170 protein-coding genes, 6 tRNA genes, 2 pseudogenes and 2 riboswitches are annotated in these 218,068 nt (G+C 62.7%); of the genes and pseudogenes, 57 read left to right on the plus strand and 121 right to left on the minus strand.

The window, feature by feature from the left end:
* Nucleotides 1–59: 59 nt before the first annotated feature.
* Together EWV37_RS00520 and EWV37_RS00525 are read left to right on the plus strand one after the other, a co-directional pair.
* Nucleotides 60–1,130, plus strand: coding sequence for an aliphatic sulfonate ABC transporter substrate-binding protein (locus EWV37_RS00520; protein ID WP_129699393.1), 1,071 nt, complete (start codon nt 60–62; stop codon nt 1,128–1,130).
* Entirely contained in the window at nt 1,127–1,987 is an 861-nt protein-coding gene (locus EWV37_RS00525) for an ABC transporter permease (protein ID WP_095797931.1), read from the plus strand. The genes EWV37_RS00520 and EWV37_RS00525 overlap by 4 nt, the downstream gene beginning before the upstream one ends.
* A gap of 89 nt (nt 1,988–2,076) precedes the next feature.
* Here EWV37_RS00525 and EWV37_RS00530 read toward each other — a convergent pair whose 3' ends face one another.
* Nucleotides 2,077–2,547: a YflT domain-containing protein gene (locus EWV37_RS00530; RefSeq protein WP_129699394.1), complete on the minus strand. Its 471-nt coding sequence runs from the start codon at nt 2,545–2,547 to the stop codon at nt 2,077–2,079.
* An 86-nt stretch (nt 2,548–2,633) separates the two neighbouring features.
* Between EWV37_RS00530 and EWV37_RS00535 the strand changes: the two genes are divergently transcribed.
* Entirely contained in the window at nt 2,634–3,119 is a 486-nt protein-coding gene (locus EWV37_RS00535; protein ID WP_129699395.1) for a MarR family winged helix-turn-helix transcriptional regulator, read from the plus strand.
* Here the strand turns inward: EWV37_RS00535 and glgA are convergent.
* Nucleotides 3,101–4,294 carry a glycogen synthase gene (gene glgA, locus EWV37_RS00540; RefSeq protein WP_129699396.1) on the minus strand — a complete coding sequence of 398 codons (1,194 nt, stop codon included), beginning with the start codon at nt 4,292–4,294 and terminating at the stop codon, nt 3,101–3,103. The genes EWV37_RS00535 and glgA overlap by 19 nt on opposite strands.
* Nucleotides 4,295–4,530: 236 nt before the next feature.
* Between glgA and glgC the strand changes: the two genes are divergently transcribed.
* From glgC to EWV37_RS00560, 4 genes are all read left to right on the plus strand, one after another.
* The gene (gene glgC, locus EWV37_RS00545; RefSeq protein ID WP_129699397.1) at nt 4,531–5,775 is read left to right on the plus strand and encodes a glucose-1-phosphate adenylyltransferase; all 1,245 of its coding nucleotides are present in this window, start codon (nt 4,531–4,533) and stop codon (nt 5,773–5,775) included.
* Nucleotides 5,776–5,952: 177 nt separating this feature from the next.
* Nucleotides 5,953–8,562, plus strand: a complete 2,610-nt coding sequence (gene pepN, locus EWV37_RS00550; RefSeq protein WP_238662969.1) for an aminopeptidase N — start codon at nt 5,953–5,955, stop codon at nt 8,560–8,562.
* Nucleotides 8,563–8,653: 91 nt separating this feature from the next.
* Complete coding sequence (locus tag EWV37_RS00555) at nt 8,654–9,820, plus strand: hypothetical protein (RefSeq protein ID WP_129699398.1); 1,167 nt, start codon at nt 8,654–8,656, stop codon at nt 9,818–9,820.
* A 17-nt stretch (nt 9,821–9,837) separates the two neighbouring features.
* Nucleotides 9,838–11,532 (plus strand): ABC1 kinase family protein, encoded by a 1,695-nt coding sequence (locus EWV37_RS00560; protein WP_129699399.1) that lies wholly within the window; start codon nt 9,838–9,840, stop codon nt 11,530–11,532.
* A gap of 48 nt (nt 11,533–11,580) precedes the next feature.
* On the opposite strand, the gene EWV37_RS00565 is transcribed toward EWV37_RS00560, so the two are convergent.
* Nucleotides 11,581–12,357, minus strand: a complete 777-nt coding sequence (locus EWV37_RS00565) for a hypothetical protein (RefSeq protein WP_129699400.1) — start codon at nt 12,355–12,357, stop codon at nt 11,581–11,583.
* A 329-nt stretch (nt 12,358–12,686) separates the two neighbouring features.
* Here EWV37_RS00565 and wecB point away from each other — a divergent pair, with 329 nt between their 5' ends.
* The 3 genes from wecB (at nt 12,687) to EWV37_RS00580 (ending at nt 16,507) form a co-directional block, all read left to right on the plus strand.
* Complete coding sequence (gene wecB, locus EWV37_RS00570; protein ID WP_095797923.1) at nt 12,687–13,835, plus strand: non-hydrolyzing UDP-N-acetylglucosamine 2-epimerase; 1,149 nt, start codon at nt 12,687–12,689, stop codon at nt 13,833–13,835.
* A gap of 37 nt (nt 13,836–13,872) precedes the next feature.
* Nucleotides 13,873–15,225 carry a UDP-glucose dehydrogenase family protein gene (locus tag EWV37_RS00575; RefSeq protein WP_129699401.1) on the plus strand — a complete coding sequence of 451 codons (1,353 nt, stop codon included), beginning with the start codon at nt 13,873–13,875 and terminating at the stop codon, nt 15,223–15,225.
* Nucleotides 15,226–15,529: 304 nt separating this feature from the next.
* Nucleotides 15,530–16,507, plus strand: coding sequence for a polysaccharide pyruvyl transferase family protein (locus EWV37_RS00580; RefSeq protein ID WP_129699402.1), 978 nt, complete (start codon nt 15,530–15,532; stop codon nt 16,505–16,507).
* A gap of 22 nt (nt 16,508–16,529) precedes the next feature.
* On the opposite strand, the gene EWV37_RS00585 is transcribed toward EWV37_RS00580, so the two are convergent.
* Complete coding sequence (locus EWV37_RS00585; RefSeq protein WP_129699403.1) at nt 16,530–17,786, minus strand: glycosyltransferase; 1,257 nt, start codon at nt 17,784–17,786, stop codon at nt 16,530–16,532.
* Nucleotides 17,723–19,366: a glycosyltransferase family 4 protein gene (locus EWV37_RS00590; RefSeq protein ID WP_129699404.1), complete on the minus strand. Its 1,644-nt coding sequence runs from the start codon at nt 19,364–19,366 to the stop codon at nt 17,723–17,725. The genes EWV37_RS00585 and EWV37_RS00590 overlap by 64 nt, the downstream gene beginning before the upstream one ends.
* Before the next feature lie 916 nt (nt 19,367–20,282).
* Here EWV37_RS00590 and EWV37_RS00595 point away from each other — a divergent pair.
* Nucleotides 20,283–22,847 (plus strand): hypothetical protein, encoded by a 2,565-nt coding sequence (locus EWV37_RS00595; RefSeq protein WP_129699405.1) that lies wholly within the window; start codon nt 20,283–20,285, stop codon nt 22,845–22,847.
* A gap of 80 nt (nt 22,848–22,927) precedes the next feature.
* Nucleotides 22,928–25,687: a hypothetical protein gene (locus EWV37_RS00600; protein WP_193554282.1), complete on the plus strand. Its 2,760-nt coding sequence runs from the start codon at nt 22,928–22,930 to the stop codon at nt 25,685–25,687.
* Here EWV37_RS00600 and EWV37_RS00605 read toward each other — a convergent pair.
* The 15 genes from EWV37_RS00605 to EWV37_RS00675 form a co-directional block, all read right to left on the minus strand.
* Complete coding sequence (locus tag EWV37_RS00605; RefSeq protein WP_129699406.1) at nt 25,674–27,398, minus strand: heparinase II/III domain-containing protein; 1,725 nt, start codon at nt 27,396–27,398, stop codon at nt 25,674–25,676. The genes EWV37_RS00600 and EWV37_RS00605 overlap by 14 nt on opposite strands.
* Before the next feature lie 1,927 nt (nt 27,399–29,325).
* Nucleotides 29,326–30,933 (minus strand): hypothetical protein, encoded by a 1,608-nt coding sequence (locus tag EWV37_RS00610; protein ID WP_129699407.1) that lies wholly within the window; start codon nt 30,931–30,933, stop codon nt 29,326–29,328.
* Nucleotides 30,934–31,236: 303 nt separating this feature from the next.
* On the minus strand, nt 31,237–32,832 hold the full coding sequence (locus EWV37_RS00615) for a heparinase II/III domain-containing protein (RefSeq protein WP_238662970.1): 1,596 nt from the start codon (nt 32,830–32,832) through the stop codon (nt 31,237–31,239).
* A 338-nt stretch (nt 32,833–33,170) separates the two neighbouring features.
* Nucleotides 33,171–35,915, minus strand: a complete 2,745-nt coding sequence (locus EWV37_RS00620; RefSeq protein ID WP_129699409.1) for a glycosyltransferase — start codon at nt 35,913–35,915, stop codon at nt 33,171–33,173.
* On the minus strand, nt 35,906–36,304 hold the full coding sequence (locus tag EWV37_RS00625) for a hypothetical protein (protein ID WP_129699410.1): 399 nt from the start codon (nt 36,302–36,304) through the stop codon (nt 35,906–35,908). Before EWV37_RS00625 ends, EWV37_RS00620 begins: the two co-directional genes overlap by 10 nt.
* A gap of 11 nt (nt 36,305–36,315) precedes the next feature.
* The gene (locus tag EWV37_RS00630; RefSeq protein ID WP_129699411.1) at nt 36,316–40,893 is read right to left on the minus strand and encodes a glycosyltransferase; all 4,578 of its coding nucleotides are present in this window, start codon (nt 40,891–40,893) and stop codon (nt 36,316–36,318) included.
* Nucleotides 40,894–41,015: 122 nt separating this feature from the next.
* Nucleotides 41,016–42,263: a UDP-N-acetyl-D-mannosamine dehydrogenase gene (wecC, locus tag EWV37_RS00635; protein ID WP_129699412.1), complete on the minus strand. Its 1,248-nt coding sequence runs from the start codon at nt 42,261–42,263 to the stop codon at nt 41,016–41,018.
* Nucleotides 42,264–42,357: 94 nt separating this feature from the next.
* A complete protein-coding gene (locus tag EWV37_RS00640; RefSeq protein ID WP_338032782.1) occupies nt 42,358–44,181 on the minus strand; it encodes a glycosyltransferase family protein in 1,824 nt (607 codons plus the stop codon).
* Nucleotides 44,182–44,240: 59 nt separating this feature from the next.
* On the minus strand, nt 44,241–45,047 hold the full coding sequence (locus EWV37_RS00645; RefSeq protein ID WP_238662971.1) for an ABC transporter ATP-binding protein: 807 nt from the start codon (nt 45,045–45,047) through the stop codon (nt 44,241–44,243).
* Between the two features lie 82 nt (nt 45,048–45,129).
* On the minus strand, nt 45,130–45,987 hold the full coding sequence (locus tag EWV37_RS00650) for an ABC transporter permease (protein ID WP_238662972.1): 858 nt from the start codon (nt 45,985–45,987) through the stop codon (nt 45,130–45,132).
* Nucleotides 45,971–47,812, minus strand: coding sequence for a glycosyltransferase family 4 protein (locus EWV37_RS00655; protein ID WP_129699414.1), 1,842 nt, complete (start codon nt 47,810–47,812; stop codon nt 45,971–45,973). The genes EWV37_RS00650 and EWV37_RS00655 overlap by 17 nt, the downstream gene beginning before the upstream one ends.
* Complete coding sequence (locus tag EWV37_RS00660) at nt 47,812–49,122, minus strand: glycosyltransferase family 4 protein (RefSeq protein ID WP_238662973.1); 1,311 nt, start codon at nt 49,120–49,122, stop codon at nt 47,812–47,814. Before EWV37_RS00660 ends, EWV37_RS00655 begins: the two co-directional genes overlap by 1 nt.
* Nucleotides 49,123–49,209: 87 nt before the next feature.
* Nucleotides 49,210–50,265, minus strand: a complete 1,056-nt coding sequence (locus tag EWV37_RS00665; protein WP_238662974.1) for an LCP family protein — start codon at nt 50,263–50,265, stop codon at nt 49,210–49,212.
* A gap of 47 nt (nt 50,266–50,312) precedes the next feature.
* Nucleotides 50,313–51,377, minus strand: coding sequence for a lipoate-protein ligase LplAB (locus tag EWV37_RS00670; RefSeq protein WP_129699415.1), 1,065 nt, complete (start codon nt 51,375–51,377; stop codon nt 50,313–50,315).
* Nucleotides 51,374–53,257, minus strand: coding sequence for a cellulase family glycosylhydrolase (locus EWV37_RS00675; protein WP_129699416.1), 1,884 nt, complete (start codon nt 53,255–53,257; stop codon nt 51,374–51,376). Before EWV37_RS00675 ends, EWV37_RS00670 begins: the two co-directional genes overlap by 4 nt.
* A 150-nt stretch (nt 53,258–53,407) precedes the next feature.
* On the opposite strand from EWV37_RS00675, the gene EWV37_RS00680 reads away from it, so the two are divergent.
* Both EWV37_RS00680 and EWV37_RS00685 read left to right on the plus strand, forming a co-directional pair.
* On the plus strand, nt 53,408–53,668 hold the full coding sequence (locus EWV37_RS00680; protein WP_016998141.1) for a type B 50S ribosomal protein L31: 261 nt from the start codon (nt 53,408–53,410) through the stop codon (nt 53,666–53,668).
* 242 nt (nt 53,669–53,910) lie between these two features.
* Nucleotides 53,911–55,860: a S8 family serine peptidase gene (locus tag EWV37_RS00685; protein ID WP_129699417.1), complete on the plus strand. Its 1,950-nt coding sequence runs from the start codon at nt 53,911–53,913 to the stop codon at nt 55,858–55,860.
* A gap of 279 nt (nt 55,861–56,139) precedes the next feature.
* On the opposite strand, the gene EWV37_RS00690 is transcribed toward EWV37_RS00685, so the two are convergent.
* The 7 genes from EWV37_RS00690 to EWV37_RS00720 all read right to left on the minus strand — a co-directional run bounded on the left by EWV37_RS00690 (nt 56,140) and on the right by EWV37_RS00720 (nt 63,589).
* On the minus strand, nt 56,140–57,234 hold the full coding sequence (locus tag EWV37_RS00690) for an alpha/beta fold hydrolase (RefSeq protein WP_129699418.1): 1,095 nt from the start codon (nt 57,232–57,234) through the stop codon (nt 56,140–56,142).
* 65 nt (nt 57,235–57,299) lie between these two features.
* Nucleotides 57,300–57,713, minus strand: a complete 414-nt coding sequence (locus EWV37_RS00695; RefSeq protein WP_129699419.1) for a PIN domain-containing protein — start codon at nt 57,711–57,713, stop codon at nt 57,300–57,302.
* Nucleotides 57,714–57,821: 108 nt separating this feature from the next.
* Nucleotides 57,822–58,646 (minus strand): TrmH family RNA methyltransferase, encoded by an 825-nt coding sequence (locus EWV37_RS00700; protein ID WP_129699420.1) that lies wholly within the window; start codon nt 58,644–58,646, stop codon nt 57,822–57,824.
* Nucleotides 58,647–58,656: 10 nt separating this feature from the next.
* Nucleotides 58,657–59,517: a sulfite exporter TauE/SafE family protein gene (locus EWV37_RS00705; protein WP_095798094.1), complete on the minus strand. Its 861-nt coding sequence runs from the start codon at nt 59,515–59,517 to the stop codon at nt 58,657–58,659.
* Between the two features lie 45 nt (nt 59,518–59,562).
* Nucleotides 59,563–60,345 carry an ABC transporter ATP-binding protein gene (locus EWV37_RS00710; protein ID WP_129699421.1) on the minus strand — a complete coding sequence of 261 codons (783 nt, stop codon included), beginning with the start codon at nt 60,343–60,345 and terminating at the stop codon, nt 59,563–59,565.
* Nucleotides 60,346–60,413: 68 nt separating this feature from the next.
* Nucleotides 60,414–61,343 (minus strand): phosphoserine phosphatase SerB, encoded by a 930-nt coding sequence (gene serB, locus EWV37_RS00715; RefSeq protein WP_129699422.1) that lies wholly within the window; start codon nt 61,341–61,343, stop codon nt 60,414–60,416.
* A gap of 38 nt (nt 61,344–61,381) precedes the next feature.
* Nucleotides 61,382–63,589 (minus strand): MMPL family transporter, encoded by a 2,208-nt coding sequence (locus EWV37_RS00720; RefSeq protein ID WP_129699423.1) that lies wholly within the window; start codon nt 63,587–63,589, stop codon nt 61,382–61,384.
* 274 nt (nt 63,590–63,863) lie between these two features.
* Here EWV37_RS00720 and EWV37_RS00725 point away from each other — a divergent pair, with 274 nt between their 5' ends.
* A complete protein-coding gene (locus tag EWV37_RS00725; protein ID WP_095797893.1) occupies nt 63,864–64,373 on the plus strand; it encodes a hypothetical protein in 510 nt (169 codons plus the stop codon).
* Nucleotides 64,374–64,482: 109 nt separating this feature from the next.
* On the opposite strand, the gene EWV37_RS00730 is transcribed toward EWV37_RS00725, so the two are convergent.
* The 4 genes from EWV37_RS00730 to EWV37_RS00745 form a co-directional block, all read right to left on the minus strand.
* On the minus strand, nt 64,483–65,571 hold the full coding sequence (locus tag EWV37_RS00730) for a hypothetical protein (protein WP_165189133.1): 1,089 nt from the start codon (nt 65,569–65,571) through the stop codon (nt 64,483–64,485).
* Between the two features lie 175 nt (nt 65,572–65,746).
* Nucleotides 65,747–65,832, minus strand: a tRNA-Leu gene (locus tag EWV37_RS00735).
* 170 nt (nt 65,833–66,002) lie between these two features.
* A complete protein-coding gene (locus EWV37_RS00740) occupies nt 66,003–66,758 on the minus strand; it encodes an SDR family oxidoreductase (RefSeq protein ID WP_129699425.1) in 756 nt (251 codons plus the stop codon).
* A 46-nt stretch (nt 66,759–66,804) separates the two neighbouring features.
* A complete protein-coding gene (locus EWV37_RS00745) occupies nt 66,805–67,536 on the minus strand; it encodes a beta-ketoacyl-ACP reductase (RefSeq protein ID WP_129699426.1) in 732 nt (243 codons plus the stop codon).
* 231 nt (nt 67,537–67,767) lie between these two features.
* Here EWV37_RS00745 and EWV37_RS00750 point away from each other — a divergent pair, with 231 nt between their 5' ends.
* The 3 genes from EWV37_RS00750 to EWV37_RS00760 are packed head-to-tail and all read left to right on the plus strand — an operon-like array spanning nt 67,768 to nt 69,498.
* Complete coding sequence (locus tag EWV37_RS00750; RefSeq protein WP_129699508.1) at nt 67,768–68,187, plus strand: DUF3099 domain-containing protein; 420 nt, start codon at nt 67,768–67,770, stop codon at nt 68,185–68,187.
* 55 nt (nt 68,188–68,242) lie between these two features.
* Nucleotides 68,243–68,524, plus strand: coding sequence for a hypothetical protein (locus EWV37_RS00755; RefSeq protein ID WP_202976165.1), 282 nt, complete (start codon nt 68,243–68,245; stop codon nt 68,522–68,524).
* Complete coding sequence (locus tag EWV37_RS00760; RefSeq protein WP_129699427.1) at nt 68,524–69,498, plus strand: SURF1 family cytochrome oxidase biogenesis protein; 975 nt, start codon at nt 68,524–68,526, stop codon at nt 69,496–69,498. The genes EWV37_RS00755 and EWV37_RS00760 overlap by 1 nt, the downstream gene beginning before the upstream one ends.
* Before the next feature lie 4 nt (nt 69,499–69,502).
* Here EWV37_RS00760 and EWV37_RS00765 read toward each other — a convergent pair whose 3' ends face one another.
* Complete coding sequence (locus tag EWV37_RS00765) at nt 69,503–71,101, minus strand: ABC-F family ATP-binding cassette domain-containing protein (protein ID WP_129699428.1); 1,599 nt, start codon at nt 71,099–71,101, stop codon at nt 69,503–69,505.
* 112 nt (nt 71,102–71,213) lie between these two features.
* On the opposite strand from EWV37_RS00765, the gene EWV37_RS00770 reads away from it, so the two are divergent.
* The 4 genes from EWV37_RS00770 (at nt 71,214) to ypfJ (ending at nt 74,374) form a co-directional block, all read left to right on the plus strand.
* Nucleotides 71,214–71,846, plus strand: a complete 633-nt coding sequence (locus EWV37_RS00770; protein WP_129699429.1) for a biotin transporter BioY — start codon at nt 71,214–71,216, stop codon at nt 71,844–71,846.
* Nucleotides 71,847–71,849: 3 nt separating this feature from the next.
* Nucleotides 71,850–72,623, plus strand: a complete 774-nt coding sequence (locus tag EWV37_RS00775) for an energy-coupling factor ABC transporter ATP-binding protein (RefSeq protein ID WP_129699430.1) — start codon at nt 71,850–71,852, stop codon at nt 72,621–72,623.
* A complete protein-coding gene (locus tag EWV37_RS00780; protein ID WP_095797885.1) occupies nt 72,620–73,240 on the plus strand; it encodes an energy-coupling factor transporter transmembrane component T family protein in 621 nt (206 codons plus the stop codon). The genes EWV37_RS00775 and EWV37_RS00780 overlap by 4 nt, the downstream gene beginning before the upstream one ends.
* A gap of 204 nt (nt 73,241–73,444) precedes the next feature.
* Entirely contained in the window at nt 73,445–74,374 is a 930-nt protein-coding gene (gene ypfJ, locus EWV37_RS00785; protein ID WP_129699431.1) for a KPN_02809 family neutral zinc metallopeptidase, read from the plus strand.
* 12 nt (nt 74,375–74,386) lie between these two features.
* Here the strand turns inward: ypfJ and EWV37_RS00790 are convergent, their stop codons facing one another.
* Together EWV37_RS00790 and EWV37_RS00795 are read right to left on the minus strand one after the other, a co-directional pair.
* On the minus strand, nt 74,387–75,034 hold the full coding sequence (locus tag EWV37_RS00790) for a response regulator (protein WP_129699432.1): 648 nt from the start codon (nt 75,032–75,034) through the stop codon (nt 74,387–74,389).
* The gene (locus EWV37_RS00795) at nt 75,031–76,179 is read right to left on the minus strand and encodes a sensor histidine kinase (protein ID WP_129699433.1); all 1,149 of its coding nucleotides are present in this window, start codon (nt 76,177–76,179) and stop codon (nt 75,031–75,033) included. Before EWV37_RS00795 ends, EWV37_RS00790 begins: the two co-directional genes overlap by 4 nt.
* Before the next feature lie 162 nt (nt 76,180–76,341).
* Here EWV37_RS00795 and EWV37_RS00800 point away from each other — a divergent pair, with 162 nt between their 5' ends.
* The gene (locus EWV37_RS00800; RefSeq protein ID WP_129699434.1) at nt 76,342–76,836 is read left to right on the plus strand and encodes a DUF6326 family protein; all 495 of its coding nucleotides are present in this window, start codon (nt 76,342–76,344) and stop codon (nt 76,834–76,836) included.
* Nucleotides 76,837–77,200: 364 nt separating this feature from the next.
* Here the strand turns inward: EWV37_RS00800 and EWV37_RS00805 are convergent, their stop codons facing one another.
* From EWV37_RS00805 to EWV37_RS00830, 6 genes are all read right to left on the minus strand, one after another.
* Nucleotides 77,201–78,448, minus strand: a complete 1,248-nt coding sequence (locus tag EWV37_RS00805) for an alpha-hydroxy acid oxidase (RefSeq protein ID WP_095798092.1) — start codon at nt 78,446–78,448, stop codon at nt 77,201–77,203.
* Nucleotides 78,449–78,615: 167 nt separating this feature from the next.
* On the minus strand, nt 78,616–78,975 hold the full coding sequence (locus tag EWV37_RS00810) for a metal-sulfur cluster assembly factor (protein ID WP_095797880.1): 360 nt from the start codon (nt 78,973–78,975) through the stop codon (nt 78,616–78,618).
* A gap of 36 nt (nt 78,976–79,011) precedes the next feature.
* Nucleotides 79,012–79,773, minus strand: a complete 762-nt coding sequence (sufC, locus tag EWV37_RS00815) for a Fe-S cluster assembly ATPase SufC (RefSeq protein WP_095797879.1) — start codon at nt 79,771–79,773, stop codon at nt 79,012–79,014.
* Nucleotides 79,774–79,818: 45 nt separating this feature from the next.
* Nucleotides 79,819–81,123, minus strand: coding sequence for a Fe-S cluster assembly protein SufD (gene sufD / locus EWV37_RS00820; protein WP_095797878.1), 1,305 nt, complete (start codon nt 81,121–81,123; stop codon nt 79,819–79,821).
* Between the two features lies 1 nt (nt 81,124).
* Nucleotides 81,125–82,600 carry a Fe-S cluster assembly protein SufB gene (sufB, locus tag EWV37_RS00825; protein ID WP_095797877.1) on the minus strand — a complete coding sequence of 492 codons (1,476 nt, stop codon included), beginning with the start codon at nt 82,598–82,600 and terminating at the stop codon, nt 81,125–81,127.
* Nucleotides 82,593–83,360, minus strand: a complete 768-nt coding sequence (locus EWV37_RS00830) for a helix-turn-helix transcriptional regulator (RefSeq protein ID WP_238662976.1) — start codon at nt 83,358–83,360, stop codon at nt 82,593–82,595. Before EWV37_RS00830 ends, sufB begins: the two co-directional genes overlap by 8 nt.
* A 204-nt stretch (nt 83,361–83,564) precedes the next feature.
* Between EWV37_RS00830 and EWV37_RS00835 the strand changes: the two genes are divergently transcribed.
* From EWV37_RS00835 to EWV37_RS00845, 3 genes are all read left to right on the plus strand, one after another.
* The gene (locus EWV37_RS00835) at nt 83,565–84,563 is read left to right on the plus strand and encodes an ABC transporter ATP-binding protein (protein WP_380098538.1); all 999 of its coding nucleotides are present in this window, start codon (nt 83,565–83,567) and stop codon (nt 84,561–84,563) included.
* Nucleotides 84,560–85,342: an ABC transporter permease gene (locus EWV37_RS00840; RefSeq protein WP_129699435.1), complete on the plus strand. Its 783-nt coding sequence runs from the start codon at nt 84,560–84,562 to the stop codon at nt 85,340–85,342. Before EWV37_RS00835 ends, EWV37_RS00840 begins: the two co-directional genes overlap by 4 nt.
* Before the next feature lie 151 nt (nt 85,343–85,493).
* Nucleotides 85,494–86,507: a COX15/CtaA family protein gene (locus EWV37_RS00845; protein WP_129699436.1), complete on the plus strand. Its 1,014-nt coding sequence runs from the start codon at nt 85,494–85,496 to the stop codon at nt 86,505–86,507.
* Between the two features lie 316 nt (nt 86,508–86,823).
* Here the strand turns inward: EWV37_RS00845 and EWV37_RS00850 are convergent, their stop codons facing one another.
* Together EWV37_RS00850 and EWV37_RS00855 are read right to left on the minus strand one after the other, a co-directional pair.
* Complete coding sequence (locus EWV37_RS00850; RefSeq protein ID WP_095797874.1) at nt 86,824–87,738, minus strand: dihydrodipicolinate synthase family protein; 915 nt, start codon at nt 87,736–87,738, stop codon at nt 86,824–86,826.
* A gap of 130 nt (nt 87,739–87,868) precedes the next feature.
* Nucleotides 87,869–88,765, minus strand: coding sequence for a heme o synthase (locus EWV37_RS00855; protein WP_095798090.1), 897 nt, complete (start codon nt 88,763–88,765; stop codon nt 87,869–87,871).
* A 413-nt stretch (nt 88,766–89,178) separates the two neighbouring features.
* On the opposite strand from EWV37_RS00855, the gene tkt reads away from it, so the two are divergent.
* From tkt to pgl, 6 genes are all read left to right on the plus strand, one after another.
* Nucleotides 89,179–91,290: a transketolase gene (gene tkt, locus EWV37_RS00860; protein WP_129699437.1), complete on the plus strand. Its 2,112-nt coding sequence runs from the start codon at nt 89,179–89,181 to the stop codon at nt 91,288–91,290.
* A 91-nt stretch (nt 91,291–91,381) separates the two neighbouring features.
* Nucleotides 91,382–92,488, plus strand: coding sequence for a transaldolase (gene tal, locus EWV37_RS00865; protein WP_129699438.1), 1,107 nt, complete (start codon nt 91,382–91,384; stop codon nt 92,486–92,488).
* 52 nt (nt 92,489–92,540) lie between these two features.
* Nucleotides 92,541–94,145 carry a glucose-6-phosphate isomerase gene (locus EWV37_RS00870; protein WP_129699439.1) on the plus strand — a complete coding sequence of 535 codons (1,605 nt, stop codon included), beginning with the start codon at nt 92,541–92,543 and terminating at the stop codon, nt 94,143–94,145.
* Nucleotides 94,146–94,244: 99 nt separating this feature from the next.
* Complete coding sequence (gene zwf, locus EWV37_RS00875) at nt 94,245–95,783, plus strand: glucose-6-phosphate dehydrogenase (RefSeq protein WP_095797870.1); 1,539 nt, start codon at nt 94,245–94,247, stop codon at nt 95,781–95,783.
* Entirely contained in the window at nt 95,780–96,739 is a 960-nt protein-coding gene (locus EWV37_RS00880) for a glucose-6-phosphate dehydrogenase assembly protein OpcA (RefSeq protein ID WP_095797869.1), read from the plus strand. The genes zwf and EWV37_RS00880 overlap by 4 nt, the downstream gene beginning before the upstream one ends.
* The gene (gene pgl, locus EWV37_RS00885; protein WP_129699440.1) at nt 96,736–97,506 is read left to right on the plus strand and encodes a 6-phosphogluconolactonase; all 771 of its coding nucleotides are present in this window, start codon (nt 96,736–96,738) and stop codon (nt 97,504–97,506) included. The genes EWV37_RS00880 and pgl overlap by 4 nt, the downstream gene beginning before the upstream one ends.
* Nucleotides 97,507–98,463: 957 nt before the next feature.
* On the opposite strand, the gene secG is transcribed toward pgl, so the two are convergent.
* The 13 genes from secG to EWV37_RS00950 all read right to left on the minus strand — a co-directional run bounded on the left by secG (nt 98,464) and on the right by EWV37_RS00950 (nt 114,397).
* Nucleotides 98,464–98,718 carry a preprotein translocase subunit SecG gene (secG, locus tag EWV37_RS00890; RefSeq protein WP_016996629.1) on the minus strand — a complete coding sequence of 85 codons (255 nt, stop codon included), beginning with the start codon at nt 98,716–98,718 and terminating at the stop codon, nt 98,464–98,466.
* Between the two features lie 81 nt (nt 98,719–98,799).
* On the minus strand, nt 98,800–99,615 hold the full coding sequence (gene tpiA, locus EWV37_RS00895; protein WP_129699441.1) for a triose-phosphate isomerase: 816 nt from the start codon (nt 99,613–99,615) through the stop codon (nt 98,800–98,802).
* An 84-nt stretch (nt 99,616–99,699) separates the two neighbouring features.
* On the minus strand, nt 99,700–100,923 hold the full coding sequence (locus EWV37_RS00900; RefSeq protein ID WP_129699442.1) for a phosphoglycerate kinase: 1,224 nt from the start codon (nt 100,921–100,923) through the stop codon (nt 99,700–99,702).
* 89 nt (nt 100,924–101,012) lie between these two features.
* Complete coding sequence (gap, locus tag EWV37_RS00905; RefSeq protein WP_016996631.1) at nt 101,013–102,020, minus strand: type I glyceraldehyde-3-phosphate dehydrogenase; 1,008 nt, start codon at nt 102,018–102,020, stop codon at nt 101,013–101,015.
* Between the two features lie 251 nt (nt 102,021–102,271).
* A complete protein-coding gene (gene whiA, locus EWV37_RS00910) occupies nt 102,272–103,258 on the minus strand; it encodes a DNA-binding protein WhiA (protein ID WP_095798121.1) in 987 nt (328 codons plus the stop codon).
* Nucleotides 103,259–103,312: 54 nt separating this feature from the next.
* Nucleotides 103,313–104,386: a gluconeogenesis factor YvcK family protein gene (locus EWV37_RS00915; RefSeq protein ID WP_095798122.1), complete on the minus strand. Its 1,074-nt coding sequence runs from the start codon at nt 104,384–104,386 to the stop codon at nt 103,313–103,315.
* A gap of 35 nt (nt 104,387–104,421) precedes the next feature.
* A complete protein-coding gene (rapZ, locus tag EWV37_RS00920) occupies nt 104,422–105,345 on the minus strand; it encodes an RNase adapter RapZ (protein ID WP_129699443.1) in 924 nt (307 codons plus the stop codon).
* A gap of 60 nt (nt 105,346–105,405) precedes the next feature.
* Entirely contained in the window at nt 105,406–107,469 is a 2,064-nt protein-coding gene (gene uvrC / locus EWV37_RS00925) for an excinuclease ABC subunit UvrC (RefSeq protein ID WP_129699444.1), read from the minus strand.
* Nucleotides 107,462–108,148 carry a lysophospholipid acyltransferase family protein gene (locus EWV37_RS00930; protein WP_095798124.1) on the minus strand — a complete coding sequence of 229 codons (687 nt, stop codon included), beginning with the start codon at nt 108,146–108,148 and terminating at the stop codon, nt 107,462–107,464. Before EWV37_RS00930 ends, uvrC begins: the two co-directional genes overlap by 8 nt.
* Nucleotides 108,149–108,156: 8 nt before the next feature.
* Nucleotides 108,157–108,855, minus strand: a complete 699-nt coding sequence (locus EWV37_RS00935) for an HAD hydrolase-like protein (RefSeq protein ID WP_238662978.1) — start codon at nt 108,853–108,855, stop codon at nt 108,157–108,159.
* A gap of 48 nt (nt 108,856–108,903) precedes the next feature.
* Nucleotides 108,904–111,927 carry an excinuclease ABC subunit UvrA gene (gene uvrA / locus EWV37_RS00940; RefSeq protein WP_129699445.1) on the minus strand — a complete coding sequence of 1,008 codons (3,024 nt, stop codon included), beginning with the start codon at nt 111,925–111,927 and terminating at the stop codon, nt 108,904–108,906.
* A gap of 59 nt (nt 111,928–111,986) precedes the next feature.
* Nucleotides 111,987–113,819 (minus strand): MDR family MFS transporter, encoded by a 1,833-nt coding sequence (locus tag EWV37_RS00945; protein WP_129699446.1) that lies wholly within the window; start codon nt 113,817–113,819, stop codon nt 111,987–111,989.
* Nucleotides 113,816–114,397, minus strand: a complete 582-nt coding sequence (locus EWV37_RS00950; protein WP_095798127.1) for a MarR family winged helix-turn-helix transcriptional regulator — start codon at nt 114,395–114,397, stop codon at nt 113,816–113,818. The genes EWV37_RS00945 and EWV37_RS00950 overlap by 4 nt, the downstream gene beginning before the upstream one ends.
* Nucleotides 114,398–114,635: 238 nt before the next feature.
* Between EWV37_RS00950 and EWV37_RS00955 the strand changes: the two genes are divergently transcribed.
* From EWV37_RS00955 to EWV37_RS00975, 5 genes are all read left to right on the plus strand, one after another.
* Nucleotides 114,636–115,292: an MBL fold metallo-hydrolase gene (locus tag EWV37_RS00955; protein ID WP_095798128.1), complete on the plus strand. Its 657-nt coding sequence runs from the start codon at nt 114,636–114,638 to the stop codon at nt 115,290–115,292.
* Complete coding sequence (locus EWV37_RS00960) at nt 115,289–116,305, plus strand: bile acid:sodium symporter family protein (protein ID WP_238662979.1); 1,017 nt, start codon at nt 115,289–115,291, stop codon at nt 116,303–116,305. The genes EWV37_RS00955 and EWV37_RS00960 overlap by 4 nt, the downstream gene beginning before the upstream one ends.
* 45 nt (nt 116,306–116,350) lie before the next feature.
* Nucleotides 116,351–118,966, plus strand: coding sequence for a DEAD/DEAH box helicase (locus EWV37_RS00965; RefSeq protein ID WP_129699448.1), 2,616 nt, complete (start codon nt 116,351–116,353; stop codon nt 118,964–118,966).
* A gap of 101 nt (nt 118,967–119,067) precedes the next feature.
* The gene (locus EWV37_RS00970; protein WP_095798131.1) at nt 119,068–119,667 is read left to right on the plus strand and encodes a SatD family protein; all 600 of its coding nucleotides are present in this window, start codon (nt 119,068–119,070) and stop codon (nt 119,665–119,667) included.
* On the plus strand, nt 119,664–120,170 hold the full coding sequence (locus EWV37_RS00975; RefSeq protein ID WP_129699449.1) for a hypothetical protein: 507 nt from the start codon (nt 119,664–119,666) through the stop codon (nt 120,168–120,170). Before EWV37_RS00970 ends, EWV37_RS00975 begins: the two co-directional genes overlap by 4 nt.
* Before the next feature lie 91 nt (nt 120,171–120,261).
* Here the strand turns inward: EWV37_RS00975 and EWV37_RS00980 are convergent, their stop codons facing one another.
* The 5 genes from EWV37_RS00980 to EWV37_RS01000 form a co-directional block, all read right to left on the minus strand.
* The gene (locus EWV37_RS00980) at nt 120,262–121,602 is read right to left on the minus strand and encodes a TerC family protein (RefSeq protein ID WP_193554283.1); all 1,341 of its coding nucleotides are present in this window, start codon (nt 121,600–121,602) and stop codon (nt 120,262–120,264) included.
* A 218-nt stretch (nt 121,603–121,820) separates the two neighbouring features.
* Nucleotides 121,821–123,962, minus strand: a complete 2,142-nt coding sequence (uvrB, locus tag EWV37_RS00985; RefSeq protein WP_095798134.1) for an excinuclease ABC subunit UvrB — start codon at nt 123,960–123,962, stop codon at nt 121,821–121,823.
* 30 nt (nt 123,963–123,992) lie between these two features.
* Nucleotides 123,993–124,580 (minus strand): dephospho-CoA kinase, encoded by a 588-nt coding sequence (coaE, locus tag EWV37_RS00990; protein ID WP_238662992.1) that lies wholly within the window; start codon nt 124,578–124,580, stop codon nt 123,993–123,995.
* Between the two features lie 31 nt (nt 124,581–124,611).
* Nucleotides 124,612–126,969 carry a dephospho-CoA kinase gene (gene coaE / locus EWV37_RS00995; protein WP_129699450.1) on the minus strand — a complete coding sequence of 786 codons (2,358 nt, stop codon included), beginning with the start codon at nt 126,967–126,969 and terminating at the stop codon, nt 124,612–124,614.
* A gap of 174 nt (nt 126,970–127,143) precedes the next feature.
* Nucleotides 127,144–127,620, minus strand: coding sequence for a hypothetical protein (locus tag EWV37_RS01000; protein ID WP_129699451.1), 477 nt, complete (start codon nt 127,618–127,620; stop codon nt 127,144–127,146).
* 145 nt (nt 127,621–127,765) lie between these two features.
* Here EWV37_RS01000 and EWV37_RS01005 point away from each other — a divergent pair, with 145 nt between their 5' ends.
* Nucleotides 127,766–128,464 carry an IMPACT family protein gene (locus EWV37_RS01005; protein WP_095798138.1) on the plus strand — a complete coding sequence of 233 codons (699 nt, stop codon included), beginning with the start codon at nt 127,766–127,768 and terminating at the stop codon, nt 128,462–128,464.
* 167 nt (nt 128,465–128,631) lie between these two features.
* Here the strand turns inward: EWV37_RS01005 and rpsA are convergent, their stop codons facing one another.
* From rpsA to EWV37_RS01025, 4 genes are all read right to left on the minus strand, one after another.
* The gene (gene rpsA / locus EWV37_RS01010) at nt 128,632–130,107 is read right to left on the minus strand and encodes a 30S ribosomal protein S1 (protein WP_095798139.1); all 1,476 of its coding nucleotides are present in this window, start codon (nt 130,105–130,107) and stop codon (nt 128,632–128,634) included.
* Nucleotides 130,108–130,260: 153 nt separating this feature from the next.
* Nucleotides 130,261–131,655: a GNAT family N-acetyltransferase gene (locus EWV37_RS01015; protein WP_129699452.1), complete on the minus strand. Its 1,395-nt coding sequence runs from the start codon at nt 131,653–131,655 to the stop codon at nt 130,261–130,263.
* A 34-nt stretch (nt 131,656–131,689) separates the two neighbouring features.
* Nucleotides 131,690–134,590, minus strand: coding sequence for a DNA polymerase I (gene polA, locus EWV37_RS01020; protein WP_238662980.1), 2,901 nt, complete (start codon nt 134,588–134,590; stop codon nt 131,690–131,692).
* A gap of 46 nt (nt 134,591–134,636) precedes the next feature.
* Entirely contained in the window at nt 134,637–135,251 is a 615-nt protein-coding gene (locus EWV37_RS01025; protein ID WP_095798141.1) for an ANTAR domain-containing response regulator, read from the minus strand.
* Between the two features lie 189 nt (nt 135,252–135,440).
* On the opposite strand from EWV37_RS01025, the gene EWV37_RS01030 reads away from it, so the two are divergent.
* A tRNA-Leu gene (locus EWV37_RS01030) sits at nt 135,441–135,525 on the plus strand.
* A gap of 1,101 nt (nt 135,526–136,626) precedes the next feature.
* Here EWV37_RS01030 and pyk read toward each other — a convergent pair.
* The 25 genes and pseudogenes from pyk to EWV37_RS01150 all read right to left on the minus strand — a co-directional run bounded on the left by pyk (nt 136,627) and on the right by EWV37_RS01150 (nt 163,559).
* On the minus strand, nt 136,627–138,132 hold the full coding sequence (pyk, locus tag EWV37_RS01035; protein WP_129699453.1) for a pyruvate kinase: 1,506 nt from the start codon (nt 138,130–138,132) through the stop codon (nt 136,627–136,629).
* A 167-nt stretch (nt 138,133–138,299) separates the two neighbouring features.
* On the minus strand, nt 138,300–139,766 hold the full coding sequence (locus EWV37_RS01040) for a glutamate synthase subunit beta (protein WP_129699454.1): 1,467 nt from the start codon (nt 139,764–139,766) through the stop codon (nt 138,300–138,302).
* A complete protein-coding gene (gltB, locus tag EWV37_RS01045; protein ID WP_095798144.1) occupies nt 139,759–144,474 on the minus strand; it encodes a glutamate synthase large subunit in 4,716 nt (1,571 codons plus the stop codon). Before gltB ends, EWV37_RS01040 begins: the two co-directional genes overlap by 8 nt.
* A 298-nt stretch (nt 144,475–144,772) precedes the next feature.
* A complete protein-coding gene (gene lgt / locus EWV37_RS01050; RefSeq protein WP_129699455.1) occupies nt 144,773–145,639 on the minus strand; it encodes a prolipoprotein diacylglyceryl transferase in 867 nt (288 codons plus the stop codon).
* Nucleotides 145,639–146,457, minus strand: a complete 819-nt coding sequence (trpA, locus tag EWV37_RS01055; RefSeq protein WP_371514750.1) for a tryptophan synthase subunit alpha — start codon at nt 146,455–146,457, stop codon at nt 145,639–145,641. Before trpA ends, lgt begins: the two co-directional genes overlap by 1 nt.
* A gap of 35 nt (nt 146,458–146,492) precedes the next feature.
* Entirely contained in the window at nt 146,493–147,848 is a 1,356-nt protein-coding gene (gene trpB, locus EWV37_RS15820) for a tryptophan synthase subunit beta (RefSeq protein ID WP_371514751.1), read from the minus strand.
* A gap of 69 nt (nt 147,849–147,917) precedes the next feature.
* Nucleotides 147,918–148,673: pseudogene (gene trpC / locus EWV37_RS15825) on the minus strand (indole-3-glycerol phosphate synthase TrpC); the annotation flags it as partial.
* A 147-nt stretch (nt 148,674–148,820) separates the two neighbouring features.
* Nucleotides 148,821–149,063: an HGxxPAAW family protein gene (locus EWV37_RS01065; protein WP_095798147.1), complete on the minus strand. Its 243-nt coding sequence runs from the start codon at nt 149,061–149,063 to the stop codon at nt 148,821–148,823.
* Nucleotides 149,064–149,197: 134 nt separating this feature from the next.
* Nucleotides 149,198–149,812 carry a Trp biosynthesis-associated membrane protein gene (locus EWV37_RS01070; RefSeq protein ID WP_129699456.1) on the minus strand — a complete coding sequence of 205 codons (615 nt, stop codon included), beginning with the start codon at nt 149,810–149,812 and terminating at the stop codon, nt 149,198–149,200.
* Nucleotides 149,813–149,846: 34 nt separating this feature from the next.
* Nucleotides 149,847–151,406 (minus strand): anthranilate synthase component I, encoded by a 1,560-nt coding sequence (locus tag EWV37_RS01075; RefSeq protein WP_129699457.1) that lies wholly within the window; start codon nt 151,404–151,406, stop codon nt 149,847–149,849.
* Nucleotides 151,407–151,811, minus strand: coding sequence for a phosphoribosyl-AMP cyclohydrolase (gene hisI / locus EWV37_RS01080; protein WP_129699458.1), 405 nt, complete (start codon nt 151,809–151,811; stop codon nt 151,407–151,409).
* On the minus strand, nt 151,811–152,575 hold the full coding sequence (hisF, locus tag EWV37_RS01085) for an imidazole glycerol phosphate synthase subunit HisF (protein WP_095798151.1): 765 nt from the start codon (nt 152,573–152,575) through the stop codon (nt 151,811–151,813). The genes hisI and hisF overlap by 1 nt, the downstream gene beginning before the upstream one ends.
* 43 nt (nt 152,576–152,618) lie before the next feature.
* Nucleotides 152,619–153,464, minus strand: a complete 846-nt coding sequence (hisG, locus tag EWV37_RS01090; RefSeq protein ID WP_095798152.1) for an ATP phosphoribosyltransferase — start codon at nt 153,462–153,464, stop codon at nt 152,619–152,621.
* 55 nt (nt 153,465–153,519) lie between these two features.
* Entirely contained in the window at nt 153,520–153,783 is a 264-nt protein-coding gene (locus EWV37_RS01095; protein WP_095798153.1) for a phosphoribosyl-ATP diphosphatase, read from the minus strand.
* A gap of 56 nt (nt 153,784–153,839) precedes the next feature.
* Entirely contained in the window at nt 153,840–154,319 is a 480-nt protein-coding gene (ribH, locus tag EWV37_RS01100; RefSeq protein WP_095798154.1) for a 6,7-dimethyl-8-ribityllumazine synthase, read from the minus strand.
* Entirely contained in the window at nt 154,316–155,029 is a 714-nt protein-coding gene (gene ribA, locus EWV37_RS01105) for a GTP cyclohydrolase II (RefSeq protein ID WP_095798155.1), read from the minus strand. The genes ribH and ribA (EWV37_RS01105) overlap by 4 nt, the downstream gene beginning before the upstream one ends.
* Nucleotides 155,026–156,333, minus strand: coding sequence for a 3,4-dihydroxy-2-butanone-4-phosphate synthase (gene ribB / locus EWV37_RS01110; RefSeq protein WP_095798156.1), 1,308 nt, complete (start codon nt 156,331–156,333; stop codon nt 155,026–155,028). Before ribB ends, ribA (EWV37_RS01105) begins: the two co-directional genes overlap by 4 nt.
* Before the next feature lie 21 nt (nt 156,334–156,354).
* On the minus strand, nt 156,355–157,470 hold the full coding sequence (gene ribD, locus EWV37_RS01115; RefSeq protein WP_238662981.1) for a bifunctional diaminohydroxyphosphoribosylaminopyrimidine deaminase/5-amino-6-(5-phosphoribosylamino)uracil reductase RibD: 1,116 nt from the start codon (nt 157,468–157,470) through the stop codon (nt 156,355–156,357).
* The gene (gene pnuC / locus EWV37_RS01120) at nt 157,467–158,174 is read right to left on the minus strand and encodes a nicotinamide riboside transporter PnuC (RefSeq protein ID WP_129699459.1); all 708 of its coding nucleotides are present in this window, start codon (nt 158,172–158,174) and stop codon (nt 157,467–157,469) included. Before pnuC ends, ribD begins: the two co-directional genes overlap by 4 nt.
* Before the next feature lie 112 nt (nt 158,175–158,286).
* Nucleotides 158,287–158,438: riboswitch (FMN riboswitch) on the minus strand.
* 154 nt (nt 158,439–158,592) lie between these two features.
* Nucleotides 158,593–159,261, minus strand: a complete 669-nt coding sequence (gene rpe / locus EWV37_RS01125) for a ribulose-phosphate 3-epimerase (RefSeq protein WP_129699460.1) — start codon at nt 159,259–159,261, stop codon at nt 158,593–158,595.
* A gap of 22 nt (nt 159,262–159,283) precedes the next feature.
* Nucleotides 159,284–160,786 (minus strand): RsmB/NOP family class I SAM-dependent RNA methyltransferase, encoded by a 1,503-nt coding sequence (locus EWV37_RS01130; RefSeq protein ID WP_095798159.1) that lies wholly within the window; start codon nt 160,784–160,786, stop codon nt 159,284–159,286.
* On the minus strand, nt 160,783–161,718 hold the full coding sequence (gene fmt, locus EWV37_RS01135) for a methionyl-tRNA formyltransferase (protein WP_095798160.1): 936 nt from the start codon (nt 161,716–161,718) through the stop codon (nt 160,783–160,785). The genes EWV37_RS01130 and fmt overlap by 4 nt, the downstream gene beginning before the upstream one ends.
* 2 nt (nt 161,719–161,720) lie before the next feature.
* Nucleotides 161,721–162,452 carry a peptide deformylase gene (gene def, locus EWV37_RS01140; RefSeq protein ID WP_095798161.1) on the minus strand — a complete coding sequence of 244 codons (732 nt, stop codon included), beginning with the start codon at nt 162,450–162,452 and terminating at the stop codon, nt 161,721–161,723.
* Nucleotides 162,449–163,381 carry a cytochrome gene (locus EWV37_RS01145; protein WP_238662982.1) on the minus strand — a complete coding sequence of 311 codons (933 nt, stop codon included), beginning with the start codon at nt 163,379–163,381 and terminating at the stop codon, nt 162,449–162,451. Before EWV37_RS01145 ends, def begins: the two co-directional genes overlap by 4 nt.
* 106 nt (nt 163,382–163,487) lie before the next feature.
* Nucleotides 163,488–163,559: transfer RNA gene (locus EWV37_RS01150), tRNA-Val, on the minus strand.
* A gap of 288 nt (nt 163,560–163,847) precedes the next feature.
* Here EWV37_RS01150 and EWV37_RS01155 point away from each other — a divergent pair.
* The 5 genes from EWV37_RS01155 (at nt 163,848) to EWV37_RS01175 (ending at nt 164,869) form a co-directional block, all read left to right on the plus strand.
* A tRNA-Gly gene (locus EWV37_RS01155) sits at nt 163,848–163,920 on the plus strand.
* Between the two features lie 58 nt (nt 163,921–163,978).
* Nucleotides 163,979–164,049 (plus strand) — tRNA-Cys (locus EWV37_RS01160).
* Nucleotides 164,050–164,085: 36 nt separating this feature from the next.
* Nucleotides 164,086–164,160, plus strand: a tRNA-Val gene (locus EWV37_RS01165).
* A gap of 97 nt (nt 164,161–164,257) precedes the next feature.
* Nucleotides 164,258–164,497, plus strand: a complete 240-nt coding sequence (locus tag EWV37_RS01170; protein WP_129699461.1) for a DUF433 domain-containing protein — start codon at nt 164,258–164,260, stop codon at nt 164,495–164,497.
* A 9-nt stretch (nt 164,498–164,506) separates the two neighbouring features.
* The gene (locus EWV37_RS01175) at nt 164,507–164,869 is read left to right on the plus strand and encodes a DUF5615 family PIN-like protein (protein ID WP_129699462.1); all 363 of its coding nucleotides are present in this window, start codon (nt 164,507–164,509) and stop codon (nt 164,867–164,869) included.
* 434 nt (nt 164,870–165,303) lie between these two features.
* Here the strand turns inward: EWV37_RS01175 and EWV37_RS01180 are convergent, their stop codons facing one another.
* From EWV37_RS01180 to mtnC, 12 genes are all read right to left on the minus strand, one after another.
* Nucleotides 165,304–166,272, minus strand: a complete 969-nt coding sequence (locus EWV37_RS01180; protein WP_129699463.1) for an ornithine cyclodeaminase family protein — start codon at nt 166,270–166,272, stop codon at nt 165,304–165,306.
* On the minus strand, nt 166,269–167,621 hold the full coding sequence (locus tag EWV37_RS01185; RefSeq protein WP_129699464.1) for an MFS transporter: 1,353 nt from the start codon (nt 167,619–167,621) through the stop codon (nt 166,269–166,271). The genes EWV37_RS01180 and EWV37_RS01185 overlap by 4 nt, the downstream gene beginning before the upstream one ends.
* 114 nt (nt 167,622–167,735) lie before the next feature.
* Nucleotides 167,736–168,449, minus strand: a complete 714-nt coding sequence (locus EWV37_RS01190) for a GntR family transcriptional regulator (RefSeq protein WP_129699465.1) — start codon at nt 168,447–168,449, stop codon at nt 167,736–167,738.
* Between the two features lie 158 nt (nt 168,450–168,607).
* Complete coding sequence (nrdE, locus tag EWV37_RS01195) at nt 168,608–170,767, minus strand: class 1b ribonucleoside-diphosphate reductase subunit alpha (protein WP_129699514.1); 2,160 nt, start codon at nt 170,765–170,767, stop codon at nt 168,608–168,610.
* Nucleotides 170,764–171,258, minus strand: coding sequence for a class Ib ribonucleoside-diphosphate reductase assembly flavoprotein NrdI (gene nrdI / locus EWV37_RS01200; RefSeq protein ID WP_129699466.1), 495 nt, complete (start codon nt 171,256–171,258; stop codon nt 170,764–170,766). Before nrdI ends, nrdE begins: the two co-directional genes overlap by 4 nt.
* A gap of 122 nt (nt 171,259–171,380) precedes the next feature.
* Nucleotides 171,381–171,617: a glutaredoxin-like protein NrdH gene (nrdH, locus tag EWV37_RS01205; RefSeq protein ID WP_129699467.1), complete on the minus strand. Its 237-nt coding sequence runs from the start codon at nt 171,615–171,617 to the stop codon at nt 171,381–171,383.
* Nucleotides 171,618–171,964: 347 nt separating this feature from the next.
* Nucleotides 171,965–173,035, minus strand: a complete 1,071-nt coding sequence (locus EWV37_RS01210) for an App1 family protein (protein WP_095798167.1) — start codon at nt 173,033–173,035, stop codon at nt 171,965–171,967.
* A gap of 146 nt (nt 173,036–173,181) precedes the next feature.
* Complete coding sequence (locus EWV37_RS01215) at nt 173,182–174,405, minus strand: metallophosphoesterase family protein (protein ID WP_129699468.1); 1,224 nt, start codon at nt 174,403–174,405, stop codon at nt 173,182–173,184.
* Between the two features lie 71 nt (nt 174,406–174,476).
* On the minus strand, nt 174,477–178,013 hold the full coding sequence (locus tag EWV37_RS01220) for a DNA polymerase III subunit alpha (protein WP_129699469.1): 3,537 nt from the start codon (nt 178,011–178,013) through the stop codon (nt 174,477–174,479).
* A gap of 31 nt (nt 178,014–178,044) precedes the next feature.
* Complete coding sequence (locus EWV37_RS01225; RefSeq protein WP_129699470.1) at nt 178,045–178,410, minus strand: DUF6504 family protein; 366 nt, start codon at nt 178,408–178,410, stop codon at nt 178,045–178,047.
* Nucleotides 178,411–178,637: 227 nt separating this feature from the next.
* Nucleotides 178,638–179,930, minus strand: a complete 1,293-nt coding sequence (locus tag EWV37_RS01230) for an MFS transporter (protein WP_238662983.1) — start codon at nt 179,928–179,930, stop codon at nt 178,638–178,640.
* Nucleotides 179,931–179,966: 36 nt separating this feature from the next.
* Nucleotides 179,967–180,731, minus strand: coding sequence for an acireductone synthase (mtnC, locus tag EWV37_RS01235; protein WP_129699471.1), 765 nt, complete (start codon nt 180,729–180,731; stop codon nt 179,967–179,969).
* A 198-nt stretch (nt 180,732–180,929) separates the two neighbouring features.
* Nucleotides 180,930–181,048, plus strand: a riboswitch (SAM riboswitch).
* Between the two features lie 47 nt (nt 181,049–181,095).
* Between mtnC and EWV37_RS01240 the strand changes: the two genes are divergently transcribed.
* Together EWV37_RS01240 and EWV37_RS01245 are read left to right on the plus strand one after the other, a co-directional pair.
* Nucleotides 181,096–182,472, plus strand: coding sequence for an MFS transporter (locus EWV37_RS01240; RefSeq protein ID WP_129699472.1), 1,377 nt, complete (start codon nt 181,096–181,098; stop codon nt 182,470–182,472).
* A gap of 48 nt (nt 182,473–182,520) precedes the next feature.
* Entirely contained in the window at nt 182,521–183,900 is a 1,380-nt protein-coding gene (locus EWV37_RS01245) for an NtaA/DmoA family FMN-dependent monooxygenase (RefSeq protein ID WP_202976166.1), read from the plus strand.
* A gap of 81 nt (nt 183,901–183,981) precedes the next feature.
* Here the strand turns inward: EWV37_RS01245 and EWV37_RS01250 are convergent, their stop codons facing one another.
* From EWV37_RS01250 to EWV37_RS01280, 7 genes are all read right to left on the minus strand, one after another.
* On the minus strand, nt 183,982–185,682 hold the full coding sequence (locus EWV37_RS01250; RefSeq protein ID WP_238662984.1) for a purine-cytosine permease family protein: 1,701 nt from the start codon (nt 185,680–185,682) through the stop codon (nt 183,982–183,984).
* Nucleotides 185,683–185,979: 297 nt separating this feature from the next.
* Nucleotides 185,980–187,338 carry an iron uptake transporter deferrochelatase/peroxidase subunit gene (efeB, locus tag EWV37_RS01255; RefSeq protein ID WP_129699473.1) on the minus strand — a complete coding sequence of 453 codons (1,359 nt, stop codon included), beginning with the start codon at nt 187,336–187,338 and terminating at the stop codon, nt 185,980–185,982.
* Between the two features lie 3 nt (nt 187,339–187,341).
* Nucleotides 187,342–188,502 (minus strand): iron uptake system protein EfeO, encoded by a 1,161-nt coding sequence (efeO, locus tag EWV37_RS01260; protein ID WP_129699474.1) that lies wholly within the window; start codon nt 188,500–188,502, stop codon nt 187,342–187,344.
* 65 nt (nt 188,503–188,567) lie between these two features.
* Nucleotides 188,568–189,443: an iron uptake transporter permease EfeU gene (efeU, locus tag EWV37_RS01265; RefSeq protein ID WP_095798175.1), complete on the minus strand. Its 876-nt coding sequence runs from the start codon at nt 189,441–189,443 to the stop codon at nt 188,568–188,570.
* Nucleotides 189,444–189,631: 188 nt separating this feature from the next.
* Complete coding sequence (locus tag EWV37_RS01270) at nt 189,632–190,411, minus strand: SDR family NAD(P)-dependent oxidoreductase (protein ID WP_129699475.1); 780 nt, start codon at nt 190,409–190,411, stop codon at nt 189,632–189,634.
* A gap of 66 nt (nt 190,412–190,477) precedes the next feature.
* The gene (locus EWV37_RS01275) at nt 190,478–191,455 is read right to left on the minus strand and encodes an arsenic resistance protein (RefSeq protein WP_165189165.1); all 978 of its coding nucleotides are present in this window, start codon (nt 191,453–191,455) and stop codon (nt 190,478–190,480) included.
* Between the two features lie 104 nt (nt 191,456–191,559).
* Nucleotides 191,560–192,108 carry a YceI family protein gene (locus EWV37_RS01280; RefSeq protein WP_238662985.1) on the minus strand — a complete coding sequence of 183 codons (549 nt, stop codon included), beginning with the start codon at nt 192,106–192,108 and terminating at the stop codon, nt 191,560–191,562.
* Between the two features lie 343 nt (nt 192,109–192,451).
* Between EWV37_RS01280 and EWV37_RS01285 the strand changes: the two genes are divergently transcribed.
* From EWV37_RS01285 to EWV37_RS01305, 5 genes are read left to right on the plus strand one after another with little or no spacing between them, the layout of a single operon-like run.
* On the plus strand, nt 192,452–193,429 hold the full coding sequence (locus EWV37_RS01285) for a zinc-dependent alcohol dehydrogenase (RefSeq protein WP_129699476.1): 978 nt from the start codon (nt 192,452–192,454) through the stop codon (nt 193,427–193,429).
* A gap of 54 nt (nt 193,430–193,483) precedes the next feature.
* Nucleotides 193,484–193,867 (plus strand): 6-pyruvoyl trahydropterin synthase family protein, encoded by a 384-nt coding sequence (locus EWV37_RS01290; protein ID WP_129699477.1) that lies wholly within the window; start codon nt 193,484–193,486, stop codon nt 193,865–193,867.
* On the plus strand, nt 193,864–194,883 hold the full coding sequence (locus EWV37_RS01295; protein WP_129699478.1) for a glycosyltransferase family 4 protein: 1,020 nt from the start codon (nt 193,864–193,866) through the stop codon (nt 194,881–194,883). The genes EWV37_RS01290 and EWV37_RS01295 overlap by 4 nt, the downstream gene beginning before the upstream one ends.
* Complete coding sequence (locus tag EWV37_RS01300) at nt 194,880–195,722, plus strand: class I SAM-dependent methyltransferase (RefSeq protein ID WP_129699479.1); 843 nt, start codon at nt 194,880–194,882, stop codon at nt 195,720–195,722. The genes EWV37_RS01295 and EWV37_RS01300 overlap by 4 nt, the downstream gene beginning before the upstream one ends.
* 34 nt (nt 195,723–195,756) lie before the next feature.
* Complete coding sequence (locus EWV37_RS01305; protein WP_129699480.1) at nt 195,757–196,647, plus strand: lysylphosphatidylglycerol synthase transmembrane domain-containing protein; 891 nt, start codon at nt 195,757–195,759, stop codon at nt 196,645–196,647.
* A 5-nt stretch (nt 196,648–196,652) separates the two neighbouring features.
* Here the strand turns inward: EWV37_RS01305 and ribA (EWV37_RS01310) are convergent, their stop codons facing one another.
* The 4 genes from ribA (EWV37_RS01310) to EWV37_RS01330 all read right to left on the minus strand — a co-directional run bounded on the left by ribA (EWV37_RS01310) (nt 196,653) and on the right by EWV37_RS01330 (nt 200,112).
* Nucleotides 196,653–198,086 carry a GTP cyclohydrolase II gene (gene ribA / locus EWV37_RS01310; RefSeq protein ID WP_238662986.1) on the minus strand — a complete coding sequence of 478 codons (1,434 nt, stop codon included), beginning with the start codon at nt 198,084–198,086 and terminating at the stop codon, nt 196,653–196,655.
* Nucleotides 198,087–198,163: 77 nt separating this feature from the next.
* Nucleotides 198,164–198,883, minus strand: a complete 720-nt coding sequence (locus EWV37_RS01315; RefSeq protein WP_165189139.1) for a CDP-alcohol phosphatidyltransferase family protein — start codon at nt 198,881–198,883, stop codon at nt 198,164–198,166.
* Nucleotides 198,884–199,128: 245 nt separating this feature from the next.
* The gene (locus EWV37_RS01325; RefSeq protein ID WP_193554284.1) at nt 199,129–199,491 is read right to left on the minus strand and encodes a DsrE family protein; all 363 of its coding nucleotides are present in this window, start codon (nt 199,489–199,491) and stop codon (nt 199,129–199,131) included.
* A 72-nt stretch (nt 199,492–199,563) separates the two neighbouring features.
* Nucleotides 199,564–200,112 carry a CDP-alcohol phosphatidyltransferase family protein gene (locus EWV37_RS01330; RefSeq protein WP_129699484.1) on the minus strand — a complete coding sequence of 183 codons (549 nt, stop codon included), beginning with the start codon at nt 200,110–200,112 and terminating at the stop codon, nt 199,564–199,566.
* 212 nt (nt 200,113–200,324) lie between these two features.
* On the opposite strand from EWV37_RS01330, the gene EWV37_RS01335 reads away from it, so the two are divergent.
* The 3 genes from EWV37_RS01335 (at nt 200,325) to EWV37_RS01345 (ending at nt 203,044) form a co-directional block, all read left to right on the plus strand.
* On the plus strand, nt 200,325–201,416 hold the full coding sequence (locus EWV37_RS01335) for a carboxylate-amine ligase (protein WP_129699485.1): 1,092 nt from the start codon (nt 200,325–200,327) through the stop codon (nt 201,414–201,416).
* Nucleotides 201,417–201,513: 97 nt separating this feature from the next.
* A complete protein-coding gene (locus EWV37_RS01340) occupies nt 201,514–202,278 on the plus strand; it encodes a thioesterase II family protein (protein WP_129699486.1) in 765 nt (254 codons plus the stop codon).
* A gap of 79 nt (nt 202,279–202,357) precedes the next feature.
* Nucleotides 202,358–203,044 (plus strand): 4'-phosphopantetheinyl transferase family protein, encoded by a 687-nt coding sequence (locus tag EWV37_RS01345; RefSeq protein WP_165189142.1) that lies wholly within the window; start codon nt 202,358–202,360, stop codon nt 203,042–203,044.
* Here EWV37_RS01345 and EWV37_RS01350 read toward each other — a convergent pair.
* The 4 genes from EWV37_RS01350 to EWV37_RS01365 form a co-directional block, all read right to left on the minus strand.
* The gene (locus EWV37_RS01350; RefSeq protein WP_238662987.1) at nt 203,041–204,441 is read right to left on the minus strand and encodes a heparan-alpha-glucosaminide N-acetyltransferase domain-containing protein; all 1,401 of its coding nucleotides are present in this window, start codon (nt 204,439–204,441) and stop codon (nt 203,041–203,043) included. The two genes, EWV37_RS01345 and EWV37_RS01350, sit on opposite strands and share 4 nt — an antisense overlap.
* On the minus strand, nt 204,438–208,505 hold the full coding sequence (locus EWV37_RS01355; RefSeq protein WP_238662988.1) for a Pls/PosA family non-ribosomal peptide synthetase: 4,068 nt from the start codon (nt 208,503–208,505) through the stop codon (nt 204,438–204,440). Before EWV37_RS01355 ends, EWV37_RS01350 begins: the two co-directional genes overlap by 4 nt.
* A 253-nt stretch (nt 208,506–208,758) precedes the next feature.
* Entirely contained in the window at nt 208,759–209,694 is a 936-nt protein-coding gene (locus EWV37_RS01360; protein WP_238662989.1) for an alpha/beta hydrolase family protein, read from the minus strand.
* Nucleotides 209,695–209,795: 101 nt separating this feature from the next.
* Nucleotides 209,796–210,485, minus strand: coding sequence for a hypothetical protein (locus EWV37_RS01365; protein WP_129699489.1), 690 nt, complete (start codon nt 210,483–210,485; stop codon nt 209,796–209,798).
* A gap of 107 nt (nt 210,486–210,592) precedes the next feature.
* Here EWV37_RS01365 and EWV37_RS01370 point away from each other — a divergent pair, with 107 nt between their 5' ends.
* A complete protein-coding gene (locus tag EWV37_RS01370) occupies nt 210,593–211,741 on the plus strand; it encodes a sensor histidine kinase (RefSeq protein ID WP_129699490.1) in 1,149 nt (382 codons plus the stop codon).
* Complete coding sequence (locus tag EWV37_RS01375; RefSeq protein ID WP_129699491.1) at nt 211,738–212,385, plus strand: response regulator; 648 nt, start codon at nt 211,738–211,740, stop codon at nt 212,383–212,385. The genes EWV37_RS01370 and EWV37_RS01375 overlap by 4 nt, the downstream gene beginning before the upstream one ends.
* A gap of 83 nt (nt 212,386–212,468) precedes the next feature.
* Here the strand turns inward: EWV37_RS01375 and EWV37_RS15620 are convergent.
* The 3 genes and pseudogenes from EWV37_RS15620 to EWV37_RS01390 form a co-directional block, all read right to left on the minus strand.
* A pseudogene (locus EWV37_RS15620) lies at nt 212,469–212,981 on the minus strand (helix-turn-helix domain-containing protein); the annotation flags it as partial.
* 80 nt (nt 212,982–213,061) lie between these two features.
* The gene (locus tag EWV37_RS01385; protein ID WP_165189145.1) at nt 213,062–214,831 is read right to left on the minus strand and encodes a UvrD-helicase domain-containing protein; all 1,770 of its coding nucleotides are present in this window, start codon (nt 214,829–214,831) and stop codon (nt 213,062–213,064) included.
* Nucleotides 214,832–214,851: 20 nt separating this feature from the next.
* A complete protein-coding gene (locus EWV37_RS01390; RefSeq protein WP_129699493.1) occupies nt 214,852–216,942 on the minus strand; it encodes an ATP-dependent nuclease in 2,091 nt (696 codons plus the stop codon).
* Between the two features lie 153 nt (nt 216,943–217,095).
* On the opposite strand from EWV37_RS01390, the gene EWV37_RS01395 reads away from it, so the two are divergent.
* Nucleotides 217,096–217,308, plus strand: a complete 213-nt coding sequence (locus EWV37_RS01395; RefSeq protein WP_129699494.1) for a hypothetical protein — start codon at nt 217,096–217,098, stop codon at nt 217,306–217,308.
* An 87-nt stretch (nt 217,309–217,395) separates the two neighbouring features.
* Here the strand turns inward: EWV37_RS01395 and EWV37_RS01400 are convergent, their stop codons facing one another.
* Together EWV37_RS01400 and EWV37_RS15445 are read right to left on the minus strand one after the other, a co-directional pair.
* The gene (locus tag EWV37_RS01400; protein ID WP_129699495.1) at nt 217,396–217,701 is read right to left on the minus strand and encodes a hypothetical protein; all 306 of its coding nucleotides are present in this window, start codon (nt 217,699–217,701) and stop codon (nt 217,396–217,398) included.
* Between the two features lie 54 nt (nt 217,702–217,755).
* Nucleotides 217,756–217,917: a hypothetical protein gene (locus EWV37_RS15445; protein ID WP_165189148.1), complete on the minus strand. Its 162-nt coding sequence runs from the start codon at nt 217,915–217,917 to the stop codon at nt 217,756–217,758.
* Nucleotides 217,918–218,068 lie beyond the last annotated feature (151 nt).

Consider the following 218,068-nt stretch of genomic DNA (forward strand, 5'->3'; position numbering starts at 1 on the left):
GGCCCCGAGTCTCTCGACCGGCCTACTCGCACTGCACACGATCCCCTGGAGGTCCCACCATGAATCCGTCCAAAAACACGCCGTCTCGCCGTTCCGTTCTGAGAGCGGGGGCCTTGGGCCTGGGTGCCGTGACGCTCTCCGGTTTTCTGAGCGCATGCGCCGGTGAAGGCTCCGGCGGCGAGAACATTCCGAGCCAGGGCGGCGGGGACGGAGAGGCCTTTACCCTCAACATCGACTTCGCCACGTACAACCCGTTGAGCCTGGTGATCAAGGAAAAGGGCTGGCTCGAGGAGACGTTGAAGGACCAGAACGTCACCGTGAACTGGGTCCAGTCGGCCGGCTCGAACAAGGCCAACGAGAACTTGCGCGCGGAAGCCATCCACGTCGGTTCGACCGCCGGATCCGCGGCCCTTCTGGCACGCTCCAACAACTCGCCCATCAAGGTGGTCTCGCTCTACAGCCGTCCGGAGTGGGCCGCGCTGGTGGTCCCCGCCGATTCCGAGATCACCGAGGTCGCAGATCTCAAGGGCAAGTCAGTGGCCGCGACCAAGGGCACCGACCCGTATTTCTTCCTGCTCCAGGCCCTGCAGGACGCAGGCGTGGACCCCGGCGAGGTCACCGTTCAGAACCTGCAGCACGCGGACGGCCGCTCCGCCATGGAGAACGGTTCCGTGGATGCATGGAGCGGACTGGACCCGATCATGGCCGGCGCCGAAGAGAAGGGCGCCGAGCTCTTCTTCCGCAATCTGGAATTCAACACCTACGGATTCCTGAACGCCAAGGAGTCCTTCCTGGAAGACAAGCCGGAGATCGCGCAGACCGTGGTCGATGCCTATGAGTACGCCCGCGAATGGGCCGCAGAGAACGTTGACGAAACCGTCAAGATTCTCGCCGAGGTCGCAGGTCTGGACGAGTCGGTCGCGCGCAAGGTCATCGCGGAACGCTCCAACCTGGACGTCGATCCGGTTCCCGGCGACGCCCAGCTCGAAGTCCTGCGCCGCGTAGGCCCGTACCTGGTGGAGTCCGGTGACGTCTCCAGTCAGTCCCAGGTGGACGACGCCCTCGACACCATCATCGACGCCTCCTTCATCGAGAAGGCCGACCCCTCGACCATCAAGGCTGACGCATGAGCACCTCGGTAGAAACTCCCTCGCCCAAGAATTCGAACGCGACCGATACAGCGAACGACGACGCCGCCCTGCAGCCTCGCGTCGCCGGTCCCCTACGCCGCGGCGTAGGGGCCAAACGCGCCGTCCTCGGTGCCATCGTCCCGTTAGTTCTGCTCCTGCTGTGGTGGTTGTCCACCAGCGTCTTGGGGATCTTCTCCCCCGTTCAGCTACCGTCTCCGGGCTCGGTGGTCGAGGCTGGGATCGATCTGGCTCAGCGGGGAGAACTGTGGACCCACGTGGGCATCTCGGTGCAGCGCGTTCTGCTGGGCTTTGCAATCGGCGCCGTGTTGGGACTAACATTCGGCTCCCTCGTGGGCCTGTCCAAGTGGGCGGATGCTCTCCTCACCCCCACCATCGGTGCCTTCCGCGCGGTTCCCAGCCTGGCGTGGGTTCCGCTGCTGATCCTGTGGATGAAGATCGGCGAGGACTCCAAGGTCACCCTGATCGCCATTGGCGCGTTCTTCCCCATCTTCACCACCGTCTACATGGCGCTCCGTCACGTGGACAAAAACTTGGTGGAAGCCGGCCGTGCGTTCGGGCTCTCCGGGCTCAAGCTGCTGACCACCATTCAGTTGCCCGCGGTCGTTCCGTCCGTGTTCTCCGGTCTCCGACTGGCGCTCGCGCAGGCCTGGCTATTCCTGGTCGCCGCCGAACTCATCGCCAGCTCCATGGGCCTGGGCTTCCTACTGACCGATTCGCAGAACAACGGTCGAACGGACCGGCTGCTTTTGGCGATCATCTTGTTGGCCGTGATCGGCAAGATCACGGACGCGATCCTCGGCGTGGTCGAGCGGAAAGCCGTGAGCCGCTGGGCCTGATTCGCACTGCTTCTTAACCGCCGACGCCGGGTGGTCACCTCTGTGAGGTGACCACCCGGCGTCGTTATGGCTAGGCGTGGGGCCGGCGCTTAGCGGCCGAGCACGCTCATGGCTTCGTTGGCGCGGGAAGCCTGGACCTGGACCAGGTAGGTCTCGGCGGCCATGGTCTTGAGGGACTTGAAGTCACGCTTACCGCCGGTGGCCAGGTGGGCGACGAAACCGAAGATCGCACCCCAGATAGCGCCGATGACCACGGACCACAGGATAATCGAGAGCAGACCGAAGCCGGGTGCGAAGAGGCCGAAGAGGATACCGATGAACAGGCCGAACCATGCACCGGAGCCGAGTCCTGCCAGAGCTGCGCGGCCCTTGGTCATGCGGCCGGTGACGAACTCCTCGGAGCGCAAGCCTTCGCCCACGATCTTGATGGTGGAGACGTCGAATTCCCTATCGGAGAGCTGATCGACGACGGCTTGTGCCTCGGCGTAATCCGGGAACCGGGCAATGGTCTCGTAGCGCACGTCGGACTGGATGTCGGTGGTGTGGATGGGCTCAGTCATGCTTCCTCCTGCAATTGTTGGATGCTTCAAACTGTTATAGTTTGACTCTACCAACCACTTTTTGCGGTAACAAGCAGGGTGATGACATGAGCGGTGAGACAACGAACACAGTGACGGTAATGGCCCGGACCATGTCGGCCCTGGGGCGACTCACCACGCGGTCCAGGATGCGGCGGGAGCTCGGCGGTCAGAGCGCCAAACTCTCCCCCACCGACATGTGGCTGGTTGACCGAGTCAGTGAGTTCGGTCCGGCGCGCATGTCCGAGCTGGCCACATGGCAATCCGTGGATCGCTCGACCATGACCACGCAGGTCGGCAAGCTCGAGAAGATGGGCCTGGTGCAGCGTGCACCGGACCCGCAGGACCGCCGCGCCATTGTGGTGTCGGTGACCGAGGCGGGGCGCCAGTTGCACGAAGAAAGCCGCGCAGCTGCCTGCGCGGCTTTCGACAGTATGTTGGCCGACTGGAGTGATGCGGAGCGCAGTCGGCTGACCGAGTCACTCACCCACCTGGTGGACAGTCTGGAGAGGCATCTCTCCACCAAGTCCGAAGATCACAGCACGGAGCGGTAGACCTCCAGGGTCCGCTCCGCAATGGTCTCCCAGGCGAAGTGTTCCTGGGCGCGCTTGCGTCCGGCGATGCCCATCTGGCGAGCGCGTTCGGGGTCGCTGACCACGTCGATCAGTGCGGCTGCGAAGTCGTCCACGAACTTCTGGGGATCCAGCGGGGTTCCGGTGCCGTCGGTGACCTGTTCGATGGGAACCAGTCGCCCGGTCTCACCGTCCACGACCACCTCGGGGATGCCGCCCGTGGCGGAAGCAACCACGGCGGAGCCGCAGGCCATGGCCTCGAGGTTCACGATGCCCAGGGGTTCGTACACGGAGGGGCACGCAAACGCGGTGGCGTGGGACAGGATCTGAATGACCTCGCGGCGGGGCAGCATCTTCTCGATGAGGACCACGCCGGTGCGCTTGGCCTTGAGCTCGTCGATGAGCCCGTTGACCTCGGCGGCGAGCGCGGGGGTGTCGGCGGCGCCGGCGCACAGTACGAGCTGCACCTCGGGCGGCAGCTGCAGGGCGGCGCGCAACAGGTAGGGCACGCCCTTCTGGCGGGTCACGCGGCCGACGAACACCACGGAGGGGCGCTCGGGGTCGATGCCGTACTCCTCCAGGACGTCGGTGTTCGGGTCGTGATCCCACTGAGAGACGTCGATGCCGTTGTGCACGGTGCGCACACGGGCCGGGTCAACGTTGGGGTAGGAACGCAGGATGTCATCGCGCATTCCGTCGGAGACGGCGATGATCGCGGCGGCCGCTTCGTACGCGGTCTTCTCGGTGAAGGAGGACACGCGGTAGCCGCCACCGAGCTGTTCGGCCTTCCACGGGCGCAAGGGCTCCAAAGAGTGGGCGGAGAGCACGTGGGGAATGTCGTACATCAGGGAGGACAGGTGCCCGCCCATGTTGGCGTACCAGGTGTGGGAATGTACGACGTCAGCGCCGGACACATCACCCACCATCCCGAGATCCACGCCCAGCGTCTGGATCGCGGCGTTCGCCGAGGACAACTCTTCCGGCACCGGATAGGCCTTGACGGTTGCTCCGTGGAAGTCGGGTTCACGCGGGGCGCCGAAGCACCGCACGTTCAGGTCCACCAGTGGCGCGAGGACTCGGGAGAGCTCGGCCACGTGCACCCCCGCTCCCCCGTAGATCTCGGGCGGGAACTCTTTGCTCAAAATGTCTACTCGCACACTGCGAGCCTAGACCACATGCACCGGCCCGCCCCAGGGTTACGGCGAGCGCCACGGAAAGGCGACCTGGAGCGGCGCGGCACTCAAGCCGTACTCCTAAGGAAACTTACGCAATGTTTCGTGCGACACGATGGCGGAGGCAAGGAATTGGGACACAATAGCGGTGAAGGCCAGTCGTTGGGGATTGCGCGTTTCAGCCCTCCGGCTATGACTCGAACGGGAAGTGAGAGCTACATATGTCACGCAAGAAGAAGGTTTTGGCCATTGTCTTGGCCGGCGGTGAGGGCAAACGTCTGATGCCGCTCACGGAGGACCGGGCCAAGCCCGCGGTTCCCTTCGGTGGCGGTTACCGTTTGATCGACTTCGCGCTGTCCAACCTGGTCAATTCGGGGTACCTGCAGATCGTGGTGCTCACCCAGTACAAGTCCCATTCCCTGGACCGTCACCTCTCGGAGACGTGGCGCCTGTCCACGCAGTTGGGCAACTATGTGGCCTCGGTGCCCGCGCAGCAACGCCGCGGCAAGGACTGGTTCCTGGGCTCGGCCAACGCGATCTACCAGTCCATGAACCTCATTGATGACGCCGATCCGGACATTGTGGTCGTGGTGGGCGCGGATCACGTGTACCGCATGGACTTCTCGGACATGGTCGACTTCCACATCAAGTCCGGTGCCAAGGCCACGGTGGCCGGTGTGCGTCAGACCATGGACATGGTGACCTCGTTCGGCGTGATCGAGACGGACCCCAATGATGTCTCCAAGATCAGCCGGTTCGTGGAGAAGCCCCAGTCCACCGCCCCGCTGCCCGATGACCCCAATGCGTTCCTGGCATCGATGGGCAACTACGTGTTCGACCGCGACGCCCTGGTGGAAGCGCTGCGTTACGACGAGCAGCAAGAGGGCACCAAGCACGACATGGGCGGTGACATCATGCCGTACTTCTCCGATCGTGGAGAGGCAGCGGTCTACGACTTCACCAACAACAACGTACCCGGTTCCACCGACCGCGACCGTCAGTACTGGCGCGACGTGGGCACGTTGGACTCCTACTACGACTCCCACATGGACCTGATCCGTCCGCTGCCGGTGTTCAACCTGTACAACTACTCGTGGCCGCTGTACACCCACCAGATCATGGCTCCGCCGGCCAAGACCGTGCGCGGACCCAATGGCCAGCCGGGTGTGGCGCTGGATTCGATCGTCTCCCCGGGTGTGCTGATCACCGGTGGTCGCGTGGAGTCCTCGGTGCTCGCCTCCAAGGTGGTGGTGGAACACGACGCCCGGGTCTCCGAATCCGTGATCATGCAGAACGTCCGCGTGGGTGCCGGTGCACAGGTGCACCGGGCGATCATCGACAAGAACATGGTGATCCCCCCGGGAGCCACCATTGGTATCAACAAGGAAGAGGACCTGGCCCGCGGCTTCACGGTCACCGATTCCGGCCTGACGGTCGCGCCCAAGAACTTCAAGTTCGAACGCTGACACCACGCAACACATGAGCGAGTGCCCGGGTCGGAAACGGCCCGGGCATTTCGTTGTCCCCGGCGTGACCAGCACCCCATTAACACCCCCATTAGCTCCCCGACCAGCATCCCGACCAGCACCCTTACCACCCACCTACTGGCCCCCGCCCAGGTTGTGCTGCCTAGAATGATGCATATGGTGCAAAGTTCCCTGACCCGAGCCGAAGCAACGACCCGTGCGGAACAGATCAGGGTGGCCTCCTATGACGTCACGGTGGATCTGTCCGGCGCGCTGGACCCGGCGCAGACCACGTTCGGTTCCCAGGTGACCGTTCGCTTCACGGCGGAGGATGGCGCGGAGACGTTCATCGACTTCATCCACGATTCCATCTCCCTGGTCGAGCTCAACGGCGACGAACTGGACGTCGACGACGTCGTGGAAGGCTCCCGGATCCGGCTGCCCGAACTCGAGGGCGCCAACGAACTCACCGTGGTCGGCCGCGCCCTCTACTCCCGTTCCGGTGAGGGCCTGCACCGGTACGTGGATCCGCAGGACGGCAGCGTCTACACCTACACCCAGTACGAACCCGCCGATTGCCGCCGCGTGTTCCCGGTGTTCGAGCAGCCGGACCTCAAGGCGTCCTTCACCTTCACGGTCATCACTCCCCCGGAGTGGATCGCCGGCTCCAACGGGGAACACCTCGGATCAGAAGCCGCCGGCACCAGCGACGTTCCCGGCGCCGTCGCCCACGAGTTCGCGCCCACCGAGCGCATCTCCACCTACATCACCACCATCCTGGCCGGCCCCTACACCAAGGTCACCGACGAATGGCAGGGCGCGGACGTCCAGGGCGAGACCCAGACGGTTCCCCTGGCCCTCTACTGCCGGCGAGCGCTCGCCGAGCACCTGGATTCGGACGAACTCTTCGCCGTGACCAAGCAGGGTTTGGATTTCTTCACCGAGTTGTTCGCTTTCGACTACCCGTTCGGGAAGTACGAGCAGGCGTTCGTGCCGGAGTACAACCTGGGCGCCATGGAGAACCCCGGCCTGGTCACCCTCACAGAGGACTACCTGTTCCCGTCCGGGGCCACGCGCACGCAGCTGGCCGGCCGCGCGAACACCATGCTCCACGAGATGTGCCACATGTGGTTCGGGGACCTGGTCACCATGAAGTGGTGGGATGACCTGTGGCTCAAGGAGTCCTTCGCCGAGTTCATGGGCGCGTACGCGTCCGTGCGGGCCACCGAGTACGACGACGCCTGGGTCGCCTTTGCGCTCGGCCGCAAGGAATGGGCCTATCGCCAGGACCAGTTGCCCACCACGCACCCGATCGTCGCGGACATCGTGGACCTGGAGGCCGCCCGCCAGAACTTCGACGGCATCACCTACGCCAAGGGCGCCTCGGTCCTCAAGCAGCTGGTCGCGTTCGTGGGTGAGGAAGCCTTCATCGACGCGTGCCGCGCCTACTTCCGCCGTTACGCGTTCGGCAACACCGACCTCAACGACTTCCTCACGGTTCTGGACGAGGCCTGCGAGGCCGACGTGCGCTCCTGGGCCGATGCCTGGTTACTCACCACGGGTGTCCCCCACCTGGAGGCGGGCGTCGAACGCGAGCCCGACGGCGCGATCTCCGCCGTCTCTCTCACCCAGACCTCGGACGCGCCCCGCCCTCACGTGGTGGCCGTGAGCACCTACGCCCCCGACAACTCGGGACAGTTGCTCCTGCAGCGCAGCACCGAGGTACGTGTGGATCCGGACGAGCCGACCACCGAGCTTCCCGAGCTCCTGGGCGATACCTCCCCCGTGGTCCTGGTCAACGACCGCGACCTCACCTACTGCCTGGCCTCCCCCGGTACCGACGGCCTCACAGCGCTCGCCGACGCCGCTCACCTCCTGAGGGAGCCCCTCGCCCGGGCGCTGGCCCACTCGCAGTTGTGGGCGGCCGTCCGCGACGGCTCTCTGGATCCCCGCGACTACGTGCGCCTGGTCGCCCAGCACGGCATCACCGAGCAGCACAGCAGCATCCTCACGACCATCGTGGACCGTGCGCTCGAAGCGCTCGAGAGTTTCACCCCGCCGCGCTTGCGCACTCCCCTGCGCGGCGAACTCCTCGACGCCCTGCACACCGGCATGTTGAACGCGGAGCACGGAACGGATGCACAACTGATCCTCACCCGCGCCTTCGCCCGCCTGTCCACCAAGGACGGCGCGCACGCCCAGACCATCAAGGAGCTGCTCAGCGGCAGCAGGAAACTGCCCGGCCTGGACCTGGGCTCCCAGCTCACCTGGGCACTGTGGACCGCCCAGGCCGCCACGGCCCACGCCACGCACTCGCAGCTCGACAAGGCTCTCAAGACTGACCCGTCCCGCGAGGGCCGCCTGGGCTACGTGCGCGCCGTCGCCGCGATGCCCGCGGAGGAAGCCAAGGCGCAGGCGTGGAAGGCCATCACCCTGGGGCGGCTGTCCAATGACGAACTCTCGGCCACGATCTCCGGCTTCCAGCTGGGCGACCCCGCGCAGCTGAAGAACTACCAGGACTCCTACTTCGCCTGCATCTCGCACTGGTGGGACGAGCACTCCATGGAGATCGCCACCCGGATGATCCGTGGACTGTACCCGCGCGCGGTGGATGCGGAAGCGGCGTCGTCGGCGGAGGAGAATCCCGTGGCCCTGGCCACGCAGGACTGGCTGAACGTCAACGGGCAAGCGCCCGGGGCGCTGCGACGTATCATGACGGAACTACTGGATGACGCGCGCCGGGCCCTGAAACTGCAGGCCGGAGTGCTGGCTCGCCAGAACCGGTAGGTAGCCAACGGTCGCAAGTGTTGCCGATGGATCGAGAGTATTTCGTGAGAAGCTGGGAGCGATAGGCGCTGCCGCTACAGCGAGGGAGACCATGACCGATTACGCGCTCAACGACCGAGGGTCCTTGGACGTTGTCACCGAGAACTTCTACGACACCGAGATCATGCGAGTGTTCGGCGGGCTGTCGGTTGGTCGTTCGCAGACGTGGACGGGACTGGCCGCACTGGTGCCGGAACCGGACCACCCCTTCGATCCGCGCACCATCTCCGTGCGCATCGGTGAGAACAAGGTGGCCCACCTGCCCGCGCAGGACGCTCACCGCTACTGGGATCCCATTGCGCGCGTGGTGGCCTCCGGGTACACCCCCGTGGTGCCCCTGAAACTGGACGCGCGGCTGGAACGCAACGACGGCCTCGCTGAAGTGGACGCGACCGCGATCATCTCGATCGCTCCCCCGGATCTGCTGTTCCCCATCAACCCCGCGCCCATCCAGGCCGCCGTGTTGCCACAGGGGTCCTCGATCAAGGTTTTGGACGAGCAGGATTTCGCCGAGTACCTGCACTCCATCGTGCCCGCCAGCGGTGAGGGGCGCGTGATCGTCACGCTGGAGGCCAACAAGGTCCGCAACTCGCACGGCGTCACCGTGGACACCGTGGACGTGCTCTACGAACGCAAGCAGGTGGGCCGGCTGTCCACGCAGATGTCGCAGCAGTTCATCCCCATCATCAACCACGCGTTCGACCACAACCTGCTCACCGCAGCGTGGGGCACCATTCGCGGTTCCGCGTTCGAGGTGTCCATGACCCTGCAGGCCGCCCGCGCCTCCGAGGTCCCGGACGCCTGGTACGAGGAACTACCCAACGACGTTCCCGAGCTCGTCGAAGAGGCCGAAACCTACGACGTGCCCCCGGCCTACATCCCGGTCGAAACCGACCGCGGCCGCAACTCCAAGAAATGGCGCAAGGGCTACACCGCCGCGCACCCGCAGGGGCCCGCCGACGCCGCCGCTTCGCGCCCTGCCGCGGGCAGCTCACGTGTCGCGGAGGATCCGCTGGCCATCGGTGATCGGCCCGCCTCCGATCGGCGCCGCGCACCCAAGGGCGCGAAAGCTGCTGTGCTGGCGCTGGCTCTGCTGACCTTGGTGTTGATTGTGGGCGCCGTGGTGATGATCTCGTTCGAGCCCTTGGCCACCACGCTGTTCGCCATTGTGGCTGTGGCTACCGGTTTCATGGCCTTCTATCTCAATCGAACGTTGTAAGGCAGACTTAGCCCCCTATGATTTCTCGCCGCGAACGCTTCATCCAGATCATCGAGGTCCTTTCCAGGCACGGTTTCGGTTTTGCAGTGGGCGGCATCAAGCCCGAATGGCGCGCCCCGTTGGCCCGCGCCCGGCTGCTCAAGACCCAAACCTTCCATACCCAACCCGAACACCTGCGCATGGCGTTGGAGGAACTGGGTCCCACGTTCATCAAACTGGGTCAGCTGGTCTCCACACGCCCGGACCTCTTGCCGCCCGGTTACGCGGATGAGTTGCACAAGCTCCAGGACAACACTCCCCCGGTGCCTGTGGACCAGATCGCCGCCCTGATCGAGGCCGAACCGGATTCCCAGGCGGAAGAGATCCTGGCGCACATCGACCCCACGCCCATTGCCACCGGTTCGATCGGTCAGGCCCACGCGGCGACCTACAAGGGTCACGAGGTGATCGTGAAGGTCCGCCGCCCGGGCGTGATGGACGAGGTCAACCGTGACCTGGAGATCATGAGCGACCTGGCCAAGCTGGCCTCCCGCTACTGGCCGGCGGCCCGCGACTACGACCTGGAAGGTCTGGTCCACGAGTTCAACGACTCCCTGCGTGGCGAGCTGGACTACTTGCAAGAGGCTCGCAACGCCCAGCGAATGGCCGAGAACTTCACGGGTCACCCCCGCATCCACGTCCCGGAGATCTTCTGGGAGGCCACCTCGTCCCGCGTGCTGACCATGGAGCGGATGTTCGGGGTCAAGATCAACAATTATCCCGCGCTGGAAGCTCAGGGTGTGGACCGGCACCTGCTGGCCCGCGAGGCCACGGACGCGATCTGCAAGATGGTCTTCGAGGACGGTTTCTTCCATGCGGATCCTCACCCGGGCAACTTGTTCGTGGAAGAGGACGGCCGCATTGCGATCATTGACTTCGGCATGGTGGGAGAGCTCAGCGAGGAATTCCGCGATCACCTGATCACCATGATGCTGGGCGTGGTGCAGAGCAATCCGCGCCGGGCCACCACCGGCCTGTTGGGGCTGACCGCCACGGGTGAGCACGATGTCTCCAAGCGGGACCTCGAGCGGGACGTTGCGGTCATGATGCGCCGCTACGCCAATAAGCCGCTCGAAGAAGTACGCGTGGGCGAGCTCATGGGCGACCTGGTGCACGTGCTGCGCTACCACAAGCTGCAACTGCCCCGGCAGTCCGCGCTGTTGCTGCGCATGCTGGTCACCGCGGAATCCATGGGCACCGGATTGGACCCGCACTTCGATCTGGTCTCCGTGCTCCAGCCGTACGCGGAGCGCTTCATTCTGCACCGGTTGTCGCCGGAGGCCCTGATGGCTCGTCTCCGTAGCTCGGTGGAGGACGCCATGCAGATGAGCGTGGACATCCCCGAGTACGTGCGCCGGCTCATCGTGGTTCTGGAACGCGGTGGCTTTGACGTGCACCTGCGCACCGACGAACTGGAACCGGTCATGACGAGCGGCGCCAAGATCGGTCACCAGGTCGTGGCCGGCGGCATCATTGCCGCGTCCATTAACGGCACGGCGCACATCGTGGCCTCGGACCCGGAGCGCTGGAAGAAGTACCACACGCCCATGATCCTGGGCGGCATGTCCACGGTGGGTGTGCTGGGTGGCTACCTGGCCGTGTCATCCAACGTGGACCGTGCCCGGAAAATTGTGCGGACCCTGCGTGGCAGGAGGCCTCGCGGGTTGTCCTGATCGAATCGACCACGGCGAACGTGCAACTCGCCGCGGTTTAATTCAGTGTTAGCTCTGGTCCGCGTTCCACCGAATTTCGTCCTCGCTCTGGCAGGCCACGGTGGGTTCGAAAGACTTGGGCTTGAGCGGCTCGCCCTGGATGAACTCGCGGGCGGACTCGTTGGAGACCATGACCTGGTTGAACACACCCTGGGCACCTTGGACCTCCCCGCGAATGGTTACATAGGCGAACTCCGGATTGGTCAACGGAGCCATGGCCGCTCGCAGCGCGGACTGAACGGCGTGGTCTCCCATCAATTCCATGAGCGAGGCCTGGAACACCATTCGAGGTAGGCCGTCGACCAGCACTTCCACGTCCGGGCCGTACAGGGTCTCCACCCAGCGCAATTCGCAATCGGGGTTCGCGGCAATCAGCATGGCCAGTTCACCCACCGTGGCGTATCCCGCCAATGCTTGGTCCAGCGCCACGTAATTGGCCACATCCCACCCCGAGGGATGCTTACCCCACGTTTTGACCGTTTTGGAATCCCTCAAGTCGAATTGGAAGTCGAAGGAGGAAGGCCCCGCCTGCAGGAAGGTCACCCGAATGGAGTCCGGGTCCAAAGTGTCGACCCCCAGTCGGATGCATTCACGGAACAGATCTTGCATTCCCGTGAAGGAATCACTCATGGTCATATTCGGTATGTCGAGCTGCTGGCCGTGTGCGTTGTAGCACGTCACCAGCGCGGACATGCGGCTGATCGTCTTGGTGGAGCGGTCCCCGGTCTTGAGGGACCAGGTTTTGTCCAGTGCTTTTTTGTCCCGTGTACCGCGTGCGGCGGCCATGGCCACTCCCTGCTCAAGTCTCTGCGAATTAGCGCCAGTCAACCCCCCAACGATGAAGTCCGGGTCGGAACGTGACCCGCTCGATTCGTCTGTTGCACCGACGAATTCATCCTAGGTCACACCAGAGGCGATATTCCCTTAAGCCAAGTAATGATTGCGGTGGTGAAAGATCATTCGGCCATGTCATCCTCCCGGCATCCGCATCTGATCTGTCCTAGACTGACAACGAATCTCGCGTCCCCTACAGCGGTGCTGCTGTGGCCCACCCCCTCGGGCCATTCCCCCGGCGCACCGCCGAGATCGCGTTTGCGCCTGGAAGAGGATTATTCATGCACACGATCATGCCGATCTATGGCACTCGTCCGGAGGCCATCAAGATGGCCCCCATCGTCAAAGCACTTGAAGAAAGCCCCCTGTTCAATTGCGTGGTGACCGTGACCGGCCAGCACCGCGAAATGCTGGACCAAGTGAACGAGATTTTCGAGATCACCCCCGATCACGATCTGAACATCATTCAGCCCCGCCAGACCCTCAATGGCGTGCTCACCCGCACCGTGGACGGCCTGGACAAGATCTTCGCCGAGAACGCTCCGGACGCCGTGGTCGTCCAGGGTGACACCACCACCTCCACCGCCGGTGCCATTGCCGCCTTCTACCGAGGCATTCCCGTGATCCACGCCGAGGCCGGCCTGCGTTCCTTCGACCTCTTTTCCCCCTTCCCGGAGGAAGCCAACCGCAAGCTGACCTCCCAGATCGCCTCCCTGCACCTGGCGCCCACGTCCACGTCCCGGGACAACCTGCTGCGCGAGGCCATCAACCCGGATGACATCGTGGTTTCCGGCAACACCGTGATCGATGCACTGCTGCACACCGTGGAGAAGCAGCTGCCCTTCTCGGACCCGCAGCTCGAGGAGATCGCCCAGTCCGGCAAGCGCGTGCTCTTGGTGACCACTCACCGCCGTGAGAATCAGGGTGAGGCCATGCGCGGCGTCGGACGCGCCCTGGCCCGCATTGCTGCGGCAGAGCCTGACCTGACCATCGTGCTGCCCGTCCACCGCAACCCGGCCGTGCGCGAGGCCGTGCTGCCCGCGATCGAGAACCTGTCCAACGTGGTGGTCACCGAACCGCTGGCGTACGGCGAGTTCACCCGCATGCTTTCCGTGGCTCACCTGGTACTCACCGATTCCGGTGGCGTCCAGGAGGAAGCGCCGTCCCTGGGTAAGCCCGTTCTGGTGATGCGTGAGAACACCGAGCGCCCGGAGGCCGTCACGGCCGGCACCGTTAAATTGATCGGCACGGACGAGGAGCGCATCGTCGAAGAGGTCGACAGCCTGCTCAACAACCAGGCGATCTACGAGGCCATGGCCAACGCCGTGAACCCCTACGGAGACGGCAAGGCCGGTGCCCGCACGGTCGCCGCGATCGCCCAGATGTTCGGCGTGGGCGAGCGTATTCCGGATTTCGATTCACAGGTCTAACTAGTCCATCGGTAACTCTCGGGGAAAGAGGACACGCATGAAGCTGACGGTCATTGGTACGGGGTACTTGGGTGCAACTCACGCTGTCTCCATGGCGGAGTTGGGCCACGAGGTGATCGGCCTGGACGTGGATCAGACCAAGATCGATGCCCTGGCATCCGGTGAAGTTCCGTTTCACGAGCCCGGTCTACCGGAGTTGCTGACCAAGCACATCGGCACCGGAAAGCTGCGGTTCACCACGTCCTATGAAGAGGCCATCCCGTTCGGCGACGTCCACTTCATCGGCGTGGGCACCCCGCAGAAGGCCGAGAGCCACGCTGCGGACATGCGCTACGTGGACTCCGCGGTCACGGAAATTGCTCGTGCTGCAGAACGCGACTGCATTATCGTCGGTAAGTCCACCGTGCCGGTCGGTTCGGCCGTTCGTCTCCAGGAACTCGCTCGTGAGAATGCCGCCGACGGCGTTCGGGTCACCCTGGTCTGGAACCCCGAGTTCCTCCGCGAGGGCCACGCCGTGGACGACACCCTGACCCCGGACCGCATGGTGCTGGGCCTGGAAACGGACGCCAACGGTCAGTACACGGAAGAGGCCCTCGCCGCCGAGAAGGTGCTCCGCGAGGTCTACGCATCGCAGCTGGCTGCGGACATTCCCCTGATTGTCACCGACTATCAGACCGCCGAACTGGTCAAGGTGGCCGCGAACAGCTTCCTGGCGACAAAGATCTCGTTCATCAATGCCCTGTCTGAGATCACGGAGACCGTGGGCGGTGACATTCGCACCCTGGCGGACGCAATCGGCCTGGACGAGCGCATCGGGCGCAAATTCCTCAACGCCGGCGTTGGTTTTGGCGGCGGTTGTCTCCCCAAGGACATCCGCGCACTCCGTGCCCGCGCCGCTGAGTTGGGTGTGGACCAGTCGGTCCGGTTCCTAGCCGAGGTGGATGACATCAACCTGCGACGCCGCGAGCACACGGTGCAGTTGGCCGTCCAACAGCTGGGTGGCTCCGTGCACGGACGTGACATTGCCGTGCTCGGCACTGCGTTCAAGCCCGAATCCGACGACGTCCGCGACTCCCCCGCACTGGACATCGCCGCTCGTCTGCACTCCATGGGGGCCGAGGTGCACGTCTACGACCCCAAGGCCAACGCCAACGCTGCCAAGCGTTACCCCCGCTTGGACTACGTGGACCGGATCGAACAGGCCGTGGCCCGCGCCGAGATCGTGCTATTGCTGACCGAGTGGAAGGAGTTCCGCGAGTTGACCCCCGAACAGCTGGAGCCCTTCGTCCGGGAACGCACCATTGTGGACGGCCGTAACGTGCTGGATCCCGATCAGTGGATCAACGCCGGCTGGAAGTACTTGGCGTCTGGACGGTCTACTATGTTATAGGTCGCTCGCAGCCGCACGACACGGTAAATCTGTCTCCTCTAATCGAAGAGGACCTTGGACACGGAGCCCCAATCCGGGAAGTCTCAATCATCAACCGAACACATCAACTAGATGGCTGCAAGTTGTATCTGCACTCATCTTAAAGACTCTCGAACGCGTCATTAAATGTGAACCTCCGAAAATACGCGCAGGTTCACGTCCGTGGCGGCAACAGGGGAAATCCGCAGATACTAACTCTAGAAGCAGTCTGGCACAGCAGGATACGTCACAACTTAGAGACTACGTGTTCCACGGAGGAAAACAAATGACATCAGTTGGACTGGTAGGTTTTTTCGGGTGGGGTAACTACGGGGATGAACTTATGTGCAGAGTGTGGCAACAGGCCCTTCCCTGGTATTCTCAAGTCGTCCATGATCTGCTGGATCCTCCATATTTTACGGAAAACCCAGGTGAAACAGATAGTAAACATGATGTCATCGTAATAGGAGGGGGAGACCTGATTCGCCCCTGGGAAACATCACCACTTTACTGGAACTCTGCCTGGTTAAGAAAGCCATGTATCGTCGCAGGCGTTGGAGTCGCCCTCGGGGAGCGCTATGAAAACGAACGCGTCAAAAGTCATTTATCGAGATTTCTTGGATCCCCCTCGATCCAACATATTTCAGCAAGAGATGACAACTCTGCAAACTGGCTACGTAGTCTTGTCCCAGAGAAAGAAGTTAAAACTACTCCCGATCTAGCATTCGCGTTGCCAATAAACGCAAATGCCATACGCCGACAGCCTACAGTAGGAATAGTGGTAAGAAAGGATTTAAGCAAAGATATAATTGATGCCACAAATAACGTTATTCTTTGGGCAACTAAAGAGGGGCTGAATTTAGAATTCATCATTGGCTCAATTGGGCGAGACGCACAGGACGATTTAAAAATAGTGCAGAAAGAATGGCCAGAATCACCATTCCGAATGCTCAATGACATTGATCATATAACCGATGCATTGGGGGAATATCAATTAATTGCTTCAGCCAAGTTCCATATTACAATCATGGCTGCAAGAATGGGTGTGCCAACGATTTGTCTTCGGACCACCAACAAAATCTTGGGTCTCGCCTCTCAGCTAGAACTACCTCAACTGGCACAACCACCTCTATCGCCAGCGCCGGACATCAACTCTCTAATCACAAGGAAATATCCGACTCAAAAAATAAAAGAACTCGAATCTTCAGCTGTTAATGAGATCCAAAACTGCGTACAATCCATTTACAGAACTCTCGAACATTAGAAAATATCAGCTGAATCGCGATTCACCGCAGCTTCAGCTTACTTTTCAAGCGTTCAGCGAATTCGTTACTTACAGAATCAGCGTGGAGATGCGATATTGAACTAAGAACATCATGGCGTGTACCTGGTTTTGCAAACGACAACATTTCTCTCATTGCCTGCATTTGATGTTCAACCGAAGTGTCAGTCACATAAATTGCGCTAGTGGGAGACAGCGTTTCCCGTAACACAGGCGTATCCATGGCGACAACCGGCAAACCGAAAGACTGATAAAGCAGCGCAGCGCCACTATTCAAGGATCGTCGGTAGGCAACAATACCCGCATCTGAAGCATTTAAGTATATTTGAGCTCGCGCCCCGGGTACTTTAGTAGGTTCGACGAGCACGTTTGGGTGGACCAATGCCCGCCGAACAAACCGGCGAACCTCAGACGAATCATCTGCGGCACCAGCAATCAATAACTTGATCCTCCTGGTGTTTTGCGCAGTCAGCGGCGTCTCCGACTGTAGAAGCAAATTGAAGGCATCCAGGGTTTGATTGAGGCCCTTGTACTCTTTTAGAGCGCCAAAGATGACAAACACAAAGTCGTCGCCGTCAAGCCCGAGTATGCTTCGAGTTTCTGCCCGGCTCATATAGTCCTCGTATGAACCCTCATAGGATGGGTGCGGTGAAACTACCACCTTGCTCTCATCAAAGTCTGCAAAGTCCGACATTGCCTCCAGAGTTCCTGGAGTCATTGTATGAATAACATCTGAGATATCAGCCAGTTTTTGTTGCAGCTCGAGTTCCGCGTCTAACAAAAGCGCGTCATGAGGATACACGTTGTGAACTGTCCAGACTACATTTCCGCCAGTGCGCTTGAACTTATTAATTCTCCCCATATACCCATTAATCTTAGTCATTGCAGACTCGTGGTTGCTCTCTCCGGCCAATAGCCAATTCATCCAATGAAAATGCATTGTAATGGAGGCAACTCGCGGCTTGTGTAGGCTAAGCTCATGAACGAGATATGGTTTGTGCATAGGCGCTACAACGATGCCATTGTTAGGAAATTTTTTGTAAACTAGGCTCTGGTAGGGGTTGAGCCGCGCAACAGACGCATAGGTGAGCAAATGCGGTTTAGTGTCCGAATGTGAATGTGCACGTAATGCTTGATGGATTTCGAGATATGGAGACATTCCGTCGGTGAGATAGCCAGTGAGACTTGCTCGCATGATTAAACCTCTTCCTGTATTGCTTTCTCGAATGCCGCTTTGTATCTTAGGCCATTCGACATCCACGTGCGTTCGTCTTGAACCCACTCGGTACCTGCGTCTGCGAGCCTCGCACGCAATTCATCGTTACTGTGTAACTTGGTTAGAACCATGGCCAGATCAACAGCATTTCCCGGCGTGAACGATAAACCCCTATTAGGAGGATCCACAATTTCCCGGAGCGCGGGCAGATCGGATATAACCATGCAGCAACCACTAGCCATGGCTTCGAATGGCTTGAGGGGTGTTACGTAGGTTGCGGATCTTTCAGGGATACGTGGAACTACGAAATAATCAATTAAGGAATAATACTCGGGAATCTCCGAATGATCGACCCGCCCGAGGAAGTGGACCAGGTCCGAAACGCCTAGTTCATCAGCTAGATTCTCCAGTAGTCCCCTGCGGGGGCCGTCACCCACCAATATGCATTCCATTGGGGTTCCCTGATCTAAGAGCACCTTTGCGCACTCAATCAATGTCTCCTGTGATTCACGGTAGTGGTCCATGTTCGATATATACCCAAATGTGCGTTTACCAATTAGATCGTGCTTTTCAGCTAACCGTCTTGACCGACTCGTGGGAGTGAAAAACTGGCTGTCTACGCCATTGGGTATGACTGATACCTTTTCGGGCGGGACTCCCCTAGAGATGATTTCACGACGCATTGATTCGCCAATTGTAAGCACGTGTGCAGCGCGTGACATGCAAAGAAGTTCTACGGCCCTCCGCTTGCTGTATATTTCTCCGCTTAATTCGCGATCAATGTCAGCTGTCCAATTGGCTTCAAAGAACGAGCGCACTTCGTAAACAAATGGAATTCCCGTTTTTTCGGACAGGGCCATGGCAACAAGCGCGGTCTCGTAACCGCGACGACCGGAACTTGCGTGGATTATGGATGGTCTGATTATTTTTATTTTACGGTAAGCTAGCTCAGCCCATAATTCAAGCATTATATCTGACGGTAAAGCAGATGTATCGACTGACCCGAGATCAAAGTGATAGTGACCTACACCTTGATAAACATTTTCCGATGGAAAAGGTCCGTCGCGCTGATCCGCATTGGGGAATCCCGGTTCGGTCAACACTTTGACATTGAACCCCGCTGACTGCTCAGCGAGAAAATTATATTGACTTCGCGAGCAGAATCCATTCGACAGGTAAGGAGCGGATTCTTTTACAAGGTGTACAACAGTTTTGTCATCTCTAGGTATCAGGGGTTCAACTGGTCCCGGAAGTCGTGGCACCCATCCCGTGAGTTCCTTGTACCTTCCACCTAGCAAACGGAGGGATTGAGGCGAAGCAGATTTTTTTTCAGCCAGCTCGTTACTGAGCTGGATGCTTAGCCCTAAGGAACCTTGTTTAGTTGCGATGGAGCGCCTCAACTTTAGGAAATCCACCGTGGATTTGGATTCCTCACTAGCAAGGCTGCACACAGCTTCAGCGCACTCATACGCGTGCTGAGTGTACAGCCACCGCGCCATACCAAGAAGTTGTACAGAGCTAGGTGGCTCCTCCGCACTCGCCAAGGTCTCGACCAGTGGCATGAACTTACTGTCTTGTTCTGTAGTCGGAGCGCCATTCACGATGTCTTCACTGTCCAAGGGCATATGATTATTCTGTCACAAGTACTTGTCCCCTAAGCAGTGGGTGGCCTGGATGGTGACCGTGTCCCCTGGCACGGTCACAGCTTATACAGCCCGACACCCTCTGCGAGTACTTTGGGGGTTTACAGGGGTGCTTTCGTCTCGAGTCGCTGATATCCGGCCTGCTGTTGAAGTATGCGGACTTAGGCTCCCTGGTCGCGCTGGAGGAGGGTCCCCTCGAAATTAGATCTAGTGCTTATAGGTGATCTGGTTGCTTCTTCGGCGATGCTACGTGGTGAGGTAGTGGAGCTTGAGGTCTTCGACAATCGTGTTGGCAGCCTGCAGGTTGTTCTGACAGTTTCATGCATTTGAGCGGCTCGACTTGCCCGTTTGGAACTTGTCGTTCACAGCGTCACGTTCCATGCCGAGATAGTGTTATCTCAAATGACTCTGATCCTGCGTTTCGTTAAACTCAAGTTGAACAGTTCACTGCACTGGTAGAAATGTCGTTCTCCTGTCGGAGCGGATAGTGCGCGGCCAGCTCAAGTCCGTCCACTAGTAGATATAGGAAGGGAACAGCATGGGTTGGAGCAGCGTATTTACTCGAGGGTTCGCAATTCATCAGAACCGGGGTCAGAAAGCGTTACCTGTGGGCTGGACCAGCTTGGCACTCCCTCCCAGAGGATGGACGTTTAGTTATGATCCTCTCGAAGTCCCGGAGTTCATTACGTTGTCCGAGAGTGACCACTGGATATTTGTCCATGGTTTGTGCGTGTACGCAGGTTATGACCACCGGTGCCTATCGGTCGGTGAGCGGCTCGCCGAGGCATGGTCCGCGGGCCGGGAGTCCTTCCTGGAGCTACTAGACCTACTGGGTGGCCGGCACGTAATACTTGCTGGGGATTCGACCAGTTTCGCGTTGTATCAGGACGCCACAGGCATGCGCTCGGTCTACTTCTCTGCAGACGCGGAGCTGATCTCCTCTCATGCTCACCTTGTTGCTGAGATCCAGGAGCATGCCGCCCGGACTCCCGATCAGGGCCGTAACGGCTGTTTGAAGTCTTGGGATAGGACGCCGTGGTTTGGTGTTTCGGGTCTGCTCCCCAACCATGAGCTATCCGTTCCCGATTTCTCGGTCACTCGCTTCTTCCCACGAGCTGCGAATGCCTATCGACTTTGGACCGTGGCGGACCGAGTGAATGAGTATCTAGCGTTGTTCAGAAATCAGTGGCGGCGGTTTGAAGCTCGTGGATTCGACCCAGTGCTGTCCATCACTGGGGGCAATGACAGTCGAACGAACCTGGCACTATTGTCTGAGCGCGCAGAGGGGGTTCGGACGTTTACGTATGCGGCGTCCAAGGACATCAAGTCTGCCTGGGCTGACAGCACACGGTTGGACCGACAGATCGTGGAAGAGATCAAGGAGTGCCTTCCGTTAGATCATCGATTTTTCGAAGTTCGTGCCGCTGATCGGAAGAGCGATAAGATCCCCCGGGCTATTTTAGCGCGCAATACTTTGGGTAATCATGGATCCTGGCTATTGCCTTTTTACCTATCCAATTTTCCTGAGGATAACGTGATCCATATCAGGGGTAATACCTACGGGGTCTATAAGGCACCTTGGAACGCCGCTGAGGACAACAATCACATCGACGGTCTGCGTGCGCTGCATCGAATGCTCACTCGTGGTGACCGCGGACATGAAGCTCCTGAGTCACGCGAGGCCCATTTCATGGCCGGAGTGCGCCGCTGGCAGTACGACGGTGACCTGTTCGGGTATCATCGCAACGAATTACTGTACTGGGAGATGCGTCTAGGCCGCTGGGCCAGCGAAATCTACAACGAGACAGATCTCGCGTTCCCCACGTTTGACCCCACTAATGTCCGCCGCATGCTGGAGATCGCGCTTTCCTTCACGCTGGACGAGAAGCGTGACAAGATCTTCCAATCTGAGGTCGTGAACGCGGCATATCCGCTGTTGAATTTTCCCGGTAAGAATCAGTCTGAGAACCTGTACGAACAAACTAGGGATCTGCTTCGGTCAACGCCGCGCACTTCGGGGGCCTCGGGTGCAGGGCATCATGTCCTACCCTCCGTGCAGATGCCGGGCACTTCTGGGCCCCGCGATCAGATGATGCCCGCTACCGTAAACACTCCTGGCATAGGCCCTGAACGTGTCACAGTTTCTAAACGCTATCCGGAGGAACGAAACCTCCCACTCCAGCCAGGCATGACTCTGCTCAGGAATGGTGAAGTCGTTGAATCGGTCACCGTGGAGAGTCCCGAGTTGTACCTGCCCTCTACACATTTCACGTCCGGCACCCTGAGCGCCAGGGTCTTCGAGCCCTCGGGAGCCCGAGGATCCCTGGCGTTCACCGTTGAATCGGACTACGCGAAGCACGCGGCCCGGGACAGTTGGCAGTATGTAATCAGCGTCGACGGGTCGGTGCGGGCGCGCTGGGACGGGGCACTGCGACGTCGTCCGGTGCACGTGTCCGTTGAGAACATCACAGCGGAGACCACAGTGGAAGTCAGTGCAGTGGCCTTGCGAGATCGCGTCGGTATATTGTCCTGGGAAAAGGCCACCAGGGCGCGGGTGTCCGACGCAGTATTCACTAAGCACGACCTGCCCGGGCCATTAAGCGTTAGTACAGACGTGGCAGGCAGCACCGTTGAGTCCACGCCGGAGGTTCTCCGCATATCAGTCGATGACCTGGGGTTATTGAACGCCGATGGATTCATTCCTGAAATACCGCGTCGCGTAGACGTAGTGACGTCTCATTGTCTGATCCCTCTATTGGTAGTCCGTCGTTCAGCCGCAGATCGGACCACGATCTGGTGCAATGGCCCAGTAGATCTTGCCCAATCAAACCGTGGCCCCGTTTTCCAGCGCTCCTCTTGGTGGCCGGAACTAGCCCACCACCAGATTTTCGTGTGTGATCCTGCCACTCTTGGAGCGGCCGCCGTGCCCATTGCCTGGGGTCAGTATTCCCCTGAGTACTGGTCCGTACCCGACACGTCCAGGGCAGTTACTGCAATCAGTGCTGCCTTGGGGGTTACGGATGGTGGGCTGAGACAGTACTTCGGTTCTTCCGCCGGCGGATTCATCGCATTGGCACTGGCATCAAGGGATCCTGCCGCACGTGTGCTGATGAACAATGGTCAATTCGATTGGACCGATGGGTATCCAACCGCTGTGAAAACCGTGCAATCGGAGCGTCTGCGGAATATCTCACTCGAAGCCTTGCGGTCACGCACCCCCGAACGTGTCGATGCATTGAGCCATTGGGCTTTGTGTTCAGAACCTCCGCGCGTCCGTTACCTGGTGAACACTGCGCTACGACACGACCGTGAGATTTCGCTTCCCCACGTTGAGAAACTGCTGACAAATCGACCCGATCTTACGGACCGTATCCGGTGCGAGCGCTACCATGACGAGACAGTTGGGTCTGCTCCGTTGGACCAGGGGCAAATATTGGCGCTGCTTTCTGAGCCCGTGAGCTGACCCTCTCCCGCGCTTCCCCGCCCCCTGATGTGATCGAAAGGAACCTTGTGGTTGTTCTGCACCCCTACCCCCGGGGGTTCGTGATCCATTCCGACACCGCGGTGACCGTTCCGGGTGAATGGTCCAGTGTCCCATTAGGCGCCTCCGGCTGGACCTTTTCCCATGATCGCCTCCGGGTCCCAGAGATCGCCCCTGTGAATGGCACCGACAAATGGGTCCTGGTCCATGGGCTCTGTCTGTATGCAGGGCTGGAAGACGTCGGGGTGTCCCCCGCTGAGCATTTAGCTCGCATGGCAGCTTATGGAGAGCCCGAGTTCCTCGAGGCATTGGACGTGCTGGGTGGCCGGCACGTCATCTTGTTGGGCGACAGCCGTAGTTTCAGAGTATTCAACGACGCCACTGGCATGCGATCTGTGTATTTCTCGGCGGAGGCATCTCTGGTGGCGTCTCACCTTCAGTTGATCGACGACATACATCCGCATCCCGTGCGGGTGGACGAGAACGGTTTGCAAGGTGCCATTGCAGGGTGGGACCGAACGCGTTTTATGGGGGTCTCTTCTCTGCTTCCCAACCACTTCCTCAGCGTCTCAGACTGGTCTGTACATCGTTTCTACCCTCGAGAGTCGAACCGATACGAGAGCTGGAGCACCGCGAAGAAGGTCGATGCCTTCCAAAAAATGTGGAAGCAGGAAATGCAGCACCTGGTGGCCACGGGTTCCAAGCTGGTCATGTCGCTGACGGGCGGTGCAGACAGCCGTACAGGTCTGGCACTGTCCATGGATCATGTTGACGACATCGAGATGTTTACCTACACCGCGAGGAAAAACACCGGGGACAAGTGGTCCAAATCGATGACCAGGGACAAGCACCTGGTTGAAGAGATCAAAACCCTGTTGCCGCTGCAGCACCGTTACTTCTATGTGGGAACAAAGAATCTACCTAGGGCAGCGGAGATCAACGCTTGTCTCGACAAAAACTCGTGGCAGAGTCATGGCCGGTGGTTGGTCCCGCACTACGCCAATGCCTACCCGCAGGATGATGTCGTGCATCTACGGGGTAACGCTTACGAAATCGGACGAGCCTATTGGGGCACCAACGAGTGGAATGACAACCTCGAAAATCTGCAGCAGCTTTACTACAAACGCACCAAACGTGACAAGGGTCTGGAACCAGAGGAGTCACGCGCAGCGGACTTCTACAGAGGAGTCCGCAAGTGGGAATATGATGTCCCGCTCCACGGCTTTCACCGTTGGGACCTATTCTTCTGGGAAACCCGATCCGGTCGCTGGCTTGCAGAAATTCTCAATGAGACGGACGTAGCGTTCGAAACCTGTGTGCCCATGAATGTGCGCACGATGGTTGAAATCAGCCTGGCCTTCAGTATCCAAGAGCGCTCCGACGGGTATTTGTTCTCCGAGCTGATCAACGCTGAATGCCCGATCTTAAACTTCCCCGGCAAGAACGACTATCGCAACCTCTATGAACAAACTAGAGACGAACGGCTCGCCGTTGAGGCGCTACACAGTGCGGAGTCACGTCTCCCACTAGAAGCAGAGTTCGCAGTGACCACCGTGGAGGGTAGGCGTCACTTCGTCCACCCGGGAAACGAGAACGTGCATATCCCCCGTGACTCTTTTGTTCCCGGGACACGGGTGGAGCGATTCCTGCAGGCCGCGCCCCACACCGGAGATTTAACCTTTACGATTACTTCTCCCTACTGCCATGCAAAAGCGGAAGGCCATTGGCTCTATCAAATCTGTGTAGACCGACGGCCCGTAGCGCGCTGGGACGGCGCCGCTCGACGGCGCCCCGTGCATGTCACGGTGAGTGGCGTAACGACAGAGACACAAGTTAGCGTTCAGATCCTGGCCCTACGGGCGCACCCTGGCGGGGCCTCCTGGGAAACTGCCTCGCGAGCTCAAATCAAGGACATCATCCTTACGGAACGCAATCCGAGTAAGCCCCTTCAAGTCGCCACCGACATGCCCGACAGCATTTTCGAGTATGGCGAAGAAGCCGTCCATACCGTACATGTTGATCACGTGGGCGATCTGACGATCGACTCGTTCGAAGTAGACAGCCCCCAACGCGTGGATGTAGTCACTCCGAACTGCGTTATATCCCTTTTAGTTGTCCGACGAGGGCACACCCAAGAGACAGTGGTGATGTGCAATGGCGCAGTGGACCAAGCCATCTCAGCAGGTAAGCCGGTGTTCCAGCGCTCCACTTGGTGGCAAGACATCGACCAGAACCAGATCTATGTGTGCGATCCCGCCACTGTGGGAGACCATGCCCTCTCTTTGGCCTGGGGGCAATACTCCCTCAAATACGAAGTGACACCAGATGCTTCTCGAGCAGTCCAGGCTTTGGCTTGTCTACTCGGAAGTACCCACCCACACCAGCGAGCATACTTCGGCTCCTCCGCCGGCGGATTCATGGCTCTTTCCCTTCTGTTTCATGATCCGGAGGCACGCGCAGTCGTGAATAATGCTCAGTTCGACTGGACTCGATGGTTCCCACCCGCAGTCAACAGTTTGCGCAAGATGCGACTGGACAACCGCCTGCCAGCAGATCTCCGAAAAAAGTACCCAAAACGCACTAATGTACTCAAGCTTCTAGCCAGCTTGTCCAAATCCCCGAGGGTGGACTACTGGGTCAATATGGAATCAGATCACGATCGAAATATCGATCACCCAGAATTCGAAATATTCAAACAAAATTTTCCAGACCTTAGTCAAAACATGCGCTGCCATAAATATCGGGATTCCAAGGCCGGCCATAATCCTCTATCCAAACCTTATACGCTTAAAATCCTCCGCCAGATCGTTAATCAATCCTGATTGATTCTGAGGCGAACACCTCAGCATCACTATCTGAATTTCTTTTTAGAAACGATCGAACACGATATACACCAGGCGCGAGGTTACGAAAAACAGTGCGGCCATTATCGCGCTTGTAGTTGACTCGTTGAATAATAGTCGAACCCTTATAAAGATAAAATGCAGTGTAATCACTCGCCTTCGATCGCATAGAAGTCGCGACTATGCACGAACCATCCCGAGAAACGTGTACACCACGGGCAGGTGAAGCGGGATTAGAAACGTCCGCTTTCAGATGGGATTGACTTCCGTCTCCGATGGTTTCAATGTATTTTTTTGAAAACCCGCCAGTGCGTATGACAGTATGTAGATCCAACCCAGGCCCTGAAGACGAAATATTCAAAACCGTGCCGTTCTCAATCCTCCCGAAATCCGGGAAGCGATGTGCTTTTGGCGATTTAGAGCCAACGGAATTAACAAGTTTCGCAGTAACCGTGTGTTTACCCGTCCAACAGATTTCAAGAACTTTCTGACTTCCAAGAAATAATTCGGCTACATCATGATGCACTACAGCTCGCACCCCTGACCCTAAATGCCATAAAACTTCATAATCATGAGATCTCTTGTCCGAGTGCCCAACAATATCTGAGATATGCAACTCAATGTAGTCAGCATTTTCGTTAATCCGCAAACCACGTTCATGAATGGATCCAGGGTTACGACTATTGACGCCCAAGACATTGACAACAGATTTACTATCACTCCCCTGATCTTTCAAGGTCACACCGACAGGGCGTGGGTCAACTCGTGACTGTGATCTCCCGTCTACAACAACAGTATTGTGTGCATACTGAGAAAAGGCATACTTTGTATAAGGATTCTTATAGTCGTAACCGAACGCTCCGGCTTCGCTTAAAAGCAATCTCCCAGCCGCATAAAATATAAGCGACAGATCATCCGCATGGTGATGATAATTGGAATTATAGCCTGCCTTGAAAAGAACAAAGCACGCCTCAGGGCTCCCCCACGCGCTTCGATGAATAGCGAAACCTGCCTCTGGTAAAACAAGCGTGCACTCATTAGGTTTCGATCCTGATTTACCTTCAGTAATGGAATATTGAAACTCCCTCCCATTGAAGGTATTTTTAAGACCGGTATCTCGGACGCGTACAACTTTAGTATCGCTTATGGGAGGCAAAAACCCGTTAGGTAGGATAATGTGGGTAGCATATCGTTCAGAGTTCGCATAAATTTGCTTAATTACAGATGCCCGTTCTTGATCGTACTCCTCAAAAACAGGTATTAATTCTCGCACATATTTGGCAACCATGAAATGATAGCTCGGGCTATTCTCCACATGAACACCATCCCGAGTGAAACAGTCCTTGAAATAATCATAAAGACGCGCAAGAGAAGTCTCCACGCACTTTGACGTGAACTCTTCACGGCAAGGGGAAATAACGTCAGGACCCGCTGCCGCAAATCGAAGGAGCGCAATGTCTTGAAACATTCCGTGATTATTCTTGCCTGCGTAGAATGTCGGATCCATCAATAAATCTACAGTGTAATGAACGGCACTCCTCAATGCTTCGAAGTCTTGAAGCGGTATATCTGCCCCATATTCATCAAGAAAATGCACAATTTGTAGACACCGCTGCGCCGTGGTCTCATCATGAAACGCCATTTGAGATGACCCCGGTTTAGTTGCATTGACCCGCGACCACGACAACATGACACTACTAGCGAATACGACAGCCTGGGGCGAGCTCTGAAGCACTGAATGATGCCAATCAGCGAAGAATAGAAATCCGTGTATGTATCTACCTGCCGTACGAGGCAAATCCGAATTCCAGCAAGCCCCAGAATCGAACTCGATGTCGCCTAGAGTTGGATGCGCGATTATACCTTCATTCAGAAGACGTTCGGCTCTCTGGCTAGCAGACCGATTCCGCACCACTGGCACGAAGGATTTAATAGCTTGTCTTGTTCGATCACGCACAAAAACTCTCCACAATCTCGGATTCCGAATACCGACCGCACCAGTTGCCTATAGTTGACTAGTCTCAGGTGCGAACGTATGCCACAGAGCAGACCGGAAACGTTTAAACACTTAATCCTTTTCAATAATTCTTGAAAGGCTATTCTGCCCCACCGGCGCTCCAATCTTGTGCATGTTCACGAAACTAATCTTGTCCTGTGCCATGTCTAATGCATAACGAAGTGCATTCTGATCGAGCATCCAAGTCGACTCCAAAGACAAGAATGATAAAATATATCTAGATGCGTCGGACAGCAGTCGACGGGTAACAGGAGTGTCAGCGGCCCATACACTCCCCGCGAGGAGTGACTTCCATGGCACGGAGCCATACGCAACAGGACTTAGTGAGGCACCAAATCCCGAGGTCCTAAGGGCACTGAAGAAAGGTTCAACTGGACCAGTATGAACGAGATCGAGGTCCTGAATCCACACTCCTTCCGGGTACATGTCCAAAAGTTCCGTTGCCCTGATGAACCGTGCACACGCAAAATACGTTTTCAGCTCCCCGACCCCTCGTGGCGTTCTCTCAAATGTCACCGAGACGGACGCTGTTCGGCCATCCGCCATCAGATTGTCAGTTCGGGTGGAAAGTTCGAGAGCGTCCCCTACGACTTTGCGGACCTCTGTCTCCTCTCCGATAAGATGAAGATGTAACTGTGTCTTTTCCATTAAGCGCGCGTAATAGTGAATACGGGGGAAGTATCGCCGGAAGAACTTTATGTCGCCAGAGAAAACAACAGCTCTTGGCCAACCCTGAGATTCTGATTCTTGGATAATCGGACGGATTCTAGGATCCAACTCCACATCACATTCAACCTCGTCGTTCGGAAGACCATCTCGATATGTGAACAAGCCGCGAAGTGATACTGCACGAGCAAGGAAGGAACTGGAGTCAAGACTCTTCGCTGACTCAAACTCCTGGTTCGCCTGGAATCGGTCGCCCCTTCTCGAGGCATCAAAAGCCAGCCAAAGATGGGAGCACGCTAGAGACGGATTCGAACGAGCAAATGCCACCACTGACCGCCAACCTTCGACTGAGCGACCATCCGTCTCGTTGGCGCCTGTGGCGACCCGAGCTTCCTCAACGAGGTACCAAAGGTAGAGGTCACACAGTACTTCTGACACCAACGAGCCGGGAACAATACAACCCTTGCTGATGTAGCGTTGAGCTACGCGAACAAGAGATGATCGGTTTGTTAGACGCTGCCCCCTACCGAATCCCCCAATTACGTCGGTGTGCAAGCGAATTAAGCTATTTTCAACTTGTAGCGGCAGTATGTATGTCCAGATAGATAATAGATCCAACGCGCGACTTGTATCATTCCAGAAAGAGTCTGCGTCTTTATAATTGATGATATGTAGTCTATTAAAACTTGAGCTTAGCTCCGACAACCTGAGTCTTCGTATAAGTTCTGTCCCATTGTCTTTAGAGTCATTAGTAGACTCAATTCTCACAAATGTTTTTTTGTCCCTTAACCAATCGTCACCCATAGTTGTATCGGCTAGATCAACGACCTTACTGCCGCTGCGAGGAAGTTTAATTTTGGTGTGCTTTTTTAGATCCTTATTGAATATTACTAAATCCGCACTGACTTCTGATTTTCTAAACCATCGTGTAAGTCTAAACTTCATTTACGATTCCTTTAGTATTCGCGTACCATAGCAAGGATGAATAGCAACTAAACATACTTCGCATCACAACGCGATTTGTTGGCCTCCTCCGAGCAGCTATATTTAGCTTATCAAAGTCTAAATAATTCTCTGCATCACTACCGCGCAGTTTCTCAGACAATGTTGATAATTGACTCCGAACATGGTCTATTTGGACCACATGTCTAAGTGTTGCTTTCATGGTATTGGCTGTTTCAACTTGCGCTGCAGTTGCCGGAGGAAAGTAGGCCTTGGGTGGTTGTACTGGCGCACGATATGGAACTCGATACGTTTTGGATCCTGAAGGTCGTGACTGATCAAATTCTCGTCTTGTCTGTACAGACCTGAGCTCTCGATAACGAGGGGATACTCTTGGAGTATCGAAATCATATGAAAGTAATTCGGGGGCGAGATTGTTCATGACGTCAAGTCCCACCATGTTTTCCATGCGTAAATCTACTGGTAGACGAGAGGCTAGGCGCACAGCGGCTATCGAGTACAGCGGATCAAAGCGGTGGATGTACTTGCTGTATAGCGCGGAGCCGAGCCCCACATAGAATCGGTTTCGGATGGTCACGTACATGTGATCAAGGAAGTAATCCTCGCGGACACCGTCCTCCATGGCCAAATTGATTGAACCTCTGATTGCCTCGTTGTGCATATCAATGGCTTCTTGAGTTAGGAAGCAAGAAGGGTGAGTGGGGTTTGTCGCCGCCCCTCCCCAAATCGACCTACTGAGCGCGGGTATGTCTTGTAGATTGACACCAAGATCCTTGCGGCTATAAAAGGCGCGTAGTAGTTCCCCGTATCCCCCACTTAATACTACCGTGTCGTAAGAATCCGTGTATTTGTTCGGACCGTCGGTTCGCATGCCCGCCGATTCAAGCATCGGCCAAAGCAAGTCTTGCTCTAGAGATGTAGGATATTTCGAAGCTGAAATACCGCTCCGATCAGCTGGGTTTAGGTCTAGAGAAGACGCTAAGCCAAGGTAGATTCGTTTGTCTTCCTGCGCAGGACTTCCTGAGCAGAAGAATCCGAAATTTTCCGTGGCGTTTAAATTTCGAAGCCCAGCCAGGACAAGGCGCGAATCAAAACCCCCTGTCAGGTGAGAAACCCGCGATAGTGCAGGATACTCAATGACTGCCTGGATATTCCGCCTAATATCATTCGCGATTTCCTCAATAGATTCCCAGTAAGAATCCGAACCAAGATTCATAGGATCTATTGAGCTATCTTTCCATGGCCGGTCGTGTTTCGTAACGTTAATTCTGCCTTGAGTAATTGAAACTGTGCAAAACTGCGGCAGGACGTCTAGACCTTTGTAGCTAACGCCGCCAAAGCCTGCATTGCCAGTCAGGATAAGTTCGGAAATATGCTTCTCGGATGGCTCGAGATTGATACCAAATCGTTGCGCACTATCTACCATTCGAACCGGGTCTGAACCGAGCAGAACCACGTTGTCGGTGTCTCGGCCTATTCTGAATACAGGCTGGCCTCCCAATGGGTCGGCGAGTACGAAGGCTGTTTGAGAATCGCTACCACGAAAGACTAACGCTAACGAACCTGCAATGGACAGCATGGCATCCTTGACACTATGTCCTATTTGCCTTCTTAATTGACCTGTATCTACCGCGGCGGAAGCTCCCACGAAACTGTCGCCGAGTCTACCGCAGCCAGCGACTGCGATGTATTCCCCACTATTACTAACTCTCAGGTCGCTGGAGTCTAAGAATACGCCAGGTAGTATCTCTACACCATCACCCCGCTCATTGCCCTGAATTACCGTTAGTAGAAAGCTCACATCCGGGTCCTTATCATATCATGGTTTTGTTTACAGTTTATTATCTTCATATCTCTATTGGGATATGTTCGGAATATTTAGTTAAGTTTTTATATCAACAATGCAACTTTTTACGGGACCACTTCGATTGCGATTATATATCTTGATACGGGATTTATTGGGATCATGAACCATAAATGCCGCAAGATTTCGTCGGCTATATATGGGTTTAGTCGGTGGTCGGTTCGGAGTAATTATCGAGAACGCGTATAACTCTGCAGGCCCCGATGCGTTGACAGTGACAGCTCGGCCGGTTTCAAGCCAGGCCTCTCCTGTCAGGTCAGAACCTACCGCAGACCATACTGTTGGCTCTTTCCGGGGAGCGACTAGTACCTCTCGCGGCATCCATTCTTCTAGCGGTTCATTCAAATCGATTGTTGGTGTCTGACTCTGCAACAATAGATCATTTGCTAAAATGTCGCGACCTACAGTGGTAATGAACTGGATCCGCTCTCCTGCCTGCTTAAGAGATAGCACTTCGGAGGCGACCCTACGACGCCATCCATTGGACATCCAGCCTAAAAATGGGTTTTCATTACCTTTAGTGATTGAAATTTCCGGCTGGGGTCCGATTGATGAAATATCCAGTGTTTTGAGGCCACTAAAAAGACGGACGCTTCCTGCCATTTCTACCATAGATATATTTTTTCCCGCATGCCATCGTTGTTCCACACTCACTGCTACTTCGGCATTGACCGAATCGACGATGACAAGTATGCGCCGTTTTTTGAGGTAAATTACCCGGCGACTAATAAGGATATCATTGTATCCGTGATCATGTAGCGTTATTTCCACATAATCGTCGGTTTCTTTCTTTTGTTCCGCATAGACTTGGGTCTTTTTCTGATATTGTTTCCCGGGGATTACAATTGAGTTATGTCCTGCACGATTAACAACATATGTCCGCATGGGATGTTTTCCGTAATAAAATTTTCCGGTGTCATCAATCCACTGCACCCCATCTGTTGCGTACGTTATTGAGCCCCCGTCACGATGCCCGTGGACCTTGTCTTGTCGCCCCCATGTGGCGGTGACGAACGTTTCGTCTTCGTACGGGCGATTTTCTCCCCACCCACTCCTCATAAATGCGTATCCCGCATCATAAATAGCCGTAGTGGATTCTGGCTTACGCCCCTTTTTTCCTCGGCTCACGGTGAACTGGGTATGCGGGTGGTTCACTTTTCTCGCATTACCGCCGTCAGTATCACCTATGCGTGCGAACCTGCCTAAAGGTGTGGTTGCATGGGCCAAGAGAGTGGGGGCAAGTTCCAACCGGTGGGCTTGCACGGGTCGGGCGACGCCTTCGAGGTCCAGTCGTTTGAAAGCATCGTTCCACCACACATAGTTCTGCAGGTGGTAACTGATGGACCCTTCCTCATTTGCCCCCTGCTCGTCGTAGGCCGCCTCGAATTGGTCAGTTAATCGCTGCATAGCAACGTCCGTGACCTTCTGGTCTTCGAGTACCACTCCGAGCACAAACAACCCAACGTGCTGGTGGAAGCCATGGTTGCCCCTCTTGAGGTGGCTTGGCTCCAATAGCCAACCCACATGATCCCGTAAGGAATTGATCAGCCAGGGCTGTTCTCCCACCACCGTCAAACCGTGACACAGCTCCATGGCGCGGATACCGTCGCTCATATCAATCCACGCCCACTTATATGGATCCGAGCCCGGTTGGTTTGCTTCAATCCAGGATCGAGCGTATTTTTCCCACAGCAATGCGGCGTCTCGGTCCCCCGCTGCACCGGCCCTTCGCAGTGGGTCTAGCCACCTGAGCATGTGGTACTGGAATTCCCAGTTGTTATCGTCGAACGGGTTCTCCCGCCAAGTAGGTACCTCGGGCAGAGACCATTCCTTGTGTGGAGCCATGTGCAAACGCCGATTCTTCAAGCGTGCCACGAGTTCGGACTCGTTCTCTGCCTCTGTGAAGTGAGTGCCCAATGCTTGCCGCCGTGCGGCCTCCAAATTAACCATGCTCAGTGAGTCCCCGGGAGAGGCTCGGTGGTGTCGGCCTCGAGATCCGCGGCGATGTCCTCAGGCACAGGTTGTTTCTCGGCCGGGCGAATGAGAACGCGCAGACCCGAGTCGGGATCCTCGGGGTCCTTGAGGGCAAGCTTCACATCGTAAATTGCACACAGTTCATCCAGCAGAGCGCGACATTCCGCTCTTTGCTCTGGTGAAACGAACTTGTTAAATTTGTCCACCAACCAGCCATTGAAGAACGGGTCCACCCTCAATCGGCAGTAGTCCTCGTAAAGGCCGTCCCGCTCGAGCCATTCCTTACGGAACCGTTCCATGGGCAAATACTTGCGGAAAAACCCGGGGCCAACGGAATTGATCATGGAGTTGGAAACCGCGCCGTAGTAAACGTGGATCGGCAGTCGTACGGTCGCGATCCGCCGAGCACCATAAAGCATTTGTTGGAACGCCAAGGAGTCCTGTCCCAGAGCCCCAAGGGGCTGGTAGAGGCCAATAGAGCGCAACCACTGAGTATCCGCGACGAGAGCCTGGATGCTCATGGGCTGAAAATTGGTGAGCGTTAGTGCGTCCTCCGGCACTATGAGACCACCCACTGGGTCTTCCGGAAGCGACTTCTCCAGCAGAGAGGCATTGTGCACGTGCCGCCGCCAGCTGGACAGTTTAATCATGTCGCCGATGGCGAACTGCACCTTGAGGTCCTTAACCTGGTCTAGCAGCACACGGAAACCGTCGTTGAGCGCTTCATTGTCCGGGTCCAGGTATGTGATGTACGGCGCAGTCGCGAGTTTGAGTCCCTCATTCCGGGGGCGGGAAGCACTTCCAGACCCACCTTTTTGGAAGAAGTGCGCTCGTACATTGGGGTACCGCTCGGCCAGTTCGCGCACGACGTGGGCCGTGTATCCGTCCGTGGAGCCGTCGTCAATAAGAAGGATTTCCATGCGATCGAAGATCGTGGAGCGTTGCAGTGATCGGAAACACTTTGAGACCAAGTGCTTGCCATTGTTGAAAACGGGCACCACAACGGTCAGTTCGGACTCGGCCAAGCCCTTGACATCGATCCTTTCGGTGCCCCTGGGGCCTGCGCCAAACGGTGCCGCGCTGTAGGCGTCTCCGACCATGCGGCCAGTGTCCAACCAACGACTAAGTACGTCGTCCTCGGCCTTCGTTCGTAGGGCACTCCGGGCCGAGGAAGCCACTTCGCTTATCAATTCATGATCTTCGCCGCGGGCGATCACTGAATTCGTTTCGCTGCCGTCCTTAGTGGCTATGTCCACGTCCGCATAGCGGAAGACGTTGAGTAGATCTCGTACGTGCACGCTGCTGTACTCGTGATCATCCGAAATCGGGACGACTGCGTCGTACTGGTCCCGACGAGAGACGATCTCATCACGGGAGAGAACGTCCGCCGGCACTGTCTGGGACGCCGCAACTCGTCGCACTTGCTCAATGCCTGTCCCTGACACAGGGACGAGGGCCGTTCGTTCGGACAAGGTGGCCACGGGTGCCCCCACGGAGTTGAGTAATTGCGCCATTCGTTGCCACGCCGTGTCGTGTTCCCAAACTCGCCGTAGGCCGTCATTCTGGGCTCGGTATAGGTCATCCCCCATCATTGCAGCCAGAACCAAGGGGACTTCTGGCTGCTTGTCGATCAATTGCACCTCGGGATACCGGTCGTTGACCGCCACCGAGTAATTGGAGAGCACGAAAGCACCCATGGCCTGCAGCTCCACCGCGCGGTTCGCGTACATGGTGGTGGAGTTGGTCACCGAGTTCAAGTTGAGCTGCACATCGACCAAGCGTTGAATCTTCATGAGCGCGCGGTGTTCCACACCGGGTCCAACGTGGTCCATGTACTGCTGCGGGTAGTGGTACTTGGGGTCTCCCAGCGTGGAGTTCCTGTCCATAATCAGTAAGTCACGCCCGGACTCCTCTACGCCGTCGAAGAGCTTCTTGGCGGAGGTCTGGCGGTGCGGATACTTGTGGGATAGCCAGGAGCCAGCGAACAGGATCTCTTGCCGCCTAACCCGCCGCGACCCTACTGGGTTGTGGAGCAGCGGGTTGACACCAAATGTCATGGATTCAATATGCGAGACGTCCGGGCAATCCACACGGTATTTCGGGATCATTTCTTCCGCGGAGGTGAACACCACGTCTGCGTCTCGCGCTACGGGCCTGAAGAGTGCGTAATTGGGCGGGTCCTCTTTCGAGTAGAAGATCACCGGCACCCCACGGGACTTAAACTCAGGGATGACCTGCGTGCGCAGAGGTCCCCAGTTGGATGTGGTGCCGTGCCAGTCCTCGAAGCGGCCACGCCACGTGGAAGCCACGATTAGCACGTCCGATTCAGCCGCGGCTTCCCGATAGTTCTCGGGCGTCACGTATGTAATCCGGGCGGTCCCCTCGAATGTTTCATAGAGGAAAGTGTCCGCGATCATTGCTACTCGGGCCGGGTGCGGTTGCAACACCCTGGTTCCTGCATGGTTCGGAAGGGTCCGCGCTAGTTCCAACAATTCTCGGACCTGATCGGCACGTCCGTTGTCGGTCAGAATTCGGGCGTAGCGCTCAGGGTCGACCCGCGGTGCAAGCCGGTCCGCATGGCCACGGCACAAATGAGCTTTGAACGCGCCGGATCCATACCAGCTTTCGTCCAACTTCAATCGCTGCCTTAGCTGCTCCAGTTCGGAGATCCTGGCCCGCACGTTAGCGCTGCGCAGTGCCACCTGCTGATTGTTCATCGCCATGACCGCACCGCTTTCCTCACACGCCACATGCCACTCTGGAGCTTTCCGAGCTTGGACGCGCGCAACTGCCGAACCTTGCGTTCGGCAACATCGCGCTGCTCCGTTAATTGCTCCACTTGGTCCCGGAGTCGGTTTTCACGCTCCATGAAACGGCGTCGTTCGGACTCTAGCCACCAGATCTTCTTCGTCAGGGATTTCTCCTGCTCCTTGAGCTGTTTGTCCCGGTTCTTCAAATTCTTGAAGAACCTCAGTTCCTTCTCGTAGCTCGTGGCCAGTTCCTTGCTGAGAACCTGGATCTCACGGGCTTGGCTCACCAGGAGTTCACTCACGGTGTCCTCAACAGTGGGTTCGGGTTCGTGGGAATCGCGCGTGGAGTTTGGGGGATTCATGCATGTGCTCCTCAGAGCCCTGGGCTCAGGGTGATGTCTAACTGATCGAAGATGTTGCGTTCATCGAACCGTTCTCTCGCAAATTTTGCGGCGTCCGCCGAGAACATACGGCGTTCGTCTTCTGCACGGCTCAGACCCAATATCCGCCGGGCCATGTGTTCCGGCGAGGGAACAAGCCACTCTCGTGGATAGATCAAGTCAGCACCTGGCCAGTCCAAGGACACAGGGACTCCCCCGGATGCGGCCACGTCCGGGAGCGTGAGGTGGAAGGACTCGTGGTCACTCAGAGAAATGCCATAGCCGATACCTCGATACCACTCGGCCATGTCATTGCCGTACGGATCAAATGCCACCACTTCTCGACCATGGCGGTCGTTCAAAACCTTGGCCCGCTCATAGCATTCGCCGTACCAAGCCATTTCATGTTCACGCTTGAGCATCCAAGAATAATCTTCGGGACGCTTTCCTTTAACCCGAAGAGTGAAGTCAGGGTCCTCCTCCAGAATTGCCTCGAGAACACTGATCGCACGGTCCAAACGTTTCATCTGTGGCACCATGCCCACGAAACCGATCGTCTTCGCAGCCTTGGGGGTCTTCTCCAAGGCAAGCATCTCTGTGCGAACGATATTCGGAATGACGCTTGTGATGGAACGTGGAACTCCGTGACTTGCTATGGCACCCTCGCGCATCAGTTCACTCACGAAGATATACTGATCCACTGACCCGTGGTTGATTTTGCGCAGGTAAAGACCGCGTAATTCTTGTGCATGCACTCTAACCACCAGACGGTGTTTCTCACTCACATGCTGCGAATACCAAACCGCGTTGCCAAGACCCCATTCGCAGAACACCGTGTCGGCTCGTGACAGCAACTCACGTGACCGCTGCTCATCATGGTGGGCATGATTCTCCCATTGGTCCACTAAGACAGACACGCCGAGCTCGCGCAGGTGCTCAATCCAAGATTGAGCAAATTTGAGATCGTGCCCCGCGATCAATACCGTTCCCGTTTGCTCAGGAGAGATCTTGGAGGAGGCCACGAGGACCAGTTCACTGTGTGTGTCCGGTTCCTCGGGCACCGTGAGCGTCAAAGTTTTCAGACCGGGAGCTTGCAAGGCTGCTGCGACTGAACCCTGGCACAATTCGGACCTCGCAACGAGACCGGAGGTGGCTAGAGTGTTCTCCCCCGGTACCGCGAAGTGTCTGGCATCCTCATCATCATTAAACTCCTGCGATGTCAGTTTCTGCCACTGTCCCCAGCGGGTAGCCTGCAGCAGATCCTCCGCCCACGTCCGAGAGTATTTCTCGGGCAGGGATCCCCAGAACTCGACGTCATCGGGTATGGGTGACGAAGTGGACAGTACTCGAACGCCGTGTTCCTCCAGAGCGGCCCGAGCGTCGTCGTCATTACCGGAAAGGCGCACGGTAACGGGAGGCACCGATTGACGAATGATCTCATTGACTTGTTCCGGCGTAACGTCGGCGCCCCACGAGGGAAGGGCGAACCCTGCCACTCCAATTCCTGCCGTGCGAGCCAAGATCACAAGGGCAGTATCCACGGTATGAGAGCGCAACACGGTGCGCAGCTGCAACCACACTTCCGAGAGGCGTTCACGGGGATCCGAGGTCCAAGCGGACAACAGCGCCTTTAAGTAATACTCATTGTTAGTGCAGGGAATGGCGCCGTCGAACGTCTCAGCCACACCGCGGCTCCAGCCGGAGAGTACAGCGCCACCGCAGGCGGCGATCTCCACAACCCTGCGAGAGAACATGCTGGGTGAATAAGCTACGGAATTGACGTTCAAGCTGGCTGCGTGCGCACGGTAGCTATCAATCACCTGGTTGTAAGGCAACGCACCGCGAACAGAGGACTTGAACTCGGCCGGAAATTGATATGGCGAATCCGGATATGCTGCCTGCCGATCATAGATGGACAGGCCGTACGGCTTCGCCGTTCGCAACAGAGTTGCGAGTTGATGAGAACGCTCCGCGTACCGGTCACCGTAATACGTTCCCGCGTAAGACACGGTGTTCTCGAGAGGGCGTCGACCAGGCAGTGGATTGTGAATAGCGGGCTGCGCGTAGAACGGCAAGGAAGATGCCGTGATAGCTCGGCCCCCGCTCAAAGTGCGGGCCTGCGAAAGGTACTCCGGAATCATGTCAGCGTCCGTGGTGAAGACATGGTCGCACAACGCGCCAGTGCGACGGAAACGATTGATGTGAACCGGATCCTCTTTATTCCAAAAGACCGTTGGAACGTTCGCGTCCCGGCAGCGTCTGAGTAGATATCGGAACGGCTCATGTTCTTCGTCAGAGTAATAACCCACCTTCCGGTGCCATTGCCCCGCATTGCCGCTCCATGCTGACTCGATGAACACCAAATCCAGATTCTCAGTACGGATTTGGTCCGCATAAGTCTCAACATCGAGCGGGACGATCGTGGCTGAACGGTTCAGAGTCTCTGTGGTGAACTCGTCCGCGATGAGCCCGATGCGGAGATCTTGTACCTGTCGGCCGGCCGTAGCCTGTCCGTCGTAATTTTCAGACGCCAAACGGTAAGTTTCACGAATTGAGTCACCGAGGTGCACCCACTGGCGCTCGTCGACGGCCCATAGGCGTGCGGCCTGCCCCATAGCGATCCGTTCTTCCCGATTCTCGATGAGTCGCTGAAGCGCGTTTGCTAATGATTTGGGGTCACCGGCCACACTGAGTAGACCTCTAGAGCCCTCGTGAGTGCCTTGATCAGCCCCAACCAGAACTCGGTGCGGGGAGACGTCAGAAAGTACAACGGGCTTCGATGCCGAGAATGCTTCAAGCGGTTTAAGCGGTGAAACCATCTCGGTTACGGGCAGGCTCAGGCGGGGGCAAGCCACAATGTCTACGCAGCTCATGACCCGGGGAATTTCAGATGAAGGCCGACGTCCGAGGAATCGGACTGTTCCCTGCAGACGGTTCTTCTTCTGGTATTCCTTGAGGTTGTTGTAAACGCCCCCTGCGCCGGCAATGGCCACCTGAAACTTGACCTTGCGACCGCGCAGGATATTCGCTGCTTGGAGCAAGGTATGAAGACCTTCATACTCCACAAAAGACCCTGCGAAACCAATGACGGGTACGTCTGTGCGGATGCCGTGACTCTTGGCATACACCTCATCCCGGGGCAGTGGAAGGAATGCCCCGGTATCCACCCCATTGGGCAGCAACGAAATGCGATCGGCCGGGACTCCTCGACGGACCAGCTCTTCCTTTACCTCTCGAGTAATGGCTAGAACCGCATCTGCTTCTCGAGCAACGAATGATTCGAGGAATGCTTGGTTGCCGTAGCGCTCGGTCTTTTCCCATCCAGGTTTGGTGGAGGCTTCCGTAACCTCCCACAAGCCCCGCACCTCATACACGAACGGCAGTCCAAGACGTCGAGCCGCAATGAGTGCAGGTAGGGCATTGAGGTAGTTCGATGCTGCGTGAATCACGGACGGCCTTGACAGTTTAGCTTGCCGAACCACGGTATCTGCCGCCACATTGATGTATTCGTGGGGACCCTGAGCAGAAATGTTCCCCTCAGGAAGGTGAACCCAATCGACACCGTGACGATTCACCACATGTCGTCGTTTGCGGGGTTTGGCATCTGCGGTTGAAATGTCCCAAGGGTACCCAGATCGTCCCAGAACCGTGACATCCGCGCCAGCAGCTTTCAAGCCCGCGACCACACCTTCGGTGCGAACTGAGTAACCGTTGGAGTGGAAGATGGGGGTTGAGTACGCGCAATAGAGCACGCGTTTATGTTCCGGGTGGTAAGCGGCTCCTCGCGCGCGCTGTGGTACGAACCGTTCTAGATTTTCCCGAAGCGCTACTGTCCCCAGAATACGCTCAGCAAGTGCACGTTGACGTGAATTTAGATCATTGACCAAATCGCGGTGATTACGGATCAATCGCTCGGCGCGGTTGATTTCGCCTTCCCGATACCACAATCTGTTGAGGCAATCCGCCAAACGAGGTGCATCCGGATTTTCGTGGAAGGCTTTCAGCACCTCACTAGTATCCATCTCCGAAACCACCCGTTCGGGTGCCTCACTTGGTGAAGAAGCCTCAGGATCCTGCTCCGCCGTCGGATCCATGTCACGAGGAATATCGGAGGACTCGGCCTCGCTAGCTTCCTCGGCATCCTGAGGGGCGCTGATTGGGGCGAGATCTGCGGACGAAGATGGATGTACGGTACGCGGTTGTTCTCCAGGCGCGTCTTCGCGACCGCCTGAACTAGGAGTGAACACGAGGGACTCCGGGACTTCCTCGGCATCCGAGCTGATTATTTCGCCCACAGATTCCGTGTCACTTTTAGGGGCTACACCCGATGCCCAGGCATTCTTGTAAACAGCAAGTTCTTCGGCAAGCTGCCGGTTTTCCTGGACAAGAGCACGATGCTGACGGGACACCGTCGCGAGCTTAGCGTTCTGTGCTTTCGACTTGGCCTGGAGACTGCGGTTCGAAGCGGTGGCGCGTTCTAGAGCGTCAAAGATGGCACGTGAATCACTCGCTGCCTGGGCATACACAAGTTCTTTAAGATGACGAGGATCGCGCCGTTCGTCTGGATGCATCGGGGGTGCTCCTGCGGTGGGGGGGGGGGGTATGGCTGACACATCTGTTGGGGGATGACTTCAGTGTCGACTGAGGTGAATAACGGGTAACGGCGGTGGGACCCCCACCGCCGTTCAGCGCGTTACCGCCAGAGGCCCTTGGTATCCACCACGGTCTTGCCCTTCAACGACGCCGCGGGAATGGTCTTAAACTCGTCGTGATCAACCAGCAGAAGAACAACATCCGCGCGCTTGATCGCATCCGCATATTCTGCGAACTCCACATTGGGCATACCCTGCAGTGCCTTGGGCAACTCGCCGACGTTGGGTTCGACAGCCAATACTGTCGCGTGGTCAACGTGCTCGGCCAAATCCTTGGTGATGTTGAGCGCCGGCGACTCGCGAAGGTCATCGATGTTGGGCTTGAATGCCAGACCCAGAGCAGCGATCACCGGAGAATCGATGTTCTTAACAGCCTCATCGACCTTGTTGATTACCCACTTGGGCTTGCCGTCGTTGACCTCACGAGCCGTACGAATGATGTTGGAGTTCTCGCGGTCAGAAGACACGATGAACCAGGGGTCAACGGCGATGCAGTGACCACCCACGCCGGGGCCCGGCTGCAGGATGTTCACACGGGGGTGATGGTTAGCCAGCTCGATGAGCTCCCACACGTCGATTCCCAGGTTGTCAGCGATCAACGAAAGCTCATTGGCAAATGCGATGTTCACATCGCGGAAGGAGTTCTCGGTGAGCTTGGCCATCTCCGCAGTCACATCGTCCGTCGCAAGCAATTCGCCCTCACAGAACGAGGCGTACACCTCGGTTGCGCGGCGAGCGGCCTCGGGAGTGCGACCGCCGATAATGCGGTCATTGCTCATGAGCTCTTCCATCGCCTTACCAGGAAGGATGCGCTCGGGGCAGTAAGCGAAATGGATCACGGGCTTGCCGTTTGCACCGTCGACGGAGAGGTCCGGGCGCAGTTCCAGGATCTTGTCCGCAAGTTTCTGTGTTGTCTTGGGCGGGGAGGTCGATTCGAGGATGACCACTTCGTCGCCTTGCAGCTGAGGAGCAATCGACTCTGCTGCGGACATGATGTACGACAGGTCGCCTTCGTAGTTGTCCTTGAAGGGGGTGGGAACCGCAATGACGAACGCGTTGCCCTGCTGCATCTCGGTGGAGGCGGTGAGCTGACCACTATCGACAGCCTTCTTGAGCTGTTCTTCCAACCCGGGTTCAACGATGGTGACTTCACCGCGCTGGATGCGCTCTACGGCGGAGGCATTGACGTCCACACCGTGGACCCGTACTCCGTGATTGGCCATGACCACGGCAGTGGGGAGACCGATGTACCCGAGTCCGACAAAGACAACTTCCAAAGGATTGCTCATTACCTCACCTTACTGAGACGACTACTACTGACCTCACGAAAATATAAGCCCGGTCAGGAGTGCTATATGTCATGCGCGTTATGACCCACTTGAATCATACCGTCACATGGATTGAGTTGTCCCCGAACATGACGACACTGCCGGTGGCCAAGACGTTAGCATCCGACACTTGCCACGTATGGCCGTCCGTCCCGCGACGTTGGACAAAATTGAATCGATCGGCCGAATAGATCGTGAAGCCCGCCTCAAGGGTCGCTGCCAGGAAGGACGAATCTTCGCCGGTGTTTCTTCGTTGAAACGGAATTTGATCAAAGACCCGTCGATAACCGGTGATAGTAGGCCCCATGACGAAGTCCGTGTATCGGTGTTCCCGATGTGCAAATCGGTGCAACGTTACATCCTGGGACTCCACGTACATGTAGTGGGCCTGTTTCCCGACGATATCCGCGCCGGAGTACACCAGGGCGTCGAGCAGATCTGCGAGATACCGGGGAGCGTAAAAATCGTCGTCGTCCATCTTGGCTAGAACTTCACCCATGGACGCCTCAACCGCAAGATTTAGACATTCTCCAAGTGTCAACTCGGAGTCAGCCGCGATGGTCGTGACTTGGTCGATGCCACTGGTGGCAATCGCTTCCTGTATCTCGTCGGCACTCGGATCGAATCCATGAGCAACCATCACAACGTCCAGGTCGACATTCTCCTGTGTCGCGAACCCTTGGAGAGCAGAGGCGACCCTATGTGGGCGATTGGTACACAATAAGATAGAAACCGTCGGTCGTGTTCGTGGACGAATCTTCTCGGGCAGAACTCGTTGGAGAATTTGCTCCACGCGATGGCCGTACATGTGCTTGTTCCACACTTCTCGCTGCGCGCGGTGGACCATACGATCGGCAAGTTCAGGACTACGCACGAGCGCACGGATGACGTCCGCAGCGTGCTCTCTATCCTCGACAACTGCCAACTGATTCTCGGTGAAGTACTCACGAATGGCCCGAGACGGAGTGCTGACAACTGGCGTGCCACTCGCGGTGATTTCGAAAATACGTCGCGCACACATGGACGGTGAGTCCACTACAGAGTTCACATTCAAAAAGACGCGGTATGCCTTGTACGCAGTCAGCATCTGGTCGTAGGTCAGGGAACCGACCACCCGCTGGTCCAACGGTTCAGGGAACTGGTAACGCTCATCCTCTCCCAGATAGCGGGAGAAGATTTCGAGACCGGTCTGAAGCTTGGGGCTAACGTCATCTGCGCCGCCCAACAACAGATCCATCTGTTCGCGACGTTCGGGGAACTTGTGCGCGAAGTACATGCCGCCAAAGGCGACGTCACGCTCGTGAAAGCCGTTCCGGGGACGCGAGGGGTTGTGAACTGCGGGTTGAGCGGCGAACGGCAAAACAGAGACATGGTCGTGTCCGAGGTCCCGGTGGTAGTCGGGGATCCTATTTACATCTGTGGTGAACACGTGGTCAAAGAGACCCGCGCATTCCAAGAAGTCCTCATAGTGTGGCGGGTCTTCCTTGTTCCAGAACACCGTGGGAATGCCCTGCTCCCTACAGTGGGTGACCAATTCCTTGATGGAGTCCTTGACCCCGCTCGTCCCGGTGAGCTGGTACTGCCAGTCATCACCGTTACCGTGCCAGGCAGACTCTACAAACAAGAGATCCACGGGTTGCGCCGCCAGTTCAGACTTCCACCCGTCACGCGACAACGCGATCTGGTTCCATTCATATTGGAAGGCCCGCGCGGAAAAGTCGTCAAGGATAACAGCGACCGTGAGGTCGGAACGAACTGGCGCTCGATCGGGCCATTCCTGGGGCCTGAAACTAATGGTCTTGCGAAGGCCTTCAACGGCTCCTGCGGACGCCCCGGCTGGTAGGGACGCCCGCCTGCGATACTTGCGCCACTGCGACACTCCCCCGTTCCGGAGGTGCCAGATTTCGGTCCTGAGGTTTCGTTGCGATCGTCTGGGGGTCACCATTGCACCTCGCGGAGTTCGGTTCTGACGAAGTCGGATTGAAGCTGCTCTTTGCGGGCCCGCGCAGCGAAATTGTTCCCTGCCGCGAGGTCCTTCATGTAGGCCTCGTACTCGGCCGTCACGGTCTTCGGATCGCCGTCCATCAAGAGGTCACCCTGATCGAGCCACACCACCCTGGTGCACATGTCCCGAATTTCGGACATGGAGTGAGACACGAACATGACGCAGCCGGCCTGCTCCCGAATTTCGGCCATGCGCTTCTGTCCCCGTTCGCGGAACTGAGCATCACCGGTCGACAACGCCTCATCGAGAATCAAGATGTGGGGATCAGTTGCCGTCGCCACGGCAAAACGAAGACGGGCAGCCATACCGGACGAGTAAGCCTTCATTGGCCAGTGGATCGCGTTCCCCAGGGCTGCCACTTCAACAAGGTCGGGCAAAATCTCATCCACCCGGTCCGGGTGCATTCCCTGTGCCAAACATCCCAGGCGTATGTTCTTTTCACCGGACAGCGCCGGCACCAGAGACACGTTGACCCCAAGCTTCACCGGCGTGTCCACGGAATACACACGCCCAATTGTGGGATTCATTTGTCCGGCCACGATGTTCATCAGGGTCGACTTGCCCGAACCGTTACGACCAATGAAGCCCACGAACTCACCCTGGTGAATTGCGAGAGTGATATCCGTGAGGGCCTGATTCTTGACAACGGGCGGACGCCCCAGCGCTTTGCGGGCCCATCGAACAGGAGCTGCGACCGGCACTTCTTCGCCCCCGCCGGTGGAGGTCACGTTGTAGACCATGGTCACGTTGTCGATGACCACGGCCGGATTGCGTGGCGCTCGTCCATGCCGACCCGCGGCTGCCTCGGACTGCGCATGACGGTTAACGCTCATCGGCATAGCTCTCTTCGTTGAGCCAGAACACGAGAATGCCAGCGATCGCCAGAACCAAGCTTGCGCTTATGAGGACAGCCCATGAGGCCCAGCCAGGCACGGTTCCATCCATGATGAGTTCTCGAGAGATCGATAGCACCTGGTACAGCGGGTTGAAGTGGAAAATGGCCAGGATCCGCGGGTCTTCGATGAAGCGTGAGGGGTCATAGAAAATCCCAGACGAGTACATCCACAAGCGCATGAAGAACGACAGCAGATTGGCGACGTCGGGCACCTTGTTCACGGCAGGCGCCAGCAACATGCCCAATCCCCAGTTGAACAGGGTTTGCAGAAGGAACACGGGAATGACTAAGAGCCAGGTCCAAGTCGGAGTTTCGTGGGGCGGAATGACCATCACCATCACGATCATCGCGAGTAACGCGTAGACCTGGGTCATCGCGTCTTTCATCACGATGGACAACGTGAGCGCCGCACGCGGGAACATGAATCCGCGGACCAGCGCTTTCCCCGAATACATCGATCTTGAGACTGCCACCACGGAGCGGCTGCTGTATTGGAACATGATCAGGCCGATCAACAGGAAGGCCAGAAAATTGTCGATTCCTCGACCAGTTCTCAGGAGCAGACCAAAGACCACAAAGAAGGTTAGTCCCAGCAAAATGGGATTGAGAACGATCCAGACCTTGCCCAAGAACGTGTGATCCTGGCTGACGGCCAAGCGGACCTTGGCGTCGTACATGATGAAGTGCCGCGAGCCCCACAGATCACGCAGGTACTCGCCCAACGGCGGCCGGGCGCCAACTGCTTGGAGCCGCCCGGGGTTAAACGGCTCAACTTTGGCGCTCACGCGTCTCCTCGGGGGTCAGGATGCGGTCGTTCTGGGGCGCGGGGGTTCGCCCAGTCATTTCACCGTACCGCGTCACGGTCTCTTTCGCGGTCACCGCCCACGTGCGATTTTTCAGCGCCCACTCCCGGCCTGCCCTGGCAAGCCTTTCGCGGGTCTGCGGGTCACGTGCCAACTCGAGCAACGCCGCAGCCAACGATTCCGGATCATCCGGCGGGGTCAGCAATCCAGTCACACCGTGGTCGATCACTTCACGCAACGCGGGCAGGTCGCTAGCTACCACCGCTGTCCGGGAGGCCAGTGCCTCCACCGGTTTCAGCGGCGTCACCGCGCGGGTCACCGTGCGATCCTTACGCGGCACCACGAACACGTCGAGTGACCTGAAGTACTCAACCGCTTCGGATCGATCAACTCGTCCACAAAATTTCACATGGTCTTGAATTCCCAGGTCGGAGACCAGTTGTTGCAGTCCCGGGCGGGCCACACCGTCCCCCACGATTACCGCGAGAATGGACGGCACGCTCTTGCGGGCAATGTCCACCGCACGCACTAGATCGTCCAGGCCTTCGTAGTCGACCACCGAGGTCACGGTCCCCACCAGGAACCTCTCGAGCGGCAGCCCGGTACGACGCCGCGCGCTCACCTTCTCCCCCGGCTCGTCCGTGAACTGCCCGCCCACGCCATTGGGAGCCAAGTGCACGGACAATGACGAGTCTCCGGCGATCTCTCGGACCCGATCGGCCATGTGCGTTCCGAGCGTGACAACATGGTGAGCAGATTGAAGCGCCTGCGCCTCGCGCGCTTGGAACCGGTCATAGCGAGTGGACTGCAGCGCCTCCGGTGACCTGGTGGACGCCCACGTATCCGCAAGCAGCCCGCGCACTTCATAGGTCCACGGAATACACAGGGCCTCCGCCACAGCCCGCACAGCCAGCGCGTTCACGTAGTGCGTGGTGGTGTGGAGAACGGAGGGACGCACCTCGAGAGCCAACCGGAGTAAAGCATCAGCGTGCTGTTGCACGCGCCCGGTCGTAGTGGGCGCCAGGTTGAGCGGCAGGATCCGGTGGTACGGGATCCCGTCCACCACATCTGTGCCGCGAGCCAGGACTTTACCGACTTGCACCGGGTAACCGGGGCGCGTCACCGCGTGAACGTCCCAGCCCTCGTCCTTGATGGCGCTCAGCAGCGAGTGCGTGCGCTGGGCGTAGCCGCTGGCTGTGTGCGGTAGGGAATTGGTCACCGCGTATAGCACCGTGTTCGGCCGCGGTGCGTACGTTCCGACCGCGGGAAGTTCGGGTTCAAATGAGCCCAGCAGGTCACGTTCTGCGGACAATCGCTTCACAAGCGACCGTTCACCGCGGGTAGCAGTCCCGGCCGAGCGGGCGGTCTCGAGAACGCCCACGGCCCCATCCACATCGCCATGGTGCCAGTTCACTCGTGCTCGGGTCGCGGAAGCACCCCGGGTTGACGCGGGTAACTCGGAGAGCAATGACTCCGTCAGGGGCAACTCCCCCATGGTCAGGGACACTTCCGCGCAGCGACGACGAACGGCAACACCCGCGGACCCCGCAGCCGAGCGCAAGGTGGCGGCAGCGGCGTCGTCGTTGCCCAAGATGTGAAGACCCGTGCCGCGTGCGGCAGGAAACCTGCTGGCCGGCAAGCGGGACAGGCCCTGGGCAACCGGCCGAACCACCCGGGATGGCAGTCGACGCGATACTTGCAGGCAGAACACCACGGGGTCATCGGTTATGTGGTGAGCCACCGTGGACGCCGTGATCCACGCGTTGGTCGCGAGCTCGCGCACGCGTTGCCCGGAGGGTCCCCGCATCAGGCGGTTCTCCGGAACTGCCGCGATTGCCGGGCCACCTTCACGGCGGCACGGCCCATGCGCGCGATGCGCTGCGTCACCGACTGTTGGGGCTGGGCTTGGTGTTCGCGGATGGTCTGTCGCAACAGGTCACCGTAGCGGCAGGACAGATCCGAGTAGTTGGCGTGGGACTTGGCCCATTCGCGCCCAGTTCCCGCAGGCTGCAATCGGGATCGATCCGCGGCCAGCTCCCGCCAGAGTTGGGCGATTTCCTGAGGCTTGCATTCCACGATGTCGCCTTCGCCGGCCTCCGTCAGCACGTTGGCGGCTTCACCGCGCACGATGCCCGTGATGTGCCGACCCACTGCCAGAACCTCGTACGTCTTGGACGGGATGGTGTCCTCGAAAGACTTCCAATCATCGCGCAGGGAAATCACCAGAGAATCGGCCTCCTGGTACCGGGCAAAGACCGCCTCACGGTATTCAGGAGGCAGGAAACGAACTGTGGCGCCGAGTTCCATGGCCAGTCGGCGAAGCGCCGGCTTCTGACTACCGTGGCCCACGAGCGTGAGTCGCATGTCGTCACCGACCAGGGCGGCTGCGCGAATGAGCACGTCCAAGGCCTGAGATTCCCCGTGGTTACCCAGATAGAGCACCTCGAGCCGCTCACGCTGCACCGGAGGTGCCTCGAGGCGGGGTGTGCGATCCATTTGAATGCCGTTGCGTACCGTGACCACATCGGCGACGCCGCGTTCTCGCAACGTGCGTTCGAACCCTTCGGTCACGGTGACCACCAGGTCCGCACGATTCTGCACGTACTCCACGGCGCTGTTGATCACTGATTTGGAACCGCCGCGCACCAGTGAGGCGTCCTCGGCCAGATTGGGCCACGCGTCCCGCATTTCGACGACGAGCGGCAGGCCCTTGAACCGGGCCACCAGTAACGCCGACCCCAGCAAAGGCAACGACGGCGCCGTGACCAACACGGCGTCCTGGCGGCCCGTGGCTACACCCCGCAGCACCGACCCGGCAGCCCCAACCAGCTGATTGGCCAGTTTGAAGACCCTGTTGTCCCCCAAGAGCAAATGCGGCACCCGGTAAATCTTCTCGCCCAGGAAGCCCGGTTGCGCCCGCCAGGCACGTCCCTTGGTGTCCGAGGAGTAGTCCGGGCCCGGCCCGTAATGAGCCACCGGAGCCACCACGGACACCGCCCAGCCCTGATCGCGCATGTTGCGGATCAGTGACATCCAGCGGCGCTGGGGTGGGGAATGCTCCGGCCAGTAGGAACTGGTCAGCAGTAGCAGACGTACGTCGGTTTCAGGGGGCTGCATGGGCCTCTCGCGGGGTCAAGAGGAAGGGGGACGGGGGTCAGCGGTTCCGCTGGGTGGCGGAACTACGGGGGTTCGGGGGCATGAACGTTACTGATCACCTGCCGGCAGGTTGGACACGTACTCGCCCAGGGTGCCTTCGGAGATGGCGTCACCGATCTCCTGCATGGCCTGGGTATCGGCAACCACGATCGACTGGCCGTCAGCCGAGGTCCCGGTGCCCTGGGTGGGCACCGTGAACATGTGGATGTCGCTATTACTCAGCCCCACCAGCTTAGGGGCCTGACGGATGATCCAGTTAGCTGTTAAGCCATCACTCACGGTCAGGTAGGGAGAAATCTGCTTGACCACTTCATTGATCTTGACCGGGTTGGTCAGGGTCTCGGAGCTGACCAGCTTATTGATCATGGCCTGCAGGTACGCACGCTGGTTACGCACGCGCTGGTAATCGCCGTCCTGGAAGGCATAGCGCTCGCGGACGAACGCCAGTGCGGTCTCACCGTCCATTTCCTGCGGTCCCTGCTGGAAGGTCTGACCCTGATTGTTGGTGAAGCCCACGGGCACGTTGACCGTCACCCCACCCAGGGCATCCGTGAGCCCTTCGAAGCCGGCAAAGTCCACCTGAGCGACCTCGTCAATGCGAGTGCCAAAGTGCTCCTCGAACGTCTGCACCATGAGCGGCATACCACCGTGATCCAGTGCGGCATTGATCTTGGCCTCGCCCACACCGGGGATGTCCACCCAGGTGTCACGCATGATGGACATGATGTACATTTCGCCGCCGTCATCAGGGATGTGCAGCAGCATGATGGAGTCCGCGCGAGAACCGGTGACGTTAGGGTCCTCACCCTCCGGGCGCTTGTCCGAGCCCAGGAGCATGACCGTGGTGCCGGCGTCCTGCGCGGAGTCCTTCTCGGGGCGATCCGATTCAGCGGGGAATGCGGACTCAATGGGGCTGGAGCCGCGGTCGAAATTGCGGCCCAGGTTCCACACGAACAAGCCCGCCACGACAGCGACCGTCAGTACCAGTGCCAGGAACACGAGAAGAACATTGCGGCCCGTGTGTTTCTTGCGCGGACGGCGCTCTTCTTCTTCGTAGTCGAAGTCATTCAGGGACATGTAGGCGCTCCGAGGTGTGGGGGTCATTCGGTTGTGCTGCTCCGCCCCGATCAGGGCGGTTACTTTCGCACATCTTACGGTACGCGGTTGATCCACTCCGGCGTAGCGAATTTGGTGCGCACCAGTTCGCGTGCTGTTGCCAGTTCGTCGGCGGTAATTTCACCGGCCGCCGCGTCATATCGGTCGGTGAATGATGTGCTGAGGGTGGCAATCACGTCCGAGCGGCTCATGCCGGTTTGTCGGCGCAGCGGGTCCACGCGTTTCTTGGCCGAGCGGTTGCCTTTGTCGGAGAGCTTCTCTTTGCCGATCCGCAAAACATCAGTCATTTTGTCCGCATCGATGTCGTAACTCATGGTCACGTGGTGGACCATGCCGCCGTTGGAGAACCGTTTCTGCGCGGCGCCCCCGATCTTGCCGTGCTGGGTGGCAATGTCATTGAGGGGCACGTAATGCGCGTCGAGACCCATGGACTGGAAGGACTGCATGATCCACGCGTCCAGGAACGGGTAGGAATCGGCGAAACTCAATCCGTCCACCAGCGACTGCGGAACGTACAGCGAGTACGTGATGCAGTTACCGGCCTCCATGAACATGGCGCCGCCGCCGGATACGCGGCGCACCACCTCGATCCCGTGGCGCTCTGCGCCTTCCGGGTCCACCTCGTTGCGCACCGATTGGAACGAACCGATCACCACGGCGGGGTCCTCCCAGTCCCACAGTCGCAGGGTGGGGTTGCGCCGACCGGCGCCCACCTCGCGAGCGAGCACCTCATCCAGGGCAAGGTTCTCGAGCGTGGGCCGCACCTGCGGGGCAATCACCTCCCATGTGTGATCGCCCCAGCCGGTGGCCTTGGCCAGCGCGCGCCGCACCGCGATCGCGACCGCGCGGGCGTCGAAACCGAACAGCACGGCGTCGGCGGGAAGGGCCGTCTCAATGGCCGCAACCATCTCATCCGGGGCGGCAGATTCGGCCAGCCCGTTCAACGCGGCGTTGATGTCATCGAGTGCCTCGTCCGGCTCCAGGAAGAAGTCGCCGTTGATCGAGACGTTCGCCAGGTGACCGTCAACAACCGATAGGTCGGCGACCACCAATTTGCCGCCCATCACCTTGTATTCGCCGTGTCTGCGGGTGCTGGTCATTGGCTCTCCTTGGGGCTCGGGGACGGCTGCGTCTTCTTCAGGGTAAGCACAGTGGTGGAGCCGGCCGGTAATGCCACGTCGACAGTTTTGCTGCCGGCCTTGACCCCACCCACGCGCGGTCGCTCCCCCACGGGCGTGATCGGCAGGCCGTAGCCATCCACGCTGGCGGCGTTACTGGGCGCCGGTTTCAGGGCCCGTTCTACGCTCAGGGCCACGTCCGGATCGGCCGGGTAGTCGGGCGCCGACGACGCCGCTGCGCCACTTGCGCTCGGACCTCCCGTTGCACTTGAGCTGGGGTTGGGGCTGTTGCTTGCGTTCGAGTGGTCCTCGAAGAGGCCCGCCACCGGATACTCGGAGGTCCACGAGGGGCCTCGCAGCTGCGACTGTGTTGCGTAGTCCACCGCGAACGGAAGATTGACGGTCGTAGTGCGGTCCTTGCCGCTGGCCGGGTTGCGGTAGTCGGTGAGCACCACGGACACGGTGTCGTTGCCGTGCTCCACGGCAAAGCTCGTGAGGTTATCCGTGGAGGTCGAGGTCTGAACCATGTTGCCCGGCGGGATGCTCGCGATCAGCGCCAACGCCAGTCCGTTAGCGCGCACGGAGAACGCCTCCCCCGGGTTGGCCAGGGTGCCGTTCGAACACAACACGGACATGGGTGCGCCGCCTTCGCAGGAGGCCAGTGATGAGTGGGCGGCCACGCGTTCGACCCCGTGTTCCTGGACGCGCATCGAGTACTCAGCCTGGTGCACGGCGGCCACGAGAGTTTCGGTGATTTCGTTGGAACCCGAACACGCCGAGAGCGAGGTCTCGGTGATCCACAGCGGCATGGTGTGGTCAGCTGCGTCCTCGGCGGCTTGACCCACGAGCCGGTCGATGTTGTCCCGAGTGGCGGGGTCCACGGCGTTCGCCACGGTGGGTTCCTGATGTTCCCACTGACTGCCACATTCGGAGAGCGGGTATTGATGCATGGCCATGGCCATGGGATCCGTACCGGGAGCATCCGCGGCGGCATTCCACCAGTCGGCCGAGTAGGCACCGGGTGCCACGATGCGCAGGTTCGGCACCCGTTCGTGGATGGCCTTGGCGTACGCGGTCAGTTGTTTGGCGTACGTTTCCTGGTCCCAGTCCTCGCCCTTGATGGTGAGGTCGTTGGTCTTGCCCTGGTAGAAACCATTGGGCTCATTGCCCACCATGATGCCCACCAGACGATCCCCGAATGCGTCCTTCGCGTGACGCGCCAGCTCCCCCGCACGATCGGGGTGGTACCGGGCCAGGTTGGCGCTGATGATCACCGAGGAGTTGGTGCGTTGGGCGAGCTTCGCCACGCGTTTCAGGTCCTCGGGCGTGACCTTGGTGATCTCCTCCCCCTCATTGAGGGGCCAGTCCTTGGGGATGGGCTCATCCGAGGCCGTGAAGAAGAACCGGCGATCCGTGGAGTTACCGCCAAAGCGCAGCGTCGGTTCGTGGAGCGAGTCCAGAACGGTCACCAGGTCTGCGTTGTCCCGGTTCATGCGCGGGTCCGCCAGGTCCGTGGATTCCAACGAGAGCCCGACCGAACCGTGCCGGTAGTCCTCCCCCGGTTCACCTCCCCGCAGCGTGACCGTGGCCTCTGACCCGTCCGCACTCGCCGAACTGCCCGGATAGGTGTCCGGCAGAATTCTCGCTTGCGCCACCTTCGCGGGATCCACGGAGTGCAGCGGGGCATTATGTTCGACGCCCGCGATGGGCCCCGTAGGTTCGGGTTCCGGGGTCGGTGCCGGTTCGGACTGGTCCGAACAGGCCGTGAGCACCAGGAGCGCGGTGCCCAGGAAGGCGACCGAGCGGCGTCGTCGGCTAGAAGGAAACACGGAGGCGGGGGCAAGTTCGGGGGCGGCGACCACGCGTCCATCCTAGCCATGGGAAGTCGACCCGGCGCGGACCCCGGGTGTACACTGATCGATTGGTGCTTTGTGCGTTCGCGCCCAAAAACACCGACTATCCGAGCAACGCCGTGCCTGGCAAAATCCAGGCACCTACAGAAGGTTGACACCATGAAGGCTGAAATTCACCCGGATTACCACCCGGTGCTGTTCCGTGACCTCGCTTCCGGCAAGGTCATCCTGACTCGTTCCACCGCCACCTCCTCCAAGACGGAGACCTGGGAAGACGGCAACGAGTACCCCATCATCGAAGTTGAAATCTCTTCCGAGTCCCACCCGTTCTACACGGGTAAGCAGCGCATCATGGACTCCGCTGGTCGCGTGGAGCGCTTCAACCAGCGTTTCAAGAACTTCGGCAAATCCTCCAGCTAATTTTGGAACTGCCAGCAACGCCCGGTTCGGATCATTCCGAACCGGGCGTCGTGCTGTCCGGGGCGGGTTCAGGAGTTTTTTCGCAGGTCATAGCCATATTGCGTCAATAACCCCACGTACCACTCATACCTGGGTATTATGCAAAAGGCTCCTTATGAGGGGCCTATCCCCTCCACTACCCGGGCACGTCAATCACCGAGTTCCCCCGCTCGAGCCCGGGCGCCCGAAAGGTCCCCCGCCCTATGACGGTACGTTCTTCGCGCTTACGCAAGGCCGTTCTCCCCCTAGCAGTCACCGCCGTTCTGGCGCTCTCTGCCCAGCCCGCACTCGCAGCCCCCACCGATGGCCCGGAATCACCGGCCACCACCTCCGCCGCTGAGCCGCCCAAGGAAACCGATCGCGTGATCGTGAAGTTCCGCGAGCCGGCCGCTGACAAGACCACCAAGGACGAAGTGGTCGAAACTGCCGCCGATGAGGCCCTCTCCTCCGAACCCGGCGCCACCCCCGAGGTCACCGAGCACGTCAAGAAGACCGTGGCCGATGCTGACGTGGTTCGACTGGATCGCGAACTCGACGAAGCCGAACAAACCAAGGTCGTCAACGAGCTCCGTGCCGATCCCGCCGTGGAATACGCCGAGCCGGACCGCCTCGCTGCCGCCAGCTGGATGCCCAACGACCCGTATTTCCGGCCCGTTCAGTGGGCCAATACCAAGACTCGGGGAATCGATTTCCCCGGCGCGTGGGATCTGGCCCGCGGTAACGGTCAGACGATCGGTATCCTGGATACCGGCATCACTTCGCACCCGGATCTCAACCCCAAGGTGGTCGCGGGACGTGATTTCATCACGCCCACCAATCTCTCCGTGGACGGTAACGGCCGCGACGCCAACCCCCGTGACGAGGGCGACTGGTCCCCCGCCGGTCACTGCGGCACGGGCAGCCCCGCCCGCAACTCGTCCTGGCACGGGTCCCACGTGGCCGGCCTGGCCGCCGCGGCGACCAACAACGGAACCGGCATTGCCGGCGCAGCCCCCGGCGCCAAGATCCAGCCCGTCCGCGTGCTGGGCAAGTGCACCTTCGGTTGGGTTTCGGACATCGCCGACGCCGTGTCCTGGGCTTCCGGAGCGAGCGTGGCCGGTCAGCCCCGCAACCCCAACCCCTCCACCGTGATCAACATGTCCCTCAACTACCCGGGACAGTGCGGTAACACCCTGCAGGCCGCGATCAACACGGCCGTGGGCCGCAACGTTCCCGTGGTGGTGGCCGCGGGTAACAGCGGCGTGAACGCTGCGGGCACCGCTCCGGCGAACTGCGGCAACACCATCGTGGTGGGTGCGGCGGGCCCCAATGGCGTGCCGGCTTCCTACTCGAACATTGGTGCCGTGGTGGACGTTCTGGCTCCCGGTGGAACGTGGAGCGATCCGATGTTGTCCACGGTGAACAGCGGTGCTCGCACCCCCGCTGGTGGCACGTACAACAACCAGTATGGCACCTCGATGGCCGCACCATTGGTGGCAGGCACCGTGGCGCTCATGAAGCAGGCCAACCCCGGATTGACCCCGGCGCGCATCGAGCAGGTGCTCAAGTCCACCTCCACTGGTCGGCTCGGGTCGCTGCAGATCAACCCCGCTGCAGCGGTTCGCTCCGTGGCACTGACCGGCCAAGTGGCCACCAACTACACCGCTAGCGGTGCAATTGGCTCCAAGTGGCGCGCCACCGGCGGTGCCGCCAAGTGGGGTAACCCAGTGACTCGGGAAGGTGCCGCTGCCAACGGTGGCCGCTACCAGGAGTTCGTGAAGTCCGGTCGCAAGACCACCATTTACTGGCACTCCCGCACCGGTGCACGCATCGTGGAGAACCCCACCGCGATCGGCCGCGCGTTCCTGGCTCACGGCCGTGAACGCGGCTATGGGTTCCCCTCCACTGATGAGCGCCGCGCAACCGGCGGCGCCTACCAGGTGTTCGTAAATGGGCCGAAGATCAACAAGGTGCTCTGGACGTCACGCACCGGCGCCCACGCCGTGCAGGAGAACGGGGGCATCGGCCGGGCCTGGATGCGCGCCGGCTACGAACGCGGCTGGGGCTGGCCCACCTCCGGCGAGTACCGCTCCGGCAACGAAGTACGCCAGCACTACTCCAACGGCGTCACCGCCCACTGGACCTCCGCCCGCGGGGTGTGGATCACGCGGTAACGCATCATTTGGTCCGATCGCCGCTGTTGTGGCGGAGTAATCACCACCCACGACACAGGGGCCGTTCCCATGAGGGAGCGGCCCCTGTGTCGTGTTTAGACGACATCTCGGGCTGAGGTTCGCAACGGTGCAAATTTCGGGTTGGGGTTCGTAGAATTCGGGCTGGTTTCGCTGCGAACCTCTGCCAGGAATGTCGGGGAGCCTCTAGAACTACGAAACTCTGCCACGGATGTCACTGTGTGCGCGTGAAAAGTACCTTCCGCGGGCACGGCTGTCCGTCTACCGAGGCCGGTTCGTCCTCAGCTCATGCATGAGGTCCACGAACAACTGCGGATCTGCGTCGTGGAACCCGTGACCGGTGTCAACGCGCTCCAGGCGGGAGTTCGGCAGAGCTGCGCAGACCCGAGCGGCGTCATCGTCCGTCATGGCTCCCTCGAGGATCCCTTCCCCGGAAATGTTCCAGTTCGCGTGAATGAGGATCGAAGGTGCATGAATTGCTTCGAGCGTTTTCTGCTGGTCGAAGTCGGCCTGCCATTCGAAGGTGTAGAAAGCGTCCGCGAATCGCGGGTCGAACTCGTGCATGTACCGGACGGACTTGTTGAGCGAGGGTGGAAGGAACCAGAAGTTCAACGGCCGGTTCGGATGTTTCCGGCGGTAGTTCCGCGCGAACTTCACCACATTGTCCTTCCCACGGCCGAAGTAGTGGATCCAAGCGTTGTGCTTGATGTACCAACTCACGAAGTCCCCTTCGGCATCATGTGCGAGGAACTCGTGGGCCGGACGAGCGAGGTCCACGAAGTTGAACTGCTGGGGCATGCGGTTCGCGTCGGTGGAGAAGAAAGGCGGATCCTCGAACAAGACCGCCGACACCCGTTCCGGAGCGTCCGCAGCAACCCACGCAGCTATCAGCCCGCCGGATGAGTGTCCGGAGAGAATTGCGGGTTCGTCGATGACCTCGGCCATGAATGCTACGACATCCGCCCCGATCGCGTGGATGTCGTAACGCCCGGGCGTCCGATCGGAAGATCCGTGACCGACCACATTTATCGCGTAGACATGGAAGTCCCGTGCAAGTTTGGGCAGCACTGGAGAGTAGCTTTCCCACGCGCTGCTCTGTGCGTGAATGAGCAGAACCGCAGGTCCGTTCCGAGGTCCCTCCGCGTAATTGATGACCGTGCCACTCGGTAGCGAGTGAGTCTGTTCGGTGAACCCCGCAGCCGTCACCGCTTGGCGATCACGTTTCGCGAAGGTGATGTTGTTCCACGCGTAGAGACCGAGCGCGGTGCCGGCGATTCCGGCTACCGAGGTGAGTGTCGCCCCAGCGATCTTCAAGGCGGGCCGCAAAGTGCAGGGACGTACATTGGCGGAAGTCATGAACCCTGTGTAGCACGAACCCTAATCCGCGGCTCCAGAGATTCAGGCTTAAACCTTCCGCGGTACTAGAACGATGGCGCAACGTACTCGTGGTGGAGATCGCTGACCTTGGCGATGTGGTCGAAATCCTGGTCCGCCGCGAGTACGGTCGCGCTGTTTAATATCGCGTACCCCGCGATCAGGATGTCGAGGGACCCCGCGATACGTACGAGCCCCGAGTTCCAGAGAGCGTTTTGGATATCCAGGACGAGCGACTCATCGGGAGCATGTTCGAGCGGAAACCCTAAGGAAATCTGCTGTCGATAAAGCGTGTATTGTTCCGGCGATCGAGCACTGTGGCAAAACTCCAGAACCTGGGGCGCGCATGTCACGAAGAGATCCGACGGCGTCTGTTCAATATGGCGGAGTCGAGCCGTGATTCGCTGATCACCGGACGCCAATCTCGCCCATACCGAATTATCAACCAGGTAATCGGTCACGAGCTGGGCAGTTCTGAGCCCGGCGCCTCGTCGGTGGGAGCGCCAAGCCCGGACTCGCGGTCCGTGCTCTTTGGGTATCAATTGTGCATGGCAGGACGGAGCGGCTTGTTACCGTGGACGGGTCTCCCAGAACGCCACGGCGCTGGCTGCCGCGACATTAAGGGAGTCCACCCCGTGGCTCATGGGGATGATCACGTGGCGGTCGGCGTGGTACAGGGTGGCTTCACCGAGCCCCTGGCCCTCGGTGCCGAGAATCAGCGCGAGCTTCTCGGGTCGCTCCGCTGCCAGTTCGTCCACGGTTACGGCATCCTCCGACAGCGCCAGAGCCGCCGTCAGGAACCCTGCGTCCTTCACGGCCTGCAGGTCTGAGGTCCAGTGTTCGAGTCGCAGCCACGGAACCTGGAACACGGTGCCCATCGACACCCGAACGGCCCGGCGATACAAAGGGTCGGCGCAGCGTGGGGTGACCAGAACGGCGTCGACGTCCAAAGCCGCAGCGGAACGGAAGATCGCGCCCACGTTGGTGTGGTCCACGATGTCTTCCAGGATCGCCACGCGGCGGGCGGAGGCCAGCACGTCGGTCAAGGAAAGCGGCGCCGGGCGGTGCATGGCCGCGATGGCCCCGCGGTGCAAGTGGAAGCCGGTGATGTGCTCGAGCACCTCGTCCGAACCGACGAACACGGGAACGTCGTAGGCGTCCAAGATGTCGCGCATGTCATCGAGCCACTTCTCGGCCATGAAGAACGAGCGGGGCTGGTGGCCGGCGTCGAGCGCGCGGCGTAGCACCTTGGAGGATTCGGCGAGATAGAGCCCGCGTTCGGGTTCGATCTTTCGGCGCAGGGCCACGTCCGTGAGGCTCGTGTAGTCGGCTACGCGCGGATCTTTGGGGTCCGTCAGGCGGACGATGCGGTCTTCGTAAGATGAATACGTCACGACTGATCTCCTAGAACAGCTGGGAGACCATGTTGATGAGCGCCACGACGCCCAGGATCACGATCACCGTGCGCAGGACGATGGGCGACATCCGCTTGCCGATCTTGGCCCCCAGCCACGAGCCGAGCGTTGAGCTCAGCGCGATGAACAGCACGACCCACCAATTGATGCGATCGAACGCCAGGAAGATGTAGGACAGCGCCGCCACGATGTTCACCGCTGCCACCAGCACGTTCTTCACCGCGTTGGCCGCTTGCATGGACGCCAGCAGGAACACGCCCAGGATGCCCATGAGCAGCACGCCCTGCGCCGCCACGAAGTACCCGCCGTAGATACCGGCGAAGAACACCAAAATGTACAGCGGGAGCGGCTGCTTGGAACGATCCGGGTCAACTTCCCCACCCGAGGTTTCCATGTCCGTGTCGGCGGTTGCCGCGGCCTCTTGCTGGGCCTTACGACGCCGCACCATGGCTTGCAGGCGCGGCTGGAAGATCACGAACAGCAGCGCCACCACAATGAGGATGGGCGCGGCCACACCGAAGACTTCCTCCGGAAGGGTCAGCAGCAACGCGGCACCGATCACGCCGCCCAAAAGGGAGCACGGAATCAGCTTCTTGAGGGTGTGCTTCACTCCCCCGAGTTCACTGCGGTAGCTCCACGCCCCGGTCAGGTTGCCGGCGATCAGGCCCATTGCGTTGGACATGGAGGCCGTCACAGGAGGCACACCCATGGTCACCAGCACTGGGAAGGTCACCAGGGTGCCGGATCCCACGATCGTGTTGATCAGACCGGCCCAGACACCGGCCACCAGGATCAGGGCGACCTGCCACCACTCGAACGGAATGGTTCCGGATTCGCCGAACAGCTGCATGGGGGCAGCCGCGGACAAGGGAAGGTTCAACAACGTGAGTCTCGATTACCGGGCGAACGCGGCGTAACGGTTGCCGACCTTCACGAGCTTCAGCGGAAGGTTGAACGTCTCGGAGAGGTTCTTCTGGGTCATGACCTGACCGACCGGACCGGCCGCCACGATCTTGCCCTCGCGCAACAGCATGGCGTGGGTGAAGGCGTCCGGGACCTCTTCGAGGTGGTGGGTGACCATCACGATGGCCGGCGAGGACGGATCCTTCGCGAGCTCGTCCAGGCGTGCGACCAGCTTCTCGCGGCCGCCCACGTCCAGACCGGCGGCCGGCTCATCGAGGAGCAACAGTTCGGGGTCGGTCATGAGCGCGCGGGCGATCAACACTCGCTTGCGCTCACCTTCGGAGAGCGTGCCGAAGCGCCGCTCGGCGAGCTCGGCGAGCCCCCAGCTCTCGAGCAGCTCGACGGCGCGGGCGTCGTCGAACTCGTCGTACTCTTCGCGCCAGCGACCCGTGACGCCATAGGCGGCGGTCACGATCACGTTGCGGACGGTCTCCGCGTTCGGGATCTGAGTGGCCAGAGTCGCGGAGCTGACGCCGATGCGCGGGCGCAGTTCGAACACGTCCACCGCGCCCAGGATCTCTTCAAGAATGTCGACCATGCCGGTCGTGGGGTGCAGCCGCGCAGCAGCGATCGACAGCAACGTGGATTTGCCGGCTCCGTTGGGGCCGAGAATGACCCAACGCTCCCCGTCCTGGACGGTCCAGTCCACCGAATCCAACAGGGTTTTCTCGCCACGGACGACACTGACGTCCACCAATTCCAGCACAGCACTCATGCTCGCAACTCTAACGTGAGCGGGCGGTCACCGGCATGCGGGCACACCGTGGAGACGGGCACTTGCGGTCACAGATCCACGAAGAAGCGCAGGGCATCCAGATTGGGGATGCTCAGCTGCGTATCGGCGACGTCGCGCAGGGCCGGTTTCGCACGATAAGCCACCGACAGTCCCGCGGCGCGACACATGTCGATATCATTGGCGCCGTCGCCGACCGCAATGACATCTTCCGGGGCGACCTCGAGTTCCTCTGCCCACTGGCTCAGCAGACGAGCCTTGGCTTCGCGGTCGACGACGCCGCCGGTCACGCGACCGGTCAGCTTACCGTCCTCGATGTCCAGGGTATTGGCCGCGGCTCGCGTCAGGTCCAATTTCTCGGCGAGGGGGTCCAGGATCTGGTTGAACCCACCGGATACCGCAGCCACCGCGTGGCCGGAGCCGAGCAGGGTCTTGACCAGGACCGTGGCACCGGGAGACAACCGCACGGACGACGAAACCTCATCGATAACCGATGCCGGCAGACCCTTGAGAACGGCCACACGCTCACGCAGTGACTGCTCGAAGTCGATCTCACCGCGCATCGCACGCTCGGTAACCGCTGCAACCTCAGACTCGAGACCCACGTGCGCGGCCAGCATCTCAATGACTTCCTGGCGGATCAGCGTGGAATCCACGTCCGTGACCAGTAGCTTGCGGCGCGAGTTGTCGAACCAGCGCGCATCGATCACGTTGAGATCCACACCGGGCAGCAGCTGTTCCCGCCGGTTTGGTTGAAGCGCATTACGCAGGTGGTCGACGGATGGAGCGACGGCATGGACGGTAAGGGCGTTGTAACCTTCCACGTCCGTGGCTTGACCATCCGAGGCCGACTCTGTGACTCGCACCCAGTTGTGCGACTCGACGTCTCCACCGGAGCGCTCGATCAGATCCAACACGGATTCGGTGGCCCCCTCCTCGGGAGACACGGCAAACGCAACGACAGCGAGCTTCTGGGGCATGAGGTGCAGTCTAGTCATCGTGGCGGACGGGCATAAAATTACCCGACCGTAGAAGTTTCGACTTTACGGTGCTTACCGGGCGAGCCTGCACCGGACGGCCACCAAGACTTGGGACCGATGTCCAAGGCCAGAGCGGGCACCAGCAGCGAACGCACGATCACGGTGTCCATCAGAACGCCGATGGCCACAATGATGGCCAATTGCACCAGGAACAGAATGGGGAGCACGGCCAGCGCGGCGAACGTTGCCGCGAGCACCACGCCCGCGGCCGTGATCACGCCGCCGGTCGTCACCAGGCCCACCAGCACGCCCTTGCGGTGACCGATCTGCACCACTTCTTCGCGGACTCGACTCATCAAGAAGATGTTGTAGTCGATGCCCAGTGCCACCAGGAACACGAAGCTGAACAGCGGCACCGTGGGGTCAGCCTGGTTGATGTCGAACAGCTCGAACACGGCCCAGGCGACACCCAATGCGGACAGGAACGACAGCACGGTGGTGGCCACCAACAGGACGGGCATCAAGATGCTGCGCAACAACACGATCAGGATCAGCAGGATCACTACCAGGATGATGGGGATGATCAGGGCCCGGTCGCGTTCGGCTGCGGAAATAGTGTCCAGCTGGACGGCAGTGGTGCCACCGACCAAGACGTTCGGATCGACCTCGGCCAACTCGCCGCGCAGACGCTCGACGGCGCCCTGGGCCTCGGCGGAGTCGGTGTTGTAGGTCAGTGTGGCCTGGATGAGCACCTGGCCGTTGTCCTCGGTGGGTTCAGCGTCGGCCAGCGGACCGGCCTGCGGGGCGGGGAACGGAATGGTCCCGCTCGGTGAGTCCTTGGCGTTGAAGGCGACCGAAGCGACGTCGTCGTCAGCGTCGAGCTTCTCCGCGACCGCCTCGCCGTGCTCCTCTGAGGCGAGCACGTACGCGGGGTCACCGGCGCCGCCCGGGAAGTGGCGATCGATGATGGCCAGGCCGTCGCGGGCCTCGGACTCACCCAGGACGAATTCGGATTCGGGTACGCCACCGGCGTCCAGCTGGGACGCGCCGACCGCGGCAATGCCCAGACCGATCGCGCACACGATCCAGACGGTGCGGGACTTGCGGTCCACCAGGCGTGCGACGGCGGGCCACAGGCCCTTCTTGTGCTCGAGGTCATCGGCCTGCTCGTGGGCCTCGGGGACGGTCTCCACCTTGGGAATGCGCGGCCACATGGCCACGCGGCCGAAGATCGCCAACAGGGCCGGCAGCAGGGTCAGGCCGGCGAGGATGGCGAAGACGACGCCGATTGCGGTCACCGGGCCGAGCGCGCGGTTGGATTCAAGTGCCGACAGCAAGAGGCACAACAGGCCGGCGATCACGGTGGTACCGGAAGCCATGACCGCGGGGAACGTGCCCTTCCAGGCGACGCGTGTGGCATGCCAACGGGATTCGGTCTGGTGCAGGGCTTCGCGGAACCGTGCGGTGTACAGCAGGCCGTAGTCGGTGGCCGCGCCGATCACAATGATGGAGAGGATGCCCTGCGTCTGGCCGCTCAGGGTAATGAATTCTTCCTTGGCCAGCCAGTACACGGTGAGGATCGCACCGCACAACGCGGCCATGGAGGTGATCAGGACGAGGAACGGAAGGATCGGTGAGCGGTACACCAGAACCAGGATCACCAGCACCGCGACCAGGGCGACGATCAGAAGCAGACCGTCGATGCCGGCGAACGCGCCGCTGAGGTCCGCAACCAGACCAGCGGGACCCGAGACGGCAATGTTGAGGCCGTCTTCGCTGTCAGTGCCGAGCTCGGAACGGATTTCTTCCACCACGGTGGCCGTGTCCGATTCCGCGTCCACCAGGGCAATGATTTCTACGGCTTGGCCGTCCTCCGACGGGATGGGAGGCGAAACCTGGGTGACCTGCTCAATGTCGGTCAATCCCTGGGTCGTTTCCCCCAGATCCCGAATCTGGGCCCGGGAAATCTCGTCCTCTGATTCCGCCACGATGATGGCGGGGATGCCCTCGGAGTCACTGAAATCCCCAATGCGGTCCTGGACCTCGGTGGCCTGTGCGTCCACCGGCAGGAAGTCCGCCTGGGAGTTGGTGACCACGTCCGAGATCTTGCCGAAAGTGGGTCCACCCACACCCATGACACCCAGCCACGCCAGGACCAACACGATGGGAATGACCCATCGAACGGCACCGGGCTTTGAACCGCTGCGTTTCTTGGCGTGTGAGGACCGGGTATCAGTGGAGGGCATTATTCACCTGTCATCTGATGCCACGGGGCACCCCAGCTCAGGGGAGATCGGGCGCCCGGCGCCGTGAACGTACGCGCCACGTATGCGGCGTCCGCCTTGCAGTCTAATTGCTCACCAGGCTGATCACCCGTGTTGCACAGCCGAAATCAACCTTTCGGTTGATCGGTTCAGCCGAGCTTGTATGTGTACCCGACGGGTCTAGCTGCTCGAGGGCGTGGACAGGGATACGAACCGCTCGTTACTGTTCGATCATCACGAGCAAAGGTGGGTCTTGATGAGGGACGGTACCAAGCCGAACCGCGAACCGGTCTGGCGCTGGATACTGATCTTCGGGACCTACTTTTTCGTATCGGTTTTCCTGGATGACTGGATCGCCGACCAGTTCAAAGCATCCATGCAGGCTCTCGTGGCAATCGGTGGATACTGGTTGTCCAACCTGGCTGTGGGGCTGCTGACCGGCACGGCCTGCTACGTCATCTACTCGGTCCACAGCCGGAAACTCGCTGATCAGTTGGTGAACGGGGATCCTGAGCCTCTGCCGGACCATCTCGATTATGTGACCCAGGCTCAGCCCGGTCTCTGGTTCAGCTGGTTCACCGGCCTGCTCTTCTGGGCGGTCGGGCTGGTCATGTTGTTCCACTGGTACCCGGCGGCGTGGATCTTCGCGCCGATCGTCGGGACCACGATCATCGCCTCGGGGCTGAAAAGCATGAACAACGCCCGCATGATGGACGCTCAGCGGGGAGAGAACCCCGGCAGCGCTAAGGGCCTGCCGGGTTCCTAATCAAAGTCCCGCCGTAATTGGCCCCTCCCTATTAGAGAGCGGACCGGATGTCGCAGAACCGCCGTTGGCGGATTCCGCCTGTCTGCTCCTTCAGTGGGACCAGTCGAATTCAATCCTGGTTCTCCTCGCGCTCGGCCATTTTCCGGCGCGTATATTCGCGACGGGTGTAGGTGGCTTCGCGGATGTCGCTTTCTTTGTCGAAATTGGACCCCATGGCTCCGCCCATCATGCCCAGTGCGGAGGCGAGCCAGGCTATATCCAGATAGTCCAAGAGGTTCACCGGGTGGCCGATGTCGCCTGCCAAGTACTCCGCATTGACCACTGCCAAGGTCACGGCAAACAGGATGGCCCACAAAACCAGGTACATGGAGGCAACGCCGATTCCCACGGTGAGGACTGTTGCCGCGTTGTCCAAGCCGCTGCGTATTCGGCCACCCGCCGACTCTGAAGAGACCCATAGCCCGCTGTGAACGATGAGCCAGGTGGCGAAGGCGGCCACCACGAACACGCTGATCGCTGCCATTCGAGGGGTGGAGAGCGCATCCGACATGTTCCAGATGGACGCGTAGAAAATGCCGAAGCCACCGGTGGCCACGGCGGTCGCGACCGAACTGGACAGGGCCGGCAGCAATCGCATGGGCCGATTACTTCGAACCATGCCCGCCAGAAGACGAGGACGGCTGAAAGCGCCTCGGAGGATGATTTCGTAGTTCTCCTCATCCCCTTCTCGCTGAACCTTCTGCCAGTTCCGACGGCTGAATCCGCGGGGATAGCCCGTGGTGTATTTGCCCGGCGACTCCTCCGCCATGGCAATGACCAGTTCAGTGAGCACCCTGCGCGCCCTGGATTTCACGTGCACCGCTCCCAGGGCAGGGAGGGAAAGCAACGTGGCATTGCCGGTGACATCGACCTCACACACTAGTGAGTTGTTGTCCAAGGAACGCGGAAGGTCGGTCAGATAGACCATGTAGTCCCAACCGTGGGCATCTCTGAGACCTGGCGCCCGATCGAGCAAGTGGATTTCGTTCTGCTCGGTCAACGGCAGGGTATCCCGGCTGACTTCCACCGACCACTCAACGGAATCCGCCTGCGTCAGCTGGTTCAGATCCCGATTCACCAGTGAGACAACTGACCGAGCAACTGCTTCAGGGAGGCCTGGGTCGGCCATGAGACCAACCGTCAATGTTTTCTGAGGCACTCGTTAAGTATGGGACACGCAGAAGCGTGAGGGCGACCACCGCAAGTCAAAGGACGCTGAGATGCTCAGCGACCTGGCTATTCAGACTCGGCTGTAACTTAATACGCGGGACACCGGCGCTCCCAGAGCAAGAAAAATCCCCGTTCGACCCAGTCGAACGGGGATTTTCATCCTGTGCGCGAGGGGGGACTTGAACCCCCACCCTCTAATACGAGGACTAGCACCTCAAGCTAGCGCGTCTGCCTATTCCGCCACCCGCGCAGGTGTCACGACTACGAATTGAGGACTCGGGAGACCTCACGTGGCCGTTGGCAACGAGAAGTAACTTACCACAGATGAGAGCCAGACTCGAAAACACACGAGGACCCCGGAAAGCAGTGTGCCGCCTGCCCGTTTTCACGGACAGGCGGCACTGCTGCAGCGCAGGTAATTTACTTGCCGGCTTGGGCCAGGAAGTCCTCGGCGCCACCCACGAGTTCCACGTGGCCGGTCTCGACGTCTGCAGAGACCATCTTGGCGATCTCCTGAGCAAACTCGTTGACCGAGTAGAGCTTGCCGGCGGATTCACGGCGCTCCTCGAGCGCACCCGGGCGGGCACGGTTGAGCAGCGTGGCGGTCACGGTGCCTTCGATCATGTCCGCGGAGACGACCACGAAGCTCACACCCTGCTCGGCCATTTCGGGCACTCGAGCGGTCAGTGTGTCCTCGCCGGCGCGCTTGGACTTGGCCACGGCCTCGTACTCGGGCATGGTTTCCACGTCGTTGATGAAGTGCGCCTGGTGGCTGGTCACGAACACCACGCGGCCGCCCTCGGGCAGAACTTTGAGTCCCTCGGTCAGGGCATCGTTTTGAGCGTCCCGGTTCAGGCGCAGCGCGTAATCCTCGCCCATGTCGGATTCCATGCCGCCGGAGGCGTTGAGGATCAGGATGTCCACGCCGCCGAACTCGTCCACACCGGCCTGCAACAGGCCACGCAGCGACTCCACATCGGTCATATCGGCCTGGACCGCAATGGCTTTGCCGCCGGCCTCGGTGATTTCCTTGACCACCTTGTTGGCGCGGGGGGCCTTCTGGCGATAGTTGACGACGACGTTCGCGCCCTCCCCTGCCAGAATCTTGGCGGTGTCTGCGCCCACCCCTCGCGAGGAACCCGTAATAACTACGGTTTTGCCTGCCACTGAGCTCATGCGGTTCTCCTTTGTCACGCTGCGCTGTTGAAGACTGTCTTGGGAGTCAGTGTCCCATGACCAAGCCGCCGTCCACAGGGATGACAGCGCCGGAAATGTAGGCGGCGTCGTCGGAGGCAATCCAACGAACGGCCTTGGCGATCTCCTCGGGCTTACCGAAGCGGCTGGCCGGGATCATGGACCGATACTCGGCCTTGACCTCATCACTCAGGGCGTCGGTCATGGCGGTGTCGATGTAACCGGGGGCCACCACGTTGGCGGTCACCCCGCGGGCACCGAGCTCACGAGTGATGGCGCGAGCCATGCCCACCATTCCGGCCTTGGAGGATGCGTAGTTGACCTGGCCCGGCGCACCGGTGAAACCGACCACGGAAGAGATCAGGACAATGCGGCCCTTCTTCAGGCGCATGAAGCCCTTGGTGGCGCGCTGCACCACGCGGAACGCGCCGGTGAGGTTCGTGTCGATGACATCCTGGAAGTCTGCTTCCTTCATGCGCAGCAGCAGTGTGTCCTTGGTGACACCTGCATTGGCCACCAGCACCTCCACGGGGCCGTACTTCTCTTCGATCTGCTTGAACGCGATGTCCACCGAGGCGGAATCGGTGACGTCCGCTTGGACGGTCAGAGCGCCGTCGGGCCCGTCGTCCCCGGAGCGCGAGGTGACCACCACGTTGTCGCCTGCGGCCACGAACGCTTCGGCAATGGCACGGCCGATGCCGCGGTTGCCTCCCGTGACCAGTACGGTGCGGGCGCCTTCGGTGTTGGGCTGATCAGCCATGGTGAACCTTTCATCGACAGGACGGCGCGGCAGAGGCAACGCCGGGTAACAATCTAGTAACGAACTGACAAGCCATCCTAGCCGGACACCGACAGAACTGGACGTCGTCACTTGGGGAGTTAGCACAACGGTGAGACAATTGACGGAAGCGCTCAGCGCGTTCCCCGGAACCCGTGGCACCATGTTGCGTCTGAGATTTTCCGGCCAATGACTTCCAAGGATCTGTTCACCATGTCACGCACGCACCCGCCTTCGCGAGACACCACCGGAGTTCACTCGATTACTTCGGCGGCGGGTCCCCACACGCAGGACATGTCTCACCGCATGAAGGTGTACGCGCTTCAGCAAGGGCTGCGCATCGTGTGCATCATTGGCGTGGTCGTGATTGACATCCTGTGGGTGCGCATCCTGTTGTGTATTGGTGCGGCGGTGCTTCCCTGGATTGCTGTGATGATGGCCAACCGCGGTGCGGACCGATCCGAACGCACCAGCACGTACTACCGACCGCCACAGCGCACCGAGCTGCCCACAAGCGCTGAAACTCAAGCCAAACCCGAGAACCCGGAAACCGTGGTCGTTGACGGCGAATACCGCACTCATGAACCGCCCAAGGCCATCACGTATAAACGAATGGGCACATCACGCAATTAAGCCCCGGCCACCGTCCGAGCACCGAACGTCAGTCACACCAAGGAGTAATGGCACCGTGGAATTTGATCTGCTGGGTTCCCTGAGTCCCAACGGGGGCTCCCCGAAACCGGCCAAGGACTCCACGGAACATCCCGAAGTTCCCCAGTGCTCCCGCCGCGGCTGTGGCCGCGACGCCCAATGGCAACTGCTCTGGAACAACCCCAAGGTGCACACGCCCGACCGCCGTAAAGTGTGGCTCGCATGCGATGACCACCGCGAATACCTGAGCGATTTCCTGACCCAGCGTGATTTCCTCAAGGCCACCGAGCCGTTCAAAGCCTCGGAGGACCAGGTCTGATGCGCAAGTACTCGTTCCTCTTCTCCGGCACCTGGATCGGCTGGTTCCTCATGTGCGTGGTCGCCGCCATCGTGTGCGCGTTCCTCGCTCAGTGGCAGATGTCCCGCAACGATTACTTGGTCGTGGAAAACGACAAGATCGAAAACAACTACGACGCTCCCGCACTCAGCCCCGCCGAGGGCCTCCCCCTGTTCGAGGACTATGACGAGAGCCAGACCTGGCAGCCGGTGACCTTGGAAGGGCAATATCTGCCTCAGGACACCACGCTCGTCCGCAACCGCCCGCAGGACGGTCGCGTGGGGTACGAAGTGCTCGTTCCCTTCCGCGCAGACGATGGTCGCACGGTGGTCATCAACCGCGGGTGGATCCCCACCGGCGACGGCGCCAACGGCCTCCCCGGGGTGGTGCCCCAGCCACCGTCGGGCGAGGTGACCGCCACGGTGCGGTTGCGCCCGGGTGAAGACGCCGTGGACCGTGGCGCACCCGAGGGGCAGATCGCGTCGATCAACCTCGAACAGTTCAATGAGCGGCTGGACTACCCGATAGCCACCGGTGGTTACGGCCTCCTCGCATCGGAAGACCCGCCCGCCGCTGAACGACCGGCGGCCCCGGCCAAGCCCGAAATCAATTACGGCCCGCACCTTTCCTACTCTCTGCAGTGGTATGCGTTCGCGTTCCTGGTGTTCGTGGCCTTCGGTTACGCAGCCCGGCAGCACGTGCGCAACGAGGAATGGGACCGCGCCTACTCGGCCGAGGTCCAACGCAAGCTGGCGCAGTACTACGACGCCGAGGGCAACTACACCGGCGACGTGGACGAGGAACTGATCATCCGCGAGCTTCAGATGGCCGACGACATGCCCGCCCACCTCAAGTCTCTGTACCGGCCCAAGAAGAACCGCCGAACCAACGCCGTGACCAACGAAGACGAAGAGGACGCCCTGTTGGACGCTCTCGAGTCCCAGCGACGGAGCTGACGGCCTAGGCCAGCGAGATCAGATCCTGGTACTCCTGGCTCCACAAGTCCTCGATGCCGTCCGGCAGCATGACCACGCGCTCGGGCTCAAGTGCTTCCACCGCGCCCTCATCGTGGGACACCAGAACCACGGCGCCCTCGTAGTTGTGCAGCGCGTTGAGGATCTCCCGGCGCGAGGCCGGGTCCAGGTTGTTAGTGGGCTCATCGAGCAGCAGCACATTCGCCGACGACGCCACCAACGTTGCCAGCGCCAATCGCGTCTTCTCGCCACCGGAGAGCACGCCGGCGGGCTTATCGACGTCGTCGCCCTGGAACAAGAACGAACCGAGGATGGTGCGCACCTGGGTGTCATGGAGTTCCGGTGCGGCGGTCTTCATGTTTTCCAGCACGGTGCGGCTGGTGTCCAGGGTGTCGTGCTCCTGCGCGAAGTAACCCAGCTTGAGCCCGTGTCCGGCGATCACCTTACCGGTGTCCGGTTCGGCCTGGCCGGCGAGCATGCGCAACAGCGTGGTCTTACCGGCACCGTTGAGGCCGAGCACCACCACGCGGGAACCGCGGTCGATGGCCAGATCCACGTCCGTGAAGATCTCCAGCGAGCCGTAGGACTTGGACAGTCCCTCCGCGGTGAGCGGGGTCTTGCCACAGTCGGCGGGCTTAGGGAAGCGGATCGCGGCGACCTTGTCCTGCTGGCGCTCGCCTTCGAGTCCGGCCATCAAGCGTTCGGCGCGGCGGATCATTTGCTGGGCGGCCACAGCCTTGGTGGCCTTGGCGCGCATCTTATTGGCCTGGTCCATGAGGACACCGGCCTTCTTCTCCGCATTCTGGCGCTCGCGTTTGCGGCGGGCCTCGTCCTGTTCGCGCTGCTGGAGGTAGTTCTTCCACGACATGTTGTACACGTCGATCACGCAGCGGTTCGCGTCCAGGTACAGCACCTTGTTGACCACCATGTTCATGAGCTCAACATCGTGGGAGATCATGAGCACGCCGCCCTGGTAGTTCTTCAGGAACTCGCGCAGCCACACGATGGAGTCGTGGTCCAAGTGGTTGGTGGGCTCGTCCAGGAGCATGATGTCCGCGTCCGAGAACAGGATACGGGCCAGCTCCACACGACGGCGCTGACCACCGGAGAGCGTGTGCAACGGTTGCTCGAGCACGCGCCCGGGCAGATTCAGGTTGCTCGTGATGGTGGCGGCCTCGGACTCAGCGGCGTAACCGCCACCGGCGAGGAACTCGGTCTCGATGCGATCGTAACGTCGCATGGCTTTGGACCGCACGGCGTCGTCCTCGGAAGCCATGTCCTGCTCGGCCTGACGCAACTTGGCCGTGACCCCGGCCAGGTCGCGGGCGGAGAGGATGCGGTCGCGAGCGAGCTGGTTCATATCGTCGACCTTGGGGTCCTGTGGCAGGTAGCCGATGGTGCCCGTACTCGTCACGTCCCCGGCGGCCGGTAATGCCTGACCCGCGAGGACCTTGGTCATGGTGGTTTTGCCTGCTCCGTTGCGGCCCACCAGGCCGACCTTGTCCCCGCGATCCACCCGGAAATTGACTTCGTCCATGAGCAGGCGAGCTCCGGCGCGCAGTTCGAGGTTTGTAACGGTGATCAAGAGGGAGAGGCCTTTCCAAAGACATGAGGGGGCAAACGAGATGCCCCGAACCTGCGGGGCACCGACCCAGTCTAGCCGCGGTAGCCCGCTGGCTGAACTAGACTCCGTGAACATGAGCGAAACCACAGGTTCCCCCCGGAAAATCAACTCCTTCGACCTAGCCAATATCGCGGTTTTCGCCGCGCTGACCAGTGTTCTGGCGTTGGCCCCGGCCATCCCCGTGGGCGTGCTCGGGGTGCCCATCACCCTCCAGACCCTCGCCGTATTCCTGACCGGCATGATCCTGGGTGGCTGGCGCGCGTTCCTGGCCATCGCCCTATACGTGGTGGTTGGTCTGCTGGGCGTGCCGATCTTCGCGGGTTTCGTGGGCGGCCCGGGCGTGCTGGCCGGTCCCTCGGTCGGTTATCTGCTCTCGTTCCCGTTGGCCGCCGCCCTGGTCGGCTTCTTGGCGCACCGTTCCGTTCGTGAGGAACGCGTACGACGCCGCTCCGGCTCCACCTCCGCCACGCCCGACAAGCGCCGCGGGCTGGGTATCAAACTGTTCCTGGCCGGTGTGGCCGGACTGATCCTGTCCCACGTGCTGGGTGTCATCGGCATGATGCTGGTGGGTGGCCTGAGTTTGAACGCCGCGGTGATCGCTGACTTGGCGTTCATTCCCGGTGATCTGATTAAAGCTGCCGCCGCCGCGCTGATTGCCGTGGCCGTGCATCGTGCCTTCCCGCGCATGGCCGGGGCCGTTCTCTAATACATGACTCGCAAGTCAGGATCGTCTCGCTACGACCCCCTGGTGCCCGAAGCATCCCCGGGGTCGTTCTACTGCGCCAACGTGACCCTCACCGTGGACTCCCCCACGGGACCGTTCACTGTGCTCGACCGTGTCAGTTGTGAGTTCAGGGAACCGCGCACCGCGGTGATCGGTCTCAACGGCTCCGGTAAATCCACCCTGCTGCGGCTGTTCAACGCACTGGTGGTGCCGCAATCCGGGGTGGTTCGGGTCAACAGCATCGACCCTGTGGCATTCCCCCGGGAGGCGCGTGCGGCGGTGGGTTTTGTGTTCACGGATCCGGCGTCACAGATCCTCATGCCCACTCCCATCGAGGACATTGAGCTGTCGTTGCGCCGCCACGTGCCCGATCGCCAGGAACGGACCGAGAGGGCTCGCGAGTGGTTGGTCCGGATGGGGCTGGAGCACCGTGCTCACCACAGTGTGTTTGATCTCTCCGGCGGTGAGCGGCAGCTCGTCGCGCTCTCAGCGGTGCTGGCCGCCGAACCCCAAGTGTTGATCCTGGATGAACCCACCACACTGCTGGACCTGCGGAATCAGCTCAAACTCATCGATCTGCTCGACAACCTGGGGCAACAGCAGCTGATCAGCACCCATGACCTGGATCTGGCCTCAACTGCACAACACGTAGCCGTGGTGCACGAGAGCCGGATCATTGCTCAGGGGCCGCCGGCCGAGATGATTCCCCAGTACAAGAACTGGTGCGCCAACGGCTTCGCGGATTGGCAATCTTTATGAGACGAAAGGTGCGTCGCGACGACCTCCTGGGAACCTACGTCCCCGGGCGCTCCCTGTTGCATCGCTGCCCCCTGGCCCTGAAGGCCGTGCTGATCCTGGGGCTGTGTATCACGGTGATGCTGATCCGTGACTGGCAGTTCTCGCTCGCGGTTTTGGCGCTCACCGGGCTTGCGTCCGTGGTGAGCGGGCTGGGACTGCACCGCTGGGCGGCGTCGTTGCGTCCGCTGCTGTTCCTGGTGATTCTGCTGGGCGGTTACCACCTGATTTTCAACGGGCCGGCTCGGGCGGCGTCCATCGTGCTGTCCTTACTCGCGGTCGTCAGTCTCTCGCGATTACTCATCAGCACCACGCCGCTCCCCCGACTCATCGACGGCCTGGTGTGGCTGTGCACCCCGCTGTCGTGGTTCGGGGTCAACACCGAGCGCATCGGTTTGGCGGTATCACTCATGATCCGCTCGGTCCCCTGGCTGTTCGGTTGCCTGGGCGAACTGCGCGACGCCGCCACCGCCCGCACCATCCGGGCCAACCCCGTCCGCCTGGTCACCCCCGCAACCATTGCGACCGTGAACTACGCGCATCAGACCGGTGAGGCGCTCGCGGCCCGCGGGTTGGATTAACCCGAGGAGCGCGCGGCGCACCATTTCATCCGGTGCTCTCACCAATATCAAGCCCATTTTCGTCAGAACACCGGACCACATGGTTCTAGACGCGGGTGGTCGCCTCGTTGTCTCGCCCATGCTCGGAACCGTGACCGGGCGGCGTCGTAAATTTCTGACGCGCGACACGACCGGAAACGCACGGGTGCGACTTATGCTTCCCTCATGAGTTTCAATGACAACTCGCGACTGGATACGTCGCAGGTAGGGTCCGGCGGCGGACGCGGTGGCCGTGGCGTGGCGGTCGGTGGTGGCCTGGGCGGCATCATCCTGCTGGTCGTGGCGGGTTTGCTGTTCGGCCAGGACGGCATCGACATGGTGACCGGTGGTGGCCAGCAGCAACAGCAGCAGGGCTCGATCACCAGCGTGGAGGAACAGGACCGCGAGCTGGCCGAACGTTGCCAGACCGGAGCCGATGCCGATCGTTACGACGACTGCCGTCAGATCGCCACCGTCAACTCCCTCAATGAATTCTGGGGTGCCTACTATCCCGAGGCCACCGGCGAACGGTACCAGCGCCCCGGTGTGATGCTCTACGAAGGTGTGGAACAATCCGGCTGCGGCCAGGCATCGGCTGCGGTGGGCCCGTTCTACTGCCCGGCCGACACGTCCGTGTACCTGGACGTCGGCTTCTTCGACCAGATGCGCGAGAGCTTCGGTGCGAGTGCCAATGCCCTGGCGCAGGAGTACGTGATGGCGCACGAGGTCGGCCACCACATCCAGAACCTGCAGGGCAACTTGGGTATTGCCCAACAGGACCCGCAGGGTGCCGACTCCGGTGCCGTGCGGGTGGAGCTGCAGGCCGACTGCTATGCCGGCATGTGGGCCCACCACGCGTCCCAGCCCGGCGGCAGCGTAAGCCTGGAACCGATCACCAAGGAACAGCTGGCCGACGCGCTCAACGCTGCAGAGGTCATCGGCGACGACCGGATCCAGGAAACCACCCAGGGCCGGGCCAACCCCGAGTCCTTCACCCACGGCTCCTCGGCGCAGCGACAGGCTTGGTTCCTGACCGGCTACCAAACCGGTGACATCAAGCAGTGCGACACCTTCCGCGCCCGCAACCTGGACCGCCCGGCGGGGTTGCAGAGCTAGTCGTTGCGATCCTCACGTGCGGCCGGTCTCATGAGCCCACATCGCGAGTTCGACCCGATTACGTGCGTCAAGCTTGCGCATGAGGCTGGCCAAATGGGTCTTCACGGTGCTGGGACTGATGTGGAGCTCGTCCGCGATCTCGCTGTTGGTTCGGCCGTGCGCCACCGTGAGGAGCACTTGCTCCTCACGCGAGGTGAGCGGCTCTATCGGTTGCGCGGGCGACTCCTGATGCGACCGTGCAAACGTGGCGAGGAGGCGGACCGTGACGCTCGGAGCAATCAGAGCATCACCGTCTGCTGCCGCGTGAATCGCCTGGGACAGCAGCACGGGACCTGCATCCTTGAGTAGGAACCCTCGAGCACCGGCCTTCAACGCGCCATGGACGTACTCGTCCAGGTCGAAAGTGGTGATCACGACGATCGGCAGGGGGTCGGCGACCTCCGGTCCGGCGAGCTGGCGCGTGGCTTCGATTCCGTCCATGAGTGGCATGCGGATGTCGAACAGGCACACGTCCGGGCGCAGCTCACGCGCTAGACGAACCGCCTGTCGCCCATCGCTGGCTGCGCCCACGACCTCGATGTCCGGCTGGGCGTTGAGCAGCATGGTCAGGCCGGTGCGCACGATGTCCTGATCGTCGGCAATGAGTACCCGAATGGTCATGGGGAAACGCCCTTCTTGGGCAGCGTCGCTTCGACTCGCCAGCCACCGCTCGCGTTGGGGCCGGCGTCGAACGTGCCACCCAGCAGCTTGACGCGTTCGCGCATGCCGACCAGGCCGTAACCGGATGGGTTGCCGCCGACCGTGCCCAGAGCGCCGTCGTTATCTACCGTTAACTGCACATGCTCGGCGTCGCCGACGACGCGCACGGCCACCCGCGTCGCATAGCGTGCGTGCCGTCTCGCGTTCGTGACGGACTCCTCGGTCAAGCGGTAAAGCGCCGCCCCGACCGCCGGGCTGAGATCGTCGAGATCACCGGACAGCTCGATGTCGATCTGTGGCCCTCCGTCAGTTTCACCCGTGAGCTGCCCCAGGTCCGCCACGCCCCGGCGTGGCGCCAAGTCCGCGCCCTCAGTGGTGCGCAGGACACCGACCATGCTGCGCAACTCGGTCAGGGTTCGCGAGGCGGCCTCTTCGATGACGGCAAGGACCTCGGTGGCACGCTCGGGGTGGGACGTGGCGACGGCCCGGCCGGCCTGGGCTTGGATGACGATCCCGGAGACGTGGTGGGCGACCGTGTCGTGGAGATCCCGCGCCAGCTGTTCGCGCTCCCGAGCTTTGGCCTGGTCGATGTCCCGGGCACGCGTATACGCGTAGTAGCGAATGGCAGCGCCCAGGGCTGCGGCGAACAGGAAGAAGGCGAAGGCAGCCACCGCATCCGGCGTACTGGTCGCGTCAGCGACCCTGGTGATACCCAACCAGACCAGGATGACCCCCAGTCCGATCGTCGCCTCGCGGCCGGATCCCCAGCGGAACAACGCGTAGGCCAAGACGAGCACGCCCGAGATGCTCCCCGGCAGATAGGCCGCCTCGCCGGTGAGGATCCTCGCGACGTCGAAGGCGATCAGCGTTCCGAAAGAAATAGCAACTGTCGCCAGTGGGTGAGTGCGGCGCCACCACAGGGGCGTGAGGATTACGAACATGGCGGGGAGCACCAGCGGGAGCGGGAGAAGGTCCTGGCGGAGCACCACCTCCACCACAGTCCACGCGACGAACACCGCGAAGAGTGCCCAGTCCCGCCACACCCTCTGAGGAGGGTTCGCCTGTCGAGGCTCGGCCCACAACGCGTGCAGCGCCTTGGTCACCATTCATCCAGTCTAGAGACAGCGCGGCAGGGGCGGATCGGCGGAAAGTACGAGGGCCTCGCCGTGCCATCGGCCGGGCCAACTCCGACCTCCGGGCCGATGTGCCCGCCGACGGACTCAGCGACTCTGGAACTACCGATCCACACCACCACAACGGAGCCCGTCATGAGAACACATCACCCCGCCACCGCCTTGGACGAGCAGCGCGTCCCGGTCAGATTCAAGCTCGCTGCAGCGTGGACCAGCTTCATGTTCCTGTACGTCTACGTGGACATTCTCGCGTTCTACAAGCCCGGAGTGGTCACTGACATCCTGGCGGGCACCGTCTGGCGACTCGACATCACCCAGACCTGGGCCATCACGGCGCTGTCTCTCTTGGCGATCCCGATCTTGATGGTCGTCCTGTCGACAATCCTGCCCGCTCGGGCCAGTCGCATCGCCAACTTGATTGCCGCCTCGGTACAAATCCCCTTCGCCGCTTTCAACGCGGTGGGCGAGTTCGGCGGGTCCTGGATATATTTCTACAGCCTGGGAGTCGCACTGGAAGTCATCCTTCTCATCCTCGTCCTGCGGTACGCCTGGACCTGGCCCCGCACCCGGCCGGCCGCGACCAACGCAGCCATGTCCGCCAGTCCGGATCGAGATGTCGTTCGCGCCTAGTAGCAAGCGTGAGCGCGAGAACAGCCCGTCCAGTTCGAAACCGACATTCACTACGACGTCGCACGGGGGCCTCCCAGGGCCCCCGTCGGCACGTCGGTCCGGCCAAACCGGACGACTGTTTCGTCGAATCCGCCAGTGCAGCAAATCCAATGTGAGGGAAATGCAGTGGAGCAGTCTCAGGGGAGGCAAACGTCGAATCCTCGCCGAATCTGTGCAGCTTCCTCACCTCACGCTTCGCAGCTACGTTTTCCTCCCCTGAGACTCCGCACTCCAAGGCCTCTGCTCAAGCCTCACTCTGTCAGCCCTGAATCCTCAGAATGGAGGCTCAGAAGACGGCAATCTCAGTCGAACCAGTCAGCCGAGGTCAGTCCAGGAGGGCTCGCTCATCTCGGGAGGTGTTCAGCCACGGCGCTCGCATGCAGTCGGGGCCGAGGTCCGCGATGGAACCGGCGCCCATGAGCAGCATGTTGGTGCGGATCTGCTTCTCCAGCAGCTCGATCGCCCTGGTCACACCCTGCTGTCCCCCGGCCATCAGGCCGTAGAGGTAGGCCCGCCCGATCAGCACGAAGTCCGCACCCGCACACAGGGCCGCCACAACATCGGTGCCGGACATGATGCCCGAATCCAGAATCAGCGGCACAGCCGGACCGACTTCCGCGCGGATCTCCGGCAAGCTCGTCAGCGTCACGGGCGCCCGATCCAGCTGGCGGCCGCCATGGTTGGACACGATCAACCCGTCGGCGCCCACGCTCATGGCGCGGCGAGCATCCTCGGCGGTCAGGATGCCTTTGACGAACAACTGCCCGTCCCACTCCTCGCGGATCCACGCGAGGTCCTCCAGAGACAGGCTCGGATCGAACATCTTGCCGATCAGCTCCGCCACCATGTGGGATGTGTCCGCCAAGGACGCGAACTTCAGAGAGTCGGTCGTGAGGAAGTTGAACCACCACTCGGGCCGGTAGGAAGCATCTAGGACGGTCTTGGGTGTCAGCTTGGGCGGGATGCTCATGCCGTTGCGGTCATCGCGCAGCCGATTTCCGGGCACGGGAGTGTCCACGGTGACGATCAGGTTCGTGTACCCGGCGGCCTTGGCCCGCACGATCAGTTCGCGTGAGGCCTCGTGATCGCGCCACAGGTACAATTGAAACCAGCGGGCGGCATCGGGGGCGGCGTCGCGGACTTCTTCGATCGAACGGGTACCCATCGTCGAGAGCGAGAACGGGATCCCGGCCTCGGCAGCCGCCTTCATTCCCCCGATCTCACCCTCGCTGTGCATGAAGCGGGTGAAGCCGGTGGGCGCGATCCCGAACGGCAGGGCGCTGCGGTACCCGGCGATCTCCGTCGAGAGGTCCGCCTCAGCGGTGCCGTGCAGGATTCTGGGCAGCAGCTCCACGGACTCGAAGGCCTCGCGGCTGCGCTTGTACGTCAGTTCCAGGCCGGCCGCGCCGTCCACGTAGTCGAACGCGGGCTTGGGGGTACGACGCCGCGCAATCGCCCTGAGTGCCTCGATATCGGCAGCCTTCGCGAGCCGAGCGGCCCTGCGGTCAGGATTGAACTTGCCGAACTGCATGAGCGGCTTGAGTTCGGAAATTTGGGGCAGTCGTCGTTCCACGGCCACATCCTCTCGTAGATCACGTCTTTGAATCCGAACCTAACACCGGAGGTACCGGGAGGCAGGAAAGGAAGCGAGCGGCGTCGTCGTCGAAAGAACCAAAAGCCCGGGCACGCGAAAGGGCACGAGGTCAAAGACCCCGCGCCCTCGCGCTGCTGAGAACCGGACTAGATGTTGAAGCCCAGGGCGCGCATCTGATCGCGCCCGTCCTCGGTGATCCGCTCGGGACCCCACGGCGGCATCCAGACCCAGTTCACGTGCCACTCGTCAATGATGGTTCCCAGGTTCTGCGAAACCTGTTCCTCGATCACGTCCTGCAGCGGGCACGCTGCCGTGGTCAGGGTCATGTCCAGGCGCAACGAATTGTCGTCCTGGTAGACCAGGCCGTACAGCAGGCCCAGGTCAACAATGTTGACACCCAGCTCGGGGTCGATCACGTTTTCCAACGCGGTCTTGACCTCGGCCAGGGACGGCTGACCGTTGGGGCCCGGGGCCTCAGTGGTGACTGTCTCGGTGGTTTCGCTCATATGGAACCCTCCTCAAGCGAAGTGGTGGAAAGCTGGTTACTTGGCCACGCTCATGTAGCGGTCGTAGCCTTCTTCTTCAAGGCGATCGGCCAACTCGGGGCCACCCTCGTCCACAATGCGGCCGTCCGCGAAGACGTGCACGAACTGCGGCTTGATGTAGCGCAGGATGCGGGTGTAGTGGGTGATCAGCATGATGCCGGTGTTCTGCTCGGTGAGCGCACGGTTCACGCCTTCGGAGACGACCTTGAGAGCATCCACGTCAAGACCGGAGTCGGTCTCGTCCAGCAGAGCGATCTTCGGGCGCAGCAGCTCCAGCTGGAGGATCTCGTGGCGCTTCTTCTCGCCGCCGGAGAAGCCTTCGTTGACGTTGCGCTGGATCATGGCCGGATCGATCTTCAGCTTCTCCATGGAAGCCTTCATGTCCTTGGTCCAGGTGCGCAGCGAGGGAGCCTCGCCGTCGATGGCGGTCTTGGCCGAACGCAGGAAGTTCGAGGTCGTCACGCCGGGGATCTCGACCGGGTACTGCATGGCCAGGAACAGACCGGCGCGGGCGCGCTCGTCCACGGACATCTCCAGGACGTTCTGGCCGTCCAGGGTCACGGACCCGGAATCGACCTGGAACTTGGGGTGACCGGCAATGGTGGAAGCCAGAGTGGACTTACCGGAACCGTTGGGGCCCATGATCGCGTGCACTTCACCGGAATTGATGGTGAGGTTCACGCCCTTGAGGATGGGCTTGGTGGTCTCGTCGTCCAGGATGACGGACGCGTGGAGGTCCTTGATCTCCAATACAGACATGTGGTGATTCTCCTTGGGTAAAAGTGTGTGTGGGCGGTCTACGAGTCAGTTCTCGTGACGCGCGAGCTCTTCTTCAACGCTGTTACGCAGCTGTTCCTCGATGGACTCCACGCCGATCTGCTGGATGATCTCGAACAGGAAGCCACGAACCACCAGGCGGCGGGCGTCTTCCTCCGGGATACCGCGAGACATCAGGTAGTAGAGGTGCTCATCATCCAGCTGACCCGTGGTGGATGCGTGACCGGCACCGGCGATCAGGCCGGTTTCGATCTCCAGGTTGGGAACGGAGTCCATGCGGGGTCCGTCGTTGAGGATCAGGTTGCGGTTGAGCTCGTAGGTGTCGGTGCCCTCGGCCTCGGCGCGGATCAGGACGTCGCCCACCCACACGCCGTGCGCGTTTTCGCCCTGCAGTGCGGACTTGTAGGTCACGCGGGAGCGGCAGCGCGGCTGCGAGTGGTCCACGAACAGACGCGACTCGAGGTGCTGGCCCTCGTCCACGAAGGTCAGGCCGTACATTTCCACGTTGCCACCCTGGGCGGCAAAGCGGGTCGACGGCGTGACGCGCACCAGATCTCCACCGAGAGAGATCAGCACGTGCTTCAGGGAACCGTCACGCTGGATCTTCGCCTGCTGAGCGGACGCGTGCACCGAGTTGTCGTCCCATTCCTGGATCGACACGACGGTCAGCTTGGAGCCCTCGCCCACCTGGAACTCGACGTTCTGGGACAGCACGGCCTGGCCGCGGTGCCGCAGCACCACCAGGGCGCTGGAGTTGGCACCGGTCTCGATCACGATGTGCTGAGCCGCCGGGTCCATCGACGAACCGTTGATGTCGACCAGCAGCGGCTGATCGGCCTCGACGTTGGCCGGGACGGAGATGACGGTGGCCTCGGAGAAGGCGCTCCACGCGTTGGCGGAAACACGATCCTCCGGGATGCCTGCCTTACCGATGCGAGCGTCGTCGCGCCCCACGGTGGTCACGGTGACTTGGCCCTCGCCCGAGACGACCTCGACGGCGGGTGCCGCACCGGTCAGCTCAGTCTCGTCCAGGCCCTTGAGGCGCTTGAGCGGAGTGAACCGCCAGTCCTCGAGCTTGGAGGTCAGCTTGGGGAATTCTTCCACCTTGTAAGAGGAGAAACGGCCCGCGCGGGAGGAGTCCGGGACACCGGAGATGTCACCGTGCTTGGTGTGCTTGATCTCCGGCTCACCGGCCTGGTTGCGGCCCTCCTGGAGGACCTCACCTTCCTGGCTCATGCCCGGAATGGCAACGCGATCCTCACCCGTGGGGACACCGTCCACCTTGTCGGCGGCTTCTTTACCGTGTCGTACGGTCTGGTCGGTTGTGGACATATCAGCCAACGGATCCTTCCATCTGCAATTCGATCAAGCGGTTGAGTTCAAGGGCGTACTCCATGGGCAGCTCGCGGGCGATCGGCTCCACGAAGCCGCGCACGATCATGGCCATGGCCTCTTCTTCGGCCATACCGCGCTGCATGAGGTAGAACAGCTGCTCCTCGGACACACGGGAGACCGTGGCCTCATGGCCCATGGTGACGTCGTCCTCGCGGATGTCCACGTACGGGTAGGTGTCCGAACGGGAAATGGTGTCCACCAGCAAGGCGTCACACACCACGTTGGACTTGGAGTGCTTGGCACCCTCACGCACCTGGACCAGACCGCGGTACGCGGAACGGCCACCGTTACGAGCCACCGACTTGGAGACGATGGAGGATGAGGTGTTCGGAGCAATGTGCACCATCTTGGAACCGGTGTCCTGGTGCTGGCCCTCGCCGGCGAACGCGATGGACAGGGTCTCACCGCGAGCGTGTTCACCGGTCATGTAGACGGCCGGGTACTTCTGGGTGACCTTGGAGCCGATGTTGCCGTCGACCCACTCCATGGTGGCACCCTCGTGTGCAATGGCGCGCTTGGTCACCAGGTTGTACACGTTGTTGGACCAGTTCTGGATGGTCGTGTAGCGAACGCGAGCGTTCTTCTTGCAGATGATCTCCACCACGGCGGAGTGCAGGGAGTCCGTCTTGTAGATCGGCGCGGTGCAACCCTCGATGTAGTGAACGTAGGAGTCCTCATCGGCAATGATCAGGGTGCGCTCGAACTGGCCCATGTTCTCCGTGTTGATACGGAAGTAAGCCTGCAGCGGGATGTCCACGTGAACACCCTTGGGCACATACACGAATGAACCGCCGGACCATACGGCCGTGTTCAGCGCGGCGAACTTGTTGTCGCCCACCGGGATCACGGTGCCGAAGTACTCCTCGAAGAACTCCGGGTGCTCCTTCAGCGCGGTGTCGGTGTCCATGAAGATGACGCCCTGGCGCTCCAGGTCCTCACGGATCTGGTGGTAGACCACCTCGGACTCGTACTGAGCGGCCACACCGGCAACCAAGCGGTTACGCTCGGCCTCGGGGATGCCCAGCTTCTCGTACGTGTTGCGGATGTCCTCGGGCAACTCTTCCCACGAACCGGCCTGCTGCTCGGTGGAACGCACGAAGTACTTGATGTTGTCGAAATCGATGCCGGACAGGTCCGCGCCCCACGTGGGCATGGGCTTGCGGTCGAAGAACTTCAGGCCCTTCAGGCGCAGGTTGAGCATCCACTCGGGTTCGCTCTTCTTGCCCGAGATATCACGGACCACATCGGCGTCAACGCCGCGGCGTGCCGAGGCACCGGCGTCATTCTTGTCTGCCCAGCCGTACTGGTACTGGCCGATCCCCTCGAGCTCCGGGTTCATTTCCAGGATCTCGGAGATCACGGTGTCTTCTGGCTTGTTACCCGCGGTGTCTGCGGGAACGGTGCGCTCAGTCATGACAACCCTCCTTGTCGTGCGGTTGTTGGTTAGTTGTGGTGGTCGATGCCGTTGAGCGGCGCTGCAACGGTACGTGTGTGGTGCAAACATGCGCACCGGCGGCCATGGTCGACAGCCTGCGCACGTCCACGCCCAGCAACTGGGCGATCATGGACGTTTCCAGTTCGCAAAAATCGGGGTATTCCGTGGCGATTTCACGCACGGGGCAGTGGCCCTGGCACAGCTGGGCCGAGCGCATGCTCACGCCCTTGGGACCTCGGGGGGTCACCACGGTGTGGGAGGCGGCAAAGCCATCACGGCTCATTTCGGCGGTCAAGGCGTTGAGGCGATCTTCGACGTCGGGCCCGGCCGCGTTGATCACGGGACGGTACCTTTCCGACATCTCTTGGATGCGTTCGGCCACGAATTCGTGGACCAGTTCTTCGCCGCCGGTCTCCTCAAGGGTGTGCATGGCCTTACGAGCCAGGCTGAGGTAGTCGTTACCGAGTTGGTCGTGGCCTTCCGCGGCCACCACGTAGCGGCGCGCCGGACGACCGGCACCGCCCTGGGTGGTGCGGACCAGTGACACTTCAATGATCTGTTCGGCCTCGAGGGCGTCCAAGTGCCTGCGCACAGCAGCCGGAGTGAGCCCCAGATCCTTGGCAATCTGCGCCGCGGAGACGGGACCGTGAGCAAGCACCAGAGACAGCACCCGCGAACGAGTGGTCTCGTCGTGGTCTGCGCGCACCGGAGTGGCGTGTTCCGTTGCTTGGGAACTCATACTGTGTGGGACATCCTCAAGATTGATTGCGTTGCGGGCCTTGTCGATGCTCGGCCTCTGGTCACGATCCACACCTGGGCGGATCTGCAATACACAACAAGGATATGCGCTAATCCATTCCCAATCCAACACGGCCCTCCGATCCGCGAATGGGAGCCGTCTCACACGAGAGGTTCGGGTGTCACCGCATAGACTGTCGTGGTGCTGAACCACCCTGCTCCCACACAGTCTGCACCGGATTTCGACGCCGGTTCCCAGGTTCCGGCTCTCCACATCACGGATCTGTCCAAAAAGTTCGAGCGCAGGGGTCGGCAGGTGCACGCGGTGCGCGGGCTCAGCATGGCGGCCCACCGCGGGCAGGTCACTGCACTCCTGGGAGCCAACGGCGCCGGCAAAACCACCACATTGCAGTGCGCTCAGGGTCTGTTGCGCCCGTCGTCGGGCACCGTACGGCTGCTGGACGAAAACCCGTGGCAGGCCTCGCCAGAACTGCGTGCTCGCGTGGGCGTCATGCTGCAGGACGGTGGACTCCCCCAGGCCGTGCGCCCCATGGAATTACTGCGCCATGTGAGCCGGCTGTACAAGGAACCCCGGCCGGTGAACGAATTGGTCGATTTATTGGGTATCGAGCCGTTCGCCACCACCTCGATCCGGCGCCTGTCCGGTGGCCAGCGCCAGCGCGTGGGACTGGCCGCCGCGCTCATCGGCCGCCCCGACGTCCTCTTCCTGGACGAGCCCTCCGCGGGTCTTGATCCCCAGTCGCGTCAGATCGTGTTCGACCTGATTACCCAGTTACGCGATGCCGGCACCTGCATCATTTTGACCACCCACCTCATGGACGACGCCGCTCGGCTGGCCGACTACGTCTACATCGTTCATCACGGCTCGGTCGCCGCGCAGGGAACGGTGGCGGACCTGGTCAGCGCGGAACAGCACGCGCCCGTGGTCATGACCGTGACGTTGCCCGAGGCCCGTGCTAGGGACTTGCGCGAGCGCCCACCGTGGCAGGCAGAGTCCTTCCGCGACATTGAATGGACCGTTAAGGACCGCACCGTGACACTCACGGGTGAACTTACGGCACCCCAGATTCGCGACATCACGGAATGGGCCACCCTGGATGATTCCGTTCCCGAAGCCCTCAGCGTGCAGCCCCGTTCCTTGGAGGACGTGTTCTTGGAAGTCTCAGGAAGTGATCCCCGATGAGCACTCTGGCCCCAGCCGCTCAACAGTCCACTCGCGCCGCGAGCCTACCCACCCGGGTCGCGGCACAAGCCCGCTACGAGACCGTCACCATGGTGCGCAACGGGGAGCAGTTCCTGCTGCTCATCATCCTGCCGATCCTGGCACTGATCGGTCTCACGGTCACGGACCTGCTCGATTCGTTCCGGCCCGACGGCGCCACCCGCCTGGACGTTGCCGTGCCCGGCGTGCTCGTGCTGTGTGTGATCTCCAGTGCGTTCTCGGGCCAGGGCATCCAAACCGGTTTCGACCGCCGATACGGTGTGCTCCGCTACCTGTCCACCACTCCCTTGGGCCGCGGCGGCCTGATTGCCGGAAAACTGCTCGCCATCATCGTGGTACTGGCCCTGCAGTACATCCTGATCGGCGGCACTGCCGCACTCATGGGATGGCGCCCGGACCCACTGGCCGTGCTCGGCTCCATTCCATTTCTGCTCCTCGTGGCTGTGGCCTTCACCGGAGTGGGCATGCTGATCGCCGGCACGCTGCGCGCCGAGGCCACCCTGGCGATCCTCAATCTTGTGTGGGTCGCGCTTGCCGCCGGTGGAGGCGTGCTGTTCCCCACCTCCGCGTTGCCGGGTTGGATCTCCTGGCTGGTCGATCTGCTGCCCTCCGCTGCCGCGGGTGAGTTGCTCCGCAGCTGTTTCTTGGCAGGCCAGTTCGCCCTACTGCCCGCTCTGGTTCTGGCCGTCTGGGCAGTGCTCAGCTGGGCCGCGACTGTGAAGTGGTTCAAGTGGGTTTAGGCCCACTCTGCTGTTCAAACCGCTGGGCGCTCCCTTGCGTGCTTCGAGGCCCAGGCTGACACCCGAATCGACGCTCGATCCGTTGAGCTGATTCCCCGGCTCGGCCGCTAGACTTTCCCTACCTCATCCACCAGCATCTGGAAGCACCGCCATGTCTGCCACCGTTTCCCCGTCCGCCACCGACAACTTCTGGTGGCCTTCCACCGTGACCCCTTGGGTTCGCGCGCTGGCCATCGCGTCCCTGGTGGCCAACAGCCTCCTGATCCTCACCGGTGGTCTGGTCCGGCTCACCGGCTCCGGGCTCGGTTGCCCCACATGGCCCCGCTGCACCGACGATTCTTGGACCAATACCCCGGAAATGGGCATCCACGGACTCATTGAGTTCGGTAACCGCTTGCTCACGTTCGTGCTGGCGGTTGTCGCCGTCCTGACGTTCATCGCCGTGTTGCGCCTGCGTCATGAGTTCCCCCGGATGTTTCTCTTCGCCTTGCTCCTGGGTATCGGCATTCCCGTGCAGGCGCTGATCGGTGGCATCACCGTGCTGGTACAGCTGCACCCCTTGGTGGTGGGCGTGCACTATATCGTCTCGGCCATCATGATCTCGCTGGCCACGCTCCTGGTTCTCGATACACGCAGAGCAAGCCTGGCCACCGTGGCCTACGCGCAACGCCCCGGTCAGCTCCCCGGACGAGAGAAGACCGTCCGCATTCTCGCCACGGCCGTGGGTGTGCTGTCCGCAATGATCCTCTACGTGGGCACCCTGGTCACCGGCACCGGCCCCCACGCCGGCGATGAGGACTCCGCCCGTCTCGCCTTCGAACCCCGTCTGATCACCTTCACTCACGTGGTTCCCGTGTACTTGATCGTCGCCGCTGTGATCATCGCCCTGATCCTGGGCATGAAGCAGAACTGGCCCAAGGTCCTCGTCCGCGCGTACGTGCTGCTGGCGGGTGTCCTGGTGCTGCAGGCCCTGGTCGGTTACTACCAGTACCTCAACAACGTGCCGATTTTGTCCGTGGCCATCCACATGGTGCTTTCGGCCATCATGATCTGGGCAGCCACTCGCGTGTGCTCCATCAGTTTCCAGGTCACCAAGGATCCCACCGAGGCCAACGCCGATCGCGCCATCGCCCGCGACAGCGACGTCACGGAGCCGGTCCTCTAAGTCAGCCAGCAATCACCTGAGGTGCCGTTAGAGCCCTTCCGCGCAAGCAGAAAGGTCATAACGGCACCTCTAGTGTTTGGCGAAGTCTTAACGACACATCAAATGCTCAGAACCCCTGTCCCGCGGATCATTTCTCAGGTGTTGGAAGAACCGCCGCTTACACCTGAGGTGCCGGAGGAACCCTCCAGGGGCGGCAGAAAGGTCGCAACGGCTCCTCAGGTGTCATGAAGGGTTCTAAGGACCCCTCATATGTCGGGCCACGTACCCGGTACCGAGCGGCGCGAGGCGACCGAGCGGCGTCGTCGATCGAAAGTGGTCAGTCCGCGATGTGTGGGGCGGCGGAGCGCAGTTGTTCCACGGCGTCGGCAAGGAGGCGCTTGCTGCGGGTGGGAATCGGCAGCAAAGGGCGACGAGGTGCGCCGGTGCGGACTCCGCACACTTCGGCCAGGGCGTAAAGCGCGGACAGTGGGCGTTCGTAACCCATGAGTTGCATGAGTGGTGCCAACGTGGCGCTCCACAACGCGGCCTCGTTGGCGCGATGGTGGATGACCGCGCGGTGGAAGGCCACGAACTCTGGAGCCAGCAGCGCCGCCATGCCGGTGTGCCACGGGGCCATCGGGTAGTCGGACACAATGATCTGGTCGCCACTCACCCCGTGGACCGTGGTGGGATCCGCTCGCTGGGAGTAGAGCAGCTGCCGCGAGTGGAAGAGCCGACCCGTGGCCACGGTGTCCTTGAAGGCCACCACGTTGTCCAGCCAGGACAATTCCGCGGCCAGCTCCACAGGGTAGTTGAAGCCCGTGGTCTCCGGGTTGTTGTACAGGCACAGCGGCAGCGACAGTGAGGACGCAACCGTCTCGACCTGATCCGCAATCTCCTGCGAAACCAGCGGAATGTAGCTGAGGGGGTTGAGCACCAGCCCGTCCGCGCCGTTGTTCTCCGCCGCGTAGGCCATGGTCATGACCTCGCGGGTGGTCATCGCGGAGATTCCGACCCCCACGGGTGTTTCCGAGCCCGACGCCGCGTCAACGGCCACCTTGACGACCTGGGCACGTTCTTCGGCGCTCAAGTACGCGAAGCTGCCGGAGGTTCCCAGGACCACCACGCCGTCCACGCCGCTGCGCGCCAACTTGGCCACGCTGAGCTCCAATGACTCCAGGTCCAAACCGCCGCCCGGCAAGAAGGGCGTGATGGGGTAGGCAATGACACCGGAAAAAGTCATGGACTGCATGGAGCTAGTTTAGGTGAGCCTTACACGGATTCCGTGACAAGGAACGACGCCCGCGAGTCAGGAAGTCCGCGCAGCGGGTACCGTCAGTCCGCGCCCGGCCAGTTGGTGGCGGCGGGTCAGGAACCGAGGATCAGAGAATCGGGCCGCCGATGAACGGGTCGAGAGCCACGCCCACGAACACGAAGGTGATGTAAGCGATGGAACCGTGGAACACGAACATCGCCTGCTTGAGGGTCGGCTTGCCGCTCTGCGCCATGGAGTGCAGTTTGTGGCAGTGGTACAGGAACCAGCCGCCGGAGGCCAGAGCGATGAGTGCGTACACCCAACCGGCGCCACCCACGGGAACCAGCAGCAGCGAGCAGATGACGGTGGCCCAGGCGTAGAGCACGACCTGAGCGCCCACCGATCGGGCGGTATCCACGGCGCCCAGCATGGGGACACCGGCGCGGGAGTAGTCCTCGGCATATTTCATGGACAGCGGCCAGTAGTGCGGCGGGGTCCACAGGAAGATGAACATGAACAGCACCAGGGCCGGCCACTCAATGGTGTCGCGGACAGCGGCCCAACCGATGAGCACCGGCATGCAACCCGCAATGCCGCCCCACACAATGTTCTGCGCGGTGCGGCGCTTCAAGATGATGGAGTAGAACACGGCGTACAACGCAATGGCGATCACGCCGAGCACACCGCACAGCACGCTGACACCAATGGTCAGCCACGCCACCGCCACGGCGGACAGCACCCACGCGAAGATCAGGGCCTCGCGATCGCCCACCTCACCGGTGACCAACGGACGACGCGCGGTGCGCTTCATCAGCCGGTCTTCGTTGCGGTCGATGTAGCAGTTGAACGCTCCGGCCGCGCCGGCCGCAAGGCTGCCGCCGATCAGCGTGTTCAGGATCAGCCAGAAATTGGGCATGCCCTGCTGGGCGAAAATCATGGTCGGTACGGTGGCGACCAGCAGAAGTTCGATGATGCGGGGCTTGGTGAGCGCCACGTAAGCCTTGATCTTGCGCCCCGCGGTCATGGGCCCCTCGTACCCCACCGGCGCTACCGTGCCGATGGAAGAGCCGGTGGCACCGTGGCCGTGAGAGGCCTGCGATGCGCTTCGACCCGACTGTGCCGCGGTATCAAGGGGGTTCACAGAATCAATGCTCCAACTAATCGAATCCGGCGCCGTGGTATTTCGAGCCGTACGGGGCAGATACCGCCTTCCGAACGCGTACCTATACCCACACAGAAGTATAGCCGTCATAATGCGTAATTTCCGGGTGATCAACAGCACGTCCGGGCACGTGATTCACCGATAGCACAAGACACTGACGCCGCCTCGGCTGCGGGACTAAGGTTAACGCTGAAACCCGTGTGGTCTGGCCGACGCGACGTCGTCGAGCCCCAGGCCGCAGTGGAGTACCGCACCGATGAAAGGGACTTGCCACCGTGCCGAACCTTGAGCAACCGCTGAACTGGACCGAACAGGACGCCCGCGCCGTGGACACCGCGCGTGTACTCGCCGCCGACGCCGTGCAGAAGGTGGGCAACGGTCACCCCGGCACCGCCATGTCCCTGGCGCCCGTTGCTTACATGCTGTTCCAGAAGATCATGCGTCACGATCCCAGTGACGACCGCTGGACGGGCCGCGACCGGTTCATCCTCTCCCCCGGCCACACGTCACTGACGCTGTACCTGCAGCTGTTCTTCTCCGGTTACGGCCTGGAAATGGACGACATCAAGTCCTTGCGCACCTGGGGCTCCAAGGTCCCCGGTCACCCCGAATACCGCCACACCACCGGCGTGGAGATCACCACCGGCCCGCTCGGCCAGGGCCTGGCCTCCTCGGTGGGCTTCGCCTACGGCCAGCGCTACACGCGCGGCTTGTTCGACGCCGACGCCGCTCCCGGCACCTCGCCGTTCGACCACAACATCTTTGTGATCGCCTCGGACGGTGACTTGCAGGAGGGCATCACGTCCGAGGCCTCGTCACTGGCCGGCACCCAGGAGTTGGGCAACCTGGTCGTGATCTACGACGACAACAACATTTCCATCGAGGACGACACCAACGTGGCGTTCAACGAGGACGTCCTGGGCCGTTACGAGGCCTACGGCTGGGACGTGGCCCGTGTTGATTGGCGCAACGGCGGCGAGTACAAGGAAGACCTCGACTCGCTGTACAACGCGATCATCTCGGCCACCAAGGTCAAGGACAAGCCATCCATCATCGCGCTGAACACCATCATCGGTTGGCCCGCGCCCAAGAAGCAGAACACCGGCGCCATCCACGGCTCCGCATTGGGCGAAGAAGAGGTCGCATCCGTCAAGGAGATCCTCGGTTTCGACACCGCCGAGTCCTTCGTGATCGAGCCCGAGATCTTCAAGCACGTGCGCTCCGTGGCCGAGCGCGGCAAGGAAGAACGCGCCGAGTGGGAGAAGTCCTTCGCCGCGTGGCGTGAGGCCAACCCGGACAAGGCCGCCCTGTACGACCGCATCCGTGAGGAGCAGCTGCCCGAGAATTACGCTGCCGCCTTCCCGACCTTCGAGGCGGGCAAGGACGTGGCCACGCGTAAGGCTTCCGGTCAGGTCATCAACGCCATTGCCGACACGTTCCCCGAGCTGTGGGGCGGTTCGGCAGACCTCGCCGGCTCCAACAACACCACGATCGACAACGCCAAGTCCTTTATCCCGGCCAACCGCTCCACCGACATGTGGGAAGGATCCCCATACGGTCGTGTGCTGCACTTCGGTATCCGCGAGCACGCGGCGGCAGCAATTGTCAACGGCATTGTGATGAGCACGCAGACCCGTGCGTTCTCCGGTACGTTCCTGATCTTCTCGGACTACCAGCGCCCCGCGGTTCGCCTGGGCGCGCTCATGAAGGTGCCGTCCATCTATGTGTGGACCCACGACTCGATCGGTCTGGGCGAGGACGGCCCCACACACCAACCGGTTGAGCAGTTGTCCGCGCTGCGTGCCATTCCGGGCCTGGACGTCGTGCGCCCGGCGGATGCCAACGAAACCGCTGTCGCGTGGCGCACCATGCTCGAGCACCACGACCGCCCCGCCGGTATCGCGCTGACCCGTCAGAACCTGCCGACCTTCGCCCGTGTGGATCTCCACCCGGACGCCGAGGGCGAGAAGTTCGCCTCCGCCGAGGGCGTGGCCCGCGGTGCGTACGTGATGGCCGACACCGAGTCCACCCCGGACGTTGTGCTGATCGCCACCGGTTCCGAGGTCGAGTTGGCCGTCGCCGCACGTCAGCAGCTGGCCGAACAGGGTGTGGCCGCTCGCGTGGTCTCCATGCCGTGCCGCGAATGGTTCGACGCCCAGGACGAGGACTACCGCGAATCCGTGATCCCCTCGGACGTCAAGGCCCGCGTGAGCGTTGAGGCCGGCGTCAAGATGTCCTGGAACGACATCCTGGGCGACGCCGGACGCGCCGTGTCCCTCGAGCACTTCGGTGAGTCCGCCGACTACAAGACCCTGTACCGCGAGTTCGGCATCACCGCCGAGGACGTGGTCAGCAAGGCTCAGGAGTCCATCGCCGCCGCGCGCTGATTCTCCCCCTTGCCGTGCGGGTGCAGCTGGCACGACCGGCCGCACCCGAACGGCACTACCAGAATTTCCAGCAATGAGTTAGGAAGTCACAGTGAGCACTCCCACCAAGAAGTTGTCCGACGCAGGCGTTTCCATCTGGCTCGATGACCTGTCCCGTCAGCGGTTGACCAGCGGAAACCTGCAGGAACTGATCGACACCAAGAACGTTGTGGGTGTCACGACCAACCCCACGATTTTCGCCTCGGCTCTGGCCAACGGAGAGTCCTACGCGGAGCAGGTCTCCGAGCTCGCCCAGTCCGGCGCGGACGTGGACGAGGCCGTCTTCACGATCACCACCGACGACGTCCGCGACGCGTGCGACGTCTTCGCTCCGATCGCCGAAGCCACCCAGGGCGTGGACGGCCGCGTATCCATCGAGGTGGATCCCCGACTCGCCCAGGACGCCGACGCCACCGCAGCCATGGCACAGCGCCTGTCCCAGACGATCGACCGCCCCAACGCGCTCATCAAGATCCCCGCGACCGAAGCAGGCCTGCCGTCGATCACGGCAACCATCGCGGAGGGCATCTCGGTGAATGTGACCCTGATCTTCTCGCTGGAACGCTACCGCGCGGTGATCAACGCGTACATGCTGGGCTTGGAAGAGGCCCTCGACAACGGCAAGGACCTGTCCACCATCCACTCCGTGGCCTCGTTCTTCGTGTCCCGCGTGGACAGCGAGATCGACAAGCGACTGGACGCCGTCGGCACCGACGCGGCCAAGGCGCTCAAGGGCAAGGCCGGCTTGGCCAACGCCCGCCTCGCCTACCAGATCTACGAAGAGCAGTTCACCACCGAACGCTGGAAGCGTCTGGAAACCGCGGGTGCCAATGCGCAGCGTCCGCTGTGGGCCTCCACCGGCGTCAAGGACCCGACCCTGCCGGACACCCTGTACGTGACCGAGCTCGTGGCTCCCAACACGGTGAACACCATGCCGGAGAAGACCCTGGACGCGACCTTCGACCACGGTGAGGTCACAGGGGACACCGTCACCGGCACCTACCAGGAGTCCAACGAGCTCCTGGATGCGATCGCCGAACAGGGCATCTCCTACCAGGACGTGGTGGATCAGCTCGAGACCGAGGGCCTGGACAAGTTCGACAAGTCCTGGGACGAGCTGCTGGAGACGGTGCGTACCGCCCTGGACAACGCCCGCTGATTCACTGACCGCCAACCCACCAGCACGCATCGCACCCACGAGGAGGCTCTTCATGAGCTCACTGTCATTGTCTGCGGCAGGCGCCGCGCGTCAGGCCATCGAATCCAAGGTTCCAGGCTTGGTCGAGGAACAGTTTGCGTCCAAGCTCTTCGACAAGGACCCCACCCTGTGGGGGCCCGCGGCCGAAGAGGAGGCCAAGATTCGCCTGGGCTGGACCGAGGCCGCAACGGTGTCTCGTCCCCTCGTGGCCGAGATCCTGCAGTTGCGCGATGATTTCGCATCCGAGGGGGTCACGCGATTCGTACTGGCGGGCATGGGCGGTTCCTCCCTGGCGCCCGAGGTCATCACCCGCTCCGAGGGGGTTGAGCTGTTCGTGCTGGACTCCACCGATCCCGAAATGGTGCAGTTGGCGTTGCAGGACCTGGACGAGACCGCCCTGGTGGTCTCGTCCAAGTCCGGTTCCACCGTGGAGACCGATTCGGCGCGGCGTGCGTTCGTCGCCGCTTTCGAGAAGGCCGGCATTGAGGCGCGGCAGCGGATCGTGGTCGTGACCGATCCGGGGTCGCCCATGGACGGTTCCGCACGGGAGGCCGGCTACCGCAAGGTCTTCAATGCCGACCCCAACGTGGGTGGCCGTTTCTCCGCGCTCACCGCGTTCGGTCTGGTTCCCTCCGGCTTGGCCGGGGCAGACATCGAGCAGCTCCTGGACGACGCCGAGGAAGCCGCAGAATTCCTCAGCGATGACGACGAGGACAACATCGGCCTTCGCCTGGGCGCTGCCTTGGGCGGCACCAAACCGTTGCGCGACAAGATCGTGATCGTCAACGACGGCGCTCCAGTAGTTGGTTTCGCGGATTGGGCCGAGCAGCTGATCGCCGAGTCGACCGGTAAGTCCGGTACCGGCGTGCTCCCCGTGGTCGTGTCCGAAGGCGCGCCGGAGCTGTCCAGCGGCGCAGCCGACATTCTTGTGGTATCCCTCGTCTCGGAGGACGCCGAGCCCGTGGACAACGGCGACGCCGTGGCCATTTCCGGTTCCTTGGCCGCCATGATGATGGCCTTCGAGGTGGCCACCGCCGTGGCCGGTCAGTTGTTGGGCATCGATCCCTACAACCAGCCGGACGTGGAATCCGCCAAGAACGCCACCCGTGAACTGCTGGCCTCGTCCCCCGAGCCGACCCCCGCAGAAGCGACGGACGGCTCCATCGAGATCCGCGGTTCCGAGCAGGTTCTCCAGGGCGCCACCACGGTTCCCGAGGCTCTCAAGGCCCTTCTGGGTCAGTTGCCCGAGGACGGTTACGTCAGCGTGCAGGCCTACTTCGACCGTTTGGGTTGGGCGGAACTTGAGGAGATCCGTCCGGTGTTGGCCGAGAAGACCGGCCGCCCAGTCACCTTCGGCTGGGGACCCCGGTTCCTGCACTCGACCGGTCAGTACCACAAGGGCGGTCCGGCCCAGGGCGTCTACCTGCAGATCACGGCCGCCACCGACACGGACGTGGACATCCCCGAGATCCCGTTCTCCTTCGGCGAGCTGATTTCCGCCCAGGCCGACGGTGACGCCAAGGTCCTCACGGATCACCACCGCCCGGTCTTGCGCTTGCGTCTGACCGACCGTTCGCCCGGCGTCGAGCAGCTCCTGAAGGCCGCAGCCGAGCTCTAAGATCGTTACCATTCATAGTTTTCCGGTCGCCGCGGACCGGGGCATTACGCAATCGTCGTAACGCCCCGGTCCGTTGGTCCGGATGAGTCAGGGAGCATTGTGCCTCACCACAACACCAGCAATCCGCTCCGGGATCCCCGGGACCGGCGCCTGACGCGAGTCGCGGCGCCGTCGTCCTTGGTGCTTTTCGGCGTAACCGGCGACCTTGCCAAGAAGAAGCTGCTGCCGGCCATGTACGACCTGGCCAACCGCGGTTTGCTGCCGCCGTCGTTCTCGCTGGTGGGCTTCGGCCGCCGCGAATGGGACGACGCGCAGTTCGCCGAGTACGTCAAGGAATCGATCGCGGACAACGCCCGCACCCCGTTCAACGAGGCCATGTGGGAGCAGTTCGCGTCCGGCTTGCGTTTCGTGCACGGTAATTTCGACGACGACGCCGCCTACGAACGTCTCGCCGAGACCCTCACCGAACTCGACGAGTCCCGTGGTACGCGGGGCAACCACGCGTTCTACCTATCGATTCCGCCCAAGGCCTTCGATGTGGTGTGTCAGAAGCTGGCCGACCACGATCTGGCCGACAGCAACGGCAGCGAGGGCTGGCGTCGCGTGGTCATCGAGAAGCCGTTCGGCCACGACCTCGAATCCGCGCGCGAACTCAACGCCATTGTGGAGCGCGTTTTCCCAGCGGACAGCGTCTTCCGCATCGACCACTACCTGGGCAAGGAGACGGTGCAGAACATTCTGGCGCTGCGCTTTGCCAACCAGATGTTCGAGCCGCTGTGGGATGCCCGCTACGTGGATCACGTGCAGATCACCATGGCCGAGGACATCGGCATCGGGTCGCGCGCTGGCTACTACGACGGCGTGGGTGCTGCCCGCGACGTGATTCAGAATCACCTGCTGCAATTGCTCGCGTTCACCGCGATGGAGGAGCCGCCGGCGTTCTCCGCGCACCACTTGCGCCGCGAAAAGGCGAAGGTCCTGGAGTCGGTGATCCTGCCCGAGGATCTCGGCGCGTATTCGGCGCTGGGCCAGTACACGGCTGGACTGCAGGGTGGTGCCGAGGTCAAGGGGTTCCATCAGGAACAGGACATCCCTGCGGATTCCCGCACCGAGACCTATGCGGCCCTGCGGCTGGAGATCAACAACCGCCGCTGGTCGGGCGTCCCGTTCTACCTGCGCGCGGGTAAGCGGCTGGGCCGCCGGGTGACGGAAATCGCCGTGGTATTCAAGAAATCGCCCAACCTGTTGTTCCGTTCCCCGGACAAGGACGACTTCGGTCAGAACGCCATTGTGATCCGCATTCAGCCGGATGAAGGCGTGACCATTCGTTTCGGCTCCAAGGTTCCCGGCACCCAGTCCGAGATCCGCGACGTGACCATGGACTTCGGCTACGGCCATGCCTTCACCGAGTCCAGCCCAGAAGCATACGAGCGGCTGATTCTGGATGTCCTGTTGGGCGAGCCGCCGCTGTTCCCGGACCATTCCGAGGTCGAGCTGTCCTGGAAGATCCTTGATCCCTTCGAGGACTACTGGGCCGAGCACCACATCAGGCCTGACGCTTACGCACCGGGGTCCTGGGGCCCCGAAACCGCGGATCAGCTCATGGCTCGCGACGGACGTGTCTGGAGGCGACCGTGATCGTACAAATGGAAAACACCACCACATCGACCATCGAGAAGAAGCTGCACTCGCTGCGGGACGAAAACGGTGTGGTTACGCTGGGCCGCGTGCTCACGCTGGTGATCCTGGCCCGCGCGGGCCACTCGGAAATGGCGATCGAGGCCGCGAACTTCGCGAGCCACGAGCACCCCTGCCGGATCATCGTGCACGTGGCGCATTCCGCGAATGAGGCCACCCGCTTGGACGCCCAGCTGCGCATGGGCGGGGACGCCGGTGCCTCCGAGGTGATCATCCTGCACGGCTACGGTGAACTGGCCGAGCCCACCGAGACCTTGATTTCTGCATTGCTGCTGCCGGACGCGCCCATTGTGGCGTGGTGGCCCCATGACTTCCCGGACTCCCCCGGCGACTCGTCCATCGGTAAGATCGCCCACCGCCGCATTACCGATTCCGCCCGGGCGGATGACCCGTTCAAGTCACTGCAGCAGCTGTCCCAGCAGTACCGCCCGGGTGACACGGACCTGGCGTGGACCCGCATCACGAGCTGGCGGATCCAGCTCGCGGCGGTCTTCGATCAGATCGGTGCCGTGCCGGTCCGCGAGGTCATTGTCGAGGGTGCCGAGCGCTCCCCGTCTGTCGTTCTTATGGGCGTGTGGCTGGCCAATGCCCTGGGTTGCGAAGCGAAGTTCATCACCCAGACCGAACGGCCCGGGATGGACCGGGTCACCCTGGTCACGGACGATGGCCCCATCGAACTGCACAGACCCGGCAATACGGTGGCGGTTCTCAAGCAGCCCGGTCAGCCCGATCAGCAGATCGCCATGCCGGTCCGCGACCTCAACGTGTGCTTGGCCGAAGAACTGCGTCGGTTGGATCCGGACGAGGTCTACGGAGACGTGATCACCAAGGCCATGGTCAGTGCAGAGTTGGAAGAGGCCGTCGAAGACGCAATGGATGGAGAAGAGTCCCAGTGAACCACGCCCGCATTGTCCCTCACGGCAGTCAGGAGGAGCTCGCTCAGGAGACCTCACGACGCGTGATCACCGTGCTCGAGCAAGCCCAGGATGAGCGCGGCGAGGCCACACTGGTCCTCACCGGCGGCAGCATGGGCAACAAGGTGATCCAGGCGATAGCCAACGACCCGGACTCCGCCCTGGTGGACTGGCCGCGCGTCAACGTCTGGTGGTCCGACGAACGGTTCGTGCCCGGCGCTGACTCCGAACGCAACGGGGTCCAGGCCGCCGACGCCGCCCAGGGCCAGTTGGATCTCGAATGGGACCGGATTCACCCCATCGCCGCCTCCGACGAGATGTCGACTGCCGAGGAAGCCGCCGCCGATTACCGCGAGGAACTCGCCACCGCGGCCGAGCAGGAAGGGTCGGATAGCGGACTCCCGTACTTCGACCTCATGCTGCTCAGCCTGGGTCCGGACACTCACGTGGCATCCTTGTTCCCGGGCCGAGAAGAGGTCACCGTGACCAGCACCCCTGTGATGGCGGTGCATGACTCCCCCAAACCACCCCCCACACGAGTGACCATGACTCTTCCCGCGATCAATTCGGCGGAACGAGTGTGGTTGTTGGTGGCCGGCAGCGCCAAGGCCGAAGCCCTCGCGGCCATCCGTGACCCCGAGGCCACCCCCCAGTCCGCCCCCGGCAGCGCCGTCCGCGGAACCGAAGAGACGCTTCTGCTGGTGACGGAGGACGCCCTCCCCGGTCTCCCCCAGGACCCCGAGGGCTAAGGGACCGCTCTTCCTCATGCTCCCGCGCTGCACCCGCGCACCTTGGTCGGAGCTAGAACCCTCCACTGCACCTGAAGCGTAGACAGGCCCTCTCCCGTTTCCACGTCATGTTCACCTCTAACGCGCCTCAGGTGCCGGGAGAACCCACCGCTACACCTGACGGGCCGGTAGAACCCCTCCAGTGGTGGCTCAGAAGGGCTCTACCGGCCCGTCAGATGTCATCATCGGTTCCGGCGGCACCTGAGGCGTGGGTAGACATTTCTGGCAGAGGATCGCTTCTAAAACCCTTGTAGCTCTGCGAACGTCTGCCAAAAATGTCACCGCCGCGAACCCGTGCCTGGAATGTCCGCACCCCTGGTCGTCAGTCACGAAGTTCTACCTGAGATGTTGCCGACCACAGTCCTAGTTCTGTCCCAACCCTTTCATTGTCCACCAGCGACGACGACGCACCCCGGCGCCTCGAGCCCAGTTCACGTTGACATCGTGGGAGCCACAAGAACCCGCCAACCCATCTGAGGTGTCCCTAGAACCTTTCCGGAGGCTCAGAAGGGGTCTACCGACGCGTCAGATGACATCAACGGTTCCGGCGGCACCTAAGACGTGCGAGGTTTGGCGCCAAAGTTCTCGGCCGTCTCCCTGTGCGTTCTAACGCCACCTGAGGCGTGAAAGAGGGCCCCCTCGCCTCCGGCTACCGGGCACACTCCAGGACTTCGGCGCCGGTGGACATACTTGGCAGAGGATCGCTGCTAAAACCGTCGTAGCTGTGCGAACCTCGGCCATTTATGCCACCGCCGCCAACCCGTGCCTGAAATGTGCCCATCCCCCATTGTCAGACTGGTTGTGAGTCATGGTGGTCATCAGCTGCGAAGCTCTGCCCGAAATGTCGCGGGGGTACGAGCGTTAAACGCACAACGCCCGGAGACCGAAGTCTCCGGGCCTTGGCTACGTTTTAGACGATCAGACGACCGGCGGCGCGAACCGCAAGGACAGGGCGTACCCGACGATGGCGAGAACCCATACGATGGCCAGGACGGTGGTCATGCGAACCACGTTCTTCTGGGCCGCTCCGGAGGTGTTGAGTGACTGGGTCATGCCGCCGCCGAACATGTCGGACAAGCCGCCGCCCTTGCCCTTGTTGAGCAGGACGAACATGATGCACAGGATGCTGGTGACCACAATGACCACTTGCAGAACAAGCTGCAGGATCTCCACGTAAAGCCTCAATTCCTCGGGAGTCGCTGATCGACCGTAGGAGCGCCGCGGATTCTCACCGCGGGCCGCTCACTGGAATGCCTAGTTGCTGAGCAGATGCTGCTCGAACCGTGCAATCTTAGCAAACTCCTCCGCATCCAAGCTGGCGCCGCCCACCAGGGCACCGTCCACATCAGAGCCGCCCAGGATGTTGGCCACGTTGGAGGACTTGACCGAACCGCCGTAGAGAATGCGGGTGGCCTGAGCGAAGTCCTCGCTGTAGAGCTTTCCGAGTTCCTCTCGGATCGCAGCCGCCATTTCCTGAGCGTCCTCCGGGCCGGCCACTTCACCGGTTCCGATGGCCCACACGGGCTCGTAGGCCACAACGAGGCCCTCGAGCTCCTTCTTGTTCAGGTCCGCCAGACTGCCTCGCAGCTGCTCCAACGTGAACGTCACGTGGTTGCCGGACTGACGCTCGTCCAGACCCTCACCGATGCACAGCATGGGGGTCAGCTTGTGACGAATGGCCGCACGAATCTTGTCGCGGCACTGCTCATCCGACTCGTGATGCACGGTGCGGCGTTCGGAGTGACCCACCAATGCGTAGGTGCAGTCCAACTTGGCCAGGAACTCACCGGAAATGTCACCGGTGTACGCGCCCGAGTCCTGATCCGAAAGGTCCTGGGCACCGTAGACGATCTGCAGGCCGTCGCCCTCGACCAAGGACTGCACCGAACGGAGGTCGGTGAACGGCGGGAACACGGCCACCTCGACGCGCTGGAAGTCGTGCTTGGCATCCTTGAGGGTCCACGCGAGCTTCTGCAACAGAGCGATGCCCTGTGCGTGGTCCATGTTCATCTTCCAGTTGCCCGCGATCAGGGGTGTGCGGTCAAAGTTTCCATCGGTCTTGCTGGTCATAGCTTCTCCTTCGAATAAAACCGCGCGGGGCCCGTGCCGTAACACAGGCCCCGCGCGGCACTCACGTTCTCGGTGGGGGCTGGCTCAGGCGCCCAGGGCCACCACACCCGGAAGCTCCTTGCCCTCGATGAACTCGAGGGAAGCGCCGCCGCCGGTGGAAATGTGACCGAACTGGTCGTCGCTGTAACCCAGGTTGCGCACGGCGGATGCGGAGTCGCCGCCGCCGATCACGCTCATGGCATCCGAGGACACCAGCGCGTCCGCAACGGCCTTGGTGCCGTTGGCGAAGGCCGCCATCTCGAACACGCCCACCGGGCCGTTCCAGAACACGGTCTTGGCGGACTTGATCTTGTCCGCGAAAATCTTGGCGGATTCGGGACCGATGTCCAGGCCCAGACCGGAATCGCCGATCTCGCCACCTTCGATGTCCTCGACGGGGCGGACCTCGTTCTGGGCGTCCTTGTCGAAGGCCGCAGCGTAAACGACGTCCACGGGCAACACGATCTCGGTGCCGGCGGCCTCTGCCTTGTCCAGGTAGTCCTTGACGACGTCGATCTGGTCCTTCTCGAGCAACGAGCCGCCCACGGAGTAGCCCTGAGCCGCGAGGAAGGTGAAGACCATACCGCCACCGATGAGCAACGAATCGGCCTTACCGATCAAGTTCTCGATCACGGCCAGCTTGTCCGAGACCTTGGAACCACCCATGACCACCACGAAGGGACGCTCGGGGTCGGAAATGACCTTCTTGAGAACGTCCACTTCCTTCTTGACCAGGTCGCCCAGGTAACCGGGCAGCTTCTGAGCGATGTCGTACACGGAGGCGTGCTTGCGGTGCACCGCACCGAAGGCGTCGTCCACGTAGGCACCGTTGTCTCCGGTGAGTGCGGCGAGCTCGGCGGCGAACTCATGCCGCTCGGCGTCGTCCTTGGAGGTCTCGCGCGGATCGTAACGAACGTTCTCGAGCACGAGGATCTCGCCGTCCTGGAGAGCTTCGGCCTTGGCCTGAGCGTCCTCGCCGACGACGTCGCTCGCGACCTTGACGGGGACATCGGCCAGTTCGTCCAGCTTCTGGGCGGCCGGGGCGATCGAGTACTTGGGATCGACCTGACCCTTGGGGCGACCCAGGTGAGCCATGACGATTACTCGGGCGCCGGCCTCGGCCAGTTTGGTGAGTACGGGCAACGAGGCGCGCACGCGGCCGTCGTCGGTCACGGTGGTGCCGTCCAGGGGCACGTTGAGGTCCGAACGGACGAGCACTCGCCGACCGGACACCCCCTCAGAAATCAGTTCGTCCAGCGCTTTGGCCATGTCCGGTTCATCCCTTCTAGTGAGAAAACAGGTCCCTATGAAAACGGCGCCGATACCCACAGGGCATCGGCGCCGCTCAGAGGTCTAACTCAGAGCTTATCTGCCACGTACGACACAAAGTCGACCAAACGAATGGTGTAGCCCCATTCGTTGTCGTACCAGGCGATGACCTTGACCTGGTTGTCCACGACCTTGGTCAGCGGGGCGTCGAACACGGTGGAGACGTCGTAGCCTTCGATGTCCTTGGAGACGAGAGCCTCTTCTGAGTACTCGATGATGCCCTTGAAGTCACCCTCGGCAGCCTTCTTGACGGCCGCGTTGACGGACTCCACGGTGACGTCCTTCTCGACGTCCACGGTGAGGTCAACGATCGAGCCGGTGGGGGTGGGAACGCGCACGGCGAACCCGTCCAGCTTGCCCTTGAGCTCCGGGAGCACCAGACCGACCGCTGCAGCAGCGCCGGTGGTGGTGGGAACCATGTTCAGAGCGGCGGCGCGGGCGCGGCGCAGATCTTTGTGGGGAGCGTCGTGCAGGCGCTGATCGCCGGTGTAAGCGTGAATGGTGGTCATCAGACCGCGCTGAATGCCGAACTCGTCGTTAATGACCTTGGCCAGCGGGGCCAGGCAGTTGGTGGTGCAGGACGCTGCCGAGAGCAGGTTCATGGTCTCGGGGTCGTAATCCTTCTCGTTGACGCCGTACACGAAGGTGCCGTCAACTTCCTTGCCCGGCGCGGACAGCACGACCTTCTTGGCCCCGGCGTCCAGGTGCGCCTGCATCTGCGGGCCCTTGGTGAACTTACCGGTGCACTCAACCACGATGTCCACGCCGAGCTCACCCCAAGGCAGCTTGGAGGGGTCCTTCTCGGCCAAGAAGGTGATCTTGTGTCCGTCGACAGTCATGACGTTGCCGTCCAGGGAAACCTTGCCCGGGTAACGGCCCATGACGGAGTCGAACTCGAACAGGTGCTTCAAAGTCTCCGGATCGGTCAGGTCGTTGACTGCCACGACCTCGATGTTGTGTCCGTGCTGCGTGAGCACTGCACGCAGGAAGCTACGTCCGATGCGTCCGAATCCGTTGATGCCAACCTTGATGGTCACTGCGATCTCCTCTTGTCATTGACAATGTCGGTATGCGGGCCCTCGCGAGACCCGATGTTGGATCGGTCACGATCGGTAAGATTCCAACATCTGTCGATTCTCAGATTCATGAGAGCCGAGCTGTTCTACCGCGTTTATTCTATCGAGATACCCGGGTGTTTCCCAGTGCATCCCGCGAATTTTCATCGCTGAGCGCGATCAAACCCCACATAAACCCACATTAACTTTCCGTTCTCGACGGCGTGCTAGGGTCACCGCCGCTGTGACAGGCCGGCGGCCGCCGCGAACTCGCTCGTGTTCGGAACACCGAGCTCCTCGGCACGGCGATCGGCCATGGCGAGCAGTCGCCTGATCCGTCCGGCAATCGCATCCTTGGTGAGTGGGGGATCGGACAACCGCCCCAGCTCGTCCAGACTCGCCTGTTTGTTGGCCACGCGTAGCTTGCCGGCCGCGCGCAGGTGTTCCGGTGCTTCGTCGCCGAGCAGATCGAGCGCCCGCTCCACCTTGGCCCCGGCGGTAACGGCGGCCTGTGCGGAACGCCGGAGGTTGGCGTCGTCGAAATTGGCGAGCCTGTTGGCTGTGGCGCGAACCTCCTTGCGCATGCGGCGATCCTCCCACTGCAACAGGTTCTGATGTGCACCCATGCGGGTCAGCAGGGCGGCGATCGTGTCACCGTCCCTTACGACCACGCGATCGATGCCACGAACCTGCCGCGCCTTGGCGAGCACATCCAATCGCCGTGCGGCCCCGACCAGGGCAAGGGCCGCCTCGGGCCCCGGGCACGTGAATTCCATGGCCGCCGCGCGACCAGGTTCCGTCAAGGAACCGTGGGCGAGGAACGCACCGCGCATGACCGCCGCGGCGTCCTCCACGGTTCCGTTCACGACCGAGGGCGGCAGGCCCCGCACCGGGCGCCCGTGGGCGTCCAACAGACCGGTCCGGCGAGCAAGAGCTTCACCGTCGCGGGCCACGCGCACGATCCACGTGCGGTCCCGGCGTAGTCCGTTGCCGGTCATCACACCCAATTCGGTCGAGTGCCCGTACACCTCGTTAATCGTGTGGGCCGTGCGGCGCGCGGTGGCTTCGGTGTCCACCTCGGCCTCGATCACAATCCGGCCGCCCACAATGTGCAGCCCACTCGTGAACCGCAACAGAGCGGACAGCTCAGCGCCCCGGACCGAGGATTTCTTGACCTGCAGGTGTGCAAGTTCGTCTTTGACCGACGAGGTCAATGCCATGTGAGTAGGTCTCCTTGTGCGTGATTGAGGAACGGCCACCGATCGAGTCGGTGATCAGCCGTCCGCATTCATAATTTTTTGGTAGGCCGCAGCCAGCTTGAAGTGGTTGTGGACGGATGAGCCGTCGTTGTCGCGCAGATCCGCCCAGTGCACCTTGGCGCCCAATTGCGCCGCCGCGAGTTCGACGTCGTGCGGAGACTCGGCCGCGGTCGGATCCGCCAGCACGGCGTCCAGCCGCAGCTCGGGCGCATAGCGGGCCAGCACCCGCAGATGGTCCCCGGTGCTCATGCCCAGGGTCTCGGAATCGCGGGACAGGTTCAGAGTGACCAGTCGCTTGGCCGGGGACTTGCAGATCGCGTCCCGCAGCCCGGGCAGTAACAGGTGCGGCAGCACGGAGGTGTGCCACGAACCCGGGCCCAGAACCACCCACGCCGCCTGGTCGATGGCGGCCACGGCTTCGGGGCAGGCCTGCGCATCGTGCGGGTTGATCCGGACATTGCACACATCCGCCTGCTTGGCGAGCAACGACTGACCCGTGACCGTACGGGTGATGAGTTCGGGCGGGCACGGCTCGGTGGGATCCGAGTTGGGTGCGATATCACCCTCGATCACCAGCGGTTCCCGAGACATGGGGAGCACCTGTCCCCTGGCACCCAGCAGGGCACCGGCCCAGCGCAGACCGTCAACCGGGTCGTCCAACAGTTCCCAGAGGGTCACGATCAGCAGGTTTCCCAGCGCGTGGTTGTCCAGTCCCTCGTTGGGGTGTTCGAGGTCTTGGAACCGGTGCTGCATCACGTCGCGCCAGGTACGGCCCCATTGGGAGTCATCACACAACGCAGCCAGTGCCATGCGCAGGTCCCCCGGAGGGAGCACGTTCATCTCGGTGCGCAACCGACCGGACGATCCGCCGTCGTCGGCAACCGTGACCACGGCTGTGACGGCCGGTGCGAGCAGGCGCAATGCGGACAGGCTCGCGGAGAGGCCGTGACCCCCGCCCAGGGCGACCACCGAATCGGCGTCGGTGAGGCCGTCGCGAGCGGCGGGATCCAAGGAATGGTACGGGTCGACATCGCGCCGGGTGCTCAAGGGCAGCCTCGGCAGCGCGCCGGTCGAAGGAAAGTTACTCATAGTGGTCCGTAGGGTCTAGGGCACCGGGTCTGCGACTACTCGCGCCCCATGTCTCGGTGTTGGATGTTGACGGTCACGCGCGGGGACTTGCTCAGTCGCTTCGCGATGTCTTCGGTGACCGCCACGGAACGGTGCTTACCTCCCGTGCAACCAATGGCGATGGTCGCGTAGTGCTTATTCTCCGTCCGATAGCCGGCGAACACCGGTTCGAGCATGGAGACGAAACGATCGACGAATGTGGCCGTACCGGAATGACCGAACACGTAATCCCGCACCTCGGGGTCCTTGCCGGTGCGCGGACGCAACGCCGGAACCCAGTGGGGATTGGGGATGAAACGGACGTCGGCCACGAAATTCGCGTCCGCAGGCACGCCGTACTTGAAACCGAAGCTCATGACGGTCAACCGCAGCACCACCGGACCGTTGGTCGAAAACATGTCCGCCACGGCGCGCGTGAGCGCGTGCACGTTGAAGGACGACGTGTCCAGCACGGAATCCGAGGATTCACGCAAATCCTGGAGCAGTGAACGTTCTGCCTTGATGCCGTCCAGGATTCGGCCACCGGCCTGCAGCGGGTGGGGCCTGCGCTGGTGTTCGTAGCGCGAGACCAGTACCTCGTCCGAGGCGTCCAGGAACAGCACCGAGAACTCCACACCGGAGTTCTCCAGCGCCGCGAGCGTCTCGCGCATGTCATTGAACAGCGCCTTGCCGCGCACGTCGATGACGACCGCCAGCTTGGGCAGGGTCTCCGGGGTGCGTGCGACCAGATCCGCCAGGGTACTCAGCATCTGGGGTGGCAGGTTGTCCACCACGTACCAGCCCAGATCCTCGAGCGCGTTGGCCGCCGTGGAGCGACCGGCACCGGACATCCCGGTGACGATCAAAAGTTCGGAGGTGGGGGGTTTAACCGGTTGCAGTTGGGGGGTGGGGGAATACGACTCAGGAGTTGGATTACTCATGTCCGTCTGCGCCGCCTGACTGTTTGCCTGCAATGGGTCCGCTTCCAGGGTAGTCCAGTTTCAATCGAGCAACTCCCCCGTCCCCACGTCCACGGCCGCCGACGGCGCTTCCCCGCCTCCCAGCGCAGCCACCACCCGCTCGGCCAGACCCGGGCCGAAACCCTTGACCTGAGCGATCTCATCAACGGTCGCCGCACGCAATTTCTTGATCGATCCGAAGTGCTTCATGAGGGCCTTGTGCTTGGCCGGTCCGAGCCCCGGGACGGCATCCAAGGTGGACACGGTCATGGACTTGGAGCGCTTTTCACGATGGAACTTGATCGCGAAGCGGTGTGCTTCATCGCGCACGCGCTGCAGTAGGTACAGCCCTTCGGAGGCGCGGGGCAGGATGAGCGGGAATTCGTCGTCCGGCAACCAGACTTCTTCGAGTCTTTTGGCCAGCCCGACCACGTACACGTCGGTAATCCCCAGGTCATCGAGGGCACGCTGCGCGGCGGCCACCTGGGGCGGTCCACCGTCCACGATCACCAGGTTCGGTGGGTACGCGAAGACCCGGCCGTTGTCCTCATCGGCCTGATCCGCGGTGACCTCACCGGAGGTCACACCGCGTTCGGCGGCCTTGCGTTGCTGTTCGAGGTGGCGTGTGAAGCGGCGGTGGATCACGTCATACATCGAAGCCGTGTCATCGCGGGCGGCATCACCGGTGATCGAGAACTTGCGGTACTCCCCCTTGCGGGGCAGACCGTCCTCGAAGACCACCATGGAGGCCACGACGTTGGTACCCTGCACGTGGGAGATGTCATAGCACTCAATGCGCATGAGCGCGTCCGGGAGATCCAGTGCCTCCTGCAGCTGCTGCAGGGAGGCGGAGCGCGTGGTCAGGTCGCCAGCTCGGCGGGACTTGTGCAACGCCAGCGCCTGGCGGGCGTTCTCGGACACCGTTTCCAGCAGCTGTGCCTTGTCACCGCGCTGCGGGACTGAGATGGTCACCCGGGAACCGCGCAATTCGCTCAACCAGTTCTCGAGCTCCGGGGCCTGTTCCGGTTCCGTGGAGACGTACACGGTGCGCGGAACGGTGTCCTGTCGGTACGCGAGCTCGGCCGTGCGACGGTGCTTGGCCACGGTGTCCTGGCTGCCCTGCTGGGCCACCTTTCTCCCCCTCCGCTGGGTCTGATTCAGCTCGACGGTCGCTTCACCGTAGGCCTGCTGCAGCAGATGCTCGACCAGTTCTCCGGTCGAGACCTCTTCGACCTTTTCCGTGATCCAGCCGCGCTGACCGCGGATGCGGCCGCCACGCACGTAGAACACCTGCACGGCGGCTTCCAGCTCGTCCTCCGCAAGCGCGAAGAAGTCCGCGTCCGTGTTGTCGGCCAGCACCACGGTGTTGCGTTCGAACGCTTTCTCCAAGGCCACCACATCATCGCGGCGAGCGGCCGCGGTTTCGAAGTCCATGCGCTCGGAAGCTTCTTGCATCTGGCGGCCGAGTTCGCGGATGTACGGCTTGGCGTGCCCGGACATGAAACGACACAGGTCCTCCGCCAGGGCCCGGTGGTCTTCACGGGAAATGGTGCCCACGCAGGGGGCGGAGCACTTGTCGATGTGGGCGAGCAGGCATGGCCGTCCCGTTCGCTCGGCTCTCTGGAAGACACCCTTGGTACAGGTGCGCACGGGGAACACGCGCAGCAGGGCGTCCAGGGTCTCGCGGATCGCCCATGCCTGCGAATACGGGCCGAAATACCGGTTGCCGGGTTTCTTGTCCCCGCGAATGACCATGGCGCGCGGAACGGGCTCGGACATGGTGATCGCGAGGTACGGGTAGGACTTGTCATCGCGGTAGGCGATGTTGAAGCGCGGGGAGAATTCCTTGATCCACGTGTACTCGAGCTGCAGAGACTCGAATTCGGATCCGACCACGGTCCACTGCACCGCAGCGGCGGTGGTGACCATGGTCCGTGTCTTGGGTGAGAGCTGATGCAACGGCGCAAAGTATGAGGACAACCTGTTGCGCAGGTTCTTGGCTTTTCCCACGTAAATGACTCGGCCGTGCTCGTCCCGGAAGCGGTACACCCCGGGGTTGGTGGGGATGTCCTGGCGAGCCGGCTTGTAGCTCGCCGGATCAGCCACGTTCGGGATCCTTCTCCGCGGACGGCGACTGGTTGTAGGTGTCCTTGCGGGGTTGCCCGGACAGCTCGGCAATGGCGTCCATGACCTGGTTGGTCAGTTCCTTGCGCATGCGACCGTTGTGCTGGGGCCCGGTCTTGGGAACGTGGATGGGGTCGCCCACGTGCAGTTCGAAGCGCGCGGGGCGAATCACGTTGGATCCGGGCGGCTGTAGCCGCTGGGTACCCACGAGCCCCACCGGCACCACGGGAGCGCCGGTCATGTAGGCGAGGTACGCCACGCCGTTGCGGCCCCGGTACAGATAACCGTCACGGGAGCGAGTGCCCTCCGGGTAGATGCCGAAAATGTTGCCCTGTTCCAAGTGTTCGAGTGCGGGAGCCAGCGCCGCTACAGAGTCACTCTGTTGACCGCGCTCCACGGGGATCACATCGATCATCTCGAAGAGTTCACGCATGATTCGACCCTTGAGGCCCGGGGTCGTCAGATACTCGGCCTTGGCAATGAACTTCACGCGCCGGGGCATCATGACCGACAGGATCACGGAGTCCAGGAACGACAGGTGGTTGGACGCGATGATCACGGGTCCGTGGTCGGGTACCTTCTCGGTACCCGTGACCACGGGTCGACACAGCGCTTTGAAGGCCCTGGTGACCGAGGTCTGCAACAACCGATATTTATCCATGGTGCGAGCTACCCCTCCCCGGAATCGTTGTACCGGTCAGTCCATGCTGCCAGCTCCGAGGGAGAACTGACCACCGCCACGCACAGTTCGTCGAGTTCACCGGGCTGTCCGAAACCCCACCCGGCACCCAAACAATCGAGCCCGTGGGAGTGCGCACCCTCGGCGTCGTAACTGCGGTCACCGATCATGACCGTACGTGTCGGATCCGGGGTACCGATACCGAGCCTGCGCAACGCCTCGCCGATGATCTCGGGCTTGTCGTGCATGGCGGTGCGGCCCTCCTTCGGCTGCGCCAGATCATCCGCCGCGCCGCTGACCGTCTCGAAGTAATCCGCCAGTCCGAACCGCTCGACCACTTCAGTGGCGATCCGTTCGGGTTTCTGGGTAGCAACCGCTTGACGAACGCCCAGACCTTGCAACCGGCCCAATTCGCGTTCGATCCCCGGGTAGACCCGGGTGCGCTGCAGCCCTTCCGTGAGGTACCCGGCGCGGTAGACGGAAACGACCTGAGGAATCTGATCCTCCGGCACCTCCGTGAAGTGCCTCAGAGACTCGCCGATGGGCGGGCCCACAAAACGCTCCAGATTCTCCGGGACGGGGAAACCGCACGTCCACAATGCATCGGCAATACCTTCGGTAATGGCACCGGCCGGATCCAGAATGGTTCCGTCCAGGTCCCACAACACCACGGGAGTCTGAGGTTTCACGGGCGCCTTCTCTCGGTCGTTGCGAAGTTACTGCTGGATGGTTACTGGTCAGGCGTGTGCGGCTGCCTTGCGGTCCGCCGATGTCTGAAGTACTTCGGACAGGAACTGACCGGTGAAACTGTCCTTGTTCTTGGCCACGTCTTCCGGGGTTCCCTCGGCAACGATCGTTCCGCCGCCCGAACCACCGTTGGGTCCCAGGTCGATCACCCAGTCCGCGGATTTCACCACGTCCAGGTTGTGTTCAATGGTCATCACGCTGTTGCCCTTGTCCACCAATGATTGCAGCACCATGAGCAGCTTGCGGATGTCCTCGAAGTGCAGACCCGTGGTCGGCTCGTCCAGCACGTAAATCGTGCGACCGTTGGAACGCTTCTGCAGTTCCGCGGCCAGCTTCACACGCTGGGCCTCACCACCGGAGAGGGTGGTGGCGGGTTGTCCCAGGCGGACATAACCGAGCCCCACCTCGACCAAGGTGTTGAGGTAGCGCGCAATCGCGGTAAACGGTGCGAAGAACTCTGCTGCCTCTTCAATGGGCATGTCCAGAACCTCGGCAATGTTCTTGCCCTTGTAGTGGACCTCCAGGGTTTCCCGGTTGTACCGAGCACCCTTGCAGACCTCACACGGAACGTAGACGTCCGGCAGGAAGTTCATCTCGATCTTGAGCGTCCCGTCACCCGAGCACGCCTCGCAGCGCCCGCCCTTGACGTTGAACGAGAACCGGCCCTGCTGGTAACCGCGGATTTTCGCTTCCTGGGTGTCCGCGAACAGCTTGCGGATCCGGTCGAATACGCCCGTGTAGGTCGCTGGGTTGGAGCGCGGGGTGCGACCGATGGGGCTCTGGTCCACGTGCACCACCTTGTCCAGGTGGTCCACGCCGTCGATCCGCTTGTGGCGGCCCGGCACCTGCTTGGCGCCGTTGAGCTTATTGGCCAGCGAGGTGTACAGGATGTCGTTGACCAGGGTGGATTTGCCCGAGCCGGAAACACCGGTCACCGACACGAACACGCCCAGCGGAAAGTCGACCGTGAGGTTCTGCAGGTTGTTCTCGCGCGCACCCACCACGGTCAGCTGGCGCTTCTTGTCGATCGGACGACGCCGCTCTGGCACCTCGATCGCGCGGCGTCCCGAGAGGTAGTCCGCGGTGATGGAGTTCTTGTTCTCGAGCAGGCCCTCGTAGGTGCCCGAGTGCACCACATCGCCGCCGTGCACACCCGCACCGGGACCAACGTCAACGATCCAGTCCGCTTCACGGATGGTGTCCTCGTCGTGTTCGACGACGATCAGCGTGTTGCCCATGTCCCGCAGTCGCGCCAAGGTCTCGATGAGTCGCCGATTGTCGCGCTGGTGCAGACCGATGGACGGTTCGTCCAGCACGTAGAGCACGCCCACCAGCCCGGCACCGATCTGCGTGGCCAGCCGAATGCGCTGTGCCTCGCCACCGGACAGGGTGGCTGCCGCGCGTTCCAGGTTGAGGTAGTCGAGTCCCACGTCGATCAGGAACGTCAGACGAGCCACGATCTCCTTGAGCACCTGGTCGCCGATCTGAGCCTCACGATTCGAGAGCTCCAACGACTGGAAGAACGCCAGGGAATCACGCATGGGCAGGTGGGTGGCCTGAGCGATGTTGAGTCCGCCCACGGTCACACCCAGGATGGTGGGGTTCAGCCGGGCACCGTCGCACGCGGGGCACGCGACCTGCCGCATGTACTGCTCGTAGCGGTCCTTGGCGTGATCCGATTCGGTTTCCTCGTGCTTGCGCTTGATGTAACCGAACACGCCCTCGAAACCCTGGGAGTAGCGGCGTTCGCGACCCCAACGGTTCTTGTAGGACACCGTGACCTTGTAGTCCTTGCCGTTGAGCACGGCCTTTTTGGCCTTGGTCGACAAGTCCTTCCACGGGGTCAGCAGGTCGAATCCGACCTCTTCGGCCAGGCCCGCGAGCAACCGGTTCCAGTAGTCACTCGTGGCTTTACCCAGGGACCACGGGGCCACCGCACCCTCGATGATGGACAGGTCAGGATCAGGAATGACAAGGTCCTCGTCCACTTCCAGACGCGAACCAATGCCGTCACACTCGGGGCAGGCACCGAACGGCGCGTTGAAGGAGAAGGACCGCGGTTCGATCTCGTCGGTCTGGAGCGTGTGCTCGTTGGGGCACGCCAGGTGTTCGGAGAACATCCGGCTGTTGCCGGCCCACGCGGTTTCCTCGCCCTCGCGCGGAACGAGTTCGATCACCACGCGGCCCTCCGCCAGGTTCAGCGCGGTTTCCACCGAATCGGTGAGTCGCTGCCGGGCTTCAGCCTTGACCGTGAGCCGGTCCACCACCACGTCGATGGAGTGCTTGTACTGCTTCTTCAGCTTGGGGGGATCATCCAGCGTGACGGTTTCCCCGTCCACGACCGCGCGTGAGAAACCCTGGGTGCTCAACTGCTGGAACAGATCAACGAATTCACCCTTGCGCCCCTTGACCACGGGTGCGAGCACCATGAAACGGGTGCGTTCGGGCAGCTCGAGCAACTGATCCACGATTTGCTGCGGGGTCTGCTTGGTGATGGGCTCACCACACACGGGGCAGTGCGGGTGACCGATGCGCGCCCACAACAAACGCATGTAGTCGTAGATCTCGGTGATGGTGCCCACCGTGGAACGCGGGTTGCGGGACGTGGACTTCTGGTCGATGGACACCGCCGGGGACAGCCCCTCGATGAAATCGACATCCGGCTTGTCCACGCGTCCCAAGAACATCCGGGCGTAGGAGGACAGCGACTCGACGTAGCGGCGCTGGCCCTCGGCGAAAATGGTGTCGAACGCGAGCGAGGACTTTCCCGAACCGGACAGACCGGTGAACACGACCATGGAGTCGCGTGGAATGGTCAGGTCCACGTTCTTGAGATTGTGCTCACGGGCGCCCTGGACCACGATTTCGGTCAGGTCGGACGCTCCGGAGGCTCTCAGCTTGGGCGCGTGATCGGACGCGACCTGCTGGGCAAGACCGGTAGACGAGTGCTTTTTCACGGGGGCTTCGCGGGTTTGCTCGGACACGGCAGTCACTCTATTACTCACCTCAGACATGCAACGCTGAGCGAGGGTGAATCCTCGCTCAGCGCAACGATCGACGAACTTCTATTGTCTCAGTTTCGCGGGCCGCGGCTCGAGTCGGACCTGGCCGACGCCGCGCTGGAACCCGAGCGTGCGGCGTCGTCGTCCTCCTCGGCGGCGGAGCGGCGCAAGCCGGACGCTTGCGGGTCGATCACCGGGAGCGAACCCGTCTGCGCGGTGTGCATGCGCAAGCCGGCGGCCTCTACGGGATCCACCTTCTTGGAGACCACGGAGAGCTCACCCGTCTCCGGATCGACCTCCACGACGTCCACGGTGGTGCGCAGCGGAATCTCCTTCATGAGCAGCACGCAGATGAGCGTGACCACCGAGGCGATCGCGGCGATCAGGAACAGCAGGCCGGTGCCGGTTCCGTAGGCCGAGCGCAGGGCCTCCTCGACGGCCGGCGGCAAGCCGGACAGGTCGATGGAAGCGGCGTCGCCCATCTGCGAAGCGTCCACGTTGTGTTCCCGCGCGAACGTCTCCATGGAACTGGTCAGGTGACGCGTGAGCACGGCACCGAACAGCGAGACCGCCAGCGCGCCGCCAACCGTCCGGAAGAACGCGACGCCTGACGAGGCCGCGCCCATGTCCTTGAGACCCACGGTGTTCTGGACCGCCAGGATGAGGTTCTGGTTGAGCGTTCCCACGCCCAGACCCACCAGGCAGATGAAGATACCTACGAGCCAGACCGGCGTGGTGTGCGTCAGTGTGGCCGCGGAGAACAAACCGGCGCCCAGGATCACGGTGCCCACGATCAAAATCCGCTTCCACTTGCCGAACTTGGTGATCAGTTGGCCGGCCACCATGGATCCGACGAACGAGCCGATTACCTGCGGCAGCATGAGCAGCCCCGATTCGGTGGGCGTGAAGCCCTGGCCGAGCTGGAAGTATTGGCCCAGGTAGGTGGTAGAGGCGAACATTGCGGCGCCGGTCGCAATGGCGGCGATCGTGGCGAGCACGGTGGTGCGTTCGGTCATGACGCTCAACGGCATCACGGGCTCGGCCACGCGGCGTTCCACGATCACGAACAGCACGGCCGCCACGATGGTGAGGGCGACCAGCCCCATGGACTGCCATGACGCCCAGTCGAAGAGCTTGCCGGCGAACGACACCCACAGCACGAGTGATGCCGTGCCGATGGCCAGCAACGTCATACCGCCCAGGTCGATGATCGGCTTACGCACCTGCTCACGCGGCGGGATGTGCAGGGTCTTGATGATGAGACCCGCGGCCAGGATGGACAGTGGCACGGGAATCAGGAAGCACCAGCGCCAACCGAACAGGTCCACGATCAGGCCGCCCAGCAGCGGGCCGAGCGAGGTGGCCACGGCCATGACCGCGCCCATGTACCCGGCGTACCGACCGCGCTCGCGCGGCGGGATGATGGTGCCCAGGATCGTCTGGGCCAGTGCCATCAGGCCGCCCATGCCGATGCCCTGAATCACGCGGGCCATGACCAACATGCTGATGGACGTGGACAGACCCGCCGCTCCAGAGCCGATCACGAAGATCAGGATGGCGAGCAACAGCAGCTTCTTCTTGTCGAAGAGGTCCGCGAGCTTGCCGAAGATCGGGGTGAAGATGGCGTTGGCCAACAGGGTGCCCGTCACGGTCCAGGACAGGGCCGTCTGATCGCCGCCCAGGTCCGCCATGATGACGGGCAGAGCGGTACCGATGATGGTCAGCGTGACCATGGCCATGAAGAAGGCAGCCAGAATGCCGGTCAGGGCCCGCAGGACGTTGCGGTGTTCTTCGTCCCGGGTCTTCTGGTCGTTGCGGCCCCGGCCTTGGTTGTCGGCTCGATTCGTGCCGTGGTTCGTGGCTTGATCCTTGCCGCCCGCAGACGAGGTGTCGGCTGCTGTCATAGAACGTTGTCCTCCAGACGATGCGTCGTCTCAGTAGTAGTGGTGTGTGTCGCAGGTCCTTGCGGAGCGTGCGGAATACGTGCGCCGTGCGCGCTCTTGGGGTCCACCTGCGGAAGGCACGTGGTCATGCGTTCCAGGCCCAGAGAGGTCAAGAAAATGTCGGTCAACCGGTTGAGGCCCTCGCGGGTCTGCGCGGCGTCGTCCTCGCTCAAGACACCGAGCCGCTCGATCAGGCGTTGCGTGTCCGCTTCCAGGTGATCCGCCACGGCTCTCCGGCCCTGTTCCGTGATCTTCACGAGTTGGGCGCGGCCGTCCTCCGGGTCGGGTGCTCGCTCAATGAATCCGAGCTTCTCAAGATGACTGAGCTGACGGCTCATGACCGATGCTCCCAACCCTGAATCTGCGCCGATGTCCTTGGCCCGGCGTGCGGGCACGGAGGCCAAATGGCTCAACAGACTCATTTGCACGACTGACAGGTCACGCTCTGCGGTGGACTCCTTCAGAACGCGTCGCATCACGCGTTGCAGCTCGAAGAGCTCCTGCACCAGCGCGGCTGCGGTCTCTTGAGAAACGCTCATGGACTCCCCCGGTGTGGGTTGTGTTTGTCTTAAAGGAATGTGCCGTCAACCGTGGGGCCGGGTCGACACACCGGTTCAGAATCCTCAAACAGTTGCTTGCAACATGCAACTATATGCCCCCATCTGTAGGCTGTCTAACTAATACGAGGGTGGGTTCCGTCACGGTGCGATGGACACCACGGGTGAAATGCTGGGCCCATATTGGCCCCTCTCGCCGTAGTGGGCCTACACTCGTGGCATGATCGCCACCCAGACCGAGGTAACCGAGCTTTCTGAGATCACCATCCGCCGCATTTCGGTGAGCGAGATGGACAACAACGTGTACCTCCTGACATCCAAGGAGCACGGCACTCAGGTGCTCATCGACGCCGCCGACGACGCCCGTGCCATCGCCGGCATGGTGGCCGCCGGTTCCACCGACTGCACTGATTGGGCCAACCTTCAGCTCATCATCACCACGCACTCCCACTGGGACCACGTCCGTGCCCTGGGTAGCGTGGCCACCCACTCCGAGGCCATGACGGCGTGCGGTGCGGCTGACGAGGACGACATCGACGTCCCCATGGACCTCACGTTCAGCAACGGTGACACCGCCGAATTGGACGGTTTCGAGCTCGAAGTCATCGAACTGCGCGGCCACACTCCCGGTTCCATTGCACTCGTCTACCGCGACCCGCAGGGTCCGGACCACATTTTCTCCGGCGACTCCCTGTTCCCGGGCGGCCTGGGCAAGACCAACTCCCCCGAGGATTTCCAGCAGCTCTACCAGGACGTCACCGAGCGCATCTTCGACCAGTTCGACGACGCCACCGTTGTCCACCCGGGTCACGGTAAGCCCACCACCATCGGTGCCGAACGCCCGCAGCTCGAAGAATGGAAGCAGCGCGGTTGGTGACTTCACCCGCGCACCAGTCCGGTCCCGCGGCCGCTACCGCAGACCGGGCCGCCTACGTGGCGGTTCTGGTCTTCCCCATCCTGGTTCTTGCCGGTGGCGCTGCGGGATACTTCTTTGCCCCGACGATTCAGCAGGCCTCCGGCTGGACCAACACACTGCTGGGTCTGGTCATGTTCGGCATGGGCCTCACATTGCGTCCCGTCGATTTCGCTTTGGTCGCCAAGCGCCCCGTGCCCATCGCGGTGGGCGTCGCAGCCCAGTACATCGTGATGCCGTTGCTCGCACTCTTCGTGTCCTGGCTCCTGCAGTTGCCGCCCGAAATTGCGGCGGGCGTGATCCTGGTCGGTTGCGCCCCTGGCGGCACGGCGTCCAACGTGGTGGCGTTCCTGGCGCGCGGTGACGTGGCCGTGTCGGTGACCATGACGTCCATTTCCACATTGCTCGCACCTTTGCTCACCCCCCTGCTCACACTGTGGCTCGCCGGGCAGTACATGCCCTTGGACGGCGCATCCATGGCAATGTCCATCGTCATGATCGTCCTGATTCCCGTGATCGCGGGCATCGTGGTGCGCCTGGTTCTGGCACGGCTGGTCGAGCGACTTCTCCCCGTGCTGCCGTGGCTCTCGGTCCTCGGGATCGCGACGATTGTGGCCATCGTGGTCTCCGGTTCCGCCGATCGCATCGTCCAGGCCGGTCTGCTCGTCCTGCTCGCGGTGGCGATTCACAACGTGCTCGGTTACACGCTCGGTTATCTGATCGGTCGCGTCACGGGTCAACCCGTTCCCGTGCGGCGTGCCACCGCGGTGGAGGTCGGCATGCAGAACTCGGGTCTCGCGGCCGGTCTGGCCGCGCAGTACATGTCCCCGCTCGCCGCACTGCCGGGAGCCGTGTTCTCGGTGTGGCACAACTTGTCCGGCGCGGTCTTCGCCCTGCTGTGCCGCCGGGCCGACGCTCGCGCCGCAGCGCGCTCCGCACTTACCGAGGACGACGACGCCGCTCGCGTCCGTTCCTGACGCTGCGGTCTATGCCTGTCGGCAAGTGTCGATAGGCTTGCGGTGATGAAACTCCTGGACGCTCTTGCCCCCGAACTCTCTTCCCCCGGTCACCACTACCTGCGCGGGGACTTTGCCTCGAACCCGCTCAGCGACGACGAGATCTACGAGGGGTTCCTCGGGTGGATCTCGTCCCGGGACATGGAGCTGTATCCAGCCCAGGATGAGGCCGTCCTGGAAGTTGCCGGTGGCTCGAACGTCATCCTGGCCACCCCCACCGGTTCCGGTAAGTCCACAGTGGCGGTAGCGGCGCATTACGCCGGCCTGGCTCGCGGCCAGCGCTCCTACTACACCGCGCCCATCAAGGCACTCGTGTCCGAGAAGTTCTTCGACCTGTGCGAAATCTTCGGCGCCGAGAATGTCGGGATGGTCACCGGTGACTCCTCCGTCAACCAGGATGCCCCCATCGTGTGCTGCACGGCCGAGATCCTCGCCAACGTGGCACTACGAGAGGGAGCGGACGCGGACCTCGGGGTGGTCATCATGGACGAATTCCACTTCTATTCGGACCCGCAGCGCGGGTGGGCGTGGCAGGCACCCCTCATCGAACTCCCCCAGGCCCAGTTCGTGCTCATGAGCGCCACGCTCGGTGACGTGACTCGCATCGAGGACAGGCTCACGGAGGTCACTGGCCGCGCCACCAAGCTGGTCACTTCCGCGGACCGCCCCATTCCCCTGCACTACTACTACTCCGAGCGTCCCATTCACGAGGAACTCGAAGAACTGTTGAGCACGCGCCAGGCTCCCGTGTACGTGGTGCATTTCTCCCAGCTACAAGCCGCGGAACAGGCACAGAGCCTCATGTCAGTGGACGTGCTGACCAAGGACGAGAAGCAGCGCGTAGCTGACCTGATCGCAGGATTCCGGTTCTCGGCGGGATTCGGTAAGACGCTGAATCGTCTGGTTCGACACGGCATTGGTGTGCACCACGCGGGCATGCTGCCCAAATACCGTCGCCTGGTCGAACAACTTGCACAGACCGGGCTGCTCAAGGTCATCTGCGGTACCGACACCTTGGGCGTGGGCATCAACGTACCCATCCGCACGGTACTGATCACCGCGCTGTCCAAGTTCGACGGCCAACGGACCCGCCGCTTGAGCGCTCGTGAGTTCCACCAGATCGCCGGCCGCGCCGGTCGAGCCGGATATGACACCGCGGGCACCGTGGTGGTGCAGGCCCCCGAACACGTCATCGAGAACGAACGCGCTATGGCCAAGGCACGGGCCAAACACGGCGACGATCAGAAAAAGCTGCGGCAGGTCACCAAGAAGAAGCCGCCGCAGGGTTTCGTCTCCTGGAGCAATAAAACCTTCGACGGCTTGGTCGCGGCCCAACCCGAGCAGTTGACGTCCTCCTTCACGGTCACTCACTCCATGGTGTTGAACCTATTGCAGCGACCCGGCAACAACGTGGCCGCCGGCTACCACCTGCTCAGCAACATTGATGAAGTGCATGCGCGCAAGCGTGAACTGCTGAAGCAGGCACTCGCGATCCTTCGGGAGCTCATCCGCGCGGAAGTGGTCGTGCGGCTGCCCGAACCGGACGAGACCGGGCGCCGCTACAAGGTCACGGTGGAATTGCAGGACAACTTTGCCCTGAACCAACCGCTGTCCCCGTTCGCACTGGCCGCGCTCACCATCCTGGACCCCGAGTCGGAAACGTACGCGCTCGACGTCGTCTCCGTGATTGAAGCGACTCTCGAGAAGCCGCGTCAAGTGCTGAACCTGCAGGAGAAGAAGGTCAAGGGCGAAGCGCTGGCCGTCATGAAGGCAGACGGCGTGGAGTACATCGAGAGGATGCGTGAGTTGGACGAGATCACGTATCCCCAACCCTTGCGGGAACTCCTGGAGCAGGCCTTCGAAACCTATTCGAGTTCGGCGCCGTGGGTGTCCCAGTTCGAGCTGTCCCCCAAGTCCGTGGTGCGGGACATGTACGAACGCGCCATGACCTTCGGTGACTACGTCCAGTTCTACGGGCTGGCCCGCTCCGAAGGCATCCTGCTGCGCTATCTCTCGGACGCCTACAAGGCGCTGCGACAGACCGTCCCCATGGATGCCACGACTGAAACGCTGACCGATCTGATCGAGTGGCTCGGTGAAAGCATCCGGCAGACGGACAACTCCCTGCTCGATGAGTGGGAGAAGCTCGCTGCAGGCGAGGAATCCCCCATGGGAACCAGCGCGGATTCCCTCGAGGAGCTTGTGGAGGAACAGCCTGAGGGTGTCACCAGAAACCCTCGGGCCTTCCGGGTCATGGTCCGCAATGCGCTGTTCCAGCGCGTGGAACTTTTTGCCCAGGAAAAGGAGAAGGTCCTCGGTGCCCTGGACGAAGGCACGGGCTGGGATCGCGATCGCTGGGCGGACGCCATGGACGCCTATTTCGGCGAATACGACGACATCTACACGGACGCCCAGTCCCGCGGCCCGGCGCTGATTCGAATCAATGAGAAGCCCGAGGGACTCAGCGGGTACTGGACCGTGGCCCAGGTCTTCGACGATCCCGACGGCAACCATGACTGGGGGATCAACGCCCGCATCGATCTGGCCGCCTCGGACGAGGAAGGTTTCCCCGCGGTACTGGTCGACAACGTGGGCAATATCGCCGAAACGGGTCGTGGCTGAAACTCACCCCAGCATATGCAGTTATCAACGCATAAGTGAGTTCTATGCAGTGGGAACCGCATGTAGCATAACGCCAAGCGGACGGACAGCGAGGAGGCACCGTGTACGCACTGACCGTGGACCGCAGGGGATCACGCGAGGATCCCGAGTCCCTGGCCATGCTCGAACACCGCGACCGCTTCCGGAGCTCGTTTCCGGGGGCAGTCCTCGGCTGGCAGATCAGCGCCGGAGACGAACTGCAAGCACTCTATGACGAGCCGCAGTGCGTCCTGGACGTGGTGCTGGCCCTGGCGGATGAGCAGGAATGGCACGTCGGTCTGGGCATCGGACACGTGGACACCCCGCTCCCGGAGAACGTCAACGAGGCCACCGGTCAGGCCTTCGTGTCCGCCCGAGAAGCCGTGACCGCTTCCAAAGACACTGGCTACCCCGCCGTGCGCGGCTCCGACTGGGCAACCCACGCGGAAGCCGTCCTCAGCCTGGCCTGTGCCGTGCGGGAACGTCGAACCGAGACGGCCAAGCAGGCCACCGTTCTGGCCCAGCAGGGATTCACCCAGCAACAGATTGCCCAGGAGCTGGACATTGCTCAGTCCTCGGTGTCCCGCCGGTTGTCCTCCGCGCTGTGGAGCCAGGAGCAGGCCGTGCACCCGACGGTTCTCACGTTCCTGGAATTGGCCAACGAGCAGCCGGAGGCCCCGTGAAAATCTCCCGAATTTTCCTGGACGCGGTTCTCCCGGCCACTCTGGTCCTGACCACTTTTGTATGGACCGCGGTGGCCGGTACGGCTCCCCGTGAAGTGGCCTACCCGGCGCTCCTGGTAGCAGGAACGCTCTCCGGAGACCTCGTGGTGCGGTGGGTGTTCAATTTGGCGGACGTGTCCCACGAGCGACCCACCCCCGGTCCCGATCCGTGGAACGGTCAGGACCCGCCCCCTGAGCCGGTGACTCCACCGTTGCGCGGCGGTTTGGTGATCGGTTTCCTGGAACGCGCCGCCACCATTGCCTCCCTCCTCACCGGCCACGTGGCCGGCATCGGCGTGGTCGTGGCTGTCAAGGGCCTGGCCCGCTACGGCGAATTCACCAATGCACGGCAACGCGAGCAGTTCATCATCGGCACCCTGGCCTCGCTGTTGTGGGCCGCACTCTTCGCTGCCACGGCCCTGTGGTGCACCACGGACCCCGGGCCGTTCGCCGCCTGGCGCTAATACCCACCCATGAAAACGACGTCGCCCGCGCACCTGAGGTGCGCGGGCGACGTCGTTAATGTGGCGGCCTACTCAGACCGTCTTCGATCCATCAGCGGACCGAGCTCGAGCCTCCGGACGAGTGGCCTTCAGGACCGTTGCCGTCTGCGGCCTTACCGGTGGGCTGCACCGTGGCGGTGGGGGCTGCGGATTCCACATCCTCCTGGTCGAGATCCGGGGACGGGGTCTTGACCTCGCCCGTGGATTCGAACTCGCTCTGCTGGCCGTGCACGGTATCCACCATCTTGCGGAACTTTGCACGGGAGTCGATGAGCTCTTCCTTGTGCTTCTCCGAGATCTTGGGGAACTGCTGGGTGAGTTCCGCGATCTTGGTGGAGATGCGGTTGCGTTCCTCGGCGGGGGCATCCTTGGGCAGAGCCAGGTACTTCTCCGAGAGGTCCTGGGTCTTCTGGATGATCCGCAGGGCACGGCCCTTGGGGCTGAACAGGGATGCCAAGACGGTGATGACGAGGATCGAGATGATCACGGTCAGGGAGGTACCAATGCCGATCTCGGCAACCGGAACATGCTGACCATCGTTGATGAACGACAAGGTGTTCTCGTGCAGAGCGTGCAGCATCAGCTTGATACCAATGAACAGCAGGATGAGCGAGAGACCCCACGACAGGTAGATCAGGCGATCCAGCAGACCATCAATCAGGAAGTACAGCTGGCGCAGACCCATGAGCGAGAACGCCGTGGCCGTAAAGACGATGTACGGCTCCTGGGTCAGGCCGAAGATCGCGGGGATGGAGTCAAGCGCAAAGAGGATGTCCGTACCGCCGATGGCCACCATGACCAACAGCATGGGGGTCATGACCTTCTTGCCGTTCTCAATGGTGAACAGTTTGTCGCGATCGTAGTAGTCGGTGGTCGGCAGGAGCTTCTTGGCCAAACGGACCACGAAGTTGTCGGCCTCGTCCGATTCCGAATCCGTGACTTCGCCCTTGATGAGCTTGCCGGCGGTATAAATCAGGATCAGACCGAACAGGTAGAACACCCACGAGAAGGCGTTGATCGCGGCGGCACCAATGAAGATGAACACCGTACGGGCGATCAGTGCGAACACGATACCGAACAGCAAGACCTTCTGCTGATCAGCACGCGGCACCTTGAAGGACGCAATGATGATCAAGAAGACGAACAGGTTGTCGACCGAGAGCGCCTTCTCGGTGATGTAACCGCCGTAGTACTCCGCCGTGAGCTGCGGGCCGTCCATCCATAGGATGACCAGGCCGAAGAGCAGGGCAATACCCACGTACACGGCCGACCAAATCGCGGCCTCTTTGATGGTGGGCTCGTGCGGTTTCCGCACGTGGAAGAAGAAGTCGTAGGCCAGCAGGCCCAAAATCAATGCAAGGGTGATGCCCCATTGCAGACCGGTAATTTCCATGTGTCAGCACTTTCCGTTGAGAGATCCGGATGATTACCGTGGGTCTCTCCACCGATCGGTGCTCGGTCGACTCACCTGCGAAAGTGGTCTTGGCACCATGAGTGATCGGTTGCTGCGCCCGGAGTGACAACTTTGCCGCTCGTGCTGACGTTCACAGCTCTTAGGGATACTCCCCCACGTTTGATGGTTCGACCTAGTTTACACAGACGGTGCACAGGTCAGGCGTGACCGGCATCTTTCATGCGGCGCAGTTCCTTCTTGAGATCCGACAATTCGTCCCGCAGCCGGGCGGCAAGTTCGAACTGCAGCTCGGCGGCAGCGTTACGCATTTGTTCGCTCAGTTGCTCGATGAGCTCCACGAGATCCTCCGCGGGAGCCGCCTGCACGCCATCTCGCAACAGCTTCGATTCGGCCTTGGACGCGGCTTCGCGCTGAGACTCGGACGCGCTCTTCTTCTTGCCGCCCTTGACGGGGGCGGTGTGATCGTTGGCGGCCGCTCGCTGAGCCAGGAGCGTGCGTGTGTCCTCGTCCTCGCGGGCCAATTGATCAGTGATGTCCGCAATGCGCTTACGCAGTGGTTGCGGGTCGATCCCGTGTTCCTTGTTGTAGGCCACTTGAATCTCACGCCGGCGATTAGTTTCCTCAATGGCTGTTTCCATGGAATCCGTGATCCGGTCCGCGTACATGTGCACTTCACCGGAGACGTTACGTGCGGCACGGCCGATCGTCTGGATCAGTGACGTGGTGGAGCGCAGGAAGCCTTCCTTGTCAGCGTCGAGAATGGCCACGAGCGAGACCTCCGGCAGGTCCAGACCCTCACGCAGCAGGTTGATACCCACCAGAACGTCGAAGGTGCCCATGCGCAGGTCCCGCAGCAGTTCCACGCGCTTGAGCGTGTCCACATCCGAGTGCAAGTACTGAACCCGGATCCCGTGTTCCATCAAGTACTCCGTGAGATCTTCGGCCATGCGCTTGGTGAGCGTGGTGACCAGCACACGCTCGTTGCGTTCCACGCGCAGTTCGATCTGCTCCAGAAGGTCATCGATCTGCCCCTTGGTCGGCTTGACCACAACCTGGGGGTCCACGAGCCCGGTAGGACGAATGATTTGTTCGACCACGGAATCCACCTTGGCCATCTCGTACTTGCCGGGCGTGGCGGACATGTACATGGTCTGGCCGATGCGTTCCAGGAACTCGTCGAACTTCAGCGGCCGGTTGTCCATGGCGGACGGCAAACGGAACCCGTGTTCCACCAGAGTGCGCTTACGGGACATGTCGCCCTCGTACATGCCACCGATCTGCGGCACCGTCACGTGGGACTCGTCAATGATGAGCATGAAGTCATCCGGGAAGTAGTCGAGGAGACAGTGGGGCGCGGAACCGCGGGGACGACCATCAATGTGCAGAGAGTAGTTCTCGATGCCGTTGCAGTAGCCCATCTGCTCCATCATTTCGAGGTCATAGGTGGTGCGCATGCGCAACCGCTGGGCCTCGACGAGCTTGTTCTGGGATTCCAGTTCTTGGAGCCGGTTCTGCAGTTCGTTCTGGATGGTTTCCACGGCCCGCGCCATCCGTTCCGCACCCGCCACGTAGTGGGACGCCGGGAAGACGTACATTTCCTGTTCTTCGTTGACGATCTCCCCCGTCAACGGATGCAGCGTGTAGATCGATTCGATCTCGTCCCCGAAGAATTCGATCCGGATCGCCAGCTCTTCGTACATGGGGATGATTTCCACGGTGTCACCGCGCACGCGGAACGTGCCACGGTGGAAATCGACGTCGTTACGGGCGTACTGCATGTTCACGAATTGACGCAGCAGGTCGTCACGGTCCATCTCCTGCCCCACGGCCAGGGTGACCATCTGCTTGACGTACTCCTCCGGAGTACCCAGGCCGTAGATGCAGGACACGGTGGACACCACCACGGTGTCCCGGCGGGTCAGGAGCGAATTGGTGGCCGAGTGCCGCAGTCGCTCGACCTCCTCGTTGATGGAGGAGTCCTTCTCGATGAAGGTGTCCGTCTGCGGAACGTACGCCTCGGGCTGGTAGTAGTCGTAGTACGAGACGAAGTACTCGACGGCGTTATTGGGCAGCAGGTCGCGCAACTCGTTGGCCAGCTGTGCGGCCAGCGTCTTGTTCTGCACGAGAAGCAGTGTGGGTCGCTGGACCGCCTCGATCAGCCACGCAGCGGTGGCCGACTTACCGGTACCCGTGGCGCCCATCAAGACGACGTCTTTTTCGCCACCCTGGATACGCTGGGTCAGTTCCGCAATGGCCTTGGGCTGATCGCCCGCGGGCTGGAACTCGGAGACCACCTCAAAGGGGGCGACGACGCGATTGATTTTCTGAGCCAGCGACATGCCCCCAGAATACGCGCCACCTCCGACACGCTAACTGCCCTGCAACCGCCACCATTCATCGACCTGACGGACGAGGTCCTGGACCGTGCCGGAATTGTCGAACACGGTGGTTGCAGCGGCCCGCCGTTGCTCGTCCGTGGCCTGCGCAGCGATTCGCCGCCGGGCGTCGTCGGCAGCCATCCCCCGGTCGGTGACCATTCGACGCACTCGCTCCTCGACCGGCGCCTCGACCACCAGAACCTGGTCCATGTCCGCATGCTGGCCGGTCTCCACGAGCAGCGGCATGTCGTAGACGATCACCGACCCGGGCGCGGCGGCCTCGATCAAACGTGCCGTTTCTTCGCGGACCATGGGGTGAATGATGCCGTTGAGGGCATCAAGTTGAACTTGATCGTTGAACACGATGTTGGCGAGTTCTTGCCGGAGAAGCTCACCCGTGGTCAGATCGATCACCGCATCGCCAAAGTGTTCGCGAATGGCACTGTGACCCCGTTCCCCTGGTTGTTGGAGGTTGCGGGCGATGGCATCCGCGTCGATCACCACGGCACCCAGCTCGCCGAGGCGCCGCGAGACGGTGGACTTACCGGAGGCTATTCCACCGGTCAGACCCACCGTCATGACGGAACGATCCCCGGCCTTGATATTGCGATCACTCACGTGCGGCATCCTTTTCCCCGACGATTTCCGGAACGGCCGGCACCACGTACTCATCCCAGATCCGCTGGACCTGGGCGCGGAGGTACTCGTTGTCGCCGTCGTTAACCACGACCTCGTCCGCGATCTCGCGGCGCTCGTCGTCGCTGCTCGAATCGTCGACGCGCTCCCAGGCTTCTTCGCGAGTCATGCCCGTTTCCTGGACCATGCGCTGCACGCGGATGTCGGCGGGAGCCTCGACGGCAATAACCACGTCGAACCGTTCCGATTGACCGGATTCCACCAGGTCGCGGACATCCTGGACGAGCACGGTGTCCGGGCCCGCGCGGCGGCCTCGGTGGCGGGACTCTTCCCGCACCAGCGGCAGCACGAGCTCGTTGATCCGGTCACGGGCCGTCTCGTTGTTCGACTTCAGGTCGGCGAGAGCGGCCATGTCCACGGAACCGCCCGGGGCCATGACGGTGTCCCCGAACATCCGCGCGATGTCGTCGTGCGCGGCGGTGCCGGGACGCAGAACGTGGGCCAAGATCTCGTCGTTGTCGACCACGGTGGCGCCCAAATCCTCGAAGGCCTGCGCCACGGTCGTTCTGCCTGCCGAGTATCCGCCGATGAGTGCCAGCTGCAGAATAGGCTGACCTTCCTTCTCGCGCTGCCAGTGCCACGTGCGGGGCTGGTGGGTGTTGTGCTCCGGCTCCGTTCCGACCTCATACTCGGGGCGCATGACATAGTCCTCGACGGACGTGGACCCTTCCCGCGCACGGCGGTGGTACTCCTCCACGGGAAGCACCTGCTTCCACTGACGCGTTCGGATGGGTTTCGCCGTTCCCGCGTCTTCCCGAATCGCTTGGAACAACATGAACGCTTGCAGGAGGGACATCAGCATGACGGGGGCACCGATCACGATGATCACTTCTTGCAGGGCCGCGAGTCCCCGCTCACCCGAGGTCGTGATGATCGCCGCACACACGGCACCGACGGACAGAGCCCAGAAGACGCGCTGCCGTTTGGGGCCTTGGTCCTCGTAACCGGATGCCATGGAGTCCATGACCAGGGCGCCCGAGTCGATGGACGTGATGAAGAAGATCGTAATGACCGCCAGTGCCAGGACTGCCGTTGCTTCGAAGAAGGGGAAGTTCTGCAGCAACTGGAACAGCGCGGCCTCCACATTGCCCTCTTCAACAATGGTCTCCGTCATCGACCGTTCCGTGCCCTGCGCCCGGTCGATCTGAAAGGCACTCAAACCGTAGATCGCCATCCAGATCACCACGAACACCGATGGCACGCCCAGGACACCGATCACGAACTGGCGAATTGTTCGGCCGCGGGAGATCTTGGCCACGAACATGCCGACGAACGGCGCCCAGGTCACCGTCCACGCCCAGTAGAAGACCGTCCAGTCTCCGGACCATGCGCCATTGCCGAACGTGTCGTTGAAGAAGGCCAGCGTGGGCAGCGCGTTCAAGTAACTACCCGCCGACTCGACCATCCCGCGCATGAGGGACATGCTGGCGCCCGCCATCAGAATGAAAACGAGCAGAGCCACAGCCGCCACGATGTTGATGTAGGACAGCCGCTTCACGCCCTTGTCCATTCCCGCCATCACGGACGCGAGTCCCACCGCGGTGACCACGGCGATGATCGCGGCCTGAATCCAACCGGCCATGGGAATGCCGTAGACGTAGTTCATGCCGCTATTGATCTGCAGGGCACCCAGCCCCACGGAGACGCCCAGGCCGAACACCGTGGCCACGATGGCCATGATGTCGATGGCCTTGCCGATCGGGCCGTGAATGCCGTCGCCCAGTAGAGGCTGGAAGGCGGACGACACCCGCGGGGGTAGCTTCCGCTTGTACGTGAAATAGCCGAACGCCAACCCGGGGACAATGAAGATGCCCCACATGTGCAACCCGAAGTGGAAGTTCGAGATGTTCAACGCTTCCACCGCGGCCTGATCCGAGAACGGCTCGGTGCCATACATGGGCGGATTCGCGTAGTGGTTCATGGGCTCCGCTACGCCCCAGAACATAAGGACGGCGCCCAGGCCCGCGGCGAAGAGCATACCGAACCACGCGACACCGGAATATTCCGGCTCGGAATCGTCATCACCGATCTTCAGTCGGCCGTACCGGCTGAGCGCGAGACCCATGGCAAAAATGACCATGGCCGTGACACTGAACGTGAAGAACCAGCCGGCCTGGTACCGCAAGGCGTTGGAGACGGTGCCGAAGAACCCCTGCACCTGCGTCGGAAAGAGTCCCATCGCCGCCGTGAACAGGACAATCAGTCCGGCAGATATGAAAAAGATGGAGGGTGTGGTTCTCAGGCCTAGTCGATCGTGCAAGCGATTGAGCATGTTCCATGACTTCCGGATTGGCGGCGCCGCCCGTGAGTTCCCTCACGGGCGGCAGATCACGGTCCACAACTGTACCGACCAGTTTTTTGGCAGCCCCCAATTGGCGCACCGGCAACGGAGACCGTTACTTGTTCGTAACGTTCCGTTGTTCCCCCGTCACGGAGCGGTCCGAGTTCAGCCGAGCCCTTCTCTCACGCCCGGGCGGAATGCGACGAACAGCCAGATTCCGTTCACGATCACCAAAATGATTCCGGGCAGTCCGAGCAGCAGGTTTCCCGGTGCCACTACCGCGGACAAGGCCGCATGGATGAGACCGACGGTTGCGAAGACCGCACCCGCGTACCAGCCTTCGCGCAGTCGCTTGCGCAGCGGAATGTACACAGCCAGGTACATTCCGACCAGCAGAATCAAACCGACCACGGCCCCGACCCAGTACGCGCTCTCGGGTGGTGCGCCGAACGGTGCGTCCTCGAACGCTCGATGGGTGATCTGGCCGGTGACAATGTTGGTCAGGATGGTCGTGAGGTACAAGACGCCGGAGACGATGGTCAGCGTCAGCAGTGTCCTCACGTGTTTGTCGACCTCGGGGTCGATCTGTCTGTTGCGTGCCGATGAACCCTGGGATTCCGCACGCCGTATTGTCTCACTCATGGTCGGTACCGCTTTCTCCAGTGCTCCTGCACGACATGTTCCTCCCCGAGACGCCGTGATACAAGACACACGAGAAAGCTTCTCAGTAGTAACCTTGTACGGCTGATCCGGCATCCGCCTCTGACCGCGCCCTAGACTGAAGCCCATGCCCATTGATCCGAACGTCTCTTACACGGTGCTGCGCGCGCATTCCGCGCACGCTCACGAGATCGAGATCAAGAAATCCCGCTTCCTGGCGCTCTTGAAACGGGTCGATTCGGAAGCTGCCGCACGCGATTTCATTGCCGAGGTCAAGGCCCAGCATCGCGACGCCCGCCACCACTGTTCGGCGTTCCTCGTCGGCCCATCTCGCGAGACGGGCCGCACCTCCGACGACGGCGAACCGTCTGGTACAGCGGGCATGCCCATGATGCAGTCGTTGAGCGCCTACAAGTCCCCCACGCAGCGTGAAGAGGGACTCGAGGGCGATCTCTCGGATGTCTGCGCCGTAGTGGTGCGCTGGTTCGGTGGGGTCAAACTCGGCGCCGGCGGGCTGGTCCGGGCCTATTCCGGCGCGGTCGCCGAGGCCCTCGAGACCGCGCCCCTGAAGACCCGCATGCGCTCCCGTTCGCTGTCCGTGCCGCTGGCCCACTCGGACGCCGGACGCATCGAGGACGATGTGCGCACGGCCGGGTTCACGGTGCTGCCCACCCGTTACGAAGCCCACGCCGCCGTCCTCACCATCGCGGTCCCTGATCGTGAAATCGACGTCCAGAATGCCCTGGACACCGTGACCTCGCTGACTTCCGGTCAGTACACACCGGAACTCGGCGATATCGACTGGTACGACGTCCCTCTGCTCTAGCACCCTCCCCAGGGTGGCCCTCTCCCCGGATGCTGGGCACCCGCAAGAATCCTGATCCGTAAATCTCCCGAACGTTACCCGGGCATGACAGAACCCCGCACGGAATCCGTGCGGGGTTCTGTGATTCAGAGGTCCGAACCACCGGGGCGGTTCAGCTCATCCGTGAATCAGTTGCCGGTCAGCTTCTCGCGCAGAGCAGCCAGTGCTTCGTCAGAAGCCAGGGTGCCCGCGTCCTCGGCCGGAGCCTCGGAAGAGTAGCTGGTCGGAGCGGCGGGGCCGCTGTTGCTGCTGGAGCTGGAGTTCGAGGAGGAAACTGCAGCTTCCTGATCCTCGGTCAGGTGCTTCTGCACCTGCTCCTTGTGAGCTTCCCATCGAGCCTGAGCGTCGGCGTACTGCTGCTCCCACGCTGCGCGCTGCTCCTCGTAGCCTTCGATCCACTCGTTGGTCTCGGGATCGAAGCCCTCGGGGTACTTGTAGTTGCCCTGATCGTCGTACTCGGCAGCCATGCCGTACTGAGCGGGATCGAACTCGGTGGACTCGGGATCCACGCCCTCGTTGGCCTGCTTCAGGGACAGCGAGATGCGGCGACGGTCCAGGTCGATGTCGATGACCTTGACGAACAGTTCCTCGTTCACGGAGACGACCTGCTCGGCCATGTCCACGTGACGCTGTGCCAGCTCGGAGATGTGCACCAGGCCCTCGATGCCGTCTTCGACGCGCACGAACGCACCGAAGGGAACCAGCTTGGTGACCTTGCCCGGCACAACCTGACCCAGGGCGTGGGTGCGTGCGAACAACTGCCAGGGATCTTCCTGGGTTGCCTTGAGGGACAGCGAAACACGCTCGCGGTCCATGTCCACGTCGAGAACCTCGACGGTGACTTCCTGGCCAACCTCGACGACCTCGGAGGGGTGGTCGATGTGCTTCCAGGACAGCTCGGACACGTGCACCAGGCCGTCGACGCCACCGAGGTCCACGAAGGCACCGAAGTTGACGATGGAGGACACGGTGCCGGTGCGAACCTGGCCCTTCTGCAGCTGCTGCAGGAAGTTGGCGCGAACCTCGGACTGGGTCTGCTCGAGCCATGCACGGCGGGACAGAACCACGTTGTTGCGGTTCTTGTCCAGCTCGATGATCTTGGCTTCGAGCTGCTGGCCGATGTAGGGAGCCAGGTCGCGGACGCGACGCATCTCGACCAAGGAGGCGGGCAGGAAGCCACGCAGACCGATGTCCAGGATGAGGCCACCCTTGACGACCTCGATGACGGTACCGGTGACGACGCCGTCGTCTTCCTTGACCTTCTCGATATCGCCCCAGGCGCGCTCGTACTGAGCGCGCTTCTTGGACAGGATCAGGCGACCTTCTTTGTCCTCTTTGGTGAGAACCAGAGCCTCGACCTCATCACCCACGGCAACAACATCGTCAGGGTTGATGTCGTGCTTGATGGACAGCTCGCGAGAGGGGATTACGCCTTCGGTCTTGTAGCCGATGTCCAAGAGGACCTCGTCGCGGTCGACCTTGACGACGGTGCCTTCCACGAGGTCGCCGTCGTTGAAGTACTTAATGGTTGCGTCGACAGCGGCGAGGAAATCCTCTTCGTTTCCGATGTCGTTGACGGCAACCTGCGGGGTGGTGGTGGTCATGTAGTAGGGACTCCGATGGATTAGTTTGAATGGTCTGTGTTCACCACTCGCACCTTGTAAGGCGCGTAGGGCAGTGAACGAAACGTGCTTTGGGCGCGCGAATGAATACGCACTGCACCAGTCTAGGCATCAAGGGCGGGCGGTTCAAGCTCCTTAGAAGGGCGAGATGCAATAAGGGTGCTCGGACGTGGACATCAGCGACTGCAAATCATCCAGCGCGTCCAGGTCACGCACCTTGATCAACCCCGCGTAGTACAGCGTGGAGGCCTTGACGGCTCCCAAGTAGAGCGATCCCAGGGCATCGATGTTCATGGCGACATCTGCACCGTCCGGCAACTCGACGCGAGGCATGGACTTGCCCGCGGCGTCGTCGTCGGTTCGGGGCCGGTCCCCCACGCGCTCGACGACCGTCTGCTGGCCGGTCGTGTCGATCGTGTAGAGGCCGTCGGCGAAACCTAGTGAATCCACGAGCGAGACCGTGACCTTGCGGTGCGAACGATAAGGGCGCGCGGACAGCGCAGCGACCGGGTCAAGAATGCGCAACCACAGACGCTCGTAGCGCTTGCGCACCTCGTAGTCCGCCATATCGACCATGCCCCACATCAGCGGGTCTTCCATCTGGGCGTTGGGGTGTCGAACCTCAGTGACCAGGTCCAGACCACACAGGTACTCCCACAGGGCGATGCGAACCTGCGCGCTCGGCGAAACGAGATCAACGACCTCCAACGTTCCCTTGAAGCCGCTGCCGCGAACGAACTTGTAGCTGACGTAGCCGTCCGCTCGATCATTCTCGTCATAGTGGACCGCGGTGCGGACTTCGGGGTCGGTCTTGCCTGTGTGCCAATCGAACTGGCCGCTCACGTAATCCCACCATTTGCTGGTGCGCTTCAACGATCCGGGGGTGAGCTCATGGAAGTCTTCGAAGATCTGAGGTGCCAGCTGCGCCACGGCCTTGTTGTCGGCCATTTCCACGCGTCCCACGGACGGCGCCTTGAGCTTGAGCCCGGACTCGGCAGCCACCGCAACCGACGTGTTGAACGTGCCTGCACCGAATCCGAACCGACCGTAAATGGTTGCTTCGGAGGCCGTCAGCGCGGCAATGGCGAAGCCCGCTTCGTGGGCCTCGGTGAGATCAGCGGTCATCATGCGGCGCAGGATCCCGCGGCGCGCATGAGTGGGACGCACCGTGACTTCGGAGACCAACCACGCGGGAATCTGGGTCTGGGCACCCAGGGTGAGACTCGAATTCCACGAGCAGTACGTGGCCACGGGCCGTTCATCACTCAGGGCCGCGGGCGGCACCGGGTCCTGGCTGTAGACGGCACGCAGACGAACGCCTTCACCGTTCAACCACGCGAGATCCTTTTCCAACGACTCCTTGGAGGGTTCCGGACCGTGGAAGCCCTGGCTGACCGCGCGCAACCATTCGACCGCTTCCGCGTTCTCATCGATTCCACCGGGTCCCGCGCCGAAGCACTTCACCTCGTAGGAGTTGCCCTTGGCGCTGTACTGCTCGGACTGGGGCTCATTGGCCGGATGCGTGGTCATGCGTGCGTGTCTCCTGGGTGTCGTCGAATAATTCTTAGTGCGCGGCCTGTTGCCACGTGCGGCCCGTGCCCACGTTGACGTCCAGCGGAACCGTCAGCTCGGCGGCGTTGGCCATTTCTTCGCGCAGGATCTTCTCCACAGCTTCGACCTCGCCGGGGGCCACTTCCACGATCAGTTCGTCATGGACCTGCAGAAGGACGCGCGATCGCAGGTCCTGCTCACCGAGTGCACGGTCCACCCCGATCATCGCTTTCTTGATGATGTCCGCCGCGGATCCCTGGATGGGCGCGTTCAGCGCTGCGCGCTCCGCGGACTGGCGGGCCAATCGGTTGTCGCTCGTGAGGTCCGGGAGGTAGCGGCGTCGCCCCTCGATCGTTTCCGTGTAACCCTTCTCGCGAGCCTCGTCCACGACCCCTCGCAGGAAGTCCCGCACGCCACCGAATCGCTCGAAGTATTCGCTCATCATGGTCCGGGCCTCGTCCACCGGAATGTTCAGCTGCTGCGACAGGCCGTAGGAGCTCAGCCCATAAACCAGGCCGTAGCTCATGGCCTTGACCTTCGAGCGCATCTGGGCGGTGACCTCTTCGGGTGCCACGTTGAACACGCGCGAGCCCACGAAACGGTGCAGGTCCTCCCCCGCCCGGAACGCCTCGATGAGCGCTTCGTCCCCGGACAGGTGCGCCATGATGCGCATTTCGATCTGCGAATAGTCCGCGGTCATGAGGGTCTCGAAAGGACCTTCTTCGTCCGAGCCGACCACGAACACGTTGCGGATCCGCTGGCCCTGTTCGGTGCGCACCGGAATGTTCTGCAGGTTGGGGTCGGTCGAAGACAGGCGTCCCGTGGCCGCAACCGTCTGCATGTAGGTCGTGTGGATCCGGCCGTCGTCGGCGATCGCCATGCGCAGGCCCTCCACGATTTGCTTGAGCTTGGAGTACTCGCGCCAGTTCATGAGCGCCACCAGGAAACGGGATCCCGGGGTTTCCGGATCCACCCGGCCCAGCAGATCCGCGACTGCGGCGGCGTCCGTGGTGTAACCGGTCTTGGTCTTCTTGGTCTTGGGCAGCCCCAGTTCCTCGAACATCACGGTCTGCAACTGTTTCGGTGAACCCAGATTGACCGTGTCTTCGATCTGCTCCTGCGCCATCTCCTTGTTCTGGTCGATGGGCTGCTGCAAGTCCTTGTACAGCTGATCGATCCCTGGCTTGTCGATCGCGACACCCACGTTCTCCATGCGCGCCAGGATCACCGCGAGCGGCATTTCCAGATCGAGCAGCAGCGGCAGTTGTCCGTCGGCCTCCAGCAGGGCACGCAAGTGGTGACTCAACTGAGCGCATGCCGCGCCCAGGCTGGCCTCGCGGGTCAGGACGTCGTCCGGGATGGCGTCCAGGCCCTTGTCCTCGCCCAGGTCCAGTTCCGTCTGGGCAGCTTTTCCCTTGGCCGACGACGCCGCCGCATCACCGACCTCGGGCACCTCCAGTTCCAGGTGCTGGGCCAGTTGCGCCTCCAGGTCGTAGCTGCGCAGCGCGGGGCGCACGAGATAACCGGACAGCTGAACGTCGTCGTACACGCCGTCCAGGGTGACGCCGCGGTCCACAAGTCCGTGGAACAGATCCTTGAGGCCGTCCACGATCTTGAGCTGCCGGTCGTCCTCGAGCCACTGATCCACGGCGTTGGCCAGATCCTGGTCCGCAGCGACCAGGTCGACCACGGCTGCAGTGTTCGCGGTGAAGACGAGGGCCGTGACTTCCCCGCCCGACGTCGCTTTGGGATCCGGCAGCAGGCGCCGCACCACGGCGGGTGATTCGGTGTCTTTGTTCTCGTCGAGCCACTCCTGCCACTGCTCCGCCGACGTCACGCGGCGGACCGTGCTCACCACGGGGGCATCGGAACTGGGGCCGCCGTCGCCGGCGTCACTGAAGGCGTCGAGAAGTCGGCCGCGCAGTCCGGAACCGAACTCGAGCTCGTCGAAGACCTCGTCCACCTTGTCGGTGTCCGGAACGGGAAGTTCTGCCTTGCCGAACTCGATGTCGAGATCGAGATCGGTTTCCAACCGGTTGAGCTTGCGATTGCGGCGCACCAAGTCCAAGTTCTCGCGCAACGCCTCACCCTTCTTACCGGTGATTTTGTCCGCGTGTTCGAGCACGGACTCCACGGTGCCGTAAGAGGTGATCCACTTGGCCGCGAAGCCCGGCCCCACGCCGGGAACGCCGGGCAGATTGTCCGCTTGCTCACCCGTGAGCGCGGCGAGGTCGGGGTAGTTCTGGGGTGCCACCTTGTACTTCTCGTACACCGCCTGGGCATCCATGCGCCGCAGATCGGACGGGGTGCGACCCGGGTACACGATGTTCACGTGGTCATTGACCATCTGGAATGCGTCACGGTCTCCGGAAAAGACGAGGACCTCGAAATCCTCAGCGGTGCCGCGCGTGGCCAAGGTGGCCAGAACGTCGTCGGCCTCGTAGCCCTCAAGCGTAACGACCGGAACCCCGAGCGCCTTGAGGATGCGTTCAATGTTGGGGACCTGGCCGTGGAACTCCTCTGGAGTCTCATCACGGCCGCCCTTGTAGTCGCCGTACTCCTGGGAGCGCAGCGTGGGGCCCTCGAGGTCGAACGAAACGATGAGGTGGGTCGGCTGATAGTCCCGGATCAGCTTGACCATGGTGTTCACAAAGCCGTAGACACCCTCGGTGTGCACGCCCTCGGACGTCACAAAGGCAGGGCCGTTCCCGTACTCGGCGGCACGTGAGAGCGCGAAGAACGCGCGGAAAGCCAGCGAGTGGCCGTCGATCAGCAGGAGGCGCTGCTCCGGACGGCTGACCGTCGCGGGCAGCGTGATCTCTTGGGGGGAATCGGTTTTCTCCCCGATCACCACCACGGGATCGGCGGAGGTTTCCTGGCTTGCGTTGGTCTGGGCGTCGCTCGTCTCACTCACGCGTCCATCCTAGGCGCTCATCCTCAGCGCTCGGAGAAGTGCGCGGTCAGGCCACCTGGTTGATGATCGCCTCGGCGACCTCACGCATGGACAAGCGGCGATCCATCGAGGTCTTCTGAATCCAGCGGAACGCCTCGGGTTCGGACAGGCCCATCTTGGTCTGCAGCAGGGACTTGGCACGCTCCACGAGTTTGCGCGTGGCGAACTGTTCCTTCATGTCCGCGACCTCGTTCTCGAGCGCGGAGATCTCCTCGAAGCGGGACATGGCGATCTCAATGGCCGGCACCACGTCATCCACAGTGAATGGCTTGACCACATACGCCATGGCCCCCGCTTCACGGGCTCGCTCCACGAGTTCACGCTGGCTGAAAGCCGTGAGCAGCACGACGGGAGCGATCCGCTCCTCGGCGATGTGTTCCGCCGCGGTGATGCCATCCATGACGGGCATCTTCACGTCCATGAGGACGAGGTCTGGTGTGTGCTCACGAGCGAGGTCCACTGCGCGCTGACCGTTCTCGGCTTCGGCCACCACGTTGTAACCGGCTTCGCGGAGCATCTCGACGATGTCCATGCGGATCAACGCCTCATCCTCGGCGACCACAACGGTCTTGGTGGGGGCACTCGATGGAGCCGGAGTGGACGCTTCGGGCGATTCCGTCACGAGGGAACTCCTTGGTTAGCTGGGGAATCGAACTGAACACCGCATCAAACCACGTCATGACGACAGGTCTCGCATGAGACACGCCACACGAGAAGCCGTGCGCGGTGCGTTGGTCTTCAGCCTACCGCTCATCGTGTAAGCTGTTACCCGCTGCTCACAGCCAATGGCTTGTGAATCTGCACGACACTTGCCCAAGTGGCGGAATTGGCAGACGCGCTGCACTCAAAATGCAGTATGGAAACATGTGTGGGTTCGAGTCCCACCTTGGGCACCATAAACCGCCTAGTGAAAGCGGTAGAGAAACGGCCTCGTTGACACGGGGCCGTTTTTCGTTGGTGCGGACAGGCTAATTCTTGCTCCCCTGCGACTGAGGTGGCGGGAGGACCCTCATCAACACCTCATGCGCCACTGGAGCCCTTCCAGCTCCCCCAAAAGGTTCTAACGACGTTTCAGGCGTAACAAAGGGTTCTAGAGGCGCCCAGAATGTGAGCGGGCCTTGCCGGTACTGGGGTTGGAGCAACGGGAGATCATAGGCGAACTCGGAGTCATGAGCTGCCCACGTTCCAGGTGGCGGGAGGACCCTCATCAACACCTCATGCGCCACTGGAGCCCTTCCAGCTCCCCCAAAAGGTTCTAACGACGTTTCAGGCGTAACAAAGGGTTCTAGAGGCGCCCAGAATGTGAGCGGGCCGTGGTGGAATCCCGGGGCGGCGGCGTCGTCGGCGGAATCCTAGTGTCGCCGCGGATGGAACCGGGGCGCGGCGGCGTCGTCGGCGGCCGGTAGCGCGATAAAAAGTAGGCGCCGGGATCTGGGGCCTGCGATGAACCCGAGAACTTTTCCAGAACCCACGGCCGTGAGCATCTGTGGCAGAGAAACGCACGGCCAACATCTGGGGACGAGGTTCGCCACTCAAACCCCGTCAACGCTACGAACCTCTGCCAAGAATGCCGCGCGAAGGCCCAGGACACGAACCCGTGCCCCAAATGTTCGGGGCAGGCCCAGGGACTCCCACCTAGGTGCCCTCACGCCGCTGTCGGAATCACGAGCATTTCTAGTGCACACGTCAGGCGCTATTGGAACCCTCCATCACGGCTGATGTTTCGTGAGAACCCTCTTGGAGGCGCCGAAGGGGTTCTAGCGGCGCAACAGGTGTTCGGCACGGTTCTGACGGCGCGCCACATGTCGCGCAGGGGCCCGGAGGCACCGCGGGAAGGGCACCGAGGGAAAGGCACCGAAGGCAGGGAACCGAGAGAAGGGCACCGGCACGAGAATCCAGGGCCAGCCGACGTGAAACCCACCGCCCACACAACGACGGCGACCCGCGCACCTGAGTGCACGGGTCGCCGAGGTCATTCACGCAGCGGAACTAACCGATCACGGTTCGCGCCAGGCGGCGGAACCGGGAAGGCTTTCGCGCCAGGGGCCGACGCGCTCGTGCTCTTCGCGCACGGGTGCCTCGCCGGCGTCATCCAGATCTCCCACGCGGTGGACCTTGACCAGGTTGGTGGAACCGGCCACACCAGGAGGTGAGCCGGCGCAGATGATCACCAAATCGTCGGGACCGGCCAGGCCCTTCTCAAGCATGTAGTGGTCAACCTGTTTGGTCATCTCGTCGGTGTGGTGAACCTGCTTGACCATGATGGGATGCACGCCCCATAGCAGCGACAGCAGGGCCATCACGTTCTGCACCGGGGTGAACGCCAGGATCGGGCGGCTGGGGCGCAGTCGGGACAAGCGGCGAGCCGAATCACCGGACTGGGTGAACGTACAGATGTAGTTCACGTCCAACTGACGGGCCATCGTCACGGCCGCCCGGGTCACGGCGCCGCCGCGAGTACGGGGCTCGGTGCCCAGCGGGGGCATGCGGTCCATGCCCTGGGTCTCGGTGGCCTCGATGATCTTGGCCATCGTCTCGATGGTCTGGACCGGGTACTTGCCCACGGAGGTCTCACCGGAGAGCATGACCGCGTCCGCACCGTCGAGCACGGCGTTGGCGCAGTCGGAGGCCTCGGCGCGAGTGGGGCGCGGGTTGTCAATCATGGACTCGAGCACCTGAGTCGCAACGATCACGGGCTTGGCCCAGCGGCGGGCCAACTCGATGGCGCGCTTCTGCACGATCGGCACGGCCTCGAGCGGGAGCTCCACACCCAGGTCACCACGTGCGACCATGATGCCGTCGAACGCGTCGATGATCTCGTGGAGGCTGTCCACGGCCTGCGGCTTCTCGATCTTGGCGATGACCGGAATCTTCCGGCCTTCTTCCTTCATGATCTCGTGCACGCGGGTGATGTCCTTGGCGTCGCGCACGAAGGACAGAGCGATGATGTCCACGCCGCGCTGCAGCGCCCAACGCAGGTCGTCCTCGTCCTTCTCGCTCAGCGCGGGGACATTGACGGCCACGCCGGGGAGGTTGATGCCCTTGTGGTTGGACACGGGCCCGCCCACGATGACCTCGGTCTCCACGGTGTTGTCGGTGACCTTGGTGGCTTTGAGCGCCACCTTGCCGTCGTCGATCAACAGCGGATCGCCCACGTTGACGTCACCGGGCAGACCCTTGTGAGTCGTGGAGGCCAGTTTCTGGGAGCCCTCAACGTCATCGGTGGTGATGGAGAACGTGTCCCCCACCTCGAGGTTGTACGGACCATTGGCGAACGCGCCCAGACGGATCTTGGGGCCCTGCAGATCGGCGAGGATGGCCACCGTGGTTTCGAGTTCTTGGCTGGCCCGTCGCAGATTCTCGTAAGAGGCGTTGTGAACGTTGTGATCACCGTGGCTCATGTTCAGGCGAGCCACATTCATACCGGCCTGAATGGCCTGGGTGATGTGCTCGTACGAGGAAATAGCCGGGCCAATGGTGGCCACGATCTTCGCTCGACGCATGGGTGATTCCCTTTCGGTCGGAGACTACAGGGGGAAAACAGCAAAATGGCCGCGATGAAACAGCGCGAAGCTGCTCCAGCACGGCCACTTTGCCGGAATTCACTCCCCAGCTTAGCAACGGGGGCCATGTATTGATACGGCCAGGGCGGCGGTTCGCCCGGCTTTAGCTACAGGCTCAAATCAATAGCACGTTCCGACGGCGTCACGGGCTGCGGCAGGCGCGTTTGTCCGGTCAGGTGACGCTCCACCTCGGCAGCGCACGCGCGGCCCTCCGCAATCGCCCAGACCACCAAGGACTGACCGCGGCCGGCGTCGCCGCACGAGAATACGCCGTCGACGGCGGTCATGTACTGCTCGTCGCGCGCCACGTTGGCGCGGCGGTCGAGTTCCACGGACAGCTGCGAGGTCAGCTCGTCGGACTCGTTGCCGGTGAAGCCCAGCGCCAGGAACACGAGGTCGGCCGGAATGATCTTCTCGGTCCCTTCCTTGGGAACACGGCGGCCGTCGTCCAGGTACTCGGTTTCGGCAACCTTGAGCCCCGTGACGTGGCCGTTCTCATCGCCCACGAACTCCACCGTGGACGCCAAGTAGGTGCGTTCACCGCCTTCCTCGTGGGACGAGGAAACCTCGAAGACCTTGGGCATCATGGGCCACGGTTCTTCGTCCGCGCGGTCCACCGGCGGCTTGCGACCGATCGCCAGTGACGTCACCGACGCCGCGCCCTGCCGGTGTGCGGTGCCGATGCAGTCTGATCCGGTGTCGCCACCGCCGAGCACGATCACGTTCTTACCCCGTGCGTCGATCAGATCGGGTACCTCGTCCCCCGCCGACAAGCGGTTGGAACGCACGAGGTAGTCCATGGCGTGATGGATGCCCTGCAGATCGCGCCCGGGGATGCCCAATTCGCGGGGGCGTGTGGCACCGGTGGCCACGATCACGGCATCGTAGCGGCGCCGCAGGACGTCCCACGTGATGTCCTTACCGATCTCGATGCCGGTACGGAAGCGGGTTCCTTCGGCTGCCATGACGTCCAAGCGACGATCCACCACGGACTTCTCGAGTTTGAAATCGGGGATGCCGTAACGCAGCAGACCGCCAATGCGATCATCACGTTCGTACACCGCCACCGTGAACCCGGCCTGCGTCAATTGCTGTGCGGCCGCCAGACCCGCCGGACCCGATCCGACCACGGCCACGGTCTTACCCACCAGACGTGCGGGGAGGAACGGCTTGACGTAGCCCTCGTCGAAGGCCATTTCGCCGATCTCGTACTCGATCTGCTTGATGGTCACGGCCGGTTGATTGATGCTCAGCACGCACGAGGACTCGCACGGAGCCGGGCAGACGCGGCCTGTGAACTCCGGGAAATTATTGGTCGCGTGCATCCGCACAACGGCCTCATCCGTCTGGCCGCGCCAGACCAGGTCATTCCACTCGGGAATCAGGTTCCCGAGCGGGCAACCCTGGTGGCAGAACGGTACGCCGCAGTCCATGCAGCGACCGGCCTGCTCGTGCAGGGTCTGGGAATTCTGCCGTTCCTGGACCTCGTTCCAGTCCATGATGCGGACGGGAACCGGACGCTTGGGACGGTCTTCGCGGTGTCGAACTTTCAGAAAACCACGGGGATCAGCCACGCGTGGTCACCTCCAAAATCTTGAGCCAGGTGCCGTCGCCGTCCGGGTCGTCCCCGGCGGCCTCGGCCTGATTACGCAGCGACAGCACCGCGGAGTAGTCCCGCGGTAGCAGCTTGGTCATGCGCGCGATGGTGTCGTCGGCGTTCTGCAGCAGCGTGGCCGCCCAGTCCGATTCGGTTTCCTCGCCGTGGCGCTTGATCAGCCCCAGAACCAGTTCCCTATCCTGTTCGTCCAGGGTGGCCACGAGCAGTTCACCGGTCTCCCGGGCTTGCTTGTTGATATCCGATTCGTCCAGGTCCAGCACGTACGCGACGCCGCCGGACATGCCCGCGCCGAAGTTCCGGCCGGTCTCCCCCAGGATCAGGGCGACGCCGCCGGTCATGTATTCGCAGCCGTGGTCACCGATGCCCTCGACCACTGCGGTGGCACCCGAGTTACGCACCAGGAACCGCTCGCCCACGGTGCCGCTGAAGAACATTTCCCCACTCGTTGCACCGTAGCCGATCACGTTGCCGGCAATTACGTTCTCGTGGGTCGGGAAGCTCGCGTCACGGGGTGGTCGCACCACGATGCGCCCGCCGGACAGGCCCTTACCCGTGTAGTCATTGGCGTCGCCCTCCAGCCGCAGCGTGATGCCGCGCGGAATGAACGCGCCCAGTGACTGGCCCGCTTCACCGGTCAATGTGACGTCGATGGTGTCGTCAGCGAGTTCTTCGAGGCCCAAGGCCTTCGTCACCGTGTACCCGAGCATCGTTCCCACGGCGCGATCGGTGTTGATCACCTTTTCCATGACCCGCACGGGCTCGCCCTTCTCGATCGCGGGCGATGCCAGCGGGATCAGCTTGTTGTCGAAATGATCCTCCAACTCGTGATCCTGCGTGCGCGTGTTCCGCAGACCGTCCTTGACACCCGGTGACTGGAACGAGTCCAGGATGGGGCTCAGGTCCAGGCCCTTGGCCTTCCAATGGTCGATGGCGTCGCGGGTGCGCAACACCTCGGCGTGCCCCACGGCCTCCTCGATGCTGCGGAAGCCCAGCTGAGCCAGGTACTCACGCACTTCTTCGGCAATGAATTCGAAGAAGTTCACCACGTGCTCGGCCTTGCCCGTGAACCGCTTCCGCAGTTCGGGATTCTGGGTTGCAACGCCTACGGGGCAGGTGTCCAAGTGGCACTTGCGCATCATGATGCAGCCCTCGACCACGAGCGGCGCGGTGGCGAAACCGAACTCCTCGGCACCCAGAAGTGCCGCAATCACCACGTCACGGCCGGTCTTGAGCTGACCGTCCGCCTGTACGACCACGCGTTCGCGCAACCCGTTCAGCCGCAGGGTCTGCTGCGCCTCGGCCAGACCCAACTCCCACGGCATACCCGCGTGCTTGAGCGAGTTCAGCGGCGCCGCACCGGTGCCGCCGTCGTGACCGGAAATCAGGACGACGTCGGCCTTGGCCTTGGTCACGCCCGCCGCCACCGTGCCGATCCCGCGTTCGGACACGAGCTTGACGTGCACGCGCGACTTGGGGTTCGAGCGCTTGAGATCGTAGATCAGCTGCGCGAGGTCCTCGATCGAGTAGATGTCGTGGTGCGGCGGGGGTGAGATCAGGGAGACACCCGGTGTCGAGTGCCGCGTACGAGCCACCCAGGGGTAGACCTTCTGCGCCATGAGCTGGCCGCCTTCACCGGGCTTGGCACCCTGGGCCATCTTGATCTGCAGGTCGTCCGCGGTGGCCAGGTACAGGCTGGTCACACCGAAGCGACCGGACGCAATCTGCTTGACGGCCGAGCGACGTTCGGGGTCCATCAGACGTTCCGGGTCCTCGCCGCCCTCACCCGTATTGGACTTGCCGCCCAACCGGTTCATGGCAATCGCGAGGGTCTCGTGAGCCTCCATGGAAATGGAGCCGTAGCTCATGGCACCGGTCGAGAATCGCTTGACGATCTCGCTCACGGGCTCCACCTCATCGATCGAGATGGGCTTCCGATCCGAGGTGAAGCTCATGAGACCGCGCAGGGTGGCGATCTCCCGAGCCTGATCGTCCACGCGTGCGGTGTAGGACTTGAAGATGTCGTAGCGGCCCGTCTGCGTGGCGTGCTGCAGTCGGAACACCGTGTGCGGGTCGAACAGGTGACGCGGTCCTTCGCGGCGCCAGTCGTACTCGCCGCCGATGGCCAGGTCACGGTGGGGTTCGGTGACGCCGTCCTCGGGGTAGGCCAGGCGATGGCGGGACGCGGTTTCCTCCGCGATCACATCCAGACCGACACCCTGGATCTGTGTGCGCGTTCCGTAGAAGTACGCGTTGATCAGCTCGCTCGACAATCCCAGCGCCTCGAAGGTCTGGGCGCCACAGTAGGACTGCACGGTGGAGATACCCATCTTGGACATGATCTTCTGGACGCCCTTGCCGAGCGCCTTGATCAGGTTGTAGACGGCTTCTTCCTCGGTCACGCCGGTGATCTCGCCGCGGCGCACCAGTTCCTCGGCCGATTCCATGGCCAGGTAGGGGTTCACAGCGGAAGCGCCGTAACCCAGCAGCAGCGCCAGGTGGTGCACCTCGCGAACGTCACCGGATTCCACGATCAGCGCGACCTTGGTGCGGGTAGCTGAGCGCAGCAGGTGGTGGTGCACCGCAGAGGTCAACAGCAGGGACGGGATGGGTGCCCAGGCACCATTGGAGTCACGATCGGAGATGATCACGAACTGCACGCCGCGGTTCACAGCCGTGGAGACCTTTTCGCAGATCTCCGCGATGCGCGTCCGAAGCGATTCTTCGCCGCCATCGGGGCGGTACAGGCCGCGCACCTTCAGCGTGAGTGCGGCGCCGTCCTCGTCGTCCAGGTGAAGGATCTGGTCCAACTGATCATTGTTGATCACCGGGAAGTCCACCTTGATCAAGCGTGTCTTCGCCTGTTGTGTGGCCAGCAGGTTCGCCATGGGGCCCACCGCTCCGGTCAGCGAGGTCACCAATTCCTCGCGGATGGCGTCCAGCGGAGGGTTGGTCACCTGTGCAAAGGACTGCACAAAGTAGTCGTAGAGCAGCCGAGAGCGGTCCGACAGCACGGCCACGGGGGTGTCGGTACCCATCGCATAAATGGGTTCCGCGCCGGCCACGGCCATGGGACCGATGATCTTCTTGAGTTCTTCCTCGGTGTAGCCGAAGGTCTTCTGACGCAGCCGCACGGAGGACGCCGGGTGGGTCATGTGCTCGCGTTCGGGCAGCTCGCCGATCGGAACAATCGAGTCCTGGACCCACTCGCGCCACGGCTTGGCGGCGGCCAACTCGGCCTTGATCTCGTGGTTCTCGACGATCCGGCCTTCTTCGGTATCGACCAGGAACATGGTGCCCGGGGACACGCGGCCCTTACGCACCACCTTGCGGTCACCGATGTCGATGACACCGACCTCCGACGCGAAGATCACCAGACCGTCCTCGGTCTCCCAGAAACGCCCCGGGCGCAGACCGTTGCGATCCAACACGGAACCCACACGCTTGCCATCCGTGAAGGACACACACGCCGGGCCGTCCCACGGCTCCATGAGCGTCGAGTGATACTGGTAGAACGCCCGCAGATCCGGGTCCATGCTCTCGTGGTTCTCCCACGCCTCCGGGATGAGCATCAGCATGGTTTCGGTGACCGGTCGTCCGGCGAGCTGCAGCAGCTCCGCAACCTCGTCCAGGGACTGGGAGTCCGAGGCACCTTCCGAGCAGATCGGGAACAGCTCTTCGGGGTTGCGTCCCAGCACGGCACCGGACATCGAGGACTGGCGCGCGCGCATCCAGTTGCGGTTTCCCATGACCGTGTTGATCTCGCCGTTGTGCGCCAGGGTGCGCATGGGCTGAGCGAGCGGCCACGACGGGAACGTATTGGTCGAGAACCGCGAATGCACCACGGCGAGCTTGGTCGTGAACCGTTCGTCGGACAGATCAGGATAAAAGGGCTGCAACTGAGCGGTGGTCAGCATGCCCTTGTACACGAGCGTGCGTGAGGAGAAGCTCGGGAAGTACACGCCGAACTTGTTCTGCGCGCGCTTACGCACGCGGAACACCTTCTGGTCCAGTTCCAGCTGCAAGTGCGTCGGATCGAACGACGCCGCCGCGCCGGGTTCGAACAGGCTCGCGCCCCGTGCGTTGTGGCGTTCGTCCGCGACGAAGAACTGCACGAACGTGGGCATGACGGCGCGAGCGGAGGCGCCCACGGCGTCGTCGACGACCGGGACGTCACGCCAACCAAGCACGCGCAGACCCTCCATGACGGCGAGATCCTCAAGTGCGCGCTGCAGTGGTTCGAGGTGCTGGCCACCGGTGGGCATGAACGCGGTGCCGACCGCGTAGGCGCCCATCGGGGGCAGCTGGAAGTTCACGGTGTCCCGGAAGAATGTGTCGGGAATCTGCGTGAGGATGCCGGCGCCGTCGCCGGTGCCCTCGTCGCCGCCCACGGCACCGCGGTGCTCGAGGTTGCGCAGGGCGGTGAGAGCGGCTTCCACGATGTCGTGGGTGGAGTTGCCGTCAAGGGTGGCCACCACGGCCAGGCCGCATGCGTCTTTCTCGTCCTCGCCGCGGTACAGGCCGTGGTCCTCGGGCTGTGTGGAAAACGCCCGGAACGGGGATTCCGCGGGAGGTAGCTCCGAACGCGAGTCAGGGTGGCCCGTGTCGCGGTTGACCGCGTCGGTGACGATGTTGGTCACGGGGGCTACTTGATTGACGTGGCTCATAGGGAGCTCCTCACCGGGTTGGTGGGCAGGTCTGAAGTGTCAACGATGCCCGGGCAACTGGGGTGGAGTGCGGACGGACATCATCTGATCCAGATGACAAATGTGTCCGCGGCGCTGCGAACCACTGGGTCGGGCTCGGAAAGACCGACGGATCACCACCGAACGCGGGACTCGCATGATGACGAATCCCCGGTGCGGCGCACGGGTAATTTACCACGATCCGAAATTCGATTGTGAGCGTCGACACCCGACGTAAAACCCCCGGCGTTGGCCGGGGGTTCAACGTGGTACGCGCCGCTCAGCGGAGCGCCGAGTGCGCGGCACCGTTCGCGGGTATTTCTGGATTTCTGCGGACTTTGACAGTTATTGCGGCAAATAATGCAATGCCGAACAGGATCAGGGCCAATGACGTCCACACGTGGACCCTCTGACCAGCGATCATCAGCGCGGGATCGATGCGCAGGAACAGCTCGATCATGAGCCGCCCCAGGCCGTAGTACACCAGATACAGGGCGAACACGCGGCCGTGCGTGAGCTGGAATCGCCTACCGAGTGTGATGAGAATCACCACACCCGCCAGGTTCCACAGGCTCTCGTAGAGGAAGGTCGGATGAAACAGGGTGTCCGCGGGAAGACCATCCGGGAAGTTCGCGGACGTGGGGTCGATCTGCAGTCCCCAGGGCGCATCAGTGGGTTTGCCGAACAACTCCTGGTTGAACCAGTTGCCCCAGCGGCCAATGCCCTGAGCCAACAGCAACGAGGGTGCCACGGAGTCCGCGAAGTACCACAGGGGTACACCGTTCTTCCGAGACACGAGCCATGCGGCACCGGCCCCGAAGAGCACGCCTCCCATGATGCCCAGGCCGCCCTCCCAGATCTTGAGCGCGTCCAAGGGGTTCGCTCCCGGACCGAAGTAGCCGACGGGATCCGTAATGAGCACGTGGTAGGCGCGGGATCCGATGATGCCCGCGATCACGGCCCAGAACACGATGTCCCACAGCACGTCGGGATCTTGGTCCCGGGCCTTCCAGCGGCGCATGGTGAGCCACACGGCCGCGGCCATGCCGAGCAGAATGCACAGGGCGTAGAAGTGGATGGTCAGCGGCCCCAGCGAGATGCTGCTGATATCCGGCGAGGGAATAGCTGCGGCAATCACCGGAGGCATCAGCCGCGACCGGAGAGTTCAGCGGCCAAGCGGCCGACGGCCTCGGGACCGCCCTCGCCCAGGGCGCGCACGAGTGCGGTTCCCACGATCACACCGTCCGCGTACGCGCCGATCTCCTCGACATGTCCGCGGTTGGACACGCCCAGTCCCACGCACACGTTCTCGGCTCCGGCTTCGCGGGCGCGCGCAACGACGTCCTCGGCGGCCGAGGACACCTGGTCACGGGCCCCGGTGACGCCCATGATGGAGACCGCGTAGACGAATCCGGAGGACGCCTTGACGGTCATGTCCATACGCTCACGCGTGGTGGACGGGGCCACCAGGAAGATCCGGTCAAGACCGTACTTCTGGGAAGCCTCAAACCAGTCGCCTGCCTCATCGGGAATGAGGTCCGGGGTGATCATGCCCGCTCCCCCGGCTTCGCGCAGACGGCGGGAGAATTCGTCCACGCCGGTCTGCAGCACCGGGTTCCAGTAGGTCATCACCACGGGTACGGCGTCCGTGCGCTCGGAGACTGCCTGAACGACCGTGAACGCGTCTGCAACCCGCACACCGTTGGCCAGTGCCTGAGTGGTCGCGTTCTGGATCACGGTGCCGTCCATGACGGGATCCGAATACGGGATGCCGATCTCGATGATGTCCGCGCCGTTCTGGCCCAGGGCCACCGCGGCTTCCACGGACTCTTCCACGGTCGGATAGCCGGCCGGGAGGTAACCGACCAGCGCGGGACGACCTTCCGCCTTACACTGCGCGATCCGCGCGGCGAGCTTCGAGTCGGGATTACGGGTGAGGTCCTTGGGGAGGATGCGTTCTGCCAAGCCGCCCACTCCGGGACGGACGGATTCGGGGGCGCTCACAGTTGTTCACCTTTCTGACCGACCTGCTCCTCATGGCTGTCCTCGGGGAGCATGTCGAACCATTCCGCGGCCGTGGCCACGTCCTTGTCGCCGCGTCCGGACAGGGACACCACAATGATCTTTTCCGCGGCCGCCTCCGGGCCGAGGTCCTTGACCCAGCGGCCCGCAAGATCACGGGCGCCGGCCAGGGCGTGCGAGGACTCGATCGCGGGAATGATGCCCTCCGTGCGGGACAGCAGTTTGAAGGCCTCCATGGCCTGCGTGTCCGTAATGGCCTCGTACTTCACGCGGCCGATCGCGTGCAGGTGCGAGTGCTCCGGACCCACGGCCGGATAGTCCAGTCCCGCAGAGATCGAGTGCGATTCGATGGTCTGGCCGTCCGTGTCCTGCATCAGGAACGTCTTGGCACCGTGCAGTACACCCGGACGACCCAGGGTGATGGTGGCCGCGTGACGACCGGTGTCCACGCCGTCTCCACCGGCCTCGTTGCCGTAGAGCTCGACCTCGGCGTCGTCCAGGAAGCCGTGGAAGATTCCGATGGCGTTGGACCCGCCACCCACACACGCCGTCACGGCGTCAGGCAGGCGACCGGCCTTCTCCAAGATCTGTTCGCGCGCCTCTTCACCGATCTGCTCGTGGAAGTAGCGCACCATCGCGGGGAACGGGTGCGGACCGGCAGCGGTACCCAACAGGTAGTGCGTGGTGTCCACGGAGGCCACCCAGTCACGCAGAGCTTCGTTGATCGCGTCCTTGAGCGTGGCGGAGCCGTGGGAGACGGGCACGACCTCGGCACCGAGCAGCCGCATGCGGGCCACGTTCAGGGCCTGGCGGCGAGTGTCCTCCTCGCCCATGTAAATGCAACATTCCATGCCGAACAGTGCCGCGGCGGTCGCGGTCGCCACGCCGTGCTGGCCTGCGCCGGTCTCAGCGATCAGGCGGTTCTTGCCCATGCGCTGGGCGAGCAGGGCCTGACCGAGCACGTTGTTGATCTTGTGCGAACCGGTGTGGTTGAGGTCCTCACGCTTCAGGAACACGCGGGCGCCGATTGATTCACCGAAGCGCTTGGCCTCGGTCAGCAGGGAGGGGCGACCGGAGTAGTCGCGGGACAGCCGCTTGAACTCGTCCTGGAACTCGTCATCCACCCGTGCCTTGTCGAAGACCTCGGTCAGCTCGTCCAACGCGGCCACGAGAGATTCGGGCATCCACCGGCCACCGAAGTCACCGAAGTACGGGCCGGGGGCGTTCTTGAGGGAACCCTCGCCGGAACCGGGCGACGCAGCGCCGTCGGCGGATGCGGCAAGTTGCTGGGCTGCGAACTCGGCCTGGGCGGCCGGGGGCTTCTTGCCCGCCAGGAAATCCGCGCGGGCGGCCGCACCCACGTCGCGGAACCGGGAAATGGTGCGTGCGGGATCGTCGGACTTGACCAGGACCTCACCGGTCAGCACCGCGTTGGCCCCGTGACCCGCATAGAGCTTGATCTGGTCCTCGCCGGCGACACCGGACTCGGCGATGATCACCGCGTCCGTGGGAATCTGGTCCGCAAGGCGACCGAATGTGTGGACATCCACCTCGAGGGTCTTGAGGTTCCGGGTGTTCACGCCGATGATCCGCGCGCCCACGGCCACGGCGCGTTCGATCTCCTCGGGCGTGTGAGTCTCGACCAGCGCGTGCATCCCGAGCTCGTGGGTCAGGTCCAGGAAGCGACGCAGGGTCTCGTCATCCAGGGCGGCCACGATGAGCAGCACCATGTCCGCACCGTGCGCGCGGGCCTCCCAGATCTGGTACTCATCCACCGTGAAGTCCTTGCGCAGCACCGGGACATTCACGGCCTGGCGCACGGCGTCCAGATCGGTGAGCGAACCGCCGAATCGACGCTTCTCGGTCAGCACCGAAATCGCGGAGGCACCACCCTGTTCGTAGGACGCGGCCAAAGCAGCCGGGTCCGCGATGTCCGCCAACGCACCCTTGGACGGGCTGGACCGCTTGACCTCGGAGAGCACCTGGACCGAACCGGGCTCCTCACCGCGCAAGGCACTTTCCGCGTCCAGCGCCGGAGCCTGAGCCTTGGCGGTGCGCTGCAACTGCTGCAGACTCACCACGGCGCGGCGGGCTTCGAGATCCTCGCGCACCCCCTCGATGATCTGGTCGAGCACCGTGTTGGTGCGTTGCTGACTCATGCAAATCCTCACTTACATTTGTTCCGTCATCGGTCGGGTCACAACCCGCCCGTATGACGATGACCAGTTCCGCCGCGCTGGGAACTGGTCATGGTCTGGTGAACCGGTGACGCACATGGGCGCGCACCGGTCCTGAGATCACGCTGCTCAGTGGTTGTGCTTCTCGCTGCCCTTGCCGTGGCCCATGACCTTGAGGACGGCACCCACGATGAGGCCCACCACGATCAAACCGATGCCCACTACGGTGACGGGGGTCGAGGCAATGGTGAAGCCCACGCAACCCACGATCACGCCAACGGCCATGATGGCGATGCAGGCCCACGCGGCAACAGTATTGCCGTGACCGACAGCGGCCGTGTGGTCCAGGATGACTTGGTTGGTGTTCGACATGTGTGTCCACTCTCCCGTGCCGGTTGAGCCGTGCGGCTCATACAGTGATCGGCGCGCGTCGGAGCGCCCCGTGAATTCTTTTGCTCCCATTGTGCCATTACCTCGGGCGTTGCTGGTTCAGCACCACACTCAGGTTACTCGCGCTGTCGCGGCCCGCGAGTGGGGTCCTCGCCACGCGTGAAGGCGTCCCAGGCGTCGATGTCGTCGGAGTGTTCGGTGGTCACCGTCTTTTCATCCGCCGACGCCGCTTTGTTACCCGCCAGTGCCTCACGGTCGTAGCGCTGCCCTGATTTCTTCCGCGCGTTGCGCGCTACCAGCACGAGCCACAGCCCGCACAGGATCAAACCGACCGCGGCAGCGAGGGCGAGCCAAGGAGACACGGTGAGCACGAACTCGCCACCCGTGCCCACGGCTCCGGTCTGGGTGCCGACGGCGCCGCGAGACGCGTTCTCGGGGTCCGCGGTCACGGAGAGCACCGCGAAGATCGCACCGACTCCCGCCAGCGAGACGACCGCACCCACGATGGTTCGCAAGACTCGACCCGCAAGGGTCGAGGCCACGGCGGCCGCGCCCGCGACGAGACCGAGGGCCGTGACGGCCGGAGCGGCGTCGGACCCCGCGACATCAACGGTGATCGGTTGCAGGGTGGTCTCGACCGTGGCATGGATCCACGTGGCGGCTGAAGCGGCGAACAGTCCGATCGCGCACACCAGGGTGGCTAGAACTGCGGGTGCCGTACGACGCAACACTGTGGTCCTTTCTAGTGCTGAAAGTGGGGGCAGGTCAGCGCGAGAGATCGCGCAGCGACTCGGCCACCAGGGCGGCACGCAGGGGTGCGGTCGCCTTGTTCAAGGATTCGAGGGCTTCCGTCTCCGGGTCCGAATCAGCCACGATACCGCCGCCGGCCTGAACGTAGGCCGTGTCATTGACGAGCAACGCGGTGCGGATGGCGATGGCCATGTCCATGTTCCCCGCGAAATCCATGTACCCGACCACGCCGCCGTACACGGCCCTGCGCAGCGGTTCGTACTCGTCGAGCAGCTGCAGGGCGCGCGGTTTGGGCGCGCCGGAGAGCGTGCCCGCGGGGAAGGTCGCGGCGAGCACGTCGTAGGCGGAAACGCCCTCGCGCATCTTGGCCACCACTGTGGAGCACAAGTGCATGATGTGGCTGAAGCGCTCGATCTCCATGAACTCGCTGACGTCCACGGAACCGGGCACGGCTACCTTGGAAAGATCGTTGCGCGCGAGGTCCACGAGCATGAGGTGCTCGGCACGCTCCTTCTCGTCCGCGAGCAGATCATGGCCCAGGGCGACGTCCTCGTCCACGGTGGCCCCGCGGGGACGCGAACCCGCGATCGGGTGCGTCATGGCCTGCCGACCGGTCACGGTGACCAGGGCCTCCGGAGAGGAACCCACGATGGAGTAGGGCCGACCGTCCGCATCTTCGAACGCATACAAGTACATGTACGGGCTGGGGTTGATCCGGCGCAGCGTGCGGTAGACGTCCAGCGCGTCCGCGCGGCATTCGGCCTCGAAGCGCCGTGAGACGACCACCTGGAAGATGTCCCCGTCCACGATGGCCTTCTTGCCGCGGTTGATCGCGTCGATGAACAGCTCGCGATCCCACGACTGTCGGGCCGCGCCCTCGATGTCCGTGATGTCCTGGGCATTGGGGTCCATGACCGAGACCGTGGAACGTTCGAGCGGGGTAGCCAGTCGGTTGACCATCTCCCGCAGCCGAGAGACGGCGTCGTGATAGGCGGCATCCACGTTCTCATCGGTGCCGTTGACGTTTACGGCATTGGCCACCAGCATCACGGTGCCCTCTGTGCTGTCGTGCACGGCCATGTCCGCAACCAGGTTCATGGCCAGCTCGGGCATGTTCAGGTCATCCTCGGGCGGGTTGGGCAGCTTCTCCCAACGGCGCACCGCTTCCCAGCCCACGAAACCGACCATGCCGGAGGTCAACGGCGGTACGCCCTCGAAGGGCTCGGTGTGCAGCAGATCCATGGTGGCGCGCAGTGCCTCCATCGGATCGCCGTCCACCGGCGCACCTGCCGGAGCCTCCCCCAGCCAGTGCGCCTGGCCGTCCTTGGCCGTGAGTGTCGCGAAGGAACGGGCGCCCACGAACGAGTACCGCGACCAGACGCCGCCCTCTGCCGCGGACTCCAACAGGAACGTACCCGGAGCCGGCTTGCCACCGCGCACCACGAGTGAGCGGTACAGACCGATGGGCGTCATGGAATCCGCGAGCACCGTGGTGCGCACGGGAATCACACGGCGCGTGGCGGCGTACTCGCGAAATTCCTGCAAGGTGGGGGTAATGGTGCCGAGCTGTTGCATTTAAACCGCCTGGTGAGCGTTCAGGTCACGATCGTCGAAGCATGTACGCGCGCCCGTGTGGCATGCGGCGCCGGTTTGATCGACCTTGACGAGCAGGGCATCTCCATCGCAATCGAGGCTGACGGAGTGCACCTTTTGAATATGGCCGGAGGTATCACCCTTGCGCCAATATTCCTGGCGCGAACGGGACCAGAACGTGACCCGGCCCTCGGTGAGAGTCCGGTGCAGGGCTTCGTCGTTCATCCAGCCGAGCATGAGCACATCGCCGGTGTCGTACTGCTGGACCACGGCCGCGACGAGTCCGGTGGAGTCCCGCTTGAGACGGCTCGCGACCTGCGGGTCCAGGCGACTGTCGAAAAATTCTTGGGGCGTGTTGTCCACGACGCTCAACTCTTCCGTGCGCATCAACGCACCTCGTACCCTGCTGATCGCAGGGCGTCCTTGACCTCGGCGATTGCACCCACGGGACCGAAGTGGAAGACCGAGGCGGCCAGAACGGCGTCGGCCCCGGCTGCGACCGCGGGCGGGAAGTGCTCGGGGGAACCCGCTCCTCCGGAGGCAATCAGCGGCACGGACACGCGTTCGCGCACCGCGCGAATCATGTCCAGATCGAAGCCCTCGCGGGTGCCGTCCGCGTCCATGGAGTTGAGGAGAATCTCCCCCACTCCGCGTTCCTCGGCCTCCTGACACCAGTCCAGGGCGTCGATGCCGGTGAGCTGTCGGCCACCGTGCGTGGTGACCTCGAAGCCCGACGGCGTATTACCCGTGCGTTTCGCATCGCACGAGAGCACGAGCACCTGATTGCCAAAGCGATTGGTGATCTCGTTGATGACCTCCGGCCGAGCGATGGCCGCAGTGTTGATCGAGGCTTTGTCCGCGCCGGTGCGCAGGAGACGGTCGACGTCCTCCGGGGTACGCACGCCACCACCCACGGTGAGCGGGATGAACACCTGCTCCGCGGTGCGGGAGACCACGTCGAACATCGTGGCGCGGTCACTCGATGAGGCGGTGACGTCCAGGAACGTCAGTTCATCCGCGCCGGCCAGGTTGTACCGAGCGGCGAGTTCCACCGGGTCGCCGGCGTCGCGGAGGTTCTCGAAGTTCACGCCCTTGACCACGCGCCCCGCGTCCACGTCGAGGCACGGGATCACTCGTACGGCCACACCCATAGTGCTGTCCTAACTACTTGCTGAAACGGGTAGCGTACGCGCGTCAAATCCGGGCTGCCTGAATGGGCGAGACGAGGATCGCGCGGGCCCCGGCCTCGTAGAGGGAGTCCATGATCTTGTTGGTGTCGCGTTTGCGCACCATGGCGCGCACGGCCACCGACCCGTCTCGGTCCAGCGGGGAAATGGTGGGGCTCTGCATCCCGGGGGTGATCTTGGTGGCGGCTTCCAACAGATCCTCGGAAATGTCGTAGTCCATCATCACGTACTGGCGAGCGACCAGTACACCGCGCAGTCGACGGCGCAGCACCTCGAGGCCCTCCGGCTCCCCCTGATCCTGACGACGGATCAACAGTGCCTCCGAGCGCATGATGGGCTCGTCAAAAATTTCCAGGCCCGCCGCGCGCAGCGTGTTGCCGGTTTCCACCACATCTGCGATGGCGTCTGCCACGCCCAGGCGGATCGAGGACTCCACGGCACCGTCCAGGCGGACGACCTCAGCGTTGACGCCGTGCTTTTCCAGGTACTTGCTCAGCAGCAGTTCGTAGCTCGTGGCCACTCGCTTGCCCTCGAGTTCCTTGACGGACGCGAATTGTCCCGTGGGCCCGGCCAGGTGGAAGGTCGAGCGAGCAAAATCCAGCCCCAGGTCCTCCATGGCCTCGGCTCCGGAGTCCAGCAGCAGGTCGCGGCCGGTGATCCCCAGGTCCAGGGTGCCACCGCCCACGTAAATGGCGATGTCCCGGGGGCGCAGGTAGAAGAACTCGACGTTGTTCTCGTTGTCGACCAACACCAGCTCGCGGCTGCTGCGCCGCTGCCGGTAACCGGCCTCGGTGAGCATGGTGATGGCGGCTTCGGACAGCGCGCCCTTGTTGGGCACGGCTACTCGCAGCATGGGGTTCCTTTCCAAAGGGCTGGAATGGGGAGGGCCGGAACTGACCGGCACGGGATCACAGGTATTTGTAGACGTCTTCGAGACGCAGGCCCTTGGCCACCATCATGACCTGCAGGTGGTAGAGCAGTTGCGAGATTTCTTCGGCGGCTTGGTCGTCGGTTTCGTATTCGCAGGCCATCCAGACTTCAGCGGCCTCTTCGACGACCTTCTTCCCGATGCCATGGATTCCCGAATCCAATTCTTTGACGGTTCCGGAACCCTCCGGACGGTCAGCGGCTTTTTGGGTGATTTCGGCAAACAGGGCTTCGAAGGTCTTCACCCCTTTAGGGTAATGGTTTCGTGCCCTATCAGTTGAACCGTGGCGCGGGGCCCGCCTCAGACCCCGAGTTCGCGCAGGGTCAGGGCGGTACGCACGGCAGCCTCCGCTGCTTCGTAGCCCTTGTCCTCGCTCGAGCCCTCCAGGCCGGCGCGGTCCAGGCCCTGTTCCTCGGTGTCACATGTGAGCACGCCGAAACCCACGGGCTTGCCGGTGACCACTGAGACGTCGGTCAAACCGGTGGTCGCGGCGGAGCACACGTAGTCGAAGTGGGGCGTTCCGCCGCGGATGACCACGCCGAGGGCCACCACGGCGTCCGCGGTCTCGGCCAGTCGACGCGCCGCCACCGGCAATTCGAAGCTACCGGGCACGCGCACCTCGACCACGTTGCCCACGCGCGCGTCCGTCAGCGCGCGACGGGTGCCGTCCAGCAGTCCGTCCATGATCTGGTCGTGCCAACTGGCCGCGACAACCGCCACGGTGAGGTTTTCGCCGTTGAGTTCGCCGGCGTTGGTGACGGGAGCTCCGTGTCCGCTCATGATTCTTCTCCTGTGCTGGGGTTCGTGGTGTTGAGATTCGTGGTGTCGGTGCTGTGTTTGGTGGCACCGGGTTCAATGGACGCGAGTTCGGTCAGGTGGTGATGCATTCGGTCGCGCTTGGTCAGCAGGTAGCGCAGGTTTTCTTCGCGCGGCGGGACCTCGTGGGGCACCACGGATTCCACGGTGATCCCCAGAGCTTCTAGCTTGCTGACCTTGTCCGGGTTGTTGGTGAGCAGTCGGATCCGCGTCAGGCCCATTTCCTTGAGGATCCGCGCGGCCGCCGTGTAGTCGCGAGCCTCGGCGGGCAGGCCGAGCATCGTGTTGGCCTCGACCGTGTCCGCGCCGCCGTCCTGCAACTTATAGGCGCGCAGCTTGTTGATCAGGCCGATACCGCGGCCCTCGTGATTGCGCAAGTACAGCACCGTTCCGCCATGGTCGGCGATGCGCTCCAGCGCCAGGTGCAGTTGGGGTCCACAGTCACAGCGCCACGAGCCGAACACGTCGCCGGTGATGCATTCGGAGTGCAATCGGACCAGCGGCGGCTTGGCCGCTTCTACCGCGCTCGTGGATGCCGCGCTCAGGGAGACGTGCTCCGCCGCAGCGCGGCCGTTGGGTTCGGGAACCAACCATCCCATCACGGAGAAGGTGCCGAACTCGGTGGGGATGGTCACCGCTTCCGAGTGGTCCAGGGGTCCGGGAGTCGGGCTCATGCGGAGAGGTCCCGGTTGTCCACGGGGGCTTCCGCCGACGACGCCGCTGCCTCACCCGCCGCGCGCTGCTCCAGGTAGTCCACGAGGTCCTCGATGCTGATCATGAACAACCCGTGTCGGTCTGCGAACTCGCGCAGCGCGGGAGCGCGCAACAGTTCACCCTGGTCATCCACGATCTCCGCAATAGCACCCACCGGTTCGCAACCGGCCAGGCGTGCGAGTTCCACGGAGGCCTCGGTGTGGCCGCGGCGCACGCGCACGCCACCGTCCACGGCGCGCAGCGGCAGGATGTGACCGGGCCTGGTCAGTTCGGCCGGGCCGGTGGCGGGATCGGCGAGCAAGCGCGAGGTCAGGGCTCGATCCGCGGCACTGATACCGGTGCTGACGCCCACCCGAGCATCACACGTGACCGTGTAGGCGGTGCCCTTGGAGTCCTCGTTGTGCACGGTCATGGCGGGAAGTGCCAACGCATCGGCTTGTTCGTGAGGCATGGGGATGCAGACGACACCCGAGCTGTGACGAATGGTGAAGCCCATGAGCTGTTGCGTGGCATGTTGCGCCGCGAAGACCAGGTCGCCCTCGTTCTCGCGGTCCTCGTCGTCAACGACCACCACGGCGTGGCCGGCGGCAATCGCCGAAATGGCCGCTGGCACGGGATCCAGGCGCACTCTGGCCGACGCCGCCGGTGCGGCATACGAGGCCAGCCGTTCGGCGTACTTGGCCAACACATCCACCTCGATGTTGACGGTGGACCCTTCGGTGCGGCGACCCAGTGTGGTGGCACGCAGCGTTTCGGGGATCAGCCCCACCTCGAACCACGCTGGGTCCTCGGTCGCGGGGTTCACGGCCGTTACCGTCAGGGACACGCCGTCCACGGCGATGGATCCCTTGACCGCGATGTACTTCGCGAGCTCGGTGGGAACCTGGATGCGTACCGTGTGCCACCCGGTGTGCTCCGTGCGGGAGACCACCGTTCCCACGCCATCCACGTGGCCTTGCACCACGTGGCCGTCCAAACGTTCGCCGGCAACGGTGCAGCGTTCCAGGTTGACGTTCTCGCCCTCGGACAGTTCTCCCAGAGTGGTCAGGCGAAGGGTCTCGCCCATGACGTCGGCGGTGAAACGTCCGGCGCCTGCCTCGGGTGCGGGCACGGCGGTCAGGCACACACCGTTGACCGCCAGAGAACCACCGTGAGGCAGATCCGCGATGATCTGCCCAGCGTCCACGTGCAGCCGTGCGGCGTCCTGGGCGAGTCGCTCAATGCGCTCCACCGTGGCCTGTGCCGCGACAATTCCGGTAAACATGTCCTGCTCCTTCGTACTGAACTACTTCGAGGCCGAGACCGCGGCGGGTCGTAAATGCCACGCGACGTCGTTTCCCAAGGTGCGGACCGACGGCCCGGCCACGGGATCGGAACGCCAGCGAGCGGCGTCGGCGAGGGTCTGTGTCGGCAGGGGTGCCAGTGCGGCTTTCCCATCGCCGAGAATCATGGGGGCTTGGTAGAGCCAGAGCTCGTCCACGAGGTTCGCGGCGAGGAACGCGGCGCTGACCGTGGGACCGCCCTCGACGAGCACGTGGGCGACGCCCAGCGCACCCAACCGGGCGAGGGCTTCGGCGGGATCGTGGGTGTTGAGCCAGACGAAGCGGCCGTCGGACGTCTCGCTGCTGTCCTCGCGCGCAACGACGCCGCGGCGGACCCGGGCGTCGTGGGCCACCGGGGTGCGAGACACGACCGCGCGCAATGGCTGGTGGTCTCGGGGGTTGCCGTGAGCGTCGCGGGCCGTCAGCGTGGGGTTGTCCACGCGGGCTGTCCCGCCGCCCACCAGGATTGCGTCCACGCGGCCGCGGATCTCATGGCCGGCGTCTCGCGCCGCAGGGCCAGTGATCCACTGGCTGGTTCCGTCCGGGGCAGCCACCCTGCCGTCCAGCGACTGGGCGATCTTGAGCGTCACGAACGGGCGGTTCTGGAACTGAGCGTTGAACCACCGGTCATTGAGATCGGCGGCCTGCTCGGCCAACAGCCCGTGACGCACCGAAACCCCGTGATCCGCGAGGAACGCGCCTCCCCCGCTGGCGGCTTCCGTGCCGTCATGAACGGCGAAAATAACGCTGTCGATTCCCGCGTCAAGGATCGCGCCCGTGCAGGGGCCGGTCCGCCCCATGTGGTTGCAAGGTTCCAGGGTGATCACCATGGTCACATGGGCAAGGTCTGTGCCTGCTTCTTTGGCCTTGCGCAGGGCGTCCGCCTCGGCGTGGAGTGTGCCTGCGCCGCTGTGATGACCGGTGTGTAGGATGCGGCCATCTCGGTGGAGCAGGGCCGCACCCACCACGGGGTTGGCGCCACGCACCCCCCGGGCCGCGGCGTCGAGCGCGGCCGTCATGGCCGTGTGCTCGGCGGAGGTGAAGCCGGGGTCCGTTCGTTCCTGTGCCGAGGGGATCATTTCGAGTCGTCCCCCACTTTCAGGTGGAGATCCGGGAATCCGGTCTCGATCGTGGCCTGTTTGCGCTGCTTGGAGTTCACGCGCCACCAGACGAAGAATCCCACCAGTGTGAACGCTCCGTAGAACACGTACATCAGACCGGACGCGTAGTAACCGGCGGAGAACAGTAACGGCACTCCGACCAGGTCCACGGCCACCCAGATCAGCCAGAACTCGACCCAGCCCTTGGCCATGCCGTAGGTCGCCAGCAGTGAACCCATGAAGATCCAGGCATCAGCCCAGACCGGTTCGTAGGAGCCCAGTGCGCGGAAGCCGGGGGTCAGCAGTGCGGTGCCGAACACGAGCGCGGCGATCAGGAGGAAGCGTTGCTTGCCGGTAGCCCAGCGCGGCGTCACGGCCTCTTGGTTGTTACCCCTTGAGCGACGCCACTGCACCCAGCCGTACACCGATACCGCAATGAACATGACTTGGCGGCCGGCTTGGCCGAGCAGGTTGACCGGATTGGGGGTGTCGAACACCGCGCCCAGGAACACGGTCAGCAGAATCAGATTGCCCAGGATGCCCACGGGCCAGGCCCAGATCTTGCGGCGCATGCCGCCGAGTGCGGACAGCAATCCGAACACGTTACCCAGGACTTCACGCCACAGGATGAATCCGTTACCCACCTGCAGTTGCGCGTCGAACAGCCAGCGCAATACGTCCACGGAATATCCTCTCGCCCTGAATCCTTGCAGCTCCGGGGCGGAGATAACGGATCATGCTCATGGGTATGAGCATCGCAACGGCACCCCTGCCAAGGGGTGGCGAGCCGATATCCACGTGTGCCTACCATCCAGACTGTGACTGTCGGTACCGGAATTTCACCGGTTCGGCCGTTCCCGCATCATCGCGTGACTCTGTGCGACGAGCGTTCACGGTTCGCGGACTGTAACCGCCGGTTCGGACTTACACCGACCCCGGAACACGTTGTGATTTGAATTATGCCACGGTGCGCGGGACTCGCACGAAAGTTCGCCCGCGCCAGAGTGCACTCTCGCCGCGGTTCGTCGTGCTCGTACGCTGCTCATAGCGGGCGCTGGCACCGAGGAACACGGGATTCAATCGCGGCATGGAGCACTCGATTCAGCCGTCCTGATGGGCCCTCGCGATTTCGCGCAGAGCGTCGATTGCCGCGGCGGGATCATCCTTGCCGTACACCGCGGAGCCCGCGACGAACGTGTCTGCACCGGCCTCGGCGGCCCGCACAATCGTCTCCTCCGTGACCCCGCCGTCCACCTGTAGCGCCACCGTGCCACCGTGGGCCTTTACAGCCTGGGCCGCTCGGCGGAGCTTGGGCAGCGTCACGTCCAAGAACTTCTGCCCCCCGAAACCGGGTTCCACGGTCATGATGAGCAGCATGTCCAGTTCGGGCAGCAGGTCCAGGTACGGTTCGATAGGCGTGGCCGGACGCACCGCAAGCCCCGCCCTAGACCCTGCTGCCCGCAGTTCACGGGCGAGCTTGATCGGTGCGGCGGCCGCCTCCGCGTGGAACGTCACCGACGCACATCCGGCCTCCGCGTAGGCCGGAGCCCATCGGTCGGGATCCTCAATCATCAGGTGCATGTCCAGGGGGACGGGGCTGACCTTCTGCAAGCTTTCCACCACGGGCAACCCGAGCGTCAGGTTCGGCACGAAGTGGTTGTCCATGACGTCCACGTGGGCGGCATCGGCGTTGGAAATGCGCTGCAGTTCCTCGGCCAGACGGGAGAAGTCTGCGGACAGGATGGACGGGTGGATGGCACAACGGCTCATGGTGTCTCCAGGGGTGTGAGGGTCAGGCGGATTTCCGCACGGCGATCATGAACATGGCGTCGGTTCCGTGCACGTGGGGCCACAGCTGCACGCTGCTGCCACCGTTCGGCCAGTCGAGCTCGGCGGACCGGTCGCCGTCGAGAGCTCCCGGCAGAGCGGCGTCGCGAGCATAGCGAGCCGTGTCCAAGATCTGGGCGTCATCACGGGACTCCACGATGTCCGAGACCACGTCCAGCGTCTCCGCGGTGTGCGGCGAGCAGGTCGCGTAGAGCACCACGCCACCGGGGCGGGTGGAATCCAGCGCGGCGGTTAGGAGCTCCCGCTGCAACGATCCCAGCTCGGCCACGTCCGCGGGGGTGCGGCGCCACCGCGCCTCCGGGCGACGCCGGAGGGCGCCCAGTCCCGTGCACGGCACGTCCACGAGCACGCGGTCGAATCCACCCGGCATCTCCCCGGGGATGTCGCGACCGTCGCCCACGCGGAGGCTCCAGGCCCGTTCCGGCACTGCGGCCAGTGCCTGTTCGACGAGGTCCGCCCGGTGATCGCTGACTTCGTTGGCATACAGCCGGGCGTCCTGTTGATCCGCCAGCGCGGCGAGCAGGGATGCTTTGCCACCGGGGCCGGCACAGAAATCGGCCCACTTCCCGTGGTCGTTCTCGACCGGCACTTCTGCGAGCACGCGGGCCACCAACTGGGAGCCGGCGTCCTGGACGCGCACGGTGCCGTCCCGTGTTCCGGGAATCCGATGCACGTCTCCCCCGGCGCTCTCGGCGCTGTCCGCCACGAGTGTTCCGGGCGTTGCGCCCTCGTCCAGGGCCGCGTCCAGGCTCCCCAGCTCGGGAAGTGCGACCAGGTGCACTCGAGGGGGTGCGTTGTTGGCCTCCAAGAGGTCTTCGATCTCTTCCGGGGATCGTCCGCTCATGCGCAGCGCACGACGCAGCGCACGAACCTCCCACGCGGGATGGGAGTAGCGCACGCCCAGCTTGCGCAGGTCATCCGACTGCTCGGATTCGAGCTGATCGAGCCACTCCTCGGTGCTCTGGCGCGCGACCTTGCGAAGCACCGCATTGACCAGACCCGCCGGGCCCTGACCGATCTCGCCTCGCACCAGACCCACCGTGGCATCGAGGGCCGCGTGGTCCGGAACGCGCATCGCGAGGAGTTGGTGCACTCCCAATCGCAGGGCGTCCAGGACCTGGGGATCCAATTCTTTGAGGGGACGGTCCACGCAGTGTTCGAGAACGGCGTCCCACGTTCCCTGCCGGCGCATCGCACCGTAGGCCAGCTCGGTGGCGAAGGCGGCGTCTCGCTTGTCCAACCGGTTCTTGCGTACGAGTTGGGGCAGCACCAGGTTGCCGTAGGCGTCCTCGCCGTTGACCGCGCGCAACGCTTGATAGGCCGTGAGCCGCGCGGGGTCGGACGAGCGGCGTCGTTGCCCCGGGGCCTGCGCCGAGAATGAACGATCCTTTTGCGCGCGCCGATTGCGCTCGTGTCCCTTGGCGTTGCGGTAACCGCGCTCGCTCATCCGAAGACCACCTGTTCACTGCGTTGCTGACCGCGCGCCCAATCGAGGGCGGCCATGGGTTTCTTGCCGGAGGGCTGCACACGGGTGAGTTCCACCGCGTACGAACCGGTACCCGCATAGACCGCACCGTCCCGCAGTTCCACGTGGCCGGGAGCCATTCCCGTGACCTCAGGCGTGGGGATCACGCGGTCGATTTTCATCCGTTGCCCGTTGTACTCGGTCCAGGCTCCCGGTTCCGGGGTCACACCGCGCACGTGATGGGAGATGGCCACGGCAGGGTGGTTCCAGTCGATCCGTGCCTGGGCGCCGGTCAGTTTGGGGGCTGTGCTGGCCTCTCCCTCTTGGGGAACGGGCTTTGCCTGCCCGGTGGCCACGGCCACCAGGGAATCCGCCAACAAGGACGATCCGCTGTGGGACAACCGCTCCAGCACGGAACCGGCGGTGTCATCGTTGCGGACGGGGTCGGTGAGGGTTCCGACGACGGCGCCCGTGTCCATACCTTCATCCAGCAGGAAGGTAGTCGCGCCCATCATGGTGTCACCGGCCATCAGGGCTCGTTGCACCGGGGCTGCCCCGCGCCACTGCGGCAAGAGCGAAAAGTGCAGATTGATCCATCCGTGTTCGAAGGCATCCAGCACCGGACGCGGCAGCAGCGCGCCGTACGCCACCACGGCCGCAATTTCCGCACCGGTGGCACGCAACTGGTCGACCAGCTCCGCCGTGGCTCGGTTGGCCTTGAGGGTAGGAATGTTCAGCTCGTCGGCTCGTTGTGCAACCGGCGACGGTGTGAGGACCTTCTTCCGGCCCACGGGTGCGTCCTCGCGGGTCAGGACGGCGACGACGTCCACGTCATCGCGGTCAACCAGGGCATCGAGGGGGATCACCGCGGTGGCCGGAGTACCGGCGTAGAGAACTTTGAGACGCTCAGTCATGATCAGGAGTCCTTTCCGCGATTGAAGGCCGATCCTGTGAAGGAGGAACCTGTGGGAGAACCTCTGAAAGAGGAACCGGTAAAGGATGAACCGACGGAATCTTTCGAGCCGCTCGTGGCCGACCCCGACCGCGTGTTAGCTCCCTGGAAGGCATTGGACCGCAGGGATGATTTCGTGGCAGACGTCGCATCGGCCGAGGCACCGAGTCGCTGAGTTTCGCGTTCCCGAGTCACGGTGTCCACGATGTCCTGGTACTCGGGAGCCCTCATGGCGCGCATCGCTTCCTTGCGAACCTCACCTTCCAGCCGGTCGACGAACAACGTGCCGTGCAGGTGGTCCGTCTCGTGTTGGAAACAGCGTGCGAGCAACCCGGTACCCTCTCGGCGTACGGGTTCTCCGTTCATGTCCACGCCCGTGATGATCGCGTGATTGGCTCTCGGCGTGTCATAACCCGGCCCCGGCACCGACAGGCAGCCCTCGCCGCCTTCCTGGGGCTCGTCCCCCACTTCAATGCTGGGGTTGATCACGTGGCCGGAATCATCGCCGATATCCCAGGTGAAGATCTGTAGTCCCACACCCACCTGAGGTGCCGCCAGCCCCACACCTTTTACTGCGTACATGGTCTCGAACATGTCGCTGATCAGCGTGCGCAGCGATTCGTCGAAATCCGTGACGGTGAGTGCCGGTGTCCTGAGGACTGGGTCGCCCTGGGTTCGAATGCGCAGGATAGTCACTGCGAATTGCTCTCCTCGGTTGCCTGAATCTGGGTTTCCTTCAAGTCTACGGTCACGGACATGGCGCCCCTGCCCACCGGGTTGTGGTCGAGCGGCGGCGGAACAATGGCTCGCAGTTGTTGGCCTGCGGCCTCGATCTCCGCTGATCGGGCCCACACCTTGGCCAGAGCACAGAACTTGAACCAGTGGGCCGGCAGCTGATCCGGAACCGCCTGGACGGACAGGGCCTCTGTGTCACCAATGGCCACCGCCATCAGGACATCCGCGTTCGCATACTCCCACGGCTGCCATTCACCGGCTGCAGCGTCCACCAGGGACTCCTCCGCCTTCAAACCGGCCACGAGTTGGGTGACCACCTTGGCGTCAGGAGCTTTGACCCGTCCATTGCGGTCCGTGCCGCGCGTCTTGTAGTCGATCAGGCAGACCTTCCCGCCGATGCGCGCCACCAGGTCAAGAGTTCCGGCGTAGCCCACCGTGGAGTTCCACACGGTGATCTCGGCGGCCAGCGGCTCAGGGCGGTACAGCGCCCACCATTGGTCAGCGCTATCTGCGAAACGGGATTCCTGATTCTCGGCCAGCGTCTCGCGGGCCTGTTCGACCCGATGCTCCCGCCCCATGGCTCGCAGTGCCAACTGTTCGCAGTAGTCGTGAACGCGATCGCCGCGCTCGGCAGCGCGATCCCTGTGGCGCTCGGCAGCCTTGGCCGCGTGATTGACCAGGGCGCGGCGGCGTCGTGAATCGCGCAGCGCGTCGGGAAGCTGCGGGTCCGCTGCCAAGGCCTGCGCAGCGCTGTAGCCGTACCAGCCGCCCAGGTCATTGGACTCGCAGCCGATCACCGTGGTGATGGACGGAACCTGCGGATCCTGCCCCTCCGCACGCGCGTACATGCGTCCGTAGGGAGTTTGTTGGGCCAAGCGTGGTTGCGTCATGGGCATCAGACTACGACCCGGTTCCGACAGGCACACGAGCGCCCACCACGTGTTCGCCTTGGAATGCACAAGGCCCCGATTCCTACTGGAATCGGGGCCTTCATTGTGCGCGATACTGGGATCGAACCAGTGACCTCTTCGGTGTGAACGAAGCGCGCTACCGCTGCGCCAATCGCGCTTGCAACGTTGAAAACCATAGAACACTTTTTGGTCACATGCCAATCGGTTGCGGTTCACCCTCGCCTCATTCACATCGGTTAACCGGGTGGACCCGCTGGGGTCACCGTCGATTTGCTCGAACGAAATTGTGTGGGTAATGTTCTAGCTCGTTGGCACAGCCGAGAACGGCGAAGCGATCAACCCCCACCGGTTGAAAACTTCACGGAACAGGCGCTGACGGACTGTGATAGAGTTTCCGCTCGGAAGAACGGCAAACCGGTTCACGGAAAGTCTTTCAACCAACAATGCGGACGTAGCTCAGCTGGTAGAGCATCACCTTGCCATGGTGAGGGTCGCGGGTTCGACTCCCGTCGTCCGCTCGCAGTAATCGACAACCATGTCGAGACCTGAGACCCTGTCCTACAAGGATCTGGTCCCGGTGGGGTGGCCGAGTGGTTAGGCAGCGGCCTGCAAAGCCGTCTACGCGGGTTCGAATCCCGTCTCCACCTCGGTGCTAACCACCCTCGCTCGACGAGCTTGTTTGAGCGCGATTGGCGCAGCGGTAGCGCGCTTCCCTGACACGGAAGAGGTCACTGGTTCGATCCCAGTATCGCGCACCAAAGAAAAACCCCGGTACGAAAGTGCCGGGGTTTTCGCATGCGCCCCGGAACTTCCACATCCCTGGCTGATCCGAACCTGCCACCGTAGACTCGGCACATGAGCAAACCAGTCAGTCGACTTGATCGGATTACGGTGAATCCGACGATCTGCCACGGATCCCCAACGATCCGAGGCATGCGTTTGCGAGTGCAAGACGTGCTTGAACTGCTCGCGTCCGGCATGAGTTACGACGAAATTCTGACTGACTACGACGAGCTCGAGCGCGATGATCTTCTCGCTGCGATTGAGTATGCAGCTCTTGATTCATCGGCCCGTGTTCTTCGCGTCGTGGCATAGGCGAAAAAGGTGGCTGGTTTCCTTATCGACCAACAGCTGCCACGGGCCCTTGCCCAACACCTGACAAGCCTGGGGCACGATGCCAAGCACATCAAGGAATATCCGGGTGGAGCGACTTTGCCGGATACCGCCGTTGCACAGATTGCGGACACCGAACAACGCTTCGTGGTGACCAAGGACGAAGATTTCCGTGCATCGCACCTACTGCGGAAGCAGCCGTCTCAACTACTTCACATCACCTGCGGGAACATCTCTACCCGCGATCTGCTCGCGCTCGTCGACGCAAACTATGCGGCGCTGAAAGTTGCAATTGCTACCTACAATTACATCGAAATCAACCGCCCCGGAGTCATCATTCATGATGTGGACTAATGGCGATCAAGGCGCTAACCTCACGCACCAAAGAAAAACCCCGGTACGAAAGTGCCAGGGTTTTCGCATGCCCCGACTCCCCCGCACTGCTCGCACTTCTCCATGATCCCCGGGCTCCCACCACACCTGAGGAGCCGCTCGAGCCGCGCGCGACGCCTCATGTGCCGTTACAGCCCTTCCACGTTGCTGAGAAGGTTCTTACGGAACACCAGGTGTGTCAGGGGGTTCTACCGGCACCCAAGATGCGAGGCGGACGGCGCAACGCTGAGTGAGCCAGCGGCGTCGGCGCGTGAGCTTGCGGTGCAGGGTCATGCAGCGGTATCGGCGACTGGACGCATCCGGAGCCCTGACAGCCGCGCACAAGCTGGCGCGGGCATGTGTGAGGCCCGGGCGAACCCGGGCCTCACACATTCTTTTTCAACCGAGCGGGAGATTTACTCCGGCTCGACCACACCGATTGCCACGGCAAGGTCCTGCCAGCTCATGCCCACGCACTTGAACACGCGCGGGCGAGCGAGGTCGGGCTTGGTAGCACCGGAGACGATGTCCACCAGGTCGACCAGGTTGTCCTCGGCCAGGGACCCGTCGTTGACGGCCTGGATCACGTCGCCAGCCTCGCGCATGGCGGTCGCACGATCCTCGACAACAACCTGGGCGCACCCCATGAGGGTGGAGTCCAGTTCGCGAAATTCGGGTTCGTGCGATCCCATGGCGACCACGCAGGCCGTGTCCGGGACCAGGGCGCCGTCGAAGAGCGGTTCGGCCGCCGACGTCGTGCAGACCACCACGTCCGCGTCGCTCACCTCGGTCGCGTCACCGGACCGGGCCGCGAGTCCCAGCGAACGCGCGTGCTCGACGGCGGCGTCGACCTTTTCGGGGGTGCGGCCGCATACGACCACGTCCGTGAAGGAACGGATCTTGGAGAACGCCTCAATGTGGGAGAGCGCCTGCGGACCGGTTCCGAAGACCACGAGCTTGCTCGCGTCGGGCGTGGCCAGGTAGTCAGCCGCCACCGCGGAGATCGCGGGGGTGCGCAGCGTGGTGAGCACATTGCCCTCCATGAGCGCTTGGACGGTCAGGGTCTGGGAATCCATCAACACATACGTGGCCTGAATGCGGGGCAAACCCTGTTCGGGATTCTTGGGCGACACCGAGGCCACCTTGATGCCCGCCCAGTCGCCGAGAACCGAGGGCATCAATAAGAGATGCCCCGTGCCGGCCGGGATATTGCTCCGTGCGGGGTCATCCTGCGGGCGGAACCCCGAGGCGAGCGTTGATTCCAGGAGCTTACGAGCCCGGTCCACGGACACAGCATCCAGGATCTGCTCGGAGGTGTACCACGCGGGCGATCCTGCGGCTCCCACAGTGTGCTGGTTCTGGTTCGACGTCGTATCGGCGGTCATGAAGCGGCTCCTCCTACGGATGCGGGTGCGTCAGAAATCATGGGTTCCTTGGCGGCCTCGCGCTTGGCGATGGCCGGGGCGAAGAGCACGGCGATCAGCGAGATGGCCGCGGTCAACACGAGGTAGAGCGCGATGGGCAACCAGGCGCCGTCGAACTCGTGGAGCAACCAGGTGGCGATCAACGGTGCGGTACCACCCGCCAGTGCGGCACCGATCTGGTAGCCGAGCGTGACACCGGTGTAGCGGACGCGTGCCGAGAAGATCTCGGAGCACAGGGTGCCCAGGGTGCCGGTGACCGGGGGCCACACGACGCCCAGGCCGATGACCACCGCGGCGAACAGCGCCCAGTTCTGTTGCAGGTCCAAAAGCATGAAGAACGGGAAGGCGAAGATGGCAATGGCCACGGCGCCCGCGAAGTAGACCTTAAAACGACCGACACGGTCCGAGAAGGCGCCCATGACCGGAATCAGCAGCGTGGACAGTGCCGCACCAAGGCTCACCGCGTTCAAGGCCGAAGACTGGTTGTAGTTCAAGGTGCCCGTGGCGTAAGAAACGACGAACGTGGCGAAGATGTAGAACGGTGCGGTCTCCACGACCTTCACGCCCACGGCGACCAGAACGGCGCGCCAGTGGTACTTGAGGGTCTCGGCCAGGGGCAGCTTGGGGATGCTGCCGGATTCCTTGGCGGCCTTGAAGTGCGGGGTCTCCCCCAGCCCACCGCGGATCCACAGACCCACGGCAACCAGCACGATGGACGCGATGAACGGGATGCGCCAACCCCACGTGGTCAGGAACTCGGTTCCGAAGGCAGCCATGACGGCAAAAGCGGCCGAGGCCAACAACATGCCGATGGTGATGCCCATCTGGGGAACGGAGCCGAACAGGCCACGCTTCTTGGGCGGGGCGTACTCGTAGGCGAGCAGCAGGGCGCCGCCCCACTCCCCGCCAATGGCCAGACCCTGAATGATGCGGCAGACAATCAGCAGGATGGGCGCGAGGACACCCACCTGGTCGTAGGTGGGCAAAAGGCCGATCGCCACTGTGGCCACACCCATCATGGTCAGCGTGGCGACTAGTGTGACCTTACGGCCAACCCGGTCCCCGAAGTGCGAGAACACAATGCCGCCCAGCGGGCGGATGAAGAACGTCAGGGCGAGCGTCAGGTACGCCAGCATCTGTGAAATGTACGGATCGTCCGTGGGGAAGAACTGCTCATTGAAAATCAGTGCTGATGCGGTGGCGTACAGGAAGAAGTCGTACCACTCGATGGTGCTGCCGGACAGGGAGCCGGCCATCACCCGGAAATTGGTTTTCCGGGTTTCCGCGGCTTGTTGGTGCGCGTTGCTCATAGGACCTCCAGATGGGTGACCCGAGACACACTACAATGTTACATATTACATTTCTACCCGGTTGCCTTCGTAGCCGTGCCAAGGGCACTCCCAGCAGTCCTTGGACTGCACGTGTCAGTCTTCACCGGAGCCCGCCCAGACACCCGAAATATGTCCCAAATGCCTGGTCATCACGGCTTCCATGGCCTCTGGGTCGCCGTTTCGAATGGCGTCCACGAGCTGCAGGTGTTCCTGGGCCGTGTGCGTGAGTTGCCCCGTTGCCACGAGGTCCTTGAGACCCGTGAGCCGGGACATGTAACGCAGGGAGCGCACGTGCCGGACCGCGATGTCGTTGCCCGTGGTTTCCAGCAGACCCAGGTGCAGTTCCATGTCCAGGCGGATGAATTCGACGAGCTCGCCGTACTGAGCCACGTCGATGCTCCGCTGGGCAATGTGGGCGGCGTGTTCGAGAACCTCGGGCTCAACTCCGTCCCGAACCACCTGGGCCATCAGTGGAATTTCGATGAGTGAGCGCAACTGCAGGATGTTGGCACGGGTGTCCGGGGAGATCTCCACCACCCGGTACCCCTTGTAACGAATGGGCGACACATGGCCCTCGGTCGCCAGGTCCAACATGGCCTCGCGCACCGGGGTCGCGGACACGCCGAACTCGGTGGCCAACACCGGGGCCGTCAGGACCTGTCCGGGTTCCAGATCACCGGCGACCAACGCGTGGCGCAAACTGTTGGCCACCTGCTCCCGCAGCGGAATCGAGTGACCCTTTTCCAGTCGAAGGGGACCCCGTGTGCCCTTGTCACCTGGGGATTGACCGTTGAGAGAGACTGCCATGTTTTTATGATGCCCGTTTCTGCTGGGTTTTCGGGTGAGGTGACGCGCGCCCGCGCAACTTCTTACGCGTTAACGAGCCGCCCCGCCCGGACCAGTGGTCCGAGCGGGGCGGCAATGCTGCGTGAGTGGTCAACCGGTGACGGCTAACCCATCACGTGTCAGAGCATGCAGGAGACGCAGCCTTCGATCTCGGTGCCTTCCAGCGCGAGCTGGCGGATCCGCGAGTAGTACATGGTCTTGATGCCCTTGCGCCACGCGTAGATCTGGGCGCGGTTGATGTCGCGGGTGGTGGCGGTGTCCTTGAAGAACAGCGTGAGCGACAGGCCCTGGTCCACGTGCTGGGTGGCAGCGGCGTAGGTGTCGATGATCTTCTCGTAACCGACCTCGTACGCGTCCTGGAAGTACTCCAGGTTCTCGTTGTTCATGAACGGCGCCGGGTAGTACACGCGACCCAACTTGCCTTCCTTACGGATCTCGATGCGCGAGGCGATCGGGTGAATGGAAGACGTGGAGTTGTTGATGTACGAGATGGAACCGGTGGGCGGCACGGCCTGCAGGTTCTGGTTGTACATGCCGCCCGCCATGACCTTGGCCTTGAGCTCACGCCAGTCGTCCTGGGTGGGCAGGGCGATGCCGGCCAGCTCGAACAGTTCACGCACGCGCGCCGTGGCGGGCTCCCATGCCTGGTCCGTGTACTTGTCGAAGTACTCGCCCGAGGCGTACTTGGAGTTCTCGAAGCCCTGGAAGGACTCACCGCGCTCCTTGGCGATCAGGTTGGACGCGCGGATGGCGTGGTAGGTGACCGCGTAGAAGTAGATGTTGGTGAAGTCGATGCCCTCTTCGGAGCCGTAGTAGATGTGCTCCTTGGCCAAGTAGCCGTGGAGGTTCATCTGGCCCAGACCCACCGCGTGCGACATGTTGTTGCCGCGACGGATGGAGGGAACGGAGTCGATGTTGGACATGTCCGAGACCGCAGTGAGGCCGCGGATGGCGGTCTCGATGGTGGAGCCGAAGTTCTCGGACTCCATGGCCAGGGCAATGTTCATGGAGCCCAGGTTGCAGGAGATGTCCTTGCCGACCTCGGCGTAGGTCAGATCCTCGTTGTACACCGAGGGCTCGGAGACCTGCAGGATCTCGGAGCACAGGTTGGACATGATGATCTTGCCGGCAACCGGGTTGGCCTTGTTGACCGTGTCCTCGAACATGACATACGGGTAACCGGACTCGAACTGCACCTCGGCCAGCGTCTGGAAGAACTCGCGAGCGTTGATCTTCTGCTTGTGGATCCGGGAGTCCGCGACCATCTCGTGGTACTTCTCGGAGACGTTCACGTCAGAGAACGGCACACCGTAGATCCGCTCCACGTCGTACGGGGAGAACAGGTACATGTCCTGGTTCTTCTTTGCCAGCTCGAACGTGATGTCCGGGATGACCACACCCAGGGAGAGAGTCTTGATGCGGATCTTCTCGTCAGCGTTCTCACGCTTGGTGTCCAAGAAGTTGTAGATGTCCGGGTGGTGGGCGTGCAGGTACACGGCACCGGCACCCTGGCGGGCACCCAACTGGTTGGCGTAGGAGAAGGAGTCTTCCAGCAGCTTCATCACGGGGATCACGCCCGAGGACTGGTTCTCGATCTTCTTGATGGGTGCGCCGGATTCACGCAGGTTGGTCAGCGCGAACGCCACACCACCGCCGCGCTTGGACAGCTGCAACGCAGAGTTGATGTTGCGGCCGATGGACTCCATGTTGTCCTCGAAGCGCAGCAGGAAGCACGAGACGAGCTCGCCGCGCTGCTTCTTACCGGCATTGAGGAATGTGGGGGTCGCAGGCTGGAAACGGCCGGTGATGATTTCTTCCACAAGCTGCTCGGCCAGGGCCTCGTCACCGTCCGCCAGGTACAGCGAGACCATGACCACACGGTCCTCGAAACGCTCCAGGTACCGCTGACCGTCAAAGGTCTTGAGCGTGTAGGAGGTGTAGAACTTGAACGCGCCCAGGAAGGTCTGGAAACGGAACTTGTGGGCGTAGGCCTGTTTGGAGAGTTTCTTGACGAACTCGAAGCTGTACTTGTCCAACACCTCGGCCTCGTAGTACTGGTGGTCCACCAGGTACTTGAGCTTCTCTTCAAGGTCGTGGAAGAACACGGTGTTGTTGTTGACGTGCTGCAAGAAGTACTGACGCGCGGCCTGCTGATCAGCTTGGAACTGGATCTGGCCGTTGGCGTCGTACAAGTTCAGCAGAGCATTGAGCTCGTGGTAGCCCAAGCCGCGGTACTGCTCGGGGCAGGTGGGATCTTCGTGTCCCGGTTCAACGCTCAGTCCCGGGGCTGCATGGATGCTTGCCAAAACTTGTCCAATCCTAGAGTGACTTTTTCTACGTCTTCATCGGTGCCCATGAGTTCGAACTTGTAGAGCAGGGGCACCTGACATTTCACGGCCACTTTTTCCGCCGCTACGCAGAACAGTGATCCGAAATTAGTATTTCCCGCGCCTATGACACCCATAAGGTGCTGGCGGTTCACGGGTTGGTTCAGGAATTTCACGACTTGAGGGGGGACCGATCCGGCGCCCCCCGGTCTGCCGTAACTGGGTACGGCCAACACGAACGGCTCAGTGAGCTCGGGCGTGGGTTCGGAGGTTTTCAACGGCAACCGTATGGACCTGACCGGGAGCTTCTGGATGAAGCGGTCGGTGTTGCGGGTGACCGAGGAGAAATACACCACCAGGGGGGAATTCTCCCCCGCGGTGACGTCGAGTCGATGGTCTTCGCGTTCTTGAGCCGCGGCCAACACGCTGGCCAAAGTGCTCATGGCGTGTCACTTCGATTCTGGCTATCGGGCTATGGTGCGGGTTGAAAAATTCCGACGCCGCCGCGACGGTTCGCGAGCAAGCGTCGGCTTTTTCGACGGCTGCGGGTTTAACGCTACCGCTCTCAGGCAGATAGCAGAACAGCCAGGGAGCTGATCTTATCCGGGCGGTAACCGGACCAGTGATCCTGGGCGGTTTCCACCACGGGGACCTGCTGGTAACCCAGGCCCACCACGTGCTGGTAAGCGTCCTGGTCCTCGGTCACGTCCACCACGCGGTAGTCGATACCCTTCTTGTCCAGGGCACGGTAGGTGGCGTTGCACTGGACGCATGACGGCTTGGAGTACACGGTGACGGACATATCCCAATCCCCTCGAAAACTAGTGGTGGGAGTACTGCGCTTCCGCGGCGATCGGAGCATATCCGGTGGGTTGCCGCTGGTTGCGTCAAGTGCTCTGTATGACTGCGTCAATACTACATCTAGTGTCAGACATGGGAAGCGGCCCCAAGATGATGTGGTGGCCATAATCCACAGGTGTCTCCCGGTTATCCCCTCACTGTCCACAGGGTGGTGCTGAAACAGGCGCGAGAACTCGCGGAAGTCGTCCGTCCTGTGGACAACCGCGGAGGCGTTGAACACATCCGAAAATTAAAAAAACCGGCGTGTCGAGAATGCTCTCGGCACGCCGGTTTTTGCCTCGGGTGGCTCTACAGCAGGCCCGCATCGCGTAGCTGGTGCGAGATCGACGCGCCGTCGTTACCTTCGATCCACAGGGTGCCCTCGGGGATCGAGACGGACCGGTCCTCGGTAGCGCGGGCGCCGGCGGCGAGCACCGCCTCGGTGGGTGAAAGGTTACGGATCACAATGGCCGCCACGGACTCCGGGTGGCGTTGCGCGAAACCGGAGTAGATCTGCGGATCGTGCTGACCGTCGTCGCCAATGAGGATCCAGCGCATGTGCGGAAAGTTCTTGGCCAGCCGCTGCAGGTTCTGAACCTTGTGCTGGGCCCCGGACCGGAACCAGCGGTCCGTGGTGGGCCCCCAGTCGGTCAACAGGAGCGTACCGGCCGGGTAGGCGTTGCGGGTCAGGAAGCGGCGCAGCGTGGGCGCCACGTTCCACGCACCGGTGGACAGATAGAGGAAAGGTGCCCTGGAATGGTGGTTGCGCAGTCGTTCCATCAGCACCGCCATGCCCGGGGTGGGGGTGCGAGCGTGCTCGTTGAGCACGAACGAGTTCCATGCCGCCAGCATGGGACGCGGCAGGGCCGTAACCATCACGGTGTCATCCACGTCGGAGACCACGCCGATGGTCTGGTCCTCGGAAACAATGGTCACCGCAGCCTCCGTGACCTCGGAGCCGTCGGTCTGCATATAGACGGTGTAAATACCCGGCTCCATGCTGACCTGTAGGTCCACGTCGATCACGCCGCCCTTGTCGGCCATGAGGTGGAACTCGTGGTCGCCCAGCCACACGTTCACGTGTGCGAAGGCCAACGGGATGGACGTGAAAGAGCGCCAGCCGCGGATGAATTCGGCGGAATCATCGGTGTCCGCGATCAGCTGCCGCGTCTTGAGCAGCACGCGCCCCAGCACGCGCACGTGCCGGGTGCTGCCGTAGCCGTCGAAGGCGAGCATGGTGGGGATGTCACCGCGCTGCTCGGCGCGCGCCTGTCGCCACCGGTGCAGCCGCTGCTCCCACCGGTAGCCGATGTTGATGGCCTCTTCCGTGACCTGATCAACGGTCTGGAAAAGGTCCCCGCTACCGGTGTGTTTTGCCATGCTTCACAGTCTTTCACAGCTGTTCCCGTCCACGACGCCGCCGCGTACCGTGCCGTAACTCCGTCCCGGTCCGCGGCGGCGGCCGGCTGCGCGGCGTCGAGGTGGCCGACGGCGCTCGAGGCTCCCGAGCGCCGTCGGCGGGGAACTCAGCCGCGCACGTAGCGCGGGAAGCGCTCGGGGCGGGCGATGGGCTGGGTTTCGGGAGCCATGTCGATACCGAGGTCCTTGGCGAAGATCAGGCGGGTGCCGGTGTAGACGCGTTCGGTGCGCTCGTTGAGTTCGAACACGCGAGCACCGCGCAGCGTGTGTTCATCGCGGGTGCCGTCGTTGAGGCCGTACGTGCCGAAGCCCGTGCCCGGCCCGTAGCCGAGTTCAATGCCGAAGTAATTGCCCATGTAGGTGTTGATGTGGTCGTGGCCGCAGTACATGCCCAAGATGTCCCCGCGCTCCTTGGCCGCGGCGTAGATACCGGAGTTGATCATGCCGGTGTAGACGTTCTCGTGCTTCTCCCCCACGATGCCGTGGCGCTTCACCGCGGCGGCGTGACCGTCGTCGTCGGAGCTGAACTGCTGGCCGTACCACATGTGGTGGTGCTCCCACGTGGGGATGTGGAAGTACATGAGGCCCGGGATCTTCTTCCCGTAGCGGCGCTCGGTCTCCGCGGAGAGGTCGTTGTACCAGCGGATCTGCTGGGGGCGGATCCAGTCGTAGCCCATGAGCCCCTCGCGGTCCTGACCGCCGGGCTTGTCCTCCGCGTACCGGCCGGAATCCAGCAGCCAGACGGCGAAGGCCGGCGCGTTGCCGCGGGAGCCGCGAATCAGCAGCTGCGCGTTGGAGGAACCGAAGACCTTCTGGTCGTCACCGGGGTTGAGGTTGTGCTGGTACTGGCGCACGAACTCCACCAGCTGCGGCTCGTACATGCCGGTGCCGTTGTCCTCGGTGGAGTCCTCGTCGTGGTTGCCGAACGTCACGGCCCATTTGATGCCCCGGGATTCCATGGGCATGACCACGTTGTTGATGGCCTGTTTGACCTCGCGGTTGGTGCGCGGGGACCCGTTGATCACGTCGCCGTTGATCAGGGCGAACTGCGGCTTCTCCCGGTCCAGGACCTTGCCCATGAACTCGAGGGTGCGGCGATCGGTGCGCGGGCCGTCCTGGGTGTCGTTGAACTGGACGATCTTGAACGCGCCGTTCTTACCGAAGGACAACGGCATCTGGCCATGGCCGCGACCTCGGCCGCGGTGTTGAGCCACCGTGGCCGGTGCTGCCTGGGCGGCGACGGGTGCGGCGCTCAGCACCCCGGCGGCCGCGAGCGCGCTGCCTCCGGTGATCAGGTTCCGGCGGCTGGGACGAGGGGTGTTCTCGGACATGGTGTGCTCCTGGTGTGAGGAATTCCTGGCCGCCGTGGGCGGCTGATGATTCACACCGTAGGGAGGTTGCGTTAAGAGGTTGTGACCTGGGGTTTTCGTGCAGGTGCACGGCTGGGTTTGGGTTGGGAACCCAGCACGGTGGCGGGGTCGGGCAGGGTTTCGGGATGGGCCATGTCCCAGGCCTGCACCGCTTGCACTCCGATGCCCCGGGGTCCGGTGCGGCGGGTGTGGCCGTGGACCAGCAGCATGGTGGGTGCGAACAGCACGGGTCCGGACAGTGCCTGCGCTTCGTCGAAGAAGGTGCAGTCCACCGCGCCGGAACCGTCATCCACGGAAATGAACACCACGCGCTTCCCGCTGCGCATGGGCGGGGTCATGGTGGACACGCGCACCCCGGCCACCACTACTTCGGTGCCGTTGCGCAGTCCCAGCAGGTCTTCCGCACGGGTGACCCCGTAGGAGCGCAGGAGAGCGGTGTGGCCGTCCATGAGGTGGGCGGAGACTTCGATGTTCATGGTGTCCAGTTCCGCGCGCACCTTCTCCTCGGTGCTGGGTTCGGGTTGTTCCGGCGGCAGCCCGGTCAGTTCCAGGTCCCCCAGCGGAAGGGCCAGTTGTCCGGGGCCGGGTTGTCCCTTGGCAGAGGCGCTGCGAGAGGCGGCTGGTTGATCGGCTCGCCGGGTCAAGTGGGTCACCAGGTCGGTGCGGGAGGCGCGAGCGCCCGAGGTGTTCAGGAGACTGTCCAGGGCCCCGGCCGAGGCCAGTCGCTGCAGACTCCGCCGAGAGGGTCTGGCCCGGGTGCGCACATCCGTAAGCGTGGAGTAGGGCTGACCGGCCACGATCCGTTCGATTTCCGCGCCGCTGATCCCGGTGATGCTGGTGAGGGACATCCTGATCCCCCAGGACCCGCCGCGAGTATAGGGAATGCCCTCGTCCAGGTCCCCGGATTCCACGGTGCCGGGCCGGGCGGCCACGGGTTCGATGCGGTGATGGTCCACACTGCGGTTGATGTCCGGACCGAGTACGGGGATGCCCATGCGCCGGGCCTCCCCCACGAGCAACCGAGCGGGGTACATACCCGGGTCGTGTTCCCAGACCCCGGCCATGAAGGCCTCCGGGTGATGGGTCTTCAACCACGCGGACTGATAGGTGGGTACGGCAAAGGCCACACCGTGGGCCTTGCAGAAACCGAAGCTTCCGAACGCATGCAGGATGTCCCACACCTTCTCCACGGTTTCCGCGTCGTAGCCTCGGGCCCGTGCCCCGCTGCGGAAGGCGTCCTCCACGCGTTGTTCGGTCTCCGAGCCGAGCCTGCGCCGCCATTCGTCTGCGGTGGCCAGTCCGCAACCGGTCATCCGGTCCATCATCCGCATGATCTGTTCGTGGTAGACGGCCACCCCGCGGGTTTCCTTGAGGATGTCCACCAGGTCCGGGTGGGGGTACTCGGGGGTGCTCCAGCCGTGGCGGGAGTTGAGGTAGGGGCGCACCATGGACGCCTGCATGGGCCCTGGGCGGAACAGGGAGATGTCCACGATCAGGTCGTTGAACTCCTCCGGGCCCATGGTTCCGATCAGTTCGCGCTGACCGGGTGACTCGATCTGGAAACAGCCCAGCGTGTGGGTGGAGCTGATGAGCCGGAACGTGTCCGGGTCATCGCGGGGCATGGCGTCCAGGTCCAGGGCGGGGCGGTCCGGCTCCATCCGGGCCACTTCCTGAACCGCATAGGCCAGGGTGGATTGCATGCGCACGCCCAGGATGTCGAGTTTGATGAGGCCCATGGGATCCATGTCGTGCTTGTCGAACTGGGACATGGGCAGCCCGATCCCGCTGGCCTGCACAGGCGTGCGGTTCAGCAGGGTGGCGTCCGAGAGGATCACCCCGCACGGGTGCATGGAAATGTGGCGGGGCAACCGGTCCAGGCGTTCGGTCAGATCCACCAGGAGATCCAGCTGCCGGTTGGCCTTGAGGTCATCGGCCAGCCGGGCCAGCTCCGGGCGCTGCGCAATTTCCTCGCGCAGGGTGGCCCCGGGGACCCGCCACAACTGGGCCGCGATGTGGTCCACGAGTTCCTGTTCCAGCCCCAGCGCAAGCCCGGCATCCCGCACGGCACCCCTGGAGCGGTAGGCGTTCTGCATGCTCATGAGCGTGACCCGACTGCTACCGAAGCGTTGGAAGATCTCGTGATAGATCCGGTGCCGCTCCGCGCTCTCCATGTCGATGTCGATATCCGGCAGACTGCTGCGCCGCGGGGACAGGAAGCGCTCGAAGACCAGGTCGTACTCGAGCGGATCCACCGGAGAGATACCCAACAGGTGCACCACCAGGGACGAGACCGCCGAGCCTCGGGCCGCGTGCCGAACCTTCAGCTGGGTCATCAATTCGGAGACCTCCGAGACGGTCAGGAAGTATCCGGCGAATCCCAGCTGCGCAATCACGTCCAGCTCCCGATCCATCCGCGAGCGCAGCGATTCCCCGCTCAGTCCGGGGACCGTGCGGTCCCAGTTCTCGTGGGAGTGGAAGCGCTCCAATCCGGTGTAGCAGCGGGTTCTGAGTTGGGTGTTGGGGTTCCCGGTGAGGCCGATGACGGAGGCTTCCGGAATCACCGGCTGGCCCACTCGCAGGTCCGTGACGGGGTCCTGGCTGCAACGTTCGGCCAGTCGGTAGGTGTCCGCGAGCAGGTGCGCGGCCCCGGTGGCCCCGAGGTCCGCGGCCGCCGAGATCTCGTGGGCGAGCCGGGTCATCTCCGCGGTGTTCTTGAGCCACCCCTGCCCCGTGGGTTGCAGCACCCCGGGATCCGAACCGGCCAATTCCTCCAGGGACATGAGGGTGCGGGCGGCATCGAGCACGTCCGCGGTGACGGCCTGGCCGGGGTGGGCGTAGCGCACGGCGTTGGTGAGGATCACCGGCAGCCCGGCCTCACGCCCCACGGTGAGCATCCGCACGGCGTGACCGGTGCTGAGGGTGCTGCCCTGCGGCGCCAGGTGTGTTGCGGTCTCCACGGTGAGACACCCGGCCGGTAGGACACGCTTCCATGCGCGCAGGGCCGTGCGGGCCGCCCGGTAACGACGCCGGGCCAACAGCGACCCCACGTCCGAATCCGGGCCCACGAGCACCACCAGTCCGGGAGTTCCCCCGGCCGCCGCGCGATGCACGTGGCGGGCAATCTGGTCCCGGGTCAACCCGATGGGGCGGGCTGCATGATGATCGTGGTTCCGGTGGGCCGCGGACACCAGTCGGCACAGCGCCGCGTACCCGGCTCCCCCGTTACCCCCGGTGGCCAACACCACCACGCGCCCGATCACCCGAGCCGGCGGCACCGTGCTGCGCCCGTGTCGACCGTGCTGGCCTTGCCAGCCGGCGGCGGCGCGAGTGTGTTTCCCCGCCGACGCCGCCACCGGACCCAACAACGCCAGGTCCACTCCCAGCACGGGAGCCACACCGTGCTGCTGACAGGCCAGCACGTGCTTGACCACCCCGTACAACCCGTCCCTGTCGGTGCACGCCAGGACCTGCGCCCCGTAGGACGCCGCCACCTGCGCGAGCTCGTGGGGGCGAGCCACACCGTAGTGCGCGCTGTAAGCGGAAGCCACGCGCAAATGAGGGAAATGCATACCTCATATTCGAAAGTTTGTTCGATCAATGTCAAACCGCCTGGTCAGCCACGAGCCACCATTGGCCGGTGATCTCGTGGCGCACCAATTCCAGAGTGCGAGGTATCACGGCCCCGCGTTGCGCCGCCTGGACACGCCAGTGCTGCCGGTCCACCACGGACTGCCCGCTTTCCCGCGGAACTCGCTCTTCCAGCTGCCACCAGCGGCGACGTTCGTACCAGCGCTGCGGTGGGGCCGTAATGCGGTGAAGTCTGCCCCGGAACACCAACTCGCACGGGGCACCCGACTCATCGCAGTGCACCTCGCAGGGTTGCCCCCACCCCTCATCGATCCGCACCGCATCGTACGTCTCGCTCCACGTGAGCTCCGTGTGTTCTACCGCAGTCAGTACCGTCATGACTCGATCACTCTCCCGGTGTATTCGAAACTTTATTCGAGTACTGTGAGAGTGCCAAGGGTCGCTGACACGCATAAGCGGCCCGCCACGGGATGACCCGGGAAGGCCCCCGGGGCAGCACCGGAAAAACCCAGAAACGGCGACGTCGCCCGGCCGAGGGGACCGAGCGACGTCGTCGTGACTGTGAAGTGCCGACCGCGAGGTCGTGACTGTGAAGGAGCGCGTGGTTATGAGGTGTAGCGGCCCGGCTTGCCCAGCAGCACGCCCACCACCGAGATCACGCAGCACGCCATGAGGAAGAGTGCTGCGGCCCAGGTCTGTCCGCCGGCGGCGGTGATCAGGGTGGCCGCGATGAGCGGGGTGAATCCCGCCACGATGGCACCGTTGGCCTCACGTGCCAGGGCGATGCCGCTGAAGCGTTCGGCGGCGGGGAACAAGCCCGCCAGGTAGGCGCCCTGGGAACCGGAGGTGCAAGCGATCACCGCACCGTAGCCCACGGAAATGGCGACGGTCGCAGCCATCGCGCTGCCCGAGGACAGCGCCGCGAACAGCGGGAACGCACCCGCCGCACCCAGCAGCGAGCCGAAGGCCAACACCTTGTGGGCACCGAACCGGTCCGCAGCCAGACCGCCCAACGGGGTGGCCAGCACACCGCACACGGAACCGATGATCACCGCGGTCAACGCCGATCCCCGGTCCATGCCCACGGCCGGTGAGGTCATGAAGGACAGGGAGAACACGGCCAGGATGTAGTTGAGCGCGTTGTGCCCGGTGATCGCGAAGAACCCCACGACCACTGCGCGCCAGTGCTCGCGCATCAGGGCCACCACGGGCACCCTGCGGCGTTCCCCACGCTCTTTGGCGGCGTGGAGCGCGGCCAGATACTCGGGGCTCTCCTCGAGCTTGACGCGAATGAAGATCGCCAGGGCGAACAGCACCGCCGAGGCCAGGAACGGCAAACGCCACGCCCAGTCCAACAGCATCTGGTCCCCCAGCGACGCCGCCCACAGGAACGCACCGGTGGCCAGCACGATGCCGGCCGGGGGCGCGGCGAGCACGAGCGACGTCATCAGTCCACGACGCCGCGGCGGGGCGAACTCCGCGACCAGGGTCATGGCCCCGGCCAGCTCGGCACCGGCACCCATGCCCTGCAGCAGACGCAGGAGCACCAGGAACACCGGGGCGGCCACGCCGATCGCGGCGTAGGTGGGCAGCAGACCGATGCCCACGGTCGCCACGCCCATCAGGATCACGGTGAGCAACATGGCCGGGCGGCGACCGTAACGGTCCCCCAGGTGACCGACCAGCACACCGCCCAGCGGGCGCGCCACGAAGCCCACCGCGAAGGTCGCGAACGCGGCCAAGGAAGCACCGGAGTCCATTCCGGCGAAGAAAAGTGGGCCGATGATCAACCCGGCGGCCGTGCCGTACAAGGCGTAGTCGTACCACTCGATGAGGGTTCCGGCCACGGCAGCGAAAAGTGCGCGCCCAGCCCCGGGGCGCATGGTGGTGTTGTTCACGGTGAAAGCTATCCCGTCTGAAATCTCCCGATCGCGCTAGCGGGACGCGTAGCGACGGATGAACCGTACCTGATTCAAACGCTGGATCTCGGGATGATCCCCCACGCCGGCGTCGTAGAACTGGTCGCCGGGGCGGCGCACGCCCACGGTGTCCCAGCCAGCTTTCCGTGCCGCATCCAGGGCTTCCACCTGGTCGGAGAAGAACAAGAACTTCTCACGCGGTTTACCCAAGGCCTCGGCCACGTCATGGGTGATGTTGCGGAACGAACTCACCTCGTGTTTGGAACCGGCCGACTCCAGGGAGAAGTGCCCCTTGATCAGGGGAATCAGGTTGCCTTCGGGCGAGTGGCTGAACCACGCGCGCTGGGCGGGCAGCGTGCCGTTGGAGAAGATGAACACCGGAATCGACTGCTCGGACCAGGTCCGCAACGCAGGAATCGCGTCGTCGAAGAACGGCGAGACGAACTCTCCCGCCGCGAAACCTTCCTGCCAGATCAATGCGTGCATCGTGCGCAGTGGAGCGGGCATCTCCCCCTCATCCATCCAGGCTTCCAGGACGCCCGTGAGGTCCTCTGCCGTGGCGGAACTGTCCAGTCCCGCCATCTCGATGATCTGCCGGCGAGCGCGGGCGACCTCGGGTTTGTGGGAGTACTCCTCGAAGTAGCTGGTGAAGCGTTTGCGGGAGTAAGGGTAGAGCTCGTCCCGGACGTACCACGTGGAGGAGAGGGTGCCTTCGATGTCGACCACGATGACCTCGGGTCGGTCGAGCACCAGTGCATTGGCGGCGGCGGGCTCAGGCATGGTCGGCTCCCTGTGTTCTTTCGACAACGGTGTCTGCCCCGGCAACCCGGGGAATAGGCCCATTCTAGGCACCGGGGACGAGCAGAAACAGGAGGCCGTCTCAGGCGTGAACCATCCGGAGAGGCCTCCCCGAGGTGGGTCATAAAACTTCATCATTTGTGGCGCTCAACGTTCGTGTGGTTAGGTTCACGCGACAAGAATCACGAGTTCCGGCGCGAAGCCCTGGCTGGCCGGACGGCAACCCTCAGACGCTGTCGTGGGGTGCCCCAGGTGATGATTCGGCCCGTGATCAGTACCGGTACGGGCAAGGACGGCGTCCGGCTCACCCAACATTCTTCCGTGGCGCCCCGTCATGAGGAGTGTCATGGCCCCCGCCACCGCCCCGGTGCCCACGGTCACCGATTCATCATCCCGGCAGCCCCAACCCGCCACGGATCACGCGCTCTCGAGCGTGGGATCGGCGGTGCGCGACAAGAAGCGCGTGCTCGCGGCGTCCTTCGTGGGTACGACCATCGAGTGGTACGACTTCTACCTCTACGGCGCCGCCGCTGCCCTGGTGTTCAGCCACTACTTCTTCCCACAGGGTTCGGGCGTGGGCTCAATCATTGCCTCGTTCGCGACCTTCGCCATTGCGTTCTTCTTCCGTCCCCTGGGCGGCATCATTGCCGGTCACCTGGGTGACCGGATCGGACGCAAGGCCCTGCTGGTCGCATCCCTGCTGATCATGGGCGTGGCCACCACGGTGATCGGCCTGCTGCCGGGCTTCTCACAGATCGGCTGGTTTGCCGTGGCCCTACTGGTCGCCTGCCGCATTGCGCAGGGCCTGTCCGCCGGCATGGAATGGGGCGGTTCGGCCGTGCTCTCGGTGGAACACGCACCCAAGGGCCTGCGTGGTTTGTTCGGCTCCTTCACCCAGGTGGGTTCGGCGGCGGGCATGCTGCTGGCCACCGCCTTCTTCGCCATCATGCAGGGCGTCACCACCGCCGAGCAGTTCCAGGCGTGGGGCTGGCGCGTACCCTTCCTGTTCTCCGCAGTGCTCGTGATCATCGGCCTGATCATCCGCGCCGGCATCGAGGACGCCGAGGAGTTCCAAGAGGTCAAGCGCGAAAAGGCCGCCGCGACGTCGCCCGTGCGTGAGGTGCTCACCCAGCACACCCGCGGCGTGATCGTCTGCATCGGTCAACGCATGATCCAGCCGGCCATCTTCTCCATCCTCACCGTCTACACGCTCACCTACGTGACGCAGCAGCGCGGCGCGAGTCAGTGGGTCATGATCTCCATCCTGATCGCCGCCGCCGTGGGCCTGGTGGGCGGCCCGTTCTGGGGCTGGCTCTCCGACCGCGTGGGACGCCGCCGCATCTCCATCATTGCCGCGACCGCCATCGGCGTGTTCGTGTGGCCCTACTTCTACTACCTGGACCACGGGCCGCTGGCCTTGCTGCCGCTGATGTACCTGATCGGCATGGCCGTGCTGCATGACAGCATCTACGGCCCTCAGGCCGCTCTGTTCGCCGAGCAGTTCCCCACCCACCTGCGCTACTCCGGGGTGTCCCTGGGTTACCAGGTGGGCACCATTCTCTCCGGCGGTCTGACCCCCATGATCGCCGCGTGGCTCGTGGCCACCGGCGGCTCCCCCTGGCTGCTGTGCGGTTACTTGAGCCTGCTGGCCGTGATCTCCGTGGTCACCGGCCGCATGGCCAAGGACACCGTGACCGACGCACCCGAGATCGCTCAGTACTGACTCGGCACCACCCGCACACGCGCCAGTACCAACCCGAAAGGATCCCTTTTGCCCCGCCCCTTGCTGCTCAATGCCTTCGAAATGCCCGTGCCCGTCCACCAGTCCCCCGGACTGTGGCGCCACCCCGAGGACCAGTCGCGCAACTACGCGCAACTGTCCCACTGGGAGCGGGAGGCCCAGATCATCGAGAACGCGGGCTTCCACGGCCTGTTCCTGGCCGACGTTCTGGGGCTTTACGACGTGTACGGCGGCTCCGCGGACGCCGCCCTGCGCGGCGGCGTTCAGGTCCCCCAGTTGGATCCACTGATCCTGGCACCGTTGCTGGCCAAAGCCACCAGCACCCTCAACATCGGTGTCACGGCGTCCGTCACCTACGCGGCTCCCTATGACCTGGCCCGCCGCTTCTCCACCCTGGACGCCCTCACCGACGGGCGGATCGCGTGGAACGTAGTGACCTCCTACCAGGAGTCGGCGGCACGCAATCTGGGCCTGGGTCAGCAGCTGCCCCACGACCAGCGTTACGACCGCGCCGATGAATACATGGACGTGGTCTACTCGCTGTGGGAGGGCTCTTACGCGGACGATGCCTATGCCGCGGACGCCGCGAGCGGCGTCGTCGTGGATCCCGAGAAGGTCAAGGGCGCGGGGCATTCCGGCGAGTACTTCGACGTCCAGGCACCCGCTCTGGTCGCACCCACCCCGCAGCGCACGCCGTTCCTGTTCCAGGCCGGTGCCTCCCCGCGCGGGCTGAAGTTCGCGGCCAAACACGCGGAGGCCGTGTTCTTCTCCGGACCCACCCCCGAGCAGGTCGCCAAGTGGACCACCGGCCTGCGCGAGGCCGCCGCCGAGTACGGCCGCGATCCCCGCTCGATCAGGGTCTTCACCAACGCCGCGGTGGTCGTGGCCAAGACCTCCGAGGCCGCCCGCGAGCGCCTCGAGTCCTACAAGCAGTACGTGGACGTCGACGCCGCGCTCGCCCTGTTCGCCGGCTGGACCGGAGTGGACCTGTCCAGCGCGGACCCGGATGCCCCGCTCGAGCATGTGGAGACGGACGCCAACCGGTCGGCCCTGGCCTCGTTCACCAAGATGGATTCCGAGGGCGCGTGGACCCCGCGCCGAGTCGCCGAGTTCGTGGCCATCGGCGGCCGCGGCCCCGTGATCGTGGGCTCCCCCGAGGAAGTCGCCGACGAACTCCAGCGCTGGGTCGACGTCGCGGACCTGGACGGCTTCAACATCAACGCGTGCGTGCGCCCGGCCGACTTCGAGAGATTCGGCCAGTTCGTCACGCCCGTTCTGCGCGAACGTGGCGTACTGACCGCCGACGACGCCGCTTCCGCCACCTCCCGCACGGCCCGCGAGGTCTTCGGTGGGGCCGGACCCCGTTTGCGTGAGGATCACGCGGGGGCGAAGTTCCGGTTCGAGAGCTAAGACCGCCGCGTTATCAGTAGAAGATCCCCCGGGCACGTGACGTGTCCGGGGGATCTTTTTGTTTTGTATCAGCTCGCGCAATCAACGTTGCGCGGGCAGCACGTACTTCCCCGTTTTGTCGGTGGCCAGCGCCAGGGACGAGATGTACTGCTTGGATCCGTCCGGAGCCAGTTCATTGGAGAGCAGCATGTCCGGGCGCTCGAACTCCATCCCGGTCACATGACAGGTAAGTGTCACGTCCGAGGGGTTGCCGTCCGCATCAACCATGGGCAGGTCGATTCCGTCATCCTCGCGTCGCAGGTAGTACCGCCCCTGAGTCAGCACAGCCATGACGGGTGTGGCGATCATGGCGATCAGGACCGCGAAGATCGGCGAATACGGTGCCACCGCCGGACCGAAAGCGCCGAAGAACATAGCGATGGAAATACCCGCCGAGAGCGCCAACGACGTCACGCCCACAGGGTTCCAGTTGTAGAGCATTCCTCGACGGAACTCGGGGTACTTGGGTGAAAGTTTGAGGATGTACTTGTTGACCACGATGTCCGTGGCCACCGTGACGATCCAGGCCATGGCGCAGTTGGCGTAGAAGCCCAGGATGGTGTTGAGGAAGTCGAACATGTTCAGTTCCATCAGTGCCAGGGCAATGGCCAAGTTGACCACCACGAAGACCATGCGACCGGGGTAGGTGCGGGTCACCCGGGTGAACGAGTTGGTCCACGCCAGTGATCCTGAGTACGCGTTGGTCACGTTGATCTTCACCTGAGAGATAACCACCAGGATCACCGCCAGGGTCATGGCCAGCCACGCGGGCATCATCTCCCGGTAGACACCCAAGAACTGGTGGACCGGTTCATTGGCGGTGGCAGAGGCTGCCGGGTCCAATGTCGCAATCAAATACACCGTGATGAACAGACCGGTGATCTGCTTAATCGCGCCGAAGATCACCCAACCGGGACCGGCCAGAATCACGGCGCGCCACCAGGCCACACGGTTCTCATCGGTCTTGGGCGGCATGAACCTCAAATAGTCGATCTGTTCGGCGATCTGAGCGATCAGTGACAGGCACACGCCGGCGGCCAACATGACTGACGCGAAGCTCACTCCGGCACCCGCGCCTGATTCACCCTGATATGCGAAGAAACTACCCACGGAATCGGGATTGGCCAGGACCAGATATCCCACGGGGATCACCATGAGCACGAGCCACAGCGGGGTGGTCCAGACCTGCAGCGTGGCCAAGGTTTTCATCCCGTAGATGACCAGGGGGATGATCAGAAGGGTCGACAGCGCATAACCGATGGGTTTGGGGATACCCAGCCCAAGTTCCAGGCCCTGAGCCATGATGGACCCTTCCAGGGCGAAGAAAATGAACGTGAAGGTCGCAAAGATCACGTTGGTGATCACCGACCCGTGGTACCCGAATCCCGAACCGCGGGTAATCAGGTCCAGGTCAATGTTGTACCGAGCCGCGTAGTACGCCAGGGGCAACCCGGTGACAAAGATGATGAACGCGGCAACGGTAATACCCAGCAATGCATTGGTGGTTCCGTGCGCGATTCCGACATTGGCGCCAATGGAGAAGTCCGCCAAATAGGCGATCCCACCGAGTGCGCTCGTGGCGACCACCCCCGCGCCCCATTTCCGGTAGGAACGTGGTGCAAACCGAAGCGTGTAGTCCTCCAGACTCTCGCGAGTGGCCGCTCGCGCGTCCGCGTTGGTGCCTGGTGAGACGGTCGTTGTCGATCCTTCGTGGTCCGGACGTGTCCGAGTATCTAACGACATGTATTCGATCTTTCTTCTGGGCAGCTCCGAGAGCTGAAAGACGCGTGATGATCCGGTGGAAGGCTCTGTGTATGACCAGCTACGAATCCATGGGAGGCCGGTTCGTGTTGTGCATCCAACCGGCGACCCCAGAAGAACTATGGCCCCGAATTATTTCGGGAATGTTTTCGATCGACGACACTTCTGTGTCGGGGAAAGCCATTCGTGTAACGATTGAAAGAAGGGTCGCCGCCGATTCATCGGCAGCGACCCTTCGACAGTCACCTCACACTCGCGAGAGCATCACACGGCTTGAGCTCACCCCTCAAACAACTGCTGCCCCACGTACGCCCCGGGCTCGTTGGGTATCCCGGGCGGCACGGCGAACAGCCCGGAACCGGTGTGGCGCAGGTACTCGCTCAGGGCGTCTTGACGGGCCAGTTTGTTCTGGATCGGGACGTAGCCGGTGCGGGGGTCGTTGACCATCGCGATGAAGAACAGCCCCGCATCCATATTCCCCAACCGGTCCGTGCCGTCCGCGTAGTTGTAGCCGCGGCGCAGCATCTGCACACCGTTGTTGGTTTCCGGGTGGGCCAAGCGCACGTGGGAATCCTTGGGGATGATCGGTTGATTTCCCGCACCCTGCATGCCGAAGTCCGGCGCGGTGAACTCCTCGCCGCCGGACAGCGGTGCGCCCGTGCCCTTGGTGCGGCCGATGATGTTCTCCTGGCCCATCAGTGATTCGCGGTCCCAGGTTTCCATGATCATGCGGATGCGCCGGGCCACTAGGTAGGTGCCGCCGTCCATCCAGGTGCCGTCGCGGACCCATAGGTGATCGTTGAGCAGCTCCGGGTCCTCGGCCTTCAGGTTGGCCGTGCCGTCCTTGAATCCGAACAGATTGCGCGGGGTGTTCTGACTCTTGGAGGTGGACGAGGTCCGTCCGAAACCCAGTTGCATCCACCGCGTGGACACGATCCCGAAGCCCATGCGCACCAGATTATGCACGGCGTGGACGGCCACCTGCGGATCGTCGGCGCACGCCTGAATGCACAGGTCTCCCCCGGTTCGCGCGGGGTCCAGAGTGTCTCCCGGGAAGTGTGGGAGCTCGATGAGCGCCTCGGGCATCCGCTCGCGCAAGCCGAAACGGTCCTTGCCGTCCTTGTCCTCGAACAGGGAGCGCCCGAACCCGATGGTGACGGTCAGGTGTCCCGCGGACAGGTCGTGGGCCTCGCCCGTGTCCTGCGGCGGCGCGTACTGGGAGCCGCCGTCGAAACCGGTATCGGTGACGTCCAAACCCTGGGTGATGCGCGCGCACGCCGCAGTCCACCGGGTCAGCAGCTCCACGAGTTCGGCCCGGTCCTCCGTCAGCACGGTGAGCGCGGCAAAGCACAACCGGTCCTGAGCGGGGGTCACGATCCCGGCCTGGTGCTCGCCGAAATAGTCGACGACGTCGCTGTGCGCCTCCCCGTTCACGGCATCCTGGATCGCGGCGGCCGCGGGTCGACCGAACCAGCCGAGGCCCGCACCCACGGCCACGGCGCCGGCTCCGGTGCCGAACAGTGCTCGGCGGCTGACGCCTTTCTTCGCGCCCTTCTGGTCGGGCCGGCCGGACGGGTCGGTGTGGTTCCCCGTACCAGGTTCGGTTGCGGGGTCGCGCTCTTCTGGGCGGTGGTTCATGGGTTATTCGACGACCTTTTCCGTCACCATGGACAGCGGTTCGGACAGCGCGTTCACGGCGTCCGAGAGTTCCTTGACCTGCTCCTGACTCAGTTCGTCGTAGTAGACGAACCCGTCGCCCTTCTTGTGCTGATCCAGCAACTTCTGCAGATCGGTGAAACGAGTCTCCAGTGTGCTGTTCAGCTCGGCATCACGCTTTTCGAGCAGCGGGGACAGGTTTTCGTACGCGATGCGTGCACCGTCCACGTTGGACTGGAAGTCCCACAGGTCCGTGTGGGACCAGATTTCCTCTTCACCGGTGACCTTGCCCGTGGCCACCTCGTCGAGTAGTTCCTTGGCACCGTTGGAGAGCTGGTCCGCGGTGAAGGTCATGTCGCGGGTGCGGTCGTAGAGTACTCGGGTGTCGGCCACCAGCTGATCTGCGTACTTCTGGCCATCGGCCGGGCTCATGGCCTCGTAGCCGTCCTGGGGCGGCCACAGGTCCTTCTCGATCCGGTGCCAGCCGGCCCATTCCTGACCTTCTTCCAGGTCCGCTTCGCGCAGATCGAGCTTGGGGTCCAAGTCGCCGAAGGATTCGGCCACCGGTTCCACGCGCTCCCGGTGCATGCGCACGGGTGCGTACATCTCCCGCGCCTTCTGATCGTCCCCGGACGTGTACGCCTTGGCAAACTCCTCGGTGCCCGTCATCAGCTGCTCGGTCTGATCCTTGACATAGGCCGCGTACTGCGTGGTGGCCTGATCTTTGAGCTGCGAATCCTCGGCGTTGACCTCGGCACCGCCCTCGCCTTCGGTCACGGTGAATTCGTTGCGGATACCGTCACCGACCATGCCCGGCTTGCACGCCGTGAAGTACTTGCCCTGAGGAGCGGACACGGTCAGCGTGCGATTGAGCCCGGGTGCGATGTTCTCCACCTCGCCCACGATGCGCAGACCGTCGTCACCGAGCAGGTAGAACTCGGTGACCTTGGAGCCGTCGTTGGTCACGTCGAAACGCAGGGTTCCCGCGGGTGCTTCTCCCACGCCGACGTCGCACTGGTCGTCGGTGCTCGACACGGCAATCGCGCCGTTCTCGCCACCCTGATCGTTGGGTTGGCACGCGGCCAGCGTGAACAACAGACCCACGGCGGTCACGGCGGCGGGAAGGCGGGTGGAGACAGAGCGCATGGATGGTCCTTAGAAATTCGGTGCCCCGGTGTCGGGTGCATCAGGCAAGTACAAGAAATGAGGTTTCAGGCGGAGGCCGAGAAACTCGCGACCGGAGCGGAAGAGGCCGCCGGCGGCGTCGTCGGCTTTCTCTTGGCCGAGCGGGAGCGGGCGATGAACAGCGGCATGACCGTGAGCACGTAGGCCCACCACACGCCGAACTCGAGCCATGTGGTGGCCGGTGAGAAGTTGAAGACGCCCTTGAGGAGCACGCCGTACCAGCTGGTGGGCGGGATCTGTTCGGACACGTCGAAGGCTAGGGAGTTCAGGCCGGGTAGCACGCCCGCTTCTTGCAGGTCATGGAACCCGTAGGCCAGAACACCTGCCGCGATGATGACCAGGAATCCACCGGTCCAGCGGAAGAACGTGGAGAGGTTGAGCTTGAGCAGGCCGCGCGTGATGAGCCAGGCCAGGGCGATGGCCACCAGGATGCCACCGAGTGCCGCGAGCGTCGGGGCGAAGATCCCGCCGCCGGCGTTTGCCCGCGTGGCGGCCCACAGGAACAGGGCGGTTTCCAGGCCCTCGCGGCCCACGGCGAAGGCGCCCAGCAGGATCAGCCCCACTGCGGAGCCTTTCAGGGCGACGTCTGCCCGGGATTCGAGCTCTCGTTTCAGGCCTCGGGAGGCGCTGGCCATCCAGAAGATCATCCAGGTCACGAATCCCACGGCCAGGATGGACAGGGTTCCGCCAATGATTTCCTGGGCTTCGAACGTGAGGGTGGAGGGTCCGAACGTCAGGAGTGCGCCGAAGGCCAGTGAAATGGCGATGGCCACGGCAATGCCGATCCACAATCGACGAACGGCGTAGCGCTGGCCGGTGCGCTTGAGGTATCCGATGAGGATCGCGACGATCAGCGCGGCTTCGAGGCCTTCGCGCAGACCGATCAGAAATGTCTGGAACATCCGACTGTCTTCCACTTATGAGGTTAGGTGAGCCTAACCTGAACAAGGTGAAATTAGCACAGTGCCTGTCGGTAAAGAAGATGTGCGAGCGAGATTCTTTCAGGGCCACTCAGTGCGTCGTTATGTGACGCGAACAACGCGCTTCAGCGAGCGTCCGGCAACCCGATCGATGCCCGGAATGCTGATAGTCACATGGTCAATCCGCCGCTCACGGACAGTGCCTGTCCGGTGATGTAGGCCGAGCCTTCGCTGAGCAGGAAGGCCACGGTCGCGGCAATCTCCTCGGGCTGGCCGAGCCGGCGGGCCGGAATGCCCTTGGCCATGCCGGAAAACACCTTGCCGGTCATCCCCTCGGATTCTGCGGCCTGGCGATACATCTCGGTGTCGGTGGGCCCCGGGCACACGGCATTCACGGTCAGCGGCACGGCCGCGTTCTCGCGAGCCACGGATTTGACCATACCCAGCACTCCGGAGCGCGCCGCCGACGATGCCGCGTCACCCATGGAGCCCGCTTTGGCACTGTCCGAGGCGACGACCACGATGCCCGCGCGCCGACCCTTGTTCCCGGCGTTGCGAAGGAACGGTAAGGAGTGGCGGACCAGGGACATCACGCCGATGAGCTCGGTTTCAATGATCTCCCGGGCCCAGCCGGCCTGGGTTTCGTGCAGGGGCGCAAGTTCGTGACGGTGACCCGCCGTGACCACCAGGGCGTCCAGCCCGCCGAGGATTTCCGCGGCGCGGCTGACGCCCCACTCCACGGCGCCGTCGTCGGTGATGTCCACGGTGAGGTGACCCAACACAATGCCGAGTTCGTCCTTGGGGTCATCGAAAGGCCCATCCATGCGGACGTTCCTGCCCGCGACGACCACACGCGCGTCCTCGGTGACCAGATGCTCCACCGTGGCGGTACCGATGCCACCGGCCCCGACCACCAGAATCTTCTGACCCACGTGCTGACCCAAGCTCATGTGCGTGCTCCGTTCAGTGTTGTAATACGGTGCTGCCGACTTTAACCCCGATCCTAGTTAGACCGATTATGCAGAACCATGAGCAAGCCCACTATGCTTGAATCTGGGCACCAGTCGAACCATGGCCACCATGATCAGCAGTTCCACCAGGGTCTGAGTGACCACGACCAACGGCGCAAGATCCATGGCGGCGGGAAGCGCAATAGCCAAGGGCAGGATCACCAGGGAATTGCGCGTGACACCGGAGAAAACGAGCGCGCGTCTCGCGGCGACGTCGTACCCGCCGCGTCGCCCCACCCACTGGCCCAGACCGAACATGATGAGCGCGAACGCGACGAACAACGGGATCACCACCAGCAGGGCTGCTAGCTGCGCGCCGACCCCGGCAATTTGGGAAGCGACCACCACGGCGAGAGTGAGCATCATGAGCGGCACCATCGCGGCCATGGAACCGGCCTCCAGAATGCGCACGACGCGAGTGCGTGCTGCCAGTTCAGTCAGAATTGCGGCTGCGAGCGGCAGCACGATCAGCAGAACGAAGGCCTCAACGAACGGTTCGATCTCCACGACCGAGACCACATCCGTACCAGCCATCAACCACAAGTAGACCGGCAGGAGCAGCATCTGCACGAGCATGAGAACGGGCGAGGCTGCAAGGAGACGGTCGTGGGCGCCACCGGCCAGGCCCGTGAAGACCATGACGTAGTCCACGCACGGGCACAGCAGCACCAGGAGAACTCCGGCGAGCAAGGCCTGATCATGGGCGACAAAACGCGACAGCCCGAACACCACCACCGGCGCCAGCACGAAGTTGAGCAGGAGGGTAGACCGAAGGAATGTCCAGTCCCGCAATACGGCACCCAGCCGGGTGAACGGGATACCCAGGAAGGTCGCATACAGCAGCAGCGCGAGGACGGGGTTGATCAGGGTCTCCGCCGGAGCGGCGATTCCAGGCACTGTGAGGCCAACGATCACCGCAACACCGATGGACGCCACATACAGCGCAACTTGATGCCGCTCGAACCACTGAATCACTCGATCCAGGCTAGTTCACTCGTTCAGACGCCGCCGACTTGGATCAGCCCCGGATATGCAAGAAGCTCCCCGCCCGTTCGGACGAGGAGCTCCCAGCGAGAAGTCTTGCGGAATTACTGATCCTTGATCAGTGACAGCTCGAATTCCAGGCTGATCTTGTCGCTGACCAGGACTCCACCGGAGTCCAAGGGGGTGTTCCAGGAGACGCCCCAGTCCTTGCGGTCGATGCGTCGGCCGCCTTCGAGGCCGGCGCGCAGCCCGCCCGTGGGGTCGGTGTCGATACCCAAGAGCTCCATGGGGATGGTGATGGGCCGCGTGATGCCGCGGATGGTCAGGTCACCGGAAATGATGAACTGCGACTCGTCCACCTCATCCAAACCGGTGGACTTGAAGACGATCTCGGGGTGATTTTCCGCATCGAAGAAGTCGGGGCTGCGCAGGTGTTGGTCACGCTGGTTGTTGCGAGTGTCAACGCTCTGGACCTTGAGCCGGACCTCCACCGTGGAGTTGTCCCAGTCGCCGGTGTCCAGGTGAGCGTGACCTTCAACCTCGTTGAAAGCACCGCGCACACGAGTCACCATCGCGTGGCGGGTGGAGAACCCGAAACGCGAGTGCGACGGATCGATGGACCAGTCGCCGTTCAATGTCGAATCAATTGCCAAAAAGGACACCCCCATGTCAGGACCAGCTGAGCCGTTGTAACCAATGCCTCAGCGGCCGTTCAACCCTCAACCCATGTAGTTATGCGCCATGTCATTGAGACTGTTTAGATCTTCAACCCAAAGTATTCAAAAACAATCATTCCGGACTGGACCCTGGTCACGCTACCCCATAGTTGGTGGCCCTTGAGGGAGGGTTAGCGTGTGCCTTCCGAGAATCTGCAACTTACTTGGGGGTAAGAAGCGGCTATATTTCCCTACGTCAGGGCGACACCGGGGCAGTCTTGATCTTCGTGCGTCTTCACACGGACCTGTCGCCGCTCCCCCTGAAGATAGGGTGGAATCCATGGGCTGGCAGTACTGGACAGAATCAGCAGGCACGGGCACGTGGCGGGAGGTGCCCGAACCCCACGCTGACATCAATGCGCATGAGCTGCGGGTCCGTACCGTGGCCACTGCCGTTTCTCGCGGGACGGAGACCCTGGTCCACACCGGAAACGTCCCGGAATCCATTGCGCACCTGATGCGGGCACCGCAGCAACTGGGTGACTTCCCCTTCCCCGTGTCTTATGGCTACCTGGGCGTGGGTGTTGTCGATGAAGGACCGGCTGACTGGCTCGGGGCACGGGTGTTAGGCCTGCTGCCGCACCACACCCATCACGTGGTCACCACGGAGGACGTCCAACGCATTCCCGATGACGTGCCCGACCACCGCGCGCTACTCGCCGGGGCCGCCGAAACCGGACTCAACATTCTCTGGCAGGAGCCCCCGCGCATTGCGGACCGGGTTGCCATCATCGGTGCCGGAATGATCGGCACCTCCACGGCGCTGCTCGCTTCGGGAATGGCGCTGGATCGGCTCGAGATCCTGGAAACCAACCCGGACCGCCGCCAGCTACTGACCTCCCTGGGACTCACGGCGGTGGATCCCAGTGAGGCATCCCCGGACGACGACATCGTCATCCACACCTCCGGCACCGAGCCCGGTCTGGCCCGTGCCCTGGAGATCGCCGGTGACGACGGCACGGTGGTCGAGGCCTCGTGGTTCGGTTCCCGCGCGCCCTCGGTCCCCCTGGGTGCAGATTTCCACGCTCGTCGGCTGTCCATCGTGGCCAGTCAGGTGGGTCAGGTAGCCGAGGGACGCCGCGCCCGCCGCACCAGAGCCGAGCGACTACAGACCGCGCTACGCACCCTGCGCGATGAGCGCTTCGACGCGCTATTGACCGGCCAATCCCCACACCAAGAACTTCCCGAGGTCATGGACGAGATCACCGGAGACACCGACCTGGCCCGCACCACCCTCTGCCACATCCTGACCTACTGACGCCCCGCAGACACCCACGCACTGACCAGCCCCATCCACCCGAGCAGGAGAACCATGTACAGCCTCACCGTCAATGACCACGTGATGATCGCCCACAGCCTGCCCGACGAGTTCTTCGGCCCGGCTCAGGGAATGCACGGCGCCACCCTCACGGTGGAGGCCACGTTCACCCGCGCCGAGCTAGACGAACACGCGGTGGTCCTGGACATCGGCCAGGCCATGGAGATGCTCGACGACGCACTGTCCCCGCTGCGCTACGCCAACCTGGACGAGCACCCCGATTTCGCGGGCAAGCTCTCCACCACCGAGGCCACTGCGCACTACATCGGGCAACGGCTCGCGGACTCCCTGAGCGATCAGCCGGACGTCGGAATCACCGTGACCCTCACCGAGAATCCCCGCGCCAAGGTCGCCTACACAGTCCCCGGACGCCCGTGACCATACTGATCGAGCCGGATCTCGGACGCGTCAGCGGGGGGCTGCGCTACAACCGGTTCGTGGCCGACGCCGTGGGCGGTGCCATCACGCGCCAGTCCCTTCCCGGGGCGTGGCCGGATCCGTCCGCCCAGGATGACGCCGCTCTGCGTCACCTCGCTGCGCAGTTCGATGAGCCGGTCATCGTGGACGGTCTGATCGGTTGCTCCCTGAGTGATCCGCTCGACCTGACCGTGCCGGTCATTCAGCTCGTGCACGCGCCCCTGGCCTTGGCCAACCCGGCTGCGCAGGAACGCGAGCGGGCGAATCTGATGGCCGCGAGCGGCGTCGTCACCACCAGCCGGCATGCCGCTGATCAGGTGCGTAGCTTGTACGGTCTGGACGCGACCGTGGCCGCGCCGGGCGTGAAGAAGCGACAGCCTGCAGCGGGCACCGAGACCGGCGCCCACCTGGTGTGCGTGGGTGCCATTGAAGAGAACAAGAATCAGCTGTTCCTCGTGCGCGTGCTGGCCGCGCTCGCGGAGACGGGTGTGGACGGGTGGCACTGCACGTTTGCCGGTCCCCCGACCGATCCGGAGTACGGCGCCAGGTTGCACCGCGCGTGTCGCACATTGCCGCTGCAGAGCGTGACGTTGGCCGGCGAACTCGACCCGCAGGACGTTGACGATCTTTTGGCCGCGTCGGATCTCCTGCTGTTGCCCTCCCATCGCGAGACCTATGGGATGGTCGTCACGGAAGCCGCCTCTGCCGCAATCCCTGCCTTGGTCAGCGCCAGCACGGGAGCCGAAGAGGCGCTCGGAGCTGGCCAGGCCCTGCCGTTGGTGGAAGAGCAGTGGGTGTCGGCACTCACGCGTTGGCTGACAGATACTGAGTATCGGGTCCGCCTTCGCGACGACGCCGCAAGGCTCCGGCCCGGCCTGCGCAGCTGGGAGGACACCGCGAGCGCGCTCCTGGACGCTGTGTCTTCGTGCGGCGCTTTCCCTCACCCCACAACATCGAGCGAGAGGAACCCGGAATGATCGGCGCCGCCCAGGATTGGCTCGAGGCTCGCGTTCCTTTCGACGACGCCGCTCGACGACAGTCCCTGCCCCTTTTGGACCATGCCGCGCAGGCTCTGCTGGATGCTGACCCCACGGGGCAGGCGCCTCTGACCGTTGTGGATCTGGGCGCCGGCACCGGTAAATCAGCGGCGTGGTTCCGGCACCATCTGACCCCGCGGTTGCCCGATCGGCACATCCGATGGCTGCTCGTGGACGCCCACGAGCCGTCGCTGGAGATCGCGAGCCAACACGTGGCGGACGCGGACACCATGGTCACGCATCTGTCGGACCTTCCCACGGCCCTGGGCGACTACCTCCCCGTCCATCCTGCCCCGGGCACGCTGCTGTTGACCTGCAGTGCGGTGTTGGACGTACTCACCCAGGACGATGTAGAAGCCATTCTCAAGACCCTGACCACATACCAGGGGTTGGGGCTGTTCCTGCTGAGCATCACTGCGGACTGGAACCTGGAACCGGCGGATCCCAGGGACAACGGACTCGCCCAAGCATTTGCCGAGCACCAGCGACAGGACGGCAAACTCGGCGCGGAAGGGGGCCAGACGATGCTGCGGGCCGCTCGAGATCACGGAGTCCGAGCCACGCACGGCAACAGCCCGTGGCACCTGATCTCACCCCGTGATGCGGAGTTCACACGGAGGTTCCTGACCGAGCGGGTAGCCGCTGCCATCGAGGCCGCTCCCGAACTGGAAGAGGACGCTCTTGACTGGCTCAAGAGCCGCAATCAGCAGGCCGCCGACCACCTGACCGTCACCGTGGACCATTGCGACGTACTGGTGGACGCCCGCCACGACAGCTGACTCCGTGAAGAAACTCTGGCTCCGACGGATCGCCATGCTAGCGGTCACCCTCGTCCTGCTCTGGTTGACGGCCCGCGCGGTCGGGATTCAGGCACTGGTGGCAGGGGGCCAGGTGTTGACTCCGCTGACCGTATTCGCTGCACTGCTGGCGGGTCTGATCGTGGCGCTGACACAGGCGATTCGCTGGAAGATACTGGCCGCCGAGCAGCGGATTAACCTCAGCTTCCGCCGGGCATGGGGCGACTGCTATGCCTCCGCTTTCGGCAACATGATTCTGCCGGGAGGTCTGGGCGGGGACGCCGCACGAGTGGCCGTCTACCGCCACCGGGGGCGGCAGCACTGGTGGTCTCCGCTGCTGGCCGTCGGTGCTGAACGGCTCAGCGCCACCGCATGTCTGTTCATCGCTACCGCACTCGTGCTGGGAGTGAGTGCGGAACGGGGTGAAGCGCAGTGGCCGGTGGTGATCGTCGCGGCGGTAGCCGCCGTGGTGTTCCTGGCGGCGGCAATCGTTTGCTTGCGCGGACTGCCCGCACCTCGCCAGGTCATTGTGTGGGGCACCTCCGCGCTGAGCGTACTCACTCTCATTGCCCTGTTCCTCCTGGCGATGGCCCAGTTGAGCGGGCCCCTTCATGCGCCGGTCGCGACCGTGGGGTTGGCGTCCATGAGCCTGCCGGTGGGAGTGGGAGGCTGGGGCGTTCGAGAATTCTCGGTCGGTGCGCTGGCTCCGGCCATGGGCGTTCCCGCAGAGCAGGCCGTCACCGCGGCCACCGGCTATGGGTTACTCGCGGTAGTGTCCACCCTCCCCGGCGCCGCGGTTCTGACCTGGGGCGCCCGGCGCCGTGCGGTACAACAGGGCTCGACGAAGGCCGAGGCAGAACGAGACCAGAACGCGCAGACCCCGGTAGACGAGGAGCGACAGGCCTAATCCGGTTACCGGGCATCGAATTCCTGGCCCGTGTTCTGCACCGTTGCGTGCCCGACAGCCTGCGCGGCGGATTGCCCGGCAATCTGAGCGGCGTCGTGATCCCTGGCCGCTTGGCTGAGCACGAACTCGGTACAGACATCCTCCTCGAACGTGTACCGGCGGAACGGCGCACGCAGCGCCTCACCCATGACCTTCGACCCTTCGAAGCGCACTCCGGGGACCCCGTCCCCGATCAACACGGGTGCCACGGTGAGGAACAGCCGATCCAGCAGACCCGCGGAGAGGAACGCGGAGACCGACTTGCCGCCGCCCTCGACCAGGATGGAACCACTAATGTGCTCCCGAACCACGCGCAGAACCGCAGCCGGCTCTATGGAGGTGCCCGCGGCGCCGTCGGCCCCGGCCGAACTACCGGCCGCGCTCGCGGGAAGGCGCACGATCTCAACATGCTCACCACATCCGGAGGGGACCTCGGTGTCCTGGCCGACCAACCACAGCGTGCGCGCATCTGCGGACTGCAGGACCCGGCTCGCCACGGGAATCCGTGCGCGCGGATCCAGCAGAACACGCACCGGGTTCTCCCCCTGCACCGCCCTGACCGTGAGCTGCGGGTCGTCTCGGGTGACCGTGGTGGCCCCCACCAGCACCGCGTCCACCGCTGCGCGTAAATGATGTAGGTGGGTGCGGTCGGCCTCGCCGGAGACGAACTCCGCGTCCCCGCCGCGAGCTGCAATAAAACCGTCAGCGCTCTGGGCCAACTGCGCCACGACCTCCGAATTGGAGGCCAGCGTTCGATACACGGGGAAGGTGTCTTCCTCCACGGACACCCGGCCGGCCAGCGGATCGTGACGCATACGCTGGCGCTTGGTCTGCAAGTAATGAGAGTTCTCGGGTCGGTCCACGACCGGGAGTACCACCCGATCCGCCACCGTGATCCCCAGGCTGGTCAACGCCTCCGCCTTGGCCGGGTTGGAGGACAACAGCCGAACGGTCGAACACCCCAGATCTCGGAGCATTTCCGCGGCCGCGGTGTAATCCCGAGCGTCATCCGGGAGCCCCAGTGCACGGTTGGCGTCCACGGTGTCCATCCCCTGGTCCTGCAGTGCGTAGGCGCGCAGCTTGGCGGCGAGTCCGATCCCGCGGCCCTCATGACCGCGCAGGTACAACAGGATGCCGGTGCCCTCTGCGGCGATGGCTTGCAACGCGGCCTCCAACTGATCACCGCAGTCGCAACGGTGAGAACCAAGGGTGTCCCCGGTGAGGCATTCGCTGTGCATGCGCACGATCGGAGCCTCCGCCTGAGCCGGTTCGCCCATCAGCATGGCCACGTGCGTGACGTCACCAAATGTGTAGGCGCACGTGGTGAAGACGCCGTGATCGGTCGGCAACACGGTCCGGGACTCGAGGAGAAGTGCGTGATCCTGTTCTGGCTGATGCATGCGTTTCAGTCTATGGTCAGCACGCTGCTGGACCGGCCACGGGATATGTCCCGGGCGCGGTTGTGTCGTAGTTCGACTCAGTCACCGGAGCCGGCGCCTCGGCGTTCCAGCCACAGAATATCCCGACCGAAGGAATACAGTACCGACACCACTGCGGCGGCCACGCACAGCCCCCCGAACGGCGGAAAAGCCACCGCAATCGGCGTGCCCGCAGCGAGCAGGAGGATGCCCTGGGTTGCGGCGATCACTCTGCGGCTCAATGAGCTTGGGAGATGCTGCCGCCACGCAGGACGGAAGGCTGCCACCAGGTGGAACGCGTAATACATCAGTCCTGGGATCAGGCACCACAGCCCCCACAGGGGAACGACACCAATGGACAGAATGAGGATGAACAGCGCGTCCACAGTCTCGTCATACAGTGCACCGGCCCGCGTTCCACCAGTCGTGCGGGCAATTTTTCCGTCCAGACCGTCCATGGCCAACGCTGCTCCGCCCAGCACCACGGCGGTCCAGGTGAATCCCCGGCCGTCATCGGCCAGGAACAACGCCGTCACGATCACGATGAATCCGAGCCGCAGCGTGGTCAGGTCGTCCGCGCGGGTCCATGAATCGCGACGCAACAGGCTCCGCGCAGCTCCGATCACGGTCACGAGGACACAGATCAGACCATCCATGAAGCGGGGAGACAGCAGCCAGGCGATGACCAGCGCCGAGGTGAGGATCGGTAGCGACAGGAGTAGGCGTCGATCAAGACCATTCATCCGCTGTGCACCGACCTCGCGGCATCCCTGAGCCATCGCTTCTGAGCGCGAGTCTCCACGGCACGCGGGTGATAGTGCGCGCGGGCCCATGCCAGAGCGTCGTCGGCGGCCACCCCCGGTCGACGACGCCGCGCTCCAGTCCCGCGCACAACTCGCCCGTCCGGCAGCTTCACTACACCCGTTTCGGTTTCCCACGCGCCCATGCATCAAGCGTAGGTGCCCCTCAACGGACGAGTCCCGCACCGCAGATCGCGGGGCGGGACTCCACAGGAACAGTCCGCTCAGAAGCTGAACGTGGCAGTGCAATCATCTCCGATCCATTCCCACAGTTGGACGGTTCCGGCGACTTCTGCGTTGTCGACGAGTGAATCCGGATCAACGCCCTTGGCTTTCACGCAGATCCCGCACGCGATGTAGTGTCCGCCGGCGTGGGCGAAACGATCCATGAGGTCGGGCAGTGGTGGGCACCCTTCGCAGGCAGTGCCCTTGGTGAAACCGGTGACGGCCAAGCGGACCGATTCTTTGGTCAGGAACATAAGTGTGTCTCGGCCGGATTCTGCGGCACCGACGGCGACCAGGAAAGCCACCGTCACCTTCTCCGCGTCCTCGAGGCCGGTGGTGAGTGTGATGGCTGCCTTGGTCATGATGCCCTCCAGAGGGCTGCCGGGACCCGAGATGAATCCCTATTTACAAGTATGACCCCTTGTGATAACGAGTCAATGGCGACGGTGCGAGCGATTGCCCAGATGTGCCGCACGGATGTAACTGACACCGGCCACCATGTGCAGCACCGCTCCGAGATCGGCCAGCGCATGCGGAAACCGCCCCAACCTGCCCCGTCGCCGGGGACCAGCGGCGGCCGACACCATGGCAACGAACAAAATTGCGCTCCGGACCTTTCCCAGGTAGGAGACCTTGAGGCGCCCACGGTAGGCGGCTTTGGACGTCAGCACGCCGGTGGCGAGGTCCATGATCAACACCGTGATGGGAACGCACCGAGGCAACTCCCCCACCTTCGCGAGGCTCCATGCAATGGCCGAGATCCCCGCACGGTCCGCAAGGGGATCCAGTGCCTTGCCGATCGTGGATTCCCAGTGCATACGCCGAGCCAAGGTGCCGTCGATCCAGTCTGTAGCGGCCCAGACCCCAACGCCCACCGCGGTTCCCGGCCCGGTCCGCCCACCACGGATGCGACGCACCAGCGGAACGGTCGCTACGAGTCGAGCGGCCGTGAACAGATTGGGCAGCTGGTGGATGATGCTCATCGACGTGTACCGATCCTTCCGGTGGACAGTGCACACTCGGGGCCATTGTGACCCGGGTGTTCCCGACGTTGCCCCACCTCGACCCGAATGTCGAGACCCACCAGGTCACGATCGCCGCATTAGTCCGTGGACTGATAGCCAGGCGGTAGAATATTAGACAATCCTTCATCCGTTGTTGAGCCCGCTATCGGGAGATTGTGGGGCTTCGAGTCGTGACCACTTTTGGTATCGAAGAGGAATTCCTCCTCATCGACCGCGGGACCCAGTTGCCCGCTACACCGGCACCGCAGCAAGCGGAAACCCTGCTGGACATTACCGCTGGCGGCGGCAAGGCCACACCGGAATGGCTCACCTGCCAACTCGAACACACCTCCCCCGTGTTCAGTGATGCGACCACCGCACTGAACTCCCTGCTGAGCTTTCGCCGCGAACTCGCCACAGTAGCGGGTTCCATGGGCTTCGACGCCGCAGCAACGGGTACCGCGCCCGACATTGCCCTGGCTCCCGCTCAAGTCACCCCCGGCGAGCGCTATCACCAGTTGGCGGGAATGACCCCGGCCATTGCCGCCGATCAGTACCTCAATGGGATGCACGTTCACATCGGCCTGAATTCCCTCGAGGACGGGGTCCGAATCCTCAACGGTCTACGCCCGTGGCTGCCGCTCGTGGTCGCTTTGGGCGCTAATTCGCCCATGTGGCGCGGGTCCGACAGTGGATTCGCCTCGTGGCGTTCCATCCACTACCGCCGGTGGATGGCCAACAGCGTTCCCCCGCAGTTCGACAACTTGGCCGATTATCAGGCCCGCTTGAAAACGCTGCTTCACTTCGACGTGGTCGAGAGCCCCAGCACCCTGGCCTGGCTTACCCGCATTTCTTTTGCTCACGGCACGATCGAGATCAGGGCGTGCGATGTGCAGCTCGAAGCCTCCGACGCCGTGGTGATTGCCCTCTTCATTCGGGCCCTGTCACGCATGTCCCTCGAGGTCCCGGCCGTGGCGCAGATTCCACCCGAAGTATTGGAGATTGCGGTGTGGCAGTCCGCGAAATTCGGCCTGTCCGGTTCCCTCATGGATCCGATCTCGGGCACCCAGAAGCCCGCGGCGGATCTGGTCCAGGACGCTCTGGAACGGGTCCAGCCGTACTTCGAAGGAGCCGAGGATATGTCCGTGGTCCAGCGGGGGTTGGAACGAATTCTCTCAGAGGGGACCGGTGCCGAACGCCAGCGCCGAGCAATGCAGAACGGTGGCATGAACGCTTTGTTGACCTGCGCTTCCTCGTCCTTGATCGCACATCCCGCTCGCTGAGTTCGATACGTTCTCGGGAACGACCCGGGATCCAGCCCCACAAAAGGCGACGATGACACCGGTGTGTTGCGGGCGTGGCGGTGCTAGCGTGCCCACCATGGCTACCCGCAACAATGTTCTGGCCCGTTGGGTAACGCCCGGCGGCGTCCCGCAACGCCGTCTCGTGTTTTTCCCCCACGCGGGCGCGGGCGGCTTATCGGGGCGGTCACTGGCTGCCGACGACGTCGAGGTCCTCGCCCACAGACGGCCCGGCCGTGAGGCGCGTATGACAGAACCGGCCACTACTTCCGTGGCGGACATAGTGGACGAAGCCGTCGACGCGTTACTGCCGGTGCTGGACGCTGACGAGCTGCCCACCGATGTCCTGGGGCACTCCTTCGGCGCGCTGCTGGCGGCTGAATGTGTGGCCCGCGTGGAACGGCACCGCCCGGGGAGAATTCGCCGCCTGGTTGTTTCGGCCAAGGTGCCACCGCCGGACCCCAGCCCTGAACTGACAGCGGCCCTGCACGATGAAGACGCACTCGTGGCGTGGCTCGTAGCGCTGGGTGGTACTCCCCCGGAGCTCTTGGAAGACCCCGGGATGCGTTCCATGGTGCTGGACCCGTTGCGCGCCGATCTGTCCGCATCCCTCGGCCATGACCGGGAGCCACCCTTGGTGAACACTCCCCTACTGATGGTGGCCGCGGACGGAGACACCACGGCCCCCATGCGGGACGTCGAACTCTGGAACCGGTTCACCACCGCTCCCGTGAGCACCCTTCGCCTGCGAGGTGGCCATCACGCGATCTTCGAACGGCCCGAACTCTTGCACGCCGCCTTGCGGGGCTCCGACGCGGGCGGTTCCACAACCGACCGTGCATGACGCGACCGGGCACACGGGTGGATCCGATGAGCTTGACTGGAGCAAGCGGCGTCGGCGAATGAGGGGCGCCCCGCGGGACGTGGACCTGTTTGTCGTGGCTCTGGCCGAAGTGGGTGACTGGGCCACAATGTCCACGTGGTGGCTTGGGGAGGACGAACTGGCTCGCGCCCGTGAACTACGTGAGGAAACCCCGCGCCGGGAATTCCTGAACTCGCGCGTGGTCTTACGTCGACTTCTTGCGCTCCGCTTGGACTGCCCGCCTGAGGCCGTGGAGCTGCCTCGGAACCCCACGACGGGCGCCCCCGGACCGGCCAGGGTCCGTGGCGTAAAGGCTCTCGAGCCCGGGGATCCAGTCCAGTACTCCCTGGCGCGTACCTCAGGGTACGTGGCCGTCGCGATGGCCAACCGACCCGTGGGCGTGGACCTCGAACTGCGACAGAGCAACCAGCAATCCGAAGCGCTACTGCGGGTCCTGCACCCCGCCGATCAGTCCCGCCTGCTGCGGGTGCCCGCGCGACGACGCGCTCGGGCGGTGACCGATGCCTGGGTCCGAGTCGAAGCGCTCCTGAAGGCCCGGCGCACTGGCCTGTCCGTCGACCCCTCCACGGTGCACGTGGGCGCAGAAAACCGGGTGCGTCACCCCGACGGACTGGTCGTCACGGGGGTGCGCACCCGGCGTGGATCTCAACTGCACGCGGCGGTTGCCTGGCTCGAGGATCCGTTGGGCAGTCCCGAGCCCTGGACCGACCGCCCCATGGGGCGCTAGGACTCCTTCGGTGTCCGCACAACCGCCCGGCCGACCGCCTTGGAAGCGCGCGTGACCACCCGTTCCAGCGGCCCGTTGCCCAGCGCCTGCTGCCAAGCAGTTGCCACGAGTGCCGCGACCGCGATCTGCACGACGTACCAGAACCACGGCATGGGCGTGACCTCCACGAAGGTGAGGAACACCAAGTGGGACGCGTACAACGTGAGTGTCATGGACCCCATCGCCGCCAACGGGGTGAACCACCGCCCGATAGCGCGGCTGGCGATCAGGAACCCACCCAGGGCAACCATGGCCAGCCCCGCCGCACCGATCAGTGCGAACGGGGTATTGGTGTGCGGCCCAGAAAGCAGTAGCCACTGCCACGTGGTGGTCGGCAGCTGAGGGTCGGGACCGTAAACCTGCGCGGTCCACACGTCATCGCTGGTCATCCAGGGAGTTGTCTCGATCAGCGCGTACTCCAGATCGAAGCGGTAAAGCATGAGCAGGGAAATGCCCTTACCCACCGCCGCCACGACCGCGCCGATGACCACCAGGAGCACCTGGATGCGGTCACGGGTCAAGGGCAGCCGCCCCAATGCCATGCCCAAGCAAATGAACGTCATCCACGGCAGTGCGGGATACGTGCCGGTCAGAAACAGTTCCGCAAGTACCGTGGCCGGCTCGTTGACCAGATCGAACAGGTTCGGGTTGGCGTGCACGTGAGCTGGAATGTGTTCCAGCGACCACTGCATGAGGAAGGGTGATGCCACCGCGAATGTGAGAGCAGAGACCAACAGCCACCGGACGGACATCAGGGTGAACGGGATGGCCAACAAGAACATCAGGCCGTAGTAGATCAGGATGTTGTAGGCCGGGATGTCCAAGAAATTCAGGGACAGTCCCACGGCGAACAACAGCAGCGCACGCACCGCCAGCGAGACCCGCGACCGGGCGGCGTCCCGGCCCCTTCGCGGGGTGCGGCCTCCCGTGAGGAACGCCAAACTGCCACCCGCCAACACCGCGAACAGGGCGGCCGCATTGCCTCCGAAAAGGGACCAGGTCCAGGTTGGGTTCCCGGCGGCGTCGGCGCTGGCCGGCAGGGTGTGTACCGCGATCATCCCGAGCAGCGCGAACCCGCGGGTGACATCCACCCCGACAATTCGACGCCGGGTGCGGCGGCCGTCCGCGCTGGGCAGATTGCGAACCACGGCGCCCTGGCGCGGTGGTGGTGCTGCCGTGCGAGGCGGAGCGGTCACGATCGGAGTCTGAGCCGTCCATAATTCGCCTTCCGTGACCGGTTGCGCTTGTTCACGGTCCTCACCGGTCCAGACTTCGCGTTCAGGCCGGGGTCCCGGCGCGGGGCGGTGCCCCGGGGGCAGGTACCCCTCGACCACAACTTTCGTCGATTGCTCGCTCACTTCATGGCCTCCTGGGTGTACATGTCATTCTCCGCGACTGCCCACGGGGCGGGGCGCATGGACGGATCGGAAGAGATCGGCGCCGGGCGATTCGCCACGGGCGGGCCCGGGTGGAGATCCGAGCTGATCGCCTGGTCCCCCGATTCCAAGTGCTGGATGGGATTGCCACCCCAGTTACCGTCCGAGGGAACCGTTTCCTGGCGCATGACCAACGATCCCGGGCCCACAGTGGAGCGCTGTTCGATCGTGGCCCCAGGTAGCACAAAGCTGTTGGGACCCAGCGTGGAGCCGCGCTGCATGGTGACGGGTTCCAGGCGCATGATGCGATCGTGAAACAGGTGGGTCTGAAGCACGGTGCCGCGGTTCACGGATACGTGATCCTCGAGCGTTACCAGATCGAACTCCGGCAACCACCAGGTCTCGCACCACACGCTGCGACCGATATGTGCGCCCATCAGTCGGGTCCACATGTTGAACATGGGCGAGCCGATGCTCAGGCGAACCAGGGACGGCACGGCCAACGACTCCGCGAAGACATCCGCGAGCTCATTGCGCCAGACGAACGAACTGAACAGCGGGCGCTCCCCCGCGCGGAAGCGTCCCATGAGGGACCACTTGACCACCACGGGAACCAGACATGCCAGGGTGCTGGCAACGATCAGAACCGGGCCTGACCACAGGAAGGTGTAGAGCACACCGCTCAGACTCTGCCCGTGTGCCATGTAGATGCTCGTCAGAGTGAAGACGATCAGCAGGTCGATCCACGCGGACACCATGGCCGGCACCACGCGGAACATCTCCACGAACGCCCGTGCCACCTTGAGCCGGCGTGGCGGTTGGAACGTCACGTCCTCGTCCGCGTCCGCCGTGGCCCGCGAAATCGGTTCGGCATTGCGCCCGAGCCAGGAGGATCCGGCCGGGGCCTTGTAGGGCGCGGAGCTGAGAACGGCCACGAGCACATCGTTGGGCAGATCACGGTCCGGACCCACGATTGCGGAGTTGCCAACGAACGTGCGCTCGCCGATCACGGAGGTGCCCACATTGAGCCACCCGAAACCCGAACGGTGCGAGGCCACCAATGAGTGGTCGGCCAGGAACGAACCGTCCTTCAAGGAGGTGAGGTGGGGAATCGACTCCATGGTGGAAATCTCCACGTTGCGGCCGACCCGAACGCCCAACAGGCGCATGAACCACGGGGTCACGCAGGACGCATAGATGGGATAGGTGGAGATCAGGGTCCGCTGCAGCAACATCTCCGTCAACCACGTGGCCCACGCGACCTTACCGGTGTGCGGGAAGTAGCCCGGGGTGATCATGTCCGCCACGAGTCGAATACAACCGGCCACGAGCAACAGCCACGTGGCGGCGGTCAGCACGGTGAACACGGGTACCCACAGCGCGAGGAACGAGAAGACGTCCTGGTAGCGCTCCAAGAAGATGATCTCGATCAGCGCCAGCACCGCTCCCGGGATAATAGCCAACAGCGGCAACAGCGAAATCAATGCCACGCCACCAGAGTAGGCCAGGTGGGCTCGGAACTTTCCCCAGGACCCCAGTGCGGGAACATCCTGCGGTGCAACTTCCGGCCAGCTCTCACCGGCGACACCGAGATGCACCAGGGGCGAGCCGCCCCACAATTCGCCGTCCGGAACGGTGCCGCTCACGTGGGAACCCGGTGATATTTCGGCCCCTTCGCCCACGCGGCTTCCGGGGTCCACGAGTGTGCGCGTACCGAGTCGCGCGTGCGCTCCGATCTCGATGGCGCCCACGTGCAGGGTGTCACCGTCCAGCCAGTACCCGGCGATGTCGGTTTCCTGTTCGAGGGAGGCGTTCTCACCAATGGTGACCAGTCCGGTCACGGGCGGCAGAGCATTCAGACTGGCGCGGTGCCCCACCGTGTTGCCGAAGAGCCGGTGCAGCGTGCGCGCCATCGGAGTGCCCAGCAGCAGTTCGTACTTGTTGAACACCACGAGCCGTTCCGCGGCCCAAATCCGCAAGTGAGTCCACCCACCGCGCGGATAGTGGCCCGGTTGTAGGCCCGCATTCAGAACTCGCACCGCAGCGGCGCCGAAGAGCACCCGCCCGGGCAGCGAAAACATCACGAGCCAGCCAATGAACAGGGGCCAGAACGGCGGCCGGGGCACCCACGCAGCGTCGACCACCACGGAGAGCACCCACACCACGATGAGCGAACCCATTACATACCGCAGGCCGTTGAGAATGCACAGGCCCACCAGGAAAGCGCCTTGTGCCCACCCGGTCCACCCCGGCATGCGTTCCGGCTCCCGCTTGGAGTCGGTCGACGCCTCCAGGGTGTCCAAGTAGGCGGCCATGCCACGCAGCGTGGGATCCGCGTAGATCCGGGCGATCTCGGTATCCGGGTGGGTTTGCCGCAGGGCTGACACCAGCCGAGCCACGCCCACCGAGCTGCCTCCCAGAGCGAAAAAATCGCTATCTGCCGTGAACGGCAGGGGCCCGAGTTGATCCGCCCACAGTTCAGCAAGCCACACGAGATCCGGGTCAAGATCCGGCTCATCGTCACCCCCCGAATTGGGCAGCGGCCACGGCAGTGCCTTGCGATCCACCTTGCCGGACGTTTTCAGCGGGAGTTCATCCATCAAGCACAACGCGGGCACCAGTTGGCCCGGAAGCCGCTCGGACAACCACACACGCGCATGGGCCAGATCCACGGAACCTTCCGATTCCGCGACCAGGTAACCCGCGATCACGCTGCTGCCGCCCGGGGTGGAGTGCACGGCGCATGCACCCGCCCGCACACCGGGGACTCGAGACATGTGGTCATCGATTTCGCCGAGCTCGAGGCGGCGCCCGGAGACTTTGACTTGATCGTCCGCGCGCCCGGCGAACACGAGGCCTTCCTTGTCCGCGCGCACCACGTCGCCGGTGCGGTAGGCCCGCTCCCAGCCCAGTGCCGGCAGCGGAGCATACATTTCGGCGTCCTTGGCGGGGTCAAGATAGCGGCCCAGGCCGACCCCACCCACCATCAGTTCTCCTGTTTCGCCCCAGGCCACGGGCTGGCCCTCGGAGTCCACCACGGTGAGCTCCCACCCCGGAACGGGGAGTCCGATGCGCACGGGATCCTCACCCGTCAAAATGGCACCGGAGGCAATGACCGTGGTTTCGGTCGGTCCATAGGTGTTCCACACTTCACGGCCCGGGCGGACCAGGTGCTTGGTAAGTTCCAGGGGACATGCCTCACCACCGAATATCAGCAGTCGCACGGTGTCCAAGGCTTCTCGCGGCCACAGTGAAGCCAACGTGGGCACGGTGGAGACCGCGGTGATGTGATGTTCCACGATCCACCGGCCCAGATCCGGCCCGGAGCGCACGATGTCCCGCGGCGCGGGAACCAGAGTGGTACCGTGGCGCCAAGCGAGCCACATTTCCTCACAGGACGCGTCGAAGGCCACGGACAGCCCCGCCATCACACGGTCCCCCGGTCCCAGCGGCCGGCGCTGCAGATACATCAGCGCCTCCGCGTCCACGAGAGCAGCGGCCGAACGGTGCGTGATAGCCACGCCCTTGGGCTTGCCGCTGGAACCCGAGGTGAAGATGATCCAGGCGTCGTCGCCCGTACGCGGAGATCCGATGTCATTGGTGGTCTCGACCTGGTCGATCCGAGAGAGGTCCAGGTTACGACCAAAGATTGCGGCGACCCCGGCTTCTTCCCACACGGTTCGTGCACGCTCCTCGGGGTCGTCCCAGTCCACCGGCACATAGGCCGCGCCGGCGAACAGTGTGGCCAAGATGGCCACGTACAGGTCGATACTTCCGGACGGCACGCGAATTCCCACGCGGTCCCCGCGCCCCACACCGAGGTCCCATAGTCGCTGGACGTGTATCTCGATCAGGTCTTCGAGTTCTCCGTAGGCCACCCGTTGATGTTCATCCTCGAGCGCAATGGCATCCGGATACTGCGAGACGGTATCGAGCACGATGTCGACCAACGTGCGTGCCTCCGGTGGCTGTTCCACCGGGTAAACGGCGCGGTCCTCGGCTATCTCTATCGTTGCTGTGTTGCGAATTCTATGGTGGTTTTCCACGGACAAGGCTTCCCCCAAAACGGATAACCATTGGACACAGGGGTAGCCGGACACCGTCGACTCACGACGGTGAACTATTAAGACATGTGCACATCATCCGGCCCAATCCCCCGACGGTCCGGATCGCGCGGCACATCAGCGCGCAATTGAAAAGGCAGCATCCCCCTGCTGATTCTTTTGTGCATTAACCGTACATCCTCCCAAGTCAGAGGACAATTTGCGTGAAAAACGATTCAGTAAGTGCGACGCGATCTCAGCGCTCGGCGGCTTTCAACAGATCGTCCAGAATCCGCGCATCCGGCATGTCGTAGTGGTCGTGGCCGGCCAAAAGTTCCAGATCGACCCGCTCGAAGCCTTCGTCGTCGTAGAAGTCCGCTCCGGCCACCGCGGCACTCACTGCGTCGAACGGTGCCGATTGGGTGGAGCCGTCGTCTTCCTCACCGGTAATCCACCACAAAGGCATGTTCTCCATTTGAGACTCGGTGGCAGCTGTGTCGAGAGCCTCGGGGGCACCGCCGCCGCCCACCAGCGCGGCTCCCTCAGTCACCAGGTCCCGAGGACCGGCGAGGATTCCATAGCTGAGCATCTCCGCACCACCGGAATATCCCATCCACGTGATCCGTTCCCGGTCCACCGGGTAGTCCTGGAGAATCCGGTCGTTGACGAGCGACGTGAGCCAGTCCCGATTGCCGTTGAGGTTTTCCCACCATGTGGGTTCCTGGGCGCGGTCCGGGGTACGCGGGACGACCAGCAGGGCGTTGTGCGAGGCAGCCACCGCGGCCAGACACGTGGTGCGGCCACTGGGGTCGTGGTATTCCCGGGCGCCGTCACCGTGCAGGTGCATCACCAGGCCCACGGGTTCATCCGTATTCACACCGCCGTCGATCACGTGATATTGACCGGTGAGGCCGTTGTGATTGTACGTCTGAGCCATCTCCCCCAGTTCGCCGGCAGCCGAGTAGGTACTCCCCGCGCGGAAGCTCGCATCAATGATCTGCGTGGGTTCCGCGCGCGGGTCATCGGCCGCAAGACCATAGGTCGTGCAGCTGACAGCTGACGATTCTTCGTCCGGATCGAGAGAGAACAGGAGGGGGGAAAGAGCAGTTCCCGTTGCCAACAAGAGCGCAGCGCCGAGGGCAATACGAGCGGTGACAGTTAGGGAGCCGTCCCCCGAATGTCGGGTCGGCATGGGGTGATTCTATCGGTGTCACCACATGTGTAACGAACCGGACGCGGCGTTACCTGGAAATACAGAATTACCCCGCCATCAGGCGGGGTATTCCTCCTTGATCAATGGTTCTGCCGAATCATTGGCGCCGCCGGGGCATGATTCCCGATTCGATCCTCTCCCGATGGTGGCCGCGGGCGCGCACCGCGCATCAGACCCACCACCAGGCCCGCACAGGCGCCGATCAGAAGCAGGCCGGACAGGTAGCTTGCCCATTGGCTGAAGTTGCTACCCACGAACTCCACAAGGACAAAGGCAAGCAGCACCGGGCCGGTCCACCGTGGTGCGGCGCCCGAGCGGATGTGGGCGATCCCAAGGAACACCAGGCCCAGCACAGTGCCGATCAGGCCGACCACCATGAACGGCATCAGCGGCGGGAAGGATTGCAGCTGAGCGGCGGCTGCGGCGTTGACGTCAGGGTCGGTCGCCATCACCTGCCGGGCCATTTCGGCGCCGCTGAACACCGCGTGGCCGAAACCGCCGAGCACGGTAAGTGTGCCACCGATGGTAGCCAGTTTGGGGCTGGTCGGGTGTAGCCAGGCCGCGACACCGGCGAAGGCGATCATGCAGGCGAGCTGGCTGAGGGACAGCGCGAGGACGGCGATCTGGGCGCTGGTGCCCGCATCGGCGATCGCGACCAGACCGTCGTGGGGATCTTCGAAGTGATCCGGTAAGAGCATTGTCCAGACGATCGATAACGCTGCGAAGAGTACGAGACAGATAACGACGAGAAGTCGGAGATTCTTTTTCATGTGTCCAGCTCACCATTGCGGCACCCGAACCGTCATCGGCCGCAAGTCGTGACTACTGTCCTCTCTGGGATGACGCCACGGACACGAATCTCGCCTACCGTTGATGTATGAAGCGCCGTCGGCCCGGGATCTTTGATCTGATGATCGTCCTCGCCGTGCTCGTCATCGGTCTGATGGAGATCTGGCTGCCCTTCGCCTCTCGCACTGGGGACGGACATCTCTGGTTGACGTCAGTGCAGGTGGTGATAGTCGCCGCGGCCATGACAATGCGCCGCACCCGCCCGTTGATTGCCGCCGGTGTGGCCTTCGTACTGTTCAGTGGCCTGCACATCCTCGGGGTGACCTTTCTGCTGTTCTACGGACAGTTCGTCCCGATGGTTCTGACGACCTTTGCCGTGGCCCGCCATGGAAGAGGACGAGAACCGCATTTCGGCGCGGCGTTGATTATCGGCACGATGCTGGTAAGTGATTTGCTCGTGCCGGAACTGCAGGACCCAGCGGAAATCGTCTTTCACTGGAGTGTGCTTTTCGGTGCCTACGCTCTCGGAACCTGGCAGCGGGTCATGACGAACCAGGCCGTGCTGGCGCGGCAGCGGGCGATTGACGCTGAGGTTCAGGCGGCAGCGCGGACCGCGGCGGCGATCCTCGAGGAACGCACCCGGATGGCTCGTGAACTACACGACGTGGTGGCTCACGCCATGAGCGTGATCGTCGTCCAGGCGGGTGCGGCCCAGCTGGTCGCCGATGATCAGGAGAAAGTCAGTCGCTCACTGGAGACCATTCGACGCACCGGCGCCGAGGCGCTGGGTGAGATGCGCCGGTTCGTCACGATGCTTCGGGACCAGGATGCGTCTGCACCGCGGGTGCCGCAGCCCGGACTGGCCGCTGTCGAACAGCTCGTAGAAGAGACCAGGCGCAGTGGTCTCCCAGTCACCTTCGAGGTGCACGGCACCCAACGGGATTTGCCGGCGGGAATAGATCTCGCGGCCTACCGGATCATTCAGGAGGCGCTCACCAACGCCCGGCGTCATGCCACGGGGGTGTCGTCGATCGAGGTAACTGTGGATTACGCGCCGGGAGAGCTCCGCCTGGAAGTGCGTGATGACGGGACGCCCGCGGCCGGGAGCACCGGTACCGGTCATGGATTGATCGGGATGCGCGAACGGGTCCAGCTCTACGGCGGGCCTTTGCACGCCGGTCCATCTGCCACTCGCGGCTTCCAGGTGGATGCCGTGCTACCCCTGGGGCCGTCATGACCATCTCGGTGTTGATCGTCGACGACCAGGAACTGCTCCGGGAGGGATTCCGGCTCATTCTGGAGAAGTCAGGGTTCAACGTTGTCGGCGAGGCCTCCGACGGGGTCGAGGCCATCGAGCGCGCCCGAGCGCTGTCTCCGGATGTGGTGCTGATGGATATTCGCATGCCGCGCTTGGACGGCATTGAGGCCACCCGCCGGATCGTGACGCACCGCCCCGCGACCAGGGTGCTCGTGCTCACCACCTTCGATCTCGATGAGTACGTTTACGACGCCGTGCGAGCCGGGGCATCCGGCTTCGTGCTGAAAGATCTACGCCCCGCCGATCTCGTCCGGGCCGTCGAGATCGTCTCGGTGGGCGAGGCGATGCTCGCCCCGCAGGTGACCCGGAGGCTCCTCGAACAATTCGCACCCGCACCTTCACAGACTGCCGCGATGCCCGCGTTGACGGAGCGGGAAACTGAGGTGCTGCGGCTGATTGCCACCGGTAGGTCAAACAACGAGATCGCAGATCAGCTGTACCTCAGTGAGGCGACGGTGAAAACCTACGTGTCGCGGTTGCTCACCAAGGTCGGACGGCGCGACCGGGTGCAGTTGGCCGTCCTGGCCTACGAGAGCGGGCTCGTCCGCCCCGGAACGGGGTAAGTATCGAAGCGAGTAAGAACCGGAGGCCGCGTTGACCGGAAATACAGAAATGCCCCGCCTGTTGGCGGGGCATTTCTCGATATTCAGTTGTGGACGCGGGTGGACTCAAACCGAACGCCTGGCAGCGGTTCGAGCGGCTCGGTTCGGCGTGGAATCAGGCGAAACTGGGCATCGACGATAAGCCACATGGTGCCGGCGAGGGCGAGCCGGGCGTCGTCGCGAAGCCTGGGAGACGAGCTAGAACACCCCTGACAGAGAGCCAAGTAGACGCTATCCGAACTGCCCGCGCCAACGGCGAGGGCGTGATCTCCATCTGTCGCCGATTCGACGTGCATCGGATGACAGTGTGGACGTATACAAGGGATCTTCTCGGCATCGCGCGGTAGCGAGTCGCCGCCCGCCCATGCGGCCGGTGCGCGCCTTCGTCGGTAGTGACCAGGGGCGACGCCGACGTACTGGCGGAACAGGCGGGTGGCGTGACTGCGGGAGCGCCAGCCGACGCACTGCATCGCGGCTGTGACGGTCATGTCGGTCTCTCCTAGGTACTTCGCGAGGTGTTCTACGCGGAGCATCGTCAAGAACGCGAGCGGGGTCTTGCCTGTTTCTGCTGGAACTGTTGGGCGTTACGTGAAGCAGCAAGGGGTTGCATTGCGTCCCCCGCTTCTCAAGGCAGTGCCTACGCGGTGAGCGATCGCGGTACGCCCGCCTCGTCGAACTCTATGGAGATCACATTTTCCTGCCCAGCCCAATCCTCGAGAACCGCGACTGCGTCGTCGCTGAGCTCTTGAACGAACAGCAGTGCAAGGTTGTGTTTTGCTCGCGAAGCGGAGACGTAGAAGAGGTTGCGTGAGTGCGGGAAGCTCCCGGCCTGCCTGAGTTCTGGCTGGCTCTGCGGAGCGTGGGCAGCGATCATCTTGGCGAAGTCGTACTTAGTCCAGCCGCGCCCAACAAGGACGATCACGTCGTCAAACTCTGCGCCTTTGACAGAGTGTTTGGTTGAGAAAACGGTGCTGTCTTCCAAATAGGAGCGGAGTGCGCCTATTTCGGCATACGGCACGGATCGTAGCGACCGATGCTCCACCAGCTTTCGCGGCTCCTCCAGTTCCTCTCCAGGGCCGAGAGCCAGTAGTGCTTCTTCTAGGTCGCGTCCTCTCTTAATTACCCGAGTGGGCACGGAGAAGAGATTCTGCGAGTTCAAGAGGTCCAGCACATCCCCGATCGTGCCCGTACTGCTGGTCGAGATAAGCGAATCGAAGCATTCGGACCAGCGATGCTTATCCTTCGGTGCGGTGAGTGTTGGCCTCTTGCTTCCCAGGAGGCGGAACAACTTTCCATACTTGTGCTCGGAAAACGCCTGCATAGCAGGTTCTACAGTGTCGACAAGGAACTCGATCACCGTGTCTTCCTTATTTGCGAAGGAGTCGTTGGACGAGAAGACACCCGGAAGGCTGGGGTAGCCCAACTCGTTCGCGATCGTCGCGTGTGTGAGCATCAAGACTTTCAGGTCCTTTGAGTTCTGGATCCATGTGCTACTTGGGGACGCGCGTTGGAGCCATTCCAGACATGCCTGGGTAGCTTCCTGGGAGATCTGCCCCTTCCAGTTTCTGCCCAGACGGGTGCCCGGCCAAGTGTTGGAGTGATAGACCGTGACTGTGCCCTCGTCGGCATCGGCCCGCGGTGCCTGCGGAAGCTCCGGGCGTAACTTGTTGAGGAAGTCGACGATCGATCTGTCTGATCGGAAGTTCGCGTTCTTGGGGATCGATGTGAGCGAAGAATGCTCGATCGAGCCACAGGTTCTGTCGTAAATCTGCTGCCAGTGGTCACCGAAGAAACCCACGACAGGGCTTGTGCGGTCTTCTCCGTGACCGGGCAGAACCGCTTCAGCAAGCCCAGACGGGGTGTCCTGGTACTCGTCGATGAAGATAATGGGAAACCGGTCCGTGATCAGCGAGCGGAACTTCTCATTGCCGAAGAGCTGAATCGCGAACTCGGGGATGTCATTGTGATGGAGCGTGATTCGATCCTCGTGAAGGCCACGAATACCTAGGTCGTATTCGATCGCCAGCCCACTGATATCTGGATTCTCGGCGAGACGCTCCTGCCAGCTTTCTGAGGACCGAAGAGCCGCAGCGAGTGCCTTCTGGTAGGGGCTGATCATCTCCCAGAGGAACCCGTGAAGGGTGTCAGCGAAGATGGCGGGGTCTTCGTCGGTTCTTGCTTTGATTTCGTCGCGGGCGACCTTGGTGTAGGTCAGGCAAGCGACTCGTTGATCGCTGCGGGGAAGGTAGACGGACTTGTTTTTCAGGATGCGTCGCAGGGCTTGGATCAGTGAGTAGGTCTTCCCTGCTCCTGCGCCCGCTTCGAGTTTGAAGTTCCTGCGACTATCGAGTGCGGCAAAGAGGGTGGCGAGAGCTTCCTCGCTTGCTCTCTCGGCGTTGTCAGCCACGTTGCTGTCCCAGGCGGTCATCAAACAACCACTCCGGTCTCGCCTGGAGTCTCGGCCACGGCTTCATGTCCTGGGGGGCTACCGAGTAGCCAGTCGAGTCCGCGCTGGATGTATCGAGGGGTCTTCCAGCCACCCTCATCTACGGCAAATCGCAAAGCGAAGTCGCTCTTCTTTAGGCCATCTACAGCATCGCGGACGCGGATCTCGTCCTGCTTGTTATCGCCCGTGAGCGTGAGCCCCTCAGCGGATGGGTTGGCGAGGAGGAAGGCGTCTTCGAAAGTGCGGCCGCAGGCTTTGCCCTTGCTCTCGGGAACCTGGAACGCAAGGTACCGGTTGCCGCTGATGATGGCGTCCGTCTCCGCAGCGGCCAGCAAGGCAGTTGGGTTCTGCGTGTCGGTGTTGGGGAACCACTTCTTGATGGTTGCGTTGCTTGTTGATGTACCTTCGTGAACTGTCGTTGCTCCGTCTCGCTTCTTGCCCTCGACCGGGCCTACTGCATCGAGGTCGGTGATGATGAGGGTTGGAACGCGGAGGAAGTCAAGGAGCGGGAAGAAGATGTGGGCGTATGCGCCTCCCACTTCCATGAGCGCAACGTATTGGCTGCTGAGCTCATGCTTGGCGTTTCTGATGGCCGCGGGAACGATCAGCCGTTCGCTCGTGCCTTCCACCAGTATGGCTTTGTCGGCGAAGAAGAGGTCAGAGCGGGTGAGGGTCAGGTACTGGTGTAGGAACTTCTTGTTGATGTCTTCAGTGTTGGTGAGGTCGAGGACATTGGCGTGGTGGCCTGGGCCACCTTTCGGGTCGTTTTCGACACGGAAATATCGGATGGTTGAAAAGTCCGCACGGTTGGCAACATGAGACGAGTGGGTCGAGACCGCGAACTGAGGCCACCAGGGTTGCTTCTTTTCATCCAGCGTCGGGAAAAGCTCAGCGACCGAAGCGAGCTGCTCAATGAACACCTCCTGCATCTGCGGATGAAGATGCGCTTCAGGCTCTTCGATGAAGACCAGGTGCAGTCCAGGCATGTTGCCCCTCGTCGCATACTCGCGGTAGTAGCTAAGAAGCGTGAGCAACATCAGGATGAGGTTGCGAGACCCCAGTCCGCTGTAAGACTCAGGGAGTGACACCCCGGCTACACCGTCGTAACGAATGCTGGTGTGGTTCCCCAGCACGCGTTCGATGTCCAAGGTTGTTTCAGCTTTGAGGCGGGGATCAGTAAGGCCGGGGTATCCGAAGCTCCGAAGTGCCGGGATGATTCCCTTCACCATCTCGCTGACTTTGGCACCTAGATCCTGCTCGATGTCAGCGACTGCTGCCGTGAGCGCATCGGCAGTTGCTTTCTGGGTGCTTCCGTCGTTCGCTTTGGAGGCGGCATCAAACAGGTTCTGGAAGACGCTGCCGATCAGGTCTTTGGGTCGTTCCTTTTCGTCATCGAGTCCGCGTTGTGCTTTCAAGAAGTGAACGGTGAGGATGCGCCGCATCGCTTCTAGCGCGATGTCGCGCGTGTTTGTGGAATCTCCTGGATCGATTGCGCTGATCGACCGTGCGAACATTCCCTGAACTCGGTCTCCGACGATGCCCAGTACGCGCTCGAGATCCGGTTCCTCACCGGTGTCTGGGTCGCCTGCAACCCCTTCAAAAAAGTCCGATAGATGCCCACCTTCAAGTGAGTAGTTGAAGCGGATCATTGCTGTTGTGCAATCCGGGTCGAGATCGACGATAGCTGCAGCTAGAGGCCCGTATTCCGGCAGCTCTTTTGAGTACGAGATCTCCACGGTGAGGGAGATCTCAGGCAGCAGACGCCTCGCGGATTCTTCGTCTCCTGTGGCGTAGGCCTTCCACGCTTCCAGGAACTCCGGGTAGCTCTCGGCGGAAAAATCGGCCACGTTGAAGTTCAACGTCGACGGCTGCAGAAAGCGAGTAAATGCCTCCGCGAGCGTTGTCTTGCCGCTGTTGTTTCGGCCAACCAGCACGGTCGTGCGGCCATCAAGGTCAATATCCACGTTCCGCAGCAGGCGGAAGTTACGCACCTTGATGCGGGAGACCCTCATCGGGGTAGATGGCTTCTTCGGCTTGTCGCTGGGGTCTGTGGGCGCAGTCTGCCGGGTCATTCGTGGTCCTTTACTGAAGGACCACCGTCGCGGCGCTCCTGCTGAGTCAGATGATCATCGTGATACAAGAATGCCCGAACAGCCCTCCTGAGTCGACCCGGACACACCAGGCGTAGCTCTCACGTGCCGCCCTACGTACGAGAGGACCAGGCCGTGACCAAGATCAACTTCGATGAGTTGGATGAGCGGACCGCGCGCGTGCTACTGGCCTGTGCGTCGGGGCCGGGTGACCCCGACGTGGATCATCTGGTGCAAGTGTTGGACCCGGTGGGGTTTTTTCCTGTATCCGCCGGACTCGGGTGCCCTCTCGCCGCTGGCCGACAAGGAGTGGGTGAAGACGGCCGCGACGAGGTTGAGCATGCGTGACGCGCAGGAGGCCTTCGAAGCGAGCGTACGGATCGGAGCGAGAATCCTGATCCCGGTGACCCGGAGTCGCCGACCCAGTTGGGGAATCTACAGGAGCGTGCTCCGTTTGCGACCGTATGGTTCACCGTCTCGTCCGAGGAAGAAGCGGCTGAGTTCACCGCCCGCCGTGCGAAGAACCTCGCTGAGCAAGACCGACTCATCGTCGCGTATCTCGCGGAGGCGATCAGCCTCGAACACTTCAAAACCAGGCAAGACAAGCTCCGAGCCAAATGCGACACCTTGCCCGAGTTCGCTGAGCACGACCGCGGCCCAGTTGCGGACGATGACCCTGGCAAGGGCTTCGGCAGTCAGGTTAGGCTCTCCACCCAGTCGTTCATTGACGTGCTTACGCACGTTGCCTGTGTGAATTGTGCCGAGACCACTCACGTAATGAGAAGTCAGTTCCACCTAGTTGTGGTCGTTCAGATTCTGCTCGAACACACCCCCGACAAAGATCGGATCAGCCCACCCTCTGCCGGCCTCGTGTGCAAGGTGAGCTGCGCGGTTGACCACGTCACCCATGTAAAGGACATCGTTGATGCCGCTACCGCTGAATCCTGCCTTAATCATGAGCACCCGACCGTAATCGATACCGATACCGATACCGATCTTCAGTGGATCGATCCCCTACTTCCCATAGTGATGGGACTGTCAGAAGAACGGTGTGTGAGGGTCCGGCCTGATCCGAGAGGAGACGGCCGTGGCTGACACGACCGATTTG

It is taken from the genome of Kocuria carniphila, from assembly GCF_004136555.1.
In the GTDB taxonomy this organism is placed as follows: Bacteria; Actinomycetota; Actinomycetes; order Actinomycetales; family Micrococcaceae; genus Kocuria; species Kocuria carniphila.

Bases quoted from the DNA above. Each gene is read 5' to 3' on its own strand.
- EWV37_RS00520 (WP_129699393.1), top strand. From the start codon at position 60: ATGAATCCGTCCAAAAACACGCCGTCTCGCCGTTCCGTTCTGAGAGCG.
- EWV37_RS00525 (WP_095797931.1), top strand. From the start codon at position 1,127: ATGAGCACCTCGGTAGAAACTCCCTCGCCCAAGAATTCGAACGCGACC.
- EWV37_RS00530 (WP_129699394.1), bottom strand. From the start codon at position 2,547: ATGACTGAGCCCATCCACACCACCGACATCCAGTCCGACGTGCGCTAC.
- EWV37_RS00535 (WP_129699395.1), top strand. From the start codon at position 2,634: ATGAGCGGTGAGACAACGAACACAGTGACGGTAATGGCCCGGACCATG.
- glgC (WP_129699397.1), top strand. From the start codon at position 4,531: ATGTCACGCAAGAAGAAGGTTTTGGCCATTGTCTTGGCCGGCGGTGAG.
- pepN (WP_238662969.1), top strand. From the start codon at position 5,953: ATGGTGCAAAGTTCCCTGACCCGAGCCGAAGCAACGACCCGTGCGGAA.
- EWV37_RS00555 (WP_129699398.1), top strand. From the start codon at position 8,654: ATGACCGATTACGCGCTCAACGACCGAGGGTCCTTGGACGTTGTCACC.
- EWV37_RS00560 (WP_129699399.1), top strand. From the start codon at position 9,838: ATGATTTCTCGCCGCGAACGCTTCATCCAGATCATCGAGGTCCTTTCC.
- EWV37_RS00565 (WP_129699400.1), bottom strand. From the start codon at position 12,357: ATGGCCGCCGCACGCGGTACACGGGACAAAAAAGCACTGGACAAAACC.
- wecB (WP_095797923.1), top strand. From the start codon at position 12,687: ATGCACACGATCATGCCGATCTATGGCACTCGTCCGGAGGCCATCAAG.
- EWV37_RS00575 (WP_129699401.1), top strand. From the start codon at position 13,873: ATGAAGCTGACGGTCATTGGTACGGGGTACTTGGGTGCAACTCACGCT.
- EWV37_RS00580 (WP_129699402.1), top strand. From the start codon at position 15,530: ATGACATCAGTTGGACTGGTAGGTTTTTTCGGGTGGGGTAACTACGGG.
- EWV37_RS00590 (WP_129699404.1), bottom strand. From the start codon at position 19,366: ATGCCCTTGGACAGTGAAGACATCGTGAATGGCGCTCCGACTACAGAA.
- EWV37_RS00595 (WP_129699405.1), top strand. From the start codon at position 20,283: ATGCGCTCGGTCTACTTCTCTGCAGACGCGGAGCTGATCTCCTCTCAT.
- EWV37_RS00605 (WP_129699406.1), bottom strand. From the start codon at position 27,398: ATGTTGTCGTGGTCGCGGGTCAATGCAACTAAACCGGGGTCATCTCAA.
- EWV37_RS00610 (WP_129699407.1), bottom strand. From the start codon at position 30,933: ATGCTGTCCATTGCAGGTTCGTTAGCGTTAGTCTTTCGTGGTAGCGAT.
- EWV37_RS00615 (WP_238662970.1), bottom strand. From the start codon at position 32,832: ATGAGCGACGGTATCCGCGCCATGGAGCTGTGTCACGGTTTGACGGTG.
- EWV37_RS00620 (WP_129699409.1), bottom strand. From the start codon at position 35,915: ATGGCGATGAACAATCAGCAGGTGGCACTGCGCAGCGCTAACGTGCGG.
- EWV37_RS00625 (WP_129699410.1), bottom strand. From the start codon at position 36,304: ATGAATCCCCCAAACTCCACGCGCGATTCCCACGAACCCGAACCCACT.
- EWV37_RS00630 (WP_129699411.1), bottom strand. From the start codon at position 40,893: ATGCATCCAGACGAACGGCGCGATCCTCGTCATCTTAAAGAACTTGTG.
- wecC (WP_129699412.1), bottom strand. From the start codon at position 42,263: ATGAGCAATCCTTTGGAAGTTGTCTTTGTCGGACTCGGGTACATCGGT.
- EWV37_RS00645 (WP_238662971.1), bottom strand. From the start codon at position 45,047: ATGGTCTACAACGTGACCTCCACCGGCGGGGGCGAAGAAGTGCCGGTC.
- EWV37_RS00655 (WP_129699414.1), bottom strand. From the start codon at position 47,812: ATGCGGGGACCCTCCGGGCAACGCGTGCGCGAGCTCGCGACCAACGCG.
- EWV37_RS00660 (WP_238662973.1), bottom strand. From the start codon at position 49,122: ATGCAGCCCCCTGAAACCGACGTACGTCTGCTACTGCTGACCAGTTCC.
- EWV37_RS00665 (WP_238662974.1), bottom strand. From the start codon at position 50,265: ATGACCCCCACACCTCGGAGCGCCTACATGTCCCTGAATGACTTCGAC.
- EWV37_RS00670 (WP_129699415.1), bottom strand. From the start codon at position 51,377: ATGACCAGCACCCGCAGACACGGCGAATACAAGGTGATGGGCGGCAAA.
- EWV37_RS00680 (WP_016998141.1), top strand. From the start codon at position 53,408: ATGAAGGCTGAAATTCACCCGGATTACCACCCGGTGCTGTTCCGTGAC.
- EWV37_RS00685 (WP_129699417.1), top strand. From the start codon at position 53,911: ATGACGGTACGTTCTTCGCGCTTACGCAAGGCCGTTCTCCCCCTAGCA.
- EWV37_RS00690 (WP_129699418.1), bottom strand. From the start codon at position 57,234: ATGACTTCCGCCAATGTACGTCCCTGCACTTTGCGGCCCGCCTTGAAG.
- EWV37_RS00705 (WP_095798094.1), bottom strand. From the start codon at position 59,517: ATGCAGCTGTTCGGCGAATCCGGAACCATTCCGTTCGAGTGGTGGCAG.
- EWV37_RS00710 (WP_129699421.1), bottom strand. From the start codon at position 60,345: ATGAGTGCTGTGCTGGAATTGGTGGACGTCAGTGTCGTCCGTGGCGAG.
- serB (WP_129699422.1), bottom strand. From the start codon at position 61,343: ATGCCCCAGAAGCTCGCTGTCGTTGCGTTTGCCGTGTCTCCCGAGGAG.
- EWV37_RS00720 (WP_129699423.1), bottom strand. From the start codon at position 63,589: ATGCCCTCCACTGATACCCGGTCCTCACACGCCAAGAAACGCAGCGGT.
- EWV37_RS00725 (WP_095797893.1), top strand. From the start codon at position 63,864: ATGAGGGACGGTACCAAGCCGAACCGCGAACCGGTCTGGCGCTGGATA.
- EWV37_RS00740 (WP_129699425.1), bottom strand. From the start codon at position 66,758: ATGAGCTCAGTGGCAGGCAAAACCGTAGTTATTACGGGTTCCTCGCGA.
- EWV37_RS00745 (WP_129699426.1), bottom strand. From the start codon at position 67,536: ATGGCTGATCAGCCCAACACCGAAGGCGCCCGCACCGTACTGGTCACG.
- EWV37_RS00750 (WP_129699508.1), top strand. From the start codon at position 67,768: ATGTCACGCACGCACCCGCCTTCGCGAGACACCACCGGAGTTCACTCG.
- EWV37_RS00760 (WP_129699427.1), top strand. From the start codon at position 68,524: ATGCGCAAGTACTCGTTCCTCTTCTCCGGCACCTGGATCGGCTGGTTC.
- EWV37_RS00770 (WP_129699429.1), top strand. From the start codon at position 71,214: ATGAGCGAAACCACAGGTTCCCCCCGGAAAATCAACTCCTTCGACCTA.
- EWV37_RS00775 (WP_129699430.1), top strand. From the start codon at position 71,850: ATGACTCGCAAGTCAGGATCGTCTCGCTACGACCCCCTGGTGCCCGAA.
- EWV37_RS00780 (WP_095797885.1), top strand. From the start codon at position 72,620: ATGAGACGAAAGGTGCGTCGCGACGACCTCCTGGGAACCTACGTCCCC.
- ypfJ (WP_129699431.1), top strand. From the start codon at position 73,445: ATGAGTTTCAATGACAACTCGCGACTGGATACGTCGCAGGTAGGGTCC.
- EWV37_RS00790 (WP_129699432.1), bottom strand. From the start codon at position 75,034: ATGACCATTCGGGTACTCATTGCCGACGATCAGGACATCGTGCGCACC.
- EWV37_RS00795 (WP_129699433.1), bottom strand. From the start codon at position 76,179: ATGGTGACCAAGGCGCTGCACGCGTTGTGGGCCGAGCCTCGACAGGCG.
- EWV37_RS00800 (WP_129699434.1), top strand. From the start codon at position 76,342: ATGAGAACACATCACCCCGCCACCGCCTTGGACGAGCAGCGCGTCCCG.
- EWV37_RS00810 (WP_095797880.1), bottom strand. From the start codon at position 78,975: ATGAGCGAAACCACCGAGACAGTCACCACTGAGGCCCCGGGCCCCAAC.
- sufC (WP_095797879.1), bottom strand. From the start codon at position 79,773: ATGTCTGTATTGGAGATCAAGGACCTCCACGCGTCCGTCATCCTGGAC.
- sufD (WP_095797878.1), bottom strand. From the start codon at position 81,123: ATGTCCACAACCGACCAGACCGTACGACACGGTAAAGAAGCCGCCGAC.
- sufB (WP_095797877.1), bottom strand. From the start codon at position 82,600: ATGACTGAGCGCACCGTTCCCGCAGACACCGCGGGTAACAAGCCAGAA.
- EWV37_RS00830 (WP_238662976.1), bottom strand. From the start codon at position 83,360: ATGAGTTCCCAAGCAACGGAACACGCCACTCCGGTGCGCGCAGACCAC.
- EWV37_RS00840 (WP_129699435.1), top strand. From the start codon at position 84,560: ATGAGCACTCTGGCCCCAGCCGCTCAACAGTCCACTCGCGCCGCGAGC.
- EWV37_RS00845 (WP_129699436.1), top strand. From the start codon at position 85,494: ATGTCTGCCACCGTTTCCCCGTCCGCCACCGACAACTTCTGGTGGCCT.
- EWV37_RS00850 (WP_095797874.1), bottom strand. From the start codon at position 87,738: ATGCAGTCCATGACTTTTTCCGGTGTCATTGCCTACCCCATCACGCCC.
- EWV37_RS00855 (WP_095798090.1), bottom strand. From the start codon at position 88,765: ATGACCGCGGGGCGCAAGATCAAGGCTTACGTGGCGCTCACCAAGCCC.
- EWV37_RS00870 (WP_129699439.1), top strand. From the start codon at position 92,541: ATGAGCTCACTGTCATTGTCTGCGGCAGGCGCCGCGCGTCAGGCCATC.
- tpiA (WP_129699441.1), bottom strand. From the start codon at position 99,615: ATGACCAGCAAGACCGATGGAAACTTTGACCGCACACCCCTGATCGCG.
- EWV37_RS00900 (WP_129699442.1), bottom strand. From the start codon at position 100,923: ATGGCCAAAGCGCTGGACGAACTGATTTCTGAGGGGGTGTCCGGTCGG.
- whiA (WP_095798121.1), bottom strand. From the start codon at position 103,258: ATGGCATTGACCTCGTCGGTCAAAGACGAACTTGCACACCTGCAGGTC.
- EWV37_RS00915 (WP_095798122.1), bottom strand. From the start codon at position 104,386: ATGAGTAACTTTCCTTCGACCGGCGCGCTGCCGAGGCTGCCCTTGAGC.
- rapZ (WP_129699443.1), bottom strand. From the start codon at position 105,345: ATGAGTAATCCAACTCCTGAGTCGTATTCCCCCACCCCCCAACTGCAA.
- EWV37_RS00930 (WP_095798124.1), bottom strand. From the start codon at position 108,148: ATGGATAAATATCGGTTGTTGCAGACCTCGGTCACCAGGGCCTTCAAA.
- uvrA (WP_129699445.1), bottom strand. From the start codon at position 111,927: ATGTCTGAGGTGAGTAATAGAGTGACTGCCGTGTCCGAGCAAACCCGC.
- EWV37_RS00945 (WP_129699446.1), bottom strand. From the start codon at position 113,819: ATGACAGCAGCCGACACCTCGTCTGCGGGCGGCAAGGATCAAGCCACG.
- EWV37_RS00950 (WP_095798127.1), bottom strand. From the start codon at position 114,397: ATGAGCGTTTCTCAAGAGACCGCAGCCGCGCTGGTGCAGGAGCTCTTC.
- EWV37_RS00955 (WP_095798128.1), top strand. From the start codon at position 114,636: ATGATCGCCACCCAGACCGAGGTAACCGAGCTTTCTGAGATCACCATC.
- EWV37_RS00965 (WP_129699448.1), top strand. From the start codon at position 116,351: ATGAAACTCCTGGACGCTCTTGCCCCCGAACTCTCTTCCCCCGGTCAC.
- EWV37_RS00980 (WP_193554283.1), bottom strand. From the start codon at position 121,602: ATGGAAATTACCGGTCTGCAATGGGGCATCACCCTTGCATTGATTTTG.
- uvrB (WP_095798134.1), bottom strand. From the start codon at position 123,962: ATGTCGCTGGCTCAGAAAATCAATCGCGTCGTCGCCCCCTTTGAGGTG.
- coaE (WP_238662992.1), bottom strand. From the start codon at position 124,580: ATGACGGTGGGTCTGACCGGTGGAATAGCCTCCGGTAAGTCCACCGTC.
- coaE (WP_129699450.1), bottom strand. From the start codon at position 126,969: ATGCTCAATCGCTTGCACGATCGACTAGGCCTGAGAACCACACCCTCC.
- EWV37_RS01000 (WP_129699451.1), bottom strand. From the start codon at position 127,620: ATGAGTGAGACAATACGGCGTGCGGAATCCCAGGGTTCATCGGCACGC.
- EWV37_RS01005 (WP_095798138.1), top strand. From the start codon at position 127,766: ATGCCCATTGATCCGAACGTCTCTTACACGGTGCTGCGCGCGCATTCC.
- rpsA (WP_095798139.1), bottom strand. From the start codon at position 130,107: ATGACCACCACCACCCCGCAGGTTGCCGTCAACGACATCGGAAACGAA.
- EWV37_RS01015 (WP_129699452.1), bottom strand. From the start codon at position 131,655: ATGACCACGCATCCGGCCAATGAGCCCCAGTCCGAGCAGTACAGCGCC.
- pyk (WP_129699453.1), bottom strand. From the start codon at position 138,132: ATGCGTCGAGCGAAGATCGTGGCCACCATTGGCCCGGCTATTTCCTCG.
- gltB (WP_095798144.1), bottom strand. From the start codon at position 144,474: ATGAGCCACGTCAATCAAGTAGCCCCCGTGACCAACATCGTCACCGAC.
- lgt (WP_129699455.1), bottom strand. From the start codon at position 145,639: ATGCCTCCGGTGATTGCCGCAGCTATTCCCTCGCCGGATATCAGCAGC.
- EWV37_RS01065 (WP_095798147.1), bottom strand. From the start codon at position 149,063: ATGTCGAACACCAACCAAGTCATCCTGGACCACACGGCCGCTGTCGGT.
- EWV37_RS01075 (WP_129699457.1), bottom strand. From the start codon at position 151,406: ATGCAACAGCTCGGCACCATTACCCCCACCTTGCAGGAATTTCGCGAG.
- hisI (WP_129699458.1), bottom strand. From the start codon at position 151,811: ATGCGCACGGAAGAGTTGAGCGTCGTGGACAACACGCCCCAAGAATTT.
- hisF (WP_095798151.1), bottom strand. From the start codon at position 152,575: ATGGGTGTGGCCGTACGAGTGATCCCGTGCCTCGACGTGGACGCGGGG.
- hisG (WP_095798152.1), bottom strand. From the start codon at position 153,464: ATGCTGCGAGTAGCCGTGCCCAACAAGGGCGCGCTGTCCGAAGCCGCC.
- ribH (WP_095798154.1), bottom strand. From the start codon at position 154,319: ATGAGCGGACACGGAGCTCCCGTCACCAACGCCGGCGAACTCAACGGC.
- ribA (WP_095798155.1), bottom strand. From the start codon at position 155,029: ATGAGCCCGACTCCCGGACCCCTGGACCACTCGGAAGCGGTGACCATC.
- ribB (WP_095798156.1), bottom strand. From the start codon at position 156,333: ATGTTTACCGGAATTGTCGCGGCACAGGCCACGGTGGAGCGCATTGAG.
- ribD (WP_238662981.1), bottom strand. From the start codon at position 157,470: ATGATCCCCTCGGCACAGGAACGAACGGACCCCGGCTTCACCTCCGCC.
- rpe (WP_129699460.1), bottom strand. From the start codon at position 159,261: ATGAGCCGTTGTGCCATCCACCCGTCCATCCTGTCCGCAGACTTCTCC.
- EWV37_RS01130 (WP_095798159.1), bottom strand. From the start codon at position 160,786: ATGAGCGAGCGCGGTTACCGCAACGCCAAGGGACACGAGCGCAATCGG.
- fmt (WP_095798160.1), bottom strand. From the start codon at position 161,718: ATGACTGAGCGTCTCAAAGTTCTCTACGCCGGTACTCCGGCCACCGCG.
- EWV37_RS01145 (WP_238662982.1), bottom strand. From the start codon at position 163,381: ATGACGCAACCACGCTTGGCCCAACAAACTCCCTACGGACGCATGTAC.
- EWV37_RS01170 (WP_129699461.1), top strand. From the start codon at position 164,258: ATGAGCAAACCAGTCAGTCGACTTGATCGGATTACGGTGAATCCGACG.
- EWV37_RS01180 (WP_129699463.1), bottom strand. From the start codon at position 166,272: ATGACCGCCGATACGACGTCGAACCAGAACCAGCACACTGTGGGAGCC.
- EWV37_RS01185 (WP_129699464.1), bottom strand. From the start codon at position 167,621: ATGAGCAACGCGCACCAACAAGCCGCGGAAACCCGGAAAACCAATTTC.
- EWV37_RS01190 (WP_129699465.1), bottom strand. From the start codon at position 168,449: ATGGCAGTCTCTCTCAACGGTCAATCCCCAGGTGACAAGGGCACACGG.
- nrdI (WP_129699466.1), bottom strand. From the start codon at position 171,258: ATGAGCACTTTGGCCAGCGTGTTGGCCGCGGCTCAAGAACGCGAAGAC.
- nrdH (WP_129699467.1), bottom strand. From the start codon at position 171,617: ATGTCCGTCACCGTGTACTCCAAGCCGTCATGCGTCCAGTGCAACGCC.
- EWV37_RS01210 (WP_095798167.1), bottom strand. From the start codon at position 173,035: ATGGCAAAACACACCGGTAGCGGGGACCTTTTCCAGACCGTTGATCAG.
- EWV37_RS01215 (WP_129699468.1), bottom strand. From the start codon at position 174,405: ATGTCCGAGAACACCCCTCGTCCCAGCCGCCGGAACCTGATCACCGGA.
- EWV37_RS01220 (WP_129699469.1), bottom strand. From the start codon at position 178,013: ATGCATTTCCCTCATTTGCGCGTGGCTTCCGCTTACAGCGCGCACTAC.
- EWV37_RS01225 (WP_129699470.1), bottom strand. From the start codon at position 178,410: ATGACGGTACTGACTGCGGTAGAACACACGGAGCTCACGTGGAGCGAG.
- mtnC (WP_129699471.1), bottom strand. From the start codon at position 180,731: ATGCCTGAGCCCGCCGCCGCCAATGCACTGGTGCTCGACCGACCCGAG.
- EWV37_RS01240 (WP_129699472.1), top strand. From the start codon at position 181,096: ATGGCCCCCGCCACCGCCCCGGTGCCCACGGTCACCGATTCATCATCC.
- EWV37_RS01250 (WP_238662984.1), bottom strand. From the start codon at position 185,682: ATGTCGTTAGATACTCGGACACGTCCGGACCACGAAGGATCGACAACG.
- efeB (WP_129699473.1), bottom strand. From the start codon at position 187,338: ATGAACCACCGCCCAGAAGAGCGCGACCCCGCAACCGAACCTGGTACG.
- efeO (WP_129699474.1), bottom strand. From the start codon at position 188,502: ATGCGCTCTGTCTCCACCCGCCTTCCCGCCGCCGTGACCGCCGTGGGT.
- efeU (WP_095798175.1), bottom strand. From the start codon at position 189,443: ATGTTCCAGACATTTCTGATCGGTCTGCGCGAAGGCCTCGAAGCCGCG.
- EWV37_RS01270 (WP_129699475.1), bottom strand. From the start codon at position 190,411: ATGAGCTTGGGTCAGCACGTGGGTCAGAAGATTCTGGTGGTCGGGGCC.
- EWV37_RS01285 (WP_129699476.1), top strand. From the start codon at position 192,452: ATGGGCTGGCAGTACTGGACAGAATCAGCAGGCACGGGCACGTGGCGG.
- EWV37_RS01290 (WP_129699477.1), top strand. From the start codon at position 193,484: ATGTACAGCCTCACCGTCAATGACCACGTGATGATCGCCCACAGCCTG.
- EWV37_RS01300 (WP_129699479.1), top strand. From the start codon at position 194,880: ATGATCGGCGCCGCCCAGGATTGGCTCGAGGCTCGCGTTCCTTTCGAC.
- EWV37_RS01305 (WP_129699480.1), top strand. From the start codon at position 195,757: ATGCTAGCGGTCACCCTCGTCCTGCTCTGGTTGACGGCCCGCGCGGTC.
- ribA (WP_238662986.1), bottom strand. From the start codon at position 198,086: ATGCATCAGCCAGAACAGGATCACGCACTTCTCCTCGAGTCCCGGACC.
- EWV37_RS01315 (WP_165189139.1), bottom strand. From the start codon at position 198,883: ATGGCTCAGGGATGCCGCGAGGTCGGTGCACAGCGGATGAATGGTCTT.
- EWV37_RS01325 (WP_193554284.1), bottom strand. From the start codon at position 199,491: ATGACCAAGGCAGCCATCACACTCACCACCGGCCTCGAGGACGCGGAG.
- EWV37_RS01330 (WP_129699484.1), bottom strand. From the start codon at position 200,112: ATGAGCATCATCCACCAGCTGCCCAATCTGTTCACGGCCGCTCGACTC.
- EWV37_RS01340 (WP_129699486.1), top strand. From the start codon at position 201,514: ATGGCTACCCGCAACAATGTTCTGGCCCGTTGGGTAACGCCCGGCGGC.
- EWV37_RS01360 (WP_238662989.1), bottom strand. From the start codon at position 209,694: ATGCCGACCCGACATTCGGGGGACGGCTCCCTAACTGTCACCGCTCGT.
- EWV37_RS01365 (WP_129699489.1), bottom strand. From the start codon at position 210,485: ATGAAAAAGAATCTCCGACTTCTCGTCGTTATCTGTCTCGTACTCTTC.
- EWV37_RS01370 (WP_129699490.1), top strand. From the start codon at position 210,593: ATGAAGCGCCGTCGGCCCGGGATCTTTGATCTGATGATCGTCCTCGCC.
- EWV37_RS01375 (WP_129699491.1), top strand. From the start codon at position 211,738: ATGACCATCTCGGTGTTGATCGTCGACGACCAGGAACTGCTCCGGGAG.
- EWV37_RS01390 (WP_129699493.1), bottom strand. From the start codon at position 216,942: ATGACCCGGCAGACTGCGCCCACAGACCCCAGCGACAAGCCGAAGAAG.
- EWV37_RS15445 (WP_165189148.1), bottom strand. From the start codon at position 217,917: ATGATTAAGGCAGGATTCAGCGGTAGCGGCATCAACGATGTCCTTTAC.